This is a genomic window from Pseudomonas sp. 1L-B-1-E-C1 (assembly GCF_057291835.1).
Genome location: NZ_JBXAWN010000001.1, coordinates 285201 through 515886 on the forward strand (window position 1 = coordinate 285201; position 230686 = coordinate 515886).

The window sequence follows — 230686 nt, forward strand, 5'->3', positions numbered from 1 at the left end:
GGAAGAGGCAAAAATCGTCACGGCCTATATTGGCCAGGGCGCACCACGGTTTTTCCTGGCGATGGCCCCGGAGTTGCCGGATCCATCGTTCGCCAAGATCGTGGTGCTGACCGACAGCCAGGAAGCCCGCGAAACCCTCAAATTGCGCTTGCGCGAAGCGGTCGCCGACGGGCTTGCTCCAGAGGCGCGCGTTCGGGCGACGCAAATTGTTTTCGGTCCGTATTCACCATTCCCGGTGGCCTACCGGGTGATGGGGCCTGATCCGGCGAAGCTGCGCGACATCGCCGAGCAGGTGCGCAGCGTCATGCAGGACAGCCCGATGATGAGAACCGTTAACACTGACTGGGGGCCGCTGACGCCGACGCTGCATTTCAACCTGAATCAGGATCGCTTGCAGGCTGTGGGGCTGACGTCCAGCGCGGTGGCCCAGCAGTTGCAGTTTCTGCTCAGCGGCGTGCCGATCACGGCGGTTCGCGAAGACATCCGCTCAGTCCAGGTCGTCGGCCGTGCGGCGGGAAATATTCGCCTCGACCCGGCACAGATCGAAGGCTTCACCCTGGTCGGCGCGGCGGGGCAGCGCATCCCGTTGTCGCAGATCGGCCAGGTCGAAGTGCGCATGGAAGACCCGATCCTGCGCCGCCGTGATCGCACGCCGACCATCACCGTGCGTGGCGACATCGCCGAAGGTTTGCAACCGCCGGACGTCTCCGGCGCGATCATTCAGCAGTTGCAGCCGATCATTGAGCAATTGCCATCCGGTTACCGGATTGAACAGGCGGGCGCCATCGAAGAATCCGGCAAGGCCGGCAAGGCGATCCTGCCGTTGCTGCCGATCATGATCGCCATGACGCTGCTGATCATCATTGTCCAGGTGCGTTCGATCTCGGCGATGATCATGGTCTTCCTCACCTCGCCATTAGGCCTGATCGGTGTGGTGCCGACGCTGCTGATCTTCAATCAGCCGTTCGGCATCAACGCGCTGGTCGGGTTGATCGCGCTGTCGGGAATCCTGATGCGCAACACGCTGATCCTGATCGGGCAGATTCATCACAACCAACAGGAAGGGCTGGCGCCGTTCCATGCCGTGGTCGAAGCGACCGTGCAACGGGCGCGGCCGGTGTTGTTGACTGCGCTCGCAGCGATTCTGGCGTTCATTCTGCTGACCCACTCGGTGTTCTGGGGCACGCTGGCCTACACACTGATTGGCGGCACGTTTGTTGGCACCATCATTACGCTGGTATTCCTGCCGGCGATGTATGCGATCTGGTTCAGGATTCGGCCTGAGCGCTGACATCGAGGACGATTTTTCCGCGAGTGTGCCCGGCCCAGCTTTGTTTTACCGCGGCGACAACTTCTTTCAGCGGTACTACCTGAGCCTCAAGGCTGAGCTGGCCCGATGCGAAGAGCGCGGCGATCTCGGCCAATTGTCTGCCATCGGAGCGGGTGGCGAAGTTTTTGCCACTCACGCCGTGCTCACTCGCCTTCTGTGCAGAGGGTGCGCTGACCGGCGAAACCAGAACGCCGCCGCGCTTGATGACACTCCATGAACGGTTCTGAGTTTCGCCGCCAACCAGATCAATCACCGCATCGACGTCAGTAACGCTGTCTTCGAATTTTGCCGAGGTGTAATCAATCACCTCATCAGCGCCAAGCGAAAGCAAGTAGTCGTGGTTTTTCGCAGAGCTGGTCGCGATCACATAAGCGCCGGCAAGGTGGGCGAGCTGGATTGCGAAGCTGCCCACGCCACCTGCGCCGCCGTGAATAAGGACTTTCTGGCCTGGCTGGATCGCGGCGTGTTCATGCAGCGCTTGCCACGCGGTCAGTGCTGCCGCAGGTACGCCACCGGCCTCTTGCAGCGACAGGGTTGTCGGCGTGTGGGCCAGACGATCTGGTGTCGAAAGCGCCTGGCTCGCATACCCGCCGGTAATCCCGATAAACCCGAACACCTTGTCGCCAACGACAAAGTCTCTGACGTTCCTGCCCACCGCGGCGACTGTGCCCGAAACTTCCACACCAGGCGTGTAGGGCAGTGGCAGCGGAATGAATTGCTGCATGGCACCGGAGAGGATTTTCCAATCGATCGGATTGATCCCACTGCCGGCGACATTGATTAACACCTGGTCGTCATTGGGTTTCAGATCCGGAACTTCTGTGAGCACCAGCGCTTCTGCCTGGCCGTACTGCGCTACTTGGACAGCTTTCATGAATCTCTCCGTTTTGATGGTCAAGGCGCGTCGGAACAATTGGACGTGCCGGCGATTCGATTAGTGGCGACGTGCGTCGAGGCTGAAACGCCCTGCGCCGAAAGAAACGATCTGCAAGAGCCCACCGGCCATGGCGATATTCTTGAAGAAATGGATGAACTGATTCTGGTCCGCCAGAGCGTTATGGAAAATCATCGCGGTCAGGACGCTGAAAATCGCCAGCACCGCTGCGGTGGTTCGTGTGCGATAACCGGCGATCAACGCTACGCCGCCGAGAATCTCGACAGCAATCGCCACGCCCAACGCCAGTGCTGGAAAGGGCAACCCAACAGAGCCGATGTAGCCAATCATCATGGCCGGTGCCGCGATTTTCGACAGGCCGGAAAGAATGAAGATCGCGCTCAGAAAAATGCGCCCGATCAAGGAAACGGTGCTGTTGAGGTTGGAAGATGTTGACGCAGTAATGCTGGAAATTGTGGCTGCCTGGGACATGACGTGGATTCCGCTGATTTCAGCGCTTCACCATGAAGCGCCGTTGTGGAGCAGATGATGTCACCGCGCAGCTTTGCGCAATAGCCGACAAGTTTCGATGATCAGGTTCGAAAAAATAGAAATGCAGCGGAAGTCGAGGTGAACGTTCAACTGTGGTCAGGGCCATGTGTTGCTGAGCAGGATCAGGCAAATGTCGCGGACTAATCGGATAACAGCCGCGGGGCTGATTCGGTACGTTGGTCTCGAACGCGGTTCAGCGTAATCCTGAACCGTCGCTATCAAGAGGAGTACTGCAATGAACGAGACTAAGGTTTGGTTGGTTACAGGCTGTTCCACCGGGTTCGGTCGCCACATCGCCACGGCGCTGCTGAATGAGGGTGAGCGTGTGGTGGTCACGGCGCGCAAGACACAGCAGATTGAGGATCTGGCCGCGCTGGGCGATGCCTTGGTTCTGCCTCTGGACGTGACCGATCCAGCGCAGGCGATGCAGGTCGTGCAGGCCGCCGAGCATCGCTTCGGGCGCGTGGACGTGCTGATCAATAATGCCGGCGTTGGCTATTTCTCATCGGTAGAGGACAGCGACGATGAGGCTGTTCGGCGGATGTTCGAGGTCAACTACTTCGGCACGGCCCATATGATTCGAGCGGTACTGCCAGGCATGCGTAAACGGCGCGCCGGCATGATCGTCAACCTCACATCAATAGGCGGTCTGGTCGGGTTCGAAGCGGTCGGCCATTACTGCGCGACGAAGTTCGCCGTGGAGGGCCTGTCGGAAAGTCTGCGCGCCGAGGTTTCGCCACTGGGTATCGGCGTGATGACCGTTCAGCCCAGCGCCTTCAGAACGCAATGGGCGGGGTCTTCGGGCGCCGCGCAAACGGTGGCCGAGGATTACCAGGCAACCGCCGGCGCCGCGATGCGCGCCTACCAGCAATCTGTTGGCAATCAGGCCGGCGACCCAGCCAGGGCGGCAGCGGCGATCTACGCCGCGGTTACCTGCGCAGCGCCGCCGGCGCGCCTGCTGTTGGGCAATGAAGCCTATGAGGCAGCGCAGGCAAAGCTTGCCGCCATGGGGCGCGAGTTCAGCGCTTGGGAATCTACCGCCCGTGGCGCGGACTTCCCAACGGCCTGACGCGCTAAGCCCGCACTGATGGCATGGCCGCTATAGAATCAGGCAAACACCTGAGAGGAGTGAGTTAACGGGGACGGCGCGGTGCGGGAAAAACCGGGCGAGTTGGTTGACTCGCCCAATTCAAACGGCACGTACCGATGGCTATGTCTGCTGGGCGCCGCTTTGCCCGCGACACTTGTACTGACCTATGCATTGAAGGAACGGCCCTCGTCCCGCGTTGCGGTTCAATGAACATGCACATGGGCGGCGAGGAAATCCCAATCTGAAAACAGGAGCTCTAAAATGTCCGATATCGAAATTCGTGTAACCCCGGATGCGCAAGAAAACGCCACTGCGCAGCCATCTGGCGATCAGAGCAAGTACGTTGGCATGTGGGTGACAGCCGACGGTCATATTCGTCATGAGTTGCTGCAAGGGGGGCGATATGACGAGGCGCGCGGTCGGCAAAAAAGCGCCTATCAAGGGCGTTACTGGCTGGAAGGCGACCACATCGAGTATGTCGACGACACTGGCTTTACCGCAGATGGAGAGTTTAGACACAACGTGCTTTATCACGCTGGCATGGTGTTATATCCCGAGCGCTGACGCATGAGCCGGAATGAAAATTCCGGCTTTTTTTATTGGTGTTTTATTACAGATTCTGCGGGCGGAATTGATCGTGGAAATCCAGGGTTTCGCCCGCCACCATAAATTTCCCCTGCCCGCGGTAATGCAGGGTTTTGGGATTTTTCACCGACGTGGCCACATGCGCCTTGACCACTTCCCACACGAACAGACCGTACTCGCCGATAAGATTCGAGTCGAACAGCTTGCACTCGAAATTGGCGTAGCACTCTTTGATCAGCGGGGCAGTTACCCGTTCTGCGGGGGCGGCTGTGAGAGCAAATTGGGCAAACTTGTCGATGGCGCCACCGCTGCTGTTGCCCACGGCAACAACCTGATCGACCAACTCGACGGTGGGCACGTTGATTACGCACTGCTCGCTGTTGCGGATCAACTCGTAGCTGTGGTTTGCACTCCAGATGTAGCAGCCAAACAGGGCGGGGGAAAACTGCATCATCATGTGCCAGCCCATGGTCATTATGTTGCTTTCACCTTGCCACGCGGAGCTCACCAGCACGATTGGGCCGGTTTCCAGGTGCTGGCGAACCTCGCTCAGAGGGAAGTCGGATTTTCGAAATGCGGTCATGGCGCCTCCGTGATTCAAAACAGGATAAACAGTTGTTGTCAGTCGCTTTCGACGATTCAACTTTCCTGCTTTTCGACGTGCACCTCTCCGGCAGCCTTGCTCAGGCTGTCGGGTTTTTGTTCTTTTCTCTCTGAATTGCCACTTTCAAGTCGCAAAAGGCTGTGCGCCGAACCGCTTGATCAGCCACTGCCCAGCCGGACCGGGGGGCGAATCGGTTCGATAAATCGCGTCGAAGGTGTAGGTGCCGCCTTTACAGTCCGGCATATCAAGTTCGACCAGGCGTCCTTCGTCCAGGTCAGACTGAACCATGGGCACCGGCATATTCCCCCATCCGATGCCCTCTTTGAGAAGCATGTGTTTGGCGCCCAGATCCGCCAGTCGCCAAGTGCGAGTGCTGACGACGGCAAAGTCCTTGTCACCCGTAAGTGTTGAGCGATCCGATAGCACTAATTGAACAAACTCTCTGGCAGCGCCAGGCGATCTGGAACACTCGGTTGCCAGCGGGTGTGCAGGCGCTGCGACCGGTATCAACTGAACACTGCCGACGCCGATGCGCTCGATGCCGTCCAGGCCAATGTCCAGCGGACCGCTGATGCCGACTCCAGCTTTCTTCTCCATCACTAGTTGGGTCACTGCCCCCAAGGCTTCCATGTGCAAGTGCAGAGTCACTGTAGGAAATTCTTCCCTGAAGGTCCTTAACGCATCGACTACTCGCTCGGCAGGGAGCATCACATCGAGCGCAAGGTGAACTTCTGCCTCAAGTCCATGCAGCAAGCCGGAGACTTTTGCGCGCAGTCCATTTACGCCGTTGGTAATAGTGCGTGCTTCGGCAAGGACGGTTCGACCTGCCTCCGTCAATTGTGGTTTTCGCGTTGTCTTGCGGTCAAACAGTGAAACCCCAAGCTGCATCTCCAGGTTGGAAATGGAATAGCTCACAACTGATGTAGCGCGATGCAGTTTCCTGGCCGCAGCGGCAAAACTCCCTACTTCTACAACCGTCAGGAATACTTTGAGTTGATCAAGCGTTGGTGTTCCGGGATCGGAGATCATTTCTACTGTCTCGAACGTTTAGGAGATATCTATCCTGGCTTTGCAGAAAGCAGCTATACGCAAGATTGGGCCGTCTACACTGCGATCCAAGTGCCAAGGAAAAAGGTAACTCATGCCGATTCGAAAGCTCACCGTCAAGGGTTTGCAGGTGAATGTCTCAATCTCCGGCCAAGGCCCACCGTTACTCCTGCTTAACGGTTTGGGTGGTTTGATCAGAACCTTCGATGCCCTGCGCGACGAACTGGCTGACTACACAACGATTGCGCTCGACGTGCCCGGAGTGGGTAAGTCGCAAATGCCGCGCTGGCCGATGCGTTTGCCGAGCCATGCCGATTTGATCGGAGAGATGCTCGAGCAATTGGGCATCGACCGGATTGATGTCTTCGGCGTAAGTTGGGGTGGGGCGTTGGCGCAAGAGTTTGCTCTTCGTCACCCTGGCAAGGTGCGGCGGCTTATCCTGGCGGCGACCTCAGCGGGCCCGGCGTTATTGATGAAACCCGCCGACATTCTGGATTTTTTCAGGGGCAGAGGCGGTGGCAAACGGCCGAAGGGAGGTGCCTCCGGCAATTCTATCCATGCGCTGCTGCGCTTCGGTGTTGCCAGGGGCATGCTTAGCGTTAACCCGCGAACTTATTACCACCAGCTAACCGCTCTGGCAGGCTGGACAAGTCTGCTGCGGCTATCCCGTTTGCGCGCGCGCACGCTCATCCTCATCGGCGACCGTGACACCTTGGTACAGCCGTACAACGGGCAGATCCTGCGACGCTCGATTGCACAAGCCGAACTGCGCGTGCTGAAGGGTGAAGGGCATTTTTTTGTAGTGACCAGCGCACGGCGAACTGCCGAGCTGATGCGCGATTTCCTTCTTGAGAAAAATTGAACGGCATTCCATCAGGCTCGCCTAATACTGAGCCTGGGGGCAATTCCGCAGGCAATGCGCTAATGTCAGCACACTCCGAGAGGTGGTTAACGTGGCTAAAGATGACAAGAAGAACAAAGATGAGACTTCGAAAGCCAGTAAAGAATTGAAAGACAAAAAGTCGTCATCAGCGAAGAAATCGGATGCGGCTTCGACCCTATCGAAGTCCTCCGACAAGAAAGAGAAGTCCTCTGACAAGAAAGAAAAGAAAAAAGACGCCAAACCCAAGGATTCCGCCAAGAAAGCTGACAGCAAACCGGAGAAGGCGAAAAAATCAGAGAAGGCCGACAGGCCAGCGAAAAAGAAGAAGTGACATTTGCCAGGGCTCTACGACCTGCCTTGAGCTTATAGGCAGGGCTACGCTCAGGTTGGTCGCAAGCTCTAACCCTGTGCAAACAGGGGAAGGAAGTAAAACTGATGCTCACCTGCGACCCTGTCGTCTGTGTGTTTGAGTAGCGACCAGCCTGGTCGCTACGATTTTTATCCAGTCACTTCTCCGTCCAGCTCAATCAATTCACCACCGTCCTTTTCCAATCGCGGCAGAAACGCCTGCGCCTCCAGTAGCTGATACGGAAAATACAGCCCCGGGCTCACAGGCGGCTGGCCGTCCAGCCCGATCAGTCGCTCCAGCAGCATGGCCACACTCAGCCCGGTCAATGCCGCCGCACCTGCGCGGTGAACCAAGGCATGCCGTGTGCGCAACGCAGATCCTTGGTGATCCGTGCCTTCGATTTCGATGATAATTTCCGTCGACATCGGCTGGCCCTGGCGCCGGGTGGAGCTGACGCCGCTGGCGAGGTTGAATTCGACGTTCGGGGCGTCGGTGGCGGCGGCCAGGCCGGTGACGTCGATGGAGGAAAAACCGGCGCCTTCCAGAGTGGTACCGTCGACGGCACGGAAGCTGACCTTGGCGTCGTCGCCTTCGCGCCAGATGAATTCGCCGTCGCGCCGGGTCAGCGCGGCCGGCAGCATTTTGTTCAGGTGTTCGAAATCGACGGCCACGGTCGGGCCGCCGCCGTCCTGTTCGTCGACCAGTGCGTGGATGCGGATGTCGTGCACGCGGGCGAACGCCTTGGCGATATGCAGCGTCGCTACCGTGGTGGCACCAACCATCCATTCGTAGCCGAGGACAATGGGTGCCGCGTCGGGCGTGTGCATGAAACTGGCGATTTGCGGAGCGATTTCGAACACGCCGGAAGAGATGCTCAAGTGCGGCACCTTGCGCTTTTGCGCAAAACGCAGCCCGGCGAGGGCGTGGTCCATGTAGAAAAGCGCGATGGCGCTGACCGGGCGATCGCCCAGTCCCAGATCGTCTGCACGAGCATCGATGACCACACCCTGGGCATTGCCGATTTGCTCGGCGGTTTGCTCAGCCCTGGCGAGGTCGCGTCCGCCGATCAGCAAGGGTACGTCGGGATGCGCCGCGCGCAATGCGCGAGCCGTCTGGTGACCGATGGCGCCGGAACCGCCCATGAACAGAATGGGATGAAGTGGCATGAATCCTCCTCATTTTTCCTGGATTGAAACGTGCTTTGGCTAGACACCCTAGCACGCACTTTCCGGATTGCCCGTGCGGTCGTCCGGCGTACCGACGAACGTTCATTTGAGCAAATGCGCAGCGTGCGCCTGATCACAGCGCCACACTGGCTCCGACAGATGCTCGGCAAAGAAGTCGGACAGCGCGCGGATCTTCGCTGGACGACTGCGTGCAGACGGCGTCACGAAATACAGCCCGCCGCGAGTCATGTGCCACTCCGGCAGCAACACTTCCAGCCGCCCATCGGCCAGGTATTCGCTGGCGATGAATTCCGGCAATTCGGCAATCGCCAATCCCTCGAGCAACACCGGCAGCAGCGCATCGGAATTGGTCACGCGCAACGGGCCTTTCGGCACGACATCTTCCTCGACGCCGCTGTGATGGGTGAAGCGCCAGACTTGCGTGCGTGCGCGGTATGCGTAACTCAGGCACGAACGCGTCGCCAGATCACGCGGGTGCATGGGGCGTCCGTGAGCTTCCAGGTAGCCGGGAGACGCCACCAGCAACTGGCTCACGGCGCACAGCCGACGCGCGACCAGCGATGAGTCGGGCAGGGCGGCGATACGCAACGCGGCGTCGAAGCCCTCGGCGATCAGGTCGACCGAGGCGTCATGCAAATGCAGGTCGACGAACAGCTCCGGGTAGCGGTGCAGCAGCTCAGGCAACAACGGCGCGACCCAGCGCAAACCGAATGACATGGGCACGGCGAGGCGCACCTGACCGCGCGGCTGCACCGAGAGGTCTTGGGCTTCACTCTCGACTTCCTCGGCCTGCCGGTAAATGTCCCCGGCTTTGGCTGCCATGCTCGAACCGAATTCAGTCAGCGCCAATTGCCGCGAGGTGCGGTTGAACAGGCGGCCGCCCAAGCGTTCTTCGAGCCGCGCCACCGCACGCGACACCGTGGGTACCGAGACGCCCATGACCCGCGCGGCGGAGGCGAACGAACCTTCCTCCGCAACTTTGGCGAACATCGCCAGACCTTCAAAATCAGGCAGTTTGCTCATTTCAATTCTGCAACGATGAGTTTCAGACAATTCTATTTTGAAAGGTCGGTAGCGTCGATAAGCTTTTCCCAGCTCGAAACCAAACCCCGATTGGCTGTACTCACGTTCTGGAGAAGACTCATGGCTGGCAAACTTCAAGGCAAAATCGCTCTCGTTACCGGCGGCACCTCCGGCATTGGCCTGGCCACGGCCAAGCGCTTCGCTGAGGAAGGCGCTTACGTTTACATCACTGGCCGTCGCCAGGCCGAACTCGACGCCGCCGTTGCGCTGGTCGGCAACGCCAAAGGCGTCCAGGTTGACTCGACGAACCTCGAACAGCTTGATGCGCTGTATCAGCAAATTGCTGCCGAAAAGGGCCATATCGACGTGCTTTTCGCCAACGCCGGCGGCGGCTCGATGCTGCCGCTGGGCGAGATCACTGAGGCGCACTACGACGACACCTTCGATCGCAACGTCAAGGGCGTGCTGTTTACCGTGCAGAAAGCCTTGCCGCTGTTGGCCAAAGGTGCTTCGGTGATTCTCACAGGTTCCACGGCGGGCAGTTCCGGCACGGCGGCGTTCAGCGTGTATTCCGCGTCTAAGGCTGCGGTGAGGGCGTTGGTGCGCAGCTGGATTCTGGATCTGAAAGACCGCAACGTGCGCATCAACACGCTCAGCCCGGGCGCTACCAAAACTCCGGGTCTGGTGGAGCTGGCCGGTCCGGACGCCGAACAGCAGCAAGGTCTGCTCGATTACATGGCATCGCAAATACCGATGGGGCGTGTTGGCGAGCCGGCAGAAATCGCTGCTGCCGCGGTGTTCCTCGCATCGGACGACGCTAGCTTCGTCAACGGTATCGAGCTGTTTGTCGACGGTGGTCAGGCACAAATCTGACTTTCAAGGGGGCGATGGCAATCATCGTCCCAGCCTTGTTACTTGGATCCAATCATTGACTGAGTATATCGCTTGCCGATAAGCGGTAGGCTCAGCCTATTGCTAAAAGTGATGGCGCAATGACATATTGCAGCACCTTTCCTCACTTCAAGATGTACCGAAAATGCGCCCCCTCAAGTCACTTGTTGCAGCGTCGATGCTGCTCAGCGGGTGCAATGGAATGCCAGTCGCTTTTGTTCAGGATCCTGTTTTAGACCAAGCCTTTGTCGTCCACTCCGGCGCGCCTTTGCCTTATCTGCTGATGGGTTCGGCTGTGCAATGGAATGAAGATTACGCCGTGACGGTGAAGCACATTCCTTACTTGTCGGGCACGGTTTTCCAGGGGCAGGCAGACGTGCAGTTCTTCCGCCACAAGGCCAATAGCGTGCCGGGATGGCGCGGCTACAAGCCGGGCGAAGAGCTGACTTCGGTAGGGTTCAATTCGCTGTACATGTCGGTCAAGGGCACCGGGCAGGCGTTGCCGGCCATGGTTCGCCTTGATGTCAAAGAAGGCAACGTGCTTTACGGCACTCACAATGGCGCACTGGCCAAAGGCATGTCCGGCGGGCCGGTGTTTTCCGCCGATGGCAAGGTGGTCGGCATCAACGTGGCGTTTTTGACCCGCGATGACGTCAGCCGCCTCAAGCGCCCGGACCTGCTTGATCAACCGCGCGTAAGCATTTTCCTGCCGTACGCGGAGATCAATCGCGAGTGGGCGCGCTATCAGGCCAGCATCACCCCGACAGCGCCGCCGGCGACCAAGCTGGCCAGTCGCTGATCAACGTTCGCGCAACGCTTCGCGGGCGCGGTTGAGCGGTTTGATCAGGTAGTCCAGCACGGTTTTTTCGCCGGTACGAATGTCGACCGTAGCGATCATTCCGGGCACGATGGCGAAGCGTTTGCCGGCCTTGTTACGCAGTTCATCCGACGACGTGCGGATGAACACGCGGTAGTAAAAAATCTCCGGCTTGGCTTCGTCCTGAATCGTGTCCGGCGAGATCGTCACCACTTCGCCGTCGAGGCTGCCGTAGATCGAGTAGTCGTAGGCGGTGATTTTGACTTTCGCCGCCTGGCCCGGATGGATGAAGGCGATGTCGCGCGGCGAGATACGCGTTTCGATCAGCAGTTGCTCATCCAGCGGCACGATCTGCATGACCTGGCCGTTGGGCGCAATGACGCCGCCAATCGTGCTGACCTCGATGTCCTTGACGATACCGCGTACCGGCGAGCGCAGGGTCAGGCGCGACAGCGAATCGGTACGACCACGGATCACCGCTTCGAGCATCTGCGCCTCGGCGTTGGCTTTGGCCAGGTCTTCGCGGGCGCGGACCATGTAATCGGAGCGGGCTTCGGTGGCCTTCAATTCCAGCTCCGAGCGCTGACGGGTCAGGCGCAGCACTTCGACCCGACTTGAGGCGCCGATCTTCGCCAGGTTTTCGGTAATCGCCAATTCGCTACGCACCAGTTTCAGCGAGCTCTGGATACCGTCGAGGGTTTCCGCCAGACCTTTGCGCCGGGTCTGGTAGAGCTCGGTTTCGGCGCGGATCAGATCGGGAAACTCTTGCAGAGATGTATCAAAGGCCAGCGGTTTTTCGCTGACCTCGGCCTGCAAGCGGTTGACGCTCGCGAGCGCCGCGCGGTACTTGGCCGCGCTTTCGCCGACGTTGGACTGGTTCTTAACCGGGTCCAGTTGGGCGAGAATCTGGCCGCGCTCGACCAAAGCGCCTTCAGTAACGTTGAGCTGCTCGAGGATGCCGCCCTCCATCGACTGAATCACCTGTTCGCGCGAGCTGGGCACCACTTTGCCGGTGCCGGTCGAGACCTCGACGATCTCAAACCAAGCCGCCCAGGCGACGAAGCAGGCGAGCATCAGCGCGCAGCCCCAGATCACCTTTGCGCCACCGGCAAGGGCACGCTCATCGCGGCCGTCGAGATAGGACATCGGGTCGGGTACGTCAGTCATCATTGCTTTCATACTGCGACTCCTTTGCCCGGCGTGCGCAACCGCGCGAGCGCCGCGTCGCGATGGTCGTCGATGACGATGCGGCCGTTGTCGAGAACGATGATCCGCTCGACCAGTTGCAGCACACTGACCCGGTGCGTGGCGACCACCAGCGTTCGGCCCTGAGTCCAGGTCGCGAGTTTTTCCAGCAGCAGTCGCTCGGTGACGTCATCCAGCGCCGCCGTCGGTTCGTCGAGCAACAGCACTTGTGGCTGACGGATCAACAAGCGCGACAGCAGCAAGCTCTGACGCTGGCCGCCAGACAAACCCAGCCCGCCTTCAAGTACCAGGTGATCCATGCCTTTGGGCAACTGGCGAACGAAATCCAGCGCACCCGTGACGGTCAGCGCGGCGATGATTTCCTGATCGCTGGCCTGACCGGCGCCGAGGGTGATGTTGTCGCGCAGGGTGCCGTGAAACAGCCGCGCCTGTTGCGACAACAAGCCCACGTCGCGGCGCAGGTCAGCCGGGTCGAGATGCGCCAGGGCGATGCCGTCCAGGGTGGTTTCGCCGCTGCTCAGATCCATGGCGCCGCCCAGTGCCTGGAGCAACGTCGACTTGCCAGCGCCGTTGCGGCCGAGCAGGGCGATGCGCTCGCCGGGGCGAATGCTCAGGTCGATGCTGTTGAGCGCCGGGGACGATTCTTCGCTGTAGCGAAAACTGGCCTGACGCAGGCGGTAGTCGCCGCGAATCGCCGGCAGGTGCACGCGCTGGCTGCCTTCGGGATGATCCACCGGCATCTGCATGATCCGGTTCAGGCCTTCGAGCGCGACCTTGGCCTGCTGCCATCGCGTGAGTACGTGAGTCAGTTGCGCCATCGGCCCCATCATCCGCGACGACAGAATCGACGCCGCGACCAGACTGCCGGTGGTCAGGTCACCGGCAATCACCATCGGCGCGCCGAACACGATCACCACCGCAAACACGCCGCCCTGCACATTCTGCGTCCAGGCCACCAGGCTGTTGGTCAACGTGCGCAGGCGCAGACTGCTGTCCGCCGAGGCAGCGTTGTATTGGTTCCACTGTTGCTGGAAACGTTGCTCGGCCTGCAGTGCCTTGATGTCGTCGAGGCCCTGAATACTTTCCACCAGCATGGCGTTGCGCAGCGCCGCTTCGCGCATCGACGCATTGGCGAGTCGGGCCAGACGCGGTTGCGCGATGATTCCGGGCAGCAACATGAACACCAGCGCCACCAGTGGAATCAACACCAGCGGCCCGCCGATCAAATAGAACACCAGCAAAAACAGCAGGAAAAACGGCATGTCCGCCAGCGCCGTGGCGGTGCTGGAGGTGATCAGATCGCGAATCTGTTCCAGCTCGCGCAGTTGCGAGATAAACGAGCCAGTGGATTTCGGCCGCGCGGAATTGCGCAGGCGCAGGGCATGGCCAAAGACCAGATCGGAGACGCGCAAGTCGGCGCGCTTGCCCAGCACATCGGTGATGCGCAGACGCAGAATGCGCATGACGAAATCGAACAGCAGCGCCAGCATCACCCCGCCGAACAACACGTACAGGGTCGGCAGCGACTCGGCCGGAATCACCCGGTCGTACACCTGCATGGAAAACAGGACCCCGGCCATCCCCAGCAGATTCGCGACCAGCGAGGCGATCATCACTTGGCTGTAGGGGCGCAGGTCGGTGAGAACGATGCGCCGGAACCAATGTTCGTCGTAGGGCTTGATGTAATCGTTGGTGCGCACATCCGCCACCGGTTGCGTCGGGCGCAAAATCACCGTGCGCAGTGCCTGCTCGGCGAGCGCGGCGGCGTCCATGCGGCTCTGCAAACCCTGGTCGCCGCTGAAGCAGATGCCCAGCTCGCCGGTCTCGCCAATGCTTTCAAGCACGCCGACCTGACCATCGCGCAGTTGCACCACCAGCGGCGTGCGCCAGCGGCTCAGGCTCTTGTTGTCGAACACTGCGAACTTCACGCTCAAACCGGCCTGACGCGCCATGTGCCGAACCACTTCTTCGACGCGGCCTTCGCTGTGCACCGAAGCCAGGCGCACGCTTTCCGGGGAGACGTCGAGGCGATAGTGGCGGGCGACCTTGAGCACCGCTTCCAGCCACGGTGAGTAATCTTCGCGAACCTCGGCAGCGGCGGGTTCAGCAAGGGTGATGCTGGCATCGGTCATGGCAGGATCTCGACATTCTGGATGGCGCTGTGGTCGATGCCGAAGACCCGGCGAATCGCACCGCTGTTGTAGAAGCAGTCGATCTGCAGACGTTGCAGATCAGCCTGGGTGTTGACCAGATCAAAGCGCGACTGGTGGATTTCCTGCTCGGCGTTGAGCAAGTCCAGCAGCGGGCGGGTGCCCAGTTCCAGGTATTGGCGGCCATACAACATGCGCGCTTCGGTGATGCTGGTCTGGCGAGATTCCAGCGAGCGCAGCCGCCGGTTCAGGCCAGAAGTCTGCGCCTGGGCCTCAGCCAGACCCTGACGCGCTTGCAGGCGGGCGAAGTCTTCGGCCGAATCCGCTGCGGTCAGCGCGTGTCCGGCGGCGCGACTGCGGGCGCTAATGGCGCCGCCTTGGTAGATCGGCACTTCGAGGTTGAGAAAAATCCCGACCTGAGTGCGATCGGCGCGCGAGTTCTGATCGTCGTAGTGGTCGTCCAGGTATTGGTTGACCGACGGTTGCAGCGACAAGGTCGGGTAGGCTTCGGCCTTGGCCTGGGCCAGTTCGGCCTGGGCCTGGGTGCGTTGCGCGGCGGCCTGGAGAACGGCGGGCAGGGTGTCGGAGATTTGCGAGATGTCACAGGCCTGACTCAGCGTCGGCGCAGCAGCGTCGCTAACCGCCGGCGGCGTGCGCCGTCCAAGCAAGTTGGTCAGCGTCGCTTGCCAGCGCGCGTATTGCGCCTTGAATTCCTGCAAAGTTGCCGTCGCGCCTTCGGCCCGGGACTGCGCCTGGACCATATCGGAGCGGGTGCTGGCGCCCATGTCGCTGCGCTGTCTGGCCAGGTCAACGATGCCGCCGATCCCCTGAATCTGTTCGCGCGCAACTTCGAGCAGACGCTGATAGCGCTGCACTTCGATGTAGGCCCTGGCGGTGTCGCGGGCAATGTCGTCGATCGCCAGCAGAATCCCGGCCTGACTGCGTGCCACCCGGGCGCGGGCGGCGTCGACCGAACTGGATACCTTGCCGAAGTCATACAGCATCTGCTTGAGGGAAATGTTCACCGACTGGCTGCCGGCATCGCTGCCGTAACCGCTGGTGTAGCCACCCTTGATGCCGCCGGTGACCTGCGGGTAATAGCCGGATTCGGCGACGTTGACCCCTTCGCCTTGCTGGAACAGCGTGCCGATGGCCTCGCCGATCCGTGGGTGCCAGTCCACGGCCAGCCTGACCGCTTGTTCCAGTCCCAAAGCGTCCGCATCGGCGGTGGCCTTGGAAGCAGGGGCAGGGCGCTGCCGACTGTCATTGCCTGCCGGTTGTTGCAGTTGCGACGGGCTGATGCTGCGCAAGCTGCTGTCGAAATTGTCGTCGGCGCGAGCACCGACGGTGAGAGCGGGGTAGAGGCCGATGGTCAACAGGACCACCGGCCATTTCTGGCGAAAAACTGACTCCACAGACTTCCCTTACTGTTGAGAGACGGACGTTGCTGATGCGTTGTTTCAAACCACTTGAATGCCGTTCTGCACCCACAAGTGGTGGCTCGGATCCTCCTGCGCCGTGTATTGAACATAGTCGATGCCGTCGGCCTGCTGCGTGCCATCGGCGACCCAGCCATCAGTCATGTGCACGCTGTCCTTGTCGTCACCCTTGATCAGCAGGGTGTTGTTATCCGAGGACGTGATCGCCAGCAGGTCGCTGAGGTTCAGCGTCAGCGCGACCGCACTGGAATGGTTGAGGTCGAGGATTTCGACGTTGTGGATCTTGCTCTGCAGATCGCCGAGGTTGATCGACACGTCGCCACCGGCCCAGAGGAGGGTGTCGGTGCCGCTGCCGCCATCCACCGATGTGAACTGCTGGTCGGCGATGATCAGCGTGTCGTCGCCACCTCCACCTTGCAGGGTGACGGCGCCACCGTGCGAGCCGTCGAGAGTATCGTTGCCCTCGGTGCCCTGGATCAGCTCACTGCCAGCGGCGTGGGCCAGACCCAGGTCATCGCTGGCCAGCGCCGAGAACGCGGTGCTGGCGAAAGCGCCGGCCTTGTTCAGGTCGATGGTCAGCGTCGCGGTGTCGACCGTGCCGTTGGGGTGGGTGAGTTGATAGGTGAAGGTGTCTTCCTGGCCGATCACCGCATCGGTCAGCCCGGCCTTGAGCGTGTAGGTGTAGTTGCCGTTGGCCTGCACCAGCAGGGTGCCGTAATTGCCGACCAGCGAGACGCCGTTGTAACCCGGCGCCACGTAGCTGCCAGCGACCAGCACGCTGAGCAAGGTGTACACCGAGCCCAACACATCGGCGCCGCCGCCTGCAGTGTCGGTGAGCAGATTGCCCGACACCGGCGTGTAGCTGCCGACCACGAACTGGTTGTTGTAGGTCGCCACGTTGATCAGGCTGGTGTTGACGCTGGTCAGCAGGCCGAGGCCGCCCACCGCTACGCGTACCTGATAGCTGCCGGCGGTCTGGTCGTCGAACTTGATCCCGTAGTTGCCGCCGCCGAGATTGAGCAGGGCATTGCCGCCGTAACTTTTGACCAGCACGTACTGGTTGGTCGCCGTGTTGAGTTTGTACAGGCCCACTGTCATCGAACCGAGCAGTGCCAGCAGATTGCTCGAGTTGACCACCACGGTCAGGTCACTGACGGTATCGGCCGCGACCACGGTGTTGTAGTTACCGCTGCCGCCGCCCAGCAGCACATTGAACGTGCCGAGCGCGGAGTTGGTGGTGACTTCGCGGTTGACCAGCGTGACGTCGGTCGAGGCGAGGTCCGGCGTCGCATCCACCACCAGTGCCGGGCTGCCGAGGTTGGCGTCATTCCACACTTCGGTGGCTTGCGGGCTGTCGATGCGCACGTACAGATTGGCGGTGTCGCTCAAGCCGTTCGGGTGCACCAGTTGATAGTTGAACACGTCGACTTTGCCGACGCTGCCAACACTGCCGTTCGGTTTGTAGCTGTAGTTGCCGTTGGCATCGATGGTCAGCGTGCCGTACAGCCCTTGCACGGTGGTGCCGGCACCGGCGCTGACCCAGGCGCCATTCTTGAAGATCTGCAATTGCGCGCCGTTGTCCGGACCGGTCTGATCGACCGTGCCATCGACGCCGACGTTGGTGATGACGTTGCCGGTCACCGCCGGTCCGGCGATACCGTTGAACTGGGTCAGGCTGCTGACGTCCAGTTGCAGTTGGGTATTTACCGTGGTCAACACGCCGATGCCGGTGCTTGACACCGTCAGTCGATAATCGCCTGACAGCAGGTTACCGATGTCGACCCGCACACCCTGACCGGCCAGGGCAATCAGGTCGAGCAAACCACTGCTGCCGTTGACATCCAGGGTGACCCAGTTGCCGCTGGCATCCTTCACTTGCAGGGTGTAGACCACGCCATCGATCAGCGAAATCAGACTGCTGGTGGTCAGCGTCAGGGTTGGATCAAGACGCGTCCCGCCAGCAACGGTGAAGGTGAAGGTTTTCGAGAACCCGGCCAGCAGCGTGGTGAACGAGTCATTGAACGTCTGCGTCGCAGTGGCCGGGGCGAGGGTGACGGTGCCGACGGCGAGATTGTCGCTGGCGACCACTGGCGCATTGACGTCGACATCCGGCGCGGTGACGTTGGCGGCCACCGAGACGTTGCCACGTGCGTCGCTGAGGGTGATGGTGAGTTTTTCACCGTTGATCTGTGCATTGTTCAGGGCAACGGTGAACACACCGAGGTTGTTGACCGTGCCGGTACCCAGAACGGTGCCGGTGGCCGACTTGATGGTCACCGTTGCGCCGGCTTCACCAGTACCCGTAACGGTCAGACCATCAGCGCCGACCAGCAGCGCCCCGGCCGCAGCGGGCGGCGTCAGGTCTGGCGCCGTAGCGGTCGCTGCGACCGATACGTTGCCGCTCGGATCGGCCTGGGTGACGCTGAGCACCTGGCTGTTGATCTGCGCCGAGGCCAGCACCACGGAGAAGCTGCCATTGGCGGCGACGGTCGCGGTGCCGAGTACCACACCGCCGACGCCACGCACGCTGATGGTCGAACCGGGCACTCCAACGCCGGTAAGCAAGGTGCCGCTGCCGTTGACGCTGACGCCGGTTGGCGCGCCGGGGGCGGTGACGTCCGGTGCTGTCACGCTGGCGTTGGGGGACAGATTGCCGGCCGGGTCGACCAGGCGCACGGTCAACAATTGCCCGTCCAGTTGCGCGGTGTTCAGGTTGAAGCTGAACGTGCCGCCGCTGCCCACGGTGGTGGTACCGAGCAGCGCGCCACCCGGGCCATACACGTTGACCGTTGCACCGGCCTCACCCGTACCGCTCAAGGTCAGGCCATTCGCAGCAAGCGTCAGACCGCTGGCCGCGACCGGGGCCTGCACATCCGCTGCCGTGAGGTTGAACACCGGCGACAGGTTGCCCGCCGGGTCTGCCTGTTGGACGTTGAGCTGTTGGCCGTTCAGTTGCGCGCTGGACAATTGCACGGTGAAGGTGCCGCCGGCATTGACCACAGCTGTGCCGAGCACGGTGCCGGCCGCGTTGGTCACGCTGACCGTGGCGCCGGCTTCACCGGTGCCGCTGACGGCCAGACCGGTACCGTTCAGGGTGACATTGCTCAGCGGGGCCGGCGCTGTGGTATCGGCGACGCTGAGATTGGTAATCGGCGAAATGTTGCCCGCCGCATCGCTCTGCGTGACGCTCAGTTGCTGGCCGTTGAGTTGTGCCGACGACAAGGTCACCGAGAAGGTGCCGTTGCCGGCTACCGTCGCGGTCCCCAACACCGCGCCGCCCGCACCGCGCACGGTGACGGTGGCGCCGGCTTCACCGAGCCCGCCGAGCACCAGACCGGCGCCGCTGAGCACCAGCGCTGTCGGAGCCGCCGGAGGGGTGATGTCTGGCGCGGTTACGTTAAGGCCGGGCGAAGTGTTGCTGGACGCATCGGTCTGAGTCGCATTGAGCACCTGACCGTTGACCTGCGGCGCATTGAGCTGTGCGCTGAAGGTGCCATTGGCGCCCACCGTCGCATTGCCCAGCACCACGCCGCCCGCGCCGGTGATGGTCACAGTCGCGCCGACTTCGCCGCGACCGGTGACCAGTGTGCCGCTGGCGTTGACCGCCAGATCGCTGAGTGGCGCTGGCGCTGAGGTGTCACCTGCGGTGATTTCAGTCGGCAGCGACGCGCCGCCCAGTGCGGTGTTGGCGGTGACTTCCAGGCTCTGGCCGTTGGTTTGTGCAGGCGTCAGCACTACGCTGAACGTGCCATCCGCGCCGGTGACGCCAGTGCCGATCAGGCTGTTGTCAGGCCCGTAAACATTGATGGTGGTGCCGATCGCCGCCGTACCGGTCAGGGTCACGCCGTCGGCAGTCAGCACAAGATTGTCCGGCGCATCCGGTGCGGGAACCGCCGGAACAGTCAGGCTGGCGTCTGCGGAGACGTTGGTGGCGACGTCGGTCTGATTCACCGTCAGTACCTGGCCGGCGGTGATGCCCGGATCCAGATCGATCAGGAAAGTACCGTTGGCCGCCACCGTGCCACTGCCGACCACATTACCGAGCGCGTCGGTCACTTCGACTGTCGCGCCAGCTTCGCCGCGACCGGCGAGCTGGCTCAGATCGCCGCTGATGGTCAGACCGGTGACGGCGTCCGGAGCGGTGGTATCAGCCGCCGGGTAGAGCAGCACCGGCGATGCGTTTTGCGCCTCATCCGTTGCGATCACCGACAACAACTGACCGTTGGCCTGGGCCGGATTCAGGGTGATTGTGTAGGTGCCGTTGCCCAGCGCCACCGCTGTGCCGAGCACGGTGCCGGTGGCAGACAACACCGTCACGGTGCTGCCGGCTTCGGCGGTCCCGGCGAGCAAGGTGCCGGCGCCGGTCAGCGAGGTGACTGTTGGCGCGATCGGTGCGGTGCTGTCAGGCGAGTCGACCAATACCGGCCCGGACAGGTTGTTTTGCGCGTCGGCCTGCACCACGGAAAGTGCGCGGCCGTCGATCTGCGCGGCGGACAGGGTCACGCTGAAACTGCCGTCTGCGGCCACCGTCGCGGTGCCGAGCACCACGGTGCCGTCGCGCACGGTGACGGTTGCCCCGGGCTCGCCGGTACCGGTTACGGTCAAGCCATCCGGACTGACGTTGAGGTCGGCGACTTCCAGTGGATCGGTAGTATCGCCTGCTTGCAAAGGCGCTGTTGGCGAAATGTTCGACGCCAGATCGGTCTGATTGACGCTCAGCAGTTCACCGTTCACCTGCGGCGGGTTGAGGGTCACGCTGAACGAGCCATTGGCGGCCACGGTTGCCGAGCCCAGCAGGGTGCCAGTTGCGCTGAGCACGCGTACGGTGGCGCCGGCCTCACCAGTGCCGGTCAGTGTCAGGCCATCGGCAGTGAGCGCGAGGCCGGCGGGCGCGCCCGGCACGGTGACATCCGGTGCGGTGACGGGTGCGATAGGCGAGGGATTGCCCGCCGCATCGCGCTGGATCACCGACAAGGCTTCGCCATTGAGCAGCGGTTGGTCCAGGGTCACGCTGAAGCTGCCATCGACGGCGACCGTGCCGGTGCCGACGATGGTACCAACGGCATTGGTGACGATCACTTGCGAACCGGCTACACCGGAGCCGGTGATCAGGCTGCCGCTGGCGTCGATTTCGACATCGGTCAGCGCCGCAGGAGGGGTGCTGTCAGGTGCGGTCAGCGTGCCGGCAGGCGAGGCATTGCCGACTCCGTCCGCCAATACCACGAATAGCGCCTGGCCATTGGTTTGCGCCGGGGTCACGTTGATCTGGAAGCGTCCATCGCTGCCCACGGTGCCGGTGCCCAGTTCGGTGCCGTCTGCCGACGTCACCCGCACAGTGGCGCCGACTTCGCCGGTACCGGTGAGCGAGTCGCCACCGGCATTCAGTTGCAGATCGGCCGGCGTCGCTGGCGGGGTCAGATCCGGTGCGGTTACCGACACCGGGGCGCTGACGTTGCCGGGTGGGTCGGCCTGCTGCACGCTGAGAATCTGTTGGTTGATCTGTGGCGGATTCAGGGTGACGCTGAACGTGCCGTCGCCGAGCACGACGCTGGTGCCGAGCAAGGTGCCGTTGGCATCGCGCACGGTCACGGTCGCGCCTGGTTCGCCAGTGCCGATGACCAGCGCGCCCGAGGCGTTGATGTCGACGTTGGCCAGCGGATCGGGTGGAGTGAAGTCCGGTGTGGTCAGGTTCACTGCAGGCGAGTCGTTGCCGGCCGCGTCGGCCTGGACCACGGTGATCACTTCGGCGTTGGTCAGTGCCGGGGTCAAGGTCAGCGTGAACGTACCGGTCGGGCTGACGACGGCGCTGCCGAGCACGTTGCCGTCACTGTCGATGACCCGGACCTGCGCGCCGGGTTCGCCGCGCCCGGTCAGGCTTGCGCCGTCGCCACCAATGCTCAGCTGCGAAACGGCCGCTGGCGGTGTGCTGTCGACCGAGGTGAACGGCGTGGCGGCCGAGGTGTTGCCTGCCGCGTCTGTCAGCGACACGGTCAGCGCCTGGCCGTTGGCTTGTGGCGCGGTCAGGGTGATGGCAAAGGTGCCATCGATGCTCACGGTGCCGGTGCCGATCAGCGTACCGGCGGCGTTGTACACGTTGACGGTGGTGCCGGCTTCACCGGTACCGGACAGCACAGTGCCGTCGTTGCTGACCGCCAGCGCCGCCGGCGCATTGGGGGCAATCAGATCCGGAGCGATCAGGTTGACGCTGTTGGATTCGTTGCCCGCGGCGTCGGCCTGATTCAGGCTCAGGGTCTGGCCCGAGGTCTGTGCCGGACTGAGGGTGACGCTGAAAGTACCGTTGGCCGCCACTACCGCGCTACCGAGAACAACCCCGCCGGTGCCGAGCACGGTCACCGTGGCGCCGGCTTCACCGCGACCGGTCAGCGTAGCGCCATTGGGTGCCAGGCTCAGTTCGCTGAGTGGCGTTGGCGCCGCGATGTCAGCGGCGGTGTAGTCGGTAGGGGAGGAGTTGATACCGGTACTCGATGTCGCCACGGCAGACAGTTGCTCGCCGTTGAGTTGCGCAGCATTGAGGGTGACGTTGAAGGTGCCATTGGCCGCCACCACCGCGCTGCCGAGCAACACGCCCGACGCATTGCGAACACTCACGGTACTGCCAGCGGTAGCCGACCCGCTCAGGGTCAAACCGTCGGCGCTGAGGGCCAGATTGGTCGGTGCGCTCTCCGCCAGATTGCCCGGCGCGGTCACTGGTGCCGCTGGCCCGGTATTGCCGGCCGCATCGACCTGCACAACGGAAAGGCTTGATCCGGCCACCGCTGCCGGCGACAAGGTGACGCTGAAGTTGCCGTTGCTGCCAACGGTGGCGGTACCCAACAAAGTGCCACCGGCGCTACGAACTTCCACACTGGCACCGACTTCACCGGTACCGGTCAGGGTCGCACCGTTGGCGCTGACCGCCAGATTGGCGGCCGCTGACGGGGCGGTGGTATCGGCGGCATTGACGGTTGCCGGGGCAGACGGATTGCCTGCCGCGTCGGTCGCCGTCACGTTCAATGCCTGGCCGTTGACCTGCGGACTGTTGAGGGTGATCTGGAAGGTGCCATTCGCGGCCGCCGTGGCGGTGCCGAGGACATTGCCCTGGCTGTCGCGCACGGTCACGGTGCTGCCGGCTTCGGCATTGCCGGCCAGTTGCACGCCTGCCGCGTTCAGGGTCAAAGCGCTTGGAGTGGCCGGTGCCGTCAAATCGACCGAGATGACTTCGACCGCCGTCGAGACGTTGCCCGGCGGATCTTCTTGAGTAACGGTCAGCACCTGGGCATTGAGCTGTGGCGTGTTGAGCGTGACGGTGAAGGCGCCGCTGCTGCCGACTTGCGCGGTGCCGAGCAAGGTACCGTCAGCGCTGCGTACAGACACGGTGGCGCCGGGTTCGCCATGGCCGGTGACGGTGACGCCATCGGCATTCACTGCGACTTGGGTCAGCGCCGCCGGCGGGCTGATGTCCGGCGCATTGACGCTGGCCGACGGCGAGACATTGCCGGCAGGGTCGGTCTGGCTGATCGCCAGCGCCTCGCCATTGGTCGGCGCTGGCGCCAGGGTCACGCTGAACGAGCCATCCGCGCCAACCACAGCGCTGCCCAGCACGGTGCCGCTGGCGTTAGTGACATTCACCGTTGCGCCAGGCTCACCCGTGCCGCTGAGGGTGCTGCCATCGGCGCTGATCAGTGGGTTCTGCACGGCAGCCGGCGGTGTGGCGTCAACGGTGATCACGCCGGTCGAAGTCGAGCTATTGCCGTTCGCGTCGGTGAGCGTGACCTGCAACGTTTGCCCGGTGTTCTGCGCATTGGGCAAGGTGACCTGGAAGTTGCCGCTCTGATCGACCACACCGATGGCCAATACATTGCCGGCGGCATCGCGTACGGTCACGGTGCTGCCGGCTTCGCCCTGGCCTTTGATCACGGTGCCGACGTCATTGATGCTGACACCGGTCGCGGCGGCGGGCGGTTGCAGATCCGTGGCGATGATGCTGGCGGGCTGCGACGGGTTGCCGGCAGCGTCGCTCTGGATCACGGTGAGGGCCTGGCCATTGAGCTGCGCCGGGGTCAGCGTCAGGCTGAAGGTGCCGTTGCTGGCGACCAGTGCAGTACCGAGGACGGTGCCTGCGGGGTCGGTGACGGTGACCGTTGCACCGGCCTCGCCGCGACCGGTCAGCGCCGTGCCGCTGGCATTCAGCACCAGATTGGTCACCGCGTCCGGCGGTGTGCCATCGGCAGCGGTGACGGTGCCAGGCACCGACACATCACCGTCGGGACTGGTGGCGGTGACTTGCAGCACTTGTGCGTTGATCTGCTTGGCAGTGAGCAACAGGGTGAAGCGGCCGAAGCTGTTGATCAGCCCGGTGCCCAGGACATCGCCATTGCTGTTGGTCACGGTCACGGTGCTGCCCGGTGTACCCGCACCGGTCAGGGTGAAACCATCGGCGCTCAACGCCAGATCGCTCGGTGTGGCTACTTGAGTACCATCGGGACCTGCCAGCGGCACCGCCGGCGAGTCGTTGCCACCGCCGTCAGTGCTGATCACTTCCAGAGCGCTGCCAGTGCCTGCCGCTGGATTCAGTGTGACGACGAAGCGGCCATCGGCACCTGCCGTCGCGGTGCCCAAAACGCTACCGCCGGCGATGCTCACGGTGACGGTGGTGCCGGGCTCTGCGAGACCGGACACCTGTGTGCCGGCAGGGTTGATCGCCAGATCACTCACCGCCGCCGGCGGCGTGCTGTCCGGTGCGCTGACGCTACCTGGCAGCGAACTGTTCGTGCCGTCCGACACCACCACCTGCAAGGCTTCGCCATTGGTCTGGGCGGTATCCAGATTGACCGTGAATGCGCCCGTGCCGTCAGCGGTCGCGGTACCGATGACGTTGCCGTCGGCATCCCGCACCTGCACGGTGTTATTCGGCTGCGTAGTGCCAGTGACTGTGGTGCCAGCCGGATCGATGATCAAACCGGTTGGCGCTGGCGGCGCGGTGATGTCGGGTGCGGTGACCGGAGTGACCGGAGAGGGCAGGTTGCTTGCATCGGTCTGGGTCACGCTCAGTACCTGGCCGTCGAGCTGAGCCGGGCTGAGATTGACAGTGAAACTGCCGTCACCGGCAACGACGGCGGTGCCGAGCACCGTGCCGTCCGGGGCGCTGACCGTGACCGTACTGCCGGCTTGGCCGGTACCGGTCAATGTCACGCCGTTGCTGGCGAGCGCGAGATTGTCAGGCGCCAGCGGCGCGGTGGTATCCGCCGCCGTCAGCGGCGTGGTGGGGGAGACGTTCACGCCATCCGATTGGCTGACTTGCAGTTGTTGGCCTTCGATCTGCGGGCTGTTCAGCGTCACCGTAAATACGCCGGTGCCGTCGACGATCGCTGTGCCCAGGATATTGCCGGCCGAATCCTTGACCGACACTGTGGCACCGGGCTCGCCTGTGCCGCTCAGTTCAGTGCCGGCTGGGTTCAGCGCCAGATTGGAAGGGGCAGCGGGGGCCTGGATATCCGGCGCTTCAACCGGCACCGCCGGGGAGCCTGAAGGCGAGCCATCGCTCTGCACGACGCTGAGGTTCTGGCCATTGGTTTGTGGCGAGGACAGCGTGACTTCGAAGCGACCGTTGCTGCCGACCACCGCCGTTCCCAGCACCGCGCCAGCTGCGTCAGTGACGGTAACGGTGGCGCCGGCCTGACCCGCACCGCTGACGACGGCACCGTTGGCCGAGATCGACACATCCGACACCGCGACCGGGACCGTCAAATCGGGTGCGGTGACGTTGACCGGCGCCGAAGGGTTGCCGTCAGCGTCGGTCTGAATCACTTGCAGTTGTTGCGCATCGGTCTGCGCGGTCGAGAGGTTGACGGTGAAATTGCCATCGGCACCGACCGTGCCGGTGCCGATAATATTGCCCGCCGCATCGCGCACGGTGACCGAGGCGCCGACTTCGCCCTTGCCGGTCAGCGTCTGCCCCTGGCCGTCGAGTGTCAGGTTGGACACCGCCGCCGGGCCTTGGGTGTCAGGCGTTACATAGGTCAATGGGGCGGAGGTGTTGCCAGCCGCGTCGCTGGCACTGATCTGCAACGTTTCGCCATTGTTCTGCGGGCTGCTCAGTTGCACAGTGAACGTGCCATCCGCCGCCACCACTGCCGAGCCGAGCAGGTTGCCGTTGGCATCGCGCACCGTGATCGTTGAACCGACCTGGCCGCGTCCTTTCATCTGCCGGCCATCCACGCTCAAAACGATGTCGCTGGGCTGAGTCAGACCGTCCAGATCGACAGCGATGATGGTCACCGCCGGCGAAGGGTTGGCGGCCGCATCGGTGAGCTGCACGCTCAAGGCTTGTCCATCGATTTGCGCGGCGCTGAGTTGCACGGTGAACGTGCCATTGGCCGCGACCAGAGCCGTGCCGAGCACCGTACCTTGAGCATCGGTGACGCGGACGGTGCTGCCGGGCTCGCCCCGACCGGTGACCGAAAGACCATCGCTGCTGATGGCCAGATCCGTCGCAGCGCCGGGGCCGGTGATGTCCGGTGCATTGAAGGTCACGGTCGGCGATTGCGCACCGGCGTTGTTGACCGCCACGATACTGATGACTTCACCGTTCAACTGCGCACGGATCAGCGTGAGCAGGAAAGTGCCGTCAGCACCCACCGTCGCACGTCCGAGCAATTCGCCGTCAGCCGCGCGCACTTCGATCGTAGTCCCGGCCCGGGCGGTGCCGGTCAGTTGGCTGCCGTCGCTGCTCAGCCCGAGATTGGCTGGCGTCTGCGGTTCGATGATTTCTGGTGCGCTGACCGTCGCGCCGGTGGACGTATTGCCTGCCGCATCGGTGGCATTCACTGTCAGCGGCTGACCGCCGGTTTGCGCGGGGCTGAGCACGACGCTGAAAGTGCCATCCGCCGCGACCACAGCGCTGCCGAGCAGGGTGCCATCGGCGGCGCGCACCTGAATCGTCGCCCCGGCTTCACCGGTGCCGCCGAGTTGCGTGCCGTCTGCGCTCACGCTGAGGTTGCCCGGGGCCGTCGGCGCGGTGGTATCCGGCGCGGTGACCGTGCCGGGTGTGGACACGTTGCCCGTAGGGTCGGTGAGTGTGACATCGAGCGGCTGGCCATTGTTCTGCGGCGTGCCCAGGTCGACCTGGAAGCTGCCGTCAGCGCCTACGGTTGCGGAGCCCAAAAGATTACCGGCCGCGTCGCGCACCTGGACGAGACTGCCAGCTTCGCCAAAACCACTGAGAAACCTGCCGTCGGCCGACAACGTCAGCCCGGTCGCCGGCGCGGGTGGAGTCGCATCGGCGCCGCTGCCACCTCCGCCGCCGCCCCCACCGCCACCACCGGTAGCGGCCGCCGCACCACCCGCGCCCAACAGGCCAAGCCCGGCAATCGCCCAGGCGGGGGTCGTACCGTCGACGACACCAACGCCGGCGATCAGCTCATCCAGCGAATCGATTTCTTCAAAGGTAAAGCCATTGAACGGCTCGGCGCTGTAACGGGCCTGCCACAGGGTCGCGTCGTCACCTTGAAACACAATGTCATTAGGCACGCCGTCAGGGCTGGTGACAAAGAAATTGGAGATTTTGATTTGCTCGCCAGACTTCAGATTGACGATCAAATCCTGACCGCTGCGACTGGTCGACGCCAGTTGGTCGGGACGGACCGGCATTTGTACAACTGACGGCTGGTTAAGCTGAACATTGCCCCAGTTCTGGGCAGTGAGCTGAGAATTGGCTTTGTCGGCAATGACGATGTTGTCCATTACTACTCCCTGTAATTGGCTGGGCGGACGTCCACGGTTGGTTTTAAAACCATAGATAGGGAGTTTGGAAGAAGGCTGCCTGATTTTTGGCGAGTCGCGTCATGGGCAATTTGCCAACGTCCATCTCCCTGAAATATAACGATAAAAAGCAAGTTACCGTTTGTCGGGACGTTGGATCCAACCGATCTCTAGTTGAAACGAAATGTGTCATTTCCAAAATGCGCAGAACGTGCCGAAGAAAAAGCGCGAATCGAACCGTAACCGAGGATGGCATATGAATATTGGAATCCGAGAAGCCGGCGATGCATTGCGTATCAGGCTTTCGGCGAAGGTATTAATCAATAAGCGTAAGAATGGCGACAAGCTTTGTATAAGAAATTGCGCTTTTTCGTTTCAGCGGTTTTTTCGCCGTTTGTGCATTTCATGCGCCAGCTATCGATCGCCGAACTGATCGAACGATATCCAGCGCCGCCTGATCGGTAACATCACCGGGGTACTGATCAAACATGTGTGGCGCCCCGGGGTATACGTGCAGTTCGACGGCAACCCCGGCGCGCGACAGCCGCATGGCAAACGCAACGTCCTCTTCAAGAAACAGATCCAGCGCGCCGACTGCCAGAAACGTGCTCGGCAAATCCCTCAGATCGTCTTGCAGGGCCGGGGAAAACCAGCCGATTCGCGGGTCTTCCAGCGCATGGTTGCCGCGCAGGCACTGCCAGCAGAACTGGTTGGCTTGCGCCGGCCATCCGATCACTCCGGCCGTACCGTTTTGCTGAGGCGCGGCGGCGCTGCCCGAGCGGTAGTCAAGCATCGGATAAATCAGCACCTGGCTGGTAATGGGATATACGCCGCGATCCCGCGCCAGAATCGCCAACGCTGCCGCCAGACCGGCGCCCGCACTGTGACCCATGACGATCACTTTGTCGGCGTCGATATTCAGCCTTCGCTGTTGGGCGAAAACCCAGCCCAGCGCGGTGTAGCAGTCCTCGAGAGGAACAGGGAAGGGGTATTCCGGGGCAAGGCGATAATCGACGGCGACGATGATTGCCTGAAGTTCTTCGGCGAGATCGGCCAGATAGTCATCGGCCATTTCGGGGCAACCCAGGACGAAACCTCCACCGTGGAGGTACAGGATCACCGGAAAGTGAACACCCTGTGTCGCGCCTGCGGGCCGGTAAAGACACAGGCGCAAATCCTCGCCGTCGTGGGCCTTTGTCCATAGGCTTTCACCGCGCGCTTGTTCTCGGGATTTGAATGTCGCGTGGACACGTTCCCTGATCGCGGGCAGCGTCTCCAACGTCCAGGCTTCTGCGCCGGGGGTTAAAAAGCTGTTGAAGTCGGGATCCAGCAGTTCATGCGCTTTCATGTTCTGCCTCTTGTTTTCGGATGATCGGGCGCCTCGAAACGAAGCGCCTCTTGCGGTGGGCTTACAGCCAGGCCTTGATCTGCGCGCAGACGGCCGGGGTCGAAATGCCGTAGCGATCATGCAGCGTCGGCAGGGCGCCGGCGTCGAGGAAGGCATCGGGCAACGCGATCTGTCTGAAGGTGGGCGTGACGCCGTTGCGCAACAACAGCCCGGCAACCGCCTCGCCCAAGCCGCCGATGATCGAGCTGTTTTCCGCGGTGACCACCAGACGCCCGGATTTGCGCGCTTCGGCGAGAATGGTCTGCTCATCCAGCGGCTTGATGGTCGGCACGTGCAGCACGGCGACATCAATGCCGTCGGCCTGCAATTGCTTGGCCGCTTCCAGTGAACGCATGGTCATCAGCCCGGTAGAGATAATCAGCACATCGTTACCCGTGCGCAGGGTCTTGGCCTTGCCGATCTCGAATTGGTAGCCGTACTCGTCCAGCACCAACGGCACGTTGCCGCGCAGCAAACGCATATAGACCGGGCCCTGGTGAGCGGCGATGGCCGGCACGGCCTGTTCGATTTCCAGCGCATCGCAAGGGTCGACAATCATCAGATTGGGCATGGCGCGGAAGATTGCCAGATCATCGGTAGCCTGGTGGCTGGGCCCGTAACCGGTGGTGAGGCCAGGCAGGCCACAGACGATTTTGACGTTGAGATTTTCTTCGGCAATGGCCATGCAGATGAAGTCATAAGCGCGGCGCGAAGCGAACACCGCGTAGGTGGTGGCGAACGGCACGAAACCTTCGCGCGCCATCCCGGCCGCAGCGCTCATCAGCAACTGCTCGGCCATGCCCATTTGATAGAAACGCTCCGGGTGCGCCTTGGCGAAGATGTGCAGATCGGTGTATTTGGACAGGTCAGCGGAGAGCCCGACGATGTCCGCGCGCTGCTCTGCCAAAGCCGCGAGCGCGTGGCCGAACGGTGCCGAGCGGGTCGCCTGACCCTCGGAGGCAATCGAGGCAATCATCGCCGAGGTGGTCAGGCGCTTTTTCACCGGCTCGCCAGTCGAAGTCGAAGTGTTGGCGGCGTTGCTCATTGGTCTTTTCCTTCTGCAAGGTTGCTCAGTGCCTGGTCCCATTCGTGTTCTTCGACGCGAATGAAGTGATTCTTTTCCCGGTTCTCCAGAAACGGCACGCCTTTGCCCATTTTCGTGTCGCAGATGATCACCCGCGGTTGCGTGCCCGGATGCTGGCGCGCGGCATCGAAAGCAGCGACCAGTGCGTCGAGGTCATTGCCGTCGACGCGCTGGGTAAACCAGCCGAAGGCTTGCCAGCGATCAACGATCGGTTCGAACGAGAGAATCTCGCTGGAGTAACCGTCGGCTTGCTGGTTGTTCACGTCGACGATGGCGATCAGGTTGTCGAGCTTCCAGTGCGAAGCTGACATGACAGCTTCCCAGGTCGAGCCTTCATTCAGTTCGCCATCGGACAGCAGGTTGTAGACGAACGAGGTCGAACCTTTGCGCTTGAGGCCCAGGCAGGCGCCGACCGCGATGCCCAGACCCTGACCCAGCGAGCCACCGGTGATTTCCATGCCCGGCGTGTAGGCGGCCATGCCCGACATCGGCAGGCGGCTGTCATCCGAGCCGTAGGTTTCCAGCTCGTCGAGGGGGATGATCTCGGCTTCGATCAGCGCCGCGTACAGCGCAATGGCGTAATGACCGATGGAGAGATAGAAGCGATCGCGCTGCTCCCATTCAGGGTCTGCCGGGCGATGGTTCATCGCATGGAAGTAGGAAACCGCGAGCAAGTCAGCCGCGCCGAGGGCCTGGCCCACGTAGCCCTGACCCTGAACCTGGCCCATACGCAGCGCGTGGCGGCGAATGTTGTGCGCGCGTTCCGTCAGGCTCGGCGATACAGCGGGTGAAAGATTAGTCGTCATGATGAAACTCCGTTAACTCAACGATTGACCAAAGCGGCGGGAATGCGCAGGACCAGACTGGCGCCGAGGAACAGCACACCGGTAATCAGGTACATGCCGATGGCACTGGAGCCGGTCAGGGTGGTGATCCAGCCAATCAGATAAGGCGAGCAGAAGCCGGCGAGGTTGGCGAAGCTGTTGACCGCGGCGATGCCGGCAGCGGCAGACACCCCGCCGAGCAGCGTGGTCGGCAGCATCCAGAACAACGAGGTGGCGGACAAAATGCCCGAGGCGGCCAGGCACAGGCTGAGGATCGACAAAGTCGAATTGCCACCCATCATTGCTGCCAGGCTCAGACCGATCGCGCCGGCGATCATCGGCACGATCAGGTGCCAGCGGCGCTCGCGATGCTTGTCACCACTGCGCCCGACCAGCAGCATGGCGACGATGGCGCACAGATAGGGCAGGCTGGTCAGAAAGCCAATGTGCAGCGGATCGGAAACACCCGCGTTGCGCACCAGAGTCGGCAGCCAGAAGGTGATCGCGTACTGGCCCATCACGACGCAGAAGTAGATGGCCGCCAGCAACCACAAACGGCGGTCGCGAATGAACTCGCCGACCGAGACATGGGTGACTTTTTGCTGGTCGTCTTCGGCCAGCTCGCGAGTGATCAGGGCTTTTTCTTCGTCATTGAGCCAGGTCGCCTGATGCACGCCGTCCTTCAGATAGCTCAGCACCAGCAGGCCGACGATGACGGTCGGCACCGCCTCGAGGACGAACATCCATTGCCAACCGGCCCAGCCGTGCACGCCGGCAAAGTGGTTCATGATCCAGCCCGAGAGCGGGCCACCGACCATGCCTGACAGCGGAATGGCGATGAACCACAACACCGTCATGCGCGCCCGCCGATAGGACGGAAACCAGTACGTCAGGTAGAGCAACAGGCCCGGCGCCAGACCGGCTTCGGCAATCCCCAGCAGAAAGCGCAGGGCATAGAACTGCCAGGCGGTTTCGACGAAGGCGAACAGGGCCGAGACGATGCCCCAGGTGATCATGATCCGCGCAATCCACACTCGCGCGCCGACCTTGTGCAGAATGATGTTGCTGGGCACTTCGCAGAGAAAATAGCCGATGAAGAACACGCCAGCGCCGAGTCCGTAGACCGTTTCGCTGAGGGCCAGATCGTTCATCATTTGCAGTTTGGCGAAACCGACGTTGACCCGGTCCAGATAGGCGCACAGGTAGCACAGCATCAGGAACGGCATCAGCCGCCAGGCCGTTTTGCGATAGGCAGAAGAGCGCACGGTCGAAACCGCTTCGAGCGACAGGGTAGTCATGATGGTCTGATCTCTTGTTTTTATTGACCGCCAGGCCCTCGGGCCCGGCTGCGTCATCGATCCAGAACCGCACGGGCCGCGCAGGCCCGCCCAGAGGTACTCAGTGAATCAGCATGCCGCCGTTCACATCAAGGGTGATGCCGGTCAGATAAGCGGACAGGTCGCTGGCCAGAAACAGCGCGGCGTTGGCGACGTCCTGCGCTTGACCCAGGCGCCCGAGCGGGATGCCGTCGATGATGGCGTGACGGCGCTCGTCCTGCATCAGGCCGCCGGTGATGTCGGTGTGAATCAGCCCCGGAGCGATGGAGTTGACCCGGATGTTGTCCGGCCCCAGTTCCCGTGCCATGGCCTTGCCCAGACCCAGCACCCCGGCCTTGGCGGCGCTGTAATGCGGGCCGCCGAAGATGCCGCCGCCGCGCTGGGCAGACACCGACGACATGCAGACGATACTGCCGCAAGACTGTTGCCGCATCAGCGGAATCACCGCCTGCGACATCAGCAGGGTGCCGCGCAGGCTGACGTCCAGCACCTTGTCATAGTCCGAGGGGCGGATATCAAGGGTCTTCAGCGGTTGGGTGATGCCGGCGTTGTTGACGAGAATATCGATGCGCCCGAAGTGCTCGATGATGGCGGCGACGGCTTGCTGAACCTGCGCTTCGTCGGCCACGTTGGCCGCGAGGCCCAGATGACCTTCGCCCAGTGATGCGGCGGCGTCACGTGCTGCGGCTGCATCCAGATCGAGAACCACCACGCGAGCGCCGTGTTGCGCAAACGTGGTCGCGGTGGCGCGGCCAATGCCACGGGCGGAGGCAGCACCGGTAATGATTGCGACTTTGTCTTGAAGAAGCATGGAGGATTCCCTCGAATTGTTTTTATTGGGTCGGTCTGCGAAAAACCGATGACTCAGCTTGTCCTTCGAGGGGAGGGTGAGCAATAACGCGAAAGTCACTCAATGCTGAAAAAAATTCAGCACTCGTCAGGCCTGCTCGCAGATGTTTGAATGAAACCGGTCCGTACATCACAAGAAATCGCAACGGAGTCCCCATGCGCCCTGACACTGAGGCACCCATCATCCTGCCACCGCTGAAAGCAATTCAGGCCTTCGAGCAAACCGCGCGCTTCGGTAATGTCGCCAGGGCGGCGGAAGTGCTGGACCTGACGCCATCGGCCGTCAGCCATCAACTGGCGAAACTGGAGGGGATGATTGGTCGGCAGTTATTTGTCCGCGCCGCTCGGGGTGTCTCGCTGACGCCGGTCGGTGAGCAATACCTCAAGGAAGTCTCCGGCATTCTGCACAGCCTCGCCGTTGCCACTGAGCGCGCGGCCAGCGACGTCAGCCTTGATTGCCTGCGTTTGCATTCCTCGCCAAGCTTCGGCCTGCTCTGGCTGATGCCGCGCCTGGAAGCGTTTCGCGCCAGTCATCCGGACATTCAGATCAATCTGTCGTGTTCCTATGAATCGCTGCACTTCAGTCGCGACAAGATCGACGTCGATATCCGCCATGGTCTGCCGAACTGGCCAAGCTATGAGGTGCGTACGGTCAGGAACGAAAAATTTGCCGTGCTGACCTCACCGAAATTGCTAGCGCAACGACCGGTGCGCGGCGCGGCGGATCTGCTTGAGTGTGATCTGATTCTCTCGGAAGCCACTCTGCTCAAATGGCCGCAATGGTTTGCCCAGCATGGCCTGGCGCGTCCGGAACGGCCTTACGCGCTGAGCTTCGATCGTTCATACATGTCGCTGGAAGCGGCGAGTCATGGCTTGGGTTTCGCACTGGAAAGCACATTGCTGGCGCAGAAGTATCTGGCCGCGGGCACGTTGGTTGAAGTGGCGCCTGAATCACTGAGTGCTGCGGTGGCGGCGCACCACTTGGTGTTTCCCAAGGCGCATTCCAGCTTCCCACGTGTCAGGCGTTTTCTGGCGTGGATGGAAAGCGAATTGGGTCACGAGTTCGCTTATTGAGGCCGGGCGCAATTCTTTCAAACTCTCTGCAGCGGCCAGGGTCAATCCATTACCGGTCTTGATCATTCAATCAGAGGTGAAGGAATGGATAACTACCACATCAACAAAAACCAGCAGCGCTGGGAACTGGTCAAAGAGGGCGCGCAGCGTGCGTCCAAAACAGCTTCGACCAAAGCCGAGATCACTCAGATCGCCAGCGAATTCCTGCAAGACAAAACCGCCTCGCTGAAAATCCATAAAGAGGACGGCACGATCCAGGAAGAACGCACCTTTCCGCGGGCTGCCGATCCGCGCAAAACCAAAGGCTGAGCCGCCTGTTCTTTTCTGTATTCATGATTTTTTCAGAAGGGGCTGATTTATGGTCATCGCATGTCTGGGATGGAGTTGGCTGATCTGGCAGCCGGGGAAGCGATGAGCGCCCGGAGCCAGGCGCAGATTGCTGCGATTCTTGATCAGCTGTTGGCACTGCGAGAAAGCGTGGACATTCTCCAGCACGTGGAGAGCGGTAGCGTCGAGTCGCTTCGTGGCCATCAGACCGTGGACGCCCCGGAGTCGCTGGATCTTGTGTTTCAAAAGCTGCATGAAGATATCGCCAGCATGGAGGAAACCTTGGCGACGATTGCCGAGGCTACCGGCGATGTGCCGAAGTTGTGAGTGTGTCGCGGGGTTGCCGTTAGAGATGATTTGCCTGATCTGACGCCTTCGCGAGCAAGCTCGCTCCCACAGGGTTTTACAGCAGATCCGCGAACTTGATCCATTCACAAATCCCTTGTGGGAGCGAGCCTGCTCGCGAAGGCGGAGTGTCAGTCAACGTTGCATCAACTGACAGACTGCTATCGCGAGCAGGCTCGCTCCCACAGGGTTTTCCATACGCCGCCTGATTGCTGACCTACCACGAACCCAATGTAGGAGTGAGCCTGCTCGCGATGGCGGAGTGTCAGGCAACTTTGCATCAACTGACAGACTGCTATCGCGAGCAGGCTCACTCCTACAGGGTTTTCCATACACCGCCTGATTGCTGACCTACCACGAACCCAATGTAGGAGTGAGCCTGCTCGCGAAGGCGGAGTGTCAGTCAACGTTGCATCAACTGACAGACTGCTATCGCGAGCAGGCTCGCTCCCACAGGGTTTTCCATACACCGCCTGATTGCTGACCCACCACGAACCCAATGTAGGAGTGAGCCTGCTCGCGATGGCGGAGTGTCAGTCAACGTTGCATCAACTGACAGATTGCTATCGCGAGCAGGCTCGCTCCTACAAGGGGGCTGGGTTTCTCACCACGCGCAACGCATCCACCACCAGTGAGAACGCCGGCGACGGTTGGCGGCGGCTGGGGTAGTAGAGGTGGAAGCCACCGAACGGTTCGCACCAGTCCTCCAGCACCCTGACCAAACGGCCTTCAGCCAGATGTGCACCGAACTCGTCTTCAGGCAGGTAGGCAATCCCTAACCCGTTCACAGCCGCGTCGGCAATGTGCACGGTGGAGTTGAACACCAGTTGACCGTCAACGCGCACTTTCAGCTTTTTGCCCTGACGCTCGAATTCCCACGCGTCAACACCGTCGTAGGTGGGGAAGCGGATGTCGATGCAACGGTGCGCCGCCAGATCCCGCGGGTGTTGTGGGGCAGGGTGCCGGGCGAAATAGCTGGGCGAAGCGACCACGGCCATGCGCAATGGCGGGCCGATCGGCACGGCGATCATGTCCTGGGCAACGGTGTCGCTGAAGCGCACGCCGGCGTCGAAGCGGTCAGCGACGATGTCGCGGAAACCATAGTTGATATCGAATTCGACTTTGATATCCGGGTATTGCAGCAGTAGCGGTGTCAGCTTGGGCAGCAGCGTGGTCTTGATGATGTTGTCGCCGCAAGTGATACGTACCGTGCCAGCGGGCTTGTCGCGCAACTCGGTCAGAGCGTCGAGCTCGGCTTCGATTTCATCGAAGCGATGGCCGACGGTGTGCAGCAAGCGTTCGCCGGCCGCCGTCAGCGACACGCTGCGCGTCGTGCGGGTCAGCAGGCGAATTTTCAGACGCGCCTCCAGGGCTGAGACTACCTGGCTCACCGCCGACTGCGTCACGCCCAGTTGCACCGCCGCGCGGGTGAAACTGCCGGAGCGGGCTACGGTGACGAAGGCGAGCAGATCGTTGAAGTTGGGTTTGGCCATGGTGCGCGCTCGGCTTGATTGATTAGCAGCGTTTATAACCGCATTAAGCACTCATTAGCTAATCAAAGCCTCGAGCCTGCGCAACAATATCTCCATCCCGGCCTCGCCTGGTTTCTCGATCAAGGACGCCCCCATGAAACGACTGTTCGTACTGCTCGGGTTTCTCCTGAGTTCATTCACTGCATTCGGAGCTGACATGTCCCACGGTGCCGATAATTTCTTCAAAAGCGATAAGGTGACCGTGCAGAAGGTCAGCTTCAAAAACCAATATCAACTCACCGTCGTCGGCAACCTGTTCATGCCCAAAGGGCTGGATCCTGCAGCGCGCAGCGCAGCGATTATCGTCGGCCATCCGATGGGCGCGGTAAAGGAGCAGAGCTCCAATCTATACGCACAGAAACTGGCCGAGCAGGGCTTCGTCACCCTGTCGCTGGACCTGTCCTTCTGGGGCGAAAGCGAGGGCGCGCCGCGCAATGCCGTCCTGCCGGACATGTATGCCGAAGACTTCAGCGCCGCCGTCGATTACCTCGGCACGCGGCCATTCATCGACCGCGAGCGCATCGGCGTGCTGGGCATCTGCGGCAGCGGCAGTTTCGTCATCAGTGCAGCGAAAATCGACCCGCGGATGAAAGCCATTGCCACGGTCAGCATGTACGACATGGGCGCAGCCAACCGTGACGGCCTCAAGCAGTCGCAAACCCTGGAACAGCGCAAGCAGATCATTGCGCAAGCGGCCGAACAGCGTTACGCCGAGTTCACCGGCGGCAAGGTCGAATACACCAGCGGCACGGTGCTGGAACTGAAGGCCGATACGCACCCGATCCAGCGCGAATTCTTCGACTTCTACCGGACCCCGCGCGGCGAATTCACCCCGGCCAGCTCGACGCCGCAACAGACCACCCGGCCAACGCTGAGCAGCAACACCAAGTTCATGAACTTCTATCCGTTTGTCGATATCGAGAGCATTTCGCCGCGCCCGATGTTGTTTATCGCCGGTGCCGAAGCGCACTCCCGAGAATTCAGCGAAGAGGCATTCCGTCTCGCCGGGCAGCCGAAAGAACTGGTGATCGTGCCGAACGCCGGCCATGTCGATCTGTATGACCGGGTCGAGCTGATTCCCTTCGCCAAGTTGACGCAGTTCTTCAAAAACAACCTGAAGTAACTCCCAGGCGACGGAGCAGAGTCATGAAAATCTTCGCTCAAACCTGGAAGGGAGTTGTGCTGATGACATGGGTGCCCTTTGCTCTGTCTGCCACTACCGCTGCGCAGGACACCACGATGTGGATGACTGTCGGAGAACACCGCTTTGCCATTGCTCTGGATGACAACCCGAGCACACGGGAACTGCTCACGCGATTGCCCCTGAGCCTGGACATGAGCGACCTGCACAGCAACGAAAAATACGCCACCGTGCAGCCGCCACTGCCCACCCAGCCCTATCGGCCGGGCACGATCCACAGCGGCGATTTCCTTTTGTATGGCGACGATACGTTGGTGGTCTTCTACCAAACCTTCGATTCGTCTTACCGCTATTCGCGCCTTGGTCGCATCGACCGGCCGCAAGACCTGGCCCACGCCTTGGGGCGTGGCGACGTGCGGGTGACGTTCACCCTGGATGAGTGAGGAGAGTCATTGATGAACCAGAAATCGCTGCATCATCAGCGCCTTCTTCGCATCGTCGCCCTCGGTTGCGCGGTCCTCGCCAGTGCAGCCTGCGTGAACCCTCTCTGCGCCAATCCTTCCCGACCATCGGAGAAACCGATCATGAAAGAACAGCCTTTGACCCCTAAGCAATTGGCCATCGCCCCGATTGCCGCGAATACCGCCAGCGGCGACATGCCGCGTTTGCACGACGCGCTCAATCGCGGCCTCGACGCCGGGCTGAGCATCAGCGAAACCAAGGAAGTGCTGGTGCAGCTGTACGCCTACGCCGGGTTTCCGCGCAGCCTCAACGCGCTGTCATTGCTGATGAAAGTCGTGGAAGAACGCGCCGCGCGGGGCATCGAAGACGTGCCAGGACGCGAGCCCGGCCCGGTGCCTTCGGGGTATGCGCTGACCGAACTCGGCACCGACAATCAGACCCGTCTGGTCGGCGCGCCAGTGTCCGGCCCGCTATTCGAATTCGCCCCGGCGATCGATCAGTTTTTGAAGGTGCACTTGTTCGGCGACATCTTCGCCCGCGACAACCTGGCATGGACGGATCGGGAGTTGGCGACAGTTGGTGCACTGGCGGCAATGGCTGGAGTGGAATCGCAGCTGGAGTCGCATTTGAAGATCAGCCTGAATGTGGGACTGACGGTTGAGCAGTTGCGCCAGGTGGCGCAGGAGTTGCAGGCGCGTGGGGATTTGCAGGCTGCGGAGCGGGTGAGCGCGGGGCTGGACAAAATCCGCCGATGAGGGCAGCTCGGGTTCATCGCTGCCCTTTTAGTGCGATTCTTGTATTGCGCGCTGGCGCCGACTCGCTCCCGGCGAGTTTCCCGTGATGCGCTTGAACGCGCGACTGAACGCCGCCTGGGAGGTGTAGCCCAGGCGTTGCGCCACTTCTTCGATCGGCAGTCGTTCCAGCGTCAGCCACTGACTGGCCAGACGCATCCGCAGTTCGGTGGCGTAGCGCAACGGCGGGGTGCCGAGGGTGCTCTGGAAGCGTTCGGCGAAGACTGAGCGTGAGGTGTTGCAGAGCATTGCCAGTTCGGCGACGCTCCAGTCGCGGCCCGGTTGCTGGTGCAAGGCCAGCAAGGCCTTCGCCAGACGTGGATCGCGCAGGGCGGCGACGAGGCCAGAGGCGTTGCCGCAGGCGCATTCGACCCAGCCACGAACGATCATCGCCGCCACGACGTCGGCCAGGCGAGCGAGAATGCCGGCGTAGCCGATGCGCGCGGCGCTGACTTCGCGTTCCATGGTCGCGAGGATCGGCATCAGTCCCGGGTAGCGCTGGCCGCCTGCGTCAATCAGCATCAGTCCCGGCATCAGCCGGCCGAGGCCTTGCAGGCTGCCGAGTTCGAACTCCATGCAGCCACTGAAAAGCAGGGCGCTATCGCCGGGATCGGCGCTATGCCCGACTTGCACCGCGCACACTGTGTCGCCGATTGGAGCCGCGACGGCGCTGTCAATGTCTTGCACCTCGGCGCCTGTATGGGACAGCAATTGGTGCGCGGCGCCATGGGCAATAAATACCGCATTGCCCGCCGATAATTCGTACACGCTGCCGTCCTCCAGCCGCAACACCGCAGATCCAGCGGCGACGAAGTGGAAATACGCATGGCCGGATTTGTCGCTGAAACCGAGGCCATAGGGCCCAGCGGCGTGGATTCGCCGATATTGCACGCCACGCAGACGCATGCTACGCAGCAACTCAGTGATGAGATCGGAGGACAGCGAGAAGGAGTCGGTGGTGCTCATGTTCGGGGTTTCGGTCAAAAGTTCAAGACTGTGCATCATAGATCATCCGGTTTGCCATCCATAGACTGGCGTCTCGACAATGTCCGAGGAAGTCTTGCGATGAATGATTGTGTATGTGACGGGCAGGCCGGTGGGGGCGCGCGCACTGATGAGGTGCCGACGACGCCGGCGTGGATGGCGGTGTTTTCGCTGGCGATGGGGGTGTTCGGATTACTCACGGCAGAATATCTGCCGGCCAGCCTGCTGACGCCGATGGCGCTGGATCTCGGCGTCAGCGAAGCGTTGGCCGGGCAAGCCGTGACGGTGACGGCCGTGGTGGCGCTGTTTGCCGGATTGCTGGTGCCGGGGCTGACGCGTAGCCTTGATCGGCGGCTGGTGTTGCTCGGTTTTTCGGCACTGATGATTGCCTCGAACCTGCTGGTCGCGTTCTCGTCCAGCCTTACGGTGTTGCTGGTGATGCGAATCCTCTTGGGCATCGCCTTGGGCGGTTTCTGGAGCATGGCGGCGGCCGTGGCGATGCGCCTGGTGCCGGCGGCGCTGCTGCCGCGCGCGCTGTCGATCATCTTCAGCGGGATCGCCGTAGGCACCGTGGTGGCGGTGCCGCTGGGCAGTTTTCTCGGCGGGCAATTTGGCTGGCGCAGTGCGTTTTTCGCAGCGGCGGCGGTTGGCGTGGTGACCCTGGTTTTTCAAATGTTCACGTTACCGAGTCTGGCGCCGCATCGCCCGTCACGCCTGCGTACGGTGCTTGAGGTTTTGCTGCGACCGGGCATTGCCATTGGCATGTTCGGCTGCGTATTGGTGCACACCGGCCACTTTGCGTTGTTCACGTACATCCGGCCATTTCTGGAAAGCACCACCGGCGTCGGAACGCAAACTCTGGCACTGATGCTCCTCGGTTTCGGCGTGGCGAACTTTGCCGGCACGCTGTTCGCCGGCTGGCTGTTGCAGCGCAGTCCACGCGGGACCCTGGTGCTGATGCCGGTGCTGGTAGGCGTTGCCGCTCTGGCACTGGTCGGGTTGCCGGCTTCTCTCACCGGGCAGGCGTTGCTCCTGGCGCTCTGGGGCATGGCTTTCGGTGGTGTGCCCGTCGCATGGTCGAATTGGGTGGCGCGCTCGGTACCCGATCAGGCCGAAAGCGCAGGCGGCATGGTCGTCGCATCGGTGCAATCGGCGATTGCCGCAGGCGCTGCTGCCGGCGGCGCGGTGTTCAGTTTCAGTGGCATCAATGGGGTGTTTGTCGCGGCCGGCATTCTCATGTTACTGGCCGCGTTGCTGATTGCACTGAAGGTCAATGTCGATGTGCCGGAGCCGGGCTCGGCGGCGGTGCCGATGCATCTGTGATTTGATCAGAGAGGGGTGCGAGTGGCGGCAATGTCCCAGGTTTGCATGATCTGAGTAATGGCAGCATCGATGCTTTCCAGCGCGGTGTTGTCTCTGGCGAGTATGGATATGCCTTGCAGGAAACTGTCGAATACCGTCGCCATCGCCGCCAAATTTGTGTCGCTGGCCAACTCACCGGCACTCACAGCGCGCTCGACGCAGGCTTGAATTCCCGCGCGGGTGCGCTGGCGTGAGCGGGTCAGGGCTCGCACCACGTGGGCATTTTCCGGGCTCGGTGCGCTCATGACGCCCAGAGTGACCATGCAGCCCTTGGGATGCGCGTCGTCGCACTGCATGCGTGCCGACTGGCGCAGCGCGGTCTCGATGGCGTCGCGCGGTGCCAGACTTTCGTCCCACAGGCATTCGGTGACTTGCGCGTAGGTTGTCAGATAACGCTGCACACATTCATCGAACAAGGCCTCCTTGGAACCGAACGCGGCGTAGAAGCTCGGCGCTGAAATCCCTCCGCCAAGTCCGGCCTTCAATTGGGCGAGCGATGTCGCGTCGTAGCCGTGTTGCCAGAACAGCTGCATGGCCTGATCGACAGCGTCGTCGCGATCAAACTGACGGGGGCGACCGGTTCTCGCCATGGCAAAGCTCCTCGTTGAAGTCATATAAAGACTAGTCGATACAGAAATTGTTGACAACGCTCCTTGTGCGCCTTCAGGATCTAGATCGATCGGTATTTATATCAGCGAAGGCTTTTCAAGGAGCATCCCGTGACACCATCAATAACGTTGACAGCCACCCCAAAACGCCTTCCCATCGGCGCTTTGCTGGCGCTGGCGATGACAGGCTTCATCTGTATCGTCACCGAAACCCTGCCCGCCGGCTTGCTGCCGCTGATCAGCGAGGGTTTAACGATTTCGCCGTCCATGGCAGGGCAAATGGTGACCGCATACGCATTGGGGTCGGTACTGGCGGTGATCCCGATGACTATCGCCACCCGCGGCTGGCGGCGCCGCAATGTGCTGCTGCTGACGATTGTCGGCTTCCTGGTGTTCAATTCGATCACTGCGCTGTCGTCACACTACGGCGTGACGCTGGTCGCGCGCTTCTTCGCCGGGGTCGCAGCAGGGTTAGCGTGGAGTTTGTTGGCCGGCTACGCGCGACGCATGGTCGAACCCGAGCAGCAGGGCAAGGCACTGGCACTGGCAATGGTCGGTACGCCGATTGCGCTGTCGCTGGGCGTGCCGCTGGGGACGTGGCTCGGCGGGCTGGTCGGCTGGCGCAGCACATTCGGCCTCATGTCGGCGCTGACCCTGCTATTGATCGTCTGGGTGCTGGTGAAAGTGCCGGATTACCCGCCGCAACCGGCCCATCAACGCCTGCCGCTGCGCAACGTCCTGACCACCCCGGGCGTTCGCCCTGTGCTTGCGGTGGTGATCAGCTGGATGCTCGCGCATAACATTCTCTACACCTACATTGCGCCGTTCATTGCGCCGGCAGGAATGGCCGATCGTGTTGATCTGGTCTTGTTGGTCTTTGGCATTGCTGCGCTGGCGGGCATATGGCTGACGGCGAAGCTGGTCGAGCCGCTGCTGCGTACGACGGTCCTGTTGAGCCTTGCGACGTTTGCCGTCGTCTGCGTGGCGCTGGGTTTTGGCGGGGGTATGCCGGAGGTGATCTACGTTGGCGTGGCGGTATGGGGTTTGACCTTTGGCGGCGCGGCAACTTTGCTGCAAACCGCGCTGGCGGATGCGGCGGGCGACGGAGCGGATGTCGCCTTGTCGTTGAACGTGGTGGCGTGGAACAGCGCGATCGCTGGCAGCGGTGTCGTCGGCGGCGTGTTGCTCGATCGCTGGGGCGTTGCCGCATTCCCGTGGGCCATGCTGGCACTGGTGGCTATCGGCTTCGCCATCGCGTGGGGTGCCCGGGCCCACGGTTTCAAGTCGGGCCCGCGCTCTGTCGGAGCTTCGGTAGTGGCGGCGCATTGAACCCCGCCATCCCCCTTTCTTAAGCGCGCTTCGGCAGTTTCCAGTTCGGTCGGATGAAGTGGCAGGTGTAGCCATTCGGAATCCGCTCCAGGTAATCCTGATGCTCGGGCTCTGCTTCCCAGAAGGGGCCGGCCGGTTCGATTTCGGTCACTACCTTGCCGGGCCATAGCTTCGAAGCGTCGACGTCAGCAGCGGTGTCTTCAGCAACGGCGCGCTGCTCCTCGCTGAGGTAGTAGATCGCCGACCGGTAGCTCGGGCCAAGGTCGTTGCCCTGGCGGTTGGGCGTGCTCGGGTCGTGGATCTGGAAGAAGAACTCGAGGATCTGCCGGTAGCTGATCACCGCCGGATCAAACTCGATCTCGATGGCTTCGGCATGGTTGCCGTGGTTGCGATAGGTCGCATTCGGCACATCGCCGCCGGTGTAACCGACACGGGTCTTGAGCACGCCCGGGTAGCGGCGCAACAGATCCTGCATGCCCCAGAAGCAACCGCCGGCGAGAATGGCAGTTTCGGTTTGAGTGGTCATGGTGTGTCCTTCCTCTCGGAGACGATGGGGATATGCATTGTTATGAGGGCGGGTTGGCCGATTCCAAGGTCACGGACGACTGCGATCTGATCAAAGGGGCTTGATTGCTGCTCGCAGTCTTCGCCAGAAAATCGCTGATCAGCGATGTCACCTGTTGTTGAATCACCGCGCGTGGCCGCGCAGCCTCGCCATCCCGGCAAATGATGCCATCCCCGGGACTGTCTTCTTCGAGCAAGGCCTCCGCGCCCGGTTTGCACTGTGACATGAAGCTGAAATGGCTGGCGTCGGCGATCTCGATATAACGGCTCGATGCCGGAGGCAGGCGCTTGGCCAGATCAGCTGACTCCAGGGCTGCCGGCAGATCCTGCGACGGCGCACCGGCGGCGATAACCAGCGTTGGCACTGGCAATGTCGCAAGGCTCTGACTGGTCATTCCCCGCGAAAGGCCCAGATCCAGCGAAACCACGGCCGTCACGCGCTCATCGCGCAGGGTACCGGCCAGTGCCGTTTTCAATGCCGGGGTGCTCACCGGATTCATTTGTTGATAGACCTTGCAACTGGATAGCTGCGGATGAGCTGTGCAATCGCCCGCGAACAGGTCCGGGTCGAATCGCGCACCGGCGATTTCCAGCGCAGTCCAGCCGCCGAGGGAGTGGCCGACCACTGCAATCCGATCCTTGGCGACGATGCCGAATTTGTCCGCTTGGCGGGTGACTGCGTCGATGGCGCGGCTCAGGTCGGCGGGGCGCTGCCACAACTGTGCGGCCGCCTGCGGGCTGCGGTCATGGGTAGTGGTGCCGGGGTGGTTGACTGCCGCGACGATATAACCCTGACGGGCCAGCGCACTCGCCAGCCAGGCCTGATTGCTCCAGTTGCCTCGGTAACCGTGGGACAGCACCACCAAGGGATGGGCGCCGGCCACGGGTGCCGCGTCACGAACGGCAGAAGAACCAACGAAGACTGCGTCATCCGCGATCGATTGGGCGGTGGCTGTCGTCGCGCTCGGGTACCAGACGACCATCTCGAGCGGACGTTCGTGGTGCGGGTCGGGCAGGGTGGCGGACTGGAAGCCGATGACGTCGACGTCAGCCAGCGCGGCGGTCGAAAGGCCTATGACGAGCCAGGTCGCGAGTGCTGTTTTCAATGGATTGATCATCACGATTTACCAAAGCCAAAGAAAGAGCGCAGCTTGCTCGGCGGCCTCCGTTCGTAGAAAGTCCTGGTCTCCTTGAGGAAGTAATCACTCAGCCCGGCTTCTCCGACCAGCACGCGGCAAAAATCTACCGGCCCGCCGTCTGGGGCTGTGTCCCCAGCGACATTGCCGGCTTCGCGCATGACCTGCTCGATATCGCCATCGGCTTCGATGCCGACGATCAAATGCGGTTTTTCATCGAGCGAGGCGTCGTGCATCAGTGCCAGAAATGCGCGCTTCACGTTTGGATGTTTGGCCAGCAGTTGCGAGAGCGAGTGAACCATCGACGATGGATAGTCCGAAGGCTGTCCGAGCAATACGTTGGTTTCTTTTTCAACGGTGCGCTGCGTGGCGGGGCGGCCGATTCCGCCCGAGAGCAAATGTTGCACTTCATCCGGGACGAACTCTTTGCCGTAGGGCGACTTGGGATTGAGGAAGAGCAAAGCACCCAAGGTGATTTCGAACAGTGATCGGGCGGGTATCTCTACATAGCTCTGCTCGCTGTCGATGGATTGTTGCAGCGTTGGCAGCGAGGAGAAGAACGGAATGACCGGCGTGCCATCGGGCTTCTGCCAGTGGGCGATGCTGATGTTGCTGCCGGCCTCGAGATTGACATGACCTTGAGCTGCACCGGCGGTGCCGAGGATGTAGACGGTCGAATCCAGCAGGGTGCGATAGAACTCAGGGCGATGCGCGGGTTCGTCCGCGGCCAGTCGGAGTGATGTTTCCAGAGAGTTTTCTTGCGAAGTATCCATGAGGTCAGTCCGTTATTTTCGATGGAGAGCGATGATTACCTGCTCGGCGCGAAGATGCCTGCATTCACCAGCATTTCATCCAGCCCCTCGGGCCAGACCTGATCGCCGGTGCCCCGTAACGATTTAGCGGACCACCAACGATGATCGGCCATGACCTCGGTTTCTTCCTGAGTCCAGCCGGATCTGGAAAGCCGTTCGCCTGGCGCGTGCACGACGAAATATTGTTCGACCGCGAGTACTGTTTCGCCGCTTGGTAATAGCATGGAAAAATCCCGGTGTGCTACAGGTCCCTCAACCGTGACGACCTCTATGCCGGTTTCCTCACGCAACTCACGTATTGCAGCGTCATGGAATGTCTCACCGGCCTCAACGCCGCCGCCTGGGGTTGCCCAGTAAGTTCTGCCGGCCAAGGCGCCGTTTTCATGAATGAATCTGAAAAGCAGAACTTCTTGGGAGGGACTGATGACCAGTAATCGTGCTGCTTTGCGTTCGCGCATCTACATCTTCCTTGAAGGGCTTGCTACTGCTTGTTGCGTTTCGGATTCGTATTGCAAGAGGACGTCGGGCTGGCAAGAGCTCCTTATTGCACAGCCATTAAAGACCACCCAACCTGCTGAACCATGGAAAAACAGCGCCAGCTTCATGGCCTTTATACGCTGACCTCGCCCGCAATTGTCTGCGACAACGAAGCCAGCTGATTACTGCCGGTATTACCAATAGCGTCAGAAACCACTGGAAAACATTGCTGGATTGAAGCGCAAGAGCCAGAAGCACGTTGATCAGGAGCGCCCCAAGAATCGCAACGTTGTACTTGATGTGCCGACGTTTGATTGCAGCAAAGTCTTCCCAGTCGTAAATCAACCAATCGTGAGAAAACCCTCCGCACTCTGGGCATTTATGCGTGGGCGGAAGATGATCGGTGATGAATCCACAATCAGGGCAGCAGACTGTCATTGAGCAAACCTTCCGCAAGCTGTTACATATCGCTAGCCAGCGTAGTGCAGATTGCGCGGAGTTGTCCGCCTCCAGCCAACAGACCTCACAACAAGCTCCACGAAACCCCGACGTACACCCCCATTCCTTCGCCCGGCGTCGACCGCGCGGCATCCAGACCTTTGTCGTCATAGCCCGGCGTGACCGTGGCCGCATAACGTTTGCCGGTGAGGTTGCGCATGTCCACCCAGCCTTGCCAGTCGCCCTTCGGCGCGTTGTAGCCCAGCGTGGCGCCGAACAGGGCATACGGATCGGCGTAATAGCTATTGGCGTAATCCACGGCAACTTTGGACACCAGTTGTGTGTTCACGGCGGCGAAGAAGCCTTGCGGCCAGTCGTAACGCAGTTCGCCCTGATAGTAGTGCATCGGCAAACCGGGCAGGCGGTTGTCGCCGAAGCGTTCATCGTCACGGTAGTGGAAATCGCTGAAGGTGTAGGCCTGGCGCAAGCTCAACTGGCGCCCGTCCGCGGCGGTCCAGAGTTTGCTGTTGAGGCTGGCCTCGATGCCTTGGTGCACCGTCGGGCTGGCATTGAGTTCGTAGGGCGTGACGGCGTTGGCATCCGGTAGCACCGAGAGCAGTTCGTGACGAACTTGCGCGTAGTACCAGGCCAGACTCCATTCACCGAAGGCGCTGTCGCCACGGCCGCCAAGTTCCAGGGTGGTCGCGGTCTGGTTTTGCAGTTTTATCGGGTCGCGCTGGGTGCCGGTGGCGGCACCGTTGCCCGCAGGGAAGCGTACGTTGGAGCTGTAGATCAATGACCACGGGTGCGGTGCTTCGACGGAGCGGCTGAGGTTGCCAAACACTTGCACATCCGGGGTGATCTGGTAGCGCAGGCCGATACGCGGTGCGTAGTCCCAGTCGTTGAGGCTGGTTTTGCCGCCGCCTTGCGGGTAGGTCACGGCGCTTTCGCGGCGGGTGTAGATGGCGGCGAGGCCGGTGGTAAGCCAGAGGTCGTCGGCAATTTCCAGGTCGTTACCGACATGCAGCACGGTGTCGGAGCCCTGATAGGTGAAGTTGCGCATGCGCGTACCCGGAGCGTAGCTGGCGGTGTTGCCCCCAGTCGGAACGCGCACGAATTCACTGGCGCCGTCGTTGGGCAGATGCTTGGTCACGCGCAGGCCCACAGTGCTGCGGCTTTCCATGCCGAACAGGGTGTCGCGGCGTTTGTAGTCGAAGGTGCCGCTGACGTCGGTATAGGCCACTTTCAGGCGGTTCGGGCCTTCGCGCAAGTCCATGGGGTAGTCGTGGTAGACGAGACCGGTCTGAATGCTCGAATCGTCGTCGAGATAGAACGTGGTCTTGTTGCCAATGAAGGTGCTGCCCGGTTGCTTGCGGCTGTCGTCGCGCGCCACATACGCCGGGTTGGCTGCCCGTGGGCTGTGTTCGATGGAGTGTTTGGTTACCCGGCCGGCGAGGTCATTGTCGGTCTCGCGGTAGCGAAAATAGAAGCGTGTTTCCAGGTTCGGGTTGAAGCGATAACCGAAGTTGGCGATCAGGCCTTTGCTGTCGCTGGTGGTGTGATCCTGATAGCCGTCAGCCTCGGCACCGGTCAGCGACACGTAGTAATCGAAATCGCCAAGCACTTGCCCGGAGCTGATCTGGCGCTGCTGATAGCCATGACTTCCGGTGGCATAGCGCACTTGCAGTTTCGGCGCGGTGTAACCGGTGTGGCTGACGTAATCGATAGCGCCGCCCAGCGCCAGCGAGCCGCGATCAAAGCCGTTGGCGCCGCGCAACACTTCGACATGGTCGACCCACAGTGGCTCAAGCAATTCATACGGTGTGCCGCCGGGGCCGGTCAACGGCAGGCCGTCAAGCATCGTATACAGCCCTGAAGCGTGGGCGCCGGGTGCGCGGTTGATCCCCGATCCGCGAATGGAAATCTTCACGCCTTCGTTGCCCGCCGACTGCGCATACACCCCTGGCTGGTAGGCCAGCACATCCTGATTGCTGGCAACGCGGCCCTGCAACGGCTGGCGCATGTCGACCACGTTGGTAGCGCCGGGCACCTGTTCGAGGCGTTCGCGGGCCTCTTCGACCGCTGCATCCGTGCCACTGCGCTCATCCGCCGAAATCAGCACTTGCCCCAGTTCCAGACCCTGGGTCGCAGCCATCGCCGGGCAGGCGATGGCCAGACCGAGCAGGGCAGTGGGCAATGATTTGGGCGACGGCATCGAGAAAACTCCAGCAAACAGGGAATCGGGCAATGAACAGTGCGACGTCAAAAGAAACGGAGGAAACACATGGCGATTTGGCTTTTTGTCCGGCGATGCCAAACGACCGGGCGCGGACTAACTTCGCGGATCCGGCCTTTCGGTTCAATAAACAATTTCAGCGGGCTGTTGAAGCGCGACAAAGTCGAGTTGCCGAAAGCCGGATGCCCTACAAGCGCGTCGCGGAAAATTCTGACGATACATGCGCAGACATCCCGCTCTTTCTGGCGCAGTGATCGCTCACTTGCCCCGCAAGGTCAGCTCGATCACCTCGACAAACGCCTTCACCAGCGGGCTTCGTTCGCGTTTGCGCGTCAGCACCAGTAACGGCGCCGTGGCGCTGGGTTCAGCCAGCGGTCGATAGGTCACGCCACGCTTGACCAGGGCCTGGGTGCATTGCGGTACAACTGCGATGCCTCGGCCGGCGGCGACCAGAGCAATGATCGAGGTGATCTGTTTGCCACTCGGCCCCGGGCGCGGAGTCAGGTCGTTGCGACGGTACAGCGCAGCAATGATGTCGTTCAGGGCCGAGCCGTAGTCGCTCGGGAAAGCAATCAGGGGATATGCGCTCAGCTCGGTCAGGGTCACATGGCTCTGATTGGCGAGGGCGCTGTCACTGGGAACGGCGGCCATCAACGGCTCGTTGTCCAGGCAGATGACCTTAATGTCCGGGTTCGCATCGGCCGGGTACATGCGGCTCATGCCGATGTCCAGGCGTCCTTCGACGATTTGTGCACATTGCGTACTGGAGGCGCCTTCTTCCACGGTCAATCGCACATCGGGATACGACGAGCAGAACGTCTGGATGGTCTGGCTGAAAATATCCGAGAGCGCGATCGAGCTGGCATAACCCACCGCCAGTTGCCCGGCCGAGCCAGCCGCCAGTTTGCTGGTAATGGCTGCCGTGAGGTCGACTTGTTCCAGCACGGCCCGCGCATAGGGCAGAAAGTGTCGCCCCTCGGACGTCAGCGTGACATTGCGCGTGCTGCGGTCGAACAGACGAAAGCCCAGTTCCGTTTCCAGCGCCGAAATCTGCCGGGTCAGCGGCGGCTGGGCGATATGCAGACGCACCGCGGCGCGGCCGAAATGCAATTCGTCACTGACGACGAGAAAATAACGCAGACGGCGCAGATCGATCATGTTCATCCCTGGGTATCAATCGGTCGGAAATCGGTATTGGATCCTTCAGACTGCCCATCTTATAAAAGTGTTTGAAAATATTACGAACATTTCTTATGAGCCTTCGCCTGTTTTGTCCTCGGGTCGCCCTGTTTCTGGCGGGATGCGCGGCTTTTATCAACCTTTATGCAACGCAAGGGCTGCTTAACCAGCTGGCCGCAGCGTTCGACGTGTCCGCCCGACAAGCCAGCTGGAGCATTACCGTCACCACGCTGGCCGTGGCCATCGCTGCATTATTTGTCGGCCGGCTTACGGCGCGGGCCGAGCAGCATCGGGTCATCGCGCTGGCGGCGATCCTGTTGGCGCTGCCAGCGCTGCTGGCGGCCTGGGCAGGCAGCTTCGGTGAGTTCCTGCTTTGGCGGGCGGTCCAGGGCCTGCTGATACCCGTGGTGTTCGCCACCAGCATCGCCTACATCGGCGTGCGCTGGAGAGATGGCGCGGTGACCGAAGTGACCAGCGTCTACGTTGCCGGCACCGTGCTTGGCGGATTCTGCGGGCGGTTCCTCACCGGATGGGTCACCGAGTTTGCCGACTGGCGTCTTGCCCTGGCCGTGCTTGCCGGGCTGAGCCTTCTCCTGGGGTTGGTAATCGCCTGGTTCCTGCCGCGCAACCCCAGTCCCGGTGTGCAAACCCCGGCCGGGCGCCAAGGGCTGCGCGCCGAACGTTTCAGCAAACCGTTGTTGGCCACCTACGTCGTGGGTTTTTGCGTGCTGTTTGCGCAGATTGCGACGTTCACCTATGTCGGTCTGCACCTGAGCCGTGCGCCATTTTCGTTGAGCACAGGTGCGCTCGGAGCGATCTATTCGGTGTTCCTGCTGGCGTTGGTGGTGGTGCCGATCGCCGGACGCCTGGGCAAGGCCCGACCGCGTAGTGAACTGATCACGGCCGCAGCCTGCCTGGGGATTACCGGCTCGCTGCTGACGCTGACCTCCTCACTGTCGCTGATCATTGCCGGCCTCGCGCTCAGCTCCACCGGCGTGTTTCTCGCCCAGGCCGCCGCCAACGCATTCGTCACCGCCCATGCCCGCTTGGACAAGGCCGGGGCCGTGGGGCTGTATCTGACCAGTTACTACCTGGGCGGCAGTTTCGGTGCGTTCGTGCCGGGCACGCTGTGGGAACTGGGCGGCTGGCCGGCTTGCATCGCCCTGATCATGGTGTTCCAGATACTGCCGCTGCTGGTGATTCGTCGCGGCTGGAAAATTCCCGTACTGCCGGTGATGGCCGGCGCTCCCGCGCTCAAAACTCTTGAATCAACATCCAACAAGGAAAATGTCAGATGACCGTGAGTAACCTGCTGACGCTGCAAAGCCCGTTATTGTCCGTGATAGAACCCGTGCTCGACGACATGCCCGCCGGTGTTCTCAAGCAAGCGTTGGTAGAGGCGTTTCGCAGTCAGGAAGCCGCGCTGCATGACATCGAGCGCTCGTTTCAATCCCTGACTTCGCGTCATCATCGTGCTGCGCCGTTGCGAACGTTCTTCGGCAGTTGGTCGAAAACCAACAATTCGGCCGCCAGTGTGTCCGGCCTTGCCAGTCGCATCACATTGCTGGCGCGCTCGGAACAACACAGCGATGCAGCGGATCGTCTCTACCGGGTCTGCGGCAGTCTGCAACGCATCACCGACGAAGACCTCGGCGCGTTGGGCAACACGCTGCACTCCGAGCTGTTCTACAACATGGCCACGCCGATTTGCGGTGATGACCAATGGCTGTTGAAAGAGAACTGCCTGCCCTCGGCACAATCCTTCAAGGACTGGACCGACGCCCGGCGCCTGCGTGACCGCGACCTGCTGCAAGGCTTGCTGACGACGCTGGTGCATGAGGTTTATACCCATGGCGAAGTGGAATTCATCCACCCCCTGTTCACGCAGTGGTTTGAGCGTGACATGGGCGTGCCGGCCGCGAAAGTAAGGTCGACGGTCGCTTGGGTCACCGTGCATACGGGCGGCACCGAGAGTAATCACTTTGCCCACGCGGTCGCCGCTGTCGAGGCGTTCGTCGAGGCAATGGGCGTCGCCGTTGTGCAGTCAGCTGCGCAGGAGATCTTCGTCGAGTACCTTCAACGCAAGGCTGAAGTGATGCGCGAATGCGAGAAAATCCTTGATAAGGCAGCAAACAGCGTTGAACAGGTATCAATAACAACATAATTGGTATTGGCCCGAATTGCCGCTTGTATTCAAGATAAGCACGTTTCGCACTTGGCCCGCTCTAGCGGGGCAGGTGCTGCACGAACCCTGGAAAGATCGCAAGGAAGCCCGTATGCAGCTCATCGTGTTTTGCCCGCCGAAAATTATTCTCCAGCACCGTGCCGCAGACTGGTCGGCTGCGCTTGGTCGTGAAGGCGTCCTGTTGAGCTGTGCCTCTCGCGCGCAAGAGATTGCGGCGCATCTGGGTGACGCAGTGCGCTATCAGCTGTTCGACAACTTCAATGACAACGCGCTGGTCGAGGTCGACGTCTATGAAATCGCCCGCGAACTCCATGCACCGCTGTGTGTGGCGCTGGCGGAAATCGACGTGCTGCGCGTGGCGCGCATCAACGACCGCCTCGGGATCAGCGTCGGTGCCGAAGAGCGCGCCATGTTCTATCGGGACAAGTTTCTGATGAAACAGCGCACTCGCGAATGCGGCTTTGCCATCGCCGAAATGGCGACCATCAGCAACGCCACCGAGGCGGTACGCTTCAGCGATCTGCACGGGTTTCCGGTAGTGATCAAACCGCGCGACGGACGTGGCTCGAACGGTGTTGAAGTGCTGCGTGACATGACGCAAATGCGCGACTGGCTGCTCGGCCAGACATCGACCACGTTCCACAACCTGATGATCGAAAAATATGTGCGCGGCAGCCATTACATCGTCAATGGCCTGTACATCGAGGGGCGGCCGATTCTGGTGTCGCCGGTGCGCGTGATGACCTCGGCGCTGGATTTCCTCGGCGGCAAATCCCATGACTTGCACATGCTCGACGCACACAACCCGATGCGCGATCGTCTGGTCGAATACGCACGGGCACTGGTTGAACGGGTACTGCCTTCCGATCCGACAATGCTGTTTCACCTTGAGCTGTTCGTTGACGAGAACGACGAGATCGTTCTCTGCGAAATCGCCTCGCGCCTGGGCGGGGTGTTTTTCAATCAGGAAATCACCCACGCCTGGGGCATCGATCCGCGCATGGGCTTCCTGCGCGCGCTCCACGATCCGGCTTACCGGCCTGAACCGATGACCGAGCCGCTGCGCATGGTCGGGCATATCAGCATTCCACCGCGTGTCGGTCTGCTGCGCGACGTTGCCCGGGAATGCCCGCTCGAAGGCGTTCTGGAATACCGCATCTCGGCGGAAAAAATGACCTCCTACAGCAATATGAAATTCACCAACTCGGAAATTCTCAACGCCATCGTTGCGGGGCAGAACGAGGCCGAGTTGCGCGACTTGTTGCACACGGTCGAGCGCTGGTTCCACGACAGTTGCGACTGGGCGGCCATCGAGACCGCTGCCTAGCGCCTTACTCATGTCCTGACGACATCAATCGAGCTGACTTCCGTCACTGAACGGGATGCTCACGCCTTCAGAAAAGTGGATAGCCCATGAACAAGCTGGTTGAAAGCCTCATTCCGATTCCGGTGGCAGCCCTCGGGGCCTGGCTCGGTTACCTGACCGGGTTTCCGCTCGGCGACCTGATCGGCGCGATCTGCGCGGTGACTGCGCTGAGCAAGCTGGGAGTGCCCATGCGCATGCCGTATCCCTTCGTGGCCACCGTGCAATTGCTGCTGGGCATCAGTGTCGGCTCCATCGTCACCGCCTCGATGATGCGCGAGCTCACCGACTTCAGCATTCTGGTTGGTCTGCTCATCTGCATGACCACGCAGATATTCGTCGGCTACAACTGGCTGCGGCGCATGGAAAAATGGGGCCACATCGAAAGTCTGCTGGGCTCAATTCCCGGCGCGATGGCGGCCGTGATGACGGTGTCGGGCGAGCAGGGGCCCGCATCAGGGCGCATCGCCTTCGTACACATCGTGCGGCTGCTCGCGCTGCTGGCCGTGGTCACGATCATCGCCGGTGGGCACTCCGACAGCGTGGCACCGACGCTGGGTACGCTGGACAACTATCTCGGCGTAATCGCGCCGGCCATTGCCGCGGTGCTCGCCGGGTATCTGCTGGAACGTTTCGACGTACCGGCGCCGTACATGCTGACCGGGTTGCTGTGCACCGCCGCCGTCAATGTCGGTTTCCCCGAAGCCAATCTGCATGTGCCCGATCCGTTCGCGATAGTCGCGTTGATCCTGCTGGGCGGGCTGATCGGTATTCGCCTCAAGGACATCACTTTCAGAGACGTCGTGCGTTATATCCGCGCCGGCCTGGTGGTCACTGCGCTGACGTTCTGCACCACGCTGCTGGTGGCGTTCGTGATGAGCAAACTGACCGGCAAACCGTTTCTGACGCTGTTCATGTCATGGGTGCCGGGCGGCGTCGAAGTGATGACCGCGGCCGCGTTGCTGCTCAAGCTCGACCCGGCGTTCGTGATGCTCAACCACGTGGTGCGGATGTCGATCATCCACATTTCACCGGTGTTTCTGCCCAAGCGCCTGTTCCAGGAACAGCCCGCGCCTTTGCCTCAGCCGCAACCCCAGACCGAACCGTAATCGCTGCCACCCTTCGAATACCCAAGGATTTGACCTCGATGAGTATTGCCATTCACGACCCAACGCTGCGCGACGGAAATCACGCGGTCTCCCATTCGTTGAGCCTGGACGACATCGCCGCCTACTGCCGCGCAGTCGACGGCTGTGGCCTGAACGTGGTCGAAGTCGGCCACGGCAATGGTCTCGGCGCATCCTCGCTGCAATTGGGGCTGGCACGCTACAGCGACGTGCAGATGCTGGAAACCGCGCGAGCCAACCTCACCCACACCCGACTGGGCGTACACATGATTCCGGGGTTCTCGCGCTTGAGCGACATCGACACGGCGCTGAGCATCGGTGTCGAGGTGTTGCGCATCGCCTCGCACTGCACCGAAGCCAGTGTCACCGAGAGTTATATCGAGCATGCGCGCAGCAAAGGCGCGTTCGTTCACGGCGTGTTGATGATGAGCCACATGGCCAGTGCGTCGACTCTGCTCGAAGAGGCCTCGAAGCAGCAACGCTACGGCGCCAATGCGCTGGTGCTGATGGACTCGGCCGGTCATTTCGACCCGGACAGCACCCGCGAGAAAATCGCTCTGCTGGTGCGCGAACTCGACATTCCCGTGGGCTTTCATGGCCACAACAATCTGGGACTGGCCGTTGCCAACTCGCTGGCGGCAGCGCAGGCCGGCGCGACCATCATTGACGGCTGCATGCGCGGCTTCGGCGCCGGTGCCGGCAACACTCAGCTGGAAGTGCTCTGCGCAGTGCTTGAACGCTATCAGTTCGACACGGGCGTGAATGTCTTCGACCTGTGCCGGGCGGTGGACAGTCTGGCGGAGTTCACTCCGGTGAAAACGCCGACCGTGGTCAAGACTGCCAACCTCATCAGTGGCCTCTACGGTGTATGCAGTGGCTTCGAAAAGCACGTGGCACGGGCCGCCGCCGAGTTTCACGTCGAACCCCGGAAAATTTATCAAGAGCTGGCCCGCTGCAACGCCGTGGCAGGTCAGGAAGACCTGATCATCTCGGTGGCCAGTCGCTTGTCTCAACCTGTTGTCGCTTGATTCTGGAGCTCGAAATGACGTTGAAAACCGCCATCATTGGCAGCGGCAATATCGGCTGCGACATTCTGTGCAAGGTGCTCGCCCATCCTGAACTCGATTGCGCGGTAGTCGCCGGTCGCTCGTTGAGTTCATCAGGCCTGGCCTTCGCCCGCGAACGCGGCGTGGCGACCACGGCTGACGGCATCGACGGACTGTTTGCCCGCATCAACGAGTTCGATGTGGTGTTCGATGCCACCTCTGCGGCCGATCATGAAGCCCATGCACCGCGCCTGATCGAAGCCGGCAAAGCGATCATCAATCTGACCCCGGCGTCGTTGGGCGTACTCTGCGTGCCGTCACTCAATGGCGTAGCGCTATCCGATGCCAACAATATCAACATGATCACCTGCGGCGGTCAGGCTTCGATTCCGCTCGCCGCCGCGATTGCCCGGGCCAATCCCGGGGTGCGCTATATCGAGGTGGTCTCCTCGATCAGCGCCCAAAGTGCCGGGCCTGCCACGCGGCGGAATCTGAGCAACTACATCACCACCACGGAAAACGCTCTGAGTCATTTCACCGGGTGTGCTGACGTCAAAGCGATCCTCAACATCAACCCGGCCAAACCCAACGTCTACATGCAGACCGCCGTGTCGGCATTGATCGAGCACGTCGATCTGCCCGCCACCCGCCGTGAAATCGAACGCGCCGTGGCCCACGTGCAATCGGCAGTGCCGGGTTACGAAGTGATCGTTGACCTGCATTACAGCGAAGGGCGCCTGTTCACTATGGTGCGGGTCGAAGGGGCAGGGGACTTCCTCGACCCAAGTGCCGGCAACCTCGACATCATTACCGCGACCGCCACGCACATGGCCGTGCTCATGGCCCGTGGCCGTGTCGCCGAATGCGCCGCCTGACCCAAGGAGATCTGTCCATGCCTGGTCTTTCGCCAGATCTGGAATTCGCACGGTTTTGCCCGATCCTCGGCGTGGTGCAAAAAGTCCGCGAGATGTCCCGGCCGGTCATCGATCTGGGCGTCGGCGTGCCGGGCTTTCTGCCGGCGGCGCATATCGTCGAAGCAGCGGTCAAAGCCGCCGGCGAACACAGCGGCGGTTACGGCTCCAGCCAGGGCGATGCGGCATTGCTCGCCGCGTACAAGGGCTATCTGCATCGGCAGGGTTTCGACTTCTACCGAGAGCAGAATCTGGTGGCCGGCCTCGGTGCCAAGCATCTGTTGTTCAGCGTGCTGCGCGCGATCATTTGTCCCGGCGACCAGATCCTCGTCGCCAGCCCTTGCTGGCCGACCTATTTCGACATTGCCGAACTGGTCGGCGCCGGTGTGGTCGATGTGCCCTGCACCGCGCTGACCGGCTTCAAGATGACCGCGCAAGCTCTTGAAAACTCGTTGTCGGACTCAGTGCGCGTGGTATTGCTCAACTCGCCGGGCAACCCGACCGGCGCTGTGTATACGGCAGAGGAGTTGGGGGCGCTGGCACAGGTGCTGCGTCAGAAAGATGTCTGGATCATCTCCGACGATGTGTATCAGCGCTTCGTCTATGACATGCCGACGTGCCCTAGCCTGCTGTCGGTCGCTCCGGACTTGAGGGACCGGATCATCAAGATCGACAGCGTTTCGAAGATGTATGGCATGCCCGGCTGGCGCGTCGGGTTGATGGCGGCTGATGAACGTGTTGCGGCGGCCGTGACCACCCTCAACTCGAATTCGATTTCCAACCTGCCACCGATTCCGGCGGCCGCCGCTGCTGCGGCATTCAACGGCGATCAGGCTTTTTCCCATGCGGCAAAAGAGCGGCTGGCGCAGCAACGCAAGACCCTGCTTGCGGTATTGCAGGGCACGCCACACCTGAGCTTTTGCGTACCGGCGGGAGCGTTCTATCTGTTCATGGACATTCGCCATGCGCTGGGCAAGTCGCTGCGCGGCACGCTGATCAGCGATGACGAAACGTTCTGTGCGCTGTTGCTTGAGGAGTACGACGTGGCGCTGATTCCCGGCAGTTTCTTTGGTGCACCGGGGCATGTGCGCCTGTCGTACTCCGGCGAGGCCGAGCAGGTAAGAACCGGGGCGTTGCGCCTTAAAGAATGCCTGACAGCCATTGCGTGAAGCGCCTGGCTGCAAGGTAAGGACGCGGTTCCAGATAAAGGAAATATCTTGATGAAGCATGCTTTTGCAATCGTCGGCTGCGGCGCGACGGCTATCGCCTTCCTGCAGCGTCATCTCGATCGCGTGGCCGAGGGCAGCGCGCCAGCAGGCACGGTGTATCTGTTCGAAAAACGCGAAGCGTTCGGCCATGGCGCCGCTTACGAGGCGGATCTGGCGAGCAATATTCTCAATACCAAAACCGCGTACATCTCGCCGTATCCGCATCTGCCGGGGCATTTCCAGCAATGGCTGCAGGAACATCCCGCCGCCTGGCGCCCGGCATTTGCCCGATTCGAGCCACTGGCCGACAGCTTTGCGCCACGCGCGTTGTTTGGCCTGTACCTGAAAGACCAGATACGCAAAATCGTTTTGCGTGGTGCCTCGCTGGGCTGCCAGATCGTGCTGATCAATGCCGAGGTGTGCACCATCGACCTGGTTGACGATAGCGAAACCGTGCGCACCCGTTGTGGTGTGAGTATCCCCGCACAAAAGGTATTTCTGTTCTGCGGCCCGCTGGGCAGTAAAATCGATCCGGCGCACCAGGACGAGCGCGTACTGACCAGCCCTTATCCTGTATCGCGGTTGCTCGAAACCATTGCCGCCGACGAGCGCGTCGCGGTGATTGGCGCACGCCTGAGCGCCATCGACACGGTGATCGCGCTGATTGAAGGCGGCCACCTCGGCCCCATTCGCATGCATTCGCGCAGTGGCTATTTTCCCGTTGTGCGAGGCACTCAGGAGCGCGTCGAGCTCAAGCACCTGACCCGCGAAGGCGTGCGCGCCCTGGTTGCGCAACACGGGCCGTTGCAGATCAGTGATCTGGTCGCGCTGTTTCGCAAGGAGCTGGCGGCCCATGACCCGGCGTCGAGCAACGCTGTGATTCCCTTGCCCGCACCGCCGACGGATATCGTCAGTTTCATCGAGCACGAGCTTCAGGTTTCGCAGGCGCCACGGCTGTGGCAGGCAGTTCTCTACGCTACCAACGGTTTTGTCGAGCATCTGTGGCAGGCGCTGGATAACGCTGCGCAGGCCCGCTTCATGAGCGAGTATTTCAGCTTTTTCATGGCGTATCGGGTCTCCATCCCGACGGAAAATGCGCGCAAGATCCTGACGTACCTGCGCAGCGGCCAGCTCGAATTCGTCAGCGGCGCGTTCACGCTGTCCGAACCGCTTGAGTCGCAGGAGCTGATCCTGCGTGGCGCGGACCGGGCGTATGCCTATGACCGGATCATCCACGCCACGGGCTTTGCCCGGGATGCGCACAGGCTCGATTCACCCCTGTTGACGTCACTGATCGGTAGCGGTGCGGCGATGCCCCATCCGATGGGCGGGATTTGCGTCGATCCGGACAACTACCGACTGATCGGCCGTATCAGTGGCGCCCGGCAGATTTACGCCGTGGGCGAGCTCACGGTCGGGCAGTTTTTCTTCACCTCGGCGCTGGAAATCAATGGTCGTCATGCCTTTTGCTGCGCGGATGCAGTGCAATGGGCGGAATTTGCCGGGCGCACCGAGCGTGTTGAAGAGCACGTCTAGGCCTTGAAGCCAGAGAGCCGGGCACAGTGCCGGTGAATCCGCTCACGACGCGTCCATCCGTCGACTGTCCTGAACCTCTGTCGCACTGATTTTTCTATCGGGTATGTCCCTCAGGAGATACCCGTATGTTCGATCAACAAAAAAAGGCATCACTGGCGGCCTGGCGCAAACTGGCGGAGCAAAACGAGGCCGATCTGGACCTGGATCAGCAATATGACGAACTGCTCAAGGCCGCCGATGAAATGGAAGAGCAAGGCCTGATCACCAGCGCCGAATGGCGTGAGCTGGTGCGCAAAGCCGGTAACGTATTCACCGCCAGCGAGGAGCAGCCGCAAGGCTGACCACGACCATTGGAGGACGTCACATGCTCAGTTATCTGTTTATCGGTGCCAATGACGTGGAGCGTTCGGCAGCCTTTTACAAGGCGATCCTGTCGCCCCTCGGCTACCGGCATGATCGCGAAGAGCATTACTGCTTTTACCTGCCTGATTGCATGGATAAATCCAACGGTCCCGGCAGCGTCCACATTTCCAAACCCTTCAATGGCGAGTCAGCAACGCCCGGCAACGGCATGATGCCGGCGTTTCGCGCCGATTCGCGGCACAAGGTCGATGAGGTGCACAGGGCCGGGCTGGGCAATGGCGGTACCGACGAAGGCCCGCCAGGCACCCGCGAGGCCTACACGCCAGACTTTTACGTGGCCTATTTGCGCGACCCCGAGGGCAACAAGCTTGCGGTATTTTACAGCGGCTGAATGCCTGCATGGAGTCCATTGATTCGGCCCTGATGGCGGCCCGCGCCCAGTTCGCAATCACGATCAGCTTCCACATCGTGCTGGCGGCGTTCAGCATCGGTCTGGCGAATTTCCTCATGGTGCTGGAAGCGTTATGGTTGAAAACCGGGCGCCAGGTTTATCTGGATGTCTACCGTTACTGGCTCAAAGTGTTTGCCCTCAACGTCGCGGTAGGCACAGCCTCGGGACTGATTCTGGAGTATCAGTTCGGCCTCAATTGGTCACGGCTGTCAGTCCAGGCCGGCGATATCCTCGGCCCGCTGATGTTCTATGAGGTGATGGCGGCGTTTTTCATCGAAGCCGGATTTCTCGGCATCATGCTGTTCGGCCTGAAGAAGGTCGGCCCGCGTCTGCACTTTTTTGCCACCTGCGCGGTCGCGGTGGGCTCGCTGATCAGCGCGTTCTGGATTCTTTCCGCCAACTCCTGGATGCAGACACCCGCCGGCTATGCGATTGGCGCCGACGGCCGTTTCCTCGCCGAGGATTGGTGGGCGATCATCTTCAATCCCTCGTTTCCCTATCGCCTGGCCCACATGCTGCTCGCCGTATTCATCGGCAGTGCAACGCTGGTTGCCGGCATCAGCGCCTCGCAGTTGCGCAAAGCGTCAGAAAATCCGCGCGCTCGGCTGCAATTCTCCATGGCGCTGTGGGTGGTTACCGTGCTGATGCCGGTGCAGCTTGTCGTCGGTGATCTGCACGGTCGGCACAGTCTCCACGCTCAGCCACAGAAAGTGGCGGCCATCGAAGGCTCTTGGACACGCCCGGAGCAGGGCGCAGGCGAGCCACTTCGGCTGCTCGCCTGGCCGGATATGGACGAGCGGCGCAATCATTGGGAAGTGGCAATTCCACGCATCGGTTCCTTGTATCTGCATCACGACTTGACCAGCACCATCGCCGCGCTTGATGAATTCCCGGTCGAGGACATTCCCCCCGTGGCGCCGGTATTTTTCGCGTTTCGGCTGATGGTCGGGCTGGGCCTGTTGATGCTCGGGCAGGGCGTGGTCAGCCTGATCCTGCGCCGGCGCCATCGCCTGTACACGGCGCGCCGGTGGCTGGACGCCTGCGTGCTGCTGGCGCCGGCCGGGTTTCTGGCCATGCTCAGTGGCTGGGTGGTTACTGAAGTGGGGCGACAGCCGTTTACGGTCTATGGACTGATGCGTACGGCCGACAGTCTGTCGTCAGTGTCCAGGGCGCAAGTCGTCGGGTCGACGTGGCTGATTCTGCTGTTTTACCTGTTGATCTTCGGTATCGGCCTGTGGGTGTTGCTGCGCCTGTTGCGCGAGCCGCCGCAGCAGGATCAACCGGGTCCGCAGCCAACCCTTGCCGACGAAACTGGGCACTGAGGAGTCGCAGACATGGACACGGACTGGCTGACGCTGTTGTGCGCCGCCGCGCTGGCATTCTCGGTGATGAACTATGTCTTGCTCGACGGCACCGATCTGGGCGTCGGCATGCTGATGGGCCTGACGCGTTGCAGCCAGCAGCGCCGGGCCATGGCGGTGACGATTCTGCCGGTGTGGGATGCCAACGAAACCTGGCTGGTGCTTGGCGGCGGCGGGCTGCTGGCGTTGTTTCCGCTGGCGTACGCGGTTCTGCTGCCGGCGCTGTATGTGCCTTTTATCGTGATGTTTCTCGCCTTGATTGCACGCGCGATGGCGTTGGAGTTCCGCGACTACGCAGCGAACGAACGGCGCAAAAGAATCGTCGACGGCGTACTGGCGCTGGCTTCGTTGCTGACCGGATTTGTCCAGGGCATGGTGCTTGGCACCCTCGTGCAGGGCGTTGCGCATCAGGGCGGTCAGTACATTGGCGATGGCCGCGACTGGCTGAACCCGTTTCCGGTGTTTTGCGGTCTGGTGCTGGTGCTGGGTTATCTCTGCCTGGGGACGTGCTGGTTGTACTGGCGCACCGTGGATGAACTGCAACGACGCTCGGCGCGTCAGGCCCGCGTGCTGGGGCTGGTCGTCGTGGCGTTACTGATGGTGCTGATCGGTTGGACGGCAACGTTGCAGCCGCAATACGCCCTGCGGCTTGCCAGTATCTGGCTGTGGCTGCCAGCGGGGATGGTCATCAGCGCTTTAGCGATGGTGTTCATCAATGGTTTGCGCAGCCGCTTCGATTGCGTGCCGCTGTTCGCCGCACTGGGCGTCTTCGTCCTGGCCTTCGCAGTGATGCTGGTCGCTCTGTATCCCTTCATCATTCCGCCGGATCTGACCCTGAGCGACGCCGCCTCCAGTCCGAACAGCCAGATCTTCATGCTGTCCGGTTTCGCCGTGCTCATACCGATCACCCTGGCCTACAACACCTTCGGTTTCCGCGTGTTCAGCGGCAAGGTGCGCGTTGCCAACGACGGCTGAGCTTCAGGTAACCCGGCCCTTTTTGCTGACCGGCGACAGCCTCGAAGCCCGCAGCAGGTCGGCAAAAGCCGCCTTGTCGATCGGCCGACTCATGAAATAGCCCTGCACTTCGTTGCATTGATCCTTGCCGAGAATCGCCAGTTGCTCCTCGGTCTCGACGCCTTCGGCCGTCACCGTCAAACCCATGGCCTTGCCCAGGCCAATGATCGCCTGCACCACGGCGCGATCATTGGTGCCGCTGCTGATCGAGGCGATAAAACGTTTGTCGATCTTGATCCCGTCGAATGGGTAGGCGCGCAGATAACCGAGCGACGAATAGCCGGTACCGAAGTCGTCCATGTTCAGGCGCACGCCGAGTTCCTTGAGCTGGTTCATGGTGGTCAGCGCTCCATCGGTATCGTTGAGCATCACGTTCTCGGTGATTTCCAGTTCCAGGCGGCTCGCCGGGAAACGCGTTTCCACCAGCACTTCGCGAACATCCTCGACCACATCGCTGAGGGCAAACTGTGCAGGCGAGAGGTTGACCGACAACAGAATGTCAGACGGCCAGTCCAGAGCGGTTTCGCAGGCTTCGCGCAGTACCCAGCGCCCCAGCGGCACGATCAGGTCGGTCTGCTCGGCCAGCGGAATGAACACGTCTGGACCGAGCAAGCCCTGGGTCGGATGCTGCCAGCGCACCAGCGCTTCCACCGAGACGATGTGCTTGCCATCGACCTTGTAGCGTGGCTGATAGTGCAGGACGAACTCGTTGTGCTTGAGCGCACGGCGCAGGTCATCTTCCATTTGCCGACGCGTCTGGATCTGGTCGCTCATGTGCGCTTCGAAATAGCACCAGGTGTTCTTGCCGTCGGACTTGGCCTGATACAGCGCGATGTCGGCATAGCGAATCAGGTCGCTGGCGACGAAGCCGTGACGACGGCTCAGAGCGATGCCGATGCTGGCGCCGATGTGCAGAGGATGCTGCTCGTAATTGATCGGTTGATGCAGGCTGCCGATCAGGCGAGTGCAGAACTTGTCGATCTCGTGATGGCTGTCCATGCCGTTGAGCACCACGACGAATTCATCACCGCCCAGCCGGGCGACGATGTCGTTTTCGCGAGTGCATTCGCGCAGACGTGTGGCGACTTCTTGCAGCACCGCGTCACCGGCCGGGTGACCGAGGGAATCGTTGATCGGTTTGAAGTTGTCCAGATCGATCATCAGCAGCGACAGTGGCGGCGCATGTTCTTTCAACAGCAGCACTTCATCCAGATAGCGCGCCAGCTTGTTGCGGTTGGGCAGACCGGTCAGGGCGTCGTGCATCGACAGGTGCTGGATTTGCGCATGAGCGGCGACCTCGTCGGTGATGTCGCTGGCGGTACCGCGATAGCCGACGACGTTTTCCTTGTCGAAAATCGGTCGTGCGGACAGGCGACAATGACGCGGCTGCCCGGATTCATCGCGGTAGGTGCAGCGCAGGTCGCCGGCGCTGTTTTCGTCGCTCAGTTTGCGCAGCCACAGTTCCAGCGGCGTGGTATCGCAGGTTAGGAGCTCACCAATTTCCTGCCCCAGCCAGAAGGCCTGTGGGTAGCCGGTGACTTCGCTGAACCGCGCCGACAGATAGGTCAGCGCCAACTGCCCATCGACCTCCCAGATCCAGTCCGATGCCGCCTCGGCCACGGCGCGAAAGCGTTCTTCACTGGCTTCGAGTGCATGGTTGGCCGTTTCGAGTGCCTGATTCGACGCCTGCATCGCATGGATGCTGTTGTCGACGTATTGCGACGAGCGCAAGGCGTGGCGAAAGAAATAGGCGGTCAGCAGCATCAGGACCAGGAACGTTGCGCCGAGCGGTGGCACCAGCGACCACAACAGTTGCTGGCCGGGTCGCTGCAGGTCGGCGACCAGGCTGTAGCCGGTGCTGTCGAGTGGCACACGCGGCTGACCGGATTCAATCGTTTCGTCCGGGGCGAGGGTCAAATTGGTCAGGCCATAACCGCTGCCGATCTTGCGCAGTTTGGTCGGCGTCAGCTTGTCGACGAACACCAGCACCGAGGTGTTTCGCAGTTCATCCAGCGGGCGCTCGTCGTTGGGAATGATCGCCGCAGCGGTGATCAGCGCCGGCCAGCCTTCGAACAATGAATAGCTGCTGATCGGCTTGGTCAGATCAGGCTGGCTCAGCACCTGCTCGACCAGCGCCGAGGCGGGCGCTTGCAGCACCGTGGACACATCGGTCTCGACCATCTGCCCGCGAATCACCGCGTACTTGGTGCGCTGGCGATCGAGGACGAACACGCCGTCGTAGCCATCGCTGGTGAACAGGGTCTTGCCCATGTTCTGCTCGGCGTACGCCCAATCGGTGTCGATCGGCCCGCTCAAGGCCTCATAGGCGCGGGTCCAGTAGGCGTAACTGGTGATGTAGTTTTTCGAAGCGGTGATGCGGTTTTCCACGGCGCGCACGGAGTAGAACTGGTTCTGTTCCAGATCTTTGGCATCCAGGGTATTGGCGATGCCTAGCAATGTGCTGATCGCGGCTATGACGCCAGCAACGAACAACGCCCCAACCGCGATCGCCAGGCGCCGGGTTACGGCGCGTTGCGGGGTAGGGATCGGCTGCGCAGCAAGAGTAACGGCCATGTGCTCGTCCTTGATCCGGTGTCTTGTGAATCTAGAACAATGGCGCGGGCACAATGTTCAGATTGTTGTTCTATGACATCGCCTGATTTGTCCAAAGTGTAGCGAATCCCACGGGATTTCCAGCATGGCCGGCCAGCGGCGGATCCCGAAAGGGCGAGACTTCCCGCACAAAAACCGGATAATGGCCGCCATTCGTTTAGCCGTATTCTGGTAATCCCGCATGGAAATCAAGGTCAACTTTCTCGACAACCTTCGACTTGAAGCCAAGTTCGACGACTTCACGGTGATCGCCGATCAGCCCATCCGCTACAAAGGCGATGGCTCGGCACCGGGGCCGTTCGACTACTTCCTGGCGTCGTCGGCCTTGTGCGCGGCTTACTTCGTCAAGCTGTACTGCGACACGCGCAATATCCCGACAGAGAACATTCGCCTGTCGCAGAACAACATCGTCGACCCGGAAAACCGCTACAACCAGATCTTCAAGATTCAGGTGGAATTGCCCGCTGACATCTCTGACAAGGATCGCCAGGGCATCCTGCGTTCCATCGACCGCTGCACGGTAAAGAAAGTGGTGCAGACCGGCCCCGAATTCATCATCGAAGAAGTCGACAACCTCGACGCCGATGCCCAGGCCTTGTTGATGCCGCAGTCCGATTCCCAGGCGGGCACCTACATTGCCGGCAAGGACTTGCCGCTGGAACAGACCATCGCCAACATGTCGAAGATCCTTGCCGACCTCGGCATGAAGATCGAAATCGCCTCCTGGCGCAACATCGTGCCCAACGTCTGGTCGCTGCATATCCGCGATGCGCATTCGCCGATGTGCTTCACCAACGGCAAGGGCGCGACCAAGGAAGGCGCACTGGCTTCGGCGCTGGGCGAGTTCATCGAGCGCCTGAACTGCAACTTTTTCTACAACGACCAGTTCTGGGGCGAAGACATCGCCAATGCCGAATTCGTCCATTACCCGGACGAGAAATGGTTCAAACCGGGTCCGAAAGACGAGTTGCCAAGCGAAATCCTCGATGACTACACCCTCGGCATTTACAACCGCGACGGTGAGTTGCGCGGCTCGCACCTGTACGACACCAATTCCGGCAACACCCAGCGCGGCATCTGCTCGCTGCCGTTCGTGCGCCAGTCGGACGGTGAAGTGGTGTACTTCCCGTCCAACCTGATTGAAAACCTCTACCTGAGCAACGGCATGAGCGCCGGCAACACCTTGGCCGAAGCGCAGGTACAGTGCCTGTCGGAAATTTTCGAGCGGGCGGTCAAACGCGAAATCCTCGAAGGCGAAATGGCCCTGCCGGATGTGCCGCAGGAGGTGCTGGAGAAATACCCGAGCATCCTCGCCGGCATCAAAGGCCTGGAAGAGCAGGGCTTCCCGGTGCTGGTCAAGGATGCCTCGCTGGGCGGGGAATTCCCGGTGATGTGCGTGACCCTGATGAACCCGCGCACCGGCGGCGTCTTCGCCTCGTTCGGCGCGCACCCGAGCCTGGAAGTCGCGCTGGAACGCAGCCTGACCGAACTGCTGCAGGGCCGCAGTTTTGAAGGTCTCAATGACTTGCCGCAGCCCACATTCTCCGGCCAGGCGGTCACCGAGCCGAACAACTTCGTCGAGCACTTCATCGACTCCAGTGGTGTGGTGTCGTGGCGCTTCTTCAGTGCCAAACCAGACTTCGAATTTGTCGAGTGGGACTTCTCCGGCCAGGGCGAAAACTCCAACGCCGAAGAAGCCGCGACGCTGTTCGGCATCCTCGAAGACATGGGCAAGGAAGTCTACATGGCGGTCTACGAGCATATCGGCGCCAAGGCCTGCCGCATCCTCGTGCCGGATTATTCGGAGATCTACCCGATCGAAGACCTGATCTGGGACAACACCAACAAAGCCCTGCAATTTCGCGCAGACATCCTCAATTTGCACAACCTCAGCAAGGTCGGCCTGCGCAATCTGGTCCAGGGCCTGGAACGCAGCGAGCAGGACGACTACACCGATATCACCACGCTGATCGGCATCGAGTTCGACGACAACACGCCTTGGGGCAAGCTGACGATTCTGGAACTGCGCTTGCTGATCTACCTCGCGCTGCAAAAGTTTGACGAGGCCAAGGACCTGGTGGAGGCGTTCCTGCAATACAACGACAACACCGTTGAGCGCGGCTTGTTTTATCAGGCTGTGAATGTGGTGCTGGAGATGGAACTGGACGAGGATCTCGAGCTGGAAGACTACGAGGCCAACTTCCGTCGGATGTTTGGCGACGAGCGCATGGATGCGGCGATTGGTTCGGTCAATGGCAGTGTGCGCTTTTACGGCTTGACGCCGACGAGCATGAAGCTGGAAGGGCTGGATCGGCATTTGCGCTTGATCGAGAGCTATAAAAAGCTGCATACGGCGCGGGCGGGTGTGGCGGCTTTGGGGCTTTGAAGGGCTGGCTTTGATGTTTCACTTTCGGCTTGGATGAGGCTGCGTGGCATAAACCGCAGCCCCTCACCCCAGCCCTCTCCCGAGGGAGAGGGGGCCGATTTGTGTGGTGTTCAAAACCTGCATTCGACTCGGTATCTCAGGTCGGCGTACTTCGCATGTACAACTTGGTCAGTCCCCTCTCCCTCCGGGAGAGGGCTAGGGTGAGGGGCTTTTGCGGCCATGCGCCGCATCCGCCAACTGCCCTGTATCCACCCGCACAAACACCGAATCGCCCACCGCCGTCAGCACTTCCCCCGCATACACCTCGCAAATCACCCGGGTCTTGCGCCCGACCTCACCTTCAACCCGCGCGCGCAAGAGCAGCGGTACGCCCATCGGTGTGGGCTTGATGAACTTGATCCCGAGGTTGCCCGTGACGCAGTCGATGCGCGGCAGGCTGCCGGCTTCACGGTTTTCCGCACGGTAGTGCCAGGCCATGGCGGTCCAGTTCGAGTGACAGTCGACCAGCATGGCGATCAGTCCGCCGTAAACCAGATCCGGCCAACCGCAGTATTGATCTTCGGGCAAGTGTTCGGCGATCACATGGCGGCCGTCTTCGTCCCAGCGACTTTTGACGTGCAGTCCGTGCGGGTTGCGGCCGCCGCAGCCGTAACAAACGCCTTCGGGGGCGGCGAGGTCTTGCAGCGGGGTGTCGTGGCTGGACATGGCGGGTTTCATCCTGGAGTGGCGAGGCCGGACAGGCGCAAGCGGTTGCGGCCGCCGCGTTTGGACTCGTAGAGCGCGGCATCGCCAAGTTCGATCAGCGCTGCCAGACTGGTCGGCGGTTGGTCGAACAGGGTAGCGCCGATGCTCAGGGTCACCGCAGCGGACGTGGGATAGGTGTGCGACGCCATGGCCAGAAACTGTTCACGCAAGGCGTTGCCCAGTTCAAGAATAGCTTCGGCTGAGGCGTTGTTGAGCAGCATCAGAAATTCATCGCCGCCCAAGCGCGCAGTCAGCGCATTCGCCGGTAGCTGGGCGCGGATCATCTCGCTCAAGGCAATCAGCAGGCGGTCGCCGGCGATGTGCCCGTACTGATCGTTGACCAGTTTGAAGTTGTCGATATCGATCAACAGCAGCGCACCCGGGCGTTGCGGGCAAACCCCGGCCAGCAGGCGTGGCGTGCGTTTTTCCAGGGCGCGGCGGTTGTAGAGGGCGGTGAGCGGATCGCGCTCGGCGAGGCGGGCGATCTGCTTTTCCCGGCGATAGCGCTCAGTGCCAGTCATCGACAGAGCGATCAACATGATCGCCATCGCCCCCTCGATCAGCGATATCTGGATGATCTCGCCGCGAAACGCCGCCAGATCGATCAGCGTGCCGGGGATCACTACGGTCAGGGCCTTGGCCACATAAAAGATGCCGTGGCCGAGCAGCACATAACGCAATTGCACCGCGCCGACGCTCAATGATTTGCCGTGCGGACGCAGCAGCGAACTGGCCTTGAGTGTGGGAATCGCCACCAGCAGCGAGTTGGCCACCAGCATGGCTTTGGACCACAGCGGCCCGTCCGGCAAGAACAGCATGATCAGCCACGTCGCGAAAATCAGGTACCACGCAGGCGACAGTCGAGTCTGGGTGAAACGCGCGACGCCGAGCAGGAAAAAGAAGTGTGCGGTCACCAGCAGGCCGTTGGCGAACCAGATGCCCAGCAGCAGAAAACCGCTGCTGCGCAGCAGGGCGAGGGTGGAACCGATGGTGATGGTGGCGAAACCGGCGCTCCAGAACAGTAGCGAAGGCTCACGGATGCTGCGCCACTCGACCGCCAGGTACAGCGCGGCAGCGGCTGCGAGGGCGATCGTGATGGTCAGCATCGTTGGCGGGTCGAGCGGCATTTCCGGGCAGGCCTGTCTGTATGGCAATAGGCCTGCGATTGTAAGCGTTTGGTCAGGTTTTTCGCAGGGGGCGCGTTGCCGGGCAGACCACTGGCGCTCCAGCATTCACGCTTGCGGGCTTAGCCAGGTGTCTATCACGCGGCGATCGAGTTCTTCCCAATAGGCCATGCCCAGCACCCGCGTGGTGTTGAGCCCGCGCAGGTAACCGCGCAGTTGCTGGGCGGTGTCGCGGATCAATCGCGCATCGTCGGTGTTTTTGTCCAGCAGCACGGTTTCGTACTGGACCAGGTATTCCGCCACGCGCTCGCGATATTCAGGCAGCACGGCGTCACGGATCAGATCAAACGTTCTCAAGGCGAGACCCTCATCATTTTTCTTGGATGTATCCAGTGTGCATCAGTCTGCGCGACACGCAACTATTGCTGGAAGTAATAGTGACCATCAAGAAACGCAAGTTCTGCTTTGCCGGCGATCGGCGGAAAATCGCCTCCATCGAAGACGCAGCTCAAGGAAATTGCGCGATGAACATTCTGACTCGACTGGCAATGATCGCCCTGCTGATGGGCGGGTTGGCTACCGCACCGGCTTACGCAGACGACGCCCGGTCGTGTCACCTGCAACCCATCGCCGCCAGCGCCTCGGCGTTGCAGCACACGCAGACCGTAGGTGTGTTGTTGAGTGAGAACACCTTGCAGAACCTGCAATACCTGGAGCGTTACCACGACATGGCGCTGAACGGCGCGAAAGACGCACTCGACTCGCGAATCCGTGATGCCTTTGTCGGCAGCTCCGACCCGGAACTGGCCCTCGACTGGCTGGTGAGTTCGCTGCAGCAGCAGTTCGTCTCGGTGACTGTTTACGACAATCTCGATGAGCTGGTTCAGGCCCATCCGGACGTGGTGGTCAAGCTCGACACCTTCAATCGTTTGCTGACCCAGCGCAACAGTCTGGTCGAGGCGCGCTTCTCTGCGCGGTTCTACGACGCCGATCTGCAGTACATCGGCAAGGCGGAAGGGGCGATCGAGCGAGAGCTGCCTTCGGTCTGGGTGCACAACCAGGCGGCGCCGCAAATCGCCGCACAGATCAATCAGCAGCGTGACCTGCAACTCAACGCGCTGAAGCAATTCGATGTGTCGCTCAAGGCGCTGGTGGCGTCGAGCTGATTCTCAAAAATTTAATGGCAGCGGCGATGCCGTGAAGTCGAGCCGCTGCCGGTTGAACCGAACCTTTATTTTCAGGATTACCCCGATGCGTCCTTTATTCGTGCCTGTCATGGCTTTGGCTTCCTTGTTGCTCGCTGGTTGTGCTTCGGCGCCGAACGATCCGACCCTGACGTTGCAGACCAGCAAGACGCCTGCGCAGTACGCTGAGTGTGTGGTGCCGAAGTTGCAGGGCAGTGCGTTGAATCCGACGGTTTCGCAAAGTCAGCGCAGTTATCGGATTGTGGTGCCCAGCAAGGTGTCGGCGGATAACGTGCTGGAGGCGTACAAGGCGGGGAAGGGTGGCAAGGTGTTCATTTATGAGCGGCATTTGCTGGCGTCGAATTTGTTGCCTTCGAGTTTTGAGCGGGCGGCTCAGGATTGCATTTGATCTGAGCGCTTGGGTGGTTTTTTACAGAGCTCCTTTGGTTGGCCGCAACCAACCAATTTTTTCGCCCCACACTGGTTTTCCGGTTGTGGGGTTTTTTTTTGGCTTGGCGGCCTTTGGGCCGACCATGCTTTGGGGGGTTGGGTGTATATCCGTTTTTTGGGTGTTGCGGGTGGCGGTTCCGCTCTTACAGCGGGTCACTTTGGCAAACGCCCCAAAGTAACCAAAGGTCTGTGCCCTGACGTTCGGCCCGCTCGCTTAGGCTCGGGGTTCCTTCGCTGCGGGATCGATCCTGGCGCAGCGGCTCCGGTTTGCTTCGCTGCACCTCCTTCCGCTGTGTACGACTGCGTCGTACGGTCGCTGCGCTCCCACGCCCGGATCAATCCCTTCGCTCAGCCTGCCGACGGGCTCCAGGATCAAAATCGGAACTCGAGCTAACGCTCATCGTATTGGGTGGCGGGGCGGCCTGCCTGGTTTGATTTTGCTTTTCTGTGGGAGCGAGCCTGCTCGCGAAGGCGGCCTGACAGCCGACCTGTTTTTGAGTGGAGCGCGATCCAACTGTAGGAGCTGCCGAAGGCTGCGATCTTTTGATCTGGCCTTTGCTTTTGCTTTTCTGTGAGAGCAAGCGTGCTCCGAAGGCGGCCTGACAGCCGACCTGGTTTTTACCGAATTCACTCGATCAAAACTGTAGGAGCGAGCCTGCTCGCGATGGCGGTGTATCAGACAACTCATCGCTGCCTGACCCGCCGCCATCGCGAGCAGGCTCACTCCTACATTGGATTTTGGGTGTTGGCGGATTCCTGATCACGCCGCGAACCTGTGGGAGCGAGCTTGCTCGCGAAGGCGGCCTGGCAGCCGGCCTGGTTTTCACCGAATTCACTCGATCAAAACTGTAGGAGTGAGCCTGCTCGCGATAGCGGCATATCAGCCAACTTATTGCCGACTGACCTGACGCTTTCGCGAGCAGGCTCACTCCTACATTGGACTTTGGGTGTTGGCGGATTCCTGATCACGCCGCGAAACCTGTGGGAGTGAGCCTGCTCGCGAAGGCGGTAGCGCTCCGTTTGCGGCTTTACCCAGTCACACACCCAGCCGGCACTTTCCCTGCGAAGCTATCAAGCAAGCTCGCCACCACCATTTCCCCCATCCGCGTACGCGTCTGCAATGTTGCACTCGCCCGATGCGGTTGCAGCACCACCTGCTCGCTGCCAAACAACGCTTCCGGCACATTCGGTTCATCAACAAAAACATCCAGCGCGGCGCCAGCAATATCCCCCGCAGACAACGCGGCCACCAGATCCACTTCGTTCACCAGTTTGCCCCGCGCCACATTGACCAGATAGCCATCCTTGCCCAATGCCTGCAACACTTGCGCATCGATAATCGCTTCGCCCTTGTCCGCCGCAGCGGCGAGGATCAGGGCGTCGCTGTCGCGGGCCAGTTGTTTGAGGTCGGCGATGAAGGTGTGGGGGACGTCGCCCATCGGTTGCAGGTCGGTGTAGCTGATCGGGCAGCCGAAGGCGGCGGCGCGGGTGGCGATGGCGCGGCCGACGCGGCCCATGCCGACGATGCCGATGCGCATGCCGGATACTTGTCGGGCCAGGGGCAGGGGTGCGAGGGGGGTTGGGCTTTGCGGCCATTGGCCGGAGCGTACGTAGCGGTCGCTGGTGCACAGGCCGCGGCAGACCGAGATGAGCAGGCCGATGGCGAGGTCGGCGACGTCTTCGGTGAGGGCGCCGATGGTGGCGGTGACGCGGATGCCGCGGTCGCGGGCGTAGGCGAGGTCGACGGCGTCGGTGCCAACGCCGTTCACCGCGACCACTTCCAGGTTCGGCAATTGCGCCATCAGCGCCTGGCTGATGCCGGTGTGGCCGCCGGTGATGACGCCGCGGATGTTGGCGCCGTGTTCCTTCAGGTAGGCGGGTTTGTCCGCTTGCTGGAAGTAGCGGCGTACGGTGAACACTTCGTCCAGACGCGCGTTGATTTGCGGGATCAGGATCGGGCTCAGTTGCAGGATTTCTGGCTTCATGGCTACCTCGTTACGCAATAAAAAGGCCGGCTCAACCGCGGCCGGCAAACGGCATGGCGCTGGCCATGACGGTCATGTTCAGGACGTTGGCCGACAGCGGCAGGCCGGCGATGTAGCGCACCGCGTCGGCGACGTGTTTGACGTCGACCATTGGCTCAACGGCGATGCTGCCGTTGGCCTGGCGTACACCTTTGGTCATGCGCACCGACATTTCCGTGAGCGCATTGCCGATGTCGATCTGGCTGCAGGCGATGTTGAATTCGCGGCCGTCCAGTGCCAGGGATTTGGTCAGGCCGAGCACGGCGTGTTTGCTCGCGGTGTAGGCGCTGCTGAACGGGCGCGGTGTGTGTGCGGAAATCGAACCGTTGTTGATGATCCGACCGCCCTGCGGCTGTTGTTTGCGCATCAGTCCGAACGCGCCACGGGCGCAGAGGAAGACGCCGTTGAGGTTGGTGTCGATCACGTTGCGCCATTGCTCGAACGTCAGTTCATCCAGCGGCACGGCGGGGGCATTGACCCCGGCGTTGTTGAAGACCACATCGAGGCGGCCGTAAACCTCGGCAATGGTCGCGAACAGCACGTCGACACTGGCCGGATCACGCACGTCGGTGGGTACCGCCAGGGCTTGATGACCTTGGCTCTGCGCCAGTTCGACCAGCGCTTGCAACGGCTCGGGCCGGCGGCCGGCGAGCACGAGAGTGAATCCATCGGCCATCAGGCCCAGCGCCACGGCGCGGCCGATACCACTGCCGGCGCCGGTGACCAGTGCGACTTTCAAAGGGGTGGTCATATTGTTGTTCTCCTTTATTCAGAATCCGACGGATCAGGGCCGTGGGCCGACGCGCATTTCCAATTGACCGATGCCGTCGATGCCAGCGCTGATCACGTCGCCGGGTTGCAGGCTGTCGACGCCGGCGGGGCTGCCGGTCATGATCAGGTCGCCGGCGCGCAGGGCCACGGATTGCGAGATGCGGGCGATCACTTCGCTGACCGACCAGATCTGGCTGTCGAGGTTGTCACGCTGGCGTTCTTCGCCGTTGACGTTCAGCCACAACTCGCCCTCGGGATGGCCGGAGCGGCTCACCGGGACGACGGCAGTCATCGGCGCGGCGCCGTCGAACACCTTGGCGCCTTCCCACGGCAAGCCGTTGCTCTTGGCCGCGCGCTGCACATCGCGGCGGGTCAGGTCGAGGCCGGCGGCGTAGCCCCAGACGTAGGCCAGAGCCTGATCTTCAGGGATATTGGCGCCGCCTTCGCCGATGGCCACAACCAGTTCGATTTCATGAACGAAGTCCTCGCACACCGAAGGAAAGGCGACGTCGCCGACGGCATCGACCACGCAGCTCGCCGGTTTCATGAAGAACACTGGTGGCTGGCGCGACTGGCCTTGAGTGTCCGGCCATGGGTAGTTGCGGCCGACACAGAACACCCGGCCGACGGGGAAGCGCTGCTCGCTGCCGAGCACCGGCAGGGTTACGGGCAGATCCGGGGTAAAGACGTATTCAGTCATGTTCATCCTGCGGGTCATCCTTTTTGAAAGGGCAGCGTACGGCGGCTCGCGTCGGTGAAGTTGGACGAAAGCCGCCTGCGTTTGGACAAATCCGGTTTTTTCCGCTCAGCGCACCTTCAGTTCGATGCGATAAAGGCGCCCGAGCAGCAACGAATAGGAGAGGGTGCCGATCAGCGCCACGCCGCCGATGAACCAGAAGGCATAGGCGAAGGTGCCAGTGGCGTGGACGATGGCGCCGATTACGATCGGCGTGACGATGCCACCGATGTTCGCCGCCAGGCTGGTGATGCCGCCAGTGAGGCCGATCAGCTCTTTCGGCGCTACTTCCGAGACCGCCGCCCATGACGAGGACGCGATGCCTTGGGCGAAGAAGGCGATGGTCAGCACGGCGATGCAAATCAGGTTGGAGTCGGTGAAATTCACCAGCACGATCGACATGCCCAGCATCGAGCCGACCACCAACGGCAACTTGCGCGCAAACGACATCGAGTAGCCGCGACGGATCAGCAGGTCGGAAACGATGCCGGCCAGCAGAATCCCCACCGTCGCACCGACGAAGGGCAGCACGGCGAAGATCCCGGCCTTGATCATGGTCAGTTTGCGTTCTTCGATCAGGTAAGTCGGGAACCAGGTGAGGAAGAAGTACAGCGCCGAGGTGCTGGCGAATTTGCCGATGCAGATCGCCCAGATCTGCCGATAGCTGAACAGCTCGGCAATCTGCCGCCAGTTGAAACGGGTGCGTTCCTGGCTGCTCTTGACCAGCCCGCCGCCGGTTTCGATGTACTTCAATTCTTCCTGGCTGACTTTTTTGCAGTTCAGCGGATCGCGATACAGGTACAGCCACAGCACACCGAAGACAATGCCAAGTGCGCCGGTGCTGTAGAACACGTGGCGCCAGTCGAAGGTGGTCGCCAGCCACAGCAGCGCGCCGGTGAACAACGCCGTGCCGAGGTACTGGCCGCACACGTAAATGCTGCTGGCCAAGCCGCGTTCCCGCGCCGGGAACCACACCGTCACCGCGCGGCTATTGGCCGGAAAGGCCGGAGCTTCCATGGCGCCGACCGCCAGGCGCAGGCCGAACAACGAAGCGAAACCGGTGGCGAAGCCTTGGCAAACGGTGACGGTCGACCAACTGATCAGCGATACGCCGTAGGTGAAGCGCGAGCCAAACCGGTCGGCGATGAACCCGGCCGGCACCAGTGCCAGCGCATAGGTCCAGGCGAAGGCGGAAAAGATCAGGCCCATCTCGATCTTGTCCAGGCCCAGATCCTTGGCCATGAACGGCGCGGCGATCGAGATGTTCACCCGGTCGATGTAGTTGATGATCGTCGCAATCAGCAGCAACGACAGCATGAACCAGCGCCGCCGCGTAGGCAGGCGCTGCGCCGAAACGGCATCGCGTGCGTCGGCAATCACCGGCGGCACCGTGGCACTGGAAGAATGGGAGTTGGACATGCGGTGACCTCGTTATTGTTAGAAGAGTCGAGATTTTTCGAGCAGCCGATGCCGTTGCCCGCAGGTGTGGGGCAAGGCAATCGAGCGGGTTGCAGCGCGGGTTTCAGACGTTCAGCAACGTCTTTGTGCGATTGACTTCAAGGGGAGGTCGGGCGGGGCGGCGAGGGGGAATAGCAGGATCATGACGTGCGCACCTTTGATTGTTTTTGATAGAGGTTGGGCTGCGTTGTCATCACAGTGGTCGTACAACGGTTCTAAATCAACCGGCGGGTTAGAACGTTTTTTCTTCAAAAAAGTGAATTGGGCGAACCTGTCCAAAAAGATAAATACGATTTGTCGTGATAATAACCATCATGTAGTTATCTTAAGTGCCCGATAAATAACGGTTATCTGTATTTCGATGGCAATGCGGTTTTTGGACATGCGCACCACGAGGCTTCTTTCAAAAAATCCCATGTCATCGTATGACTCATTGCCGCCCACCGCCCAACCCTGCAAGATGACAGGCGCCAGCTCACCGCCCGGAGGACCACCCGCCCATGTCTTCACCCAGCCGTATTCCGACCTACGTTATGCAGCAACGCAGCGAATTGACCGATTTCTACATTCGCGACAAAAAGGGTCGGCGCGCCGAAACCGCGCCTCACCGGCATGAGTACTTCCAGATTCAGATCAACCTCGGTGGCGACACCGTGCAGCACATCGGCAGCGTGCAGCGACCGTTCCCGCGCAACACCCTGGCGTTCATCCTGCCCCATCGCGTGCATGTGATTCCGCATCCCGAGGACAGCAATTTCATCGTCATCAATTTTTCCCAGACATTCCTCTTGCCACATCTGCAATGCGACCCGATGGATCTGGAAGAAGTGTCGATCCTGCTGGCGCCGGAGCTGTCGCCGTTCCGCTTTCAGGAGCATCTGGATTTCATTCTGGGCGATGAGGAGTTTGCTCAGGTCTGTGGCTTGATCGAGCAGATGCGCGCACTGGATGAGAACCGTCAGTTCGGCACACGGGAAATGCTCAAGGGGCTGTTGCTGCAGATGATTGGCAGCGTGTGTTTTCTCTATGCCGAACCGCTCAAGCGTCTGGCGGAAGAGAATGCCGCCGAGAACAGTCGTCGCGACGCCTTGAGCCGCATGTTCGAGTACTTGCGCAAGAACATCGCCGATCCTGATCTCAATCTGATCAAGGTTGCCGCCGCGACCTATCTGTCACCGACCTACCTGACGCACTGGCTGCGCAAGGAGATCGGCAAGACGTTCACCGAGCTGGTGCTGGAGCGGCGCATGCACGCCGCACGCAACTTTCTGCTCAACAGCACGCGCTCGGTGGGCGAGGTGGCGCGCTTGTGCGGGTTTGCCGACGAGGCCTATTTTTCCCGACGCTTTCGCCAGATTCATGGCCAGCCGCCGGGGCAGTTTCGTCGGCGTCAGCTCAACCCGGACACGCCGCAGACACCATTGAACACTTAGAGCCGCGCTCAGACCCACTTGAAGCGGGCAGGGAAGCGCGCCACGAAACAGGTGCCTGCTTCGCTGTCGGAGGTCACGCTCAGCGTGCCGTTGTGCGCATTGGCAATTTGCCCGGCAATGTACAGGCCCAATCCCAGACCTTCATTGCGCTGACCCGCTTCGGAACGCGAGAACGGTTCGAACAGCAGCGGCATCAGCGCGGGCGGAATCGGCGCGCCCTGGTTAGTCAGCGAAATGACCATCTCGTCGCCCTCGGCAAACGCCTTGAGCACGATCGGCTCTTCCGTCGAGCCATGGGTCACGGCGTTACCCAGCAGATTCGACAACAGCTGGCTGATGCGCAGCGGGTCGCAATACACGCCGGTCGGCACCTCCAGCACATCAATGAACTGCGCCTGCGGGTACGCCACCTTGATTTCGTCCAGGGTCTGGCGCAGCGTTTGCTGCAAGTCGTCCACCAGTTTGCGCTGCACCGGAATTCCGCTGCCGAGTCGGCCGCGGGCGAAGTCAAGGATGTTTTCGATCAACACGCCCATGCGTACCGAGCTGGTGCGGATCGCCGACAGTAGCGTGCGCGAGCGCTTGTCCTCGGCTTTGCTTTCGAGCAGGTCGGCGCTCATGCGGATGGCGCTCAGCGGCGTGCGCAAATCGTGCCCCAGCACCGCAATGAATTGCTCGCGCAGACGGCCCATTTCGTTGGCATCGGCCAGCGCTGTTCTGGTTGCCTGCAGATGACCTTGGGTATCCAGGCTCATGGCGATCAACTGGGCGAAAAGGGTGAGGGTCTTTTCAATGGCCGAGTCATCGAGATTCGCCGGCACCGAATCGATGGCGCACAGCGTGCCGAAGAATTCACCATCGGCCTTGATGATCGGAATCGAGATGTAGCTTTCCAGCCCGTAGGTTTTCGGCGTGTGATGCGTGGAGAACAGCGGGTGCTGGCTGGCGTGGCCGAAGATCACCGGCTGATGATGCTGGCGGATTTCATGACAAATCGTCGATTCGAGCACCAGTTCGCCGCCGGGCAAAAGGCCGAAATCGATTGAGTCATCTACGGCGCAAGCGATCCACTTGCTCTCGGTGACCCGCGCTACGGCGGCGAAGCGCATGCCGGTCATGTGCTTGACCATGCTCAGGATCACCGGCACGGCGTCAATGCTGCCGATGGCTTCGAGGTCGGAGGAAAAATCTGTCTGGGGCATGGCCGGCGCCTCGCGAAAGTGTCGCCAGAGACTATCGGTTATTGCCGGCCATGCCTAATGAACGTGCAAAAAAAGGGGCCGGGAAAACTCCCGGCGCCCATTGTGCGGCGCGCTGAGCCTGGCGACTCAGAACTTGTACTTGGCCGTCATCATGTAGCTGCGCGGCGTGCCGTAGTTGTCGGTCGAGCCCCAGGTCACGTCAGTACCGATGGACGAGTAGTACTTGCGATCGAAGATGTTGTTGGCGTTGACCTGCAGGTCGAGGTGTTTGTTGACCTCGTAGCCGGCCATCAGATCGGTGACCGCGTAGCCGCCCTGTTGCAGGCGATAGCTGCTGCCACTGGCCAGGGCGATGTCGTTGTACATGCGGCTCTGCCAGTAGACGTTGCCGCCCACCCGCAGTTTTTCCAGCGGGCCTTTGAAGCGGTACACGGTGGAGACCTTGAACAGGTGCTCGGGCATGTCGGTGTCGAACTTCTGATTATTGTTCGCCGGGTTTTCGTCCTTGATGTAGTGGGCGCGGGTGTAGGTGTAGCCGGCGCCTACTTGCCATTGCTCGGTCAGCGCACCTTGCAGCTCCATGTCTACGCCCTGAGCGCGGACCTTGCCGGAGGTTTCGTAGCAGGTCAGTTCCGGGCAGCCGAGCTGGGTCGCCGCCTGAGTGGCGCGGTTGGTCTGGTCCATCTGGAACACCGCCACGCTGCCGTTCAGGGCGCCGTCGAAATATTCGCCCTTGATGCCGACTTCGTAGTTTTCACCGACGATCGGCTCGAGCACTTTGCCGCCGAGATCTTTCTGGGTTTGCGGGGTGAAGATATCGGTGTAGCTGGCGTAGACCGAGTGATGGTCGTCGAGCTTGTAGATCAGGCCCGCATAACGGGTCAGGTTGCGGGTGACCTTGAAGTCGCCATCGGCAGTGCGATCGTCGTAGTCATACCAGTCCAGACGACTGCCGAGGATCAGCGTCAGCGGATCGGCCAGGCTCAAGCGCGTGGTCAGGTAAACCGCGTCCTGGGTGGTGACGTTGCGCGACTTGCCGCTGCGCACGAAGTCAGGCTTTGGCGCGCCAATCGGCAAGCCTGTGTCGTAGGGCGAATATTCCTTGGTGGTGGCGTCGTACACACGATTGCTGGCGCCGACTACCAGTTCATGGGTGCGGCCGAATGCTTCGAACGGGCCGCTGGCAAAACCGTCGAACGCGCGTTGCTTGTCGGTGTGGTGCGATTGGTAGGCGGTGGTTTCCAGCGGGCCGTCGTAGCGCGACAGGTATGTGCCGGAGAATTCGCCCTCGAGCGTTGAAGTCGAACCGCCGAGGTGCAGTTTCCAGTCGTTGTCGAACCGGTGTTCGACTTCACCGAACACGGTGTCGACCTGCAGCTTGCGGTTTTCCCAATCGGTGCCCGGATAGGTGGAGCGGGGCAAGTCGAGGTGGTGGCCGTCTTCGCCGATCGGCAGGCCGCCCCAGAAATAGTTGGTCTGGTCGTTCTGCCGGGAGAAGCCGAGCGTCGCGGTGGTGCTGTCGCTCAGGTCGGCTTCACCGATGGCGTAGAACAGACCGTGATCGTTTTCTTCCTTGTCGCGGAAGCTGTCGGCGCCCTGATACGACGTCACCACACGGCCACGCAGCGTGCCGCTTTCGTTCAGCGGGCTGGAGGCATCGACTTCGCCACGGTAGTCATCCCAGCTGCCCGCGGCGCCAGTGAGGGTCACGCGCTGGTCGGCGGTCGGACGTTTGCGCACCATGTTGATCGCCGCCGACGGGTTGCCGGCACCGGTGACGAGGCCGGTCGCACCACGGACGATTTCCACCCGGTCGAACATCGCCAGGTTCGGCTGGACCGCGAGGGTGAACGGCGAATACGAGCTGGGCAGGCCGTCGTACATGATGTTGTCGATGTCGAAACCGCGCGCCTTGTAAGTCTGCCGACCCGGGCCGCTGGCCTCGCTGAGGAACAGCCCCGGCGTGCCACGCACCACGTCGTTGACGCTGGTCATGTTCTGGTCATCCATGCGCTGGCGAGTGATCACGGTCACCGCCTGCGGTGTTTCGCGCATGGTCAGTGACAGCTTGGTCGCGGTCTGCATCGGGCCGGTGGTGTAGGACTGCGTGTCTTCGGTGGTGCTGCTCATCTGCGTAGCGCCGATTTCGGTCGCTTGCAGTTCCAGCGGGCCATTGGCTGGCGCGGTGGAAGCGGCTTCTTCGGCCAGCGCAGGTGCGATGCCGGCCATGCCGATGGCGATCGCGAGGAGGTTAGGTGAAAGGTTCGAACGGCGGTGAATGGTGTGAAACGACATCTATCTGCTTCCCCAGGATTGCCCAAACGACACTGATGCGAGTGCATGTAAGAATTATTCGCATTAGTATGTCGGAAGTTTCTGGGGGAATAAACCCGTACGAGTCAGTTAGTTAATGATTTTTTCACAATTGGATTTGATCGCTTCCGCAAACGAATGTGGGAGCGAGCTTGCTCGCGAAAGCGGTGTGTCATTCAACAGATGCGTTGTCTGACACTCCGCTTTCGCGAGCAGGCTCGCTCCCACAGGGTTATGCCGTGTCTGGAATCAGTCCAGATCCTTCGCCCCATGCCGCTCCGGCACCTGACTGTCTTCATCACCCCAAGTGCGGTTCACCCGTTGTCCACGCACGACCGCTGGCCGCTTGGCGATGTCTTCCGCCCAGCGCTGCACATGGGTGTATTCATGCGCCGCGAGAAATTCCGCCGCCGAGTAGACATTGTTGCGTACCAGTTGCCCGTACCAGGGCCACACGGCGATGTCGGCGATGGTGTAGTCGTCGCCGGCCAGATAGTCGTTGTCGGCGAGACGGCGGTTGAGCACATCCAGCTGCCGTTTGGCTTCCATGGTGAAGCGGTTGATCGGGTATTCGAGCTTCTCCGGCGCATACGCGTAGAAATGCCCGAAGCCACCGCCCAGGTACGGCGCCGAGCCCATTTGCCAGAACAGCCAGTTGAGGGTTTCGGTGCGACCAGCCGGGTCTTTCGGCAGGAAGGCGCCGAACTTTTCCGCCAGATACAGCAGGATCGAGCCAGACTCGAACACCCGGATCGGCGGCTCGACGCTGCGGTCCAGCAGCGCCGGGATTTTCGAATTCGGATTGACCTCGACAAAGCCGCTGGAGAACTGATCGCCCTCGCCAATGCGGATCAGCCACGCATCGTATTCCGCCTCGGCGTGCCCGAGTGCGAGCAACTCTTCGAGCATGATGGTGACCTTGACGCCGTTGGGCGTGGCCAGCGAATACAATTGCAACGGATGCTTGCCGACCGGCAGTTCTTTGTCATGGGTCGGACCGGCGATCGGGCGGTTGATGCTGGCGAAGTGGCCGCCGGAAGGGGCTTCGTGTTTCCAGACCTTGGGCGGAACGTAAGACGCGTTGCTCATGAAACGGACCTCGTCGATGCTGGGAGAGAACAGGTAGACACCGTAGGGAAAATTTCCGGCGGGTGCCAGCGATGAGTGCGGTTATTCATATCGAATGATGCAAACCGATCCGCCGTCTTCGCGAGCAGGCTCGCTCCCACAGGGGTATGTATTGGACAGAGAAACAGGGTTCACCCGAATTCATTGTGGGAGCGAGCCTGCTCGCGAAAGCGTCGGCAGTGTCGCCGCGCCTAACGGCTCCAATACTGTCCAACAGCACCACCGGTTCCCTGCACCGGATCACTCTCGGGAAACGCCAGCCCCTCGATCCGCGCCAACTGCTCATCACTCGGCGCCTCCCGGCAGATATCCGCCCGCTGCCCCGGCGGATACGCGCCCACCACCAGAAAATCCTCACTCGATCCCAGATTGCAGTGGCCGGTCCCGGCCGGCAGCAGCAACACATCCCCGGCACTGACTTCGACCTCCTGCCCATCAGGCCCGCCCAACATCAGCCGCGCCTGACCCGCCGCCACGCCAAGCACTTCATGGCCTTCGGTGTGGTAGTGGTGATAGTCGTAAATGCCGTAGCGCCACTGCGCTGGCCAGCCGTTGGTGCCGAAGGTGTGCTCGAAGCGTGCCGCCGGATCATTGCCCTCGATGGCCACCGCGCTGCGATAGATCAGCACCGGCAGACGCGGATTGTTCGGCACCCAGTCATTGCGCTCCAGCAGCAGGGTCTTTACTTCAGTCATGGCCAATCCTCCTTCGATCATTTCTCAATCGACCACAGGGCAGGGCGCACGCCTCAAAAAATCATTGCTGCGTAAACACGGGGCCAAAGTCATTGCCCGCACAATCCAGCGAAACTTCACCGCGAAGCGGGCTGTCCAGACCCTTACATGTCCATGCAGCAGCAAATGGCGAGGGTCAAGATGACGATGACAGTAGGTGATTTTCTGGTGGAACGGCTCAGCGAATGGGGTGTGACGCGAATTTTTGGCTATCCGGGCGATGGCATCAACGGCGTGTTCGGCGCCATGAGCCGGGCCAAAGGCAAGATCGAATTCGTTCAGGCGCGGCACGAAGAAATGGCTGCGTTCATGGCCTCGGCCCATGCCAAGTTCACCGGCGAGCTGGGCGTGTGTATCGCCACCTCCGGTCCCGGCGCTTCGCACCTGATCACCGGGCTCTACGATGCACGCATGGACCACATGCCGGTGCTGGCCATCGTCGGTCAGCAAGCACGTACAGCGCTGGGCAGTCACTACCAGCAGGAACTGGATCTGGTGTCGATGTTCAAGGATGTCGCCGGGGCTTTCGTGCAGCAGGCTTCGGCGCCTTCGCAAGTGCGCCATCTGCTTGATCGCGCAGTGCGTACCGCGGTCGGCGAGCGCCGCGTCACCGCGCTGATTCTGCCCAATGATTTGCAGGATGTGCCTTACGAACAACCGGCGCGCGCCCATGACACCGCGCATTCCGGCGTCGGTTACAGCAAGCCCAAAGTCGTGCCTTATGAAAGCGATCTGCAACGCGCCGCCGAAGTGCTCAACAGTGGCGAGAAAGTTGCGATTCTGGTCGGAGCCGGTGCACTGGAAGCGACCGACCAAGTGATCGCCGTGGCGGAGAAACTCGGCGCGGGTGTCGCTAAGGCGCTGTTGGGCAAAGCGGTGTTGCCCGACGATCTGCAATGGGTCACCGGCAGCATCGGCCTGCTCGGTACGGAGCCCAGCTACAAGCTGATGAGCGAGTGCGACACCTTGTTGATGATTGGCTCAGGATTCCCCTATTCCGAATTTCTGCCCAAGGAAGGTCAGGCGCGCGGCGTGCAGATCGATCTGCAACCGGACATGCTCAGCCTGCGTTATCCGATGGAGGTCAATCTGGTCGGTGACTCAGCGGAAACCCTCGCCGCGCTGCTGCCGTTGCTCGAACAGAAAACCTCGAACAAATGGCGCAAGAAAATCGAAGGCTGGCGCAGCAGCTGGGAGAAAACCCTGGAAAAACGCGCCATGGCCAAAGCCGATCCGGTCAACCCGCAACGGGTCGTCTACGAGCTGTCACCGCGCTTGCCTGAGCAGGCAATCATCACCAGTGATTCCGGCTCCTGCGCCAACTGGTTCGCCCGCGATCTGAAAATCCGTCGTGGCATGAAATGCTCATTGTCCGGTGGCCTGGCTTCGATGGGCGCTGCGGTGCCGTATGCGATTGCGGCTAAATTTGCCTTCCCGGAACGCCCGGTCATCGCCCTGGTCGGTGACGGCGCAATGCAGATGAACAACATGGCCGAACTGATCACCGTCGCCAAATACTGGCGGCAATGGCAGAGCCCGAAATGGATCTGCGCGGTATTCAACAACGAGGATCTCAACCAGGTCACCTGGGAGCAGCGGGTGATGGAGGGCGATCCGAAGTTCGAAGCATCGCAGAGCATCCCGGATGTGCCGTATCACCTGTTCGCGATTTCCATAGGCCTCAAGGGCATTTTCGTTGATCGCGAAGAAGACGTAGCGGCGGCATGGGAGCAGGCGCTCGCCTCGGAAGTGCCGGTGCTGATCGAGTTCAAGACCGACCCCAACGTGCCGCCACTGCCGCCGCACATCAAGCTTGAGCAAGCGAAGAAGTTCGCCACGACGTTGCTCAAGGGCGATCCGGACGAAGCCGGGGTGATCGTGCAGACCGCCAAGCAAGTGCTCGGCGCTGTGCTGCCGGGCAAAAAATGACGGTGTGCGCTTGAACGAGCCCTCGATATTCATCGGTTGCGCCGGCTGGAGTCTCGGGCGCGAGCACTGGCCGGCATTCCCCGCCGAGGGCACGCACCTGCAACGCTACGCGGCGCGCTTCAACTGTGTGGAAATCAACAGCTCGTTCTATCGCCCGCATCGGCGACAGACCTACGAGCGCTGGGCCGATTCGGTTGCGCCAGACTTTCGCTTTGCCGTGAAGGTGCCCAAGCTCATCACCCATGAGCAGCGGCTCGCGGACAGCGCGGCCGCGCTCGATGAGTTTCTCGGGCAATGCGAAGGTCTGGGCGACCGCTTGGGATGCCTGCTGGTACAACTGCCGCCCAAGCTTGCGTTCGATGAGCCGGTTGCCGAGGTGTTTTTTCGAGCCCTGCGCGAGCGTTTCCGGGGTGGCGTGGTACTGGAGCCGCGACACGAATCGTGGACTGACGCCGAGGCAATGTTAGTGGACTTGCAGATTGCCCAGGCGGTGGTCGATCCGTCGCGGATCAGCACCGACACTGCGCCGGGCGGCTGGCAAGGCCTGCAATACTGGCGCCTGCACGGCTCGCCGCGGATTTACCACAGCGCCTATGACGAGGCTTATCTGCAACGTCTTGCGCAGAACCTGCAGAGCGCGAGCGGCGAGGGCAAAGACATCTGGTGCATCTTCGACAATACCGCCAGCGGCGCTGCGACTGCGAATGCGCTGGTTTTGAGGGCGTTGATCGAAGGCAGTAGACGCTGAAACAACGACGCTTTCGCAACCCACACAAACCATCCGGCTACAGGTAAACTCCGCGCACTTTTTCAAGGAGTTCACATGAGTTACTACCAGCCGGGCATTCTCGCCACCCCTGTTCCTGCGCAAGCACGTCATCTGTTTTTCGCCCTGGCGTCGGTTGAAGCCTTGCCGCAAGCGATCGACAACCTGCTGATGCTGGTGGATGGCAAGTCGGCGGTGGTTGGCTTTGGTGAGTCTCTGACCAAGGCGCTGAATGTAGAAATCGACGGCCTGCGCAGCTTCCCGGCTCTGACCGGCGTCGGCGTCGAGAACCCGTCGACCCAGCACGCGTTGTGGGTCTGGTTGCACGGTGACGACCGTGGTGAACTGCTCAACCGTTGCAATGCCTTGGAAGCCGCGCTGGCCCCGGCCTTGCGTCTGGTGCAGATGCAGGAAACCTTTCGTCACAAGAATGGCCACGACCTCACCGGTTACGAAGACGGCACGGAAAACCCGCACGATGACGCTGCTGTGGCCGCGGCGCTGCTGGGCTCGGGCGCTGGCGCTGACGGAATGGTCGGTAGCAGTTTCGCCGCGATCCAGCAGTGGCAGCACGACCTCAAAGGTTTTCACCGGTTGTCCGCCAGCGAGAAGGACGACATCATGGGTCGTCGCTTGAGCGATAACGAAGAAATCGACGACGCACCGGTTTCTGCTCACGTCAAACGCACTGCCCAGGAAAGCTTTGCGCCCGAGGCGTTTGTCGTGCGCCGTTCGATGCCGTGGATTGAAGGTGATCGCGCCGGGTTGATGTTCCTTGCCTTCGGTTTTTCCCTGGATGCGTTCGAAGCACAACTGCGACGCATGAGCGGACTGGAAGACGGTATTGCCGATGGCTTGTATCGCATCAGCCGGCCGATCACCGGAGGCTATTACTGGTGCCCGCCACTCAAGGAGGGTCACCTTGATCTGCGCGCCTTGCGCATCGGCTGAGGACAGGCAATGAACGTAGTACGTTGGGGCATGATCGGTTGCGGCGATGTAACAGAACGCAAGAGTGGGCCGGCCTTCTACAAGGCTCCCGGTTCGGCGCTGGTGGCGGTAATGGGCCGGCGCCTCGAAGCCGTAACCGATTACGCTGCACGTCACGGTATCGATCGCGTCTACACCGATGTCGATGCGCTGATCAACGATCCGGAAGTGGACGCGGTGTACATCGCCACACCGCCCGACAGCCACTACGCCTACAGCCTGAAAGTCGCCGCCGCCGGCAAGCATTGCTGCGTGGAAAAACCCATGGCACTTAATTCCGGGCAAAGCCGCGAGATGCAGCAAGCGTTTGCCGCTGCCGGCCTGCACCTGTTCGTCTCTTACTACCGCCGCTCGCTGCCACGCTTTGCGCAAGTTCGCCAATGGCTGGAGGAGGGGCGCATCGGTCAAGTTCGGCATTTGAGCTGGACACTGACCAAAGCGCCGACGGCGATGGACCTTGAGGGCGGCGCTAACTGGCGTACCGATCCGGTGCTGGCCGGCGGCGGTTACTTCGCCGACCTGGCGAGTCATGGCTTCGATCTGTTTCAGTATCTGCTCGGTGACATCGTCGAAGTCGCCGGTTTCACCGCGCATCAGGCGGGTTTGTACGCGGCGGAAGATGCGGTAAGTGCCAGTTGGCGATTCGCCTCCGGGGCGCTGGGCATGGGCTGCTGGAACTTTGTCGCGGACCGGCGTGAGGATCGTGTCGAGATTATCGGCAGCGCCGGGCGGATCGGTTTTTCCGTGTTTGATGACCATCCCGTGCAGTTGCGGGCCGATGAACACATCAGCCTGGAAATTGCCCATCCCGAGCATATTCAGTGGCACCACGTACTGGGGATGAACGCGCATATCCGCGGCGACTCGACATACCCCGCAGTCGCCGAGCAAGCCGTCAAGACCGACTGGGTCATGGATCAGATCCTTAAACGCTAAAGTCAAAAGATCGCAGCCTTCGGCAGCTCCTACAGGGGAATCGCATTTCCAACTGTAGGAGCTGCCGAAGGCTGCGATCTTTTGCTTTTCAAGGGCGAATCTAAGGTTATACCCAAACAATATTTCTCAGCCTTGTCATAACATCTCTAAGATCACGTCATAACTCGTTATAACAAGTGATCCTGTGATGACCGATAACGTTCTCTCCCTCAGTAGCGTTCCGCTGCACACCCAACTGCGCGACGTACTCCGTGCGCGGATTCTCGATGGCGAATATCCGCAAGACAGTCAGATGCCTTCCGAAAGCGAGCTTGGCGCGCTGTTCAAAGTCAGTCGCATCACCGTGCGCCAGGCGCTGGGTGATCTGCAAAAGGAAGGGCTGATCTTCAAGATCCATGGCAAGGGCACCTTCGTCGCCAAGCCGAAAACCTTTCAAAACGTCAGCAGCCTGCAAGGTCTCGCCGAGTCGATGACCGGGCGCGGCTATGAAGTGATCAACCGCCTGCGCAGCTTCAAATTCATCGCGGCCGACAAGCGCGTCGCCGAGCGTCTGCAGGTGGTTGAAGGCGAGATCGTCGCGCAGATCAAACGCGTACGGCTGATCAACCGCGAGCCGATCTCGCTGGAAATCACCTACCTGCCCAAAGCCGTTGGCGAGCGCCTGGAGAAGGCCGATCTGGTCACTCGCGACATCTTTCTGATCCTCGAAAACGATTGCGGCATCGCCCTCGGCCACGCCGATCTGGCCATCGACGCGGTGCTGGCCGACAGCGACCTGACCCAGGCACTCAACGTCGAAGCCGGCTCGCCGATCATGCGCATCGAGCGCCTGACCCATGACGCCCAAGGCCAGCCGCTGGACTTCGAACACCTTTATTACCGTGGCGATGCGTTTCAGTACCGCCTGCGGATCGACCGGCAGAAAGGGGAGCAGGCATGACCCGCAACGTTCTAGAACAGGAATACGACATCGTCGTGATTGGCGGTGGTACAGCCGGGCCGATGGCGGCGATCAAGGCCAAAGAGAAGAACCGCGATCTGCGCGTGTTGCTGGTCGACAAGGCCAACGTCAAACGCAGCGGCGCGATCAGCATGGGCATGGATGGGCTGAACAACGCGATCATCCCGGGGCATTCGACGCCGGAGCAGTACACCAAGGAAATCACCATCGCCAATGACGGCATCGTCAATCAGGCGGCGGTATATGCCTACGCCACGCACAGTTTCGAAACCATCGAGCAGCTCGACCGTTGGGGGGTGAAGTTCGAGAAGGACGAAACCGGCGACTACGCGGTGAAGAAGGTCCACCACATGGGTGCCTATGTGTTGCCGATGCCGGAAGGGCACGACATCAAGAAAGTTCTGTATCGGCAGTTGAAGCGTGCGCGGGTGAGCATCACCAATCGCTTGGTCTGCACGCGTTTGCTGACTGACGAGGAGGGCGCGGTCAACGGTGTGATGGGTTTCGACTGCCGCACCGCCGACTTCCATGTGGTCAAGGCCAAAGCGGTGATTCTTGCCTGCGGAGCGGCCGGACGCCTCGGTCTGCCGTCGTCGGGCTACCTGATGGGCACTTACGAAAACCCGACCAATGCGGGGGACGGCTACGCGATGGCCTATCACGCCGGCGCCGAACTGGCCAATCTCGAGTGCTTCCAGATCAACCCGCTGATCAAGGATTACAACGGCCCGGCCTGCGCCTACGTCACCGGCCCGCTGGGTGGCTATACCGCCAACAACAAGGGCGAACGCTTCATCGAGTGCGACTACTGGAGCGGGCAGATGATGTGGGAGTTCCACCAGGAACTGGAGAGCGGCAACGGCCCGGTGTTCCTCAAACTCGATCACCTGGCCGAGGAAACCATCCAGAACATCGAGGAAATCCTGCACAGCAACGAGCGCCCGAGTCGTGGCCAGTTCCACGCCAATCGCGGCACTGACTACCGCACGCAGATGGTCGAAATGCATATTTCGGAAATCGGTTTTTGCAGCGGCCACTCGGCGTCCGGCGTGTGGGTCAACGAGCGTGCCGAGACCTCGGTCAAGGGCCTGTACTCGGCCGGCGACATGGCTGCGGTGCCGCACAACTACATGCTCGGCGCTTTCACTTATGGCTGGTTCGCCGGCCACAACGCCGCAGACTTTGTCGCCGGCCGCGAGTTTTCCGCACTGGACGCCGAGCAGATCGAGAAGGAAAAAGCCCGGGTCTACGCACCGCTCGATCGCGCAGAAGGCCTGCCGCCGGCGCAGGTCGAGTACAAGCTGCGGCGCTTCGTCAACGACTACCTGCAACCGCCGAAAGTGACCAAAAAAATGCAGATCGGCCTGCAACGCTTCAGCGACATCGAGCGCGATCTCGAGCAGATGAAAGCCAACAACGCTCATGAATTGATGCGCGCGATGGAAACCAGCGTGATCCGCGACTGCGCCGAAATGGCCGCCCGCGCCTCGTTGTTCCGCGCCGAAAGTCGCTGGGGCCTGTACCACTATCGCGTCGACCATCCGCAACGCAACGATGCCGAGTGGTTCTGCCATTGCCATCTGAAGAAGGGCGAGGACGGGCGCATGACCAGTTTCAAGAAAGCTGTCGAGCCTTACATCATCCCGCTCGATGCCGAGGAAATGCAGGCTTACGACCGCCTGCGGGTGGGCGCTTTCGCCGCTTGAGACATCATTATTCAGAGAGTCCGAACCATGGCTTATCAAGCTCAGGAAATCTTCTTCCGCTCCAACGCCCCGGTCACCGTGGACGAGGACAAATGCATCGCCGAAAAAGGCTGCACCGTGTGTGTCGACGTCTGCCCGATGGACCTGCTGGCGATCAACCCGGCCACGCAAAAGGCCTACATGGCCTTCGATGAATGCTGGTACTGCATGCCGTGCGAGAAGGATTGCCCGACGGGAGCCGTCAAAGTCGAAATCCCTTATCTCCTGCGTTGAACCACGATCCCTGTAGGAGCTGCCGAAGGCTGCGATCTTTTGATCTTGAAAAGCAAAATCGACAGATCGCAGCCTTCGGCAGCTCCTACAGGGGATCTGTGGCAAGCCATTAGCTACCCGGAAAACCCGGACGCTCGATTGACCGAAAACCCCTCGTTTCCCACCGCGCCCTGATCGCGGCGGAGACGAACTCCAAACCAATGATTCGAGGGGAAACACTCATGTTGCGTGCAGCACTCGCCGGTCTGGTACTGGCTTCGTTGACCTTGTCGGCCTCGGCCGAAACCATCCGCATCGCCATCGGCACCCAGGACACCACCATCAACTGCGCCGCCGGCGGGCTGTTGATCCGTGAACTCGGTCTGCTGGAAAAATACCTGCCCCACGACGGCGCCTACAAAGACGCGAAGTACGAGGTGCAGTGGAAGAACTTCACCAGTGGCGCGCCGCTGACCAACGAGATGGTCGCCGGCAAACTCGACTTCGGCGCCATGGCCGATTTCCCTGGTGCGTTCAATGGTGTGGCGTTCGAAACGGCGGGCAAGCACAGCCTGTTGATCAGCGTGCTGTCGGGCAGCATCAAGGGCAGCGGCAACGGCATCGTCGTGCCGAGCGCCTCGGCCGTGCAGAGCCTGAGTGAACTCAAGGGCAAGACCATTTCGGTGCCATTCGCCTCGACGGCCCACGGCATGTTGCTGCGCGCCGTGGCAGAGCAGGGTTGGGATCCGCTCAAGGATGTCAACATCATCGCCCAGCCACCGGAAGTCGCCGGCTCCGCGCTGCAAGCCGGGAAGATCGATGCCCACGCCGATTTCGTGCCGTTCGCCGAACTGTTCCCGAGCCGTGGTTTCGCCCGCAAGATCTACGACGGCGCCCAGGCCAACGCGCCGACCTTCCATGGCGCGCTGGTGGACCAGGCCTATGCGAAGAAGTATCCGGAGATCGTCGTCGCCTACCTGCGCGCCAGCATCGAAGCCAACCAACTGCTCGCCGCAGAGCCGGAGAAGTACAGCGAGCTGATCGCCAAAGTCACCGGAGTCGATGCCGAGGTCAACTACCTGTTCCACGGCCCGCTCGGCGTGCAGACCCGCGACCTGAGCTGGAAGCCGGAATACCGTCAGGCCGTCGGCACCGCCATCGACACGCTGAAGCTGCTGAAGAAAGCCGATCGCGGGCTCGATCTGCATACCTTCATCGACGACCAGTACATCCGCGCCGCCTTCAAGGCGTCGAACCTCGATTACACCGCGCAACTGGCCAACTACGCGCAGACGCCGTTGCCGGGTGTGGATGCAGCGACGGGCAAGGCCATCACCGACGTTAGCCATGTCGCGGAGATCTGGGTGCGCGGTGAGGAAAAAGTCCGTCGTTACGGCTCGGCTGAATCGGCGTTCACCGCCCTGGCGGCGTTGAAGCAGGAGGGCAAGAACATTCGTGCGGTGTATGCGCAGGCCAGTGACAGCGGGATCAAGTTGCTCGCTGAACAGGCCTGGTTTGCCAGCGATGCCAAGGGCCGCCTCAGCGCATTTCTGCTCAAGGGCCAGGCCCAGCAATACGCCACGGCGCAGGGTGGCAAGGTGTTCGATTTCAGCGATGCGACTGCGCAGGTTGTCGCCGTGCGCTAACTCCAAAAAACACTGCATTCCCCCTGTAGGAGCTGCCGAAGGCTGCGATCTTTTGACTTTGTTTTTTAAGATCAAGATCGAAAGATCGCAGCCTTCGGCAGCTCCTACAGGGATCTGGTTGAGAGGAATATTTGTGTATCGATCCTGTTTGCGCTGGATTCCGAGGACCAGCTCCCTGCTGCTCTGCCTGCTCTTCTGGCAACTCGCCGCCAGTCATCACTGGAACCTCGGCCTGGTCACGTTCGCCAACGTGCCGACGCCACTGGCGGTGATCGAAGCCGCGCTGGGCCTGGGCGACTCCGGCAAACTCTGGCAGCACTTGAGCAGCAGTCTCGGTCGCGTCTTTGCCGGCTACCTCGCCGCAATGCTGATCGGCATCGCTCTGGGTCTGGCCATCGGCCGTTCGAAATGGGCCGAAGACATCCTGCTGCCGCCACTGGAAGTCCTCCGCCCGATCCCCGCCGTCGCGTGGATTCCGCTGGCGATCCTGATGTTTCCGTCCTCGGAGTTGTCGATGGTCTTCATCACTTTCACCGGCGCGCTGTTCCCGATCCTGCTCAACACCGTGCACGGCGTCGAAGGCGTCGATCCGCGTCTGATCGCCTCGGCGAAAAGCCTCGGAGCAGGGCACCGGGCGATTCTGCTGGAGGTGATTCTGCCGGGCGCTGCGCCGAGCATCATCACTGGCCTGGCGATCGGCATGGGCACTTCGTGGTTCTGTCTGGTCACTGCGGAAATGATCTCCGGGCAGTTTGGCATCGGTTACTACACCTGGGAGTCCTACACCATTCAGAACTACGCCGACATTGTTGTCGGCATGCTCCTGATCGGGGTGCTGGGCATGGGCAGCAGTTGGCTGATCAAACGCCTGGGCGGCTTGTTCACGCCCTGGCATCGACCGCGAGGCAAAGCTTGATGAGCGTCATGCAAACCCCGGAAGGGCGGATCGACATCCGCCAGTTGTCCATCGTCCTCGGCCAGGGCCGCGAAGCCTTCGAGGCGGTGCAGGGCCTCGACTGCCAGATCGAACCCGGCCAGTTCGTGTGCATTCTCGGCCCGTCCGGTTGCGGCAAGTCGACCTTGCTCGGCGCCCTGGCCGGACACCTGAATGCCTACACCGGCAGCCTGAAAGTCGACGGCAGTGAAGTGGCCGGCCCGTCACCGCAGCGCGGCATGGTGTTCCAGCATCACACGCTGTTCCCGTGGCGCACGGTGCGCGACAACGTCGCCTTCGGCCTGAAGATGCGCGGCATCGGCAAGGCTGAGCGGCATCGCGCCGCTGACGACATTCTCAAGCTGGTTGGGCTCGAAGGCTTTGCCGAGCGCTGGCCCGATCAGCTCTCCGGAGGCATGCAACAACGGGTCGAGATCGCCCGGGTACTGGTCAATCGCCCGCGTCTGTTGCTCATGGACGAGCCGTTCGGTGCGCTGGATGCGCTGACCCGTCTGAACATGCAGGAATTGCTGCTGGACATCTGGACGCGCATCCGCACCACCGTGGTCTTCGTTACCCACGACATCGACGAGGCGCTGTTTCTTGCCGATCGCTTGCTGGTGATGAGCGCGCGACCGGGGCGGATTATCGAAGACTTGCGTCTGGAATTTCCACGCCCGCGCACCAGTGAACTGGTGACCAGCCCCGAGTTCGCCCGCCTCAAACGCCACTGCCTCGACCTGCTGCGCCACGACAACGACCGACCGCTGCCGCGCCTCAATCCGCTCGGTCTGCCTCCTGAAAACCCTTTGCCGCGATTTGCCCTATGACCTCTATTTTTGCTGTGACCGATAACGAAGACATCCTCGCCCTGCAACCGCGCCTGACGGCCGAAGACGCCGGCGTGCGGCGTATTGCGCTGATTGATCTGGCCGATCTGGAGGAGCCGGATGGCTTGCTCTGGCTGGTCGATCGACTACGACAGGATCCCGCTGAGGATGTTCGGGCAGAAGCTGCGCGATTGCTTGAAGCGTGGGAAGACGAAGCGGTCGTGCAAGCCTTGTGCGAAGCGCTGACGGATCCGTCGTCCGTCGTGCAATCGGCGGCGGCGCAAAGCCTGAGTCTGCTCAAGACTGCAGCGGCGGGGCGAGTAATTCTACCGTGGACCGCCCATGCCGACGTCAGTGTGCGCATCGCTGCATTTCGGGCGTTACGAGAATTGCGCTTCGCTGAGGCCGCACCGGCTGCCGTCGCAGCGTTGGAGGATGCCGACGCCAATGTACGTCGCGAAGCGGTGGGCGTGCTCGGCTGGCTCAAACAGCTCGACGCGCTGCCAGCCCTTGCGCGCCTGGCCAGCGACGACCCGGACACCGAAGTGCGTCGCGCCGCCACCGGTGCGCTCGGTCTGGCCAGCGACGCCGAAGTGCTGCCGGCGCTGCGCCAGGCCTTGCACGATCAGGCCTGGCAAGTGCGCGAAGAAGCTGCGACCACGCTGGGCAAGGTCGGCCACAATGACGCCGGCCCGGCTTTGGTCGAAGCGTTGAGCGATGATTATTGGCAAGTGCGCCTGCGCGCCACCCGCAGCCTCGGCCGTTTGCGCTTCACCCCGGCGCTGGACGCGCTGATCGACACCCTCGGCCACCGCATCAGCAACCTGCGCAAGGAAGCCGCACTGGCCCTTGGTGAGTTGAACGATCGCGGCGCCGTGGCCGCGTTGCAGGCGGCGCAGGACGACGGCGACCCGGAAGTGCGCAAAGCCGTGCGCATTGCCTTGAGTCAGTTGCAATGAACCCGCTGTCGGTGGGCAACTCGCAGAGTGCGCGCACGCTACGCCTGAGTTGGCCGGATGGGCGTGAATCGCTGCTCAAGCATGCCGATCTGCGTCGGCAATGCCCGTGCTCGCAATGCCGCGCGTTTCGCCTGCGCGGCGTCACGCCGCTGGTTGATGATCGCCTACGCCTGCTCGAACTCCACCCGCAGGGGTATGGCGTGCAACTGGTGTTCAGCGATGGGCATCAACGCGGGATTTATCCGTGGGAGTATCTGGCACAACTTGGTTCTTCGCCTCTCCCCATTTTTACAGAGACATGAGGATTCTGTAGGAGCTGACGAGTGAAACGAGGCTGCGATCTTTTGACTTTGACTTTGACTTTTAAAAGCAAGATCAAAAGATCGCAGCCTTCGGCAGCTCCTACGCCGACTGGCGGTTCTTGTCAGGAAATTCCTACAGGAGTACAAATGTACTCCATGACAAACCTGACTCCCCGCCGTACCGCCATCCTGACGTTTATCCGCGATCGCATCGCCGAGCACGGTCAGCCCCCAAGCCTCGCTGAAATCAGCGAGGCTTTTGGTTTTGCCTCGCGCAGCGTGGCGCGCAAGCATGTGCTGGCGCTCACCGAAGCCGGTTTCATCGAGGTCAATCCGCATCAGGCCCGGGGCATTCGCCTGGTGGGGCAACCGCCGCGCCCGGAACTGCTGGAAATCCCTGTGCTCGGTCGCGTGGCCGCCGGTGCGCCGATCGGTGCCGATGCCGACATCCACAACCGCCTGCTGCTCGACCCGGCGCTGTTTTCCCGCACCCCGGATTACATGCTGCGGGTGCAGGGTGACTCGATGATCGAAGATGGCATTCTCGATGGCGATCTGGTCGGGGTGCGGCGCAATCCCGAAGCTCTGAACGGCCAGATTGTCGTTGCGCGTCTGGACGGTGATGTGACCATCAAGCGCTTCGAGCGGGTCGGTGAAGAAGTGCGCCTGTTGCCACGCAATCCGGCGTATCAGCCGATTGTCGTGCGTGATGATCAGGATCTGGCCATCGAAGGCGTGTTCTGTGGTCTGGTGAGGCAAGGCTGATGGGCGCCGTCGTTGCGTTGGATACGCTGTTCAATGGTGGCCAGGTCTGGCGCGGCCGGCCTGCGCCACCGGCGGCGAGCCCGCAGCCGACCGGGCACGCGGCACTGGACGCGGCCCTGCCCAGCGGCGGCTGGCCGGAAGCGGCGCTGAGCGAAATCCTCCTAGCCGGTCCCGGTGTCGGTGAACTGCAACTGGTCTGGCCGGCCTTGGCACGGTTGTCGGCGGCGGGCGAACGCATCGTGCTGGTGGCACCGCCATTTGTGCCGTATCCGCAGGCCTGGGCCAATGCCGGGGTCGATCTGCGCCAGTTGTCAGTGATTCAGGCCAGCGAACGCGATGCGTTGTGGGCGGCGGAGCAGTGCTTGCGCTCGGGCAGTTGCGGCGCAGTGCTGTGCTGGCCGAACAAGGCCGATGACCGTGCGCTGCGGCGTTTGCAGGTGGCGGCGGAAACCGGCCAGACCCTGGCCTTTGCCTGGCGCCCGTTGAGCGAAGCGGTCAACCCGTCACCAGCAGCGTTACGGATTGCCATCGATGCCAGACCGGCGCAGCTACGCGTGCTCAAGTGCCGTGGCGGGCTGGCGCGTGCGGCGCCGATTGCCTTTGCTGTGGGGCACTGATCGTCATGCGCTGGGTATGTATTCTGTTTCCACAATTGGCCCTCGACGCCGTGCTGCGTCAGCGGCCCGACCCTGAAGAACCGCTGGTGCTGCTCAGCGGCCCGGCCCAGCGCCGGGTGCTGCAAGCGGTGAATCCGGCGGCGCGCAAACTCGGTCTGCGTCCGGGCATGTCGATGACCGCTGCGCAAGCCATGAGCAAAGGCTTTGCCACCGCCGATTATGAAGTGGCAGAGGTCGAGCACTGGCAGCAGTTTCTTGCTGCGTGGGCCTATCGCTTCAGTGCTCAGGTCAGCGTGCATTACCCGCGCACCGTGGTGTTCGAGATCGAATCGAGCCTCGGTCTGTTCGGTACTTGGCCGCAATTTGAAGCTCGCCTGCGCCAGGAATTGCAAGACCTGGGTTTTCGCCACCGCATCGTTGCCGCGCCGAACCCGGTGGCGGCGCGAGTGCTGGCCAACGCCTACGATGGCCTGGTGGTGCCGGACGGCGAAGCCTTGCAGCATCACCTCGGGCAATTGCCGGTCGACCGTGTCGGCCTGGAACCCAATGTCGCTACGGCGTTGTCGCGCATGGGCCTGCGCAATCTCAGTCAGGTGCAAAGCCTGCCACGCCAGGCACTGGCCCGGCGCTTCGAGGCGCAGATGCTCAAACACCTCGACACGCTGTTCGGCGCACGCCCTCTGGCGCTGGCGTTCTATCTGCCGCCAGACCGCTTCGATATCCGCATCGAACTGAATTTCGACGTGCAATCGCATCAGGCCTTGCTGTTCCCGTTACGACGCCTGACCGGCGATTTGTCGGCGTTCCTCTGCGGGCGCGACAGCGGTGTGCAGCGCTTCGATCTGCATTTGGAACACGCCGGGCTGGCGGACACGGTGATCAAGGTCGGCCTGCTCAGTGCCGAGCGTGATGCGGCGATGCTTTTTGAGTTGGCCCGTGGGCGCCTTGAGCAAGTACAGGTCGAGGCGCCGGTGCGTGGTTTTCGCTTGCGCGCCGAAGACCTGCCGAGTTTCGTTCCGCAGTATCAGGAACTGTTCGACGACCGCCCGCAGCAGACCTTGCCCTGGGAACAATTGCGCGAACGCCTGCGCGCACGGCTGGGCGATGACGCGGTGCAGGGGTTGCGTTTCCAGGCCGATCACCGCCCAGAATGTGCATGGCAGAGCGGGGTCGACAAACAGCCTTGTACAGGGTTGCCCAGTGTCCAGCGACCGGGCTGGCTGCTCAACGAACCACAAAGCGTGGCGGAAGGTTCGGCGCGGATTCTCATGGGACCGGAGCGTATCGAATCCGGTTGGTGGGACGGTGGCGATGTACGGCGTGATTACTACCTGATCCAGAACCGCGCCGGTCAGCAGGGCTGGGCCTGGCGCGCAGTAGGTGAGGGCGGTCCGTTGTGGCTGCAGGGCTGGTTCGCATGAACGCGAGATATGCCGAACTGCATTGCCTGTCGAACTTCAGCTTCCAGCGTGGGGCTTCCAGCGCCCTTGAGCTGTTTCAGCGAGCGAAAAAGCACGGTTATCAAGCGCTGGCGATCACCGATGAATGCACCCTGGCGGGGATCGTTCGTGCCTGGCAAGCGGCGAAGTCTGTGGAGTTGCCGCTGATCATCGGCAGCGAAATTCGCATCGACAACGGCCCGAAACTGGTGCTGCTGGTGGAAAACCTTGCCGGTTATCAGGCCCTGTGCGGCTTGATCACTCAGGCTCGGCGGCGTACGCAAAAAGGCCAGTATCAGGTGCTTCGTGAAGACTTCGCCGAAGCGCTGCCGGGTTTGCTGGTGCTGTGGGTGCCGGATTCAGTGGATGATCGCGAAGAGGGGCGCTGGCTGAAACAGACCTTCGGCGAACGCCTTTGGCTGGCGGTTCAGCTGCATCGCGGGCAGAACGATCAGCAGCGGTTGGCGGCATTGTTGGCTCTGGCGGCTGAGCTGCAGATTCCAGCGCTGGCCAGCGGCGATGTGCACATGCACGCCCGAGGTCGCCGTGCCTTGCAGGACACCATGACCGCGATCCGTCATCACGTCCCCGTGGCTGAAGCGGGTCTGCGCCTGCACCCCAATGGCGAGCGGCATTTGCGCTGCCTCGATGAGTTGCGCGAACTGTACCCGCCGGCCTTGCTCGATGAATCGGTCAAACTGGCCCGTCGTTGTACCTTTGATTTGAGCGAGTTGCGCTATCAGTACCCGAAAGAGCTGGTGCCCGAGGGCCACAGCGCCAGTTCCTGGTTGCGGCACCTGACCAAGCAAGGCATCGCCTGGCGCTGGGAAAAAGGCGCGCCCTTCAAAGTGCTCAGACAGATCAATAAAGAACTGAAGCTGATCGCCGAACTCGGTTACGAAAGCTACTTCCTCACCGTGCACGACGTGGTGCGCTTCGCCCGCACGCAGAACATCCTCTGTCAGGGCCGCGGTTCGGCAGCCAACTCGGCGGTGTGTTTTGCCTTGGGTATCACCGAGATCGACCCGGATCGCACCACGTTGCTGTTCGAGCGCTTCATGTCCAAGGAACGCAACGAGCCGCCGGACATCGACGTCGATTTCGAGCACGAGCGTCGCGAGGAAGTCCTGCAATATGTTTTCAACCGTTACGGCCGGCGGCGTGCGGCGCTGACGGCGGTGGTCAGCACCTACCACGCCACCGGTGCCGTGCGCGATGTTGCCAAGGCCCTCGGCCTGCCGCCGGATCAGATCAATGCCTTGGCCGATTGCTGCGGCCGCTGGAGTGATGAAACGCCGCCGCTGGATCGCTTGCGCGAAGGCGGCTTCGACCCGGACAGCCCGGTACTGCGTCGGGTGCTGAGCCTGACCGGGCAACTGATCGGCTTTCCCCGGCACCTGTCGCAGCATCCCGGCGGTTTCGTGATTTCCGAGCAGCCGCTGGACACCCTGGTGCCGGTCGAAAACGCGGCGATGGTCGACCGTACGATCATTCAATGGGACAAGGACGACCTCGATGCGGTCGGCCTGCTCAAGGTGGATATCCTCGCCTTGGGCATGCTCAGTGCGATCCGTCGTTGTTTCGACCTGCTGCGCCGGCATCGCGAACTGGATCTGACGCTCGCGACGATCCCGCCCGAAGACAAACCGACCTACGCAATGATCAGCCGCGCCGATACCGTCGGCGTGTTCCAGATCGAGTCGCGCGCGCAGATGTCGATGCTGCCGCGCCTGAAACCTGCAACGTTCTACGATCTGGTCATTGAAGTAGCGATCGTCCGGCCCGGGCCGATTCAGGGCGGCATGGTTCATCCGTATCTGCGCCGGCGTAATAAGGAAGAGGCAGAAACCTATCCATCGCCAGCGCTCGAAGTCGTGCTGAAAAGAACCCTGGGCGTGCCATTGTTCCAGGAGCAAGTCATGCAGATCGCCATCGTCGCGGCCGATTACAGCCCCGGCGAGGCCGATCAGCTGCGCCGCTCCATGGCCGCGTGGAAACGCCATGGCGGGCTGGAGCCGCACAAGGAGCGCCTCGCCGCCGGCATGAAAAAAAACGGCTACACCCCGGAATTCGCCGCGCAGATCTTCGAGCAGATCAAGGGTTTCGGCAGTTACGGCTTTCCCGAATCCCACGCCGCCAGTTTCGCTTTGCTGACCTACGCCAGTTGCTGGCTCAAGTGTCATGAGCCGGCGGCGTTCGCCTGTGCGCTGATCAACAGTTGGCCGATGGGCTTCTACAGTCCGGACCAGATTCTGCAGGACGCACGCCGGCACCAACTGCAGATCCGCCCGGTGGACGTGCGGGCCAGCGATTGGGATTGCAGCCTCGAACCGCTGAATGCCGGACAACCGGCGATTCGCATGGGCCTGCGCATGATCAAAGGCTTTCGCGAAGAAGACGCCCGACGCATCGAAGTTGCGCGCCGACACGGAACGTTTGCCGATGTCGCTGATCTGGGCGAGCGGGCGTCCCTGGACAGCCGTGCGCAGGCGTTATTAGCGGACTCCGGCGCCTTGCGCGGTCTGGCCGGGCACCGCCATCGTGCGCGCTGGGAAGTGGCGGGGGTGCAGAAACAACTTGGCCTGTTCGCCGGCCTGCCCAATGAAGAAGAAGTCAAAATCGTCCTGCCAAAACCCAGCGTCGGCGAAGATCTGCACGCCGATTACGCGACGGTGGGCACCACATTGGGGCCGCACCCGCTGGCGTTGTTGCGTGGCGAATTGCAGGCGCGGCGTTGCCGCAGTTCGCGGGAGTTGCTGGATATTGAACATGGTCGGCCGGTGAGCGTGGCCGGGCTGGTCACCGGACGGCAACGCCCCGGCACGGCCAGCGGCGTGACGTTCGTGACGCTGGAAGACGAGTTCGGTAACGTCAACGTGGTGGTCTGGCGTGATCTGGCCGAGCGCCAGCGACAAGTGCTGGTCGGCTCGCAATTGCTCAAGGTCGACGGCCGCTGGGAGCGCGAAGGCGAGGTACGCCATCTGATCGCCGGACGCATGAGCGACCTCAGCCCACTGCTCAACGGCATTCACGTGCAGAGCCGGGATTTTCAGTGATTCCTTCCTCAAGCCAAACCCCTGTAGGAGTGAGCCTGCTCGCGATAGCGATCTGTCTGTCACGACAGGTGTCGATTGACTCACTACCACCGTGCGCAGGCTCACGCCTCCATCGGCTTGGGCCGGTAACTACCTTCGGCACCTCCTACAGGATCATCAGCGGTCACAGGGTGAAATTATCCCGCCCTACGATAGAAAAGCTGCCCGACTTGATAATTGCACTGGCGGAACCCGGTCCATTGGATTCGAAGGAGAAGCTGCCTTCATAGAGTTCTCGTTCGTGATCAAAGGACAGGCTGATCGAGCCGCTGTCCGCGTTGTAAGTCTGAAACAAGGTGTCAGCGCCATCGGCCCGCATTTTCCACCATGTGGCAGAGAACTTCCCCTCCTTGATGGCATGGGTGCCACTGCCCATGTCGGAATTGAATACCATCTCAATGCCTCTGATGACGGTGTTTTCTTGTTCATCTTCAATTGTCTGAACGGCGCTGAGGGTCAGGCGCAGTTTTTTATCGGTGGTGTAGTAGTCGAAGGCGAAGTTGAGGCCATCGGCATTGAAGGCCGGTTCACCTGTTACATCAGCGCAGACTGTACCGGATGAAGGATTGGTTCGGGTTTGTGGGAGAAAATGTTCCGTCAGCATGTGCAGCTCCTTGGCAACGGGGTGCCATTTATACGAATCGGGTCCAGCAACGCCTCCCCAACCTATGCCGGCAATTGCCGGTCGTAAACTGTCAAACCTGACAGTTGACAACCCCGTCCGATCGTTTCCGCGCTCTGCATGGAGTCGCCTCCCGTGACGCTCCGCGTCACAGCTGACGCGCAACGTCCGTGTCTGCATTCCCACGCAGAGCGAGGGAACGATCAAGTCCGGAGCAGCCAGTTAATTGGCGTCAAAAAAGCCTGTCGCGAATGATGGCACTTTGTCATAATGCCGCCCCTTTTCAGCTCCCGAGCGCCTTGCCGTGCCGGGACACCCCCGTTTTTCAAAAGGAATACTCAGTGAGAATGATCTCCCGAATGCTGGTCTCAGGCGTTGCGATTGCCGTGCTTGGTACCCTTGCCACGACACTGGCCGGTTGCGCCACCGAAAGCTCCCGCCCGCTGCCGGTGGCCAAGGTTGAAAGCGCCACTCAGGTCTGGACCGGCGTTCGTGTGCCAATGGCCGTGGGCAAGTTCGACAACCGCTCCAGCTACATGCGCGGGATATTCTCCGATGGCGTCGATCGTCTCGGCGGCCAGGCCAAGACCATCCTCATCACCCACTTGCAGCAGACCAACCGTTTCAGCGTGCTGGATCGCGACAACATGGGCGAGATCCAGCAGGAAGCCGCGATCAAGGGCCAGGCCCAGCGTCTGAAAGGTGCTGATTACGTGGTCACCGGTGACGTCACCGAATTCGGCCGCAAAGAGACCGGCGATCACCAGTTGTTTGGCATTCTCGGCCGTGGCAAGACCCAGGTCGCCTACGCCAAGGTCAACCTGAACATCGTCAACATCAGCACTTCGGAAGTGGTGTATTCGACTCAGGGCGCCGGCGAATACGCCTTGTCCAACCGCGAAATCATCGGCTTTGGCGGCACTGCTGCCTACGATTCGACCCTCAACGGCAAAGTACTGGATCTGGCCATGCGCGAGGCGATCAATCGTCTGGTCGATGGCATGAACGCCGGTGCCTGGAAACCGGGCAACTGATCGACGCCCATTGCAAGGAGCTACAACCCATGAATCTGACTTTGTCGCGCTCGTTGATGGCGCTGACCCTGGCCGCCAGCGCTTTGCTGGCCGGTTGTGCCGGCCCGCAAACCCTTTACCAGTGGGAAGGCTACGAGCCCCAGGTGTACGAATACTTCAAAGGCGAAGAGCCGAAAGAAGCCCAGGCCGAAGCGCTGGAGCGTGACCTGCAGAAAATCCGTTCCACCGGCAAGTCCGTACCGCCGGGTTACCACGCGCACCTTGGCTTGCTCTATCTGAGCATGGGCAAGGACGATCAGATGGTGCAGCAGTTCAATACCGAGAAAACCTTGTTCCCCGAGTCCGGCACATACATGGACTTTTTGCTCAAGAACGCCAAGACCGGAGTCGCGAAATGATCGCGCGTACCTTCAAGCTGCTCACCGCCGGTCTGGCCCTGACCGTGCTGGCTGGCTGTGTCGCCCCCAAGACTGTGGATTACTCGGCCTATAAGCAGGCGCGACCGAAGACCATTCTGGTGCTGCCACCGCTGAACACCTCGCCGGATGTGAAGGCGTCCTACAGTCTGCTGTCGCAAGTGACGTTCCCGCTGGCCGAAGCCGGTTACTACGTGCTGCCAATCACCCTGGTGGACGAAACCTTCCGCCAGAACGGCCTGACAACCCCGGACGACATCCATCAGGCCCCGCCAGGCAAACTGAAGGAAATCTTCGGTGCGGACGCAGCGCTGTACATCACCGTGACCGAATACGGCACGCGTTACATGGTGATCAGCAGCGAAACTGCGGTGACCGCGACGGCGAAACTGGTCGACCTTAAAACCGGTACCGCGTTGTGGACCGGTACCGCGCGGGCGTCGAGCGAAGAGGGCGGCAACAACGGCGGTGGCGGTCTGATCGGCATGCTGATCACGGCGGCGGTGAAGCAGGTTATCAACAGCGCCACCGATGCCGGCTACCCGATTGCTGGCGTGGCGAGCAATCGTCTGCTCTCGGCCGGGCATCCGGCGGGCCTGCTGTACGGCCCGCGTTCGCCGAAGTACGGCACCGACTGAGATAACACCATAAATCCCTGTGGGAGCGAGCCTGCTCGCGAAAGCTTTCTCTCAGTCAACATCACCGTTGAATGACACACCGCTTTCGCGAGCAGGCTCGCTCCCACAGGGGGACGCGTCGCTCTGTCGGTTTATCTGGCGCAAAGCCAGATCCGTTCGCTACTGCCCACGCTCGCAACGAGTGGGTCGGCAGATAATCCAACATCTCGCCAAAACGACCTCCCGCAACTGGTCGATGTTCAGCGCCATCACCCGCCGGTATGCAATATATAAATGCAATTTGGACATGCCCGGATTAATCTGCGTCTGCCACTCTTTTTCCATGGCCAGCCATTGCCAAGAGCTGGCTGCCCGATGCTGAAGGAGTGTTCGAATGCCCGAAAAGAAACTGGAAACCACGGTCGACCGCGTCTACCAAGGGGTGTACGCGGCGATCAGCAAGCGTTCGTTGCGTCCCGGCATGAAGCTGGGTGAAGCTTCGTTGGCCGAGCTGTTCAATGTCAGTCGCACGTCAGTGCGCGCTGCGCTCAAGCAATTGGAGGCCGATGGCCTGGTGACCACCGAGCCCAACAAAGGTGCATCGGTGTCGCTGCCCAGTGACGAAGAGATCCGTTCGCTGTTCGAAACCCGGCGACTGATCGAGATCGGTATCGTTACCGAACTGTGCCGGCGCAAGGACACCGTTGCGCTGCAAAGTCTGCGCGAACACCTGTTGCTGGAAGATGCCGCCCATGCCGCGGGCGATCACGAACGCTTGATCCATCTGCTCGGCGAGTTCCACATCAAACTGGCGCGCAGCCTGAACAATCCGGTGCTGCTCGACTGGTTCCAGAAGCTGATCTCCCGCGCTTCGTTGTACGCCGCCGCGCTGGACGACGACAGTCACCAGGCCTGCCGTGATGATGAACACCTGCGTTTGCTCGAGTTCATCGAGGCGGGTAATCAGAGCGCCGCCATCGAGCTGACCTGCACGCACCTCAACGGCATCGAGAAGGCGATTCTCGACGTCGCTGCGAAAATGAAAACCGGTTACCACCCGCTCAAACACTTGATTGGCATCTGAATCGGTGCGCGTTGGAAATCGGCTATACCTCTAATGAAACCAATGCGCTCTCAGGCGCTCGAAACACACGGGCGTCGCGTCGCTCAAGCGTGCGATTGATCGGAAAACCGCAAAAGGACACTGAGTCAGGCGATGCAGTTTTTATCCGAAAGCCACGGCTGTGATGGCTGGAAAGGCGAAATGGCCGAACGCATTCGTGCGTTCGACTGGAGCCATACCGAACTGGGTCCGCTTGCCGACTGGCCGGCCAGCCTGTGCAGCACCGTGCAACTGATGCTGGCTTCGCCGTTGCCGATGGTCATGCTTTGGGGCAACGCCGGTTACATGATCTACAACGACGCCTATTCCGAATTCGCCGGCGGGCGCCATCCTTACCTGCTCGGCGCCCCGGTAGAGCTGGGCTGGCCGGAAGTCGCCGACTTCAACCGCCACGTCGTTGACACCTGCCTGGCCGGCGGCACTTTGTCCTACCGCAACAAGGAGTTGGTGTTGTTGCGCGACGGCGTGCCGGAAGACGTCTGGATGGATTTGTATTACAGCCCGGTCGCCAACGATGAAGGGGTGCCCGGCGGCGTCATGGCGATGGTCGTCGAGACCACCGAGCTGGTGCATTCCGAGCGCTTGCGCCAAGCGGCGGAGAATGCCTACCGCGCCGACAACGAACGCGTGCGTCTGGCACTCAATGCCGGAGCGCTGCTTGGCTCATTTGTCTGGGATATAAAAAACAATCGGTTCTCCGCCGATGAGCGTTTCGCTCGTACCTTTTCCTACCCGGCGGATCAGGACCTGAGCGATCTGCAACAAGACATCGCCGAGTCGCGCATTCATCCCGATGATCTGCCATGGGTTCAGGAGCGGGTCACCCACGCCATGCGCACCGGCGAACCGTACAACGCCGAATACCGCGTACAGCGTGCCGACGGCCAGTATTTGTGGGTGCTGGCCAGTGGTGCTTGCGAGTTTGATGAACAGGGCAAGCCGTTTCGTTTTCCCGGTGTACTGATCGACATTCATGAACGCAAGAATGCCGAAGAATCACTGCTCAAATTCACCCGCAACCTTGAACATCGCGTGGCCGCCGAAGTGGATGCGCGGCTGGCAGCTGAAGAGCAGTTGCGGCAATCGCAGAAGCTCGAAGCCATCGGTGGCCTGACCGGTGGTGTCGCCCATGACTTCAACAACTTGCTGCAAGTGATTGCCGGCAATCTGCATCTGCTCGCCCGGCATGAGCCGAACAATGCCAACGTGCAACGTCGGGTCGGCGCCTCGCTGGCGGCCGTGGAACGCGGTGCCAAATTGTCTTCGCAACTGCTGGCGTTTGCCCGTCGGCAACCGCTGTCACCGGCAGTGTGCAATCCGCAGCAGATTTTCGAAGGTGTCGGCGAATTGCTGCAACGGGCCTTGGGCGAAACCATTCAGATCGACGTGCAACTGCCGCCGCAGCCCTGGCACATCAACGTCGACCGCAATCAATTGGAAAACGCCATTCTCAATCTGGCGATCAACGCTCGCGATGCGATGAGAGGCGAGGGCGTTATTGGTCTCAACGCTGACAATGTGCGCCTGGACAGTGAATTCTGTGCTGGCAAAGGCATCGTTGCCGGTGAGTATGTCCGCGTTGCGGTCAGCGATACCGGGGTGGGCATCGCTCCGCAGATGCTCGAGCAGGTCTTCGAGCCGTTCTTCACCACCAAGGCCGACGGACAGGGTACCGGCCTCGGTTTGAGTATGGTCTTCGGCTTTGTCAAACAGAGCGGCGGCCACGTCGAGATCGACAGCAAGCTAGGCGAAGGCACGCGGGTGCAGCTGTATTTCCCGCGCAGTCTGCGCCCGGTCCGCGAAGAGTCGGTCAGTGTCGGCGAGCGCAAGGGCGGCGGCCACGAAACCATTCTTGTCGTGGAAGACAACGACGCAGTGCGAGCTTCGACGGTGGAGTTGTTGCGTGAAGAAGGTTATCGGGTAATGACGGCCGGCAACGGCGATGTCGCCATGCAAATGTTGCTGGAAGGCATCGAGATCGACATGATCTTCACCGACGTGGTCATGCCCGGCCTGATCAAGAGTTCGGATCTTGCCGCGTGGGCCAAAGTGCAGACGCCACCGGTGCCGGTGCTGTTCACCTCCGGCCACACCCGCGACATCATTTCCCGCGACCACCAGCTCAGTCCCGACACGCATTTGCTTGGCAAACCCTACAGTCCGCAAGCGTTGCTGCAGATGATTTGCGAGGTGCTCGGCACCTGAGGCCGAGCGCCGCAACGGTTTTTCAATAAAGGCAGGCCGATGACTTCCAAGCGCAATTCCAAAGCACCCGCCGGCATGGTTCGCGTGCGCGGCGCCCGCGAACACAACCTGAAGAAGGTTGATGTCGACATTCCGCGCGATGCGCTGGTGGTGTTCACTGGCGTCTCGGGTTCGGGCAAATCCTCACTGGCATTTTCCACGCTGTATGCCGAGGCCCAGCGGCGCTATTTCGAATCGGTGGCGCCGTATGCACGGCGGCTGATCGATCAGGTTGGCGTGCCGGATGTCGATTCCATCGAAGGTTTGCCGCCCGCCGTCGCCCTGCAACAACAGCGGGGCACGCCGAGCGCGCGTTCCTCGGTGGGCAGCGTGACGACGCTGTCGAGCCTGATCCGCATGCTCTACTCGCGCGCCGGCAGTTATCCGCCGGGGCAGCCGATGCTGTATGCCGAAGATTTTTCACCGAACACGCCGCAGGGCGCCTGCCCGGAGTGTCACGGACTAGGCCGCGTCTACGAAGTGACCGAAGCGCTGATGGTGCCTGACCCGAACCTGACCATCCGCCAGCGTGCCGTGGCGTCCTGGCCGCTGGCGTGGCAAGGGCAGAACCTGCGCGACATCCTTGTGACGATGGGCATCGACGTCGATATTCCCTGGAAGAAACTGCCGAAAAAACAGCGCGACTGGATTCTCTTTACCGAAGAAACGCCAACGGTGCCGGTGTACGCCGGATTGACCCCGGAAGAAACCCGTGTCGCCCTCAAACGCAAAATGGAACCGAGTTATCAGGGCACCTTCACTGGCGCCCGGCGCTACATCCTGCACACCTTCACTCATTCGCAAAGTGCGCTGATGAAGAAGCGCGTTTCGCAGTTCATGCGCGGCAGTCCCTGCCCGCTGTGCGAGGGCAAGCGGCTCAAGCGCGAGGCGTTGTCGGTCACCTTTGCTGGCTACGATATTGGCGAGCTTTCGCAAATGCCATTGCTGCAAGTGGCCGAAGTGCTGCGGCCGGTGGCCGCCACCAGTTATCTTGAACAGGCCGAGGAGAGCGGCGACACCCTCAGTCATGCGCAAACCCGCGAAGCCCGTCAGCAGCGGGTTGCCCATGGCGCCAGTGGTCATGCCAGCGCGCCGGACGTGCGCCACACGCCGAACCTGTCGCTGGAAAAACGTCTGGCGGCGCAACGCATCGCTGAAGATCTGCTGGAGCGCGTCAGTACGCTTACCGATCTCGGCCTGGGTTATCTGGCGCTGGAACGCAGTACGCCGACCTTGTCGTCTGGCGAGCTGCAGCGTTTGCGCCTGGCCACGCAACTGGGTTCGCAGCTGTTCGGGGTCATCTACGTACTGGATGAGCCGTCTGCCGGTCTGCATCCGGCGGATGGCGAGGCGCTGTTCGAGGCGTTGCAGCGGTTGAAGGCCGACGGCAATACGCTGTTCGTGGTCGAGCATGATGTCGAAACCATGCGCCGCGCCGACTGGCTGATCGATGTCGGTCCGGCAGCGGGCGAGAAGGGTGGGCGGGTGTTGTACAGCGGTCCGCCTGCGGGACTTGCTGATATTACAGATTCGCAGACCCGCGCTTATCTCTTCGCCGAAAACCAGCGCCCTGAGCGCGCCGCGCGCAAGCCGAGCGGGTGGCTGAAGCTGAACAGCGTCACGCGCAACAACCTGAATAATCTCAGCGCCGAATTCCCCTTGGGCTGTTTCACCTCGGTGACCGGAATATCGGGCTCCGGCAAGTCGAGTCTGGTCAGTCAGGCGCTGCTGGAACTGGTGGGCGCGCAGTTAGGCCGTCCGGTCGCCGAGGCCGAGTCAGAAGAACCGAGCCTGGAAGATGACACGCCAACCCCCAGCACTGGTCAGATCACCGCCGGGCTGGAGTCGATCAAGCGGCTGGTGCAGGTTGATCAGAAACCCATCGGCCGCACACCGCGTTCCAATCTGGCGACCTATACCGGGCTGTTCGACAACGTGCGCAAACTGTTCGCCGCGACGCCCGAGGCGCAAGCAGCGGGCTACGACGCCGGGCAGTTTTCCTTCAACGTCGCCAAGGGCCGTTGCGCCACCTGTGAAGGTGAGGGTTTTGTCAGCGTTGAGTTGCTGTTCATGCCCAGCGTGTATGCGCCGTGCCCGACCTGTCATGGCGCGCGGTACAACCCGCAGACACTGGCGGTTCTCTGGCAAGGCTTGAGCATCGCCCAGGTGCTGCAATTGACCGTCGATGAAGCGGTGGCAGTGTTTGCCGAACAGGCGGGGATTCGTCGATCGCTGGAGGTCTTGCGGGATATTGGCCTGGGTTATCTGCGCCTGGGGCAACCGGCTACGGAGTTGTCCGGCGGCGAGGCGCAGCGGATCAAACTGGCGACCGAGTTGCAGCGCAGTCAGCGTGGCGCGACCTTGTATGTGCTGGATGAACCGACTACGGGATTGCATCCAAGGGATGTCGATCGGTTGCTCGAGCAGCTCGATACGCTGGTGACGGCGGGGCATACGGTGATTGTGGTCGAACACGAAATGCGTGTAGTCGCGCAGAGCGACTGGGTGATCGACATCGGCCCCGGCGCCGGTGATCAGGGCGGCAGGATTGTGGCCGCCGGCACACCGCAGAAAGTCGCAGCGAACAAGAAGAGCAAGACTGCGCCGTTTCTGGCCCGTGCTTTGACCCGGTGATTGTGGCGCCCTGCCGGACGCCTTCGCGAGCAGGCTCGCTCCCACAGGTTTGATTGGGTTAACAGATAAGTGGTAACACAGGAGATCCTTGTGGGAGCGAGCCTGCTCGCGAAAGCGGAGTGTCAGTCGTAGATGAACTGACTGGCCGGACGCCTTCGCGAGCAGGCTCGCTCCCACAGGTTTGATTGGGTTAACCAGATAAGTGGTAACACAGCAGATCCTTGTGGGAGCGAGCCTGCTCGCGAAAGCGGAGTGTCAGTCGTAGATGAACTGACTGGCCGGACGCCTTCGCGAGCAAGCTCGCTCCCACAGGTTTGCAAAGTCTACCCAGAAAGGTGGTCACACCCCGGATCCCTTGTAGGAGTGAGCCTGCTCGCGATAGCGGAATGTCAGTAACAGATGCGTTCTGATCGGGCGCTATCGCGAGCAGGCTCACTCCCACAGTTTTGCAAGGTGTACCCAGAAAGGTGGTGACACTCCGGATCCCTTGTGGGAGTGAGCTTGCTCGCGAAAGCGGGGTGTCAGTCGTAGATGAACTGACTGGACGGGCGCCTTCGCGAGCAGGCTCGCTCCCACAGTTTTGCAAGGTGTACCCAGAAAGGTGGTCACACCCCGGATCCCTTGTAGGAGTGAGCTTGCTCGCGAAAGCGGGGTGTCAGTCGTAGATGAACTGACTGGACGGGCGCCTTCGCGAGCAAGCTCGCTCCCACAGTTTTGCAAAGTCAGCCCAGAAAGCTGGTCACACCCCGGATCCCTTGTAGGAGTGAGCCTGCTCGCGAACGCGGAGTATCAGTAACAGATGCGTTCACTGACCGGGCGCGATCGCGAGCAGGCTCACTCCTACAGTTTTGCAAGGTGTACCCAGAAAGGTGGTCACACCCGGATCCCTTGTGGGAGCGAGCTTGCTCGCGAAAGCGGAGTGCCAGTCGCAGATGGGTTCACTGACCGGACGCTATCGCGAGCAGGCTCGCTCCTACAGGGGGATGTGCGTTAATTCAGGCGCCATCGATTGTGCGGCGGACCTTGTCGAGCAGTTCGCTGATCTGAAACGGTTTGACCAGCATCTCCATGCCGCTGCCGAGGAAGACCTGGCGATTGATCGCGGTTTCGGCGTAGCCGGTCATGAACAGGATCGGCAGCCCTTCGTGCCAGCCGCGAGCGACATCGGCCAGTTCGCGACCGCTCATGCGCGGCAGACCGACGTCGGTCAGTAGCAGGTTGATAGATGAATCGTTCTGCAAACGCTCCAGTGCCGTTTCGATATCCGCTGCCTGTGTGCAGCGATAGCCGGCATCTTCAAGCACTTCAGTGACGAACAAGCGCACCGTGGCCATGTCTTCGACGATCAGCACATGCTCGCCACTGCCTTTGGCGTCAGGCACGGGCACAGGTGCGTCGGCGCCGGTCGGGTCGTTGGTGCCGGGCAGCATGATGGTCACTTCAGTGCCGCGCCGGGCAACGCTGCGGATGTGTGCGTCACCGCCCGACTGACGGGCGAAGCCGTAGATTGTCGACAAACCGAGCCCGGTGCCCTGGCCCAACGGTTTGGTGGTGAAGAACGGTTCAAACACCTTGTCGATCACGTTGTGTTCAATGCCGGTGCCGTCGTCGCGTACCGACAGCGCCACGTAAGCGCCATCGGCCAGATTCGGGTCGCCATGGGAATAGGCAGCGTAGGTGTTGACCCAGATATTGCCGCCGGAGGGCAGGGCATCGCGGGCGTTGATCACCAGGTTGAGCACCGCGCTTTCCAGCTGCACCGGATCCACCAGCGCAATCGCCGGTTTGTTGGTCAGTTCCAGCTTGAGGGTGATGCGCTCACCGATGGTGCGCACCAGCAATTCTTCCAGCGAGCGGACGTGCTCGTTGATGTCCACGGGCCGCGTATCAAGCGGCTGCTGACGAGCAAATGCGAGCAGACGATGGGTCAGCGAGGCCGCGCTCATCGCTGAGTTCAGCGCCGCTTCGGTGTAGAACTGCACCTTGTCCAGACGCTCATCCGCCACGCGTTTCTGGATCAGTTCCAGACTGGTGATGATCCCGGTCAGGAGATTGTTGAAGTCGTGGGCAATACCGCCGGTGAGCTTGCCCAGTGCATCCATTTTCTGTACTTGCAGCAATTGCGCTTCGGCGTGCACGCGCTCGGCAACTTCCTTGGCCAGTTGCGTGGTGGTGTCATCCAGCCGGGCCAGATGCGAGCGCTCGCGGTGGCGGTGTTCGGTGACATCTTCGACGAACACCAGGCTCAGCTCTGGCGTGCGATACGGCGAAATCTGCCATTGCGTCTCACGAACTTCACCCTGAACGCTCATGTTCAGTGTGCCTTTCCAGCGCTCGCCGTCCACCAGACGCAGACGCAGTTCGTCGAGGACCGAGCATTGATCTTCGGCGAAGCATTCACGCAGGGCCTGCGGGTCGCGGTTATCGACAATCAACTGGGCAAAGGCGTGGTTGCATTCATGCACTTTGAGACTGGCATCGAGCACCGCGATCGGCGCCGAAACGTTGGCGAAAATCTCGCGAAACCGCGCCTCGCTTTCGCGCAGGGCATTTTCCGTGTCGCGCACTCGCAGCAAGGTGCGCAACGTTGCCAGCAATACGTCGGGGTCGACCGGATGAATCAGATAGGCATCGGCGCCAGCGTTGAGGCCGGTGATGATGTCGCCGGTCTGAATCGACGCTGCCGAGACATGAATCACCGGCAGCAGTGCGGTGCGCGGATCGGCGCGCAGCAGGCGGACGATATCGAAACCGCTCATGTCCGGCAGGTTGACGTCGAGGATCAACGCATCGAGTGCTTCGCTCTCGATCAGGGCCAGGCCCTCGCTGCCAGTGCCGGCTTCGAGCACCGTGTACCCATGGCGCTCCAGGCGCCGGCGCAAGGCGTAACGGGTGGCGACGTTGTCATCGACAATCAACAGGCGGATGTCACGATTCATCGACGTTCTCCAGAGCGATTGCCAGCGGGATGATGACAAAGAACGTCGAGCCGACGCCTGGCGTACTCTCAACCCCGACTTCACCGCCCAGCAACGCGGCGAAACGCTTGCACAGCGACAGACCCAGACCAGTGCCGCGCAGGCGTTTCTGCAGTGGCGAATCAACCTGGGAGAAATCTTCGAACAGTGTGTCATGCAGTTCTGGCGCAATGCCGATGCCGGTGTCGCTGACGGCAAAGCGGACCTTGTTTTCGCCGGCCATGTGCGCCGACACCCGCACTTCACCCCGGGTGGTGAACTTCAGCGAGTTGGAAATGAAGTTGCGCAGGATCTGCCCGAGTTTCTTGTCGTCGGTGTACAGGCGGGGCAGACCACGCGGTTCTTCGAAGATCAGGTCGACTGCCGAAGCATCGACGATCGGGCGGAACATCCCGCGCAGGGCCGAGAACAGGTCGAACATGTCGAACCAGGCCGGCGAAATGCTGATGCGCCCGGCTTCGATCTTCGCCAGATCGAGCAGGTCATCGACCATGTCGCTGAGCTCGCGAGCCGCAGTGCTGACGAACGCCACCTGCTTGTGTTGTTCCAGACTGAGCGGGCCGTCGAGTTCGTCGGCGAGCAAACTGTTGATGCTCAGAATCGAACCCAGCGGCGTACGGAATTCATGGCTCATGTACGACAGGAAGCGGCTTTTCAGATCCGACGCCTGTCGCAGTTCTTCGGCCTGGTTGTCGAGCTCGGCGTACAGCGCCAGCACGCCCTGGTTGGTTTCATCGAGTTCTTCGCGCAGGGCAATGGTTTCGCGCTGCAACTGGGCGATGAGTGCGGCCTGTTCGGCATGGCTCAAGGTGGTCGGTTCAGCCATGGATGGCCTCCAGGGCAACAACCAGTACCGTCACGTCATCGCGCCCGCGACAGAAGTCACGGTGCAGGACGCTGGCTATCACGGCGGGGTGGCGATGCACCAGACCGGGGTAGTCTTTAAGGTTCCAACGGGACTGTAAGCCGTCGCTGTACATGATCAATAAATGTCCGTTCACGTGAGCATAGTCAAAGGGTTTGGCTTTACGGTACTGACCGCCGACGATACCGGGATGCGAAGCCAGGCCGCGCGATTTGCCGGGCTCGAGCAGACTGGCACCGATATTACCGACACCGGCGAACGTCAGGCAGTCGCGCTGGCTGTCGAACTGGGCAAAAGCCACGGCGCCGCCGCGAGTGCCGAGCATTTGCTGATGCAGGTCTTCCATCAATACCACAGGATCGGCAAACGGTGCCCGGGCAAATGCCTGTGCTCCGGCCAGGCCGGCGCGCTCGGCATCTTCGCCATGACCGAGGCCATCAACGATCAGCGCGCTGATCCGCGACCCTTCATACGACAAATGCCAGACATCGCCACAGGCCGGATCGGCGTGCAACGAATGCTGGCTGACCCCAAAATGGATATCGGCCTGCCGATCGCCGCGTGGAAAAATCCGCGCCAGCAGCACGGCGCCTCGGTGGTCGGCGTAAACATCAAACGCATCAGTCTGACGCGACACCGCGCCGAGCCCGATGCCTTGCGTACCGCCGGTGGAAAAGCCATCCGCCAGACACGCATCCAGATCGAAGCCCTGCGCGCGATCCACGGTCTGCATTTCGATGCCGAACGTGTTACCCGGTCTTGGCAGCACACGCAGGTGAAATTCACCGCGCTGGGCATGCTTGATCACGTTGCTGGCCAATTCCGTCGCGACCAGCGCCACGCGCCCGGCATCGTTTTCGTCGAAGCCATGCTGCTCGGCGAGTTTTTGCGCAGTGCGCCGGGCGTGACCGATCTGACTGCTGTCTTCGATCGGCAAGACTTGGGTCAACGACCCGGTGATATTCATGTCCATCGTGTGATCGTAATGCGCGTGCCTTTACCGGGCTCAGTGTCGAGTTCGAATTCATTGACCAGACGTTTCGCGCCGGTGAGGCCCAGGCCAAGACCGCTGCCGGAGGTCCAGCCGTCGGTCATCGCCAGTTTGATGTCGGGGATGCCCGGGCCTTCGTCGCGGAAAGTGATACGCAACCCGACACGGCCGTTCTCCTCGAGGATCTGCCAGTCCATGTCGCCACCGCCGCCATAGACCATGGTGTTGCGCGCCAGCTCGCTGACGGCGGTCACCAGTTTGGTCAGGTCGATCAGGCGCATGCCGCATTCGGTGGCGAGCTTGCGCGTGGTCTGGCGGGCCAGTACCACGTCCTGTTCAATGAGAATGGGTTGAGTACCGCTGCTGCGCACGGTCATTGTGCAAGTACTCGTTCCCGCAGCAGTTTCATTCCGCGTTCGACGTTGAGCGCGGTGCTGACACCCGGCAACGTCATGCCCAGCTCAACCAGGGTAATCGCCACTGCCGGCTGCATGCCGACCAGTACGGTTTCGGCGTCCATGATTTTCGATAGACCGGAAATCGTGCCGATCATGCGCCCGATGAACGAATCGACCATGTCCAGCGCCGAAATGTCGATCAACACCCCACGGGCCGAGGTCTTGCTGATGCGCTCGGACAGATCGTCCTGCAGGGTCATCGCGAGTTGATCATGCATGTCGACCTGAATGGTCACCAGCAGGAATTCGCCCATTTGGAGAATCGGAATACGTTCCATGGTCAAACCGTCTTGACGAGGCTGACACCCAAGCGGGTCAGGGCCAGTTTCAAGGCGTCGGCCAGGTTGGCCTTGGTCACCACGCCTTGCAGATCCAGACCGAGGTGGACGATGGTCTGCGCAATTTGCGGACGCACGCCGCTGATGATGCAATCAGCGCCCATCAGGCGAATCGCGGTCACGGTTTTCAGCAGGTGCTGGGCAACCAGCGTGTCGACGGTCGGCACGCCAGTGATATCGATAATGGCGATTTCCGAACCGGTGTCGACGATACGCTGCAGCAGCGATTCCATGACCACTTGGGTGCGCTGCGAATCGAGGGTGCCGATCATGGGCAAGGCGAGGACGCCGTCCCACAGCTTGACCACCGGGGTCGACAGCTCCAGCAGTTCTTCCTGCTGACGCTTGATCACTGCTTCGCGGGATTTCTGGAAGGTGCCGATGGTGTGCATGCCGACAGTGTCGAGCAGTTCGGACATTTCCAGCAGTTGTTCCGCGAGCAACGCCGGTTGGTCTTGATAATGATTCTGCAGCACCGCGAAGATCGGGCCTTTGAGCGCGAAAATGAAATTGGCGGTTTGCTGCGAATCCTGGCCGAGCAGGGCACGGCTCTGGGAGAGTTTTTCAAGGAATTGGCGAATTTCTTCCCAGCCTGTGGCGGTGATCTTGCTGCCGTTGCCGTTTTCCAGGCCAGCCAGCAGCAGGGTCAGCAGATCGCGGGTCTGCTGAGCAAGGTCGTGTTCTTTGAGATTGCGCGTGGCGCCGCTGGCTTCGAGGCGTTTGGTCCATTCGCTCAACAGCTGCGTCTGGTTGTTCTTGATTGCTTCGACTGTGCTGTTCTGCAGTGCTGCCATGTGCGTATCGCTCCGTTACATAAGGGGGCCGGCTCGGCGAAATGACCGGCGCGAATTGACTGACATTTGCCGCTTGAAATAGTTGTTCATCCAGCGGTGTATTTTCTGCCTGCCGCGTCGAACGCCCGGTAACTCTAGTCGGCGTGGCGGCAGGCAACGATCTTTTGAACGAATCAACGGCGTCAGGCTTCGAATCTGCATGCCCGACATTTTCCAGTCGTGCTGGAAAAAAGAGGCAGGACTATGAATGAGGTGGATATGAACGAGCAAGCGCCGCAACAGCAAAATCAGTCCTCAGAGTCAATTAACCGCAACGACCCGGCCATCGACCCGCAAACACCGGGGCAAACTACTCCCGCGCCGGCTGAAGAAGGGCAGGCGGACAGCGCGGCTGCCGAGGTCGATCAGAAGCAGCATCACAATGACAACAGCAATGACTTCAGCCCCGGCTTCAAGCCTGACCCGGACCGTCCCGCACCGGGCGAAAGCACCGACGCCGATATCGACACCGATGGCGGTTGACCGCTCTAACGCAAAAAGGCCGCATCGATGGATGCGGCCTTTTTTATTGCCTGGGCGTTTATTTGCTCGGGTGTTTGGCTTGCAGCTCTTTGGCGTGGGCCAGATGTTTTTCCAGCGCTGGCAACATTTTCTGCGCGAAGGCTTTCAGTTCTGTAGCGCCTTTGGTTTTGTCGTCGGTCACAGTGTTCGCCTGTTTCTTGAACAGCTCGATGGTTTCTTCGTGCGCCTTTACCTGGTTGTTGGCGTAGGCGGCATCGAAGGATTCATCGCGTACTTCGAGAATCTTTTCCTTGGCCTGCTTGACCAGGGTGGTGGTGTCCGGGACTTCGATGTCGTTGGCTTTGGCAATCGCCGCCAGCTCATCGTTGGCCTTGCTGTGATCAGTGATCATCTGGTTGGCAAAGGCTTTGATGTCGGCGGACTGGCTTTTTTCCAGAGCCAGGCGACTGGTTTCGATTTCGGCGATGCCACCAGCAGCGGCGTTATCGACAAAATCATTGTCAGTCGCGGCAAAGGCGCTGCCCATGCCGGCAGACAGTGCAACAGCCAGAGCGAGATGACGCAGGTTGAATCCGTCCATTGGGTATCTCCACGCAGGTTTTTGTGAGCGTTATGCAATGGAGCGAGCGCAGGCGCCAAAGGTTTTATCGCATTTACGACAGGGCGACGAACGGCAACCGCTGGTCTGACAGGGAGTCGACAGATGCCATTGCGCAAGGCCATGCTGATAATGAGTCAGCGCATCGGTCGCGCTGGTTGTCGATCAAACTGATGGAGGTGTTTCATGCCGGTTTCACACGATCTGTATCAGGACCTGGGCTGCAAGAAGGAAGAGATCGAGCAAAAACGCTCCGAGGATCCGAAGCTGGATTCGCTGCTCAACAAGTATTTCGATGTCGATAAAGCGGTAGTCGAGGCCGAGAACGCCCAGTCAGACGCCCCCACTGACAACGAGCTGAAAAAGCTCAAAGAGAAGCGTGTGATCGTCAAGGAACAGATCGTCGCCCAACTGGCCGGGCAGCCGCTGACGGGACAGTAATCCTCCGACCCGTGGTCGCCCTCTGAAGGGAACGGCGACGGCCAACGGCACCTCCAATGTGCAGAGTCTGCAAACCATCGACTCGTTGCGAGGTGCCACATGAACGACCCCAGATTCCCCAGTGAAGAGCAGGGCGGCTTCGACCCGATTCCCACCGGTCCTGAACCGAACAGCCCGGCGCATACCACTGCGCATCCCGAAGAACCGGTCGAGGAGCTTCCGGAAGACGAAGATCCGGACAAGTTCGATAGATCCAGCAACTGACAGACCGCTATCGCGAGCAGGCTCACTCCTACAATTTGAAATCCGTCCCCCTGTAGGAGCGAGCCTGCTCGCGAAGGCGTCAGTCCATTCCCCGCAAATCCGGCAGGCTTATTTCAGAGCCGAATCCAACCCCATCCTGCCCATATGCCCCGCCTTCAACGAGCCGAAATACAACCACTGCCCGTACTCGCGCACGGTAGTGATCGGCGAGTAATTGCCATCGCTCGCATCCTGCAGATTGGCGATCACCTTGCCGTCCAGATCCAGTCCGAGGACAAACCCACGCTTCTCCACAGGCTTGGGCAAGACCGTCAACGCCCGGACGATCATCTTGCGCAAAAACGGATGTTCAGCCGTGCCGTCGAGCAAGGCATTGCGCGGCGCATACAGCGCTACCCAGAAACGGTTGCTGCCATTGAACGAGAGGTTGTCCGGCAGCCCCGGCAAGTTGTCGATGAACACATCATTGGTGCCGGCCTTCGGCCCGCTAAGCCAGTAGCGGCTGATGCGATAAGCGCCGGTCTCGTTGACCAGCACATAGGCCTCGTCCGGGCCAAGAGTGACGCCGTTGGCAAATTGCAGTTTGTCGAGCAGCACGCTGGTCTTGCCGGTCTGGAAGTCGTAGCGCAGCAAACGCCCGTCGGCGCCGTGTTCGATGATTGCCTCGCCGTCCTGGCCGTAGCCCCAGCGACTGGAGGCATCGCTGAAGTAGGCGTAGTGGCCTGACTTGTCGACCGCCACATCATCAGTGAATCCAAATGGCACACCGTTGGCCTCGGTGGTCAAGGGGATCATTTGTCCATGTGCATCCAGCGACAGCAAACCCTTGACCGCATCGGCAATCACCAGCATGCCGTTCGGATGACGGGCCAGGCCCAAGGGGCGGCCACCGGTGTCGGCCAGCACTTTGCGCTGCGTGCCGTCGAGGCTGCTGCGAATCAGCCTGCCGTCATGTAATCCGGTGATGAGGAAGTCGTCCTCCAGCAACAAGGCTTCGGGGCCTTCGATGTCGCTCGGCCCGACCTTCACCACACCTTTGAGGCGCTTGTTGTCCGCGTAGATACCTTCTTTAAGCGAGGGTGCCGGTGGCGGTGTCCAGGCCAGCGGTTCGACTTTGGTTGGCAGCAAAAGCAAGAAGGCGATGACGAGAACGAGCAGCAGGCCCGGCAGATGACGTAATTTCACGCGCTGGCCCTCGCCGCGCCGATGAACTGCGCGGCCGTGGCGCGCAGGGCGAGCATGGACGCCGCAGACTCGCGTTCGATGCGCCGCTTGAGCAACAGGCGATTGGCGAGGCGCATGAGCAAGCCGTCAAAGCGATATTCCAGCGTACGCACGAAGCGCGTACCGCCAGCCTCCGCCGAGCATTCGTAAGTCAGTCGCAGCGACAAGCCCTGATCACTTTGCGCGCCTGCGCACCAGCGCCGTCCCGGCAGATATTCCATCACTTCCCAGCGCAAATGCCCGGCACGTCCGCCGGCATGAATGTCCTCTTCGAAGTGCGCACCGGCATGCAGTGGACCTTGCGGACCGTCAATCTTCAATGAGGAGGGATGCCAGTCCGGCCAGTGAGTCACGCTGGCGGCATAGGCCAGCACGGCGACAGGTTCGCCGGCGATATCGGTCTCGTGCTGCATGCGCGTCATGGGCATTCTCGAATAACTCAAAGGGGCGGATTCCGGCTCGCAATACAGCGTACCGAACAGGTAGTCCATCAAGGGCAGTACGATGTTGAAGTTGCGTTCCTGCATGCGCTCGCGGCGATGATGCAATTCATGCAGACGGCGCATCTGGCGAATCCACGGCAAACGGGTCAACGGGTTTTGCGGCGGTAGATGTTCGCAGGCATGGAACACTTCGTAGAGCAGATAACCAAGCACCATGCACCCGGCAAACAGTCCGGCGACATTGCCGTTGACCTGCGCGAGCAGCCACCACAGGGGCAGGGTGATCAGCAGCGTATGAATCACGATCAGCCAGGCCGGAAACAGGATCACTCGCCAGTCCCGGGCGCTGTCGTAGGTCATGTGGCCGGGGGTGAAAAAGCTGTGATGGTCGCCCGCATGCCGGGCGTAGAACATCTTCGCGAACGATTTTTTGTGATGCCCCAGATGGCGATGAACCATGTACACGGCGAAGTTGAACAGCAGCAGCGTGAGCGGCACTGTCAACCATTCCAGCCTATTTACCGCATGCACCGTGCTCCAGAATCCGGCGACCGCAAGAATGCCGAACAGCAACACAAACGCGCCATGCAGCCACGGGTTGTACAAAGGATGAATGGCCGCGCGGTAGCGGCTGCGAAATGCTTCGGTGGTCTGCCTCAACGCTTTTACCTGCGGGTATTGTTGTTATACCCGGCAGATTAGCCGATCCGCTGACTTGTGCAGGGCGAACCTTGAGGCCACAAGCGCCATGCTCTGGACTGAAGCAGTGGTGTCAGCTCAACGGGTTCCAGCGTTGCGACCAGTCGTCATCGGTGCGGATCACTTCGCGCAACAGATCGAAGGCCTGTTGCAGCACTGTCGAGTCGCGATCGCGCGAATACACCAGATAGGTCGGATAGCCGAATTCCGGGGCTTTAGTGACGGCTTCCAGCGCGCCGGTTTCCAGATACGTACGCACGACGCGTGTGCGGAAATAGCCGCTGCCGCCGTTTTCGAGAATGTATTGCAGGGCCAGCGGGCCCAGGTTGAAGCTCAGCGCGGCTTTGGCTTTTTCCGGCAGGGCGGCGTCGTGCTGGCGACGGAAGTCCGGGCCCCAATCGATGTAGACGTAAGGGTCGGGACGTTCAGGAGCGCGCACCAGAATCAGTTTTTCCTCCAGCACCTGCTCGACCTGCAATCCCGGCCAGTATTCAGGTTGATAAACCAGCGCCGCATCGAGCACTCCGAGTTCGAGCTGGCGCAGCAGATTTTCGCCATCGCGAATCTCCATGCGCAGTGCGTGTCCGGGAATTTTCTCACGCAGTTGCGCCGCCCAACTGAGCATCAAGGGATTGCACAGACTGACTTCGCCACCGATGTGCAGAACGTTGTGATAACCCTCGGGCAGCGGCAAGTCGCGGCGCGCGGCTTCCCAGGTCTGCACCAGTTGATTGGCGTAGATCACGAACGCTTCGCCATTGGCCGTCAGTTTCGCCCCGGCGCGATTGCGCACGAACAGCGTGCTGCCCAACTGGCTCTCGAGTTTCTGCACCCGCGCGGTGATCGCGGTTTGCGTGACGAACAGCTTCTGCGCAGCGGCCGCAAGACTGCCGTGACGGACGATTTCGAGGAAGGTGCGGGCGAGGTCGATGTCCATGGGGGCAGGGCCGGTATTTGGAGGTGGGGCGCATTGTAAGTCAAAAGCCCATCACCCCGGCCCACTCCAGCATCGACTGGATTTCCTGATTCGATGCATGGCGTCGGACACTACGGTCAGTTCCCTCTCCCTGGGGAGAGGGCCAGGGTGAGGGGAAAGCCGACGCCATAAGATCAACTGGCCAACTCGGTCCGCTCAAGCAAGCCCACCCGCGCCCAATCCTCTACCAATCGCGCCGGCGTGCCACACCCCCCGCGCTTGTAAACAAAGTGGCTGCATTTTTCGGCAAACCGATTGCGGTCATGCAGCATGTCCTCCTGCATTTGCTCCAGCTCAGCCTTCCGGCATCGACGGATCAGTGCCTGATCGATCCGCGACTTGCGTTCACGCACTGCCGCATAGGTCGGATCGCTCAAGACGCTATTGGCTCGCTGCAAGAGCCACAGGGAAAACTCATCCGGGCAACGCGGCCCAATCTCCTGAATCATGCCCAGCTGCCAGGCCTCAATCGCGCTCACCGGCAAGCAGGCTTGAGTCAGTTGCTCGGCCATCGCCGGGCCGACGGCGCGCGGCAGGCTGTAGGTCCAGTATTCGGAACCGTATAAGCCCATGCTCTTGTAGTGCGGATTGAGCACGATATCGGCACGGGCAAAAACAAGATCCGCCGCCAGCGCCAGCATTACACCGCCCGCGCCGGCGTTGCCGGTTACGCCACTGACTACCAATTGCCGGGCGCTGAGCAGTTCGGCGCAAACATCGTCAATCGCCTGAATATTGGCCCAGGCTTCAGCCCCCGGATCTTGCGCAGCCTGAATCACATTCAGGTGCACGCCGTTGGAAAAACTGCCCCGGCCGCCCCTGATCAACAGCACTTGCGTATCCCTGGCCTTGGCCCAGCGCAGTGCCTCGACCAGGCGCTGGCATTGCTCGGTGCTCATCGCGCCGTTATAGAACTCGAACGTCAGTTCTCCGACATGCCCCGATTCGCGGTAACGAATCGGTTGGTAGGCTTCGTCGCTGAACGGCTGTGTAGCAAGCGACCAGTCCAGTACCGGCACGTCGGCCAAGTGCCGGGCCAACACGTGCCGTGCCGGTTGCTTGAAGGTTTCTTCGCAGGCGTGAGGTTTGCGCCGCAACGAACCGATCCACAGGCTTTGATCACCCGTTGCAACAAGCACGGCGTCGTCGTGCACCGCGAGAATCTCGCCGGGCCTGCCGCTGCGCGAATCGAGGTGCGCGTCATACAGGTAATACTGACCGCCAGCCAGGCTCGCCAGCACGCCCGGCTGGCCGTCCGCCGCGTCGATGCAGCGCTTGATGAAGCGCGCGCAATCTTGCCAGCTGAAACTGCGATCAGCCTGCTTCATGTTTGGTTGCAGACTGCCGCGCACGCTGGGAGCGGCATAGTCCAGCTCGACCGGTTGAAACCCTTCGACGAATTTTTCCACGACTTCGCGGATACACACCATCGCCGCATCGCTGACCCGGCCGTTATACAGCTCGGATTTGCGCAAGCCCGCGGGCAGATTGAATTCGCAGGTGGCCCACACTGGGCCGGCGTCCATTTCTTCGACCGCTTGCAGTGCGGTGACTCCCCAGACCGAGAGTTCGTTAGTGATCGCCCAGTCCAGCGCACTCGCGCCGCGGTCGCCAACGATGCCGGGATGAATGATCACCACCGGACGCCGGGAATCGCTCCACAGCGCCTGTGGCACTCGGTCCTTGAGAAACGGGCAGATCACCAGATCGGCGCCGCTGTGCTCGATCTGTTCACATACCGCAGCTGCGTCGGTAAACAGCACCACGCTGGGCGAGTGCCCGGCCTGACGCAGTTCCAGCCAGGCCCGTTGCGTCAGGCCGTTGAACGCTGACGCCAGCAGAATGATCTTGAGCGATTGCATGAGGATTCTTCCTTGAGTGAGATCGGCCGCAGGCTCCCGGTGAGCCTTCCTTGGCTGTCGATGGAGCGGGGAGAGTACGCAGTGCTTGCATGTACACAGCTGACCGAGGTCAAGGTTGTGTCAGGCAAGGCGTCAATTCAGGCGCTGAAATTCCGTTTAAGTCCTACGGAAACAGGCGTAGTTCGATCAGTTGCGTGGATATTTCTGACGACTTTTTCAGGTTGGTCGTCGGACGCTGGGTCTATAGCATCAGTCGTGACATTGAAGTCATCGAGCGCACAGATCGCTCTGGACCCGGACAAAGGATGGACTATGCGAATCCCACTGATTGAAAGCCCTACACCTGCTTACTCCCCTCGCCACTACTGGCGCGACGACCGCGCCAGATGCCCCTCGGAGGACGTCGCCATGCCGACTGCCAAAGCGCCCCGGCTCACGGGTTTGAAGAAGCTCGAGGGCAAGCCTCTGGAGTTGCTGTTGCGCGGGCAGGATAGCGGCGACGACCCGATGCTCATCCTGCGTTGCACGAGCGAAGGGTTTGAGCTGCCCGATGTGGTCAACATGATTGCATCCTCCGAGCTGTATCAGCAGGGAGAGATGGTCAAACGTATCACCGGCAAATCTGTGAGAACCGTGCGACGTCTGCTCAAGGAAAACATGCCGGTGCGCCTGGACACGCCGCAGAGCATCATCGCTTATCAATATGCCGCGGCGCTGGAGCTGGCCATTGAAGTGTTCGGGCGCCAGGCCAAGGCCGAATCATGGCTGGAGCAACGCGCTACTTACTTCTACGGTTATGTGCCGCTCGATCTGGTTGGACATGCGTTGGGGTTCAGGATGGTGGAGGAATACCTGAACCAGATCAAATACGGGGTTTATCAATGAACCCCTTGCCCTGGGATGATCGCTGGTACGCCTGGCGGCTGGATCGCGAGGTGTACAGCGAAACCTGGAATAGCGGTCTGGGGTCGAAACGGGACGGCGGGCGCTGGAATACTCCCGGGCGGCGAGTCGTTTATGCGTCGGTCGACCCATCTACAGCGATTCTGGAGGTGGCGGCCCATGGCAGTTTCGATGCGCTTGATCAGGAACCCTACGTGTTGACCTGTTTTGAAATCACCCACGACGCCAGCGTCAGGATCGTGCAGCCGGAAGATGTTCCCAATCCGCATTGGCTCACCCCGATCAAAACCTCACCCAACCAGCGAAAGTTTGCCGACGCACTGTTGGCTGAACACCCGTTTATTCTGGTGCCTTCGGTGGCAACCCGACACTCGTGGAATTTACTGGTGAGCTGCGATCTGGCGGAAGGTCAGTTCCGAATGGTCTCGCAAGAGCGGTTTGGGCTGGATACGCGGTTGTTGCAGGAGGTTTGACGTATCGGCCAGGCCCTGCGGATCCAAGAGCACACTTGTCAGGTTCCGGAAGGGCTTCGGAGCAGATGAGCCGCTGCCAGCTACATTCGCGGCGGCTCGCACTGTAGGTTTGGAATGAGGCTTTAAACCAATGTTTAGATCCGGTACATTTCGCGCCCACGCTTATACAAGGAAGTACACGATGGCAAAGCCTGCCGCTCGACTCAGTGATCTTAATGCATGCCCGGTTACCGGCCATGGCACTAACCCCACCAACAGTGGTTCCGGTGACGTAAACATCAACGGAATGCCCGTTTTGCGTGTGGGAGACACCACAGCTTGCGGTGATATTGTCACCGAAGGCATCAGTAATATTTTGATCAATGGCAAGCCAATTGCCTTCTTGGGCAGTGCTACGGCCCACGGTGGCATGATAATCACAGGCTCAGGCGACGTTTTTGTTGGCACCCAGGTCGGCTCCGCACCTTTCTCCCCAATTATCACTGTTCCTAAACACAGCGAGCGCTTCCAACTGGTTGATGAGACCACCGGCGACGCTATCCCCGACATGCTCTATTGCATCGAAACCGGTGACGGCCAGCGTCTCGTAGGCCATACCGATAGTCACGGTAACGCCGCGCGAGTATTTACGGCCGACCCGACTTCGATAGTTGTGCAGTGGGGTAAGGAAGCTGCCGCCCATCTCGACGCGCTCGGCATAGATTACTAAGGGAGGTGCGAGGTGGCAGCACCGAGAAAGAAACAAGCTCGAACAAGCGATCAGCATAAAACGACACAAGTTAAAGGTACGCTGGCACAGGATTACGTAACGGTTGTGGGTGCGTCTTACATGTCCCTTTATGAAAAGGTTCGTGGCCAGAAAGGCAACAAGATGCGCTTTATCAATCAGGGTATTCGCCAACTCACAAAATATCCAACCGGTACCCCGAACTTCACGGTCCAGCGTGTGTTTCTGATTTTCAAAAATGACTATCCGGGGAACCTGCTGGCAGCTTTGAAGGATGTTGTCGAGAATCAGCACGGAGCTCAGTATCGAGAGATGGACTCCATATCCGGTCTCGTGGATTTCATCGCAGCCCGGCAGCGCCGCGGACGCGAGATCAAACAGCTCGACTTCTTTTCACATGGAGTGGTGGGCAGTATTGAGCTGGGCTACGAACTGGATAAAAACGATAGCTACCGCCTGCGTGATGCGCAGGCGAATATGTTCAAGCCCGAAGCGTTTGCCTATGGTGCAAAAATTCATTCCTACGCTTGTCGCACAGGTTTGGGTATCGATGCCGACTTCAAGGTCAATGAAACAGAAGATCCTCATTACAAGCGCAGCCTGGCGCAGATTCTTGCTAATGCGACCCGGACCACCGTGTGGGCATTTCCAAGGCGCAGCAACTACGACACAACTTATGGTACTGCCGCAGAACGGGGATCTGTGCCGGGAATTCGTGAAAGAGACGCCGCTGATGGGCGAGCGATGCGGAATTATTTGAGTCGAAAAATCGCTTATGAACGAAAGCTGATCGAACATCGCAAGACACTCAAAGACCCAACAGCGCAACTACCTGATGAACAGGCGCCGCAGGCGCCAACGCCAACAGTCTCTGAAGAAGAGCGCAATTTGCTGGCGCACGATGACAGCCGAGCACTGTATGAACGGAAGATTGGATTTCCGCTGGATGCCTTAGGCGCACATCGTGACGTTCGATCAGGTGATACGCCGGACGGCGTACCCAAACACCTGCTTGCCTATAAGCCGCTATGACGGTCCTGAAGTTTATGGGTAAACGTCACGTCTTATGTGTCTTGTTGATTGCCATCAGCTTTGCAGGACTATTTATTTACGCCAAGGAAGCCCAGATGCCAGCCAAAGTAATGATGTATTACGGCCCGTGGAGTCCGGAAGAAAACCGTTTCGACGCCAGCCGGTGGTTCAGTTCAGGTATGTACCGCCCGCGTCTCATGGGCACTCCTCCTGAGGAGAGCCCAGTGACCATGCTGCGCAATAAGCCTGAAGGTTTGCAACATATTGATGATGATGTTCTCTTGACCGAAGCGTTATTCGCGATAGGGCGACAGTTTCCAAAGTTGGACATTGAGGACCTTGTTCTGAATACGCCGGACCTGCATCGCCAGATACGGTATGGCTACAGTTCATTTGCCGAGCCTGACAGGCCGGTCGATTCGTATTGGCTTTTCATCACCTTTGGAAACAAGACTGTTGTCGTCACGATCGATTGGGACGTGACAGAAAAGAAACTCTTGCCCCGCTCGATGGCTTCGAATCTGATCGAAAAAAGTGAGGAAGAGGCGGCATACCTGCAGGTCAGAAAAGAGCTTGATGGAACGGCTGCAGCCAAGCGCTAATCCACATTGCAATGACCCCCAGTGCTTGAAACGACAAATCCCGCCACAAAGGCGGGATTTGTATGAACCCAGCAGCTTCTTACGAAGGGAACAGCTCGGACAGTTTCATCGACAGCATCATGTCGCCTTCTACGCGCAGCTTGCCGCCCATGAACGCCTGCATGCCGTCGGTTTCGCCGCTGACGATACCTTTCAGGGTTTCGCTGTCCAGCACCAGCGTGCAGTTGGCGTCCGGGTTTTCACCTTCCTGAATGTCGCAGGTGCCGTCTTTGACGATCAGTGCGTATTGCTTGTCTTCGTCGGTGATGTTGAAACCGAAGACCAGGTCCAGACCGGCAGCGGCGGCTGGGTTGAACTTGGCTTGCATTGCTTTTACGGCATCAGCTACGGAGGTCATGGTTCGATCCTTTCTTGGTCATGGGAGCTGGGTGGTTACAGCCAGGGTCACAGTAAGCCGGACTCAGCGAAAAGTGATGAGTTCCGGGGCCTTCAGCAGTTGCAGGTGTGCGTGACTGTTGAAGGAAGCCAGGGCCACCTCGCGACCGCGAAACTTCAGTTGGTTGAGCGAGGTGTTGACGATTTGCCAATTCAGTTCAAAGGCCTGTCTGGCAGGCATTTGCGTAATCAGGTGGAGCAGGGCGGTGATAGTTCCGCCGGAGGTGAAAACGGCGATTTTCTGGTTCTTTTCCGCCAGATCGAGGATGCGGTGCAGACCGGCCTGAACCCGCTCGACGAAACCCAGCCAGCTTTCCAACCCGGGCGTGTCATACGTACCGGCGAGCCAGCGCTCGACGATCAGGGCAAAGATGCGCTGGAATTCACCGCGGTTCTGCGCGGCATTGCGCAGGATGTCGAGAGCTTCAGGCTCTTCCGGCAGCATCGCCGGGAGCAGGGCGCGGATGACTGCATCGGCGTCGAATTCGTTAAAGGCGGAATCGGTTTCAAGAACGGGAACCGGCAGGCCTCTGGCACTGAATTGTTCCAGTGCACTGGTGGCGGTGTGCTGTTGACGACGCAGCTCACCGGCAAGGCAACGATCGAAGTTGATGCCCAGATCGGCAAGATGCTGGCCGAGGATTTCTGCCTGACGAACGCCGGTTGGTGACAGAACGTCATAATCGTCTGCACCAAAGGAGGCCTGGCCATGTCGTATCAAGTAGATGCTGCCCACGTCCGCGTCATCCCGGTACGTTGAAGGTCAGGCGAGGTTATGAGGATGACGTAGAGCTGTCAATGAAAAAACATACGCTTGTTTGAAATGCCCGTTACAGGCGTGTTGCCAGAGGTTTCACGGCTGGCCGACAAGCCGGCGCATGGGTATGCTGGAGCCATTCCGCGTGTGTTACATGTTCACGCATTGCTTTGAGGAGTCTCTGTGGATTTTTTCACCGAATACGCCAGCTTTCTGGCCAAGACTGTCACTCTCGTGATTGCCATTCTGGTGGTGCTCGCCAGTTTTGCCGCGTTACGAAGCAAAGGCCGACGCAAATCGGCGGGGCAGTTGCAGGTCAGCAAGCTCAACGATTTCTACAAGGGGCTACGTGAACGCCTTGAGCAGACCCTGCTCGACAAGGATCAGCTCAAGGCATTGCGCAAGGGCGAAGCGAAAACCGAAAAAAGCGCGAAGAAGCAGATGAACAAGCCTGAGACCAAATCCCGGGTGTTCGTGCTCGACTTCGACGGCGATATCAAGGCTTCCGCCACTGAAAGCCTGCGCCATGAGATCACCGCACTGCTGACCCTGGCCACGCCGAAGGACGAAGTGGTTCTGCGTCTGGAAAGTGGCGGCGGCATGGTGCACAGCTACGGCCTGGCGTCATCACAGCTGGCGCGCATCCGCGATGCCGGCGTGCCATTGACCGTATGCATCGACAAGGTCGCGGCCAGCGGTGGTTACATGATGGCGTGCATCGGCGACAAGATCATCAGCGCGCCGTTTGCCATCCTCGGCTCGATCGGCGTGGTTGCGCAGTTGCCTAACGTCAATCGCCTGCTGAAGAAGCACGACATCGATTTCGAAGTGCTGACCGCCGGTGAATACAAACGCACTCTGACCGTGTTTGGCGAAAACACCGAAAAGGGCCGCGAGAAGTTCCAGGAAGACCTCGACATCACCCATCGATTGTTCAAGAACTTCGTCGCCCGTTATCGCCCGCAACTGGCGATCGACGAGGTCGCTACCGGTGAGGTGTGGCTTGGTATCGCTGCGCTGGAAAACCAACTGGTGGATGAGCTCAAGACCAGCGATGAATACCTGGCGCAGAAGGCCAAACAGGCAGAGGTCTATCATCTGCATTACGCCGAGCGCAAAAGCCTCCAGGAACGCATCGGCATGGCCGCCAGCGGTTCGGTGGATCGCGTGCTGTTGAGTTGGTGGAGCCGTCTGACCCAACAACGCTTCTGGTAAACACCAGGCATAAAAAAACGCCGGTCAATGACCGGCGTTTTTGTGTCCGCAATAAACCCGCAGGCTTAGCGCCGACGAAACAGCGGCAGCGGTTCGTCACTGGCGGCCTGGTAGGTCACCGAGAAGTCCTTGAGGCCTTCCAGTGCTTCGTACGGGTCTTTATCCGCGCGAATGGCGAAGGCGTCGAAACCGCAGCGATGCATGTAGAACAATTGGTCCCGCAGTACATCGCCAATCGCGCGCAGCTCGCCTTTGAAACCATAACGGTCACGCAGCAGACGGGCATTGGAGTAACTGCGGCCATCGGTGAACGCCGGGAAATTCAGCGCGATCACCTGAAAGTCACCTACGTCGTCACCGATTTCTTCGGCTTCTTCGTCGGCATCCAGCCACACACCCAAGCCGCCGTCGCGGGCCTTGAGCATGCGGCTGTGTTCGCGCCACAGCTGCAGCGGCACGATCAAGTCGTCGCAGTTGCTGATTTCGTCGATGTTGAAATCCTTCGGCAGCAGGTGCCAGGTTTCGTCGACGACTTCGTTGTTCTTAATGATTCGCTGCATAGACGCGTTCCTTGAAGAGGTCGATGCCAATACGCTGATAGGTGTCGATGAAGCGCTCGTCTTCGGTACGTTGTTCGACGTACACGTCAATCAGCTTCGAAATGACATCCGGCATGGCTTCCTGAGCGAAGGACGGGCCGAGGATCTTGCCCAGGCTCGCGTCACGGCTGGCACTGCCGCCGAGGGAGACCTGATAGAACTCTTCGCCTTTCTTGTCCACACCGAGGATGCCGATATGCCCGACGTGGTGGTGACCGCAGGCGTTCATGCAGCCGGAGATGTTCAGGTCCAGCTCGCCAATGTCGAACAGGTAGTCCAGATCGTCGAAACGGCGCTGGATCGACTCGGCAATCGGGATCGACTTGGCGTTGGCCAGCGAGCAGAAGTCACCACCGGGGCAGCAGATGATGTCGGTCAGCAGGCCGATGTTCGGTGTGGCGAAACCGCCTTCACGCAACTCACCCCACAGGGTGAACAACTGGCTCTGCTCGACATCGGCGAGAATGATGTTCTGTTCGTGAGAGGTGCGCAGTTGACCGAAGCTGTAGCGGTCGGCCAGATCGGCGACGGCATCGAGCTGCTTGTCGGTGATGTCGCCCGGCGCAACACCGGTCGGCTTCAACGACAGCGTTACAGCGACATAGCCCGGCTTCTTGTGCGCCAGGGTATTGCGGCTGCGCCAGCGGGCGAAACCCGGGTGCTCTTTGTCCAGATCAGCCAGTTGCGCGGTCTGGTTGTCGAGGGTCTTGTAGTCCGGATCGACGAAGTGCTTGGCGACGCGATGCAATTCGGCTTCGGTCAATGTGGTCTGGCCACCGCGCAGGTGCTCCATTTCAGCATCGACTTTCTGCGCGAACACTTCAGGAGTGAGTGCCTTGACGAGGATCTTGATCCGCGCCTTGTATTTGTTGTCGCGACGGCCGTAGCGGTTGTACACACGCAGAATGGCGTCGAGGTAGCTCAACAGGTCCTGCCACGGCAGGAATTCGTTGATGAACGCGCCGACCACCGGGGTACGACCCAGGCCACCGCCAACCAGTACGCGGAAGCCCAACTCGCCCTCGGCGTTGTAGACAGGTTCCAGACCGATGTCATGCACTTCGATAGCAGCGCGGTCAGAAGTCGAGCCATTGACGGCAATCTTGAACTTGCGCGGCAGGTAGGCGAATTCCGGGTGGAACGTGGTCCACTGACGGACGATCTCGCACCATGGCCGCGGATCGATCACTTCATCGGCGGCGACGCCGGCAAACTGGTCGGTGGTGACGTTGCGCAGGCAGTTGCCGCTGGTCTGGATCGCGTGCATCTGTACGGTTGCCAGTTCAGCGAGGATGTCCGGAATGTCTTCCACCGCCGGCCAGTTGAACTGCACGTTCTGTCGCGTACTGATGTGGGCGTAGCCCTTGTCGTAGTCGCGGGCGATTTTGGCCATCATGCGCACCTGGCGCGAAGTCAGTTGGCCGTAAGGTACCGCCACGCGCAGCATCGGCGCAAAGCGCTGGATGTACAGGCCATTTTGCAGGCGCAGGGGGCGGAATTCTTCTTCGCTCAGCTCACCTGCCAGATAGCGTCGGGTCTGATCACGGAACTGCTTGACGCGGTCCTCGATGATCCGCTGATCGTACTCGTCGTATACGTACATATAAGTCCTGTTCTCAGGCTTGGGCTACTCGGAAAACGCTGCGTTTTCGCTTGCTGGAGTCCGATGTTGCCTCTGCAATTCTGCGCGCACGGCCGCGCACTCCGTCACGGAGCCGGGGCAATATACCCGTTTGCAGTTATGCGCAAAAGTGATGTTTGAGTATATGTAAAGAACCAAATCGCCTAACGCTATTGGCTATCACCTAATCCACATTTGTCGTACGGACAATCATCGTCTTAACTGTGATCGAGTCTTTGTGCAATCACCGATAAAACCGACAAGAGGCGATGCAATGAGCAATCCGACCAAAGCCAGAAAAAGCGACAGCAGTGTCGATGCGTGGGCCATCCTGTTCCTGATCATTCTCGTGGTAGGAACTGCGGTATTTTGGGTCAGTCATCAGTGAACCAGGTTCCGGGCCTGTTCTCGGTACCCCGCCGATAGCGTGGACACGCGCTGATCGCCAGCGGTTTGCCGGCTGAAAGCGCGGCCTTTCTCCCAAGGCCCGGATAACTCATATCGCCAGTATCAGCGCTGCACCAGTGGCCAGGTATCAGACCCCGGCCAGATGCAGCACCAGTTTGACGATGGCAAACAGCGTCAACCCGAATACCGCAGTGAACAAAACGCCCAGAATAACGAAATGGCTGGGCTTGCCATGGGTGAAATCCCGGGCCCGATTCTTACCGCTCTGCACCCCGAACGCCGCCGCCATGACACTGTGCAGCATCTGCCAGAAGGTCGGCGGTTTGTTGTCGATTGGATCGTCCATAAATCCCTCGTCGCGCAAGTAGACCTGTACAGCATAGACAACGTGCGCGGCACACACTCGGTTACCCATCCTGCGCCGCCCATACATATGTACCGCAGGTAACGATCGCTGAGATGGTCTGCTTTTCGCTCCATTACAAGGAGTGAACATGACTATCAATCCCGCGACTTCATTAACGGCAGTGGCCGTCCCGGTAAAACCGCCGGCCACTCACAGCCTGCACGGCGACTTTCTCGAAAAAGCCGTTCCGCACTGGCTGACCGATGCGACGGCGCAACGACGCCAGGCACTCAAGGACAGCCACACCGTCCTGCCAGCCTGGTACCGGAACGCATCAGCCAGCCAGCGCCAGGCACTGGATGACAGCTTCAAGTCCAGCGTCATCGCGCAAAATCGTCTGGACAAGACCATGGCCTCGTTTCAGGACATCGAAGCCTTTGCCCGGCCATTGTTGGTCAAGGCACTGAACGATCAGTATCAAGTGCAGGTGGATGTCGACAAGACCCTGCTGTGCCTCAGGCGGCCTCTGAAAATGGGGATTTTCGGCGTTGAGTTGGCTTCGTTCGAATTGCTCAAACTTTCGATGCTCGATGCGGCTCTGCACAACTTTGAAGCGTACGAATGCCAACCCGGGGCCTACCATGAAACTTCCGGTTTCATGCTGGCGGGCAGTACGCCGGGCACCTACGAGGCGGTGACGGTCAATCTGACGGTCAGCGAGTTTCTGACGCTGTGCCGCAATCTTGATATCGGCGAGCAATATCAGACTTACCTGCAAGGTTTTTTCCACCCTGCCGATGCTGTCACAGAGGCGGCCCTGCGCGAACAATTCATCGCCAGTCAAAAAACCGCGATGCGAGCCGCCGCCGAGCAGGCGCTGCTGAAAAAGGACATCGAGCCTGCGGACTACAGGATGATCCTGCAGGTCATCAACGGCGAAATGCATCCGTGGATCGGCGACAAGCAGGTCTGGTTCCTCGACATGGGCCTGATGAAAAAAAGAATGACCGGTTGCGTGGCGTTCTCGATCTGCGAGAAGTACCACTATAGCGATGAGGTGATTCTCTATATCCCTCATGATCCCGAACATCCCCTCAAACGCTACAGCGGCTCGCAAATGGAGAGCGAGTTCAAGCGTCTGTTCACCACACGCACCGCCGCGCAGGCCACGAGCGCCGAGCCGACCGAATACCAGCGCTTCTTCAGCCAGTTCGTCCCATACAAGGAGCGCGCCTACTATTTCAGCCAATTCACCCAAAAGGCAGCGGATTCCCCCAGTGATTTCTGGCGCTCGCCATGGCGCACTATTGCTGAGACGCTGAGCTCCGGTTCTGCGTTCACCCACATCAGCGAACTGCCCCCGCCTCCGACAGCGAAGCTGGAGCCGGCACTTGATCCATATATCGCGCCGTCGACAGTCACCCGCAAGGGGCACGGCATCTGGGCTCCCAACGAAGATCTTTGGGAATACCTTTATAAACAGAACACCGCCAAGGTGCTGGCGGATGCCCGCAGCCATGCGGTACCGACCGCCGAGGTCGATGCCAGCGCTCGTGAGGCCAAGCTCGCGCATCTGATGCAGATCGGCCTGCTCGGCCTGAACATGGTGTCGATGTTTGTGCCAGTGCTGGGTGAAGTCATGATGGTGGTGATGGCTGGCCAGTTGCTCTACGAAACGCTTGAGGGCGCAGTCGAGTGGGCAGAGGGCGACCGCCGCGCAGCCAAGGATCATTTGGTCGATGTGGCCGAAAATCTGGCGCAAATCGCTGTGATGGCCGGGGTCGGCGCCGGTGTGCGCAAATTATCGGCAGCCAGGCCGGAACCGGTGATTCAAAAGTTGCAACCGGTGCTGTTGCCCAACGGTGAAACCCGTCTCTGGAAACCCGAACTCGACGCCTACGAATCCACAATTGCACTGGACACCCGCGCCGTCCCCAACGAATCGGGGCAGCACGTGATCGATGGAAAGACCTTTATCCGCCAGAACGGCCGCGTTTATGAGCAGTTCTTCGATGAGGCGCTGGGCAAATGGCGGATCAGGCACCCGAGTGATGCAACGGCCTATCAACCGATTCTCGAAAGCAATGGCCGCGGTGCCTGGCGGCATACACTGGAACGCCCGCTGGAGTGGGATCGTCTGACCCTGTTGCGGCGCATGGGCCATGTCACCGAAGGCTTTACCGACGAGGAGCTGATCAGGATTGCCGATGTCAGCGGCGTCAGTGACAACGCGTTGCGCAAAATGCACGTCGATCTTGCAGTGCCGCCCCCGGAGCTGACGGATGCCATGCGTCTGTTCAAGGCCGACAGGGAAGTGGGGCAGGTCATCGAGCAACTGCGCGGAACGCGGCCGATCGACGAGGCGTATCTGTATGCGTTGCCGTTGATGACCGAGATGCCGTACTGGCCCAGGGATCGAATGGTGGAAGCGTTCGAGGGGCCGCAGTTGTCCGGCGCATCGGTTATGTACGGTGCTGGACGACTGCCCCGCGGTACCGTTGCCAAGGCACCGATCCGGTTGACCCGCTCGCAGATTCTGAACGGTGAACTGACCACTCGCATTGTGGCCGGGCTCGATGAGTCCGAGTTTCCACAATTATTTCGCGGAAGAGGTGCGCCAGCTCCTGCTGACAGAGCGCAGCAGCTCGGCGAGCAGATCGCGGAGTACGCCCGTAGTCGTCAGTCAGCGCTGTTCGACAGTCTGTATCAAGGGACGTCGCCCGCCGATGCCCGGGTCAGTCTGTTGCAGCGAGCCTGTCCGGGACTCAGCGAAGCGGCAGCGCAAGAGGTTCTCGATCATGCCCGGGCGGATGACCTGGATCGGCTTGCTTCGACCCGTCGCGTGCCCTTGCGCATGCTGGAGGAGGCGCGCTGGTACGCACGCGAAGGACGACAGACCCGAGCCTTTGCGGGGTTGCGCAGTGACAACATCGCGTCGGCTGACAGTCGCCGCCTGGCATTGCAGGTGTTGAAAGGTTTGCCAGGATGGTCGGACACGCTGCGTCTGGAGGTGCGCGAGGGCAGTACCACGGGCGCTTTACTCGACAGCATCGGTGACGAGTCTGCGGTGGATAAGCGGTATCTGGTCAAAAAGGGTCCGCAATTTCAGGCATTCAATGACCGGGGCGAGGAGCTCAACAGCCTGTCCAGAGAGGGGGACAATTTCTACGCCTCGATCATGCACGCTTTACCCGATGGTTCCCGCCGCAGCCTGGGCCTGCCGAATGTCGGTCAAAGCGTCGATCTGCAGAACACTATCATCGAACAGGCCAACCGATATCGCGGCGACGTACTCGCGCTGCTGGAACCGCAGGCCGGGTTGTTCAAGCCACCGGCGCGGATCAATGCCACGCAGGTCGGCTACCACGCCAGCGGACGCGGCCAGGCGTTCAACCCGCAACTCACGGCGAAGGTGCGCGATGTCTACCCGGATCTGAACGATACCCTCGCCAACGGCTTCATCCTCCAACATTTGCGGGCCGGCAAATCGGAGCGGGATATCTTCAGCCAGTTACTGCGCAGCCAACAGGAATGGGAACGCTTGAAGGCGACGCTCAAAGCCTGGGTAGGGCCTGAAGAGGCGTCAGCCAGGGATGTGTTTGGTCGACCGGGTCCGGAAACGGCGCAGCAACTGAGGAAAAACACCATGCGCGCGTTGAAAAGGAGTTGGCGTTCCGCACCGCTGGCCACGGAAGTGCCGGAGCGGGCCCGCCTCGAGATTGACTGCAATGATCCATTGCCGACGCTTGCTGCGGATTTCAGCCACGTACGTGAATTGTCCATATACGGACACGGCCTGTCGGATGCCAATGCCGATAATTTTCTGGCCCGGTTTCCGAGACTGGAGAAACTCGCGATTGGCTCGCGCAGCCAGCTCTACAGTGCCTTGAGGAACCGTGGACAGGAGCTGACAAACCTGCCCCGCTCGGTGAGCTCGATGGCATCGCTCAGAAGCCTGAGTTATTCCTCCAATACCCTGTCTTTTCCTCTCGGTTTTGCCCAGCGCTTGCGAACGCTTACTGGGCTCGAGGCGCTTGAAATAGAAAGCTTCGGTTTCGACACGATGATTCCTGAGCACGTCCTGGCGCCGCTGGTGAACCTGAAAAAACTGACCATCAGGGCGCCTTCCCTGACGCAATGGCCAATGGAAACGCTTGAAATGCCGCAACTGGAACGTCTGGACCTGCGGAGCACCTCGATTGCGTCCATTCCCGAGGCGTTTTATACAGGACATGCCAAACAGTGGGCGGGGCTGTCGCTGAACTGGCGAAATATCGCTTATGAAGATTTCAAGCGTGCCTGCGACTACGTCAAAGCCCAGGAGGCGACGCTGGGTCACCTGGTGGATCTGAATCAGATCGTGCGCAGTTACGTTCAGGACGAAATGGACTTTCTGTTGGGTGTGCGGAGCTATTTCCACGATCTTCCCGAGAAGCTGCTCAGCCTCGATTTAGAGACTGTTCAGGCACTGAGTGTCGAGTATGCCGGCATTTTCGGTCAGTTCCATGAACCCACGCAGGCGTCCGGATTGCGAACGGTCAGGCTGCTGGATCGCTGGACCGAAGTGCCTGATTCCACTGTGCTGAACGCCCTGCGCAAGGCGTGGGGCGACGGTGTGTACCAACGTTACGACTTGCCGATCGAAACAACGCTATTTGAACTGCCACCGCGTGATGCGTTCCTGGTTCTGCACGGTGACCCGCAGTACACCACGCTTCCGGAACTGCCTGCCGGCTCGTTTCCTCACGTGAAGGCCGTGCGATTGAACCGGTTGGCAGCGCCTGCCGCGCAGATCCGCGGCTTCGTCCGCGCCTTCAGCGAAGCCGCAAGTCTGGAAATCACCGATGCCGGTTTGACTGAGTTGCCGGTATCGTCAGCCGACCTGCCTGGATTGACCCGGCTGGATCTGTCCGGCAACGACATCGTCGTAACGCCAGCAGTACAGAGTCAGTTCAATGGTTTGACGAACCTCGAATATCTCAATGTCAGCAATAACCGATTGGACACGCTGGACCTCAGTGTGCTGACAAACCTCAAGGCCGTGAACCTGAGAGCTTCCCGGCTCAAGGCATGGCCAGCGGGGGCCGAAAGCACGGCCGGACTGAACTGGATCGACCTGCGCGACAATGCGATGCCGGACCTTCCGGTGGCAGTGCTCTCTCACGAAGATGCATTGATGAGAGCCAACCTGATCGGCAACGACTTCAGTCCCGCCGGCAAGGCAGACCTGGACGCCGCATTGCTACGGATTGAAACTGCCAAAGGCTTGCCTGCCGGGGTTTTGCGGCGCTTCGCGCAGGAGCCTGTACCGGATATTTTTCCCCCAGCCGAGACGGGCTGGGACGTCGCCGCGAATTTGCTGCCGCTGCCCCGACAATCAGCAACAACTGAAGGCGCAGCCGGCTTCGAAAGCCGGTTACGCGACCTCGATTCGCTCATAAGTCCGTATCAGGCCAGGCAGTATTTTTCGCGCTTGCGCAGCGAAGGCCTGACCGACGTGCAGATAGAAGGGCGGCTCAATGACCTGCACCAGACCGGCGCAATGCTGGTTCGCCAGCTGAACGGCTGGCTCTACATCCGCGAGATCCAGGCACCCAGAATGCTGATCTCGGCACAAAGTCGCGGCAGCGCGGCAGCGCTGATCTATCGATGCTGGCAGGACAACTTGCTGGGTTCGGGATCGGATTCCGGGCGATTACTGGATTTCATGCGGCTGGAGACGGGCGACTTGCCGGATCTGCCTACCACACTCCCCGGGGTAGAGCGGCTGACATTGACCGGTGCACGGATCACCGCGCAAGGCTCCAATGGTTTTCTGAGTGCGTTTCCTGACCTCGACACGCTGCTGCTCGACGGCAATGAGCTGGTCGCGCTGCCGGACGCTGTGACGCGCATGGCCCGGCTTGAGCGGCTGCAGCTCAATGGCAATCGCTTTTCTGACCCGCAAACCCTGTACGCGTTGCGGGGGGATCGATTGCGCTGGCTGGACATGAGCAATAACCAGCTGGAGGAATTTGATGTCAGCGGGTTCAACCGCCTTGAGAGTCTGAGTCTGGCTTACAACGGTCTCTACCACTTTCCTTCCGGGGCTGTGGAACTGGAGCATCTGCACACGCTGGATCTCAGAGGCAATAGTCTTCAGTCCTTCCCTGACAGGCTGCTGGAGCCCAGCCGTGAAACCCTGGTTCGCGGCACGCTGCTGGACGAGAACAGGTCACTGTCTCTCTACAGTCTTGAGCAAATGCGCGATTACAGCATTGCCCACGGCGATGCCGATGTCATGGGCATCTCGCACAGTGAACTGACTCTGCGCATTTCGGCGCTCAGCCGTCGAGCGGAGAGTGAATCCGGCTCCGGCTCTGGCTCTGGCTCCGATTCGGATTGGGACTCCGACGGTGATGATGGAGCAGAACATATTGACGTTCATGCCGATGTGGAGGATCTGGAGAACATTGAAAACCCCACCCAGTACGTGGCGCAGAACGCGCTTGATCCGTGGCTTGCCGATACCCGAGTCGATTTGCGCGCAGAGCGCGCCGTGCTCTGGCGGCAACTGGCCGGGGAGGAAGGTCATGAGGCGTACTTCCACTTGATCTGGACGTTGCGAAACACCACCGATTTCAAGCTTTCCCGTGCACACCTCAGTTTCCGCCTGTGGGGCATCATGGAGGCCGCCGCGCAGAACACTGAATTGCGCCAGATGCTATTTGTCGACGCACAAACACATACGACCTGTGGCGACGGCCGCATCCTGGCTTTCAGTGAGATGGAAACCCGGGTTTACGAATTCAATGCGTTGCGTGAAATTCCGCGCCAGTCTGTGGATCAGCGCGGCAGGGCGTTGCTGGACCTGTCGCGGCAAATGTTCCGCCTCGAACAAATCGATCACTTGGCGGAGGCTGCCGGCAGCCACCAGGATCGAGCGGAGATTCGCCTGCAATACCGGATCGGCATGACCACTGGCTGGCCAGACGGACTGGAGTTGCCCGGGCAACCGGAGCACATGCTGTACGGAGCACCGATTCGCGGGCAGGCGTTGATCGACGCGCGCAACACCGTGCTCGCGGCGGAGGCGTCCGATGACTTCCTTCGGGATCTGATCGCGCGCGACTACTGGGCTCGCTATCTGGCCGAACGCTACCCCGAGGTGTTCGAGGAACTCGAGCGAGAGGCGACGAATCGGCATGGCAAGGTCGAGGACGCGCATCCAGACTGGCAAAGCGATGCACAGCTCACCGAGCAATACAAAACCGCCATGAATCTGTTGGAGATAGAACGGGCTACCGCGCGTAACGAGAAAATGATCGAGTTGACTCGCTCAGAGATGGACCGGCTGTCGACCCTCGGCGGACAAGCGCCGCGACCTGCTTCGCCGCAGCCGGGGCCGTCGCGTCGACCGTGATCGAGTAATCAGTGGGGCATGGGCGCACGACCCGTCCATGCCCCAGCGGATCTCAGTTGTCGTAACCCAGATTCGGCGCCAGCCAGCGCTCGGTCACGCTCAGCTCCTGGCCTTTGCGCGACGTGTAGCTCTGCACCTGGTCCTTGTCGATCTTGCCCACGGCAAAGTACTGCGCCTGCGGATGGGCGAAGTACCAGCCACTGACTGCAGCAGCGGGGAACATCGCGTAGTGCTCGGTGAGGAACACGCCGCTGCGGCCGGCACGCATTTCGGCCGCTTCCGGGTCCAGCAGGGTGAACAGCGCGGCTTTCTCGGTGTGATCCGGGCAGGCCGGGTAGCCGGGAGCGGGACGGATGCCGCGGTATTGCTCTTTGATCAGCGCATCGTTATCGAGGGTTTCGTCCTTGGCATAACCCCAGTGCTCTTTGCGCACTTGCTGGTGCAGCCATTCGGCGCAGGCCTCGGCCAAGCGGTCGGCGAGAGCCTTGACCATGATCGAGTTGTAGTCGTCGCCAGCGTCCTGATAGGCCTTGGCCACTTCTTCGGCGCCGATGCCGGCAGTGGTAATGAAACCGCCGACGTAGTCAGTGACTTCGCTGTCCTTCGGCGCAACGAAGTCGGCGAGGCAGAAGTTCGGTTTGCCGTCGGTTTTGATGATCTGCTGACGCAGGTGATGCAGCTTGGCCAACGGCTTGCCGTTATCGTCGTACAGCTCGATGTCGTCTTCGTTGACCTGATTCGCTGGCCAGAAACCGAACACGGCACGGGCGCTGATCAGTTTTTCGTCGATCAGCTTGGCGAGCATTTCCTGCGCATCTTTGTACAACGCGGTGGCGGCTTCACCGACCACTTCGTCTTCAAGGATGCGCGGGAACTTGCCAGCCAGGTCCCAAGAGATGAAAAACGGCGTCCAGTCGATGTATTCGGCCAGCACCTTCAAATCGATGTTGTCGAGCACCTTGCTGCCGGTGAACGTCGGTTTCACTGGCTCGTAGTTACTCCAGTCGAATTGCGGCTTCTTGGCGATGGCGGCGGCGTAGCTCAGGCGTTCGGTGCGGGCGCTGCGATTGGAAGTGCGCTCGCGCACGTCGATGTATTCCAGACGGGTCTTCTCGACGAAACCGGCTTTCAATTCCTTGGACAGCAACTGCGTCGCCACACCCACGGCGCGCGAGGCGTCGGTCACGTAGACCACCGCATCGTTGCTGTACTTGGGCTCGATCTTCACCGCCGTGTGCGCTTTGGAGGTGGTCGCGCCACCGATCATCAGCGGCAGGTGAAAATCCTGACGCTGCATTTCACGGGCAACGTGAACCATTTCGTCCAGCGACGGGGTGATCAGGCCGGAGAGGCCGATGATGTCGCATTTCTGTTCTTTGGCCACCTGCAGGATCTTCTCGGCCGGGACCATCACGCCGAGGTCGACGATGTCATAGCCGTTGCAGCCGAGCACCACGCCAACAATGTTCTTGCCGATGTCGTGCACATCGCCTTTCACCGTGGCCATGAGGATCTTGCCCTTGGCTTCCGGCTTGTCGCCTTTTTCCAGTTCGATGAACGGGATCAAGTGCGCCACGGCCTGCTTCATCACCCGCGCGGATTTCACCACTTGCGGGAGGAACATTTTGCCGGCGCCGAACAGGTCGCCGACGATGTTCATGCCGGACATCAACGGGCCTTCGATCACTTCGATCGGCCGCGCAAACGACTGCCGGGATTCTTCGGTGTCTTCGACGATATGCGTAGTGATGCCCTTGACCAGCGCGTGTTCCAGACGCTTGTTGACGTCCCAGTTGCGCCACTCTTCGGTCTCGGCTTCCTTGACGCTGCCATCGCCCTTGTACTTGTCGGCGATGGCGAGGAGGGCGTCGGTGCCGTCCGGGGTGCGGTTGAGAATGACGTCTTCAACAGCGTCGCGCAGCTCCACCGGGATCTGATCGTAGATCTCCAGCTGGCCGGCGTTGACGATGCCCATGGTCAGCCCGGCGCGGATTGCGTAGAGCAGGAACACCGAGTGAATCGCCTCACGCACCGGGTTGTTGCCACGGAACGAGAACGACACGTTCGACACACCGCCGGAGCTCAGCGCATATGGCAGCTCGTCGCGGATGTAGGCGCAGGCGTTGATGAAGTCGACGGCGTAGTTGTTGTGTTCTTCGATGCCGGTGGCGACGGCGAAGATGTTCGGGTCGAAGATGATGTCTTCCGGCGGGAAGCCGACTTCATTGACCAGAATGTCGTAGGAGCGTTTGCAGATTTCTTTCTTGCGCGCTTCGGTGTCGGCCTGGCCCGCTTCGTCGAAGGCCATCACCACCACCGCGGCGCCGTAGCGCTTGCACAGCTTGGCGTGATGGATGAACTGCTCGACGCCTTCTTTCATGCTGATCGAGTTGACGATGCCTTTGCCCTGAATGCACTTGAGGCCGGCTTCGATGACTTCCCATTTCGACGAGTCGATCATGATCGGCACGCGCGAGATATCCGGTTCGCCGGCGATCAGATTGAGGAAGGTGACCATGGCCTTCTTCGAATCGAGCATGCCCTCGTCCATGTTGATGTCGATGATCTGCGCGCCGGCCTCGACCTGCTGCAGAGCGACTTCGAGGGCTTCGGTGTAGTTGTCTTCGCGGATCAGGCGGGCGAATTTTGCCGAACCGGTGATGTTGGTGCGCTCGCCGACGTTGACGAACAGCGAGCTGCGATCGATGGTGAACGGCTCCAGACCAGAAAGGCGGCAGGCCTTGGGAATGTCCGGAATCTGTCGCGGCGCATAACCGGCCACGGCTTTGGCGATGGCTTCGATGTGCCCCGGGGTGGTGCCGCAGCAGCCGCCGACGATGTTGAGGAAGCCGCTCTGGGCAAACTCTTCGATGACTTTCGCGGTTTGCGATGGCAGTTCGTCGTACTCGCCGAATTCGTTCGGCAGGCCGGCGTTCGGGTGCGCGGACACGTGGGTGCTGGCCTTGTTCGACAGCTCTTCCAGGTACGGGCGCAGCTCGCTGGCACCGAGGGCGCAGTTCAGACCTACGGAAATCGGCTTGGCGTGGGCCACCGAGTTCCAGAATGCTTCGGTGGTCTGGCCGGACAAGGTACGGCCGGAGGCGTCGGTGATCGTGCCGGAAATCATGATCGGCAGTTCTATGTGCAGTTCTTCGAACACACCTTGTACGGCGAAGATCGCCGCTTTGGCGTTGAGGGTGTCGAAGATCGTCTCGATCAGGATCAGGTCGGCGCCGCCCTCGATCAGGCCCTTGGTGGCTTCGGTGTAGTTTTCCACCAGCTCATCGAAGGTGACGTTGCGGTAGCCGGGGTTGTTGACGTCGGGCGACAGCGAGCAGGTGCGGCTGGTCGGGCCGAGCACGCCGGCCACGAAGCGCGGCTTGGCCGGGTTCTCGGCGGTCTTGGCGTCGGCAATCTTGCGCGCCAGACGTGCGCCTTCTACGTTTAACTCGTACGCCAGCTCTTCCATGCCGTAATCGGCCATGGAAATGCGCGTGGCGTTGAAGGTGTTGGTTTCGAGAATGTCGGCGCCGGCGTCCAGATAGGCTTTTTCGATGCCGCCGATCACGTCCGGACGGGTGATAACCAGCAGGTCGTTGTTGCCCTTGACGTCACTCGGCCAGTCCGCGAAGCGCTTGCCGCGATAATCCTGTTCTTCGAGCTTGTAGCTCTGGATCATCGTGCCCATCCCGCCGTCGAGAATCAGGATGCGCTCTTTGAGGGCTTGCTTGAGAGCTTGAAGGCGGACGCTGCGATCGGACATGTGGACTACTCGAAAAGACCATTACGAAGGAGCGGGATCATAGCAAACCTGTGCGCTTTTAGAGCATGTGCCGCTTTTGCATGAATATCGCTCATGTTGGTACGAGCGTCATAACGGTAGAATCGCAGCCTTTTTTTACCATCGGGATCAGCAGCATGCCGTACCGCGTCATCAGTTTATTGTTGCTGGTCCTGAGCGGGAGCGTCGCGGCGCAAGATCCCGCTGTTTCTTCTTCTATCTCCTACAGCCGGGATATCCAGCCGATCTTCACCGAGAAATGCGTGGCCTGCCATGCCTGTTACGACTCGGCGTGCCAGCTCAACCTGGGCAGTGGCGAAGGCGCCGCCCGTGGCGCGAGCAAAATGCCGGTGTATGACGGCGAACGCACCCGGGCCGCGCCGACCACGCGTTTGTTTTACGACGCGTTCGGCAAACGTGCGTGGCAGCAGAAGGATTTCTACTCGGTGCTCGACGCCCAAGGCAGTCAGGCCGCGCTGATGGCGCGCATGCTCGAACTGGGCCACAAGACCCCGCTGACGCCGAACGCCAAGCTTCCCGAAGACATTGTCCTGGGGCTCAACCGCAGCAACCTGTGTCCGATGCCTGGCGAATTTGACGCTTACGCCGGAGCGCACCCGAAGGAGGGCATGCCGCTGGCCGTCACCGGCCTGACCGATCAGCAGTACCAGACCTTGCAGCGCTGGCTGGCGTCTGGCGCGCCGATTGACGAGCAGAGCTTGGCGCCGAGTGCGCAAGAGGCGCTGCAGATCGCGCAGTGGGAAAACCTGCTCAACGCCCCCGGCGCGCGGCAAAGTCTGGTCGGGCGCTGGCTGTTCGAACACTGGTATCTGGCGCACATCTACTTCAAGGGCGGCGAGCCGGGGCATTATTTCCAGTGGGTGCGTTCGCGTACGCCGAGTGGGCAGCCGATCGATCTGATCGCCACCCGCCGCCCCAACGACGACCCGGGCACGCAGGTGTATTACCGCTTGTGGCCGGTGCAGGGAGTGATCGTGCACAAGACGCACATCACTTATCCGCTGAGCGCGGCGAAAATGGCCCGGATCAAAAGCCTGTTCTACAACGGTAACTGGCAGGTCAACGCGCTGCCGGGCTACGGGCCACAGAGCCGCGCCAATCCATTTGCCACTTTCGAGGCCATTCCGGCGCAAGCGCGCTATCAGTTCATGCTCGATAACGCCGAATACTTCGTCCGTACTTTCATTCGCGGACCGGTTTGTCGTGGGCAAATTGCGACCGACGTGATCCGCGACAACTTCTGGGCGCTGTTCCAGGCGCCGGAACATGACCTCTATATCACCGATCCGAACTACCGCGGCCAGGCCACGCCGCTGCTGGCGATGCCGGGGCAGAACGACGACGTCGGCAGCGTGCTGAGCCTGTGGCGCGACTACCGCGACAAGCGCAACGAATACGAAGCCCTGCGCCGCGACAGCTACGCCGATCTGCCGGCACCGAGCTGGTCGACCCTGTGGGCCGGCAACGACAACGCCTTGCTGAGCATTTTCCGCCACTTCGACAGCGCTTCCGTGACCAAAGGTCTGATAGGTGAGGTGCCACAGACGATGTGGCTGTTCGACTATCCGCTGCTGGAACGCACCTATTACCAGCTCGCGGTCAACTTCGACGTGTTCGGCAACGTCTCCCATCAGGCGCAGACCCGTTTGTATTTCGACCTCATCCGCAACGGCGCCGAGCAGAACTTCCTGCGCCTGATGCCCGCCGATTCTCGCGAGGACTACCTCAATGATTGGTACCAGGATGGCGGCCAGTTCAAGATGTGGCTCGATTACGAGGCGATCGACGACGACAAACCGACCGCACTGAAACTCGACGAAAAAGACCCGAAACGCGATTTTGCCCAGCAGTTGCTTGCGCGCTACGGCGATCTGAATGCGCGGCCGGATCCGATCAATCGCTGTGACGGTGCTTATTGCTCGCGGCCGAACATCGATCCGGCGTTACAGAACGCCGAGCAGGCCTTGAGCCGTCTGGCCTCGCGCCCGGCAGCCGGGCTGAAAGTCATCGAGCAAATGCCCGAAGCGACCTTGCTGCGCGTCGAAACCGCCAGCGGCAAGCGCGAGGTCTACAGCGTGCTGCGCAACCGCGCCCATAGCAACGTGGCATTTTTGCTCGGTGAATCGCATCGTTATCAGCCGGGGCTCGACACCCTCACCATCTATCCGGGCGTACTCACCAGCTATCCGAACTTCATGTTCAATGTGCCGGCCGAACAGGTTCCGGCGTTTGTCGATGCCATGGAAAACGCCAAGGATGCCAATCGGTTCGAAAAGATCGTCGAGCGCTGGGGCATTCGGCGCAGTCATCCGCAGTTCTGGCTGTATTTCCACGATCTGAGCCAGTACATCCATGAAACCGACTCGGTGGAAGAGGGCGTGCTGGATATGAACCGGTACGAGAATCTTTGAGTATTCGCAGGCGTGTGCCCGAGATTCTTTCCCGACAAAAATACTAGGACTTTGTCAGCCGCGCCGATTGGCGTAAACTGCGCCCAAGCCTGCGAGGAGTTTCCATGACCGCCATTACTATTACCGACGCCGCCCATGATTACCTGGCCGATCTGCTTTCCAAGCAGAACACCCCGGGCATCGGCATCCGCGTCTTTATCACCCAGCCTGGCACCCAGTACGCCGAAACCTGCATTGCCTACTGCAAGCCGGGGGAAGAAAAACCCGAAGATACGGCGCTGGGGCTGAAAAGCTTCACCGCGTACATCGATTCGTTCAGCGAAGCGTTTCTCGATGACGCCGTTGTCGACTACGCTACCGATCGCATGGGTGGTCAGTTGACCATCAAGGCGCCCAACGCCAAAGTGCCGATGGTCAATGCCGACAGCCCGGTCAACGAGCGTATCAATTACTACCTGCAAACCGAGATCAACCCGGGGCTGGCCAGCCACGGCGGCCAGGTCAGCCTGATCGATGTGGTTGAAGACGGCATCGCCGTTCTGCAATTCGGCGGCGGTTGCCAGGGCTGCGGCCAGGCGGACGTCACGCTGAAGGAAGGCATCGAGCGCACCTTGCTCGAGCGTATCCCGGAGCTCAAAGGCGTCCGCGACGTCACCGACCACACGCAGAAAGAAAACGCCTACTACTAAGGTGTTCACTGCGAACATGAAAAACGGCGCCCCGTGAGCGCCGTTTTTTTATGGGCAACATTTGCCGACCCTATTCGCGAGCAGGCTCGCTCCCACAATTGAATGTAATTCCATGTGGGAGCGAGCCTGCTCGCGAAAGCGTTTTCAAGGGCGGTAAAGATGCGCATGCCCGGCGCGATACAGCGATGATTCGCTGAACACCTCGCTACCCAATACCCGCCCGACCAGAATCAGCGCCGTGCGCCGAAAGCCCTTGGCCTCGACCTTCCCGGCAATGTCCGCCAGCGTCCCCACCACCCAATCCTGGTCCGGCCACGTCGCCCGGTGAATCACCGCGATCGGGCAATCCGCGCCGTAATGCGGCAGCAGTTCAACCAGTATCTTTTCCAGATGATTGACCCCCAGATGAATGGCCATGGTCGCGCCATGTTGCGCCAGGCTGGTCAGTTCTTCGCCGGCGGGCATCGGGGTCTTGTCGGCGTAACGGGTCAGAATCACACTTTGCGAGATGTCTGGCAGGGTGAGTTCAGCACCGAGCAGCGCTGCGCATGCCGCTGTAGCAGTGACGCCAGGGATTATCTCGAAAGGAATGCTCAGCTCACGCAAATAGCGGATCTGCTCGCCAATCGCTCCGTACAGACCCGGATCGCCGGAATGCACGCGCGCGACATTCTGGCCTTTGGCATGGGCTGTCTTGATCACATCGATGATCTGTTCCAGATGCAGTTCAGCGCTATTGACCACGGTTTCAGCCTGGTGACCTTCCAGCACTGCTGCCGGCACCAGCGAACCGGCGTAGATAATCACCGGGCAGGTGCGGATCAGGCGCTGGCCTTTGACAGTGATCAGTTCCGGGTCGCCGGGGCCGGCGCCGATGAAGTAGACGGTCATCGTTGAATCCTTGGTAAGAAGCGCAGCCGCACTGCAGATGAAGCGTGCTCATGATCGCAGGCGGGGATTATCGGGATTTTATGCCGCGCCGGCCAACGCCAGAGTGGCCTGGGCATATTTTTGCCGGGAGATCAGCAATTTTGCCGGCGCCTGAATCAGTTGCTCGGCCACGGCCAATGCGGCGCTTTCGGCGACGCCATAACAACCGGTGCGTTCGAAAGCGATCTGCGAATGATGGCTGAGGCGCGACTGGTAGACGGCCAGTTCGGCACTGCTGAAATACCGCAAGGGCAGGTTCAGCTGTGTGGCCAGTTCCAGCAGGCCCGGTTCGTCGCGCTTCAGATCGATAGTGGCCAATGCCTTGACCGCTCGAAGTTCGAGGCGATGCGCCTGCAAGGCTTGATCAAGTAACGCGCGCAGCGTGCTGGCCGGGCAGCCGCGCTGGCAGCCGAAGCCGACCACGAAGGTCGGCGCTGCGCGGTCATCGGTCATGCCTGATCGTGCCCTGCGCTCTTGCGGCGGAACAACCACGCACTGATCAGGCCCAAGGCCAGCCAGAACGCGACATTGGTCAACTGCGAAGCGATTTTGAATTGAGTTTCCAATGCTTCGGGCGCGAGCATGGCATGCACCTGTGGTTGTGGCGCGCCGATCACATGGGGCACGGCGAGAATCGCCGCACCGAGGATCTTCATCAGCCAGTGACGGCTGAAGGCGATCAATGCCAGACCGACAGCGGTTGAAGCAGCGGTGCCAATCCACCAGATCTGCCGCGATGTCAGATCGGCGGCCGCAGTGCCCGGCAATTCAGGCGGCAGGCCCAGTGTCGGGGCGAGGACGAACGTGGCGTAACCGGCCAGCCCCCAGAGCAGCCCTTGCGAGGTTTTCGTCGGTGCGCGCAGGGTGTAAAGGCCTGCGAGCATCAAGGCGAAGCCGACCGCCACCACCAGATTGCCACCGGTGGTCGAGACTACGCGCTGCCAGCCATCTTCCGGCTCCCACGCTTCAGCGTCATGGCTGTGGGCGGCGGTACCGGCGGCGTGTTCGTGAACTTCGGCGACTGGTGCGGAATTCTCAAAGGTTTCGGCCTGAAGAATCAGCGGTGAAACCCAGAAACTCTGCAAGAGTGTGAGTAGCAGGGCAGCCAGCAGGCCGGCGAAGCCTGCGGTTTGCGCAATACGCTTGATCATGTCGGCAGGCCTCAGTGGCACGGGAAGGCGGCGCTGTGGCGGGTATCGTGGGCGGCGTTGTGCACCGCCTCGATGTGCGAGAAACCGGCGAACCAGACCAGGCTGGCACCAAGGATCGAGGCGAAGAGGGCGGCAGTCACGCGTTGGCCCAAGGTCGTGGTGCTGGAGATGTGGTCAGTGTGACTGACGGTATTGCTGATGATCGACATAGCGCTTCCCTCTGAAATGTCAGCGGGTGAATAGAGCGCATGAAAATCCCTGCGAGCCGCGCACGCAGGGATTTCGAACAGCGCCCGCCCACCGCGGGTTTGTTTGTGGTCAGCTACGCTTATGCGCGCTGGGTGTTGCGGGCCGGTCTCCGGGCTCGCGAGGGGTTGGCTTGTCGCCGACCTGCAAGCGTCACCTTCCCATGCCTGGGCACAGTGGCTTTGACGCTTCGCTCGCTTACCGTTGCGGGGGCAGCACCGGACTGACATGGCTTTTGAGTAAAGCACATGATTCACCGGTTTCCCGTTTCACCCTGTGAAGGGCACCCGTAACAAGGGGGGCAGGAGAACATGGGTTTGGGTTTTTAGTCAATTTCCGGGAGTTTTTGGTGCTGCGAGGGGGGGCATTTCTTCTGGTGTTTTTGTGTGTATATCCATTGCTGCGGTAACGGCTGCTTAGGGTTCCGCCCTTACGGCGGGTCACCTTTTCCAAACGCCGAAAAGGTAACCGAAAAGGCTTGCTCCTGCGTTCGGCCCTCGCAGGCTCGGGTTCCTTCGCTGCGGGATCGATCCGGGCGCAGCGGCTCCGGTTTGCTTCGCTGCACCTCCTTCCGCTGTGTCTGGCTGCGCCAGACGGTCGCTGCGCTCCCACCCCCGGATCAATCCCTCCACTCAGCCTTCCGACGTCGCCCGCAGATCAAAAGCACTCGAGCTAACGCTCATTGTTGAGTGGGGCGGCTTCGCCGCGGGCAGCTGCGCTGCTTTGCTTTTCTGTGGGAGCGAGCCTGCTCGCGAAGGCGGCCTGGCAGCCGATCTGGTCTTGAGGTAGCACGCGATCCAACTGTAGGAGCTGCCGAAGGCTGCGATCTTTTGATCTGGCTTTTGCTTTTGCTTTGCTTTGGCTCTTGATCTTTCGCCCCTTCGGCAGGCTTCGTTACGGGATTGATCCGGGGGTGGGAGCGTAGCGACCGTACGACGCAGTCGTACACAGCGGAAGGAGGTGCAGCGAAGCAAACCGGAGACGCTGCGCCCGGATCGATCCCGTAACGAAGGAACCCCGAGCCCCGGCGAGTGGGCCGAACGCCGGGGCAAAGCCTTTTGGTTCCTTTTTGGCGTTTGAAAAAGGGACTCGCTGTAAGAGCGAAACCGCCAGCGGCAGCACCCGCAGCAACGGATATGCCCCCAACCGCAAGGCTCAACACCTGCGCCCATTGACCCATCCCCACACCATGCGTAGCCTTGCGCTTTCGAGGTTCTTCGGCACGCGCCGAAGCTAAGAAGGGAACGCGGTCAAAGCCGCGGCTGCCCCCGCAACTGTGAACGGTGAGGTTCGTTGCCACGCCACTGCCAGCTCAGCCAATGAGCCAGCGGGAAGGCGCAACGAATGCCAGGCCCCGCGCCTGAACACCGTCAGCCAGGAGACCTGCCTCGTCACAGATTCTCACTACAACCGGGCGGGGTGATCCGGTGGCGAATGCTTCCGGCGCGTACCTGCGCTGCCGGTTCTCGTCCCGTATGCCCGCCGCTTGCCAAAGGGCATACCGATGAAAACACTGGCCAAACTCCCCGTCACCATCGTCACCGGTTTCCTCGGTTCGGGCAAAACCACGCTGCTGCGACACATGCTCGACAACGCTCAGGGCCGGCGCATCGCGGTGATCGTCAACGAGTTTGGCGAGCTGGGTATCGACGGTGAAATTCTCAAGCAATGCACCATCGGTTGCACCGAAGAAGAAGCCAGCGGCCGCGTCTACGAGTTGGCCAATGGCTGCCTGTGCTGCACGGTGCAGGAAGAATTCTTTCCGGTAATGCGCGAACTGGTCGCCCGTCGCGGCGACCTCGATCACATCCTCATCGAAACCTCGGGCCTGGCCCTGCCCAAGCCGTTGGTGCAAGCCTTCCAGTGGCCGGAAATTCGCAGTGCCTGCACCGTCGATGCGGTGATTACCGTGGTCGACAGCCCGGCCGTCGCCGCGGGCACGTTCGCCGCGTTCCCGGATCAGGTCGATGCCCAGCGCAAACTCGATCCGAACCTTGATCACGAATCGCCACTGCACGAGCTGTTCGCCGATCAACTGGCCAGCGCCGATCTGGTTATCCTCAACAAGGCCGACCAGACCAGCCCGGAAGATCTGGCTCGCGTGCGCGCTGAAGTCGCCGAAGAACTGCCGCCAGCGGTAAAAATCATCGAAGCCAGCAACGGTCGTTTGCCGCTGGATGTGTTGATCGGTCTGGGCGCTGGCTCCGAGGAACACATCGATGGTCGCCACAGCCATCACGATCACCACCATGACGGCGATGACGACGACCACGATCACGATGCCTTCGATTCGATCTCCATCGAACTGCCGCAAGCCGACGATAGCCTGCTCCTCGACGCACTGACGCAATTGGTGGTGCAGCACGGCATCCTCCGCGTCAAAGGTTTTGCGGCGATTCCGAACAAGCCGATGCGCCTGTTGATCCAGGGCGTGGGCACGCGTTTCGACAAGCATTTCGACCGCCAGTGGGGTGCCGAAGAAGCGCGTGTCACGCGTCTGGTGTTGATCGGTCAGGAGCTCGATGCCGTGCAGCTCGAAGCGCAATTGCGCGCTGCGCTCAGCGTTTAAGCCATGCACCTGCTCAGGACCCAGCCCGGCGGTTTCGTCTCGGATGACAACATTGCCGACCTTGGCCAAACCCCCGCCGAGCTGGTGATCCTGTGCAGCGGCGATTCCAGCCTGGCGCTGCTCGCCGAGGCCGCGCAGCAGTTGCCCGAGGATTATCCGAGCCTGCGGCTGGCAAATCCGATGCAGGTGCAGAATCACGCTTCGGTCGATCTGTATGTCGACGAAGTGCTGCGCCACGCCAAGGTCATTCTGATCTCGCTGCACGGCGGCATCGCCTATTGGCGCTACGGCGTCGAGCGGCTGGTCGAGTTGTCCGAACGCGGCGTGCAACTGATTCTGGTGCCCGGCGATGACCGTCCGGATCCCGAGCTCAGCGACTTGAGTACGGTCAGCGCCGAAGCACGGGATCTTCTCTGGCAATTCCTGCGTCAGGGCGGCATGGGCAATGCGCTGGATTTCTTCCGTTGCCTGGGCAACCAATGGTTCGCTCGTGATTACCCATGGAGCGAGCCGCAGACCCTGCCGCGCACGGCTATTTATCACCCACAGAAAACCAGTGCTGCGCTGCGCGACTGGCAAGCCGAATGGCTGCCCGATCAACCGGTGGCGGCGCTGTTGTTTTATCGCTCGCACTTGCAAGCGGCGAACACCGCGTTCATCGATGTGTTCTGCCAGCGTTTGCAGGCGGCCGGGCTCAATCCGCTGCCGATGGCGGTGGCCAGCCTGAAAGAGCCCGGCTGCCTGTCGGTAGTCGAGGATTGGCTGGATGAAGTCGAAGCCGGGATGATTCTCAACACCACCGGTTTTGCCCAGTCCAGCCCCGAAGCGCCGCATCTGCGCCCGTTTCGCCGCAACATTCCGGTGATCCAGGCAATCTGCGCCCAGGACAACGAGCCCGGCTGGCGCGATAGCGAGCAGGGCCTCGGGCCGCGAGATCTGGCGATGCACATTGCCTTGCCGGAGCTCGACGGGCGCATCATCAGTCGGCCGATCAGCTTCAAGGATCTGGCCTGGCGCAGCGAGCGCAGTCAGTCCGATGTGGTCTGCTATCGCGCCCAGCCCGAACGCATGGATTTCGTCGCCGAACTGGCGCGGCGCTGGATCGATCTGGCGCGCGTGCCCAATGGCGAAAAACGCATCGCGCTGATCCTCGCCAACTACCCGACTCGCGATGGCCGCATTGGCAACGGTGTCGGCCTCGATACGCCGGCGGCGGCGCTGAACATCCTCCGTGCATTGCGCGACCACGGTTATCCGATCACTGCCGAGTTACCCGACAGCGGCACCGAGCTGATCCAGCAATTGCTCGGCGGGGTCAGCAACGACCCCGACAGTCTCGACCTGCGCCCGTGCCAGCAGAGCCTGGCGATGGACGATTACCTGGCGATGTTCAACGCGCTGCCGGAAGCGAATCGCGCTGCGGTGCTTGAACGTTGGGGATCGCCAGACAAAGATCCGATGTGCCGCGACGGTCGCCTGATGATCGCCGGGCTGCGCTTCGGTCTGACCTTCGTTGGCATCCAGCCGGCACGCGGTTATCAGGTCGATCCGAGCGCGGTGTATCACGACCCGGATCTGGTGCCGCCGCACGGCTATCTGGCGTTCTATTTCTGGTTGCGCACTACCTACGGCGCCCACGGCGTGATCCATGTCGGCAAGCACGGCAACCTCGAATGGCTGCCGGGCAAAGGAGTCGGTCTATCAGAGAATTGCTGGCCGGACGCGCTGCTCGGGCCGCTGCCGAATATCTATCCGTTTATCGTCAACGATCCGGGCGAGGGCGCCCAGGCCAAACGGCGCACGCAAGCGGTGATCATCGACCACTTGATGCCGCCACTGACTCGCGCGGAAACCTACGGGCCGCTGCGCAATCTCGAGTTGCTCGCCGATGAATATTACGAGGCGCAACTGCTCGATCCGCGCCGTGCTCGCGAGTTGCAGCGCGACATTCTGCAACTGGTGCGTGACACGCAAATCGACCGTGAATTGCAGTTGGATGCGGCGCTGGACAGCGACGCTGATGCGGCGATCTGGTTGCCGCGTCTGGATACTTATCTGTGCGATCTGAAGGAATCGCAGATTCGCGATGGGTTGCACATCTTTGGCGAATCACCCAGCGGGCGCTTGCGGATTGACACGTTGCTGGCGCTGCTGCGGATTCCGCGCGGCGACGGCAAGGGCGCGCAGTCGAGCCTGTTGCGGGCGCTGGCCAAGGCGTTTGAATTGGGCTTCGATCCGCTGGATTGCACATTGGCCGATCCGTGGAACGGCCCGCGACCGAGCGAGTTGCAGGCCGTCAGCGATGAGATCTGGCGAACCGCCGGCGACACCCGCGAACGCCTCGAACTATTCGCCACGCAACTGATTTCTCAAGCCCTGCACGATCCATGTGGGAGCGAGCTTGCTCGCGAAGGCGTCGTGTCAGCCAATACTTCATTGACTGACACACCGCTTTCGCGAGCAGGCTCGCTCCCACAGGGGCCAGAGTGGGCTGAAGTTGATTCGATACTCGACCATCTGCGCGAAGTCGTCGCCCCACGCCTCGACGCTTGCGGGCCGGCGGAAATGCGCGGTCTGCTCGACGCCCTGAGCGGTCGATTCGTCCCGGCCGGCCCCAGCGGTGCGCCCAGCCGTGGCCGCCTCGACGTGCTGCCCACCGGGCGCAATTTCTACTCGGTCGACGTGCGCAATCTGCCGACCACCACCGCGTGGCGCATCGGATTCCAGTCCGCCACGCTGATTCTTGAACGGCACTTGCAGGATCATGGCGACCACCTGCGCCAGCTCGGCCTGTCCGTCTGGGGCACCGCGACCATGCGCACCGGCGGCGATGACATTGCTCAGGCCATGGCGCTGATGGGCGTGCGTCCGGTCTGGGCCACGGGCAGTCAGCGCGTGGATGATTTCGAGATCCTGCCGCTGAGTCTGCTCGATCGCCCGCGGGTCGACGTGACGCTGCGGGTTTCGGGCTTTTTCCGTGATGCATTCGCCAACCTCATCCGCCTGTTCGACGCCGCCGTGCAAGCGGTGGCCGCGCTGGACGAACCGGATGACTTGAATCCAATGGCCGCCAAAGTGCGTGCCGAGCGCGAAGCGCTGTTGCAGGCGGGCGTCAATGAGGACACCGCGCGGCGTCAGGCCGGATGGCGCATCTTCGGTGCCAAGCCGGGTGCTTACGGCGCCGGTGTGCAAGGCGCGATCGACGGACGTCTGTGGCAGACCCGCGAAGACCTCGCCGAGGTTTACCTGAACTGGGGCGCCTACGCTTACGGTGGCGCTGATGAAGGCACGGCTGCCCGCGAGCAATTCAGCCAGCGCCTGAGCCAGGTGCAGGCAGTGTTGCAAAATCAGGACAACCGCGAGCATGACCTGCTCGACTCCAACGATTACTACCAGTTTCAGGGCGGCATGCTCGCGGCGGTGGAAAGCCTGCGCGGCGAGGCGGCAGCCAGCTATCACGGCGATCACAGCCAGCCCGATCTGCCGAAGATCCGTACCTTGAAGGAAGAGCTGAACCGCGTAGTACGCTCGCGGGCGGCGAATCCGAAGTGGATCGACGGGGTCAAGCGTCACGGCTATAAGGGCGCGTTCGAACTGGCGGCGACCGTTGATAATCTGTTCGCCTTCGATGCGACGACGCAGTTGATCGATGATCATCAATACGCGTTGCTGGCGGATGCGTATTTGCTCGATCCGGCGACGCGGGATTTTGTTCGTGAGCATAATCCCCATGCGCTGCGCGACATGACCGAACGCATGCTCGAGGCGCAGCAGCGCGGGATGTGGCAGGAGCCGGGGGCTTATAAAGAAGCGCTGGAGAATTTGCTGTTGGATATCGAGGAAGATATGTAGGCGCTAAAAAGCTACCCTCACCCCAGCCCTCTCCCGGAGGGAGAGGGAGCCGATCTTTAGCGCTGTCGAAATTTGCATGGACCCGATACATCAGGTCGACAGAACTCGAGAGAACACCACGGTCGGTTCCCTCTCCCTCTGGGAGAGGGCTAGGGTGAGGGCAACAATTGACACACCGCAATCTAAAAAGCACCCACGACCACGAAAGAGAAAACCCAAATGACCGACACCCCGCATTTCCCGCTCTCCGCCGTGGTCGGCGCCGATGACCTGAAACTCGCCCTGTGCCTGACCGCCATCGACCCGAAAATCGGTGGCGTGCTCATCGAAGGGCCACGCGGCATGGCCAAGTCGACACTGGCCCGGGGCCTGGCGGATCTGCTCGCCAGCGGCCAATTCGTCACCTTGCCGCTGGGCGCCACTGAAGAGCGGCTGGTCGGCACCCTCGACCTCGATGCCGCCCTCAGCGGCGGTCGCGCGCAGTTTTCCCCCGGAGTATTGGCCAAGGCTGACGGTGGCGTGCTCTACGTCGATGAGGTCAATCTGCTGCCTGATCATTTGGTCGACCTGCTGCTCGATGTTGCCGCAAGCGGCACCAATGTGATCGAGCGCGACGGCATTTCCCACGGGCACTCGGCGAAGTTCGTCTTGATCGGCACCATGAACCCGGAGGAGGGCGAGCTGCGCCCGCAACTGCTTGATCGATTCGGCTTGAATGTCGCCCTCAGCGGCCATACCGCGCCGACCGAGCGCGGGCAGATCATTCGCCGACGGCTGGATTTCGACAGCGATCCGCAGGCGTTCTGCGCGCAGTGGGAAACCGAGCAACACGCCTTGCGGTCGCGCTGTGAAACCGCCCGGAACCTGTTGGTGAAAATCCCCTTGGACGATGTGGCGCTGGCGCTTATTACCGAACGTTGTTTCGCCGCTGGCGTCGATGGCTTGCGCGCCGATCTGGTGTGGTTGCGCGCGGCCCGCGCCCATGCCGCGTGGCGTGGCGCGGATGCGATTGCTGAAGCAGATATCGATGCGGTGGCCGAATTTGCCCTGCGCCATCGCCGTCGCGAGCTACCTTCGCCCCGCGCTGAGTCATCTGCGCAATCGCCCTCAGGTGCACAGAACAAGCCCAGCGAAGGACAGGGCCAATGGGGTGAGATGCCGGCCACCGCGCAAGTTACCGGTGCCCGCCGCGAAGTACCAAGCTGGCCGCCACTGGCAAAAAAGCCCTAGGCATTCGCCCCCGATCCGATGCGGGGGCGAATGCCAGACCCCGCGCCGGACAGCTCGATGATGGCCGTCAAGGGCAACGGCAGGCGGCGAGCGGCGGTGCGGTGAACTGGCCCGGCACGCTGCTCAATGGCCGCCCTCGGAGCCGCGCTGATCTGCTGTTTCAGCAGCGCACCCGTTCCCCCCACGAAGTCTGGTTGGTTATCGTCGATGCGTCGGCCTCGACCCGGCGCCATCAGGCCTTGAGCGATGCCAAGGGCCTGCTCGCGCAGATGTTCGACGACGCCTATCGCCAGCGCGCGCGGCTAGCCTTGCTGACAGCCAGTGGCATCGCGCCGGAGTGGCAGGTGCAAGGCTTGAAGGCCTCAACCGGCCTGCGCGTCTGGCTCGACGGCCTGGGCGCCGGTGGCGGCACGCCGTTGCTCGCTGCGTTGGAGCAGGCGCAACAATGGCTGACGATGCGGCGCAAGCGCTTTCCGGCTGAGTTGCAGCGCTGCCTGATCGTGACCGATGGTCGCTTGAAAGAACTGTCGGGATTGCCGGTGCTCGCGTGTCCTGGATTGCTCATCGACATCGAGCGCGGGCCGATTCGACTGGGCCGGGCGAAGGATCTGGCGAGCGCGCTGCAAGCGCAATATCGGCATATCGATGAGTTGATTTCCCTCTGATATTTTCTGTGTTTGGTCGGGCCTCATCGCGAGCAGGCCCGCACAATCAACACATCTGTCCAGACTGTACAGATTTTGAAATGATTTGCCTCTGTAGGAAATGTTCCCGAAGCCTGTACGCTCCAAGGCCATTTTCAATTCAGGATTTACATGAACCCCCTCTCGGAGCCTCCCAGTCAGCACTCTCCAGCGCGCCTTCGTGCGGTCTTGATCCATTCGCAGCATCCCGTCTTCCGACTCCCGACCATGGTTGATAACGCAGCTCTCGAGCTTCCGCGTTGCACTTTCCCGTGTCCGGCAGCCTGAATTCACCGAATAGAGATCGAGACGTTTTATGGAATGGTTAGCGGATCCCACGGCCTGGTTAGGCCTGTTGACTCTGATCGTGCTGGAACTGGTGCTGGGTATCGACAACCTGGTGTTCATCGCAATCCTGGCCGACAAACTGCCGCCGCATCAGCGTGATCGCGCGCGCATCATCGGCCTGTCGCTGGCGTTGATCATGCGTCTGGGCCTGTTGGCGAGTATTTCCTGGCTGGTCACGCTGACGCAGCCGTTGTTCGAGGTGTTCGACAAGAGCTTCTCCGGCCGCGACCTGATCATGCTGTTCGGTGGCGTGTTCCTGTTGTTCAAGGCCACCATGGAATTGCACGAACGCCTCGAAGGCCACGTCGGCGAGCGTTCGACCAACAACGCCTATGCGCTGTTCTGGCCAATCGTTGCGCAGATCGTGGTGCTCGACGCGGTGTTCTCGCTCGATGCGGTGATTACCGCCGTGGGCATGGTCGATGAACTGGCGGTGATGATGATCGCCGTGATCATTTCCATCGGCCTGATGATCGTCGCCAGCAAACCGTTGACCCGTTTCGTCAACGCGCACCCGACCGTGATCATGTTGTGTCTGGGCTTCCTGATGATGATCGGTTTTGCCCTGACTGCAGAAGGTCTGGGTTTCCACATCCCGAAAGGTTATCTGTACGCCGCGATCGGGTTCTCGATCCTCATCGAAGTGTTCAACCAGATCGCCCGGGCACGCCGCAAACGCTCGATGCAGGGCTTGCGTCCGCTGCGTGAGCGCACCGCCCATGCGGTAATGCGCTTGCTCGGCGGGCGCAAACTCGCAGTGGAGGAGGTCGGTGAGGATATTTCCGATTTGCTCGACAACGGTGAAGCGCCGATCGCCGAGCTGTTCGACCGCCGTGAGCGGGTGATGATCAGCGGCGTGCTGCAACTGGCCGAGCGGCCGATTCGCCACCTCATGACGGTGCGCGCCGATGTCGATCTGATCGACCTGGCCGATGATGCCGAAACCATTCGCACGAAGTTGATGCATTCGTCCTACTCGCGCTTGCCGTTGATTCGTGATGGCGCAGTGGACGAGCCGCTGGGCTTTGTACACAAGAAGGAATTGCTCAAGGAGTATCTGGCCGGCAACGAGCCGAACCTTGAGCATCTGGCGCGCAAGACCCTCAATCTGCTCGACAGTTATTCGATCCTCAATGCGCTGGAGCAAATGCGCGCGGCCTCGACGCACATTGCTTTCGTGGTCAACGAGTTTGGTGACTTCGTTGGTGTGCTGACCATGACCGACATCCTCGAATCCATCGCTGGCGAATTACCCGATGCCAGCGAAATCGAAGGCCCGGACGTGGTCGAAGAGCGTGGTGGATTCCTCGTCAGCGGCGCGTTGCCGTTGGCCCGCGTACGCCAGCATACCGGCTTCGGCGCCGAGCCGACCGAGGACTATCAGACCATGGCGGGGTTGGTCATGAGTCTTCTGGATCGCTTGCCGATGATGGGCGATCGACTGGAATACGAAGGCTGGCAACTGACCGTCAAAGCGGTTGAGGAACGGCGGGTGACGCGGGTGCTGCTGGAGCGTGCTGCCGCGTAATACTTGAGCTCTCTACAGGCGGTGCCGGCCTCTTCGCGAGCAAGCTCGCTCCCACATTGGAACGCGTTTCAAATGTGGGAGCGAGCTTGCTCGCGAATGCGATTTGGCAGGCACTTCACATCCCTGGTGAAGCTCGTTCAGAACATCCTCCCTGGGCGTGCACGTGGGACGGTGCGCAAAGTACGGAGCGTCTGACGCAACCAAGCCAGATCATGCGTTCGTTTGCGCGCGGCAACGGGCGCCTTGGTCTTGCCGATATGCGTGGCGAAATCCCGTGCCAGAGTTTCTTCAGTCCCAATACCTTTGAGTTTTTTTATCAGCCTGCCGCCCTTGTAGAAGAGCACCGTCGGCGTGGCGGTCACGTTTGGGTGTCTGGGCGACTGGCTGGTGTCGAGCACGTAGATGTTGGCACGCAATCTATATGGCTCGGCAATCCGCCGAAAAATCGGCCCCGCCCATTCGCACGCGGGGCAGTGATCATTTGCGAAATACAGGATGACCGGGCGCCAGGTTTTCAGGGCCTTGCGGTAAATGGCAGGCAATGTGAAGGGAGGGATGTATGCGCTCATCAGGATCTCCTTTTCGACTGTGGCGATGCCTGCCACGCTAAATCAACCTCTATATGACCACCACTGTCAGAGTTGACAGGTGACATTTGGCTTTTTTGGTGCGTCGCGCCCTTGCATGTGGCGCGAATACCCGTCGGGTGTAGCCAAAGGTAGCGCACGCTCAAGGCGCGCGCGGTAACCGCAGAATTCCTTTCATCGCATCCACCTGATTTCCAAAACATTTCAAGGCGCTGCAGATTCCTTCGACATCCTGTGGCACACTTTCTGCTGTCTATTCCGTAGTAACAAACCGTGTTCCGGTATAGCGGAATAAACACAATTCTGGAGTGCTTGCCATGCATCGCCGTCCTTCGTTGTTAAAAGCGTGTGTTTTTGTTCTTGCAGCTTCTTCTTCGGTCATGGGTCTGGCCCAGGCTGCCGACAGCAAGCTCGACAGTGTTCTGGCCCGTGGCAAGTTGATCGTGGGTACCGGCAGCACCAACGCGCCGTGGCACTTTCAGGGTGCGGACGGCAAGTTGCAGGGGTTTGATATCGACATTGCCAGGATGGTGGCGAAAGGGCTGTTCAATGACCCGAACAAAGTTGAGTTCGTGGTGCAGTCCTCCGATGCGCGGATCCCCAACCTGCTGACCGACAAGGTCGACATGAGCTGCCAGTTCATCACCGTCACCGCCAGCCGAGCCCAGCAAGTGGCATTCACTCTGCCGTACTACCGCGAAGGAGTCGGCTTGCTGTTGCCGAACAACAGCAAGTACAAGGAAATCGAAGACCTGCAAGCGGCAGGCGATGACGTCACCGTGGCGGTGCTGCAGAACGTTTACGCCGAAGAATTGGTGCATCAGGCGTTGCCCAAGGCCAAGGTCGATCAGTACGACAGCGTCGACCTGATGTATCAGGCGGTCAACTCCGGCCGCGCCGATGCCGCCGCCACCGATCAGTCTTCGGTCAAATACCTGATGGTGCAGAACCCGGGCCGCTACCGCAGCCCGAGCTATGCCTGGAGTCCGCAGACTTACGCCTGCGCAGTCAAACGTGGCGATCAGGATTGGCTGAACTTCGTCAACACCGCGCTGCATGAAGCCATGACCGGCGTTGAATTCCCGACCTATGCCGCTTCCTTCAAGCAATGGTTCGGTGCCGATCTGCCGTCGCCCGCGATCGGTTTCCCAGTCGAATTCAAATGATCCCGTGAGAGTGGGGCGATTTCAGTCGCCCCGCTCAAGGTACTGCTGACCATGAATTATCAGTTGAACTTTGCCGCCGTGTGGCGCGATTTCGACACCTTGCTGGCGGGGCTCGGGCTGGGCTTGCAGCTGGCGCTGGTGTCGATCGCCATCGGCTGCGTGATCGGCCTGCTGATGGCGTTTGCCTTGCTGTCGAAGCATCGCGCCTTGCGGGTGCTGGCCTCGGTGTACGTCACGGTAGTACGCAACACGCCGATCCTGGTGTTGATTCTGTTGATCTACTTTGCCTTGCCAAGTCTGGGCATTCGTCTGGACAAGATTCCATCGTTCATCATCACGCTGTCGCTGTATGCCGGCGCGTACCTGACCGAAGTCTTCCGTGGCGGCTTGCTGAGCATCCCCAAAGGGCAGCGCGAAGCTGGCCTGGCGATCGGTCTCGGCGAGTGGCAAGTGAAGGCCTACGTCACCGTGCCGGTGATGCTGCGCAACGTGTTGCCGGCGCTGTCGAACAACTTCATTTCGCTGTTCAAGGACACTTCACTGGCCGCTGCGATTGCAGTGCCGGAGCTGACTTATTACGCGCGCAAGATCAACGTCGAGAGCTACCGGGTGATCGAAATCTGGCTGGTGACCACGGCGTTGTATGTCGCGGCCTGTTACCTCATTGCCATGTTGCTGCGTTATCTCGAGCAGCGTCTGGCGATCCGCCGATAGGAGGCTGCGATGTACCAATCTCCCAGTTGGTTACATGAATTGTGGCTCGCCCGCGAGCCGTTGTGGCAGGGCTTTCTGACCAGCGTGCAAGTCTCGGCGCTGGCCATCGTCCTCGGCACTATGCTCGGTGTGGTCGCCGGTCTGGTGCTGACCTACGGCAAGTTCTGGATGCGCGCGCCGTTTCGGCTTTACGTCGATCTGATTCGTGGTACGCCGGTGTTCGTGCTGGTACTGGCCTGCTTTTACATGGCGCCGGCGCTCGGTTGGCAGATCAGCGCGTTTCAGGCTGGTGCCCTGGGCCTGACGCTGTTCTGCGGCTCGCACGTCGCCGAAATCGTCCGCGGCGCGCTGCAAGCCTTGCCGCGCGGGCAGATGGAGGCGGGCAAAGCCATCGGCCTGACGTTCTACCAATCCCTCGGCTACGTGTTGTTGCCCCAGGCATTGCGGCAGATCCTGCCGACCTGGGTCAACTCGTCCACGGAAATCGTCAAGGCCTCGACTCTGCTCTCGGTGATCGGCGTCGCCGAATTACTGCTCAGCACGCAACAGATCATCGCCCGGAACTTCATGACCCTGGAGTTCTACCTGTTCGCCGGTTTTCTGTTCTTCGTCATCAACTACGGCATCGAATTACTCGGCCGGCACATTGAAAAGCGGGTGGCCCTGCCATGACTCAAGTTCAAGTTGCTTCACAGGATCAGGCGCTGCTGGACATTCGCGGCCTGCACAAACAGTACGGCGCGGTGGAGGTGCTCAAGGGTGTCGACCTGAGCATGCAGCGCGGCAACGTCGTCACCCTGATCGGCTCCAGCGGTTCCGGCAAGACGACGCTGCTGCGTTGCGTGAACATGCTCGAAGAATTCCAGGGCGGGCAGATCCTGCTCGACGGCGAATCCATCGGCTACGACGAGGTCAACGGCAAACGCGTGCGTCACCCTGAGAAAGTCATTGCCCGCCATCGCGCGATGACCGGCATGGCCTTCCAGCAGTTCAACCTGTTTCCGCACCTGACCGCGTTGCAGAACGTCACCTTGGGCCTGCTCAAGGTGAAGAAAATGCACAAGGATGAAGCCGTGGTGCTCGCTGAAAAATGGCTGGAGCGTGTCGGCCTGCTGGAGCGGCGCAATCACTTTCCCGGTCAGTTGTCCGGCGGCCAACAACAGCGCGTGGCCATCGCCCGGGCCATTGCAATGAACCCGAGCCTGATGCTGTTCGACGAAGTTACCTCGGCCCTCGACCCGGAGCTGGTCGGCGAGGTGCTCAACGTCATCAAGGGCCTGGCCGAGGACGGCATGACCATGTTGCTGGTCACCCATGAAATGCGTTTTGCCTTCGAGGTCTCGGACAAGATCGTTTTCATGAATCAAGGGCGGATCGAAGAGCAGGGGCCTCCCAAGGAACTGTTCGAACGCCCGCAATCGCCGCGTCTGGCGGAATTTCTCAAGAGCACGCGGTTTTGAATCTGTACTTTTGCAATCAGGAGAAACACCCATGAGCATTACGCGTTACGGCACCGGCAGCACCGCCGCCGGCGGCCAGCCTCGTCCATTCGCCCGCGCAGTCGAAGCGGATGGCTGGCTACATGTGTCCGGTCAGGTACCGGCGGTGGATGGCGAGATCATCGTCGGCGGCATCGTCGAGCAGACTCACCAGACCATGAAGAACCTGATCGCGATTCTCGAAGAGGCCGGTTATGGCCTGGAAGACGTGGTCCGCGCCGGTGTGTGGCTGGACGATCCACGGGATTTCAGCAGCTTCAACAAGGTTTTCGGTGAGTACTTCAAGCCTGAACACGCACCGGCGCGGGCGTGTGTGCAGGCGAGCATGATGGTCGATTGCAAGGTTGAGATCGACTGCATCGCGTACAAGAAGAAGGCTTGAAAATCGCTGCGTTGCTTAGGCCGCAGCCCCTCACCCTAACCCTCTCCCAAGGGAGAGGGGACTGATCTGTATCGATGCGGATTTTGCGTATGACGCTTACATTTACATCGATACGGTCAGGCTCCCTCTCCCTCTGGGAGAGGGCGGGGGGTGAGGGCGGCAATGTCACTGACACGGAACCAAGGGCCAGTTACCATCCGGCGACTTTGAATGGAAACCACTGAAATGACCGAAGACACCATCAAACGCCGGGCACGCGGTCTGGATCGGGCGTTCGATATCCTCGATTTTCTCAAGGAAATCGGCCAGCCCCTGCGCCCCAACGACATCGCCAACGGCATCGGCAGTCCGAAATCCACGGTCTACGAACTGGTCGCCTCCTTGCTGGAACGGCGGATTCTGGAGCCGGTGGGCAAGGACGGCCACGTCTATCTGGGCCGCCAGTTGTACTTTCTGGGCCAGGCCCATCTGCGTCATTTCGATCTCAGCCGCGAGGCCGATCACGCCCTGCAGGAAATCGTCAGCCAGACCCGCGAAACCGCACAGATGTGCCTGCTCAACGGGCGCAAATACACGGTGGCGTTGATGAAAGAGGGTGAGCGGCATTTCCGCATCTCGTCCGACATCGGTGAGAACGCACCGATCCCGTGGACGGCTTCCGGACGCCTGCTGCTCGCGCACTTGAGCGATCAGCAGATCATCGACCTGATCGACGAAGACGACTACATCCTGCCCGACGGCGAGCGCCTGCCGCTGGAACGCTTTCTGGCAGAAATTCGTCAGGCCGGCATCGATGGCTTCTTCTCCTTCGACAGCGTCGCCGACACCTTCACCCATTGCTTTGCCGCGCCGGTCAAAGACCTGCACGGCGTGGCCATTTGTACCCTGTGCATCGTCGCCCCGCGCGCCGACGCAAAGAACAATTACAACGACTATCGCCGGGTGCTGATCGAGAGCGCCAACAGCCTCGCCCGGCGTATCAACGAATAACCGCGGCTGCCTGCGGCCGCGACTGTGAGGAATTCGACCATGACGACTGCCATCAATCCTGCTGTGGAAAAGGGCGATGCCGCCATCGGCGCGCAACTGACCCGCGACGTCAGCCTGCCGGCGCTGGTGCTGCACCGCGAGGCGCTGGAGCACAACATTCGCTGGATGCAGAAGTTTGTCAGCGACAGCGGCGCCGAACTCGCGCCCCACGGCAAAACCAGCATGACTCCGGCACTGTTCCAACGACAGCTCGACGCCGGCGCCTGGGGCATCACCCTCGCCAGCGCCACCCAGACCCGCGCCGCTTATGCCCACGGCGTGCGCCGGGTGCTGATGGCCAATCAACTGATCGGTACGCCGAACATGGCACTGATTGCCGATCTGCTCGCCGATCCGACGTTCGATTTCTATTGCATGGTCGATCACCCGGACAACGTCGCCGACCTCGGGGCTTACTTCGCGTCCCGTGGGGTCAGGCTCAACGTGATGATCGAGTACGGCGTGGTCGGCGGGCGCTGTGGGTGCCGCAGCGAGCAGGAAGTCATCGAGCTGGCCAAGGCCATCGACGCACAACCGGCGCTGGCGCTGACCGGCATCGAAGGTTATGAAGGGGTGATTCACGGCGATCACGCAGTCAGCGGCATTCGCGAATTTGCCGCGTCGCTTGTGCGTCTGGCGGTGCAATTGCAAGACAGCGGCGCGTTCGCCATTGCTAAGCCGATCATCACTGCGTCGGGTTCGGCGTGGTACGACCTGATTGCCGAATCCTTCGAAACGCAGAACGCCGCTGGCCGTTTCCTCAGCGTGTTGCGCCCGGGCAGTTACGTGGCTCATGACCATGGCATTTACAAAGAAGCGCAATGCTGCGTGCTCGACCGTCGCAGTGATCTGCACGAGGGCCTGCGCCCGGCGCTGGAAGTCTGGGCGCATGTGCAATCGCTGCCGGAGCCGGGTTTTGCGGTGATTGCGCTGGGCAAGCGCGACGTTGCCTTCGATGCCGGTTTGCCAGTGCCGTTGTTGCGCTACAAGGCCGGTCTGGTGCCGGCGGTGGGTGATGATGTCGGTGCATGCAAGGTCACCGCGGTGATGGATCAGCATGCATTCATGACCGTGGCGCCGGGCGTTGAATTACGCGTGGGCGACATCATTTCCTTCGGTACTTCGCATCCGTGCCTGACCTTTGACAAGTGGCGGGTGGGGTTGCTGGTGGATGAGCAGTTGGCCGTCATCGAGACCATGGAGACTTGTTTCTAAGCCTTGAGATTGCGTCGCGACGGCTATTCGCGAGCAGGCTCGCTCCCACAAGGGCAATGAGTTCCATTGTGGGAGCGAGCCTGCTCGCGAAGACGCCAGAACAGCCACCACCGCCCCCCCAGAGATCCCGCCCGATGAAAATCCTCCGCAACACCCCGCGCATCGCCCTCATCGGCGAATGCATGATCGAACTGCAGCAACGCGCCGATGGCAGTCTGCAGCAAAGCTTCGGTGGCGATACCCTCAATACCGCGGTGTACCTGTCCCGTGCGATGGCCGACAAGGCGCAGGTCGATTACGTCACGGCGCTGGGCGATGACAGTTTCAGCGACGCCATGTGCAAGATCTGGCGCAGCGAAGGCATCGGCCTTGATCTCGTGCAGCGCTTGCCCGGGCGACTGCCCGGTTTGTACTGCATCCAGACCGACGCAAACGGCGAACGTCGCTTTCTGTACTGGCGTAACGAAGCGGCCGTGCGCGATTGCTTTACGACCCCTGCGGCCGAGCCAATCCTCGCGGCACTGCCTGATTACGACGTGCTGTATTTCAGCGGCATCACCCTCGCCGTACTTGGAATGCAAGGCCGCGCCCGCCTGATCAAGACGTTGAGCGAAGCCCGGCAGCGTGATGCGCGCATCGTCTTCGACAACAACTACCGCCCACGCCTGTGGGCTTCGGTCGAAGAGGCGCGCGCGGCGTATCGCAGTGTGTTGCCGTATGTCGATCTGGCGTTGTTGACGGTGGATGACGAACAGGCGCTGTACGGCTTTGCCGATGCGCAAGAAGTATTTGCCGCTTACGCGCAGTTCGGCACGCCGGAAGTGGTGCTCAAACGCGGCGCCGAGGCGTGTCTGATTCGGTGTCAGGGGGAGGCGTTTGAAGTGCCGGCGCAGAAGGTCGTCAAGGTTGTCGACACCACAGCGGCGGGGGATTCGTTCAGCGCGGCGTATCTGGCCAGACGATTGCTCGGCGGCAGTCCGGCAGAGGCGGCGCAGGCGGGGCATGAGTTGGCGAGCCGGGTGATACAGGTGCCGGGAGCGCTGATTCCCAGTGCATGAAATGCGATACCTGTAGGAGCTGCCGAAGGCTGCGATCTTTTGACCTTGCCCCTGAAAAAAGCAAGATCAAAAGATCGCAGCCTCGTTGCACTCGTCAGCTCCTACAGCGAGCAGCGATCAATCCCGGTAAAACACCTGCACCAGGTGATAACCAAACTTGCTCTTGATCGGCCCATGCACGGTCCGCAGCGGTTTCTTGAAAATTACCGCATCAATTGCACCGACCATTTGCCCCGGCCGCACCTCACCCAGGTCTCCGCCGCGCTTGCCGGACGGGCAGGTCGAGAACTTCTTCGCCAGCACATCGAACGCTTCGCCCTTGGCGATGCGCTGTTTGAGTTGTTCGGCCTCTTCGGCAGTTTTCACCAGAATGTGGCGGGCTTGGGCTTTCATCGTGCAATACCTGATAACGGGGTGACAGCGGGGCGCGCGATTATGCCTCAAGTCACGAGATCGGGTTAATCAGCTTGCGGATCTTGCTTGCCAGCACTTCAAGCACGAAAGGCTTGGCAACCATGTCCATGCCTTCTTCGAGAAAACCCTGACGTTCGGCAGCAATTTGCGCGTAGCCGGTCATGAACAGCACTTTCAAACCAGGCCTGTGCTGACGGGCGATCTCTGCCAGCTGACGACCGTTCATGCCGGGCAGCCCGACGTCTGTGACCAGCAGATCGACGCGTTGCACGGACTCGAGCACGGGCAGGGCGGTCTTGGCGTTTTCCGCTTCGAAGGTTTTGTAGCCCAGTTCCTTGAGCAGATCGAGGACCAGCATGCGCACCGCCGGGTCATCCTCGACCACGATGGCGGTTTCGCCCGAAGATGAAGCAGCAATCGGTTCGGCTTTCTCCACCGATGAAGTTTCCGGCGTCGGTTCAAGCAAGCGCGGCAAGTACAGGCGCACGCAAGTACCTTGCCCCGGCACGCTGTCGAGGCTGACGTGACCACCGGACTGCTGGGCGAAACCGTAGATCATCGACAGCCCGAGCCCGGTGCCCTGGCCGATCGGCTTGGTGGTGAAGAACGGATCGAAAGCCTTGGAGCGGATTGACGGCGTCATGCCGGTGCCGTTGTCGCTGACAGCGAGCATCACATACTCCCCGGCCTTCACCGGCTCGAGAATGGTGACCTCGCTGCTGTCGAGGTAAACGTTGGCAGTCTGGATCAGCAATACGCCGCCCTCCGGCATCGCATCGCGGGCGTTGATCACCAGATTGAGCAAGGCATTTTCCAGCTGACTGACGTCGGTACTCACCGGCCACAGGTCGTCCGGCAGGCGCAGTTGCAGGTCGATCGGATCGCCCTTGGTGCGACGGATCAGATCTTCCAGCGAATGCACCAGCTCGTTGACGTTCAGTTGTTTGCGATCCAGCGACTGGCGCCGCGAGAACGCCAGCAAGCGATGGGTCAGCGCCGCCGCGCGATTGGCCGATGACACCGCCGCTTCGGCAAAACGACCGATTTCCTCGGCGCGACCGTTGGCGATGTAGCGCTGCATAAGGTCGAGACTGCCGATGATGCCGGTGAGCATGTTGTTGAAGTCATGGGCGATGCCACCGGTGAGCTGGCCGACCGCTTCCATTTTCTGCGCATGGCGCAGGGCGTCTTCGGCGCGCTCGCGTTCGAACATCTCGTTCTGCAAGCGCTGGTTGGCCTGGGCCAGTTGCTCGGTGCGCGCGCTGACGCGTTCTTCCAGGGTTTCGTTGAGATTGCGCAGGGCTTCTTCGGTTTTCTTGCGCTCGGTTTCGTCGATTACAAAGATGTAGAAGCCGTTCACTGCGCCATCCGCGCCATGACGCGGCAGATAATTCATCAAAGCGTGACGGGTGCTGCCGTCGCGGTGCGGCGTGTACAGGCTGAACGAACAGGAACGCCCGGCCAGTGCTTCGGCGATATACGGTGCGCGCAGGAAGTACGCTTCTTCGCCAATGACTTCACGAATCGTGCGCCCGTACAACTCCTGCGGTGTCAGGCCGTACCAGTCGAGATAGGCCGCATTGTTCAAGCGGAACCGTTCTTCGGCGTCGACATAGCTGATCAGAATCGGCATGGCGTTGATGATCAACTGCAATTCGGTCTGGCTCTGCCGTAACGCCTGTTCCGTGTGTTTACGCTCGGTCAGATCCAGCGCGGCGCCGAGAAAACGCATGGGACGTCCGTGGTGATCCTTGTAGCAACGACCCCGGGCAAAAACCCAGCGAACCTGGCCATCGGCTTGCAACAAACGGTATTCCTCGGCGTATTCGGTGCCGTGGGTGATGCAGTGCTTGATCCCGCGCGCCACCATGGCGCGGTCTTCGGGGTGCACACCGTGCAGGTAGTCGCTGATCGGTAACTGGCCGGCCCTGGCGGGATCGACACCGTGCAATTCGGCGAAATGCGCATCGGCGATAAAACGGTCTTCGCCGATGTCCCAGTCCCAGGTGCCGACTGCGTCGGTCGCGGCGAGGGCCAGTTGCAGACGCTCTTCGGACTGGCGCTGGGCCTTGAGACTTTCCTCGGAGCGGCGTTGCAATTCCAGGGCAATGCGTCGGCGTTCGTTGGTTTCGATGGCGGTAATCAGAATTCCCGCCACCTGTGCGGTTTCATCGCGAATCGGGCTATAGGTCAGATCCAGCCAGAAATCGGTTTTCTTGCCGTCACGTTGTACGCTGAAACGCTGCTCGCTGAAGCTGCGGACCTGCCCCTGCAGCACCGCCTGGTAAATCGGTTCGGAAAAATCCCGCACTTCCGGCCAGACCTCATGCGTCGGCTGTCCGAATGCCTCCGGATGCTTGCTACCAGCGAGCAGGGCGAAACCATTGTTGTAGATCTGCGTCAGCTCCGGGCCCCATAACAGCAGCATCGGCATCGGCGAATGAATCACGATGTCCACTGCGGTGCGCAGGCTCTGCGGCCAGGTGCCGGCAGCGCCCAGCGGGCTGCGGCTCCAGTCGGTGCGGGCAATCAGAGCCTGGGTGTCATCGGGGGTGGGTACAGCGTTCATACGTCAATCCTGAGCGTGGTTCGGTGAGACGGGGTCTATCATTGTTGCAGGAGCCGCGCCAAGCGTAGGCCAAATCTGCTCATCCAATGCTTCGCGGGTGCCTTCAGCCATGGAAATCGATGCACTATTATCAACATTGTCGCAAAAAAACGGTTCGGATCTGTTCCTCTCCACCGGCGCACCGCCCAGCGCGCGCATTGACGGTGTGCTGACGGCATTGAACGATCAGCCATTCAAACCCGGCGAAACCGCGGCCATCGCCACCTCCCTGATGGACGCCGAGCAGCGCCGGGAGTTCGACCGGGATCTGGAAATGAACCTGGCAATCTCCCGAACGGGCGTCGGCCGGTTCCGGGTCAACATTTTCAAGCAGCGTAACGATGTGTCGATCGTCATTCGTAACGTCAAACTCGACATTCCTCGATTCGAAGACCTGAAGCTGCCGCCGGTGCTGCTGGAAACCGTGATGCTCAAACGTGGCCTGATTCTCTTTGTCGGCGCGACCAGTTCCGGCAAATCGACCTCGCTGGCAGCACTGATCGACCACCGCAATCGTCACAGTGCCGGGCACATCGTAACCATCGAAGACCCGATCGAATATATCCATCGGCACAAACGTTCAATCGTTAATCAGCGTGAAGTCGGCGTCGACACCCGCAGCTTTCATGCCGCTCTGAAGAATACTTTGCGCCAGGCACCGGATGTCGTGCTGATCGGGGAAATCCGTGATCGGGAAACCATGGAACATGCCCTGGCGTTCGCCGAGACCGGGCATCTGGTGCTTTCAACATTGCATGCCAATAACGCCAACCAGGCGCTTGATCGAATGATCAATATGTTTGCCGAAGAGCGACGGCCGCAGTTGTTGCAGGCATTGGGTAACAACTTGAAAGCCTTTATCTCGCAGCGGTTAGTGCGTACCCGTGATGGACAACGACGCGCGGCAGTCGAGGTATTACTGGGTACGCCAACCATTGCCGACCTGGTTCGGCGAGGTGAATTCGAAGCGCTCAAACCCATGATGGAAAAGTCTACGGAGCTGGGCATGCAAACATTTGATGCGGCATTGTTCACCTTGGTGTCGGAGGGCGCGATCAGTGAAGAAGAAGCTTTAAGGCATGCAGACTCGGTGAATAATTTAAAGTTGCGTTTAAAGTTTGCTGCAAGTACGCCAGATGACACGGGGTCAGCCGCCGGAGAATGGGGTTTGATGGATTGAAAAGTGAATGTTTCGTTAGTGTTGGTGAGGAGTTGGAAATAGTAGTTAATATGTTTTGAGTAGAGCTTTCTTTTTTTGACTGTAAAACTTCATCCGGCTGAGATACGCAGTTATTAACGTGATGAGGTTTTACATGATTACTGGAAATAGAAAAAAAGTCTTCCGTTCGTCAAGCATTAATCTTGCCGAGTGGAAATGCACTGCCGATGCCGATGCAATAGAGCGTCAACGAGTTTTGGTTCAGTTGAACGGCGCACTGAAAACATACGCTGATGGCCGCGTGATAAATTGGTATGCACATGAAGTTGAACTACAAGAGGACTCCTCGCTTTACCAGATTTATTACCCGGGTCAGATTCTGCTCACCCAACTGCTCCAGACCAGCCCTGTAAGAAGTGCACTGAGTCAGGAGCGGGCGGACGATCATAATGGTCTCGTGCGTGTCACACACGACGGAAAGATGGAAGTTCGATCCGACCGTGGCTGGGTGGATTTGGTTGCGGCGGGCCATTTTAAATACAGTAGCTCGTCAACTGATTCAATAAAGTTGATTGCCGATGTGGCCCGTGCAGCGGGTGGTTACATTTGGCCCGATTTCGATATCACACTCGATCAATGGTTCAAGTTTCATGACGTGAAACCGCCTGAAAATTTAGCGGGCGTCAAAAATCTGATTGAATTTTTCAAGTTTGATCCTCCCGTCCTGGAGCCGTCGAACTACTGGGAGTACATACATTCAGATGATCAGACCTACGCGACGCTCTCCAAAGAACAGTTGTCGGCTATTCGCGCAGTTCAACCCAAGCTCATGGGAGAAAGAAAGTTGCTGGAGGTTCTGAACAGGGTTGTTGGCCACGCCGCTGGAACCCATCAGAACGCGGCCCGGCGAATCAATGAATTATTCAGCCACCCGGAGTCGATGAGGCTCGCCAGGGATTATTTGAAAGAACTGGGTTGGTTTGGCGTAAATGAGGGGCAGATTGTTTCGCAAAACACGCTCCGACAATTGCTGATCACGGCCTTGTTAGTGGAACTGGATCCGTCACTCCTGAACGTCCAGAACAGGAGAAGCGTTGGTGGGTACGATCTATATGCCCCGACTAACGCTGAGCGCCAGGCTTCAATCGTCCGCGAGGAGCTGACTGCCTTTTTGTGGGCCAAAGGTTGGGTTGATCTTGATGCGCCCTTGATAGTGCACTTACTGTTGGCTCGTAGCGCACCGGAGTTTCTGGTGATGGACGTCCCGCCGTCGGTTACGCTCGGGTCAATTGCCTGGATCCATTTCTGTCGTGCTGTCGTGATTGTAGAGACGGCGAAAGAAGGTGCATCGCGAGTCCTTACCTATGAACAGATCATGGCTTATGCCGATCTGGAGCCCATCAGTAATGCGCAACAACACATGCGCGATCTTGCCTTGATTGACCCGATCGTCAGTTGGGCGCTGATTAACCAGGTGATAACGCAAACTGAATTGGACCAGGCGGAGGAAGCCTGCGCCCGCCGCGCAATTGAAGCATTTGATCAGCACGCGGAAAAATTTGTCCAGATAGCCCGAGCGTTTTCAACCCCCCTGCCGAGCAGAGCAAACATCGCCCGTGAGGCATTGAGGATCGCGGCGCCGGGCTGTGACACGCTGGATGAGAAAGCGCTTTCCGAGAAAGGCGGACAGCAGGTCATGTCCATGGTCGATCTGCACCAGTCGGGTGATCTTGTCACCGGCAAGTGGGACAGGCGTACCGTACGTCTTGTCACTAACGGCATCCCTCGCCCATCCATCAATTACAACCCTTCGGGTATCAGCCTCTTCACACGCTACCCGAAATTACTGCAACTCAAATCGTGTGACGAAGAACTGGATCGTCGGTTGGCTGTGCATCTTGTCGATCTGAACGCAGCGATGCAGTCCAGCGTAAAACTGGCCCTTGCTCAGATGCCAGAATCGGATCTGAATGCCTTCTTGAATGCAGAGATCAACTTTTTCACGGTGCGCGAATCGGCGGTTTATATCAAAAAACGTCGTATCGGCGGCCCTTTCGAGGGGGAGTTCCCGAGGGAAACGCAGCAAAGCAGGGATGCCGCGACAGGGCGTTTCGGCCTTGTAATGTGTGCGTCGTACAACAATGCTTTCATCTGTTATGAGCTGTTCACATCGCGCGCAGAGTTTCGGAAAAACGATGCCTTGGGGGCGCTCATCACTCGCGAGGGGAAGCTGAACCAAGCTTCCAGGATGGACTTCAGCGCCAGTGAAAAAGATCACCTCAATATCATTGCTACGCAGAGCCTGCCGCTCGACGTCAAGCGCTATACCCATGCGACTGCGCAAAACACCTCGGTCAGTAGCAGCATGGCGATCATCGACAAATTTGGCACGCTGCCAAAACCGCGGACATCTTCTGCTTCCAAGCCGGGTTTCTATCAAAAATTCAACGACCCGAAAGTGGCGCGTATCGCTGAGTTCATTGTCCAGCATCGGCCTTTCATGCATCCAAAGGAGCTTAGAGAGCTGGTTCGTATACCGACGCCCCTTGAACTCTCACGCGATGACGGCGAGCGACTGCTCACCTATTTCATTGATCTGGTAGTGCCGTTCAAGAAGTGCATTGAAGACATTGCAACCGGTGAGCATGACGCAGTGGTAGATGGGATCTACGGCTGCTTGATGGACGGCATCGGTCTGATTGGCACTGTAGCGGGGGCCAGTTCGAAAGCGTTGAGCATTTCCGCAAAGGCTATTTCCACGACGTCAAAAGCTGCGAAGCTCACCAAGTTGGCCTTCACCTCGGCCGTTTCCCTTTTCAATCCCTTGGATGGTGTGCCCTCTGGATTGCAGGCGGGCGGTAGACTGGTGCACAAGGGGTGGCTGAGGTTCAACAAAAACACCCATGAAATCGTTGCCAAGGCCAACACTCAATTGCATAGGCTGAGTGGTCGCCGTCAATCCTATGATTTGATCGACGCCTCCAACTGTCCGCCATTAGGACTGGGCACCTGGCGACCTCAAGGTGTTGCCGGCGAAGCGGTCGCCGTTTTGGCTGCACGCAGCAACAACAACAAATGGTATGCCTTGAACCGTCGAGGAAATCTATGGGGTCAATCACTGGAAGGCTTTGCATATCAGGCTCCAGTACAGCTGCCGTATTCGCCCAAGACATTGCCAACCAGTTATACGCGCACGTTCATTGAAAAAAGTCTGCCCCGCGCTCGAGCGAAGATTGATGAGGCCATTGCCACATTCACTCGTCACGACTTCAAGCGAGATCGCGATCAGGTGATGAAGATACTGTTCGGTGATACTTCGGCGGTTGCAACTGAGCGGCTGGTGAACTATCTGCGTTTGATTCGCTTCGATTTTGCCGGTTTTTCGCTAAGTAACATTGCGCTTGATGCGCTCAAGAATCCTGACGCTCTTGCATCGTTTGATGTGGACAGTTACAAGCGCTGGAAAAACGCGGGCTCCATAACCGGGTCTGATATTGCGTTTGTTGAGATCTACACTCAAAACCTCAACAAACATTTCGTTAAACTTGGCTTCAACCATGATGTGGTGGCGGATGACCTGATTCACGAGCTGTTTCATGCCAGCGCGCAAACGCAGGATGTCGGCTACGCCATCGACGCGGATTATGAAAATCACAGCGGCCAGCGCCTGGATGTGGCTGCTTTGCTGAATCTTGCATCCGGTTGTCTGCCCGTAGCGGACGCGGACACAGTTTGTCATGAAGCGTCCAAAGCCTTTGAAAATGCCGATTCACTGGGGCTGGCCACCTCGTTGCTGAGTCAGCTGACTACCGACAAAGCCTCCTATGAGCGCAACATGATGACAATCAGCGCGGCACTTGCCGCCAGTGGCGGAAAAGCGATTGTGGAACCGGTAATCATCACGTTGAACAAACCGCGCTGACGACAAGCGCCGTCACCGGCGCCGACCGTGGTTTGATCATTATCGTCAGGATCAGATGTTCAACTCCGGCCGATCCCGAAACTGCTCCAGCGCCTCGGGATTGGCCAGCGCATCGGTGTTTTTAACCGGCTCCCCGTGCACCACGTTTCTCACGGCAAGTTCCACGACTTTGCCGCTGAGGGTGCGCGGGATGTCCGTGACCGCAACAATCTTCGCGGGTACATGACGTGGCGTTGTGTTGGCGCGGATCACCTGACGAATGCATTGCGCCAGCGCTTCGTCCAGTTCAACACCTTCGCGCAGCCGCACAAACAGCACCACCCGCACATCCTCCTGCCAATGCTGCCCGATGGCCACGCTGTCGAGCACTTCAGGGATTTTCTCGACCTGCCGATAGATCTCCGCCGTACCGATACGCACGCCGCCCGGGTTGAGCACGGCATCGGATCGACCGTGAATCATCATCGCACCGTGGGGCAGTTGTTCGGCGTAGTCGCCCTGCGCCCAGACACCGGGGAACAGGCTGAAATAGGATTGGCGCAGTTTTTCTCCATCGGCATCGTTCCACAAACCAATCGGCATCGCCGGGAAGTGCCGGGTGCAAACCAGTTCGCCTTTCTCGCCGATCACCGCTTGGCCGGCGTCATTCCACACTTCAACCGCCATGCCCAGACTCTTGCCCATGATCTCGCCGCGACGTACAGCCGACAGCGGATTGCCATTGACGAAGCACGAGACGATGTCGGTGCCGCCGGACATTGAGGCCAGGCAGACGTCGGTTTTGAAGTCGCGGTAGACGAAGTCATAACTCTGCGGCGACAGCGCCGAGCCCGTGCATAACAGGGTTTTGAGGCTGCTCAGGTCATGGCTTTCGCGGGGTTTGATGCCGCTGCTCTCCAGCGTTGCGAGGTATTTGGGGCTGGTCCCGAATACGCTGATGCGTTCGTCTTCGAGCAGTTCCAGCAAACGCGTTGGGCCCGGATGAAACGGCGAGCCGTCGTACAGCACCACCGCGCTGCCGACGGCCAGTGCCGAGACCAACCAGTTCCACATCATCCAGCCGCAGGTCGTGTAGTAGAACAAGCGATCACCGGGACCGAGATCGCAGTGCAAACCGTGTTCCTTGACGTGTTGCAGCAGCACGCCGCCGGTGCTGTGGACGATACACTTCGGCACGCCGGTGGTGCCGCTGGAGTAGAGCACGTAGAGCGGATGGTTGAACGGCACCGGGGTGAAGTCCGGCTCGCCACCGGGTTGATAGAAGTCGTCCCACAACGTGACTTCAGCGTGGGTTTGATAATCCTCAATGCGGGCTTGCCAACGGGCATACGGCACGATGATCAACTGCTGTAGCGACGGCAGTTGCGCAAGGATTTCGTTGAGCTTGGCGGTCTGATCGAGCGTTTTCCCGGCGTATTGATAACCCGCGCAGGTGAGCAGCAGTTTCGGTTCGATCTGGCCGAAGCGATCGATCACGCCGTGGGTACCAAAGTCTGGTGAAGAGCACGACCAGATCGCACCAAGGCTGGTGGTGGCCAGCATCGCCACCAGTGTCTGCCATGTGTTGGGCATGCAGGCTGCCACGCGATCGCCTTGACCAACACCCGCTGCGCGCAGGCTGGCCTGGAATCCGGCCACGTGCTCGGCCAGGTCGGCCCAGGTCAATTGCTCGCGCTGGCCATTTTCCGCCACGGCGACCACCGCCACGGCATCGTCGCGACGGCGCAGCAGGTGTTCGGCGAAGTTCAGCGTGGCACCGGGGAACCATTCGGCACTGGGCATTTCCCTACCTTCGCGCAAGACGGCGTCGGGTTGGGTGTGAAAACGGATATGGAAAAAATCGACGATGGCCTGCCAGAAGGCCGGGCGCTGCTCGATGCTCCATTGGTGCAGGGCAGGGTAGTCATCGAGCTGCAGCGAATGCCGCTGATTGACCTCGCGCCGGAAAGCGTCCATGCGCGAACGGGCTATACGCCGGGCGTCGGGTTGCCAGAGGATGTCGGACATGGGGTTGCCTCTTCTTATCTGATTACACATACCCCTGTAGGAGTGAGCCTGCTCGCGATAGCGTACTTACATTCAACCTATAGGCGGCTGATATGGCGCTATCGCGAGCACACTCACTCCTACAGGAGCGGGCAGGATTATTGGGCCAACCAGCCGCCATCAATATTCCACGCCGCGCCCCGCACCTGGCTACCGGCCTCGCTGCACAAAAACAACACCAGCTCACCCAGATGTTCTGGCGTGACAAACTCCAGCGACGGCTGTTTCTCGGCCAGCAGATCATGCTGCGCCTGCTGCGGATCGACACCCTTGGCCGCGCGATCATCGATCTGCTTCTGCACCAGCGGCGTCAATACCCAGCCCGGGCAGATCGCATTGCAGGTAACGTTGCTGGTCGCGGTTTCCAGGCCGACCACTTTGGTCAGGCCGATCACGCCATGCTTGGCGGCGACATACGCGGCCTTGCCGGTGGAACCAACCTGGCCATGCACTGAGGCGATATTGATGATCCGCCCCCAGTTTTTCCGGCGCATGCCCGGCAGGCTCAAACGGGTGCTGTGAAACACCGATGACAGGTTGATCGCGATGATCGAATCCCAGCGCTCCACCGGGAACTCTTCCACTGCGGCCACGTGCTGAATGCCGGCGTTGTTAACCAGAATATCGACGCCGCCAAACTCATGCTCGGCGTAGGCAACCATGTCGGCAATCTGCGCCGGGTCGCTGACATCAGCGGGATGATGGCCGACCTTGCCGCCGAACCGGGCGACTTCGGCGATCACCTTCGAAGCATCGCCAAAGCCGTTGAGAATCAGATTGGCGCCAGCCTTTGCCAGGCTCAGCGCGATGCCCAGGCCGATGCCGCTGGTGGAGCCGGTTACCAGAGCTGTCTTGCCGGAAAGGGTGGTCATGAATACCTCACACAATGCCAGTGGCGTAGAAAGTGCCGATCACCACGAAAACCGCCAGGGTCTTGATCAGCGTAATACAGAAAATGTCTTTGTAGGCTTCGCGGTGGGTCAGGCCGGTTACCGCCAACAGTGTGATCACCGCGCCGTTGTGCGGCAGGGTGTCCATGCCGCCACTGGCCATTGCTGCCACGCGGTGCAGCACTTCCAGCGGAATGTTCGCCGCGTGCGCCGCACTGATGAACTGCTCGGACATCGCCGCCAGCGCAATGCTCATGCCGCCCGAAGCCGAACCGGTTATGCCAGCGAGCAGCGTCACGGTGATCGCTTCGTTAACCAGCGGATTGGGGATCTGCTTGAGCCAGTCGGCCAGCACCAGAAAACCGGGCAGCGAGGCGATCACTGCACCAAAGCCGTATTCGGAAGCGGTGTTCATCGCTGCCAGCAACGCACCGCTGACCGCGCTTTTGCTGCCTTCGGCGAGTTTGCTGCGAATCGCCTGGAAGCCAAACGCCAACACCATGAGAATGCCGACCAGCAACGCCGCCTGCACCGCCCAGATCGCCGTGAGCTTGGCGATCTCGGTAGTGACTGGCGCGGCCATGCCCGGCAGCGCGAGGCTGTGGGTCTTGCCATACCACTGCGGAATCCACTGGGTGAAAAGCAGGTTCATTATCCCGACCGCCAGCAGTGGCGACAGCGCGATCCATGGGTTCGGCAGCTGGAGATCTTCGGCGGTTTCCGGTTCATTGCGCAGTTCGGTGCCATAGCCTTCACCGGCACGCTGCGCCTTGTTGCGCTGGCGCTGCAAAAACAGCATGCCGGCGCAGAACACGAAAATCGTACCAATCACCCCCAGCCACGGCGCCGCCCACGCGGTGGTGTTGAAGAAGGTGCTGGGGATGATGTTCTGGATCTGCGGCGTGCCGGGCAGGGCGTCCATGGTGAACGAGAACGCGCCGAGGGCGATGGTCGCCGGGATCAAGCGCTTGGGGATGTTGCTCTGGCGAAACATCTCCGCCGCGAACGGATAGACCGCAAACACCACAACGAACAGCGAGACGCCGCCGTAAGTGAGGAGGGCGCAGACCAGCACGATCACCAGCATCGCCTGGCGAGTGCCGAGCAAACGAATCGCGGCGGCGACAATCGAGCGCGAGAAACCCGACAGTTCGATCAGCTTGCCGAATACCGCGCCGAGCAGGAACACCGGAAAGTACAGTTTGATGAAACCGACCATCTTGTCCATGAACACCCCGGTGAACGCGGGCGCGACGGCGGACGGATCGGTAAGCAGGACCGCGCCGAGCGCGGCGATCGGGGCGAAGAGGATGACGCTATAGCCGCGGTAGGCGGCGAGCATCAGCAGCGTCAGGGCTGCCAAGGCAATGATCACACTCATGGTGTGTCTCTCCAGGATTGTTGTTTTTATGGGTGGAACGGGTGTGGAGAGGTGTTAGCGATTACTGTGCCAAATACCTAACATGTTGATATCTATAGATATTTCATGAAAGAGGGAGATTGTGCCGGAAAAGTTGTCTCGTTTGTGAGACCGAAAAGATCGCAGCCTTCGGCAGCTCCTACAAGGAAATACGTATCTACCCTGTAGGAGCTACCGACGGCTGCGATCTTTTGATCTTGAAGAATCTATCTAAAAAAAGAGATCGCTGTCTCTTTAGCGAGACTCAAGCGATCTCCAATGCCACCATTTTTTTGTACAACGTCGACCGCCCCAGCCCCAGGCGAGCAGCAGCCTCCGGCACATTCCCCGAGCATTGCGCCAGGGTCGACTCGATCAGCTGCCGATCAAACCGCGCCCGCGCCTGCGCAAAGGTCTCGCCGACAGGCGCTTGCATGCTCGGGCCGGCCGTCCGCTCAACCGGCGTAAATGCCCCAATCGCCCCGCGAATATCCTGCTCGGTCAGCAGTAAGTCATCACTGAGCAACGCCGCCCGTTCCAGCACATTGCGCAACTCACGGATGTTGCCGGGCCAGGCATGCTGGCCGAGCAGCGCCAGCGCATCGCGGTGTAATTCATGCTGGCTGCGCAGTTCTTCCAGAATCGCCTCGCTCAGCGCGGGGAGGTCATCAAGACGTTCACGCAGCGGCGGCACCTGGATCGGCAGTACGTTGAGGCGATAGTACAAATCTGCACGGAACTCGCCGCGCTTGATCGCCGCCTGCAGATCCGTCGAAGTCGCTGCGATGACCCGTACATCGCTCTGGATCACCTCGTTGGAGCCAACCGGTTCGAACTCTTTTTCCTGCAATACGCGCAGCAACTTGCTTTGCAACGGCAGAGGCATGTCGCCGATTTCGTCGAGAAACAGCGTGCCGCCTTGCGCAATCTGCAGCTTGCCAGTGCGCCCCTTGCGATCGGCACCCGTAAAGGCACCCGGCGCGGTGCCGAAGAACTCGGCTTCCAGCAGGGCCTCGGGAATTGCCGCGCTGTTGATGCTGACGAAGGCTTTGTGCGCACGTGGCGAGGCGCTGTGAATAGCTTGGGCGAGTAATTCTTTGCCGGTGCCGGTTTCCCCCAGCAGCAGCACGGGCGAATCAGCGCTGGCACTGCGCCGCGCGCGGCGTTTGACTTCAAGGCTGGCGGCGCTGGTGCCGATGAAATGGGCAAAGTTGTATTTGGTCTGCCGCGCCCGCAGCAGCGAACGGGTCGAGGCCAGTTCTTCCTGCATGCTCAGGTAACGCTTGAGCATCGGCGACAGCGTGCGCAATTCGTCGAACAGGGCGAAGCCAATGGCGCCGATTACGCTGCCGGCATCATCGTGGATCGGCAGGCGCATGACCACCAGCGGCTCCTTGGGCGTGTCCTGCATGTCCAGCAGAATCGGCCGGCCGGTGCGTACCACTTCGCGCAGGAGACTGCCTGGAATCACGCTTTCACAGGGTTTGCCGATAGCGCCGGCGGCTGATTCGAGACCGAAGCGCCGGGCGTAGCGTTCGTTCATCCAGACGATGTTTGCATCGCGATCAACAATCACCGTGCCTTCGCTGGATTGCTCGATGATCTCGAACAGCGAACGGATCGCCAGAGTGCGGACTCGTTGGTAGTCCTTGAGGCTTTCGGTGGTGTTCATCGAGTCTGGTCCTGATTGTTTGTTGCCAGTGACGGCCATTTCGCGAGCAAGCTCGCTCCCACAGGGAAGGCGTTGCAAATGTGGGAGCGAGCTTGCTCGCGAATGCCGCGCCGCGGATAAACAGAAAAAATACTTACCCCGGATGCGCCGCCGCCAACAGCTCTTTGGTGTACGGATGCTGGGGGTTGTCGAACACCTCATGACTGGCGCCACGCTCGACCACTTTGCCGTCCTTGATCACGATCATGTCATGCGCCAACGCGCGCACCACCGCCAGATCGTGGCTGATGAACAGGTAGGTCAAACCGTGTTTTTCCTGCAGATCACGGAGCAGGGCGACCACCTGTTTCTGCACTGTGCGGTCGAGCGCGGAGGTCGGTTCATCGAGCAGAATCAGCGCGGGCTTGAGCACCAACGCCCGGGCAATGGCGATGCGCTGACGCTGGCCGCCGGAAAATTCATGCGGGTAGCGATGGCGGCTTTCCGGGTCGAGGCCGACTTCCTTGAGCACGCGGATCACTTGCTCATCGCACTCATTGGCTGTCGATTCGCAATGTACTTCCAGACCTTCGCTGATGATCTGTGCCACCGACATGCGCGGGCTGAGGCTGCCGAACGGGTCCTGAAACACCACCTGCATTTGCCGCCGCCACGGTCGCAGTTGCTTTTGATTGAGGCCGTCGAGCGCTGCGCCCTGAAAGCGAATGCTGCCCTCGGAGTCGAGCAAACGCAGGATCGCCTGACCCAGCGTCGACTTGCCCGAACCAGATTCGCCAACGATGCCCAGGGTCTTGCCGCGCTGAATGTTCAAACTGATGCCGTCAACTGCGCGCAAATATTGCTTGCGTCGCAACAGTCCGCCGCCGACCTGAAAGTCGACGCACAGATCAGCCACTTCCAGCACATTCTCACGCTCGTCTCGAGGCAAGGCTTCGCCTTCAGGTTCGGCGTTTAGCAATACGCAGCTGTAGGGATGTCTGGGTGCGGTGAACAGGGTTTCGCAGGGCGCCTGCTCGACGATCTCTCCAGCCTTCATCACACACACCCGTTGCGCGATGCTGCGCACCAGATTGAGGTCGTGACTGATCAGCAGCAGCGACATGCCCAGGCGTTGTTGCAGGGATTTGAGCAACACGAGGATCTTGCGCTGCACGGTGACGTCCAGTGCTGTCGTTGGCTCGTCGGCGATCAACAACTCCGGTTCGCAGGCCAGCGCCATGGCGATCATCACCCGTTGCCGTTGCCCCCCAGAGAGCTGATGCGGATAAGCCTTCAGCCGCTCCTTCGGCTGCTGAATGCCGACCATTCCGAGCAATTCCAGAATGCGCTGCTGCGCTTGTTTACCGCCAAGGCCGCGGTGCAGCAACAGAGTCTCGCCGATCTGTTTTTCGATGGTGTGTAGCGGATTGAGCGAAGTCATCGGCTCCTGAAAGATCATCGCGATGCGATTGCCGCGCAGCTCACGCAAGACTTTCGGGTCAGCGCCGACCAGTTCTTGCCCACGGTAGCGGATGCTGCCACGGGTTTGCGCCTCACTCTCAGGCAGCAGTTGCAGGATCGAATGCGCGGTCACCGATTTACCCGAGCCGGATTCGCCGACCAGTGCCAGGCATTCACCGGGGCGGATATCCAGGCACAGGTCACGCACTACCGCCTGGCCATGGAAGGCGACATTAAGGTTGCGGATTTCAATCAGGTTTTCAGTCATGGTCACGCGTCAGGATCGAGGGTCGAAGGCGTCACGCAACGCTTCGCCGATGAATACCAATAATGAAAGGATCAGCGCCAGGGTGAAGAACGCGGTCAACCCGAGCCATGGTGCTTGCAGGTTCTGCTTGCCCTGACCGATCAATTCGCCCAGCGAAGCGCTGCCGGCGGGCATGCCGAAGCCGAGGAAATCCAGCGCGGTCAGCGTCGAAATGGCCCCGGTCAGAATGAACGGCAGGTAGCTCAGCGTCGCGTTCATTGCGTTGGGCAGGATGTGTCGGAAGATTACTTTGCGGTCAGTCAGGCCGAGGGCGCGCGCTGCCTTGACGTATTCCAGATTGCGCCCGCGCAGGAACTCGGCGCGCACCACGTCCACCAGCGCCAACCAGGAAAACAGGGCCATGATCCCCAGCAGCCACCAGAAATTCGGCTCGACGAAACCTGAAAGGATGATCAACAGATACAGCACCGGCAGCCCCGACCAGACTTCCAGTACACGCTGCCCGAGCAGATCGACCCAACCACCGTAATAACCCTGCAACGCGCCGGCAGCGATGCCGATCAGCGCACTGACGAAGGTCAGCATCAGGGCAAACAGAATCGACACCCGAGCGCCAAAGATGACCCGCGCCAGCACGTCGCGCGCCTGATCGTCGGTCCCCAGCCAGTTGACCGAAGTCGGCGGACTCGGCGCGGGTTTGTTCAATTCATAGTTGGGTGTGTCGTCGCTGAACGGAATCGGTGGGAACAGCAACCAGCCGCCGTCCTTGCGAATCAGGTTCTGCACGTATTCGCTGCGGTAATCGGCCTGAAACGGCAGTTGCCCGCCGAACTCCTGTTCGGTGTGTCGCTTGAGCACCGGGAAGTACCACTGGCCCTGATAACTGACCACCAGCGGCTTGTCGTTGGCGATCAACTCGCCACCCAACGTCAGCATGAACAGGCCAATGAACAGCCACAGCGACCACCAGCCCCGACGATTTTTCTTGAAGCGTTCGAAACGGCGGCGCCCCAAAGGCGAGAGCTTGAACATCAGGCGTTCCTCGCGGCGAAGTCGATACGCGGGTCGACCAGGGTGTAGCAGAGGTCGCCGATCAGTTTTATCAGCAGGCCGAACAGGGTGAAGATGAACAGCGAGCCGAACACCACTGGATAATCCCGCGATACCGCCGCTTCGTAACTCATGCGGCCGAGACCATCGAGAGAGAAAATCACTTCGATCAGCAGGGAGCCAGCGAAGAACACGCTGATGAACGCCTGAGGTATCCCCGAAACCACCAACAGCATGGCGTTGCGAAATACGTGGCCATAGAGCACGCGGCGTTCGCTCAAGCCCTTGGCCCGAGCCGTAACCACATACTGTCGGGTGATTTCATTGAGGAACGAGTTTTTCGTCAGGATGGTCAGGGTAGCGAATCCGCCGATCACCAGTGCGGTGACCGGCAACACCAGATGCCAGAAATAATCGGCGATCTTGCCGAGTGTCGACAACGATTCGAAGTTGTCCGAAACCAGCCCACGCACCGGAAACCAGTTCAGCGAAGTGCCGCCGGCAAATACCACGATCAGAAACATCGCAAACAGAAAGGCTGGCATGGCGTAACCGATGATGATCGCCGTGCTGCTCCAGATGTCGAAGTGGCTGCCGTGGTGCACAGCCTTGCGGATGCCCAGCGGGATCGACACCAGATAGGTGATCAGCGTCGCCCACAAGCCCAGTGAGATGGTGACCGGCATCTTTTCCAGAATCAGGTCGGTCACCGTCGCGCCGCGAAAGAAACTCTTGCCGAAATCCAGCTGCGCATAGTTTTTCAGCATCAGCCACAGGCGTTCGTGGGCAGGCTTGTCGAAGCCGTACTGTTTTTCGATGTCCTTGATCAGCTGCGGATCGAGGCCGCGGCTGGCGCGCGAGGTAGTGCTCGATGTCTCGCTGGCACCGCCGCCTACACTGGCCCCGCCAATGCCTTGCAGGTGGGCGATGGCTTGTTCCACCGGTCCACCGGGCGCGGCCTGAATGATGACGAAGTTGACCAGCAGGATGATCACCAGCGTCGGAATGATCAGCAGCAGGCGCCGCAGTATGTAACCCCACATCAGTGCGGCCCTCCGGGTCTGCTGCGACTGATTTTCTCAGCGGTCATTTGTTGATTGGTCAGCGGCGTTCGGCTGATTTCCCACCAGCTCTCGATGGCTTCATCGTTACTCGCTTGTACCGTGGGAATGCCGAAGCGGTTCCACCAGACGGTCGAGGTGCCCGGCGGGTAGTAGTTGGGAATCCAGTAGTAATTCCATTGCAGCACCCGGTCCAGCGCATGGGCGTAATGCAGCATGTCCGATTGGGTCGAGGCGCGGATCAGGCCGTTGATCAAAGTATCGACCGCCGGATTTTTCAGCACCATGTAATTGTTCGCCCCCGGATCGTTTGCCGCAACCGAGCCAAAGTAGTTGAGCAATTCCCCGCCGGGCGAAGTGGTGACGGGATAGCCGGTGACGATCATGTCGTAATCGCGGCTCATCAGGCGATTTACATACTGCGAAGAGTCGATGCGGCGGATGTTGAGCTCGATGCCGATCTGTTTGAGAGTGCGCTTGTACGGCAACAAGAGCCGGTCCATGCCGTTCTGGCTGACCAGAAAAGTGAAGCTCAGCGGCTCGCCCGCACCGTTCACCAGTTGATCGCCCTCCGGTTTCCAGCCAGCCTGCTCGAGCAGTTCAATGGCCTGCAACTGTTTATCGCGGATGAGTCCGCTGCCATCGGTTTTCGGGGCTTCGAAGACCTTGGTGAATACTTCTTCAGGAATTTGATCGCGCAGCGGCTCAAGGATCTTCAGCTCTTGAGCGTCGGGCAACTGTCTTGCGGCGAGGTCGGTATTGGAGAAGTAACTCTGCTGGCGGATATAGACATTACGCATCATCTGCCTGTTGCTCCATTCGAAATCCCAGAGCATCGCCAGCGCCTGGCGTACGCGACGGTCCTGGAACATCGGCTTTTGCAGATTGAACACGAAACCCTGGGCCGACTGCGGCGCTTCAGTGGCCAGATGGGCTTTCTGCAAACGACCATCGCTCAGCGCAGGGCTGTCATAGCCGATCGAGTAGCCGGTCGCGGAAAACTCGCGATTGTAGTCATAAGCGCCGCCGCGCAGAACCTGGCGGGCCACGTCGGTGTCGCCGAAGTACTCGATGCTGAAATGATCGAAGTTATACAGGCCACGACTGACCGGCAGGTCTTTGCCCCACCAGTCACCATTGCGTTCGAAGGTGATGCTGCGTCCGGAGTCGACCTTGCCAACCCGGTAGGGCCCGCTGCCCAGTGGCGGTTCATAACCACCGCCGCCGGCGAAATCGCGGCTCTTCCACCAGTGTTCGGGAAACACCGGGAGGGTCGCGATATCCAGCGGCAAGGTGCGGTTTTCGTCATTTTTGAAGTCGAAGCGCACGGTCAGCGGCGCCTCGATCTCGACGCCTTTGACGTCGACGAACTGTGTGCGATAACGCAAGCTGCCCTGGGTCATCAGCAAGTTATAGGTGTAGCGAACGTCCTCGGCGGTGATCGGCTTGCCATCGGCAAATCGCGCCTTGGGATTGATGAAGAAACGTAGCGAAAGACCGTCGGCCGAGCGTTCCATTTTTTCCGCAACAAGGCCGTACACCGTATAGGGCTCGTCCAGCGAGCGCTGGGCCAGTGGAGAATAAAGGAGCCCGTCGATCTGCGTTACGCCGATGCCTTTGTCTATATATGGCAGCAAATGGTCGAAGTGACCGATCTCGATCGCCGATCGACGCATCGTGCCACCCTTCGGCGCTTGCGGATTGGTGTAGTCGAAATGGCTGAAACCGGCGGGGTACTTGGCTGGTTCGCCATAAACGGTCAGTGCGTGTTGCGGGGCAGCGGTCACACCGGCGGCACCCGTGAGCAGGGCGAGGGCGGTGAGCATCAGTGTCGGAAAAACCAGTCGCATCGTCAGCCTTGGAACGCAAAATCGATAAGCGCAAGTTGTACGCGAGCGGCGCGTCACTCGCCAGCCGTATATGTAACTGAAACACAACGGCCCACCAGAAGGCGGGCCGTTGTCAGCAATCGGACGACGAATCAGTCCTGACGGCTGGTGACTTCCAGCAGGTGATAGCCGAACTGGGTTTTTACCGGGCCTTGCACGACATTGATCGGCGCGCTGAACACCACGGTGTCGAATTCCTTGACCATCTGGCCTGGACCGAACGACCCCAGATCACCACCCTGACGGCTGGACGGGCAAGTGGAGTTGGCTTTGGCGACTTCAGCAAAATCGGCGCCGCCTTCGATTTGAGCCTTGAGTTCGTTGCACTTGTCTTCGCTGGAAACCAGGATGTGGCGGGCAGTGGCTTTAGCCATGGTGATTCTCCAATCTGTCTCAATAAAAGATGAAGCCTACCGGAATCAGTGGGCGAATTCTCGGCAAAGTTCCATTCTGCGTCCCGACCCTATTCATAGCTCTGCTGCACGCAAGCGCCGGGCATGCTCGACGTACAGCTCGATCGGATCCGGTGAAGAGGGGTTGGCGCCCGCGCTTCGCCGCAAGCTGGCCAGATGATCCATTGGATAATCAGAGCGGATCACTTGGCCGAGATGGGTGCTGAAGCGTCCGACGAAACCGTCATTCTGCTGGGGTTCGGTGGTGAAATATTGCGACAGGCCCCGGCATATGTCCTGGACCGGATCCAGCGCTGGCAGCGTCGATTGCGGGACAACGCCGCTCCACGAGTAATAACGCACGCCATTGACTTGCTCGGGGCCATGGCCACCCCAGGTTTGCGGCAGTCCCTGCGGAAACCTGTCATTGAATTGACCGACGCCGACCGTGGTCAGTGCGTTGAGCGCGGCCAATGCATTCTGCGGCAGTGCCACATTACCGCTGAGTAGCGACAACAAGTCAGCAAATTGCGTGGCCACGTTTTGTGCAACGGCTTCAGGCAGCTTGCCCGGGATGAGTGCCTTGCGCAGGAAGTCGGCGAGCTCCGAGCCATGGTTCGGCCCACTGACAGAAGTGACTGAAGCGACGACGTTTGGTGCAAGCGCCGCTGCATAGCGTGCTGCGAGTGCACCCTGACTGTGTCCTATGAGGTTGACTTTCTTCGCGCCCGTGCCTCGCAGCACGCAGGCAATCTGCGACAGCAATTGCTCACCCCTCATTTCATTGTCATGGGTGGCCGAAAGGTGTGGAACAAACAATCGACAGCCAGCCGTCTTCAGCGCGGACTTGACGTCATGGAACAGCTCGAAATGACCGATACGCTCGAACCCGAACAGACCGTGGACCAACAGGATGGGATAACGAGTTGTAGCATTCCGTTGCATGTTCTTACCTTTTTCGTAGAAGTTCATCGGGAAATCACCGGGCCACTCTAAAACACTCATCTCGTTGAAGAAGTACGAAGAGGCTTCACGTTGCGTTTGAAAATGGACTAAGAGGCGTACGAAAATTCGGAGAGCTGTGAAATCCGAATCGGAAGTTCATAGGGTCGTTTGTCGTCGTAACAGCGCGAACGCCCCAGTTGCCTACTTTGCGAGTAGCGGTTACGCCGTCGTCGCGGTGTATTCGGCTGACATTCAGAACTTTCAAAGAAGTCCTCAATGTAGGTGTCAGTGTCGTCATTCGGGACGGCACGTTTTCCAGGGAGTGGAGACGAAATGAATAGCCATGAAGTCGAGTTTTGCTGGCGGATGCGTCCGTCTGCGGTTGCCGATGTGTCTATCGAACCTCTGATCGCGCCGACCATTGACGGGCTTGAGGGCAGCGTGCTCGAGCCTTCGCTGGTCAGGGCGATCGTTCGCATTTCTGCTTATGCCAACATGAGCTGTGGTGACCAACTGGTGCTGTACTGGGAGGGGCTGGATATCGAAGGCTTTGCCTATCAATACGAGAGTGTGCGATTCATCAGCCAGGCGCAGGTTGGCAAAGACGTAATATTTGTCATCAAGGGCATGCATGTGGCTGCTCTGGATGGAGGTTCGCTGGAGGTTTACTGGACACTTCGAACTGCGTCCGCACCCGAGGCAGTGGAATCTGCTCGCCTGCAACTGTCCGTGGGCGATGTTCGTACGCAACTGTTGGCGCCGCAGATAGAGGGCTCGGTAAACGGAGCGCTGGAGCCGTCGCGAGTGGCCGAGGGCACCCTGGTGACTCTGCAGCCTTACGCAAGAATGTCGGCGGGCGACCGAGTGATGTTGTCCTGGCACGGAGATACTTCGCCCGAGATCTTTACCGACTCGTTGAGGGTGGAGGCCTACGCCGTCGCGCAAAGCCTGTCGTTCTGGGTGCCGGGCAGCTACATCGAGGCGCACCGTGGCGGCGAGGTGGTTGTCGCCTACCGTGTCGAACAGCCTTGTGGAACGACTCGAACGTCGGAGCCTGCGTCGGTCTTCCTCGGCCCTGCGGTGCGTGCGCAACTGATTGCGCCGGACGTCGTCGAGGCGGTTGAAAACGTGTTGTCACTGAAGGATTCGGTTGACGGTGTTTCCATTCTCATCGAAGAAGCGCAGGTGCAGGAGAATGAGCTGGTCTATCTCAAGTGTGACGGCGAGTTTTTCAGTCACCGGGATGATCTTGAAATCACCCGGGAGACGGCAGGGCAACCGGTGAGTTTCAAGGTTCCTCACCGATTCTGGCGTGAGCATCACGGCACGACAGTCGAAATTGCCTACACGATCGAACGTCTGGACGACGTCAGTCAGCAATCTGCCGTCAGGCGGATCAGCGTAGTGGCATAGCCTGGGGCGGTCAGCCCTCCGCGCTCTGTAATGGCGCGCGGAGGGCGATCTGATATCAGGCTCTGGCTTGTGCGAGGCGCTGCGCAGCGTCGGTCAGCAATTGCTCGGTGGCGCCGAACCCGAGGCAACCATCGGTGATCGATACGCCATAGCGCAGAGACGTACTCAGCGGCTGGCAGCCTTCGAACAGGTGAGACTCCAACATCATGCCGATCAGCGAATGGTTACCGTGCAAGCGCTGCTCGAGCACATCGTTGAACACGGCTGGCTGGCGCAATGGATCCTTGCCGCTGTTGGCATGGCTGCAATCGACCATGATCCGGCTTGGGATCTTCAGTCTGCTGAGCTCGGCGCTGATTTTGGCTACGCTGGCTTCGTCGCAATTTGGCCCTTGATGGCCACCGCGCAGCACGATGTGGGTGTCTGCGTTGCCAGCTGTCTGCACGATTGCCGGATGACCTTGGCTGTCCACGCCGAAGTGTCGATGTGGATGGGCGGCCGAGCGCATGGCGTCGACAGCAACAGCGGCGCCGCCGTCGGTGCCGTTCTTGAAGCCCACCGGCATGCTCAAGCCACTGGCCATTTCGCGGTGGATCTGCGATTCGGTGGTGCGGGCTCCAATGGCCACCCAGCTGAGCAGGTCATCGAAGTAATTGGCAGCCATGGGTTGCAGCAGTTCGGTGGCCACTGGCAGTCCGAGCTGGATCATTTCCAGCATGAGTTCGCGGGAAAGCGTCAGGCCGGTCGCCATGTCATCGGTGCCGTCCAGGTGCGGATCGTAGGCCAGGCCTTTCCAGCCGACCGTCGTGCGGGGTTTCTCAACATAGGCGCGCATCACCAGGAGCATTTCACCGCTGACGTCCCGGGCGAGTCGGGCGAGCTTGCTGGCGTATTCGATTGCCGATTGCGGATCATGGATAGAGCAGGGGCCAACGATGACCAGCAGGCGCGGGTCTTCACCATTGAGGATGGCGCGCACTGCCTGGCGATGGGCGCTAACCTGCTGATGCAGGGAATGGCTGAGGGGTAATTGCTGTTTGAGTTGCAACGAGCTGGGCAGACGCAGGGTCAGCGCTTCATTGGCAGAATCGAGAACGGACAGCGGCAAGGCGGAAACGGAGGAATTCATATTTGGTCTTCCTGGGCGTATGGCGGGTATTTCCCGCGCACTCGGCCCTACTGGGGTGTTCGACAAATGGCCGTACTGGCCAGGCGTGTGTGGTTGCCACCTGTAGGTGACCGATCGGAGGCGGCAGGCTGTCCCGAGCGGAGGCTGGTAAATCGCCAGGCGCTAAAGCTGTCGTAACGGTAATAAGTGGCGTAGTTCATGGTGTATTCCTCAAAGTGTCTGGTGTGGTGTTGGAAAGTGTCGGGCCCGGAAAAAACAAAACCCCCGGTCGGGATGCCGACCGGGGGTTGAGAAATCTCTGGTTGGCGACCCGTTATCATGGGCGCCGTTTGGGTATCAGGCGCGCCAGTGGCTAAACCAATACCCAAAATAAAAATTGGCAGGAGCGCACACGTCATTCACCCGGACAGCCGCAATCGAGCGCAGGGCGCTGGCGATGCATGACTGTTGAAGGGCGTTGAACATGGTTTTCTCCGTTGAATGCGCCGAGCTTACTCGACGCTGATACGCATCAGCAATCAGAAAATGCTATTGCTTGCCGAGCAAAACGGCTATCAGTCGCAAACGATCCGGTTAAAGTACATTTTTGCGGTTAGAGATAGAGCTGAATGAATTATCGAATTCGGCATGCCACCGATGATGATCTGGCTTTTGCACGGCACCTGACCTGTCGCAACATGCTGCGCTATTACATTGACCACGACCTGTTGTGGCAGGACGAGGCGTTTGACGCAGGCTGGCGGTATCGTGAGCACTGGATGATCCTTGAGGATGAAACGCTGATCGGCTTTTTCAGTCTGAGCGAGGATGCGCGGGCGCTGTACATACGGGAACTGCAGATTGAACAGGCCCGGCAAGGGCAGGGCGCCGGTTCCTGGGTCATTGATCAGGTTATCGAAATGGCTCGTGAGGCAAGACGACCGGCACTGCGGCTGACAGTGTTTGATAACAATCCGGCGCAAAAACTGTATGCCCGCAAGGGACTGCGCATCGTGGGCACGGATGAGTGTTTCCTGAGGATGCAGCTCGATGTGAATACGGCTGTGCTCTGAAACCCGCAGCCGGCAAGCCCTGAATGATGAATTGAAACTTTTTAAATGCGGCTTTCCGCTAGGTCTGTCTGGCACTTTTTGCTAAGGTGTCCGGCATCCCAATAAGACCATATCGCGAGGTGTCTGCTTGATTAGGGTGCTAGTGGTCGATGATCATGATCTCGTTCGTACAGGCATTACACGGATGCTGGCCGATATCGATGGCCTGCAAGTGGTGGGTCAGGCCGAGTCAGGTGAAGAATCACTGATCAAGGCCCGTGAGTTGAAGCCTGACGTAGTGCTCATGGACGTCAAGATGCCCGGCATCGGCGGCCTCGAAGCGACACGAAAATTGCTGCGCAGCCACCCGGACATCAAGGTGGTTGCTGTCACCGTGTGCGAGGAAGATCCTTTCCCGACGCGTCTGCTGCAGGCTGGTGCCGCCGGTTACCTGACCAAAGGTGCGGGCTTGCCGGAAATGGTCCAGGCCATTCGCCTGGTATTTGCCGGGCAGCGCTATATCAGTCCGCAGATCGCCCAGCAGTTGGCAATCAAGTCCTTCCAGCCGACCAATGACTCGCCTTTCGATGCGCTGTCCGAGCGTGAGATCCAGATCGCCTTGATGATTGTCGGTTGCCAGAAGGTTCAGATCATTTCCGACAAATTGTGCCTGTCGCCGAAAACCGTGAACACCTATCGCTACCGTATTTTCGAGAAGCTTTCCATCAGCAGCGACGTTGAGTTGACACTGCTCGCGGTGAGGCATGGCATGGTGGATGCCAGCGCCTGATCATGACCGAGACATTCGATTCCAGTGCTTTCCTGTCCACCGTCAGTGGTCGGCCGGGCGTTTATCGCATGTTCGACAGCGAAGCGCGCTTGCTGTACGTAGGCAAAGCAAAAAACCTGAAGAAACGCCTGGCGAGCTATTTTCGCAAGACCGGTCTGGCGCCAAAGACCGCCGCACTGGTTGGGCGTATCGCTCAGGTCGAAACCACTATTACCGCCAATGAAACCGAAGCGCTGCTGCTGGAGCAGACGCTGATCAAGGAGTGGCGCCCGCCCTACAACATCCTGCTGCGTGACGATAAGTCCTACCCCTATGTGTTTTTGTCGGATGGGCAGTTCCCGCGTCTGAGCATTCATCGCGGGGCGAAAAAGGCCAAAGGCAAATATTTCGGGCCTTACCCGAGTGCCGGCGCGATCCGCGAAAGCCTGAGTATTCTGCAAAAGACTTTCTTCGTTCGTCAGTGCGAAGACAGTTATTACAAGAACCGGACTCGTCCATGTCTGCAATATCAGATCAAGCGCTGCAAGGCGCCTTGCGTGGGCCTTGTCGAGCCGGACATCTACGCCGAAGACGTGCGCCACTCAGTTATGTTCCTTGAGGGACGCAGCCACGCGCTGACCAACGAACTTTCCACCGCGATGGAAGAAGCGGCGATCAACCTCGAGTTCGAGCGCGCGGCCGAATTGCGCGACCAGATCGCCTTGCTGCGCCGCGTGCAGGATCAGCAAAGCATGGAGGGCGGCACCGGTGATATCGATGTCATTGCGGCCTTCGTCAACCCCGGCGGCGCCTGCGTTCACTTGATCAGCGTGCGCGGCGGTCGAGTGCTGGGCAGCAAGAACTTTTTCCCGCAGGTCGGGATCGAGGAAGAAGTTTCCGAGGTCATGGCAGCGTTCCTCGGTCAGTATTACATCAGCAGTCCCGAACGCGATTTGCCGAGCGAACTGATCGTAAACGTGGTGCACGAGGACTTCCCGGCGTTGATCGAGGGTATTCACACGTTGCGCGGCCGCGAGTTGGCCATCAGCCACAGGGTGCGCGGGACGCGGGCGCGCTGGCAGCAACTGGCCGTGACCAACGCCGAACAAGCGTTGGGCGCACGCCTGGCCAACCGGCAGCACACCGCAGCGCGATTCGACGCGCTGGCTGAGGTGTTGAACCTGGATGAGCCGCCGCAACGCCTGGAATGCTATGACATCAGTCACTCCAGCGGGGAAGCAACAGTTGCCTCCTGCGTGGTGTTCGGGCCTGAAGGCGCGATCAAGTCGGATTACCGTCGCTATAACATCGAAGGCGTCACCGCCGGCGACGATTACGCGGCCATGCACCAGGCGTTGACCCGACGGTTCAGCAAGCTCAAGGACGGCGAAGGCAAGTTGCCCGACATCCTGTTGGTCGACGGTGGCAAGGGCCAACTGTCGATGGCCCGTGATGTACTCAACGAACTTGCCGTACCGGATCTGATTCTGTTAGGCGTGGCCAAGGGCGCCACTCGCAAGGCCGGTTTCGAAACGTTGTATCTGAATGATGCGGCGCATGAGTTCACTTTGCGCGGCGATTCGCCCGCCTTGCACTTGATTCAGCAGATCCGCGATGAGGCACACCGCTTCGCAATTACGGGGCATCGCGCCCGTCGCGGCAAGACGCGCCGTACCTCAACGCTGGAGGGTGTGGCAGGGGTAGGGCCGACCCGACGCCGTGACCTGTTGAAACATTTTGGTGGATTGCAGGAGCTGTCTCGTGCAAGCATCGAAGAGATCGCCAAAGCCCCGGGGATCAGTAAAAAGCTTGCTGAGTCGATTTATGCGAATCTGCATAGTGAGTAGAATGCCCCTTCACCTCGTAGCCAGTTGTGCCGATGAATATCCCTAATCTGATTACCGTTCTACGCGTCCTGCTCATCCCGATCTTCATTTTGCTGTTCTATTTGCCTTACCAATGGAGCTATATGGCCTCCGCTTCGGTCTTTGCCTTTGCGGCCGCAACTGACTGGCTCGATGGTTACCTGGCGCGCCGACTGGAGCAAAGCACACCGTTCGGTGCGTTCCTCGATCCGGTTGCCGATAAACTGATGGTCGCTGTTGCCCTGGTGTTGCTGGTGCAGGAACACGGCAATCTTTGGCTCACGCTGCCGGCGGCGGTCATCATCGGTCGTGAGATCGTGATTTCGGCGCTGCGCGAATGGATGGCCGAACTCGGCGCCCGGGCACAGGTGGCAGTTTCAAATCTGGGCAAATGGAAAACCGCTGCGCAAATGCTCGCGCTGGTAATTCTGCTGGCCCATCCAAAAGCGTTCAGCTTCTGGGTCGTGCTCGGTTATGCACTGTTGATGGTGTCGGCAGGGCTTACGCTGTGGTCGATGGTTCAATACCTTCGCGCCGCCTGGCCACATCTGAAGACCGATGTGGAAAAGAAATAAAACTTTTTTGAATCAAGGGGTTGACCGGGCTTCTTAATTCTATAGAATGCGCCACACCAAGCGGGAATAGCTCAGTTGGTAGAGCACGACCTTGCCAAGGTCGGGGTCGCGAGTTCGAGTCTCGTTTCCCGCTCCAATTTGTACAGTGTTTGTTGTTGTGCTACTGACAGCGAATACTTTGAGGCCGAGTAGCAAAATGGTTATGCAGTGGATTGCAAATCCACCTACGCCGGTTCGATTCCGACCTCGGCCTCCACTATAAATAACCCCGCAGATCAATGATCTACGGGGTTTTTTATTGTCTGTCGAAAAGTAGGGTGTTCCGCAATTTTTGCCAGGTGTTCCGCAACCATGCTTTAAACATTGCGTGAGGTATTGCTTTCTCCAAGGGTGGAGTAGTGGCGCAATGCTATTCGGCTGTGACATATTGCTGTCGGATCTAGGTCAAAAGGGGTCATAAAGTGAAAATTTTTGTAAGCTGGTCGGGAGCACGGAGTAGGGTCGTAGCCGAGATGCTGAGTGAGTGGATCAGATGCGTGCTTCAGGCATCGCAACCTTGGATATCAACGCAGCACATTGATAAGGGCGCAATCTGGTTTTCTGAAATCTCTGACCAGCTTCGGGATACGGCTGCAGGTATTGTTTGTTTAACGCAGGAAAATAAAAACAAGCCTTGGATTCTCTTCGAAACAGGCGCTCTTGCGAAAGGGCTGAGTGCCAACCGAGTCTGCACATTCCTGGTGGATTTGACATCAACTGATATTGAAGATCCATTAGCACAGTTTAACCATACAACGCCAGATCGACCGTCGGTTTGGGGGCTGGTAAGTACTTTGAATAATTGCCTTGAGAATGGTCGACTTGATGAGCGAATTCTCAGACAGGTGTTTGATACATATTGGCCTAAGTTCGAGGCGGATTTTTCTGCTGCGTTAGAAGCGACGCCCCAAGAAGCTCCTGCTGCTCCGCGATCGGACGATAGTATTCTTGCCGAAATTCTGGCAAATACTAGAGTACTTGCTGGACGGGTCAGGGAGTTGGAAGCTAAAGCTGTACCTATAACCACGCCTGATAGTAATTTTAGCAATTTTGCTTACTCCAATAAGTTGTACCGCCTTGCAGATGCGGCGAAAGATCCCAATCTTCAAAAGGCCGATTATTATAAACTCGCCGAAGTCTTAGGCATCAATCGTGCTAATGCTGATGGTCTTTTATATACAGTAATGAGAGATCGAGATCAGGAAGTTGTGGACGCATTAAAGGTTTTACGGGATCAGGATAATAATCAATAATCATCACATCAAACTGATGTAGTATGTGAGTTTCAGGTTTACTTGGTAGGTTTCACTTTTTCGCCCACCCGTCGGTAGACTTTCTTTGTCATTTCCTCCGTTGAATGGCCAAGCAAGCGACTGGCGTCGGCGATATCCTCAATTTCGCTTGCAGCTTTTGGTCGTATATCTCTGAACTGGAATTTACGGATTGCAATGTCCAGTGCTGCATCACCTGCTGCTGCAGCTTTGTTAGCGGCCTTTGTCCGCGCTTCATCCCAGCGGTTGCGCAACATGTTGTAGCTCATGCGCAGACCGTCCTGGTTCGTGATCAAGATCGATGTCCTGGTACCAGACTGGGCGCGACGATCAAGCAGACCATTGATAAAAATACAAAGGTCGGTCTCCTTGTCGCCATCGTAGAGACGGATTCTGAGTCGCTTCTCGGTCTTGCCCTGGCCAACCATGAGAAAACCATTGTTGAGATCGGTGGCTGATGCCTTGAGCACGTCGGCCGGGCGTTGGCCGGTTAGATAGGCCAGGTCCATCGCGTCTCGGAGTTCCTGGGGAGCTTGCCCGTAAACTGCATTCCAGACTATATCGCCGGCGTAATAGTCCCGAGGGATTTCCTTATTCCGGCGCAACCCAAAGCAAGGGTTGGCCTTGTCGGTCAGGCCCCATTCGCGAGCGAATGTGAACATGGTTGAGAGTAGGGCGATCTCCCGGTTCGCCCGTACCTTCGCCGTGCGGGCGTCACGATACTGAGCAATCACTTGCGGCGAGATTGCCTCGATTGGGGCTGATTCGAATGCATTCCTGAGCTGCTTTAGGCCCTTTTGGTAATCGTTCTGTGTGCCCGGCTTAAGTGTCGGTATTACCTTTGACTCATAGTCGTCGAACAACCGGGCCATTAAGTGGGCCGGTTTAGGTATCGCTTTTCGGTCGAGCCGTGCCCATTCGATCTTTGCTTCGTCGAGATCCCCTCCCAAGGGAATCTCGACACGATTGCCTTCGGTATCTCTGCCGTTGTAGTAGTAGCCCACCCAGATCTGGCCGTTTTTCCTTTTTCGAGTACGGCGGATCATCCGTGGTGGTAGATCTCGGTTTGCTGGTTTCTTCTGGCGCATTGTTAGCTCACACGGGATAGGTCGAGGGACCAGGTTTCAGCGACAGCATTGGTTGCTGATGGCTTTACCCCGGCAAGCTTCAACCGGGCGTAAACACGGCCGACAACTGGGCGTTGGGCACCGGTGAGCACGTACTCCCAGGCGTTCCGGGTCAGCCACTGACGCTGGAAGGATGGAGTCTTGTATCCAGTGATGGTTGCAAGCTCGTCTTCCGACAGTGTCTCGCTCGTCATTTGAAGTTGGGTTCCCCTGTTCATGCTTCCTCCTGAGGGAAATAGCCACAAGGCTGGGGATGCTGTTGGGCTGCGTCATTTAGTAGTTGTCGCAGGTCTGCGTTTGCTTGCTTCAAATGCTGCGCCTGCCCGATATGCTTCCAGGCTCTGCGCTTCCATGCGGCGAAGCCGGCGCGGTACGCGTAATGCTCACGGGCGAACGAGTCGGATGTCTTCGCACCAGGTGCGGTGATGTACGTGCCTCGGTGGGCGCAGTACTGCAGGCCTTCGGGGACTGGGAACTCTTTCTCGAACTCTGCGCGCTCATCGATCTGCATCTCGCCGACGGCTTCTGGTGATGGGTTTTCAAAGTTGCTGTTGGGGGGCGTATACCCCACAGCAGGCTGCGCGGACGGGCGATTCTGAGCGATTAGCGTTGCATTGGGTGTGGCTGCCTCGCGCAGCTTTTCGTGGGGTATAAGCGCCTCGATGGTGCTGCTGGAAGGTGCAATAATGCCTGCTGCTTCGCAGCAGAGACTGTTTGTTTCTAGTGTGTCGACGCTGGTTTCCTTGCGGAGCAAAGCGGTCGTGGATTGGGTGTCGTGCTTGTCCATTTGCATGCCGCTTTCCTCCGATGTGTGAGTGCGCGTTGGTGCTTCAGCCGCTGATAGGGGGTTAGCCGGGCTGCGGTCGTTGCTGGTTTGAGGGCGGATCTCGCTCATGCGACGTTCTCCTGTTCGGCCGATTCCAGCAGGGCAGCCATGGCGAGCGCCTGGTCGCGAAGGGTGCGGGTGTCGCGTTCCAGCTTTTTGCCGGTGCGAAAGGCGCTGAACGTTTCAGATGCGATCCGGAGTTTCTCGGCGATTTCCAGTAGGGTCAGTCGTTCTTTTTCACCCAGTTTTGACACAGCGAGGGCGCGCTCGTAATGGGCGTAAAGTTTTTCGCGTTGGTCATTGGTCTGGCAGAGGGTGAGTTCCAAGTTACGGTTCTCTTCCCAGGTTTCTGATCGCTGGATGGCTTTCCCTTCATCAATTCCATCTCGATACCCAACACAGCCGCCGACGTCGTAGCCCTCGCTGTAGCCCTCTGAATGTCCCTTGGCGCGGCCGCTGTTGAAGCCGTGCCGGTAGGCGAGCCAGTAAACGCCGGCGATCATGAGGACGATCGCTATCAGCGCGTAGATTTGAACTGCAGTCATGTGGTGTGCTCCTGGTGATGTCATTGGCTGGTGGTGGCAGCCGCTCGGTTTGTGGTTGTTACTCGTTGGTGTCGTCCTGCTGTCGCTGCATGTCTTCGTCGGCCTTGTACGCACGGATGTCGATCAGAGAGGCGACGTGTCGGATGTGGGCGTACTTCGGTGCCTTGCGGCTGGTGTCCAGCGTGGTGATGGGGAGCTGGATGCGACCGCTGCTGATCTCGGTCACGAACGATTGCTCGTTGAGGTTGCGGAAGTACTGCTCGCGCACTTTGTCGAGCGGGATCAGGACGTCGCCGAAGATTCGGTAAAGCAATTCGACGGTGGCTGATTCCGGCGCCGGGTGCAGGCGCAGCGGGTTTTGTGCTGTGTTACTCATGGCTTTGTCGGGCCTCCTTGCGTTGTTTTCTGACCGGATGGTTCCAGGCGTTCAGGCAGTGGTGTTTAGTCAGCTCGCGCAGATGTTCGGGCACTTCGAGGAGCGCGGCGCTGCGCTCCTCTCGTGTCCGCATGGCGATGATCTGGCGGGCGTATTCCCTAGGCCACGTCACGGTTGTCTGCCGGGATGGCAGGCAGGTCGATGCCCAGTTGATCTGCTAGCCAGCGGATGCCGGGTTGTTTGACCCGGGTCGACTGGCTGTACTGCATGCCGAGCTGGTCGTGGGACCACTGGCCGTCCTTGATCCGCAGGTAGTCGCGATCACGGGAGGGATAGGTCGGTAGGTTCCGCTCGTTGAGCAGACCTTTTTCACGCATGCGTGCGATGAGCTTTGGACGAGTTATGCCGAGTTGGGTTGCGGCTTGGGCGAGGGTGCGTTCCATGGTGTGCCCCTCATGCCGCGTGCGCAGCTGGAGTTGCCGCTGCAGCAAGGTGGTTGATGGACTCGCTGACCTTGACGTAGATCTCTGCATCGCTGCCGTACACGGTGAAGCACCGGGTGTGCGGGCTTTTGTTACCGATGCTCAGGATGGTGGTGACACCTGATCGAGATTGAGTGCGGTGCAGCGCGACTATTAGCGGGTAGTCGAAACCCATGTCGAGGTTCAGCACGCCGCCGATGCGCACCAGCTCAAACACTCGCTGCTTGTCCGAGACTTCAAAGCGGCCATATTCGCGGCTGGCGTGTGGTCGGTGTACCGGGTCGCTGGTGTTGCTCGCATCGAACGGGCCGTTGGCGATCTCTTCGATGAAGTCAGCCAGCTTGAGATGCATCTTCTTTTCGTTCGGCAGGGTCAGCGTGTGGCGTTCGCTGCCCAGCTCCACGACGAAGGTGCTTTCCGAGATGCCACGTTCAACCTTGAGGCGAAACGCCAGACACTCACGTTTGGGCGCGGTCCGGAGTACGTGGTTGAAGGTCTCGGTCAGGTTGACCTGGGCATTGAGCAACTGCAGGGTGCGATTATCGATTTTGTACTTGATCATGCTGCGTGCCCTCCGCCGTTCGGATTGACTGGGGCAGGAGAGGTGCGTGCTGTCAGCTTCGGTTTGCTGATGGCGAACGCGCAGCCGTACTCGCGGGCTAGGCGTCGGATCTCAAAGATTTGGAAGGCGCTGGCAGCGGCCGGATGTACGTGAAGGGTTGCTGTGGTGGGCATGGTGGGCCTCGCTCTGTGGTGGAAGAGTTCGGCAAATATTAACCCTAAAGGTTATTTGGTCAAGAATAAATTAACCTTTTTGGTGGTTGTTGGTTTTTATTGCTGGGGATTGTGCTCGTGATGGCTATCGGCTATAAATACCTGGCTGGGTGTACCACCCAGGTGCTCTTTAAATATCGATAAATCTCTAGGCTTGCAGTTGGTGATTGGGCAACCAATCAGTTTTGGGTGTTTACCAAGACTCTCTCCGCCACCCGCATGCTCGACCCATGAAATCAGTTCACGATTTGTGCCTTAGGGTGCAGCAGTCCGAACCGGTTTTTCGACAGGCGCTGCCTTATCGCGTGCTGCCGACTTACTTTGACAAAGGCTCCTCGGTAACGAGTGAGGCATTTTGCGCTAGCGAAGTGACACTTTACGGTGACGTAGAGCTGCTCAGCGTTAACGTGAAGCTGCTTAGCGTTAGCCACACAGCGCTTAGCCGCCGTTGGCCGAATACGCGAACGGTTAGTCAGATGAGCAATGGGCGAATGGCGGCGGACGGGCTTATCAAAAGTTTTTGATAAGCCAGAACTGCGATTTGTATGGACACCTTCAAGTTCCTTTCGGCCTAGAAGCTTCGCGGCGGGGCAATTCCGCCTTGAGGAGCTGTATCGATGAAATATTTAAAGAAAACTTGTCGCTCTAAAGCGGCAAAACACGTGCACAACAATGAAGGTGTCCGCGTCAATGATAAGACCGGAAAGGACCCGAAAACTGCTACACCAGACGTTGCAGAAACCCGAAGCAAAATTTTGACCACTGTGGTCAAAACCGCGACAAAGGAAGCTGTACGTTGGGGGATTCAGAATTGGCCTTTCGTCCAGGAGCATGCCTCGAAAATGATTGAGGCCCTTGTGGAGTTGTTGAACCTATGACGCAGCAAATCGCATCATCGAATTTCCGATAAGGCCAGCAAATTTGCTGGCCTTATTTTTTTCCGAGGTGGAAATGGACTCTCCGCGCTACCCTTACAAATCGATTTATAATATTAAGTCTCTTGCTCTATTACTTGGAGAAACTGTTCCCTTGTTGAATAAACTTGCGGAGGATTCTCACAAGATGTATCGGCGGGTACCTCAAATTAAGAAAGATGGATCTGAAAGGGAGACCTTTGACGCTCACGAACCTTTGAAAACTGTTCAACGAAAAATTGTGGATAGGCTACTAGCTAAAGTTTCTTTCCCCGACTACCTTCATGGTGGGATTAAAGACTCTAATTCCCCGCGTAGCATTTACTCGAATGTAAAATCTCATTCGGGAGCTCGCAATATTGTTTTGCAGGATATAAAGAATTTTTTTCCATCAATTACCGTCGATAAGGTACTTTCGATATTTAAAGGTATGATGGGTTTTGGCGATGATGTTGCTGTCATGCTGGCTCGGCTCGTCACAAAGGGTGGGGTTGTACCGCAAGGGGCAAGTACAAGTAGTTATATTGCAAATTTGGTTTTCTGGGATGTAGAGCCAAGGTTGGTGTTGTGGGTAAAAGAGCAGGGAATGTCTTACAGTCGCTTTGCGGATGACATAACCATATCTTCGAAGAGCATAATTCTGCCCGATCAAAAAACTGAGATTGTGCGAAGAGTTACAGGAATGCTAGCCGCGAAAGGCTTTCTTCAGAAGCGGCAAAAAATGCACATTTTGAAAAAAGGTCAGGCGATCACAAAGTCTCACGACCCTGAGGCTGTAGTGATTACAGGCCTAAGTGTTGCGGGCCCCCGTCCTGGCGTTACAAAAAAGGAAAGAAAGCAAATACGCTCTGCGGTGCGACAGTTTGAAATATTTGCAGAGGCGGGAGGCGATTTGATTGAACTGCGCGAGCTCTATAGTCGAGCAATGGGGCGAGTAGGTAGACTTTTGGCATGCGGTCAACCCGACGGACTATCTTTGAAGAATCGGCTAAATGTCGCCATGCGCCAGCTTAATAAACCTTTGTTGGAGAAATACACGCAGAATGAAGTAGGGGGATTTCAATTTGATGAGAGTAAGGTGGACGCGCCAAGCTAACCGGTGCTTACTAAGTGGACTATAAGTTTGATATTTTCCATCGGGCTCGGCCGCAAATACTCCACTCCTCATTCATTTTAATGATTCTCTCCGGCCAGTCTGGATTGATAGCGAACAAATATTGCTCATCCCCTTCCTGTCTGAGCTGCTTTAATGTTGCTGCTTGATCTCTGGTTCTTTTTGCTGCCACGAAATGACCAGGAAGCGCTTCAAGTGCTGGATCGATAACAATCAAGTCTCCTTCCTGGAACTTAGGTTCCATGCTCATCCCCTCAACGCGAAGGATGAACGCCCGTGGGCCAACTGGTCCTGGCGCATCAATCCACTCCTCAGCGTCTCTTGGGTCGAAGACCCCATTTGGTTCGCACCATGCCCCTGCCGCAATCGATCCTATCACCGGCAATTTTCGATCTGTATGGCTCATCACTGTAGCGTTATTGAATTCACCAAGCCCGTAGGGCATGTCGAGATAGCCACTATGGAGATCTAAGGCTTTCTCAATTTCCCGGGCAATCTGATCGCCAATACCTTTGGACGGGTTCTTGCCTCCGAAAGCACTCACCTGAGCGGGCGCTTTGCCTAGAAGGTCCGCGATGTCAGTCAGGCGAAGCTTTTTCTCGGCCAAGACTCTTCGGAAATTTTGCAATCGGGTATCAGAAATTTTCATGTGGCGATATTGACTTGATTAACCTTCAGGGTGAATGTCCAAAATGGTATTGAAAAAAATAACCTATATGGTTAAATTGGCTTCAAGGAGGTACACCATATGAAACTGCGCGACTACATCAACCGTTTGGATTCAGAGGCACTCACGGCCTACGCCGTACGCTGTCGGATCGCTGTTAGTTACCTGCGTCTTCACGTCAAATACGCGAGCAAAGATCCTAGTGTTTCCTTGATCAAGTCCCTGACCCGTGAAAGCGAGGGCTGTGTCTCGCTAGCAGATGTTCTGGAGCATTTCGGTATCACTGAAACAAACCCAGCAAAAGAAGCAGCCTAGTCAGAAAAAAGGCGACCCAAAGGTCGCCCAGTTCCTCCCGGCACGCACCACCACAGCGCTGTCGGGTCGCGATAAAGATAGGCGGGCACACCACATGCAACCACCTCTCTTTATCGCGTTTTTCCAAGGCTCGGAAGCCTTGGTGTTGCTGCCTCTTCCACCACAGATTTGGCAGCTGTTGCGCCAGAGGTGAGCAACGGATTGCTCGCCCCGGCACGGTGCCGGTGTCGATCCCGAAGATCTAGCCGGCGTTTGGGCCCTTTCAAGCCACGCGGCAAATGTATCACCACTGCATGTCGCGCGGCACTGGCAACTTACAAGGATTAATGCCATGAGCCGTATCGCTCTGAGTTCTGTTGAGCGGGCGCAGCGGGAAGTTTTGCCGCTCGATCTCGCGCTTTACCATGCCGCAAGGGACTACCCCGGCGGCGCCGCAGCCATCGCCGCCACCACCGGCCGGAATGCGACCACGCTGCAGCATAAGCTGTCCCCAACACACCCAAGTCACACGGTGAACATTCAAGAGTTCGGGGAGATTCTGGAACTGACCAAGGATCGCCGCATTCTTGATGCGGTGCATGCGCTGGTCGGTGACACGACTTGGCAGGAGCTGGCCGAGGCGTACACCAATGACATGCCCGAGACGTTGACCACCGGGATTGCCGAGTACTTCCGGCAGGTGGCGGATCTGGCGGATACCTGGGCCAAGAGCATTGGCGACGGGGTTGTTTCCGATGAGGAACTGGCCGCGATTCGCCTGCAGGTGTTTCGTGGGATTCAGGGGCTGTTGGGGTTGTTCAACCGCGCCACGTATGTCAACCAGACGACGCGGGGTGTTGATCGTGGCTGACATTGCTGACTTCGCAAATGACCTGGTGCAAGAGCGTATCGATCAGGCGCTCGCTGCACGCAACGCAGCTAAACCTGCATTGGCGGCGCATTCGTTTCTATTCTGTGAAAACTGCGACAGCCCAATCCCCGAGGGACGGCGTTTAGCTGTTCCTGGCTGCACGCAATGCGTGAGCTGTCAGGAGGTCGAGGAGATCATGGAGGCCATCCATGATCGATGAAGTGTTGGGGCAATTCGCGGATTACGGTCTTGAGCCTGCGCAGCCATTGGTGTTCGGCAAGCTGACCCGCTGCAAGACGACGCAAGACAAGGGCAAGGAAAAGAACGGTTGGTATGTCGTTCACGAGCAACGCACCGAGAAAGGCGAAACGCTGATCTTCGGTGCGTTCGGTGACTGGCGTTCGGGCGAGTCTCAGAAGATCAAGGTCAAGGCTGGTCGGATGTCGCCTGAAGAGCGTGAGGTTATGCGCGCTCGACAGGAAGAGGCCAAGCGCCGGGCGGCTGAGATATCGGCCAACGCGGCACGTCGCGCGGCCAAGCGAGCGGCCGGTATGTTCAAGCGCATGCCGGAGAAGGGCCGTAGCGACTATTTGGACCGAAAGCAGATTGTCGGCTTCGGCGTTCGGTATGCGCCGCGCACCGGTGCCTTTCTTGTGCCCATGAGCAATGTGCGGGACGAAATTGTCGGCCTGCAGGTGGTGTTCCCGACCAAGCAAGAGGACACCGGGCGGGACAAATCCTATTGGCCTTACGGCATGTCCAAAGAGGGTGCTTTCCATCTGATCGGGCCGCACCCGGATCCGGGCGAGCCGGTGCTGGTGTGTGAGGGTTACGCTACCGGCGCAAGCCTGCATATGGCCACGTCATTGACCGTGGCCGTTGCGTTTGATGCGGGCAATTTGCTGGTGGTTTGCAAGGCCATGCGCGAGCGCTTCGCCGGTTGCCCGCTGATCATCTGCCGAGACGATGACTGGAAGACAACCAAGCCGAATGGCGATGCGTGGAACCCTGGTGAAGAGAAAGCAAACAACGCGGCGCTAATTGTCGGTGGCCAGGTGGTTGCGCCGATCTTTTCCAGTGAGCGAGAAGCCAAGTGGACCGACTTCAACGACTTGCATGTGGCGGAAGGTTTGGAAGCGGTACGCCGTCAGGTATTGGCGGTGGTGAAGCCGCCTGCTGCTGGTGGTTGGAAAGATCTTCTGGCCCGTAGCGAAAGCGGTTCGCTGATTGCGCACATGCAGAATGTCGAGTTGATCCTGGCCAACGATGAGCGTTGGGCCGGGGTCATCAGTTACAGCGCGTTCAGTTCGAAAATCGTCAAGCTGCGTGCAGCGCCTTATGGCGGCGGCACGGGCGATTGGGCGGACATTGATGATGTGCGGGTGATGAAGTGGCTCGCGCAGCAGTACAACTTGCGGGTCAAGGCTTCGCATGTGATCGAGGCGGTGAGTGTTGTTGCGCATGACCATGCGTTTCATCCGGTGCGGCAATACCTGCGCAAGCTGGAGTGGGATCGGGTGCCGCGCCTCGAAAGTTGGCTAACGGATGTCATGGGCGTTAAGGCCACCGATTACTCGTCGAAGGTCGGCAAGCGCTGGATGTTGTCGGCCGTTGCTCGGGTGATGAAGCCGGGTTGCAAGGCAGACTCGGTGATGATTCTCGAAGGTGCGCAGGGCGCTGGTAAGTCCACCGCGATGAGCATCCTCGGCGGCGAGTGGTTCATGGACACGCCTTTTGCGCTGGGCGACAAGGACGGCTTTCAGGCGATCCGGGGCAAGTGGATCGTTGAGCTGGGCGAGCTCGACAGCTTCAACAAGGCTGAGAGCACGAAGGCCAAGCAGTTCTTTTCGGCGTCCACTGACACATACCGCGAGAGCTACGGCCGCAGAACGATGGACGTGCCACGCCAGTGTGTTTTCGTGGGCACGACCAACCAAGACGAGTACCTGAAGGACGCCACCGGTAACCGGCGTTACTGGCCGGTGGCTTGTACCAAGGTGGATCTGGAATTGTTGCGCTCGATGCGCGATCAGCTGTGGGCTGAGGCGGTGTTCTGCTACGACGCGGGCGACCTTTGGTGGGTGACGCTGGATGAGGCGGCGATGTTCGGCGAGGAGCAGGACGAGCGCTTCGTAGTGGATGAGTGGGAAGGGCCGATTCTGACCTGGCTGGAAGAGTCGCAGATCGGCGAGACCGCCACCGGCAGTGATGTGCTGCTGAGTGCGCTGAAGTTGGACCTCGGGCATTGGGGTAAGCCGGAGCAGATGCGCGTCGGGGCGATTATGCATCGGTTGGGCTGGCGACGTGTGCGGTTGCCAGCGCTGGCGAAGAGCGGGCAACGGCCTTGGGCATACAAGAAACCGGCAGGGTGGGGCGGTGCTTCGGCGTTGCAGCGGGTTCAGTTCGAGGAGCCTTGCTTTGATTAAGGAGATCGATTCGCTGCTTCGGTTGTGGGCGCAGGAGCTGCATTCAGAACATTCGAAAGGGGGGCTTGCTGGGGGGAACATGGTTGCGATGATGATGGAGAGCAACGGGCAACTGATCAGGGGGCGGCGTGCTTTCCGGGCGCCGCTGGAGAGTTCGTTGGACATTGAGCTGATCGTGACAAAGCACCTCGCGCCAGAGCTGGTGACGGTGGTGCGGGAGCATTACTGCACGCTCGATGTGGATATGCGCTTGCGGTATGCCCACTGCGGTTGTGGCCGCGACACGTACTACCAGCGTTTGCATGAGGCGCATCTGCAGATTTTCGGCGTGATGATGGGGCTGGCTGCGTGACCCCAGGCATCGTTCCGGTTGTGGTTGTCCCACTGGCCCGTCTTGTCTCGCTGCGTTTTGATGCAGTGGGACAGGTGAGGGCCTTGTCGTTGTTGGGTTGTCCCACCGTCCCGCCTAGTCGTGCCTCCTGCCCGTGTGAGCGTAGCGGGCAAGCAGTACGCGCTTACGCGCGAACGCGTGTTCTTTAAATTTCTTCCTTTACACGAGAAAGGAGAAGGATAAGTAGGACAGTGGGGCGAAGCCCCGAATTTAGGCGCTCTCAGGTGTCCTACTTCGATTCCGAAAAGTGGGACGTATGGGACACCACCGAAGCAACAGAATGCCGGGGTGGTGTATTCGCCGACATTCGCTAGGCGTTCACCCTGCGTTACCCACTTATTCACCGGGTGGCATTAAAACAGGGTTGCTGCCACCGGAATCGACCTGTAAAAAGTAGTCATCTTCGATAGGTGCGACCGCAGAGAGCGGCAGGCACCACACCACCAAACCCGGCCATTGCGCCGGGTTTTTGCGTTTAGGGGTTGGCGATGACAAACGAGCAACAAGCGCTGGCAGAGATGCCGATCTGGTTAGTGATCGTCCTGGCCCTGGTCGGCGGCGTTTCGGGGGAGATGTGGCGGGCCGACAAAGATGGCGCGCGGGGCTGGGCGTTGTTGCGCCGCCTCGCGCTTCGATCCGGTGCCTGCATTGTCTGCGGGGTATCGGCGATGATGCTGATGATCGCAGCCGGCATGACGATCTGGACGGCGGGCGCCTTGGGGTGCCTCACGGCGATGGCCGGTGCGGACGTAGCCATCGGGTTGTACGAACGATGGGCTGCCAAGCGGCTGGGCGTTTGCGAAGTCCCGCCAACCGGGGGTGAACAGGGGTGATGCACCGATCTGGTGCGCTGAAAACCGCCGGGGACCCTAGGGGTATCTGAAGGACACGGGGTCGGAAACCCGCGGGAAACTGTTAGCCGCAGGTTCCCCAGCTTACTGAAATTTCAATCATTGAAATCTTGAAAGGATTCATTGAAATACGTTGAAAAAGGAGGGCTCATGACAGAACCAACCTACCTGTCGAAGAGCGCCTTCGCGGCCCGGCTCGGCAGGTCGCCGAGTTACATCACCTGGCTTAAAGACAACAACCGGTTGGTACTTTCGCCGAATGGTAAACAGGTTGATGTGCAAGCCACCGAAGCGCTGATTCGCGACACCGCTGACCCGAGCAAGGCCGCTGTTGCCGAGCGACACCAACAGGATCGGATTCAGCGTGACGTTTACAGCCAACTGTCGACTCAGACCGAGCCGACTCCCGCGGCTGCGCCGCCGCAGGTGCTTACCGGCGACGGCAAGCTCCCCGATTTCCAGAAGGCCCGTGCCCTGCGTGAGCACAACATGGCCAAGCTGGCGGAGATCGAACTGGGCAAAGCCCAAGGCTCACTGGTCTCCAAAGAAGCGGTCGAAACCGGCGCCTACAACGCCGGCCGATTGCTGCGCGACCAACTGTTCGGTCCGCTGCCGCAACTCTCCCACGACCTTGCGGCCATGACCGATCCGTGGCTGATTGAAAAACACCTGACCGCCACCTTCCGTCAAACGCTGGAGGAAGCCGAGCGGCTCTCTTCAGCAGATCTTGAGTACGCCATGACATCGGACTAAACCTATGCACACGGAATTTCCTGACGGTGCAGAGGTGTACCGTGAGGCCTATTTCCGTGGACTGCGCCCAGACCCCGATCTCTGGATCGACGAATGGGCCGATGAGTACATGCGAATTCCGCGTGACACCGGTGCCCCTGAGCCCGGCCAGTACCGCACCTCACGGACACCTTATGCCCGCGAGCCAATGCGCTGCCTGTCGCCGGCTCACCCTTGCAGACGCGTGGTCACCATGGTGGCCTCGCAGTTGATGAAAACCCAGATCGCCCTGAACTGGATGGGTGGCCTGATCCACATGGCGCCGTCAAACATCCTGGCGCTGCTCCCCAGCCTTGGCCTGTCCAAGCGTGTATCCGGGCGGATCAGCAAGACCATCAAGGCCACTCCCGTTCTGCGCGAGCGGGTCGCGGCCACCCGCTCGCGGGACGCACGCAACACGATGGACACCAAGGAATTCGAGGGTGGCTCGCTGTACGTCACCACCGCCGGTTCTGCGGCCAACCTTTCGGAGCTGTCGGCGCGTTATATCTACGGCGACGAAGTCGACCGCTGGGAGAATGACGTCGGCCAGGAGGGTGACCCCATCAAGCTGGCAGAGACGCGGGCGACCAACTTCGGTCGCAACGCCAAGATCTACTTCTCCAGCTCGCCGACGATCAAAGGCGCCTCGCGGATCGCCGACCTGTTCGAGTCCAGCGACCAGCGTTATTACTACGTGCCATGTCCTACCTGCGGTCATATGCAGGTGTTGGAATGGGAGCGGCTGCACTACAGCAAGGACCTCAGCACGGTGCATTACGAGTGCGCAGCACCTGAATGCGACGTTCTGATTGAGGAACACCACAAGAGCGACATGCTCGCTCGAGGCGAGTGGCGCGCCCACGCGGGTGGCGACGGCAAAACCGTTGGCTTTCATCTCAACGCCCTGTATTCGCCGACCGGCTGGATGGATTGGGCCGGCCTTGCCGAGGAGTTTGAAGACGCCAAGAAAGCTCAGGCTCAAGGTGACACGAGCTTGATGCAGGTTTTCTACAACACTCGTCTGGCCAAGGTCTGGGACAGCGCACTCGAACAGACCAAGGCGGAAGTGCTGATCGCTCGGGCGCGACTGGAAAATTACACTCTCGGTGCGATGCCGTCCGGTGTGCTGATGCTGACCGGCGCCGTCGACGTCCAAGCCAACCGTTTGGAGTTGATGGTGATGGGCTTCGGCGTCGGCATGGAGCGGTGGGTTGTTGACCATCAGATCATCTGGGGTGACCCAGCAGACGAACGCACCTGGGCGGTGCTGGACGAGAAACTCAAAGCTCGTTACCGGCATCCTTGTGGTGTGGGTCTGGCGATTCTCGCCGTGGGCGTCGACTCCGGTGGTCACCACACCGATGAGGTCTACCAGTTCTGCCGCGTTCGTCGCTGGCGCAACATCTTCGCGATCAAGGGTGCGAGCAAACCGGGCCGACCGGTGATTGCACAGCGCCCGTCCATGGTCGACGTGACATGGAAGGGCCAGACCGAACGCAACGGTGCCGAGTTGTGGTTCGTCGGTACCGACACCGCCAAAGACTGGATCTACAACCGCTATCCATTCCCGGACGGTCCGGGATCGCTGCACTTTGCCAACGACCTGCCGGACGAGTTTTTCGCCCAGTGCGTCGCCGAACGCAAAGTCGTCCGCTACGTACGCGGACACAAGCGCATCGAATGGGTGAAGGGCAAGGCTGAGCGCAACGAAGCGCTCGACCTGATGGTGTACTGCCTCGCGATGGCGCATTACCTCGGCATCAACCGCTATCAGGAGCACGATTGGGATCGGGTGCGTCAGGCACTGGCCCAGTCCGGTCTGTTCGACGATGCCCTGAGCATCAAGCCGGTTCAGGGGGAGCGCCTCGATGAAGGCGAAAAAACTGCGCCTGCGGCTGTGCGACAGGCTCAAGCCGCACCACCTCCTGCTGTACCAGTCGCTCCATCGCGCCCCCCTGCTGCACCACCTCAACGCCGCAGTTCCACCAGCGGTTACCTGAAGAGACGCTGATATGTCCTTTACCTCGAAACACCTCGACGCCATCGAGCGCGCCATTGCGCGTGGCGAAAAGACCGTGCGCTACAGCGACCGAACGGTGGAATACCGTGACGTTGATGAGCTGCTCCGCGCGCGTGAAGAAATCCGCAGTTCGCTCTCCAGCGCTGCCGGCCCACGCTCGCGGGTTGTGCGGCTCAGTCATGGAGGCAAGGGTATCTGATGGCTCGACAATTCCCGGCGCTTTCACGTAGCGGATTCTTGCTGCCATCGAACATCAAGGCCAGCTACGAAGGCGCCGGGGAGGGTCGCCGATCTGCTAGCTGGGACGCCACCGACGATGGTATCAACAGCATCAACACCCCGGCGTTACGCAACCTGCGTGCCCGCTCACGGGCGGCGGTGCGCAATGACCCGTATGCGGCCAACGCCATCAACAAACGCGTCAGCAACCTGATCGGCACCGGCATCACGCCACGCCCAAAGTTAAAAGACGAAGAGCTGCGCAACCTGCTGCAGGAATTGTGGGACGACTGGGCCGACGAGTCGGATGCCGACGGTCTCTGCGACTTTTACGGCCAGCAGGCGCTAGTGGCTCGCACCGTGGAAACGGCAGGTGAATGTTTTGTGCGCTTGCGTCCGCGCAGTCTGGACGATGGTCTGGTGGTGCCTCTGCAGCTGCAGACCCTGGCACCAGAGTTCGTGCCGCACGACAAGTTCGAAATGACCAAGACCGGCAACATCATCCGTGCCGGAATCGAGTTCAACCCGGCCGGCAAGCGCGTGGCCTACTGGATGTACCGCTCGCACCCGCGTGATGCGTCGTCGATCAACAGCGGCTACAACCAACTGGTGCGCGTGCCGGCCAGCCAGGTACTGCACATCTTCGAACCGCTGGAACCGGGGCAGTTGCGCGGCGTGCCGCGTATGTCGCCGGTTCTCAAACGCCTGCGCAGCCTCGATAACTACGACGATGCGGTGCTGTTCCGGCAGGAGGTTTCCAACCTGTTCGCCGGCTTCATCAAGCGCCCGTCGCCGGACATGGGGCAGGTGCCACGCGACCCCGTCACCGGTCAATTGATCACCGCTGACCGCGACGGCTTCACACCTATGGTTGCACTCGAACCCGGCACCATGCAGGAGCTGGGCGCCGGTGAGGAGGTCGAGTTCTCCAAACCACCAGACGCTGGCAACAACTACCCGGACTTCATGCGTCAGCAATTGATGGCCGCAGCGGCCGGTACCGATACGCCTTACGAGATCCTCACCGGCGACATGAAAGGCATCAACGACCGTGCGCTGCGCGTCGTACTCAACGAGTTCCGGCGCCGCCTCGAACAGCTGCAATTCAACGTGTACATCCACCAGCTCTGCCGACCGGTACGCGCGGCCTGGCTAGACATGGCTGTATTGGCCGGTGTGATCGAACTGCCGGACTACGCCAAGCGTCGTCGCGAATTTCTGCGCACGCGTTGGGTGCCGCAAGGCTGGGCTTACATCCAACCGGTGCAGGACGTGCAGGCGCGGATGCTTGAGGTCAATGCCGGGTTCGGTTCGCGCAGTGAGATGTGTCTGCGAACCGGTTACGACTCCGAAACGGTCGACGCGGAAAACGCCGCCGACGCTCAACGTGCCCGCGACTTGGGCCTCAATTACCGAACGCTCGTCGAGATTGATAGTGAACACGACGATCAGGAGAAACCATGAAACCGCCGTTCCCTCTACGAATCTTCAACAAACTGGACGGGCAACTGCCCGTGCAAGACAAACACTGGTACAGCCTCCGGGCCAGCGGTGAAGCCGAGCAGCGCACTATCGAGGTGTACGTCTACGGTGAGATCGGCACCTGGGGTATTACGGCCAATCAGTTCGTGCGTGACCTAGCCGCGCTGGATGACGGTACTTCACCGATTGTAGTGGCGTTCAACAGCATCGGCGGCGACCTGTTCGACGGTCTGGCCATTCATAACGCCCTGTCGCGTCTGGGGGAGCGCTGCACCGGCCGCGTCGATGCCTTGGCTGCAAGTGCCGCGAGCGTTGCAGTCTGTGGCGCTCATCGGGTGGTAGTTGCGGAAAACGCCGCACTGATGATCCACAACCCGTGGACCTACGCCTCAGGTGATGCCGAGGATATGCGCAAGGTAGCGACCGCCCTGGATCAGGCGCTGGAGCTCATCATCACAGCCTACAAGGCCAAGGCGCCGGATATCGACGAGGTTGAGTTACGGCGCCTGGTCAATGCAGAAACCTGGCTGACGGCTCGCGAAGCGGTGGCCCTCGGATTGGCCGATGAAGTCGGCGACGGTGTGCAAATCAAGGCGTGTCTGGGGCAGGGCACGGTCATGCAGAAATACCAGCGCACGCCCCAGGCGCTGCTGGATCTGCTCAACGAGCCCACGAAACCGACCGAGCCGGTGGTCGACCAACCTGAGCCATCGGCGCCTGGTGCGGATGCGGCGGCGCTGGCTCTGCTGATCACCCAGTCATGCACCCAGGCCGGTATCAGTAACTTGATCGAACCGCTGATTGCAGCGACCAAGCTGGTTGACGAAGCGACTGTGCAGGCTGCGATCACCCAGGCCAAGTCGATCCGCGATCTGTGCGTTGCCGCCCGGCTGCCAGAGTTTGCGGTGGAGTTTGTACAGGCCGGACTGGACACCGGTGCCGTGCGTGCGCGGCTTTTCGACAAGGTCGTCGGAAAAGGCGGGGGCTTCGAGATCGACAACAGTCTGCCGCAGAACGAAGACCCGGCTCCCAAAATTCAAGCCAAACAACCCGATCCGCCGTCGATTTGGGCGGCACGTCAGGCCGCTCAATCTCAAGCATTTAAAGGAGTAAGACCATGACTATCAAACGCGAACCGATGCATGCAGGTGAGTTCCTGCTTTCCGAGGGCGCCGGGACCATCTCGCGAGAAGCAATCAACGTCGCTGCCGGTCACGCACTGGCGCCTGGTCAGATCCTCGGCCGGGTGACCGCGACTAGTGAGTTCGCCCCGTACAACCCTACCGCCGAAGACGGCACGGAAAACGCCATCGCCATTCTCTACGGCCCGCTTGGTGAGTCGGATGTCGTTCGTCGCGGTCGCGCCGTGGTGCGGTTGGCCGAAGTAAGCGAAGCACACCTCACCGGCCTGGATCTGGCCGCCGAGAAAGCACTCGCCACTCATTTCGTGATCGTCCGCTAAGTCGATCCTTTTTTATATGCCTCCCGCCGCGTGCGGGATTTTTCGTTTCTGGAGAGTACCCATGGCCGATATCGCCATTTTTGACGACGAAGCTTTCAGCGTCGACTCGCTGACCGCTGCACTCAATGATCAACCTTACCTGCCGGGACGCATCAGCGCCCTGGGCCTGTTTCGCGAAGAAGGCATCACCACCCTGACCGTGCAGATCGAGAAGGACGGCGACACCCTGGCCCTGGTGCCGGCCGGTGAGCGTGGTACGTCCGGCCTGGTGGTCGCTGCCAGCAAGCGCAACCTCATCCCGTTCAACACCGTGCACCTGCCGGAACGTTTCACGATCAAGGCGGATGAGATCCAAGGCATCCGCGCCTTCGGCACTCGCACTGAGCTACAAGCGGTGCAGGACGTGGTCAATGCCCGGCTGGCTAAGGCGCGGCGCCAGTTGGACGCCACCCACGAATTCCAGCGCATGGGCGCACTGAATGGCCAGATCCTCGACGCCGACGGCAAAACCGTACTGCTGGATCTCTATGATCGCTTCGGTGTGGATCGCCAAAAGATGTCCATGGGACTGGCGGATGCGGGCACTGAGCTGCGGGTCAAGTGCGGTGAGGCGCTGGACATGCAGGAAGACGCGCTCGGCAGCGTGACCAGCACCGGTTCTCGCGCCTTCTGCGGCAAGAACTTCTGGAACAAGCTGATCGTTCACAAATCGGTCAAAGAGACCTACCTCAACAGTCAGCAGGCAGCGGCTCTGCGCGGTGATGCTCGTGAAAGTTTCGAGTTCGGCGGCATCATCTGGGAGCGCTACCGTGGCAAGGTGGCCGGCGTGTCGTTCGTGCATGACGACAAGGCACTTCTGATCCCTGAAGGCGTGCCGGATCTGTACATCTCGGTGTTTGCGCCGGCTGACTACATGGAAACGGTCAACACCCAGGGCATCCCGTACTACAGCATGATCGAGCCGCTGCCCTTCAACAAAGGTATGGCCGGTGAAGCTCAGTCCAACCCGCTGCACCTGTGCACTCGACCGCGCGCCCAGATCCTGCTGGAACTCTGACCATGGGCTTTCGCGATCTGATCGCCGAAGTCGACGCGGTGGTGTTCGAAACGCTGGGCGACACCGCACGGATCGAGGGTCGCGAAGAGCCAGTGCTCGGCATGTTTGCCGCGCCCTGGCTGCAACCCAAGTTCGGCAAGCTCAACACCGGTTTGCGCGAGCCGCGCTTCGAGATCCGCGTCAGCGATTCGCAAGGTCTGGAGCAGGGCATGCTGGTCAGCGTCGAGTTACCTGCCTTGGATGGTGGCGGTGACTACGACCTGCTGCAACTGGAGCCAAGCGGCGACGGCCTGGTCGCCCTGATTCTGAGGTTACGGCCATGAGCGTAGGCAGCTATTTCAAACCCTCGGCCGGGGGCGGGATGATCTCTATCCAGTCCTCGGCCGCAGATTTTCAGGCGTTCCAGGACTTTGCAAAGGTGGTACCGAAAGCGGCTGCGGCGGCGCATCGGCGCGCGATCAACAAGACGTTGGGCTGGTTGCGCACGCACATCGCCCGAGCGGTCAGCAGGTCAGAGCGCATCGCTGTTGCAGCGGTGCGTCAGCGGTTGCGCAGCTATCCGGTTTCCGGCGGTGCCGCGAGCGGCAAGCTGTGGTTCGGGTTGAACGCCATCGAATCCAGCCGGATCGGCCGGGCGCGGCAAACCGGCAGCGGTGTGTCGGTGGCGGGGCGGCGTTACCAAGGGGCTTTCCTCAAGAAAGTCTATGGCAACAAACCCGACATCTGGATCCGCACAGCCAGCAAGCATTTCAACGGGGACGATTACCCGAACAGCACGGTGTCACCTGGTCGCGGGCCGAGTTCGGGTTGGGTCGCCGAAAACGGCAGTCGTTTCCCGCTGGCCAAGGCCAAGGTGTCGCTGGAGCAAGCCCGACCGCACTTTGAAAGCTGGGTAAAAAAAGCGGATGAGCGCCTGCTGGAGATCCTCAAGCAGGAACTCAACTTTGAGCTGCAGAAATACCTTAAGAGGATCGGCAATGTCTGACGAACCGTTCAGCCTGGACCAGCTTTATCGGGCGGTAGAACAGCATCTGCGTACCCACTTGCCTGGCGTGCAGGACGTCACAGCCTGGCCAGACATTAAGGATCGCGTGTTGCTGCCAGCGGTGTTTCTGGAGGTGGCCGAGATCGAGCCGGGTACCGATATCGGCACCGGCGAAACCTCGCTGGTCTGCAAGTTCGAGGCTCGGATCATTGTTGACCCGATCAAGCCGCACCATCATCAACAGGCCGTGCAATTGGCGACCCAGTTGGCGGTGCTGCTGCGTGCGCAGACGTGGGGGTTGGCAGTTGAACCCGCCGAGTTTGTGCAATCGCTGCAGGACTGGACGCAGCCGCACCTGGATGGATACACCGTGTGGCTGGTGGAGTGGACTCAGCAAGTCTATCTCGGCCCGGAGGAATGGCTTTGGCCTGACGAACCGCCGGGTATGTTGCTCATTGGATTCAACAACGACGTCAAAGAGGATTTTGTCCCTGCGGAGGATGTGTGAGTAGCTACGCGAGTGCCCAGCACGACCGCATGATTGCGGGGGCGGTAAAGGCTTGCTACGTGGTCGCGGTAGATCTGTCCGCATCCCCGCCAGTGTGCAGGGTATCTGATGGTGAGTGGACCAGCGCCTGGGTGCGCTGGCACAGCATCGCGGCGGGAAAGGCCAGGCACTGGCGGGCGCCGTCCATGGGCGAGCAGGGCAGTTTGATCAGTCCCAGCGGTGACGTGTCACAAGGCACGTTTGTCCCGGGCCTTTACGGGAATGCCGGACCGCCACCGGACAACCGTGACCACGTCGAGGTCTGGCGTTTCGATGATGGCGGCTCGCTGGTCTACGACTGGCAGGCCAAGAGCTACAGCATCACTCTGCCGAGCGGGGCGGTGACCATCAAAGTGGCCAGCACGGAAGCGGTGGTAACCGATAGCGCGGTGAACGTGACCACCGGCAACATCAATCTGAAAGCAGCGGTGATGATCGAAGGCGCGCTGCACGTTACCAAGGGCATCACCAGCGCCGGCGCAATCATTGATGCCACCGGCAACAGCAATCACCACACGCATTAATTCATTCAAAACAGCCCGCCCAGTGCGGGCTTTTTCATGCCTGGAGAAATACATGGCCAAGATCGATACGACCGTCACTGAGGCGCAAGCGTCCTCTGAACCAGTAATTGCATCCTCAATGTTCTCATCGCCGGAGTTCTTGACATTCCGCGACAAGGTTTACACGTCGCGACTGTTGATCGTGCCCGGAACTGACCGTTCCTATCCGGTCGAGAAGGCGACGGTCGTTGTGCCGGCCTCCGACATCGAAGCGGTCAAGTTCCTGAAAGCCAGCGAAGAATACGAGCCGTTCAAGGAGTGACATAGATGATCGGAATGGATCGCCATACCGGCCAACCCATTTCCGGCATCGAGCATTTGCGCCAATCCATCGCAGATATTTTGGGCACGCCGCTGGGCAGTCGCCGGCACCGTATGGAGTACGGCAGCAAGCTGCGCCGGTTTGTCGATTTGCCCGTTAACGAGGGCTGGAAAAGCGCCGTCCAGGCTGAAGTCGCCCGCGCTCTAGGGCGCTGGGAGCCGCGTTTGAAGCTGGATCAGGTGCGCGTCATTTCCGTCATTGGCGGGCAAATCAATATGCAAATCGTCGGGAAGTACCTGGGCGACAGCGTCACGTTGGAGGTGGCCGTATGAGTACCGTTGATCTGTCGTCGTTGCCGGCACCGACCGTGTTGGAGCCTCTGGACTTCGAAGAGGTTTATCAGGATGGGTTGGGCGTGTTTCGCGGGTACATGGGTGGCAACTGGACGGCTGCGCTGGAAAGCGATCCAGTGGTCAAGACGCTTGAGGTTGGGGCTTATATCAAGGTCGGCAACCGCGCCCGGGTCAATGACGCGGGCAAGGCGCTACTGCTCGCGCATGCCATTCGCGGTGACCTCGATCAGTTGGGGGCTAACGTCAATCTGAAGCGCCTGGTTATCCAGGCCGAGGATCTGCTGGCGGTGCCGCCGGTGCCTAAAGTCATGGAAGAAGACGACCCGTTTCGCGAACGCATCCAGTTGGCCTATGAGGGCTTGACCACAGCCGGCCCGCGTAACAGCTACATCTTGCACGCGCGTAACGCCTCGGGGCTGGTGGCGGATGCCACGGCTGAAAGCCCGAAACCTTGTCACGTTACGGTAACGGTGCTGGGGCTGGACGGGGAAGGGGAAGCACCGCCGGAGCTGCTGGCGACGGTGGCCGCTGCGTTGAATGACGAAGACGTGCGGCCGGTCGGTGATCGGGTGACCGTGCAGAGTGCGCAGGTGATCCGCTACGAGATTGACGCCATCTTGCATATGGCCGGCGCCGGCCCGGAAGCGGATGCCAGTTTGGCCGAAGCGAAAAGCCGATTGGCCGGCTGGATCAATCCACGCAAGCGGCTGGGCGTCGAGGTCGCACGCTCCGCTGTTGACGCTCAGTTGCACGTTGCCGGCGTTGCCCGAGTTGAGTTGGTTGGATGGCAGGACTTGGCCCCGACCAAGGGTCAGGCGGCGTTCTGTACGCGCTACAGCGTGAGGCTGGCGGGCTGATATGAAAAGTCTACTGCCGCTCAATAGCACGCATCTGGAACGGGCCATGGAGGCCGCGTTTTTCGAAAAGACGATTGTCCCGCTGCGCGACCTCTACAACCCCGACACCTGTCCGGTGCATCTGCTGCCGCATCTGGCGTGGGCGTGGTCAGTGGATCGCTGGGATTACCGGTGGACTGAGGCGACCAAGCGCGCGGCCATTAAGGCGTCGTTCTACATCCACAAGCACAAGGGCACCATCGGCGCATTGCGCCGCGTGGTCGAGCCGCTGGGCTACCTGATCGAAATCGTCGAGTGGTTCCAGACGGTGCCCGAGGGTGTGCCGGGCACTTTCGCGCTGAAGGTTGGCGTTCTCGACACCGGTATCACCGAGGAAATGTATCAGGAGCTTGATCGCCTGATCGACGACGCCAAGCCCGTCACCCGGCACCTGACCGGGCTGGCCATCAGCCTCGAAACTCAAGGCAATTTAGATATCGCCGTGTCCGTCTACGAAGGCGACGAAATCGACGTTTACCCACCCGTCATGCGTGACATCGAGGTCACCGGCAGCTTTGGCGTGATCGGTCGCGAACACACCATAGACACCCTGGACGTTTATTATGATTGATGCGAATTCGCAGTTTTTCGCGATCCTCACGAACGTGGGGATGGCTAAGCAGGCGAACGCCGACGCGCTCGGCATTGCCTGGAAACTCACGGAAATGGGCGTTGGAGATGCCAACCCGGGCGGGCTGGCTGATCCGCCAAATCCGATTCCGTCGGCCGCTCAGACCAAGTTGCTCAACGAGTGGCGGCGCAAGCCGTTGAATCAGCTACGGGTTGACCCGGTCAACTCGGCGGTGATCATCGCCGAGCAGATCATTCCCGCCGATGAGGGCGGTAAGTGGATTCGCGAAATCGGCCTCTACGATGCCGACGGCGACCTGGTCGCGGTGGCCAACTGCGCGCCGAGTTTCAAGCCGTCGCTGTCGCAAGGCTCGGGGCGCACGCAAGTTGTGCGGATGAACTTCGTGGTCACCAGTGCCGGCAACATCACGCTAAAGATCGATCCGGCAGTGGTGCTGGCGACCCGCGAGTATGTCGATTCGCGCATTCTGGAAGAGCTGAGCAAGCTCGACATTAAGCAGTCGGTGCGCGTGGCTACCACGGCCAACATCAATCTGGTTGGCTTGCAGACGATTGATGGTGTCGCGCTGGCCGCCGGTGATCGAGTGCTGGTGAAAAACCAGAATGCCGCCAAGGACAATGGCCCCTATGTGGCAGCGGTTGGCGCCTGGGCGCGGGCCAAGGATGCCGACAACAACACGAAGATGACGCCGAATCTGACGGTGGCCGTCGAGGTTGGTGCGACGCAAGCCGACACGATCTGGCAACTGGTGACCGATGGCGTGATTGTCGTGGGCACCACGGCGCTGACATTCAAGGACATCACCGACGGATTTGCCCGGCTGATGTCGCCAAGTTTTGCCGGGAATCCCACTGCGCCGACACCTGCGCGATCCGACGTCAGCAAGTCGATAGCGACTACCGAGCATGTCAAGCTGCGAGGCGTCGAGTACGCGAATTTTACTTCGAACGGGGCCAGCCTGGCGCTCACGGCGGCCCATGTCGGCGGCTTCCATAGTTTTTCTGGCTCTGCGCAGCTCACGGCAACGTTGCCGACTGCAAGTGGCTTGACGCAGGGCGCGACCATCACGCTTGCCTGTACGGTATCAGGCGGGCTTAAAGTTCTGCCAGCCGAAGGCGATCAGCTTTATACGCCGGATTTTGTGTTCGGGCCGGTGGTGTTGGCGCAGGGCGACACGGCTGAATTTATCCGCCTAGATGGCCAGTGGCGCATGAGCGGCGGTAGTGCGGCGATACCCTATGCAGGTGTTATGGCGGCGCCGAACTTCTCGACTCGGCCGCAATTTGACGACACCAAGGCGCTGGCCACGACGGGGTTTGTGAGAAGGGCGGGCGGAAGTTTCAGCGGGCAAACGAACATCAATACGGCTAACGCCGGTTTAACTTCTGCAATGGCGGGGAATCGGATTGTGGCCAGCGTGTCCGGTGCACTGACGCTTCCAGTGTTGTCCACCATTCCTGTCGGGACAAAGTTTTATATCCAAAACTCGTCACCGGGGGAGGTGGTGATCAACCGACAAGGTACGGATGTCATTGTGGCGTTAGCCAATACCTTGACCAGCATCACTATTTCGCAGCAGTCAGTGGGTGTTTTGGCGCGCGGGGAATCTAACTGGGTTTTTGAGGAGGGGCCGGCGGCTCTCAAGTACTCCACGGAATTTGCGTCTAGTATCGGCGCGTCAGGTTGGGCGCGGCGGCCGGACGGGCTGATCGAGCAGTGGGGCGTCGGTGTCACAGATGCCAACGGTTATGTTTATGTGTCTTATCCGCGTGCATTTACCAAGGGTGTGCGGAATGTGACGCCGGTGCATCTTGGCTCCGCCCCCCTGCTGCATGCGGTTATGGACGTCGGGTTTACCTTGCAGGGTTGCAGAATTCTCGTAAAAAACTCGGCGGGTGGTGCTTCGGCAAATTGGCAAGTTTTTTGGCGTGCTTTGGGGGATTGAACATGGAAAAGATTATTTACTTCAGTCCGTCGACCTGTGGCGCATATGAGCCGGCGTTTCACGGTGGTGATATGCCCGAGGACGTGGTCGAGGTGGCCGAAAGTGTTTGGCTGGGCTTGCTTGCTGAACTGGAGAGCCAGCCAAAAAAAATGTCGTCGCGACCTGATGGCCAGCCGGTGCTGATTGATCCGCCGCCGCTCGATTCTGACGAGCAGGCGGGTGTCGAGCGGGCTTGGCGTGATGCGCAATTGGCGCTGTCCGATCCGCTGGTTTCTCGACACCGCGACGAGATCGAGGAAGGCGGTTTGACCTCGATCACGGCCGAGCAATATACCGAGCTGCAAGCCTACCGCCGGCAGTTGCGCGACTGGCCGCAAGGCTCGCAATTCCCGTTTGTCGAACACCGGCCGCCGGCGCCGACCTGGCTGTCAGCACAACCCGACTAAACGCCCCGCACCGACGTGGCGTTTTTCATTTCGTTACGCGTAACACCAACACCCTCACAGCCTCGCTTATGCGGGGCTTTTTCGTATCTGGAGATTGGACTTTATGAGTTTCTTTCACGGCGTCACCACCACTGATGTCAAGACGGGGGCGCGCACCATCTCGCTGCCGTCTTCGTCGATTATCGGCCTGTGCGCCACCTTCACCCCGGGCATTCTCGGCGGCGGTACGGCGAAGGCCGGCGAACTGAAGTTGATCACCACCGAGCGCGAATCCATTGCCGCCTTCGGCGCCGATTCGGCTATCACCAAGGCCTGTCAGGCGATCTTCGTCAAAGCCAAGGCCGTGATCGTCGCTATCGGTGTGGCCAAGCTGGAAGACGCCGCGCTGCAGACCTCGGCGATCATCGGCGGTGTTCTGGAGTCGGGTCAGCGTACTGGCTTGCAGGCGCTGCTCGATGGTAAGAGCCTGTTCAACGCGCAGCCGCGGCTGTTGATCGCGCCGGGCCATACGGCGATTCAGGCGGTGGCCACTGCGCTCGACAGCGTGGCGCAGAAGCTGCGCGCTATCGGCATCATCGACGGCCCGGGTACGACCGACGAGGCCGCGATTGCCTACGCCGAGAACTTCGGCAGTCGGAACCTGTTCATGGTCGACCCGGGCGTCAAGTATTGGGACACCGTCACCAGTTCGACGGTCGACGCGCCCGGCTCGGCTTGGGCAGCAGGCCTGTTTGCGTGGACGGATGCTGAGTACGGTTTCTGGGCCTCGCCATCGAACAAGGAACTGACCGGCATCACCGGCACCGGCCGCGCGGTCGAGTACCTGGACGGCGACGAGACTTGCCGGGCCAACCTGCTCAACAACGCCAATATCACCACGATCATTCGCGATGACGGTTACCGCCTGTGGGGCAACCGCACGCTGTCGAGCGATCCGAAGTGGGCCTTCGTTACTCGCGTTCGCACGCTGTTCATCCTCATGGATGCGGTGCAGGCCGGGCACAAATGGGCGGTCGACCGCTCGATCACCAAGACCTACGTGGCCGATGTCACCAACGGTCTGGATGCGTTCATGCGCGACCTGAAAGCCCAGGGCGCGATCATCAACTTTGAAGTATTCCCCGACACCGAACTGAATACGGCCAGCCAGATCGCCCAGGGCAAGGTGTATTGGCGCATCCGTTTCACCGACGTGCCGCCGGCAGAAAACCCGAATTTCCTTTTCGAAGTCACCGATCAGTGGATGACCGAAGTGCTTGAAGCAGCCTAAGGGGGCGTAGCAAATGATTCCTCAGACTTTGTACAACACCAACCTGTTCGTCGACGGCGTGAACTTCTCCGGCGACGTGCCGAGCATGACGCTGCCCAAGCTGACCACCAAGACCGACGAATATCGTGGCGGCGGCATGGCCGGCCCCATCGATATGGATCAGGGGCTGGAAAAAATGGAAGCCTCGTTTGTCACCAAGGGCGTGCGCCGCGAGTCGCTGAAGTACTTCGGTCTGGCCGATGGCACGGCGTTCAACGCCACGTTCCGAGGTGCCTTCAGAGGTCACAAGGGCGCGGTGACAGCGGTCGTTGCCACCCTGCGCGGTCGCCTCAAAGAGGTCGATCTCGGTGACTGGAAAGCCGGTGATGCGGCCGAGATCAAACACGCCGTTTCGGTCACGTACTACAAGCTCGAAATCGATGGGCGCCTGATGTACGAAATCGACATGGTCGCCGGCATTCAGGTGATCGACGGCACAGACCAACTGCTCGAAGTGCGCAACGCGCTCGGCCTGTAAGGAATAGATCCAGATGACTCAAGCAATCGCTAAAAACCTGCCGGCCTGGCTGTCGCTAAGTGCAATCGGTGCCGTCGTAACGCTGACCCGTCCCAGTCAAGCAAACAGCGTCGACGTTGAGGCGTTGACCCTGCGTGCCCCGACCGTGCGTGCGGTACGCGCGGCCGACCGCGCCGCCAATGGCGACGACGAACAGCGCGAGCTGATGCTGTTCGCCGGTCTGGCTGAAGTCGGGCTGAAGGATCTTGAAGGCCTCAAGATGGCCGACTATCGCCGCGTGCAGGCGGCGTATACGCACCTGGTGCCTAAAACCGATTATTCGGACTCGATGCCGGCATGGTTGTCGCTGACGACCGATCAGGTGGTGGTGACGTTTTCGTGTCCGAGCGAAATCAACGGCGTGACCGTCGACAAGCTGGCCTTGCGCTCCCCTACTGTGGGCGACGTGCGTGCCGCCAACCGTGAGGTCAGTGGCGACGATGAGCAGCGCGAGCTGGTGTTGTTTGCGGCGCTGTCCGGGGCGTCGGTGGCGGATCTGGAGGGGCTGAAGCTGGTGGATTTTAACCGCTTGCAGGCCGGCTATTTTCGCATGGACAACGACGACGGGCTTTAACCCCAGCGTTATCAAGTCGGCGGCGAAACGTCTGGCGGCGGAAACCGGATTTTCCGCCGCTGAGATCCAGTCGATGCCGTTCGCGGATATGGTGTGGTGGCTCACGGATTGAGCCGCTTTGGGTAGTGCTGGGCACATGGGGGCCATCACATGGCAAACAAAATCGCCCTCGGGCTGGTGATCGGCGGCGCCGTCAGTTCGACCGTCGGCGCCGCGTTCAAGGATGTGACCGGGCGCATCAAGCGCCTCGAGGCAGAAGGCAACAAAGCGCGTGTGCTGCAGCGCACGATTGGCGACACCATCCGCCTGCGCGAAGAATGGAAGAAGGCTCACGACACCGGCGCGGCCGGTGCGTCCAAATTACTCAACCGTTTGAACTCAAACCTCGACAGCCTGAAAAAGCAGGGGATCGAGGTCGGTCGGCTGGAAAAAGCCTATCGCTCCATGGGGCAGACGGCCAACAAAGCCGAGCTGAAAGCCAAGGGGCATCAGCAGATTGATTCGGGCGTAAAGGGCATGAAGGGCGCCGTCGGTGCGGCGGTGGTCGGTGTCGGTGCTCTGGCAGTGCCGACCAAGGTCAGCGCTGATTTTGGCGCGATTGTGCGAGATATCGCGATCAAGGCCGGCATTGCCAACAAGCCGCAAGAGCAGGAGATGTCGCGCAAGATCATCGACACCTCACGCGACACCGGCATGGCGCGTAACGATGTGGCCGACGTGGTCAATCAGTTGGTCGGCGCCGGTATGGACCTGAGCAAGGCGCTCGAGTACGCACCGGTCGCGGCCAAGTTTGTCGTGGGGCAGGGATCCAGTGGTGTCGACACGGCGAAGATGATCAACGCCCTGGGACAGAACGCCAAAATCACCGACCCCAAGCAGATGCAGCAGGCGCTGGAGGCGATCGCCTACCAAGGTCAGGCGGGCAGCTTTGAAGCGGCTGATATGGCCAAGTGGTTCCCGGAGTTGCTGGCTAACATGGCCAGCAACGGCATCACCGGCTTGGATGCGGTGACGCAATTGGGCGCCATGTTGCAGGTCCAGATGAAGCAGGCCGGCAGTTCGGACGAAGCGGCCAACAACCTGAAAAACTGGATGGGTAAAATCGGCTCGACCGACACGGTCAAGGCCTACGAAAAAGCCGGTATTGATTACAAGGGATCGATGCAGACCGGTTTGCAAAACGGTATGTCGACGCTCGAAACCAGTATGGCGCTGGCTCAGAAGTACATTCAGGCGACCGATCCGAAGCGTGCGGCGGCCATGGCCGAAGCGACGTCGAAAATCAGCAAGGAAGCGGATCCTGAAAAGGCCAAGGCCATGATGGCCTCGCTGGAAGAATCCCTGCGCACCGGCGACCTGTTCGCTGACATGCAGGTCAAGGCCGCGCTGTCGGCCTACATGCAGAACAAGGCGCTGTACAGCCAGCTTAAAAACGATTCGCGTGACGCAACCGGGATCCTCGATAAAAACCTCGCCGAGCGGCGTGAGTCGTCGTCGCAGAAGTGGGCCGAAATGGCTCAGTCGATGGATGACGCCATGCGCAGCATCGGCGATGCCCTGCGGCCGGTGACGGACACCGTGGCCGAGTCGTTGACCAAGGTTACCAAAGGCATTACGTCGCTGACGGATAGCGCGCCCGGGGTAGTTGCCGGTGTCGCCACGGTCGGGGCGGGACTGATCGCCTTAAAAGGTATCTTCAGTACGATCAAAATCAGTAAGGGGCTGCTAAACCTTGCACGCGGTTCGCGCGGTGGCAGGAGAGAAAGAGACGCTGGCAATCAAAAGCCCGGAGAACTTGATCTAGTCGCGACTGGCCTGGATGTTGTTTCGCGGGTGAAGGACGCGGCAACGGGCGGCGGCCTTGGCACTGAAACTGGCGCAGGTAACGACGGCGTCAAAAAGGTTTTCGTCGTCAACGCCGGTGCTATGGGGGGTGGTGTGGATGCGTCGGGTGAATCGCGTCGACGTGGACGCGGATCAAAGCGAAGCGCTCGGCGTCGGCCGTTGCCGAGTCCGAGAGGTCCACGTCAGTCTGTGCCACGTCCGTCTGTTTCGGTTTCACGCTCACCTGTTCCGGCTCCGCTTCCCCCTGTACTGGTTTCACAGGCTGTTGCTCCGGCTCCGCGTCCCCCTGTGCCGGTTTCACAGGCTGTTGTTCCGGCTCCGCGTCCCTCTGTGCCGGTTTCACGCCCTGCTGTTCCGGTTCCGCGCATGCCTATTCCGCCGGTGCCACCTGTCCCAGCCGGGACGATGGCCAAGCTGGGCGGGGTCGCGCAAGCCGTTGGCAAGGTCGGCAAGGTAGCCAAGGTCATTCCTGGTGGCACGCTGCTGGAGTCCGGCGCGATGGCGCTTGAAACCTTTCAAAACGCCAAGACCAAGGATGAAAAGGCTGAGGGTTATGGCGCGGCCGCTGGCAATCTCGCCGGCACCATGGCCGGTGCAGCAGCAGGCGCGGCCATTGGTTCGGTTGTGCCGATTATCGGCACGGCCATCGGCGGCTTGATCGGCGCCTATCTGGGCAGTCAGGGCGGTGCTGCGTTGGGCGGATCTTTGGGTAAGTCGCTGTTCGGTGGCGAGGATGAAAAGCCCGAGGAAAAGCCAAAGGCGCCCGTGCCGACCACGCCGCTCATGATGGCGTCAGCGGCGCAGCAAGGCCCGGTGCTGGGAGATGTCGCACGCTCGATGGCGGTGACGGCGCCACTCAAGTCGGCAGCGCTGGCGATCCAACCCAAGGAGCCAGAAAAGCCGGTACCGGCTAAGGTCGATCAGCAGTTTCAATACTCGCTAAGCATGCCGGTGACTGTGCAGGGTGATGTCAAAGACCCGCAAGCATTGGCGCAAGATCTGATGCCGCACATGCAGCGAATGATGGCGGACGCGGCGAAGAGTAACGCTGCCAAGCTGTACGACGAACCCCATCTGTAAGGAGGTTTCATGGCTTACATGGAGCAGATGCAATCAAGTCTGAAGTATCTGGTGGAGGCGGCGGAAACCGGGCGGCGCAGCGCGGATGGCATGCTGAGCCCGGTCAACGGTGCTATCCGCGAACTGACCGGTGCCGCGTCCGAGCTGGAGAGCATCCCGTTTGTCGGGCCGGCCATCGGCGCCAAACTTCAGCGGGTAATGCGCGGCGTCGGTGCGGCTCAAGCCAAGGTCGGTCAAGTGGTGGCGGTGTACGGTCGCGCCACTCGGGCGGCCGCCGAGGTGCAGGAGCGGCTAGGGACGTTGAAGGAACAGGCGGGCAAGGCGGCCACGGCGATCAACAACGTCGCCGGCAAAGTCAGCCCGGCGCTGGCCAACATCGTGCCCACCAGTTCCTTTGCCGTGGATGCCACGCCGGCGCCGGAGGCGGTGAAGCCGTTCCCGCACCTGATGATCATTCAGCCGCGCGATCCGAAGATTGAGCCGTATTACTTCAACTTGGACACGGCGGCCTTTGATGAGCTGAGCCGTTCGACCGAATTCCGCTGGGCTTCGCAGGAGCGCTTGACGCGTAGGCCGGCGAAGCAGGCCATCGGTATGGGCGATGAAAAGTTGACGCTCAAGGGCACGATCTACCCGGGCTTCAAAGGCGGTTTAAAGCAGCTCGACACGCTGCGTTCCATCGGGGCCAGGCTTCAACCGCTGACCTTGACCACGGGGTATGGCGAGGTGATCGGAACGTGGTGCCTAAAGACGATCAACGATGAACAGGGCGCGTTTTTGCACGGCGGGATTCCCCGCAAAATGGGGTTCACTCTGGAGTTTGAGCGCTATGGCGACGACATGCAGGACGTCTGACGGCGACATGCTCGATGTCATTTGCAACAACGTTTACGGCCATCTGAATGGCAGCGTCGAGGCTGTGCTTGATGCCAATCAGGGGCTGGCTGATGAGCCTCAGCCGTTCCGGTCGGGCGTGATCATCGTCCTGCCGGATCTGCCCAGCCCGACTAGTGAGGGCGTCAGCCTGTGGGATTGACCCGGGGCGATGCCTTCGCCGGCGCCGTGTAGCGTTACGCCTAACGACGCCTTGTTTTTTTTGGCCCGCCTTGTGCGGGTTTTTTATTGGGAAAAATCCATGACCCCGATGTTTCGTATTGTCGCCGATGGCGCCGATGTCACGGCCAAGATCAATGATCGGCTGTTGTTGCTGCGCACTTCTGACAAGCCGGGCATGGAGTCGGACGAGTTTGAGTTGCGTATCGACGACCGTGACGGGCAAGTGCAATTGCCACGGCGTGGCAGCTCAATTGAGATCTACCTGGGATATGCCGAAACGAGCTTAGCGCGCATGGGCAGTTACACCGTCGACACGGTCGAGGTGTCAGGCCCGCCGGACACCATCGTGATCAAGGGCAAGGCCAGCGACGTGCGTGGCAGTGGCAAAACCATCCGTAGCGGAAGCTGGGAAAACGTGCCGCTGTCGAAGATCGTGGCTGACGTCGCCGCGCGCAATGGCTGGACGCCGGTGTGTCCGGTGTCGACCAAGGTCGCCCGCGTCGACCAGCTCAACGAGTCCGATTTTAATTTTATCACCCGGCTGGCCAAACAGTACGACTGCACGGCCAAGGTCGCCGACGGCAAGCTATTGGTGATGCCGCGCCAAGGTGGCCAGACGGCCAGCGGTGAGGCGTTTGGCGCTGTAACCCTGACCCGTCGCGACCTCAGTCGCTGGCAATTCAGCCTAGGCGATCGCAACTCACACAAGGCGGTTGCGACTAAGCATCAGGACAAGAAGAACGGCAAGCTCCAGGTCGTAACCATCGACAACGACGACACCCCGGACGGTCTGCCGGCGGTGCATACCGATCGCCATATCTACCCGAACAAGACCGCTGCTGAAGCGGCGGCCAAGGCCCGTCTGTCAGCGTTCAATCGCTCGACCGCCGATGTGCGGCTTGAGATGCCCGGCCGGACGGACATCTTTGCCGAGCGGCCGATTCTCGCCCAGGGCTTCAAGGTCGGGCTTGATGGCGAGTATCTGGCGGACTCGGTGGAGCAGGTGTTCACCCAATCCGGCTGGTCGACCACGGTCGAATGTAATGCCGGCAAAGCTGGTAAATCCAAGGACAAGAAAAAGAAAGAGGCTAAAGCACCGCTTAAGGTGGTGAACATCGAGAAGCAGTAACCGCATCCTATCGCCGCCTGAGTGCGGTTTTTTTATGTCTGGAGTTTGTATGTCCATCACTGAACAACAGCTGCAAAGAATTATGCCCAACGCCCGCCGCCAAGCGGGCGTTTTTGTATCCGCCCTCAACGCAGCCATGGCTCATCGGCAGATCAACACACCGAAACGCCAAGCCGCGTTTCTGGCGCAAGTTGGTCACGAGTCGGGTCAGCTGCAGTACGTCCGGGAACTGGGCGGCGAGCAGTACCTGAGCAAATACGACACCGGCAACCTGGCTGCAAAACTGGGCAACACGCTGGCAGTAGATGGTGATGGTCAGCGCTATCGCGGTCGTGGCCTGATCCAGGTCACCGGCCACGACAATTACCTACGCTGCAGCTTGGCGCTGTTCAGTGATGAGCGATTGCTGCGCACGCCTGAACTGCTGGAGCTGCCGCAATGGGCCGCCGAGTCGGCCGCATGGTTCTGGTCGGTGAATGGGCTGAACGCATTGGCCGATCAAAACGAATTCAACACGATCACCCGCAGGATTAACGGCGGTCTCAATGGCCTGCAGGATCGACTGGAGTTGTGGGGGCGGGCGAGGGCCGTGTTATGCGTCTCGACGAACTGATCCCGACACCGTATCGGTTGGTGGCCAAGGGCGTGCTACTAGCCGTCTTAGTCGGTGGTTCTGCCGCCACCACCTGGCGAGTGCAGGACTGGCGTTATGGCAGCCAGCTCGCCGAACAGAGTCGCTTGCACACTGAAACCCTCAATCGGTTGGCCCAAGCCACGTCCGAGCAACAGCGTGCCGAGCAGAACAAGCGCCTTGCGCTCGAGCAGCGTCTGGCAACCAGTGAACAAACCCATTATCGAGCCTTGAGTGATGTCCAACGTGATCAAGGTCGCCTGCGCGACCGTCTTGCCACTGCTGATCTGCGCCTGTCAGTCCTACTCGATGCCACCACCGGCGCCGGCAACGGATCGCTGTCAGCCTCCACCGCCACCGGCACCGGCAGCGTGGTTCATGGCCCCACAAGAGCCGAACTTGACCCAACGCATGCTCAACGAATTATCGGCGTCACCGATGACGGCGACCGGGGGCTAATTGCCCTCGCTGCCTGTCAGGCATACGCCAAAGAAGTCTCAACACCGAAGTGAAAAAGAGCGGCCGGTCCGGATGCGTCAACATCCGGATCGACCGCCGTCCCTGCAGAATGTCCCTGCAAGTCCAGCCAAGGCTCTTGCTCCGTGCACAAAGCGCGGCGAGCCTAGCACCTGTTTATCCATACAGTAAAGGTCTTGCTCTCAATGTCTACACCCATCATCCCTTGGATGGGCGGCAAACGCCGCCTGGCCGACCGCCTCATTCCCCTTTTTCCTCCACACGAATGCTACGTTGAAGTCTTTGCCGGCGGTGCCGCGCTCTACTTCATGAAACCCCAGCCATCGCCGGTCGAAGTCCTGAACGACATCAACGGCGACCTGGTCACGCTTTACCGCGTCGTGCAGAACCACCTTGAAGAATTTGTGCGCCAATTCAAATGGGCGCTCAGCTCGCGGCAAGTGTTCGAATGGCAGAAAATGACCCGCCCCGAAACTCTCACCGACATCCAGCGCGCCGCCCGATTCTTCTACCTGCAGCACCATGCCTTTGCCGGCAAGGTCACGGGTCAGACTTTCGGGACGGCGACGACTGCCCCGGCCATCAACCTGCTGCGAATCGAGGAAAACCTCTCGGCTGCGTGGCAGCGCCTGTCCGGCACCTACGTCGAAAACCTCCCCTGGCTTGAATGCGCAGAACGCTACGACCGTCCTCACACCTTCCACTACATGGATCCGCCTTACTGGCAGACCGCCGGGTACGGCGTGGACTT

203 protein-coding genes, 2 tRNA genes, 1 pseudogene and 2 riboswitches (2 of these 208 only partly in view) are annotated in these 230686 nt (G+C 60.2%); of the genes and pseudogenes, 125 read left to right on the forward strand and 81 right to left on the reverse strand.

What is annotated here, in order from left to right:
- Positions 1–1291, forward strand: partial view of an efflux RND transporter permease subunit gene (locus tag AC0Z4S_RS01180; RefSeq protein WP_485621725.1) — the 3' portion only. Its footprint begins 1769 nt before the window's first position; only the last 1291 of its 3060 coding nucleotides appear in the window; its start codon lies beyond the left edge, outside the window; the stop codon is at positions 1289–1291.
- On the opposite strand, the gene AC0Z4S_RS01185 is transcribed toward AC0Z4S_RS01180, so the two are convergent.
- Together AC0Z4S_RS01185 and AC0Z4S_RS01190 are read right to left on the reverse strand one after the other, a co-directional pair.
- Entirely contained in the window at positions 1269–2204 is a 936-nt protein-coding gene (locus tag AC0Z4S_RS01185; protein WP_485621726.1) for an NADP-dependent oxidoreductase, read from the reverse strand. The genes AC0Z4S_RS01180 and AC0Z4S_RS01185 overlap by 23 nt on opposite strands.
- Positions 2205–2264: 60 nt before the next feature.
- A complete protein-coding gene (locus tag AC0Z4S_RS01190) occupies positions 2265–2696 on the reverse strand; it encodes a DoxX family protein (protein WP_485621727.1) in 432 nt (143 codons plus the stop codon).
- A 295-nt stretch (positions 2697–2991) separates the two neighbouring features.
- Between AC0Z4S_RS01190 and AC0Z4S_RS01195 the strand changes: the two genes are divergently transcribed.
- The gene (locus tag AC0Z4S_RS01195) at positions 2992–3825 is read left to right on the forward strand and encodes an oxidoreductase (protein ID WP_485621728.1); all 834 of its coding nucleotides are present in this window, start codon (positions 2992–2994) and stop codon (positions 3823–3825) included.
- A 282-nt stretch (positions 3826–4107) separates the two neighbouring features.
- Complete coding sequence (locus tag AC0Z4S_RS01200; RefSeq protein ID WP_301291665.1) at positions 4108–4410, forward strand: Atu4866 domain-containing protein; 303 nt, start codon at positions 4108–4110, stop codon at positions 4408–4410.
- Between the two features lie 46 nt (positions 4411–4456).
- Here AC0Z4S_RS01200 and AC0Z4S_RS01205 read toward each other — a convergent pair whose 3' ends face one another.
- On the reverse strand, positions 4457–5074 hold the full coding sequence (locus AC0Z4S_RS01205; protein ID WP_485621729.1) for a flavin reductase family protein: 618 nt from the start codon (positions 5072–5074) through the stop codon (positions 4457–4459).
- Between the two features lie 84 nt (positions 5075–5158).
- Positions 5159–6064, reverse strand: a complete 906-nt coding sequence (locus tag AC0Z4S_RS01210) for a LysR family transcriptional regulator (RefSeq protein ID WP_485621730.1) — start codon at positions 6062–6064, stop codon at positions 5159–5161.
- Positions 6065–6176: 112 nt separating this feature from the next.
- On the opposite strand from AC0Z4S_RS01210, the gene AC0Z4S_RS01215 reads away from it, so the two are divergent.
- Together AC0Z4S_RS01215 and AC0Z4S_RS01220 are read left to right on the forward strand one after the other, a co-directional pair.
- Entirely contained in the window at positions 6177–6944 is a 768-nt protein-coding gene (locus AC0Z4S_RS01215; RefSeq protein ID WP_485621731.1) for an alpha/beta fold hydrolase, read from the forward strand.
- An 82-nt stretch (positions 6945–7026) separates the two neighbouring features.
- A complete protein-coding gene (locus AC0Z4S_RS01220; protein ID WP_485621732.1) occupies positions 7027–7296 on the forward strand; it encodes a hypothetical protein in 270 nt (89 codons plus the stop codon).
- Between the two features lie 167 nt (positions 7297–7463).
- On the opposite strand, the gene AC0Z4S_RS01225 is transcribed toward AC0Z4S_RS01220, so the two are convergent.
- Both AC0Z4S_RS01225 and AC0Z4S_RS01230 read right to left on the reverse strand, forming a co-directional pair.
- Entirely contained in the window at positions 7464–8480 is a 1017-nt protein-coding gene (locus AC0Z4S_RS01225; RefSeq protein WP_485621733.1) for an NAD(P)-dependent oxidoreductase, read from the reverse strand.
- 102 nt (positions 8481–8582) lie between these two features.
- On the reverse strand, positions 8583–9524 hold the full coding sequence (locus AC0Z4S_RS01230; RefSeq protein WP_485621734.1) for a LysR family transcriptional regulator: 942 nt from the start codon (positions 9522–9524) through the stop codon (positions 8583–8585).
- A gap of 120 nt (positions 9525–9644) precedes the next feature.
- Here AC0Z4S_RS01230 and AC0Z4S_RS01235 point away from each other — a divergent pair, with 120 nt between their 5' ends.
- Both AC0Z4S_RS01235 and AC0Z4S_RS01240 read left to right on the forward strand, forming a co-directional pair.
- A complete protein-coding gene (locus AC0Z4S_RS01235; protein WP_485621735.1) occupies positions 9645–10397 on the forward strand; it encodes an SDR family NAD(P)-dependent oxidoreductase in 753 nt (250 codons plus the stop codon).
- A 220-nt stretch (positions 10398–10617) separates the two neighbouring features.
- A complete protein-coding gene (locus AC0Z4S_RS01240) occupies positions 10618–11214 on the forward strand; it encodes a trypsin-like peptidase domain-containing protein (RefSeq protein WP_253501018.1) in 597 nt (198 codons plus the stop codon).
- Here the strand turns inward: AC0Z4S_RS01240 and AC0Z4S_RS01245 are convergent, their stop codons facing one another.
- From AC0Z4S_RS01245 to AC0Z4S_RS01285, 9 genes are all read right to left on the reverse strand, one after another.
- Positions 11215–12402 carry an HlyD family type I secretion periplasmic adaptor subunit gene (locus tag AC0Z4S_RS01245; RefSeq protein ID WP_485622092.1) on the reverse strand — a complete coding sequence of 396 codons (1188 nt, stop codon included), beginning with the start codon at positions 12400–12402 and terminating at the stop codon, positions 11215–11217. It abuts the gene before it with no gap.
- 5 nt (positions 12403–12407) lie between these two features.
- On the reverse strand, positions 12408–14570 hold the full coding sequence (locus AC0Z4S_RS01250; RefSeq protein WP_253501019.1) for a type I secretion system permease/ATPase: 2163 nt from the start codon (positions 14568–14570) through the stop codon (positions 12408–12410).
- Positions 14567–16003 carry a TolC family outer membrane protein gene (locus tag AC0Z4S_RS01255; RefSeq protein WP_485621736.1) on the reverse strand — a complete coding sequence of 479 codons (1437 nt, stop codon included), beginning with the start codon at positions 16001–16003 and terminating at the stop codon, positions 14567–14569. The genes AC0Z4S_RS01250 and AC0Z4S_RS01255 overlap by 4 nt, the downstream gene beginning before the upstream one ends.
- 45 nt (positions 16004–16048) lie before the next feature.
- Entirely contained in the window at positions 16049–27769 is an 11721-nt protein-coding gene (locus tag AC0Z4S_RS01260; protein ID WP_485621737.1) for a BapA/Bap/LapF family large adhesin, read from the reverse strand.
- Positions 27770–28190: 421 nt separating this feature from the next.
- Complete coding sequence (locus AC0Z4S_RS01265; RefSeq protein WP_485621738.1) at positions 28191–29135, reverse strand: alpha/beta hydrolase; 945 nt, start codon at positions 29133–29135, stop codon at positions 28191–28193.
- 61 nt (positions 29136–29196) lie between these two features.
- On the reverse strand, positions 29197–30219 hold the full coding sequence (locus AC0Z4S_RS01270) for a transketolase family protein (protein WP_253501023.1): 1023 nt from the start codon (positions 30217–30219) through the stop codon (positions 29197–29199).
- Positions 30216–31064 (reverse strand): transketolase, encoded by an 849-nt coding sequence (locus AC0Z4S_RS01275; RefSeq protein WP_485621739.1) that lies wholly within the window; start codon positions 31062–31064, stop codon positions 30216–30218. Before AC0Z4S_RS01275 ends, AC0Z4S_RS01270 begins: the two co-directional genes overlap by 4 nt.
- A gap of 17 nt (positions 31065–31081) precedes the next feature.
- A complete protein-coding gene (locus AC0Z4S_RS01280) occupies positions 31082–32380 on the reverse strand; it encodes an MFS transporter (protein ID WP_485621740.1) in 1299 nt (432 codons plus the stop codon).
- A 100-nt stretch (positions 32381–32480) separates the two neighbouring features.
- A complete protein-coding gene (locus AC0Z4S_RS01285) occupies positions 32481–33230 on the reverse strand; it encodes an SDR family NAD(P)-dependent oxidoreductase (RefSeq protein WP_485621741.1) in 750 nt (249 codons plus the stop codon).
- A 194-nt stretch (positions 33231–33424) separates the two neighbouring features.
- Between AC0Z4S_RS01285 and AC0Z4S_RS01290 the strand changes: the two genes are divergently transcribed.
- The 3 genes from AC0Z4S_RS01290 to AC0Z4S_RS01300 all read left to right on the forward strand — a co-directional run bounded on the left by AC0Z4S_RS01290 (position 33425) and on the right by AC0Z4S_RS01300 (position 34996).
- A complete protein-coding gene (locus AC0Z4S_RS01290; RefSeq protein WP_329517074.1) occupies positions 33425–34342 on the forward strand; it encodes a LysR substrate-binding domain-containing protein in 918 nt (305 codons plus the stop codon).
- Between the two features lie 84 nt (positions 34343–34426).
- The gene (locus AC0Z4S_RS01295) at positions 34427–34651 is read left to right on the forward strand and encodes a DUF2188 domain-containing protein (RefSeq protein ID WP_253501027.1); all 225 of its coding nucleotides are present in this window, start codon (positions 34427–34429) and stop codon (positions 34649–34651) included.
- Positions 34652–34753: 102 nt separating this feature from the next.
- The gene (locus AC0Z4S_RS01300; RefSeq protein WP_485621742.1) at positions 34754–34996 is read left to right on the forward strand and encodes a hypothetical protein; all 243 of its coding nucleotides are present in this window, start codon (positions 34754–34756) and stop codon (positions 34994–34996) included.
- A 602-nt stretch (positions 34997–35598) separates the two neighbouring features.
- Here AC0Z4S_RS01300 and AC0Z4S_RS01305 read toward each other — a convergent pair.
- Positions 35599–36507 (reverse strand): LysR family transcriptional regulator, encoded by a 909-nt coding sequence (locus AC0Z4S_RS01305; RefSeq protein WP_485621743.1) that lies wholly within the window; start codon positions 36505–36507, stop codon positions 35599–35601.
- A 133-nt stretch (positions 36508–36640) separates the two neighbouring features.
- Between AC0Z4S_RS01305 and AC0Z4S_RS01310 the strand changes: the two genes are divergently transcribed.
- The 3 genes from AC0Z4S_RS01310 to AC0Z4S_RS01320 all read left to right on the forward strand — a co-directional run bounded on the left by AC0Z4S_RS01310 (position 36641) and on the right by AC0Z4S_RS01320 (position 38904).
- Complete coding sequence (locus AC0Z4S_RS01310; protein ID WP_485621744.1) at positions 36641–37669, forward strand: alpha/beta hydrolase; 1029 nt, start codon at positions 36641–36643, stop codon at positions 37667–37669.
- A gap of 62 nt (positions 37670–37731) precedes the next feature.
- Complete coding sequence (locus AC0Z4S_RS01315) at positions 37732–38130, forward strand: cyclophilin-like fold protein (protein WP_485621745.1); 399 nt, start codon at positions 37732–37734, stop codon at positions 38128–38130.
- Positions 38131–38142: 12 nt separating this feature from the next.
- Positions 38143–38904 (forward strand): carboxymuconolactone decarboxylase family protein, encoded by a 762-nt coding sequence (locus AC0Z4S_RS01320; protein ID WP_485621746.1) that lies wholly within the window; start codon positions 38143–38145, stop codon positions 38902–38904.
- Between the two features lie 27 nt (positions 38905–38931).
- Here AC0Z4S_RS01320 and AC0Z4S_RS01325 read toward each other — a convergent pair whose 3' ends face one another.
- Positions 38932–39942 carry a cupin domain-containing protein gene (locus AC0Z4S_RS01325; protein ID WP_485621747.1) on the reverse strand — a complete coding sequence of 337 codons (1011 nt, stop codon included), beginning with the start codon at positions 39940–39942 and terminating at the stop codon, positions 38932–38934.
- 63 nt (positions 39943–40005) lie between these two features.
- Here AC0Z4S_RS01325 and AC0Z4S_RS01330 point away from each other — a divergent pair, with 63 nt between their 5' ends.
- Complete coding sequence (locus AC0Z4S_RS01330; protein ID WP_485621748.1) at positions 40006–41247, forward strand: MFS transporter; 1242 nt, start codon at positions 40006–40008, stop codon at positions 41245–41247.
- Positions 41248–41252: 5 nt separating this feature from the next.
- Here AC0Z4S_RS01330 and AC0Z4S_RS01335 read toward each other — a convergent pair whose 3' ends face one another.
- A complete protein-coding gene (locus AC0Z4S_RS01335) occupies positions 41253–41876 on the reverse strand; it encodes a TetR/AcrR family transcriptional regulator (RefSeq protein ID WP_485621749.1) in 624 nt (207 codons plus the stop codon).
- 129 nt (positions 41877–42005) lie between these two features.
- Between AC0Z4S_RS01335 and AC0Z4S_RS01340 the strand changes: the two genes are divergently transcribed.
- A complete protein-coding gene (locus AC0Z4S_RS01340; protein ID WP_429508242.1) occupies positions 42006–43223 on the forward strand; it encodes an MFS transporter in 1218 nt (405 codons plus the stop codon).
- 19 nt (positions 43224–43242) lie between these two features.
- Here the strand turns inward: AC0Z4S_RS01340 and msrA are convergent, their stop codons facing one another.
- The 5 genes from msrA to AC0Z4S_RS01365 form a co-directional block, all read right to left on the reverse strand.
- On the reverse strand, positions 43243–43749 hold the full coding sequence (gene msrA / locus AC0Z4S_RS01345) for a peptide-methionine (S)-S-oxide reductase MsrA (protein WP_485621750.1): 507 nt from the start codon (positions 43747–43749) through the stop codon (positions 43243–43245).
- A gap of 40 nt (positions 43750–43789) precedes the next feature.
- Complete coding sequence (locus tag AC0Z4S_RS01350) at positions 43790–44893, reverse strand: alpha/beta hydrolase family protein (RefSeq protein WP_471879820.1); 1104 nt, start codon at positions 44891–44893, stop codon at positions 43790–43792.
- Positions 44894–44904: 11 nt separating this feature from the next.
- On the reverse strand, positions 44905–45696 hold the full coding sequence (gene sseB, locus AC0Z4S_RS01355; RefSeq protein WP_485621751.1) for an enhanced serine sensitivity protein SseB: 792 nt from the start codon (positions 45694–45696) through the stop codon (positions 44905–44907).
- A 35-nt stretch (positions 45697–45731) separates the two neighbouring features.
- Positions 45732–46193 (reverse strand): NUDIX hydrolase, encoded by a 462-nt coding sequence (locus AC0Z4S_RS01360; protein WP_485621752.1) that lies wholly within the window; start codon positions 46191–46193, stop codon positions 45732–45734.
- Between the two features lie 542 nt (positions 46194–46735).
- Entirely contained in the window at positions 46736–48865 is a 2130-nt protein-coding gene (locus AC0Z4S_RS01365; protein ID WP_485621753.1) for a TonB-dependent receptor family protein, read from the reverse strand.
- 32 nt (positions 48866–48897) lie between these two features.
- Between AC0Z4S_RS01365 and AC0Z4S_RS01370 the strand changes: the two genes are divergently transcribed.
- Positions 48898–49140 (forward strand): hypothetical protein, encoded by a 243-nt coding sequence (locus AC0Z4S_RS01370; protein WP_485621754.1) that lies wholly within the window; start codon positions 48898–48900, stop codon positions 49138–49140.
- Between the two features lie 4 nt (positions 49141–49144).
- Here the strand turns inward: AC0Z4S_RS01370 and AC0Z4S_RS01375 are convergent, their stop codons facing one another.
- A complete protein-coding gene (locus AC0Z4S_RS01375; RefSeq protein ID WP_485621755.1) occupies positions 49145–50044 on the reverse strand; it encodes a LysR family transcriptional regulator in 900 nt (299 codons plus the stop codon).
- A gap of 95 nt (positions 50045–50139) precedes the next feature.
- Here AC0Z4S_RS01375 and AC0Z4S_RS01380 point away from each other — a divergent pair, with 95 nt between their 5' ends.
- The 12 genes from AC0Z4S_RS01380 (at position 50140) to cydB (ending at position 62591) form a co-directional block, all read left to right on the forward strand.
- A complete protein-coding gene (locus AC0Z4S_RS01380) occupies positions 50140–51363 on the forward strand; it encodes an MFS transporter (RefSeq protein WP_485621756.1) in 1224 nt (407 codons plus the stop codon).
- Between the two features lie 2 nt (positions 51364–51365).
- A complete protein-coding gene (locus tag AC0Z4S_RS01385) occupies positions 51366–52229 on the forward strand; it encodes a hypothetical protein (protein ID WP_485622093.1) in 864 nt (287 codons plus the stop codon).
- A 112-nt stretch (positions 52230–52341) separates the two neighbouring features.
- A complete protein-coding gene (locus AC0Z4S_RS01390; protein WP_485621757.1) occupies positions 52342–53577 on the forward strand; it encodes an ATP-grasp domain-containing protein in 1236 nt (411 codons plus the stop codon).
- A gap of 86 nt (positions 53578–53663) precedes the next feature.
- Entirely contained in the window at positions 53664–54722 is a 1059-nt protein-coding gene (locus tag AC0Z4S_RS01395) for an AbrB family transcriptional regulator (RefSeq protein WP_253501056.1), read from the forward strand.
- A gap of 38 nt (positions 54723–54760) precedes the next feature.
- The gene (gene dmpG, locus AC0Z4S_RS01400; protein WP_485621758.1) at positions 54761–55768 is read left to right on the forward strand and encodes a 4-hydroxy-2-oxovalerate aldolase; all 1008 of its coding nucleotides are present in this window, start codon (positions 54761–54763) and stop codon (positions 55766–55768) included.
- A 14-nt stretch (positions 55769–55782) separates the two neighbouring features.
- Positions 55783–56661, forward strand: a complete 879-nt coding sequence (locus AC0Z4S_RS01405; protein ID WP_485621759.1) for an acetaldehyde dehydrogenase (acetylating) — start codon at positions 55783–55785, stop codon at positions 56659–56661.
- A gap of 17 nt (positions 56662–56678) precedes the next feature.
- Positions 56679–57866 carry an aminotransferase class I/II-fold pyridoxal phosphate-dependent enzyme gene (locus tag AC0Z4S_RS01410; RefSeq protein WP_485621760.1) on the forward strand — a complete coding sequence of 396 codons (1188 nt, stop codon included), beginning with the start codon at positions 56679–56681 and terminating at the stop codon, positions 57864–57866.
- Between the two features lie 51 nt (positions 57867–57917).
- Positions 57918–59441 carry an FAD/NAD(P)-binding protein gene (locus AC0Z4S_RS01415; RefSeq protein ID WP_485621761.1) on the forward strand — a complete coding sequence of 508 codons (1524 nt, stop codon included), beginning with the start codon at positions 57918–57920 and terminating at the stop codon, positions 59439–59441.
- A 125-nt stretch (positions 59442–59566) separates the two neighbouring features.
- Positions 59567–59782: a hypothetical protein gene (locus AC0Z4S_RS01420; RefSeq protein ID WP_253501072.1), complete on the forward strand. Its 216-nt coding sequence runs from the start codon at positions 59567–59569 to the stop codon at positions 59780–59782.
- 23 nt (positions 59783–59805) lie between these two features.
- Entirely contained in the window at positions 59806–60195 is a 390-nt protein-coding gene (locus tag AC0Z4S_RS01425; RefSeq protein WP_485621762.1) for a VOC family protein, read from the forward strand.
- Positions 60196–60203: 8 nt separating this feature from the next.
- A complete protein-coding gene (locus tag AC0Z4S_RS01430) occupies positions 60204–61577 on the forward strand; it encodes a cytochrome ubiquinol oxidase subunit I (RefSeq protein WP_485621763.1) in 1374 nt (457 codons plus the stop codon).
- Between the two features lie 12 nt (positions 61578–61589).
- Positions 61590–62591: a cytochrome d ubiquinol oxidase subunit II gene (gene cydB / locus AC0Z4S_RS01435; RefSeq protein ID WP_485621764.1), complete on the forward strand. Its 1002-nt coding sequence runs from the start codon at positions 61590–61592 to the stop codon at positions 62589–62591.
- Positions 62592–62594: 3 nt separating this feature from the next.
- Here the strand turns inward: cydB and AC0Z4S_RS01440 are convergent, their stop codons facing one another.
- Positions 62595–65204 (reverse strand): bifunctional diguanylate cyclase/phosphodiesterase, encoded by a 2610-nt coding sequence (locus AC0Z4S_RS01440; protein WP_485621765.1) that lies wholly within the window; start codon positions 65202–65204, stop codon positions 62595–62597.
- Positions 65205–65424: 220 nt separating this feature from the next.
- Here AC0Z4S_RS01440 and AC0Z4S_RS01445 point away from each other — a divergent pair, with 220 nt between their 5' ends.
- Positions 65425–67629: an OsmC domain/YcaO domain-containing protein gene (locus AC0Z4S_RS01445; protein WP_485621766.1), complete on the forward strand. Its 2205-nt coding sequence runs from the start codon at positions 65425–65427 to the stop codon at positions 67627–67629.
- A gap of 195 nt (positions 67630–67824) precedes the next feature.
- On the opposite strand, the gene AC0Z4S_RS01450 is transcribed toward AC0Z4S_RS01445, so the two are convergent.
- From AC0Z4S_RS01450 to AC0Z4S_RS01460, 3 genes are all read right to left on the reverse strand, one after another.
- The gene (locus AC0Z4S_RS01450) at positions 67825–68334 is read right to left on the reverse strand and encodes a PaaI family thioesterase (RefSeq protein WP_485621767.1); all 510 of its coding nucleotides are present in this window, start codon (positions 68332–68334) and stop codon (positions 67825–67827) included.
- Positions 68335–68342: 8 nt separating this feature from the next.
- On the reverse strand, positions 68343–69500 hold the full coding sequence (locus tag AC0Z4S_RS01455; RefSeq protein ID WP_485621768.1) for a GGDEF domain-containing protein: 1158 nt from the start codon (positions 69498–69500) through the stop codon (positions 68343–68345).
- 105 nt (positions 69501–69605) lie between these two features.
- Positions 69606–69854, reverse strand: a complete 249-nt coding sequence (locus AC0Z4S_RS01460; protein WP_485621769.1) for a hypothetical protein — start codon at positions 69852–69854, stop codon at positions 69606–69608.
- A 167-nt stretch (positions 69855–70021) separates the two neighbouring features.
- Here AC0Z4S_RS01460 and AC0Z4S_RS01465 point away from each other — a divergent pair, with 167 nt between their 5' ends.
- Together AC0Z4S_RS01465 and AC0Z4S_RS01470 are read left to right on the forward strand one after the other, a co-directional pair.
- Complete coding sequence (locus AC0Z4S_RS01465) at positions 70022–70663, forward strand: ATPase (protein WP_485621770.1); 642 nt, start codon at positions 70022–70024, stop codon at positions 70661–70663.
- Between the two features lie 85 nt (positions 70664–70748).
- The gene (locus tag AC0Z4S_RS01470; RefSeq protein ID WP_253501102.1) at positions 70749–71090 is read left to right on the forward strand and encodes a YajG family lipoprotein; all 342 of its coding nucleotides are present in this window, start codon (positions 70749–70751) and stop codon (positions 71088–71090) included.
- Between the two features lie 1069 nt (positions 71091–72159).
- Here the strand turns inward: AC0Z4S_RS01470 and AC0Z4S_RS01475 are convergent.
- The 4 genes from AC0Z4S_RS01475 to AC0Z4S_RS01490 form a co-directional block, all read right to left on the reverse strand.
- Positions 72160–73116 (reverse strand): 2-hydroxyacid dehydrogenase, encoded by a 957-nt coding sequence (locus tag AC0Z4S_RS01475; protein ID WP_485621771.1) that lies wholly within the window; start codon positions 73114–73116, stop codon positions 72160–72162.
- A 31-nt stretch (positions 73117–73147) separates the two neighbouring features.
- Positions 73148–73906, reverse strand: coding sequence for an SDR family oxidoreductase (locus AC0Z4S_RS01480; RefSeq protein WP_056785129.1), 759 nt, complete (start codon positions 73904–73906; stop codon positions 73148–73150).
- 33 nt (positions 73907–73939) lie between these two features.
- Entirely contained in the window at positions 73940–74632 is a 693-nt protein-coding gene (locus AC0Z4S_RS01485) for a fumarylacetoacetate hydrolase family protein (protein ID WP_485621772.1), read from the reverse strand.
- A 99-nt stretch (positions 74633–74731) separates the two neighbouring features.
- The gene (locus AC0Z4S_RS01490; RefSeq protein ID WP_485621773.1) at positions 74732–76081 is read right to left on the reverse strand and encodes an MFS transporter; all 1350 of its coding nucleotides are present in this window, start codon (positions 76079–76081) and stop codon (positions 74732–74734) included.
- Positions 76082–76620: 539 nt separating this feature from the next.
- Here AC0Z4S_RS01490 and AC0Z4S_RS01495 point away from each other — a divergent pair.
- A complete protein-coding gene (locus tag AC0Z4S_RS01495) occupies positions 76621–77553 on the forward strand; it encodes a helix-turn-helix transcriptional regulator (RefSeq protein ID WP_253501114.1) in 933 nt (310 codons plus the stop codon).
- Positions 77554–77561: 8 nt separating this feature from the next.
- Here AC0Z4S_RS01495 and AC0Z4S_RS01500 read toward each other — a convergent pair whose 3' ends face one another.
- From AC0Z4S_RS01500 to AC0Z4S_RS01515, 4 genes are all read right to left on the reverse strand, one after another.
- Positions 77562–78755: a GAF domain-containing sensor histidine kinase gene (locus AC0Z4S_RS01500; protein WP_485621774.1), complete on the reverse strand. Its 1194-nt coding sequence runs from the start codon at positions 78753–78755 to the stop codon at positions 77562–77564.
- A 126-nt stretch (positions 78756–78881) separates the two neighbouring features.
- On the reverse strand, positions 78882–81050 hold the full coding sequence (locus tag AC0Z4S_RS01505; protein WP_485621775.1) for a TonB-dependent siderophore receptor: 2169 nt from the start codon (positions 81048–81050) through the stop codon (positions 78882–78884).
- A gap of 267 nt (positions 81051–81317) precedes the next feature.
- Complete coding sequence (gene yghU, locus AC0Z4S_RS01510) at positions 81318–82157, reverse strand: glutathione-dependent disulfide-bond oxidoreductase (protein ID WP_485621776.1); 840 nt, start codon at positions 82155–82157, stop codon at positions 81318–81320.
- A 230-nt stretch (positions 82158–82387) separates the two neighbouring features.
- The gene (locus AC0Z4S_RS01515; RefSeq protein WP_485621777.1) at positions 82388–82891 is read right to left on the reverse strand and encodes a cupin domain-containing protein; all 504 of its coding nucleotides are present in this window, start codon (positions 82889–82891) and stop codon (positions 82388–82390) included.
- A 180-nt stretch (positions 82892–83071) separates the two neighbouring features.
- On the opposite strand from AC0Z4S_RS01515, the gene AC0Z4S_RS01520 reads away from it, so the two are divergent.
- The 16 genes from AC0Z4S_RS01520 (at position 83072) to AC0Z4S_RS01595 (ending at position 101018) form a co-directional block, all read left to right on the forward strand.
- Positions 83072–84859: a thiamine pyrophosphate-requiring protein gene (locus AC0Z4S_RS01520; protein ID WP_485621778.1), complete on the forward strand. Its 1788-nt coding sequence runs from the start codon at positions 83072–83074 to the stop codon at positions 84857–84859.
- 10 nt (positions 84860–84869) lie between these two features.
- Positions 84870–85607, forward strand: a complete 738-nt coding sequence (locus AC0Z4S_RS01525; RefSeq protein WP_485621779.1) for a DUF72 domain-containing protein — start codon at positions 84870–84872, stop codon at positions 85605–85607.
- A gap of 75 nt (positions 85608–85682) precedes the next feature.
- Positions 85683–86576 carry a Dyp-type peroxidase gene (locus AC0Z4S_RS01530; protein ID WP_485621780.1) on the forward strand — a complete coding sequence of 298 codons (894 nt, stop codon included), beginning with the start codon at positions 85683–85685 and terminating at the stop codon, positions 86574–86576.
- Positions 86577–86585: 9 nt separating this feature from the next.
- Entirely contained in the window at positions 86586–87551 is a 966-nt protein-coding gene (locus tag AC0Z4S_RS01535; protein WP_485621781.1) for a Gfo/Idh/MocA family protein, read from the forward strand.
- 187 nt (positions 87552–87738) lie between these two features.
- Entirely contained in the window at positions 87739–88491 is a 753-nt protein-coding gene (locus AC0Z4S_RS01540) for a GntR family transcriptional regulator (RefSeq protein ID WP_485621782.1), read from the forward strand.
- The gene (locus AC0Z4S_RS01545) at positions 88488–90218 is read left to right on the forward strand and encodes a fumarate reductase/succinate dehydrogenase flavoprotein subunit (protein WP_485621783.1); all 1731 of its coding nucleotides are present in this window, start codon (positions 88488–88490) and stop codon (positions 90216–90218) included. Before AC0Z4S_RS01540 ends, AC0Z4S_RS01545 begins: the two co-directional genes overlap by 4 nt.
- A 27-nt stretch (positions 90219–90245) precedes the next feature.
- Positions 90246–90491, forward strand: coding sequence for a 4Fe-4S dicluster domain-containing protein (locus tag AC0Z4S_RS01550; RefSeq protein ID WP_007959413.1), 246 nt, complete (start codon positions 90246–90248; stop codon positions 90489–90491).
- A 200-nt stretch (positions 90492–90691) separates the two neighbouring features.
- Entirely contained in the window at positions 90692–92116 is a 1425-nt protein-coding gene (locus AC0Z4S_RS01555) for an ABC transporter substrate-binding protein (RefSeq protein WP_485621784.1), read from the forward strand.
- A 133-nt stretch (positions 92117–92249) separates the two neighbouring features.
- Positions 92250–93032 (forward strand): ABC transporter permease, encoded by a 783-nt coding sequence (locus AC0Z4S_RS01560; protein WP_485621785.1) that lies wholly within the window; start codon positions 92250–92252, stop codon positions 93030–93032.
- The gene (locus AC0Z4S_RS01565) at positions 93032–93880 is read left to right on the forward strand and encodes an ABC transporter ATP-binding protein (protein WP_485621786.1); all 849 of its coding nucleotides are present in this window, start codon (positions 93032–93034) and stop codon (positions 93878–93880) included. Before AC0Z4S_RS01560 ends, AC0Z4S_RS01565 begins: the two co-directional genes overlap by 1 nt.
- Complete coding sequence (locus AC0Z4S_RS01570) at positions 93877–94839, forward strand: HEAT repeat domain-containing protein (protein WP_485621787.1); 963 nt, start codon at positions 93877–93879, stop codon at positions 94837–94839. Before AC0Z4S_RS01565 ends, AC0Z4S_RS01570 begins: the two co-directional genes overlap by 4 nt.
- Positions 94836–95141 carry a DUF971 domain-containing protein gene (locus AC0Z4S_RS01575; RefSeq protein WP_485621788.1) on the forward strand — a complete coding sequence of 102 codons (306 nt, stop codon included), beginning with the start codon at positions 94836–94838 and terminating at the stop codon, positions 95139–95141. The genes AC0Z4S_RS01570 and AC0Z4S_RS01575 overlap by 4 nt, the downstream gene beginning before the upstream one ends.
- A gap of 147 nt (positions 95142–95288) precedes the next feature.
- Positions 95289–95906, forward strand: coding sequence for a transcriptional repressor LexA (lexA, locus tag AC0Z4S_RS01580; RefSeq protein WP_485621789.1), 618 nt, complete (start codon positions 95289–95291; stop codon positions 95904–95906).
- Entirely contained in the window at positions 95906–96523 is a 618-nt protein-coding gene (gene imuA / locus AC0Z4S_RS01585; protein ID WP_485621790.1) for a translesion DNA synthesis-associated protein ImuA, read from the forward strand. The genes lexA and imuA overlap by 1 nt, the downstream gene beginning before the upstream one ends.
- A gap of 5 nt (positions 96524–96528) precedes the next feature.
- Complete coding sequence (locus tag AC0Z4S_RS01590; RefSeq protein ID WP_471879782.1) at positions 96529–97944, forward strand: Y-family DNA polymerase; 1416 nt, start codon at positions 96529–96531, stop codon at positions 97942–97944.
- Positions 97941–101018 (forward strand): error-prone DNA polymerase, encoded by a 3078-nt coding sequence (locus tag AC0Z4S_RS01595; RefSeq protein WP_485621791.1) that lies wholly within the window; start codon positions 97941–97943, stop codon positions 101016–101018. The genes AC0Z4S_RS01590 and AC0Z4S_RS01595 overlap by 4 nt, the downstream gene beginning before the upstream one ends.
- A gap of 163 nt (positions 101019–101181) precedes the next feature.
- Here the strand turns inward: AC0Z4S_RS01595 and AC0Z4S_RS01600 are convergent, their stop codons facing one another.
- Positions 101182–101661 (reverse strand): hypothetical protein, encoded by a 480-nt coding sequence (locus AC0Z4S_RS01600; protein ID WP_485621792.1) that lies wholly within the window; start codon positions 101659–101661, stop codon positions 101182–101184.
- Between the two features lie 365 nt (positions 101662–102026).
- On the opposite strand from AC0Z4S_RS01600, the gene AC0Z4S_RS01605 reads away from it, so the two are divergent.
- From AC0Z4S_RS01605 to AC0Z4S_RS01630, 6 genes are all read left to right on the forward strand, one after another.
- Positions 102027–102713, forward strand: a complete 687-nt coding sequence (locus tag AC0Z4S_RS01605) for a CsgG/HfaB family protein (RefSeq protein WP_485621793.1) — start codon at positions 102027–102029, stop codon at positions 102711–102713.
- A gap of 29 nt (positions 102714–102742) precedes the next feature.
- A complete protein-coding gene (locus AC0Z4S_RS01610; RefSeq protein ID WP_485621794.1) occupies positions 102743–103111 on the forward strand; it encodes a DUF4810 domain-containing protein in 369 nt (122 codons plus the stop codon).
- A complete protein-coding gene (locus tag AC0Z4S_RS01615) occupies positions 103108–103767 on the forward strand; it encodes a DUF799 domain-containing protein (RefSeq protein ID WP_485621795.1) in 660 nt (219 codons plus the stop codon). Before AC0Z4S_RS01610 ends, AC0Z4S_RS01615 begins: the two co-directional genes overlap by 4 nt.
- Before the next feature lie 373 nt (positions 103768–104140).
- A complete protein-coding gene (locus AC0Z4S_RS01620) occupies positions 104141–104830 on the forward strand; it encodes a GntR family transcriptional regulator (RefSeq protein ID WP_253501189.1) in 690 nt (229 codons plus the stop codon).
- Positions 104831–104962: 132 nt separating this feature from the next.
- Positions 104963–107074, forward strand: coding sequence for an ATP-binding protein (locus tag AC0Z4S_RS01625; RefSeq protein WP_485621796.1), 2112 nt, complete (start codon positions 104963–104965; stop codon positions 107072–107074).
- Positions 107075–107113: 39 nt separating this feature from the next.
- The gene (locus AC0Z4S_RS01630; protein WP_485621797.1) at positions 107114–109747 is read left to right on the forward strand and encodes an excinuclease ABC subunit UvrA; all 2634 of its coding nucleotides are present in this window, start codon (positions 107114–107116) and stop codon (positions 109745–109747) included.
- A 995-nt stretch (positions 109748–110742) separates the two neighbouring features.
- Here AC0Z4S_RS01630 and AC0Z4S_RS01635 read toward each other — a convergent pair.
- The 6 genes from AC0Z4S_RS01635 to AC0Z4S_RS01660 are packed head-to-tail and all read right to left on the reverse strand — an operon-like array spanning position 110743 to position 116171.
- Positions 110743–112686, reverse strand: a complete 1944-nt coding sequence (locus tag AC0Z4S_RS01635) for a response regulator (protein ID WP_253501196.1) — start codon at positions 112684–112686, stop codon at positions 110743–110745.
- Entirely contained in the window at positions 112676–113551 is an 876-nt protein-coding gene (locus AC0Z4S_RS01640; protein ID WP_253501198.1) for a sensor histidine kinase, read from the reverse strand. Before AC0Z4S_RS01640 ends, AC0Z4S_RS01635 begins: the two co-directional genes overlap by 11 nt.
- A complete protein-coding gene (locus AC0Z4S_RS01645) occupies positions 113544–114557 on the reverse strand; it encodes an ATP-binding protein (protein WP_253505218.1) in 1014 nt (337 codons plus the stop codon). Before AC0Z4S_RS01645 ends, AC0Z4S_RS01640 begins: the two co-directional genes overlap by 8 nt.
- Entirely contained in the window at positions 114554–114958 is a 405-nt protein-coding gene (locus AC0Z4S_RS01650; protein WP_016774465.1) for an anti-sigma regulatory factor, read from the reverse strand. Before AC0Z4S_RS01650 ends, AC0Z4S_RS01645 begins: the two co-directional genes overlap by 4 nt.
- Entirely contained in the window at positions 114955–115317 is a 363-nt protein-coding gene (locus tag AC0Z4S_RS01655; RefSeq protein ID WP_329514067.1) for an STAS domain-containing protein, read from the reverse strand. The genes AC0Z4S_RS01650 and AC0Z4S_RS01655 overlap by 4 nt, the downstream gene beginning before the upstream one ends.
- 2 nt (positions 115318–115319) lie before the next feature.
- A complete protein-coding gene (locus AC0Z4S_RS01660; protein WP_471879775.1) occupies positions 115320–116171 on the reverse strand; it encodes an STAS domain-containing protein in 852 nt (283 codons plus the stop codon).
- Between the two features lie 258 nt (positions 116172–116429).
- Here AC0Z4S_RS01660 and AC0Z4S_RS01665 point away from each other — a divergent pair, with 258 nt between their 5' ends.
- The gene (locus AC0Z4S_RS01665; protein WP_485622094.1) at positions 116430–116693 is read left to right on the forward strand and encodes a hypothetical protein; all 264 of its coding nucleotides are present in this window, start codon (positions 116430–116432) and stop codon (positions 116691–116693) included.
- Positions 116694–116751: 58 nt separating this feature from the next.
- On the opposite strand, the gene AC0Z4S_RS01670 is transcribed toward AC0Z4S_RS01665, so the two are convergent.
- Positions 116752–117273, reverse strand: coding sequence for a DUF4142 domain-containing protein (locus AC0Z4S_RS01670; protein WP_471879774.1), 522 nt, complete (start codon positions 117271–117273; stop codon positions 116752–116754).
- 204 nt (positions 117274–117477) lie between these two features.
- On the opposite strand from AC0Z4S_RS01670, the gene AC0Z4S_RS01675 reads away from it, so the two are divergent.
- Positions 117478–117732, forward strand: a complete 255-nt coding sequence (locus tag AC0Z4S_RS01675) for a hypothetical protein (protein WP_485621798.1) — start codon at positions 117478–117480, stop codon at positions 117730–117732.
- A gap of 99 nt (positions 117733–117831) precedes the next feature.
- Positions 117832–117996, forward strand: a complete 165-nt coding sequence (locus AC0Z4S_RS01680) for a hypothetical protein (RefSeq protein WP_253501204.1) — start codon at positions 117832–117834, stop codon at positions 117994–117996.
- Positions 117997–118104: 108 nt separating this feature from the next.
- Here AC0Z4S_RS01680 and AC0Z4S_RS01685 read toward each other — a convergent pair whose 3' ends face one another.
- From AC0Z4S_RS01685 to AC0Z4S_RS01700, 4 genes are all read right to left on the reverse strand, one after another.
- Positions 118105–119181, reverse strand: a complete 1077-nt coding sequence (locus tag AC0Z4S_RS01685; protein WP_485621799.1) for an SMP-30/gluconolactonase/LRE family protein — start codon at positions 119179–119181, stop codon at positions 118105–118107.
- The gene (locus AC0Z4S_RS01690; RefSeq protein WP_485621800.1) at positions 119178–120323 is read right to left on the reverse strand and encodes a sterol desaturase/SRPBCC family protein; all 1146 of its coding nucleotides are present in this window, start codon (positions 120321–120323) and stop codon (positions 119178–119180) included. The genes AC0Z4S_RS01685 and AC0Z4S_RS01690 overlap by 4 nt, the downstream gene beginning before the upstream one ends.
- A 112-nt stretch (positions 120324–120435) precedes the next feature.
- Positions 120436–121299: a LysR family transcriptional regulator gene (locus AC0Z4S_RS01695; RefSeq protein WP_253501210.1), complete on the reverse strand. Its 864-nt coding sequence runs from the start codon at positions 121297–121299 to the stop codon at positions 120436–120438.
- A 173-nt stretch (positions 121300–121472) separates the two neighbouring features.
- Positions 121473–123200 carry a hydrogenase maturation protein gene (locus tag AC0Z4S_RS01700; RefSeq protein WP_485621801.1) on the reverse strand — a complete coding sequence of 576 codons (1728 nt, stop codon included), beginning with the start codon at positions 123198–123200 and terminating at the stop codon, positions 121473–121475.
- A 12-nt stretch (positions 123201–123212) separates the two neighbouring features.
- Between AC0Z4S_RS01700 and AC0Z4S_RS01705 the strand changes: the two genes are divergently transcribed.
- From AC0Z4S_RS01705 to AC0Z4S_RS01725, 5 genes are all read left to right on the forward strand, one after another.
- Complete coding sequence (locus AC0Z4S_RS01705; RefSeq protein ID WP_485621802.1) at positions 123213–124085, forward strand: antitoxin Xre/MbcA/ParS toxin-binding domain-containing protein; 873 nt, start codon at positions 123213–123215, stop codon at positions 124083–124085.
- Positions 124082–124576 carry an RES family NAD+ phosphorylase gene (locus AC0Z4S_RS01710; protein WP_253501216.1) on the forward strand — a complete coding sequence of 165 codons (495 nt, stop codon included), beginning with the start codon at positions 124082–124084 and terminating at the stop codon, positions 124574–124576. The genes AC0Z4S_RS01705 and AC0Z4S_RS01710 overlap by 4 nt, the downstream gene beginning before the upstream one ends.
- Positions 124577–124757: 181 nt before the next feature.
- Positions 124758–125285, forward strand: coding sequence for a PAAR domain-containing protein (locus tag AC0Z4S_RS01715; RefSeq protein WP_485621803.1), 528 nt, complete (start codon positions 124758–124760; stop codon positions 125283–125285).
- A gap of 12 nt (positions 125286–125297) precedes the next feature.
- Positions 125298–126335, forward strand: a complete 1038-nt coding sequence (locus AC0Z4S_RS01720; RefSeq protein ID WP_485621804.1) for a hypothetical protein — start codon at positions 125298–125300, stop codon at positions 126333–126335.
- A 14-nt stretch (positions 126336–126349) separates the two neighbouring features.
- On the forward strand, positions 126350–126937 hold the full coding sequence (locus AC0Z4S_RS01725; protein ID WP_485621805.1) for a hypothetical protein: 588 nt from the start codon (positions 126350–126352) through the stop codon (positions 126935–126937).
- Between the two features lie 79 nt (positions 126938–127016).
- On the opposite strand, the gene AC0Z4S_RS01730 is transcribed toward AC0Z4S_RS01725, so the two are convergent.
- A complete protein-coding gene (locus AC0Z4S_RS01730; protein ID WP_042610331.1) occupies positions 127017–127334 on the reverse strand; it encodes an SCP2 sterol-binding domain-containing protein in 318 nt (105 codons plus the stop codon).
- A 63-nt stretch (positions 127335–127397) separates the two neighbouring features.
- Positions 127398–128108 carry a histidine phosphatase family protein gene (locus AC0Z4S_RS01735; protein WP_253501227.1) on the reverse strand — a complete coding sequence of 237 codons (711 nt, stop codon included), beginning with the start codon at positions 128106–128108 and terminating at the stop codon, positions 127398–127400.
- Positions 128109–128312: 204 nt separating this feature from the next.
- Between AC0Z4S_RS01735 and sohB the strand changes: the two genes are divergently transcribed.
- A complete protein-coding gene (sohB, locus tag AC0Z4S_RS01740) occupies positions 128313–129344 on the forward strand; it encodes a protease SohB (RefSeq protein WP_485621806.1) in 1032 nt (343 codons plus the stop codon).
- A 65-nt stretch (positions 129345–129409) separates the two neighbouring features.
- Here sohB and AC0Z4S_RS01745 read toward each other — a convergent pair whose 3' ends face one another.
- The 3 genes from AC0Z4S_RS01745 to AC0Z4S_RS01755 all read right to left on the reverse strand — a co-directional run bounded on the left by AC0Z4S_RS01745 (position 129410) and on the right by AC0Z4S_RS01755 (position 132318).
- Positions 129410–129904, reverse strand: a complete 495-nt coding sequence (locus AC0Z4S_RS01745; protein ID WP_253501233.1) for a DUF934 domain-containing protein — start codon at positions 129902–129904, stop codon at positions 129410–129412.
- Positions 129888–131546, reverse strand: coding sequence for a nitrite/sulfite reductase (locus tag AC0Z4S_RS01750; protein ID WP_485621807.1), 1659 nt, complete (start codon positions 131544–131546; stop codon positions 129888–129890). Before AC0Z4S_RS01750 ends, AC0Z4S_RS01745 begins: the two co-directional genes overlap by 17 nt.
- 553 nt (positions 131547–132099) lie before the next feature.
- Positions 132100–132318 carry a DUF2970 domain-containing protein gene (locus AC0Z4S_RS01755; protein WP_253501241.1) on the reverse strand — a complete coding sequence of 73 codons (219 nt, stop codon included), beginning with the start codon at positions 132316–132318 and terminating at the stop codon, positions 132100–132102.
- A gap of 148 nt (positions 132319–132466) precedes the next feature.
- On the opposite strand from AC0Z4S_RS01755, the gene AC0Z4S_RS01760 reads away from it, so the two are divergent.
- Positions 132467–139720, forward strand: a complete 7254-nt coding sequence (locus tag AC0Z4S_RS01760) for an NEL-type E3 ubiquitin ligase domain-containing protein (protein ID WP_485621808.1) — start codon at positions 132467–132469, stop codon at positions 139718–139720.
- Between the two features lie 52 nt (positions 139721–139772).
- Here AC0Z4S_RS01760 and metH read toward each other — a convergent pair whose 3' ends face one another.
- Entirely contained in the window at positions 139773–143483 is a 3711-nt protein-coding gene (gene metH / locus AC0Z4S_RS01765) for a methionine synthase (protein ID WP_485621809.1), read from the reverse strand.
- Positions 143484–143638: 155 nt separating this feature from the next.
- On the opposite strand from metH, the gene AC0Z4S_RS01770 reads away from it, so the two are divergent.
- On the forward strand, positions 143639–145933 hold the full coding sequence (locus AC0Z4S_RS01770) for a fatty acid cis/trans isomerase (RefSeq protein WP_485621810.1): 2295 nt from the start codon (positions 143639–143641) through the stop codon (positions 145931–145933).
- Between the two features lie 104 nt (positions 145934–146037).
- Complete coding sequence (gene nfuA / locus AC0Z4S_RS01775; RefSeq protein ID WP_003225494.1) at positions 146038–146622, forward strand: Fe-S biogenesis protein NfuA; 585 nt, start codon at positions 146038–146040, stop codon at positions 146620–146622.
- A gap of 144 nt (positions 146623–146766) precedes the next feature.
- Here the strand turns inward: nfuA and cobM are convergent, their stop codons facing one another.
- The 4 genes from cobM to AC0Z4S_RS01795 all read right to left on the reverse strand — a co-directional run bounded on the left by cobM (position 146767) and on the right by AC0Z4S_RS01795 (position 148912).
- Positions 146767–147513, reverse strand: coding sequence for a precorrin-4 C(11)-methyltransferase (cobM, locus tag AC0Z4S_RS01780; RefSeq protein ID WP_485621811.1), 747 nt, complete (start codon positions 147511–147513; stop codon positions 146767–146769).
- A gap of 78 nt (positions 147514–147591) precedes the next feature.
- Complete coding sequence (locus AC0Z4S_RS01785) at positions 147592–148005, reverse strand: cobalamin biosynthesis protein (RefSeq protein ID WP_253501256.1); 414 nt, start codon at positions 148003–148005, stop codon at positions 147592–147594.
- Positions 148002–148703: a CbtA family protein gene (locus AC0Z4S_RS01790; protein ID WP_471879760.1), complete on the reverse strand. Its 702-nt coding sequence runs from the start codon at positions 148701–148703 to the stop codon at positions 148002–148004. The genes AC0Z4S_RS01785 and AC0Z4S_RS01790 overlap by 4 nt, the downstream gene beginning before the upstream one ends.
- 11 nt (positions 148704–148714) lie before the next feature.
- On the reverse strand, positions 148715–148912 hold the full coding sequence (locus AC0Z4S_RS01795; RefSeq protein WP_253501262.1) for a CbtB domain-containing protein: 198 nt from the start codon (positions 148910–148912) through the stop codon (positions 148715–148717).
- A 123-nt stretch (positions 148913–149035) separates the two neighbouring features.
- Positions 149036–149255, reverse strand: a riboswitch (cobalamin riboswitch).
- Positions 149256–150142: 887 nt separating this feature from the next.
- A riboswitch (cobalamin riboswitch) is annotated at positions 150143–150354 on the forward strand.
- Between the two features lie 99 nt (positions 150355–150453).
- Between AC0Z4S_RS01795 and cobW the strand changes: the two genes are divergently transcribed.
- The 5 genes from cobW (at position 150454) to AC0Z4S_RS01820 (ending at position 159159) form a co-directional block, all read left to right on the forward strand.
- Positions 150454–151518, forward strand: a complete 1065-nt coding sequence (gene cobW / locus AC0Z4S_RS01800; RefSeq protein WP_485621812.1) for a cobalamin biosynthesis protein CobW — start codon at positions 150454–150456, stop codon at positions 151516–151518.
- Positions 151519–151521: 3 nt separating this feature from the next.
- Positions 151522–155370 (forward strand): cobaltochelatase subunit CobN, encoded by a 3849-nt coding sequence (gene cobN / locus AC0Z4S_RS01805; RefSeq protein WP_485621813.1) that lies wholly within the window; start codon positions 151522–151524, stop codon positions 155368–155370.
- Positions 155371–155589: 219 nt separating this feature from the next.
- Positions 155590–156600 carry a magnesium chelatase ATPase subunit I gene (locus tag AC0Z4S_RS01810; RefSeq protein ID WP_485621814.1) on the forward strand — a complete coding sequence of 337 codons (1011 nt, stop codon included), beginning with the start codon at positions 155590–155592 and terminating at the stop codon, positions 156598–156600.
- A gap of 2 nt (positions 156601–156602) precedes the next feature.
- Positions 156603–157265 carry a vWA domain-containing protein gene (locus tag AC0Z4S_RS01815; RefSeq protein ID WP_485622095.1) on the forward strand — a complete coding sequence of 221 codons (663 nt, stop codon included), beginning with the start codon at positions 156603–156605 and terminating at the stop codon, positions 157263–157265.
- 334 nt (positions 157266–157599) lie between these two features.
- Positions 157600–159159, forward strand: a complete 1560-nt coding sequence (locus AC0Z4S_RS01820; protein WP_485621815.1) for a TerC family protein — start codon at positions 157600–157602, stop codon at positions 159157–159159.
- 137 nt (positions 159160–159296) lie between these two features.
- On the opposite strand, the gene AC0Z4S_RS01825 is transcribed toward AC0Z4S_RS01820, so the two are convergent.
- Positions 159297–159728 carry a thioredoxin family protein gene (locus tag AC0Z4S_RS01825; protein ID WP_485621816.1) on the reverse strand — a complete coding sequence of 144 codons (432 nt, stop codon included), beginning with the start codon at positions 159726–159728 and terminating at the stop codon, positions 159297–159299.
- A gap of 335 nt (positions 159729–160063) precedes the next feature.
- Here AC0Z4S_RS01825 and AC0Z4S_RS01830 point away from each other — a divergent pair, with 335 nt between their 5' ends.
- From AC0Z4S_RS01830 to kdgK, 8 genes are all read left to right on the forward strand, one after another.
- On the forward strand, positions 160064–160912 hold the full coding sequence (locus AC0Z4S_RS01830) for a transporter substrate-binding protein (RefSeq protein WP_485621817.1): 849 nt from the start codon (positions 160064–160066) through the stop codon (positions 160910–160912).
- A gap of 51 nt (positions 160913–160963) precedes the next feature.
- Positions 160964–161626, forward strand: coding sequence for an amino acid ABC transporter permease (locus AC0Z4S_RS01835; protein WP_485621818.1), 663 nt, complete (start codon positions 160964–160966; stop codon positions 161624–161626).
- Positions 161627–161635: 9 nt separating this feature from the next.
- Positions 161636–162298 (forward strand): amino acid ABC transporter permease, encoded by a 663-nt coding sequence (locus AC0Z4S_RS01840; RefSeq protein ID WP_485621819.1) that lies wholly within the window; start codon positions 161636–161638, stop codon positions 162296–162298.
- Positions 162295–163086: an amino acid ABC transporter ATP-binding protein gene (locus AC0Z4S_RS01845; protein WP_485621820.1), complete on the forward strand. Its 792-nt coding sequence runs from the start codon at positions 162295–162297 to the stop codon at positions 163084–163086. Before AC0Z4S_RS01840 ends, AC0Z4S_RS01845 begins: the two co-directional genes overlap by 4 nt.
- 31 nt (positions 163087–163117) lie before the next feature.
- Positions 163118–163507: a RidA family protein gene (locus AC0Z4S_RS01850; protein WP_007912330.1), complete on the forward strand. Its 390-nt coding sequence runs from the start codon at positions 163118–163120 to the stop codon at positions 163505–163507.
- Positions 163508–163732: 225 nt separating this feature from the next.
- Positions 163733–164497 (forward strand): IclR family transcriptional regulator, encoded by a 765-nt coding sequence (locus AC0Z4S_RS01855; protein ID WP_471880350.1) that lies wholly within the window; start codon positions 163733–163735, stop codon positions 164495–164497.
- Positions 164498–164536: 39 nt separating this feature from the next.
- A complete protein-coding gene (locus tag AC0Z4S_RS01860) occupies positions 164537–165751 on the forward strand; it encodes an amino acid deaminase (protein ID WP_485621821.1) in 1215 nt (404 codons plus the stop codon).
- 134 nt (positions 165752–165885) lie between these two features.
- Positions 165886–166809, forward strand: a complete 924-nt coding sequence (kdgK, locus tag AC0Z4S_RS01865; RefSeq protein ID WP_485621822.1) for a 2-dehydro-3-deoxygluconokinase — start codon at positions 165886–165888, stop codon at positions 166807–166809.
- Positions 166810–166926: 117 nt separating this feature from the next.
- Here the strand turns inward: kdgK and AC0Z4S_RS01870 are convergent, their stop codons facing one another.
- Together AC0Z4S_RS01870 and AC0Z4S_RS01875 are read right to left on the reverse strand one after the other, a co-directional pair.
- Entirely contained in the window at positions 166927–167202 is a 276-nt protein-coding gene (locus AC0Z4S_RS01870) for a peptidylprolyl isomerase (RefSeq protein ID WP_007912322.1), read from the reverse strand.
- Between the two features lie 52 nt (positions 167203–167254).
- The gene (locus tag AC0Z4S_RS01875) at positions 167255–169792 is read right to left on the reverse strand and encodes a PAS domain-containing hybrid sensor histidine kinase/response regulator (RefSeq protein WP_485621823.1); all 2538 of its coding nucleotides are present in this window, start codon (positions 169790–169792) and stop codon (positions 167255–167257) included.
- Between the two features lie 109 nt (positions 169793–169901).
- On the opposite strand from AC0Z4S_RS01875, the gene AC0Z4S_RS01880 reads away from it, so the two are divergent.
- Positions 169902–171011 (forward strand): PilT/PilU family type 4a pilus ATPase, encoded by a 1110-nt coding sequence (locus AC0Z4S_RS01880; protein ID WP_485621824.1) that lies wholly within the window; start codon positions 169902–169904, stop codon positions 171009–171011.
- A 133-nt stretch (positions 171012–171144) separates the two neighbouring features.
- Entirely contained in the window at positions 171145–174912 is a 3768-nt protein-coding gene (locus AC0Z4S_RS01885) for a hypothetical protein (RefSeq protein WP_485621825.1), read from the forward strand.
- A 51-nt stretch (positions 174913–174963) separates the two neighbouring features.
- Here the strand turns inward: AC0Z4S_RS01885 and AC0Z4S_RS01890 are convergent, their stop codons facing one another.
- The 10 genes from AC0Z4S_RS01890 to AC0Z4S_RS01935 all read right to left on the reverse strand — a co-directional run bounded on the left by AC0Z4S_RS01890 (position 174964) and on the right by AC0Z4S_RS01935 (position 187964).
- Positions 174964–176919, reverse strand: a complete 1956-nt coding sequence (locus AC0Z4S_RS01890; protein ID WP_485621826.1) for an acetoacetate--CoA ligase — start codon at positions 176917–176919, stop codon at positions 174964–174966.
- A gap of 137 nt (positions 176920–177056) precedes the next feature.
- Positions 177057–177830, reverse strand: coding sequence for a 3-hydroxybutyrate dehydrogenase (hbdH, locus tag AC0Z4S_RS01895; protein ID WP_485621827.1), 774 nt, complete (start codon positions 177828–177830; stop codon positions 177057–177059).
- Positions 177831–177837: 7 nt separating this feature from the next.
- Complete coding sequence (locus AC0Z4S_RS01900; protein ID WP_065617212.1) at positions 177838–179229, reverse strand: GntP family permease; 1392 nt, start codon at positions 179227–179229, stop codon at positions 177838–177840.
- Between the two features lie 283 nt (positions 179230–179512).
- Positions 179513–180919: a sigma-54 interaction domain-containing protein gene (locus AC0Z4S_RS01905; RefSeq protein WP_485621828.1), complete on the reverse strand. Its 1407-nt coding sequence runs from the start codon at positions 180917–180919 to the stop codon at positions 179513–179515.
- 133 nt (positions 180920–181052) lie between these two features.
- Positions 181053–182627 carry an ABC transporter ATP-binding protein gene (locus tag AC0Z4S_RS01910; protein WP_485621829.1) on the reverse strand — a complete coding sequence of 525 codons (1575 nt, stop codon included), beginning with the start codon at positions 182625–182627 and terminating at the stop codon, positions 181053–181055.
- Positions 182628–182636: 9 nt separating this feature from the next.
- Positions 182637–183659, reverse strand: coding sequence for an ABC transporter permease (locus tag AC0Z4S_RS01915; RefSeq protein ID WP_253501320.1), 1023 nt, complete (start codon positions 183657–183659; stop codon positions 182637–182639).
- Positions 183659–184720, reverse strand: coding sequence for a microcin C ABC transporter permease YejB (locus AC0Z4S_RS01920; RefSeq protein WP_485621830.1), 1062 nt, complete (start codon positions 184718–184720; stop codon positions 183659–183661). Before AC0Z4S_RS01920 ends, AC0Z4S_RS01915 begins: the two co-directional genes overlap by 1 nt.
- The gene (locus AC0Z4S_RS01925; RefSeq protein WP_485621831.1) at positions 184720–186588 is read right to left on the reverse strand and encodes an extracellular solute-binding protein; all 1869 of its coding nucleotides are present in this window, start codon (positions 186586–186588) and stop codon (positions 184720–184722) included. Before AC0Z4S_RS01925 ends, AC0Z4S_RS01920 begins: the two co-directional genes overlap by 1 nt.
- Positions 186589–186719: 131 nt before the next feature.
- Positions 186720–187001, reverse strand: a complete 282-nt coding sequence (locus AC0Z4S_RS01930; protein ID WP_007912303.1) for a peptidylprolyl isomerase — start codon at positions 186999–187001, stop codon at positions 186720–186722.
- Positions 187002–187094: 93 nt separating this feature from the next.
- The gene (locus tag AC0Z4S_RS01935; protein WP_485622097.1) at positions 187095–187964 is read right to left on the reverse strand and encodes an esterase/lipase family protein; all 870 of its coding nucleotides are present in this window, start codon (positions 187962–187964) and stop codon (positions 187095–187097) included.
- A gap of 333 nt (positions 187965–188297) precedes the next feature.
- Between AC0Z4S_RS01935 and AC0Z4S_RS01940 the strand changes: the two genes are divergently transcribed.
- A complete protein-coding gene (locus tag AC0Z4S_RS01940; protein ID WP_485621832.1) occupies positions 188298–189377 on the forward strand; it encodes a hypothetical protein in 1080 nt (359 codons plus the stop codon).
- Positions 189378–189432: 55 nt separating this feature from the next.
- Here the strand turns inward: AC0Z4S_RS01940 and AC0Z4S_RS01945 are convergent, their stop codons facing one another.
- Both AC0Z4S_RS01945 and AC0Z4S_RS01950 read right to left on the reverse strand, forming a co-directional pair.
- The gene (locus tag AC0Z4S_RS01945) at positions 189433–190506 is read right to left on the reverse strand and encodes a 3-deoxy-7-phosphoheptulonate synthase (RefSeq protein ID WP_485621833.1); all 1074 of its coding nucleotides are present in this window, start codon (positions 190504–190506) and stop codon (positions 189433–189435) included.
- A gap of 336 nt (positions 190507–190842) precedes the next feature.
- On the reverse strand, positions 190843–190971 hold the full coding sequence (locus AC0Z4S_RS01950) for a hypothetical protein (RefSeq protein ID WP_485621834.1): 129 nt from the start codon (positions 190969–190971) through the stop codon (positions 190843–190845).
- Positions 190972–191114: 143 nt separating this feature from the next.
- Between AC0Z4S_RS01950 and AC0Z4S_RS01955 the strand changes: the two genes are divergently transcribed.
- The 7 genes from AC0Z4S_RS01955 (at position 191115) to AC0Z4S_RS01985 (ending at position 196038) form a co-directional block, all read left to right on the forward strand.
- The gene (locus tag AC0Z4S_RS01955) at positions 191115–191558 is read left to right on the forward strand and encodes a GNAT family N-acetyltransferase (protein WP_485621835.1); all 444 of its coding nucleotides are present in this window, start codon (positions 191115–191117) and stop codon (positions 191556–191558) included.
- 127 nt (positions 191559–191685) lie between these two features.
- Entirely contained in the window at positions 191686–192327 is a 642-nt protein-coding gene (gene gacA / locus AC0Z4S_RS01960; RefSeq protein WP_024012761.1) for a response regulator transcription factor GacA, read from the forward strand.
- 2 nt (positions 192328–192329) lie between these two features.
- The gene (gene uvrC, locus AC0Z4S_RS01965; protein WP_253501335.1) at positions 192330–194153 is read left to right on the forward strand and encodes an excinuclease ABC subunit UvrC; all 1824 of its coding nucleotides are present in this window, start codon (positions 192330–192332) and stop codon (positions 194151–194153) included.
- Positions 194154–194185: 32 nt separating this feature from the next.
- Entirely contained in the window at positions 194186–194746 is a 561-nt protein-coding gene (gene pgsA / locus AC0Z4S_RS01970; protein WP_253505230.1) for a CDP-diacylglycerol--glycerol-3-phosphate 3-phosphatidyltransferase, read from the forward strand.
- Between the two features lie 60 nt (positions 194747–194806).
- Positions 194807–194882 (forward strand) — tRNA-Gly (locus AC0Z4S_RS01975).
- A 46-nt stretch (positions 194883–194928) separates the two neighbouring features.
- Positions 194929–195002 (forward strand) — tRNA-Cys (locus AC0Z4S_RS01980).
- 280 nt (positions 195003–195282) lie between these two features.
- Positions 195283–196038 carry a hypothetical protein gene (locus AC0Z4S_RS01985; protein WP_485621836.1) on the forward strand — a complete coding sequence of 252 codons (756 nt, stop codon included), beginning with the start codon at positions 195283–195285 and terminating at the stop codon, positions 196036–196038.
- 38 nt (positions 196039–196076) lie between these two features.
- Here the strand turns inward: AC0Z4S_RS01985 and AC0Z4S_RS01990 are convergent, their stop codons facing one another.
- From AC0Z4S_RS01990 to AC0Z4S_RS02020, 7 genes are all read right to left on the reverse strand, one after another.
- Positions 196077–197144: a tyrosine-type recombinase/integrase gene (locus AC0Z4S_RS01990; protein WP_485621837.1), complete on the reverse strand. Its 1068-nt coding sequence runs from the start codon at positions 197142–197144 to the stop codon at positions 196077–196079.
- A gap of 2 nt (positions 197145–197146) precedes the next feature.
- Positions 197147–197401, reverse strand: a complete 255-nt coding sequence (locus AC0Z4S_RS01995; protein ID WP_485621838.1) for a DUF4224 domain-containing protein — start codon at positions 197399–197401, stop codon at positions 197147–197149.
- The gene (locus AC0Z4S_RS02000; protein ID WP_485621839.1) at positions 197398–198078 is read right to left on the reverse strand and encodes a hypothetical protein; all 681 of its coding nucleotides are present in this window, start codon (positions 198076–198078) and stop codon (positions 197398–197400) included. The genes AC0Z4S_RS01995 and AC0Z4S_RS02000 overlap by 4 nt, the downstream gene beginning before the upstream one ends.
- Positions 198075–198554, reverse strand: a complete 480-nt coding sequence (locus AC0Z4S_RS02005) for a hypothetical protein (protein WP_485621840.1) — start codon at positions 198552–198554, stop codon at positions 198075–198077. Before AC0Z4S_RS02005 ends, AC0Z4S_RS02000 begins: the two co-directional genes overlap by 4 nt.
- Before the next feature lie 58 nt (positions 198555–198612).
- Complete coding sequence (locus AC0Z4S_RS02010; protein WP_485621841.1) at positions 198613–198930, reverse strand: pyocin activator PrtN family protein; 318 nt, start codon at positions 198928–198930, stop codon at positions 198613–198615.
- Positions 198931–199088: 158 nt separating this feature from the next.
- Complete coding sequence (locus tag AC0Z4S_RS02015; protein WP_485621842.1) at positions 199089–199373, reverse strand: phage antirepressor KilAC domain-containing protein; 285 nt, start codon at positions 199371–199373, stop codon at positions 199089–199091.
- Positions 199374–199383: 10 nt separating this feature from the next.
- On the reverse strand, positions 199384–199974 hold the full coding sequence (locus tag AC0Z4S_RS02020) for a hypothetical protein (protein ID WP_485621843.1): 591 nt from the start codon (positions 199972–199974) through the stop codon (positions 199384–199386).
- An 829-nt stretch (positions 199975–200803) separates the two neighbouring features.
- On the opposite strand from AC0Z4S_RS02020, the gene AC0Z4S_RS02025 reads away from it, so the two are divergent.
- Together AC0Z4S_RS02025 and AC0Z4S_RS02030 are read left to right on the forward strand one after the other, a co-directional pair.
- Complete coding sequence (locus AC0Z4S_RS02025; protein WP_471877555.1) at positions 200804–201064, forward strand: hypothetical protein; 261 nt, start codon at positions 200804–200806, stop codon at positions 201062–201064.
- 43 nt (positions 201065–201107) lie between these two features.
- Positions 201108–202196: a reverse transcriptase family protein gene (locus tag AC0Z4S_RS02030; protein WP_485621844.1), complete on the forward strand. Its 1089-nt coding sequence runs from the start codon at positions 201108–201110 to the stop codon at positions 202194–202196.
- A 19-nt stretch (positions 202197–202215) separates the two neighbouring features.
- Here AC0Z4S_RS02030 and AC0Z4S_RS02035 read toward each other — a convergent pair whose 3' ends face one another.
- A complete protein-coding gene (locus AC0Z4S_RS02035) occupies positions 202216–202863 on the reverse strand; it encodes a LexA family protein (RefSeq protein WP_471877557.1) in 648 nt (215 codons plus the stop codon).
- A 99-nt stretch (positions 202864–202962) separates the two neighbouring features.
- On the opposite strand from AC0Z4S_RS02035, the gene AC0Z4S_RS02040 reads away from it, so the two are divergent.
- From AC0Z4S_RS02040 to AC0Z4S_RS02205, 34 genes and pseudogenes are all read left to right on the forward strand, one after another.
- Entirely contained in the window at positions 202963–203196 is a 234-nt protein-coding gene (locus AC0Z4S_RS02040) for a hypothetical protein (RefSeq protein ID WP_471877558.1), read from the forward strand.
- A gap of 331 nt (positions 203197–203527) precedes the next feature.
- The gene (locus AC0Z4S_RS02045) at positions 203528–204046 is read left to right on the forward strand and encodes a phage regulatory CII family protein (RefSeq protein WP_083366735.1); all 519 of its coding nucleotides are present in this window, start codon (positions 203528–203530) and stop codon (positions 204044–204046) included.
- Complete coding sequence (locus tag AC0Z4S_RS02050) at positions 204039–204266, forward strand: TraR/DksA family transcriptional regulator (RefSeq protein ID WP_485621845.1); 228 nt, start codon at positions 204039–204041, stop codon at positions 204264–204266. The genes AC0Z4S_RS02045 and AC0Z4S_RS02050 overlap by 8 nt, the downstream gene beginning before the upstream one ends.
- Complete coding sequence (locus AC0Z4S_RS02055; protein WP_485621846.1) at positions 204256–206472, forward strand: VapE domain-containing protein; 2217 nt, start codon at positions 204256–204258, stop codon at positions 206470–206472. The genes AC0Z4S_RS02050 and AC0Z4S_RS02055 overlap by 11 nt, the downstream gene beginning before the upstream one ends.
- Entirely contained in the window at positions 206465–206824 is a 360-nt protein-coding gene (locus AC0Z4S_RS02060) for a PA0613 family protein (protein ID WP_119739013.1), read from the forward strand. The genes AC0Z4S_RS02055 and AC0Z4S_RS02060 overlap by 8 nt, the downstream gene beginning before the upstream one ends.
- A gap of 527 nt (positions 206825–207351) precedes the next feature.
- Entirely contained in the window at positions 207352–207696 is a 345-nt protein-coding gene (locus tag AC0Z4S_RS02065) for a phage holin family protein (RefSeq protein ID WP_103520669.1), read from the forward strand.
- A 168-nt stretch (positions 207697–207864) separates the two neighbouring features.
- Positions 207865–208467 carry a terminase small subunit gene (locus AC0Z4S_RS02070; protein WP_485621847.1) on the forward strand — a complete coding sequence of 201 codons (603 nt, stop codon included), beginning with the start codon at positions 207865–207867 and terminating at the stop codon, positions 208465–208467.
- A 4-nt stretch (positions 208468–208471) separates the two neighbouring features.
- A complete protein-coding gene (locus AC0Z4S_RS02075; RefSeq protein ID WP_485621848.1) occupies positions 208472–210499 on the forward strand; it encodes a phage terminase large subunit family protein in 2028 nt (675 codons plus the stop codon).
- Position 210500: 1 nt separating this feature from the next.
- Positions 210501–210707, forward strand: a complete 207-nt coding sequence (locus tag AC0Z4S_RS02080; protein ID WP_401167538.1) for a phage head-tail joining protein — start codon at positions 210501–210503, stop codon at positions 210705–210707.
- Entirely contained in the window at positions 210707–212191 is a 1485-nt protein-coding gene (locus AC0Z4S_RS02085; RefSeq protein ID WP_485621849.1) for a phage portal protein, read from the forward strand. Before AC0Z4S_RS02080 ends, AC0Z4S_RS02085 begins: the two co-directional genes overlap by 1 nt.
- A complete protein-coding gene (locus AC0Z4S_RS02090; RefSeq protein ID WP_485621850.1) occupies positions 212188–213330 on the forward strand; it encodes a head maturation protease, ClpP-related in 1143 nt (380 codons plus the stop codon). The genes AC0Z4S_RS02085 and AC0Z4S_RS02090 overlap by 4 nt, the downstream gene beginning before the upstream one ends.
- Positions 213327–213671 carry a head decoration protein gene (locus AC0Z4S_RS02095; RefSeq protein WP_485621851.1) on the forward strand — a complete coding sequence of 115 codons (345 nt, stop codon included), beginning with the start codon at positions 213327–213329 and terminating at the stop codon, positions 213669–213671. The genes AC0Z4S_RS02090 and AC0Z4S_RS02095 overlap by 4 nt, the downstream gene beginning before the upstream one ends.
- A 61-nt stretch (positions 213672–213732) precedes the next feature.
- The gene (locus tag AC0Z4S_RS02100) at positions 213733–214728 is read left to right on the forward strand and encodes a major capsid protein (protein WP_485621852.1); all 996 of its coding nucleotides are present in this window, start codon (positions 213733–213735) and stop codon (positions 214726–214728) included.
- Positions 214729–214730: 2 nt separating this feature from the next.
- Complete coding sequence (locus AC0Z4S_RS02105) at positions 214731–215051, forward strand: head-tail joining protein (protein WP_485621853.1); 321 nt, start codon at positions 214731–214733, stop codon at positions 215049–215051.
- A complete protein-coding gene (locus tag AC0Z4S_RS02110) occupies positions 215048–215713 on the forward strand; it encodes a hypothetical protein (protein ID WP_485621854.1) in 666 nt (221 codons plus the stop codon). Before AC0Z4S_RS02105 ends, AC0Z4S_RS02110 begins: the two co-directional genes overlap by 4 nt.
- Positions 215706–216221 carry a hypothetical protein gene (locus AC0Z4S_RS02115; protein WP_485621855.1) on the forward strand — a complete coding sequence of 172 codons (516 nt, stop codon included), beginning with the start codon at positions 215706–215708 and terminating at the stop codon, positions 216219–216221. The genes AC0Z4S_RS02110 and AC0Z4S_RS02115 overlap by 8 nt, the downstream gene beginning before the upstream one ends.
- A 29-nt stretch (positions 216222–216250) precedes the next feature.
- Positions 216251–216784: a phage baseplate assembly protein V gene (locus AC0Z4S_RS02120; RefSeq protein WP_485622098.1), complete on the forward strand. Its 534-nt coding sequence runs from the start codon at positions 216251–216253 to the stop codon at positions 216782–216784.
- 52 nt (positions 216785–216836) lie between these two features.
- Positions 216837–217085 carry a hypothetical protein gene (locus AC0Z4S_RS02125; RefSeq protein WP_485621856.1) on the forward strand — a complete coding sequence of 83 codons (249 nt, stop codon included), beginning with the start codon at positions 216837–216839 and terminating at the stop codon, positions 217083–217085.
- A gap of 5 nt (positions 217086–217090) precedes the next feature.
- Complete coding sequence (locus tag AC0Z4S_RS02130) at positions 217091–217417, forward strand: GPW/gp25 family protein (RefSeq protein ID WP_485621857.1); 327 nt, start codon at positions 217091–217093, stop codon at positions 217415–217417.
- The gene (locus tag AC0Z4S_RS02135; protein ID WP_485621858.1) at positions 217414–218295 is read left to right on the forward strand and encodes a baseplate assembly protein; all 882 of its coding nucleotides are present in this window, start codon (positions 217414–217416) and stop codon (positions 218293–218295) included. Before AC0Z4S_RS02130 ends, AC0Z4S_RS02135 begins: the two co-directional genes overlap by 4 nt.
- A gap of 1 nt (position 218296) precedes the next feature.
- The gene (locus AC0Z4S_RS02140; RefSeq protein WP_485621859.1) at positions 218297–218905 is read left to right on the forward strand and encodes a phage tail protein I; all 609 of its coding nucleotides are present in this window, start codon (positions 218297–218299) and stop codon (positions 218903–218905) included.
- Positions 218898–220871, forward strand: coding sequence for a phage tail protein (locus tag AC0Z4S_RS02145; RefSeq protein ID WP_485621860.1), 1974 nt, complete (start codon positions 218898–218900; stop codon positions 220869–220871). Before AC0Z4S_RS02140 ends, AC0Z4S_RS02145 begins: the two co-directional genes overlap by 8 nt.
- A 71-nt stretch (positions 220872–220942) precedes the next feature.
- A complete protein-coding gene (locus tag AC0Z4S_RS02150; protein ID WP_485621861.1) occupies positions 220943–221317 on the forward strand; it encodes a tail fiber assembly protein in 375 nt (124 codons plus the stop codon).
- A gap of 103 nt (positions 221318–221420) precedes the next feature.
- Positions 221421–222587 (forward strand): phage tail sheath subtilisin-like domain-containing protein, encoded by a 1167-nt coding sequence (locus tag AC0Z4S_RS02155; protein ID WP_485621862.1) that lies wholly within the window; start codon positions 221421–221423, stop codon positions 222585–222587.
- Positions 222588–222600: 13 nt separating this feature from the next.
- Positions 222601–223104: a phage major tail tube protein gene (locus AC0Z4S_RS02160; protein WP_210699652.1), complete on the forward strand. Its 504-nt coding sequence runs from the start codon at positions 222601–222603 to the stop codon at positions 223102–223104.
- Between the two features lie 13 nt (positions 223105–223117).
- A pseudogene (locus tag AC0Z4S_RS02165) lies at positions 223118–223408 on the forward strand (phage tail assembly protein); the annotation flags it as partial.
- A 24-nt stretch (positions 223409–223432) separates the two neighbouring features.
- On the forward strand, positions 223433–223717 hold the full coding sequence (locus AC0Z4S_RS02170; RefSeq protein WP_485622099.1) for a phage tail assembly protein: 285 nt from the start codon (positions 223433–223435) through the stop codon (positions 223715–223717).
- A 150-nt stretch (positions 223718–223867) separates the two neighbouring features.
- On the forward strand, positions 223868–226642 hold the full coding sequence (locus AC0Z4S_RS02175; RefSeq protein WP_485621863.1) for a phage tail tape measure protein: 2775 nt from the start codon (positions 223868–223870) through the stop codon (positions 226640–226642).
- 9 nt (positions 226643–226651) lie between these two features.
- The gene (locus AC0Z4S_RS02180) at positions 226652–227497 is read left to right on the forward strand and encodes a phage tail protein (RefSeq protein ID WP_485621864.1); all 846 of its coding nucleotides are present in this window, start codon (positions 226652–226654) and stop codon (positions 227495–227497) included.
- Positions 227472–227678 (forward strand): tail protein X, encoded by a 207-nt coding sequence (locus tag AC0Z4S_RS02185; protein ID WP_064596196.1) that lies wholly within the window; start codon positions 227472–227474, stop codon positions 227676–227678. The genes AC0Z4S_RS02180 and AC0Z4S_RS02185 overlap by 26 nt, the downstream gene beginning before the upstream one ends.
- A gap of 99 nt (positions 227679–227777) precedes the next feature.
- On the forward strand, positions 227778–228827 hold the full coding sequence (locus tag AC0Z4S_RS02190; RefSeq protein ID WP_485621865.1) for a phage late control D family protein: 1050 nt from the start codon (positions 227778–227780) through the stop codon (positions 228825–228827).
- 49 nt (positions 228828–228876) lie between these two features.
- Positions 228877–229440, forward strand: a complete 564-nt coding sequence (locus AC0Z4S_RS02195) for a glycoside hydrolase family 19 protein (protein WP_485621866.1) — start codon at positions 228877–228879, stop codon at positions 229438–229440.
- Entirely contained in the window at positions 229422–229970 is a 549-nt protein-coding gene (locus tag AC0Z4S_RS02200) for a lysis system spanin subunit (protein WP_485621867.1), read from the forward strand. Before AC0Z4S_RS02195 ends, AC0Z4S_RS02200 begins: the two co-directional genes overlap by 19 nt.
- A 150-nt stretch (positions 229971–230120) precedes the next feature.
- Positions 230121–230686: the 5' portion of a DNA adenine methylase gene (locus tag AC0Z4S_RS02205; RefSeq protein ID WP_485621868.1), read on the forward strand. Its footprint extends 229 nt past the window's final position; the window shows 566 of its 795 coding nt (coding positions 1–566); the start codon lies at positions 230121–230123; its stop codon lies off the right edge, out of view.

Bases quoted from the DNA above. Each gene is read 5' to 3' on its own strand.
- AC0Z4S_RS01185 (WP_485621726.1), bottom strand. From the start codon at position 2,204: ATGAAAGCTGTCCAAGTAGCGCAGTACGGCCAGGCAGAAGCGCTGGTG.
- AC0Z4S_RS01190 (WP_485621727.1), bottom strand. From the start codon at position 2,696: ATGTCCCAGGCAGCCACAATTTCCAGCATTACTGCGTCAACATCTTCC.
- AC0Z4S_RS01195 (WP_485621728.1), top strand. From the start codon at position 2,992: ATGAACGAGACTAAGGTTTGGTTGGTTACAGGCTGTTCCACCGGGTTC.
- AC0Z4S_RS01200 (WP_301291665.1), top strand. From the start codon at position 4,108: ATGTCCGATATCGAAATTCGTGTAACCCCGGATGCGCAAGAAAACGCC.
- AC0Z4S_RS01210 (WP_485621730.1), bottom strand. From the start codon at position 6,064: ATGATCTCCGATCCCGGAACACCAACGCTTGATCAACTCAAAGTATTC.
- AC0Z4S_RS01215 (WP_485621731.1), top strand. From the start codon at position 6,177: ATGCCGATTCGAAAGCTCACCGTCAAGGGTTTGCAGGTGAATGTCTCA.
- AC0Z4S_RS01225 (WP_485621733.1), bottom strand. From the start codon at position 8,480: ATGCCACTTCATCCCATTCTGTTCATGGGCGGTTCCGGCGCCATCGGT.
- AC0Z4S_RS01230 (WP_485621734.1), bottom strand. From the start codon at position 9,524: ATGAGCAAACTGCCTGATTTTGAAGGTCTGGCGATGTTCGCCAAAGTT.
- AC0Z4S_RS01235 (WP_485621735.1), top strand. From the start codon at position 9,645: ATGGCTGGCAAACTTCAAGGCAAAATCGCTCTCGTTACCGGCGGCACC.
- AC0Z4S_RS01240 (WP_253501018.1), top strand. From the start codon at position 10,618: ATGCCAGTCGCTTTTGTTCAGGATCCTGTTTTAGACCAAGCCTTTGTC.
- AC0Z4S_RS01245 (WP_485622092.1), bottom strand. From the start codon at position 12,402: ATGATGACTGACGTACCCGACCCGATGTCCTATCTCGACGGCCGCGAT.
- AC0Z4S_RS01250 (WP_253501019.1), bottom strand. From the start codon at position 14,570: ATGACCGATGCCAGCATCACCCTTGCTGAACCCGCCGCTGCCGAGGTT.
- AC0Z4S_RS01260 (WP_485621737.1), bottom strand. From the start codon at position 27,769: ATGGACAACATCGTCATTGCCGACAAAGCCAATTCTCAGCTCACTGCC.
- AC0Z4S_RS01265 (WP_485621738.1), bottom strand. From the start codon at position 29,135: ATGAAAGCGCATGAACTGCTGGATCCCGACTTCAACAGCTTTTTAACC.
- AC0Z4S_RS01270 (WP_253501023.1), bottom strand. From the start codon at position 30,219: ATGAGCAACGCCGCCAACACTTCGACTTCGACTGGCGAGCCGGTGAAA.
- AC0Z4S_RS01275 (WP_485621739.1), bottom strand. From the start codon at position 31,064: ATGACGACTAATCTTTCACCCGCTGTATCGCCGAGCCTGACGGAACGC.
- AC0Z4S_RS01280 (WP_485621740.1), bottom strand. From the start codon at position 32,380: ATGACTACCCTGTCGCTCGAAGCGGTTTCGACCGTGCGCTCTTCTGCC.
- AC0Z4S_RS01285 (WP_485621741.1), bottom strand. From the start codon at position 33,230: ATGCTTCTTCAAGACAAAGTCGCAATCATTACCGGTGCTGCCTCCGCC.
- AC0Z4S_RS01290 (WP_329517074.1), top strand. From the start codon at position 33,425: ATGCGCCCTGACACTGAGGCACCCATCATCCTGCCACCGCTGAAAGCA.
- AC0Z4S_RS01295 (WP_253501027.1), top strand. From the start codon at position 34,427: ATGGATAACTACCACATCAACAAAAACCAGCAGCGCTGGGAACTGGTC.
- AC0Z4S_RS01300 (WP_485621742.1), top strand. From the start codon at position 34,754: ATGAGCGCCCGGAGCCAGGCGCAGATTGCTGCGATTCTTGATCAGCTG.
- AC0Z4S_RS01305 (WP_485621743.1), bottom strand. From the start codon at position 36,507: ATGGCCAAACCCAACTTCAACGATCTGCTCGCCTTCGTCACCGTAGCC.
- AC0Z4S_RS01310 (WP_485621744.1), top strand. From the start codon at position 36,641: ATGAAACGACTGTTCGTACTGCTCGGGTTTCTCCTGAGTTCATTCACT.
- AC0Z4S_RS01315 (WP_485621745.1), top strand. From the start codon at position 37,732: ATGACATGGGTGCCCTTTGCTCTGTCTGCCACTACCGCTGCGCAGGAC.
- AC0Z4S_RS01320 (WP_485621746.1), top strand. From the start codon at position 38,143: ATGAACCAGAAATCGCTGCATCATCAGCGCCTTCTTCGCATCGTCGCC.
- AC0Z4S_RS01325 (WP_485621747.1), bottom strand. From the start codon at position 39,942: ATGCACAGTCTTGAACTTTTGACCGAAACCCCGAACATGAGCACCACC.
- AC0Z4S_RS01330 (WP_485621748.1), top strand. From the start codon at position 40,006: ATGAATGATTGTGTATGTGACGGGCAGGCCGGTGGGGGCGCGCGCACT.
- AC0Z4S_RS01335 (WP_485621749.1), bottom strand. From the start codon at position 41,876: ATGGCGAGAACCGGTCGCCCCCGTCAGTTTGATCGCGACGACGCTGTC.
- msrA (WP_485621750.1), bottom strand. From the start codon at position 43,749: ATGACCACTCAAACCGAAACTGCCATTCTCGCCGGCGGTTGCTTCTGG.
- sseB (WP_485621751.1), bottom strand. From the start codon at position 45,696: ATGGATACTTCGCAAGAAAACTCTCTGGAAACATCACTCCGACTGGCC.
- AC0Z4S_RS01360 (WP_485621752.1), bottom strand. From the start codon at position 46,193: ATGCGCGAACGCAAAGCAGCACGATTACTGGTCATCAGTCCCTCCCAA.
- AC0Z4S_RS01365 (WP_485621753.1), bottom strand. From the start codon at position 48,865: ATGCCGTCGCCCAAATCATTGCCCACTGCCCTGCTCGGTCTGGCCATC.
- AC0Z4S_RS01370 (WP_485621754.1), top strand. From the start codon at position 48,898: ATGAACAGTGCGACGTCAAAAGAAACGGAGGAAACACATGGCGATTTG.
- AC0Z4S_RS01375 (WP_485621755.1), bottom strand. From the start codon at position 50,044: ATGATCGATCTGCGCCGTCTGCGTTATTTTCTCGTCGTCAGTGACGAA.
- AC0Z4S_RS01380 (WP_485621756.1), top strand. From the start codon at position 50,140: ATGAGCCTTCGCCTGTTTTGTCCTCGGGTCGCCCTGTTTCTGGCGGGA.
- AC0Z4S_RS01390 (WP_485621757.1), top strand. From the start codon at position 52,342: ATGCAGCTCATCGTGTTTTGCCCGCCGAAAATTATTCTCCAGCACCGT.
- AC0Z4S_RS01395 (WP_253501056.1), top strand. From the start codon at position 53,664: ATGAACAAGCTGGTTGAAAGCCTCATTCCGATTCCGGTGGCAGCCCTC.
- dmpG (WP_485621758.1), top strand. From the start codon at position 54,761: ATGAGTATTGCCATTCACGACCCAACGCTGCGCGACGGAAATCACGCG.
- AC0Z4S_RS01405 (WP_485621759.1), top strand. From the start codon at position 55,783: ATGACGTTGAAAACCGCCATCATTGGCAGCGGCAATATCGGCTGCGAC.
- AC0Z4S_RS01410 (WP_485621760.1), top strand. From the start codon at position 56,679: ATGCCTGGTCTTTCGCCAGATCTGGAATTCGCACGGTTTTGCCCGATC.
- AC0Z4S_RS01415 (WP_485621761.1), top strand. From the start codon at position 57,918: ATGAAGCATGCTTTTGCAATCGTCGGCTGCGGCGCGACGGCTATCGCC.
- AC0Z4S_RS01420 (WP_253501072.1), top strand. From the start codon at position 59,567: ATGTTCGATCAACAAAAAAAGGCATCACTGGCGGCCTGGCGCAAACTG.
- AC0Z4S_RS01425 (WP_485621762.1), top strand. From the start codon at position 59,806: ATGCTCAGTTATCTGTTTATCGGTGCCAATGACGTGGAGCGTTCGGCA.
- AC0Z4S_RS01430 (WP_485621763.1), top strand. From the start codon at position 60,204: ATGGAGTCCATTGATTCGGCCCTGATGGCGGCCCGCGCCCAGTTCGCA.
- cydB (WP_485621764.1), top strand. From the start codon at position 61,590: ATGGACACGGACTGGCTGACGCTGTTGTGCGCCGCCGCGCTGGCATTC.
- AC0Z4S_RS01440 (WP_485621765.1), bottom strand. From the start codon at position 65,204: ATGGCCGTTACTCTTGCTGCGCAGCCGATCCCTACCCCGCAACGCGCC.
- AC0Z4S_RS01445 (WP_485621766.1), top strand. From the start codon at position 65,425: ATGGAAATCAAGGTCAACTTTCTCGACAACCTTCGACTTGAAGCCAAG.
- AC0Z4S_RS01450 (WP_485621767.1), bottom strand. From the start codon at position 68,334: ATGTCCAGCCACGACACCCCGCTGCAAGACCTCGCCGCCCCCGAAGGC.
- AC0Z4S_RS01455 (WP_485621768.1), bottom strand. From the start codon at position 69,500: ATGCCGCTCGACCCGCCAACGATGCTGACCATCACGATCGCCCTCGCA.
- AC0Z4S_RS01465 (WP_485621770.1), top strand. From the start codon at position 70,022: ATGAACATTCTGACTCGACTGGCAATGATCGCCCTGCTGATGGGCGGG.
- AC0Z4S_RS01470 (WP_253501102.1), top strand. From the start codon at position 70,749: ATGCGTCCTTTATTCGTGCCTGTCATGGCTTTGGCTTCCTTGTTGCTC.
- AC0Z4S_RS01475 (WP_485621771.1), bottom strand. From the start codon at position 73,116: ATGAAGCCAGAAATCCTGCAACTGAGCCCGATCCTGATCCCGCAAATC.
- AC0Z4S_RS01480 (WP_056785129.1), bottom strand. From the start codon at position 73,906: ATGACCACCCCTTTGAAAGTCGCACTGGTCACCGGCGCCGGCAGTGGT.
- AC0Z4S_RS01485 (WP_485621772.1), bottom strand. From the start codon at position 74,632: ATGAACATGACTGAATACGTCTTTACCCCGGATCTGCCCGTAACCCTG.
- AC0Z4S_RS01490 (WP_485621773.1), bottom strand. From the start codon at position 76,081: ATGTCCAACTCCCATTCTTCCAGTGCCACGGTGCCGCCGGTGATTGCC.
- AC0Z4S_RS01495 (WP_253501114.1), top strand. From the start codon at position 76,621: ATGTCTTCACCCAGCCGTATTCCGACCTACGTTATGCAGCAACGCAGC.
- AC0Z4S_RS01500 (WP_485621774.1), bottom strand. From the start codon at position 78,755: ATGCCCCAGACAGATTTTTCCTCCGACCTCGAAGCCATCGGCAGCATT.
- AC0Z4S_RS01505 (WP_485621775.1), bottom strand. From the start codon at position 81,050: ATGTCGTTTCACACCATTCACCGCCGTTCGAACCTTTCACCTAACCTC.
- yghU (WP_485621776.1), bottom strand. From the start codon at position 82,157: ATGAGCAACGCGTCTTACGTTCCGCCCAAGGTCTGGAAACACGAAGCC.
- AC0Z4S_RS01515 (WP_485621777.1), bottom strand. From the start codon at position 82,891: ATGACTGAAGTAAAGACCCTGCTGCTGGAGCGCAATGACTGGGTGCCG.
- AC0Z4S_RS01520 (WP_485621778.1), top strand. From the start codon at position 83,072: ATGACGATGACAGTAGGTGATTTTCTGGTGGAACGGCTCAGCGAATGG.
- AC0Z4S_RS01530 (WP_485621780.1), top strand. From the start codon at position 85,683: ATGAGTTACTACCAGCCGGGCATTCTCGCCACCCCTGTTCCTGCGCAA.
- AC0Z4S_RS01535 (WP_485621781.1), top strand. From the start codon at position 86,586: ATGAACGTAGTACGTTGGGGCATGATCGGTTGCGGCGATGTAACAGAA.
- AC0Z4S_RS01540 (WP_485621782.1), top strand. From the start codon at position 87,739: ATGACCGATAACGTTCTCTCCCTCAGTAGCGTTCCGCTGCACACCCAA.
- AC0Z4S_RS01545 (WP_485621783.1), top strand. From the start codon at position 88,488: ATGACCCGCAACGTTCTAGAACAGGAATACGACATCGTCGTGATTGGC.
- AC0Z4S_RS01550 (WP_007959413.1), top strand. From the start codon at position 90,246: ATGGCTTATCAAGCTCAGGAAATCTTCTTCCGCTCCAACGCCCCGGTC.
- AC0Z4S_RS01555 (WP_485621784.1), top strand. From the start codon at position 90,692: ATGATTCGAGGGGAAACACTCATGTTGCGTGCAGCACTCGCCGGTCTG.
- AC0Z4S_RS01565 (WP_485621786.1), top strand. From the start codon at position 93,032: ATGAGCGTCATGCAAACCCCGGAAGGGCGGATCGACATCCGCCAGTTG.
- AC0Z4S_RS01570 (WP_485621787.1), top strand. From the start codon at position 93,877: ATGACCTCTATTTTTGCTGTGACCGATAACGAAGACATCCTCGCCCTG.
- AC0Z4S_RS01575 (WP_485621788.1), top strand. From the start codon at position 94,836: ATGAACCCGCTGTCGGTGGGCAACTCGCAGAGTGCGCGCACGCTACGC.
- lexA (WP_485621789.1), top strand. From the start codon at position 95,289: ATGTACTCCATGACAAACCTGACTCCCCGCCGTACCGCCATCCTGACG.
- imuA (WP_485621790.1), top strand. From the start codon at position 95,906: ATGGGCGCCGTCGTTGCGTTGGATACGCTGTTCAATGGTGGCCAGGTC.
- AC0Z4S_RS01590 (WP_471879782.1), top strand. From the start codon at position 96,529: ATGCGCTGGGTATGTATTCTGTTTCCACAATTGGCCCTCGACGCCGTG.
- AC0Z4S_RS01595 (WP_485621791.1), top strand. From the start codon at position 97,941: ATGAACGCGAGATATGCCGAACTGCATTGCCTGTCGAACTTCAGCTTC.
- AC0Z4S_RS01600 (WP_485621792.1), bottom strand. From the start codon at position 101,661: ATGCTGACGGAACATTTTCTCCCACAAACCCGAACCAATCCTTCATCC.
- AC0Z4S_RS01605 (WP_485621793.1), top strand. From the start codon at position 102,027: ATGATCTCCCGAATGCTGGTCTCAGGCGTTGCGATTGCCGTGCTTGGT.
- AC0Z4S_RS01610 (WP_485621794.1), top strand. From the start codon at position 102,743: ATGAATCTGACTTTGTCGCGCTCGTTGATGGCGCTGACCCTGGCCGCC.
- AC0Z4S_RS01615 (WP_485621795.1), top strand. From the start codon at position 103,108: ATGATCGCGCGTACCTTCAAGCTGCTCACCGCCGGTCTGGCCCTGACC.
- AC0Z4S_RS01620 (WP_253501189.1), top strand. From the start codon at position 104,141: ATGCCCGAAAAGAAACTGGAAACCACGGTCGACCGCGTCTACCAAGGG.
- AC0Z4S_RS01625 (WP_485621796.1), top strand. From the start codon at position 104,963: ATGCAGTTTTTATCCGAAAGCCACGGCTGTGATGGCTGGAAAGGCGAA.
- AC0Z4S_RS01630 (WP_485621797.1), top strand. From the start codon at position 107,114: ATGACTTCCAAGCGCAATTCCAAAGCACCCGCCGGCATGGTTCGCGTG.
- AC0Z4S_RS01635 (WP_253501196.1), bottom strand. From the start codon at position 112,686: ATGAATCGTGACATCCGCCTGTTGATTGTCGATGACAACGTCGCCACC.
- AC0Z4S_RS01640 (WP_253501198.1), bottom strand. From the start codon at position 113,551: ATGGCTGAACCGACCACCTTGAGCCATGCCGAACAGGCCGCACTCATC.
- AC0Z4S_RS01645 (WP_253505218.1), bottom strand. From the start codon at position 114,557: ATGAATATCACCGGGTCGTTGACCCAAGTCTTGCCGATCGAAGACAGC.
- AC0Z4S_RS01650 (WP_016774465.1), bottom strand. From the start codon at position 114,958: ATGACCGTGCGCAGCAGCGGTACTCAACCCATTCTCATTGAACAGGAC.
- AC0Z4S_RS01655 (WP_329514067.1), bottom strand. From the start codon at position 115,317: ATGGAACGTATTCCGATTCTCCAAATGGGCGAATTCCTGCTGGTGACC.
- AC0Z4S_RS01660 (WP_471879775.1), bottom strand. From the start codon at position 116,171: ATGGCAGCACTGCAGAACAGCACAGTCGAAGCAATCAAGAACAACCAG.
- AC0Z4S_RS01665 (WP_485622094.1), top strand. From the start codon at position 116,430: ATGAACGAGCAAGCGCCGCAACAGCAAAATCAGTCCTCAGAGTCAATT.
- AC0Z4S_RS01670 (WP_471879774.1), bottom strand. From the start codon at position 117,273: ATGGACGGATTCAACCTGCGTCATCTCGCTCTGGCTGTTGCACTGTCT.
- AC0Z4S_RS01675 (WP_485621798.1), top strand. From the start codon at position 117,478: ATGCCGGTTTCACACGATCTGTATCAGGACCTGGGCTGCAAGAAGGAA.
- AC0Z4S_RS01680 (WP_253501204.1), top strand. From the start codon at position 117,832: ATGAACGACCCCAGATTCCCCAGTGAAGAGCAGGGCGGCTTCGACCCG.
- AC0Z4S_RS01695 (WP_253501210.1), bottom strand. From the start codon at position 121,299: ATGGACATCGACCTCGCCCGCACCTTCCTCGAAATCGTCCGTCACGGC.
- AC0Z4S_RS01700 (WP_485621801.1), bottom strand. From the start codon at position 123,200: ATGCAATCGCTCAAGATCATTCTGCTGGCGTCAGCGTTCAACGGCCTG.
- AC0Z4S_RS01710 (WP_253501216.1), top strand. From the start codon at position 124,082: ATGAACCCCTTGCCCTGGGATGATCGCTGGTACGCCTGGCGGCTGGAT.
- AC0Z4S_RS01715 (WP_485621803.1), top strand. From the start codon at position 124,758: ATGGCAAAGCCTGCCGCTCGACTCAGTGATCTTAATGCATGCCCGGTT.
- AC0Z4S_RS01725 (WP_485621805.1), top strand. From the start codon at position 126,350: ATGGGTAAACGTCACGTCTTATGTGTCTTGTTGATTGCCATCAGCTTT.
- AC0Z4S_RS01730 (WP_042610331.1), bottom strand. From the start codon at position 127,334: ATGACCTCCGTAGCTGATGCCGTAAAAGCAATGCAAGCCAAGTTCAAC.
- AC0Z4S_RS01745 (WP_253501233.1), bottom strand. From the start codon at position 129,904: ATGCAGCGAATCATTAAGAACAACGAAGTCGTCGACGAAACCTGGCAC.
- AC0Z4S_RS01750 (WP_485621807.1), bottom strand. From the start codon at position 131,546: ATGTACGTATACGACGAGTACGATCAGCGGATCATCGAGGACCGCGTC.
- AC0Z4S_RS01755 (WP_253501241.1), bottom strand. From the start codon at position 132,318: ATGGACGATCCAATCGACAACAAACCGCCGACCTTCTGGCAGATGCTG.
- AC0Z4S_RS01760 (WP_485621808.1), top strand. From the start codon at position 132,467: ATGACTATCAATCCCGCGACTTCATTAACGGCAGTGGCCGTCCCGGTA.
- metH (WP_485621809.1), bottom strand. From the start codon at position 143,483: ATGTCCGATCGCAGCGTCCGCCTTCAAGCTCTCAAGCAAGCCCTCAAA.
- AC0Z4S_RS01770 (WP_485621810.1), top strand. From the start codon at position 143,639: ATGCCGTACCGCGTCATCAGTTTATTGTTGCTGGTCCTGAGCGGGAGC.
- nfuA (WP_003225494.1), top strand. From the start codon at position 146,038: ATGACCGCCATTACTATTACCGACGCCGCCCATGATTACCTGGCCGAT.
- cobM (WP_485621811.1), bottom strand. From the start codon at position 147,513: ATGACCGTCTACTTCATCGGCGCCGGCCCCGGCGACCCGGAACTGATC.
- AC0Z4S_RS01785 (WP_253501256.1), bottom strand. From the start codon at position 148,005: ATGACCGATGACCGCGCAGCGCCGACCTTCGTGGTCGGCTTCGGCTGC.
- AC0Z4S_RS01790 (WP_471879760.1), bottom strand. From the start codon at position 148,703: ATGATCAAGCGTATTGCGCAAACCGCAGGCTTCGCCGGCCTGCTGGCT.
- AC0Z4S_RS01795 (WP_253501262.1), bottom strand. From the start codon at position 148,912: ATGTCGATCATCAGCAATACCGTCAGTCACACTGACCACATCTCCAGC.
- cobW (WP_485621812.1), top strand. From the start codon at position 150,454: ATGAAAACACTGGCCAAACTCCCCGTCACCATCGTCACCGGTTTCCTC.
- cobN (WP_485621813.1), top strand. From the start codon at position 151,522: ATGCACCTGCTCAGGACCCAGCCCGGCGGTTTCGTCTCGGATGACAAC.
- AC0Z4S_RS01810 (WP_485621814.1), top strand. From the start codon at position 155,590: ATGACCGACACCCCGCATTTCCCGCTCTCCGCCGTGGTCGGCGCCGAT.
- AC0Z4S_RS01820 (WP_485621815.1), top strand. From the start codon at position 157,600: ATGGAATGGTTAGCGGATCCCACGGCCTGGTTAGGCCTGTTGACTCTG.
- AC0Z4S_RS01825 (WP_485621816.1), bottom strand. From the start codon at position 159,728: ATGAGCGCATACATCCCTCCCTTCACATTGCCTGCCATTTACCGCAAG.
- AC0Z4S_RS01830 (WP_485621817.1), top strand. From the start codon at position 160,064: ATGCATCGCCGTCCTTCGTTGTTAAAAGCGTGTGTTTTTGTTCTTGCA.
- AC0Z4S_RS01835 (WP_485621818.1), top strand. From the start codon at position 160,964: ATGAATTATCAGTTGAACTTTGCCGCCGTGTGGCGCGATTTCGACACC.
- AC0Z4S_RS01840 (WP_485621819.1), top strand. From the start codon at position 161,636: ATGTACCAATCTCCCAGTTGGTTACATGAATTGTGGCTCGCCCGCGAG.
- AC0Z4S_RS01845 (WP_485621820.1), top strand. From the start codon at position 162,295: ATGACTCAAGTTCAAGTTGCTTCACAGGATCAGGCGCTGCTGGACATT.
- AC0Z4S_RS01850 (WP_007912330.1), top strand. From the start codon at position 163,118: ATGAGCATTACGCGTTACGGCACCGGCAGCACCGCCGCCGGCGGCCAG.
- AC0Z4S_RS01855 (WP_471880350.1), top strand. From the start codon at position 163,733: ATGACCGAAGACACCATCAAACGCCGGGCACGCGGTCTGGATCGGGCG.
- AC0Z4S_RS01860 (WP_485621821.1), top strand. From the start codon at position 164,537: ATGACGACTGCCATCAATCCTGCTGTGGAAAAGGGCGATGCCGCCATC.
- kdgK (WP_485621822.1), top strand. From the start codon at position 165,886: ATGAAAATCCTCCGCAACACCCCGCGCATCGCCCTCATCGGCGAATGC.
- AC0Z4S_RS01870 (WP_007912322.1), bottom strand. From the start codon at position 167,202: ATGAAAGCCCAAGCCCGCCACATTCTGGTGAAAACTGCCGAAGAGGCC.
- AC0Z4S_RS01875 (WP_485621823.1), bottom strand. From the start codon at position 169,792: ATGAACGCTGTACCCACCCCCGATGACACCCAGGCTCTGATTGCCCGC.
- AC0Z4S_RS01880 (WP_485621824.1), top strand. From the start codon at position 169,902: ATGGAAATCGATGCACTATTATCAACATTGTCGCAAAAAAACGGTTCG.
- AC0Z4S_RS01885 (WP_485621825.1), top strand. From the start codon at position 171,145: ATGATTACTGGAAATAGAAAAAAAGTCTTCCGTTCGTCAAGCATTAAT.
- AC0Z4S_RS01890 (WP_485621826.1), bottom strand. From the start codon at position 176,919: ATGTCCGACATCCTCTGGCAACCCGACGCCCGGCGTATAGCCCGTTCG.
- hbdH (WP_485621827.1), bottom strand. From the start codon at position 177,830: ATGACCACCCTTTCCGGCAAGACAGCTCTGGTAACCGGCTCCACCAGC.
- AC0Z4S_RS01900 (WP_065617212.1), bottom strand. From the start codon at position 179,229: ATGAGTGTGATCATTGCCTTGGCAGCCCTGACGCTGCTGATGCTCGCC.
- AC0Z4S_RS01905 (WP_485621828.1), bottom strand. From the start codon at position 180,919: ATGAACACCACCGAAAGCCTCAAGGACTACCAACGAGTCCGCACTCTG.
- AC0Z4S_RS01910 (WP_485621829.1), bottom strand. From the start codon at position 182,627: ATGACTGAAAACCTGATTGAAATCCGCAACCTTAATGTCGCCTTCCAT.
- AC0Z4S_RS01915 (WP_253501320.1), bottom strand. From the start codon at position 183,659: ATGTTCAAGCTCTCGCCTTTGGGGCGCCGCCGTTTCGAACGCTTCAAG.
- AC0Z4S_RS01920 (WP_485621830.1), bottom strand. From the start codon at position 184,720: ATGTGGGGTTACATACTGCGGCGCCTGCTGCTGATCATTCCGACGCTG.
- AC0Z4S_RS01925 (WP_485621831.1), bottom strand. From the start codon at position 186,588: ATGCGACTGGTTTTTCCGACACTGATGCTCACCGCCCTCGCCCTGCTC.
- AC0Z4S_RS01930 (WP_007912303.1), bottom strand. From the start codon at position 187,001: ATGGCTAAAGCCACTGCCCGCCACATCCTGGTTTCCAGCGAAGACAAG.
- AC0Z4S_RS01935 (WP_485622097.1), bottom strand. From the start codon at position 187,964: ATGCAACGGAATGCTACAACTCGTTATCCCATCCTGTTGGTCCACGGT.
- AC0Z4S_RS01940 (WP_485621832.1), top strand. From the start codon at position 188,298: ATGAATAGCCATGAAGTCGAGTTTTGCTGGCGGATGCGTCCGTCTGCG.
- AC0Z4S_RS01945 (WP_485621833.1), bottom strand. From the start codon at position 190,506: ATGAATTCCTCCGTTTCCGCCTTGCCGCTGTCCGTTCTCGATTCTGCC.
- AC0Z4S_RS01950 (WP_485621834.1), bottom strand. From the start codon at position 190,971: ATGTTCAACGCCCTTCAACAGTCATGCATCGCCAGCGCCCTGCGCTCG.
- AC0Z4S_RS01955 (WP_485621835.1), top strand. From the start codon at position 191,115: ATGAATTATCGAATTCGGCATGCCACCGATGATGATCTGGCTTTTGCA.
- uvrC (WP_253501335.1), top strand. From the start codon at position 192,330: ATGACCGAGACATTCGATTCCAGTGCTTTCCTGTCCACCGTCAGTGGT.
- pgsA (WP_253505230.1), top strand. From the start codon at position 194,186: ATGAATATCCCTAATCTGATTACCGTTCTACGCGTCCTGCTCATCCCG.
- AC0Z4S_RS01990 (WP_485621837.1), bottom strand. From the start codon at position 197,144: ATGCGCCAGAAGAAACCAGCAAACCGAGATCTACCACCACGGATGATC.
- AC0Z4S_RS01995 (WP_485621838.1), bottom strand. From the start codon at position 197,401: ATGAACAGGGGAACCCAACTTCAAATGACGAGCGAGACACTGTCGGAA.
- AC0Z4S_RS02000 (WP_485621839.1), bottom strand. From the start codon at position 198,078: ATGAGCGAGATCCGCCCTCAAACCAGCAACGACCGCAGCCCGGCTAAC.
- AC0Z4S_RS02005 (WP_485621840.1), bottom strand. From the start codon at position 198,554: ATGACTGCAGTTCAAATCTACGCGCTGATAGCGATCGTCCTCATGATC.
- AC0Z4S_RS02010 (WP_485621841.1), bottom strand. From the start codon at position 198,930: ATGAGTAACACAGCACAAAACCCGCTGCGCCTGCACCCGGCGCCGGAA.
- AC0Z4S_RS02015 (WP_485621842.1), bottom strand. From the start codon at position 199,373: ATGGAACGCACCCTCGCCCAAGCCGCAACCCAACTCGGCATAACTCGT.
- AC0Z4S_RS02020 (WP_485621843.1), bottom strand. From the start codon at position 199,974: ATGATCAAGTACAAAATCGATAATCGCACCCTGCAGTTGCTCAATGCC.
- AC0Z4S_RS02025 (WP_471877555.1), top strand. From the start codon at position 200,804: ATGAAATATTTAAAGAAAACTTGTCGCTCTAAAGCGGCAAAACACGTG.
- AC0Z4S_RS02035 (WP_471877557.1), bottom strand. From the start codon at position 202,863: ATGAAAATTTCTGATACCCGATTGCAAAATTTCCGAAGAGTCTTGGCC.
- AC0Z4S_RS02040 (WP_471877558.1), top strand. From the start codon at position 202,963: ATGAAACTGCGCGACTACATCAACCGTTTGGATTCAGAGGCACTCACG.
- AC0Z4S_RS02045 (WP_083366735.1), top strand. From the start codon at position 203,528: ATGAGCCGTATCGCTCTGAGTTCTGTTGAGCGGGCGCAGCGGGAAGTT.
- AC0Z4S_RS02055 (WP_485621846.1), top strand. From the start codon at position 204,256: ATGATCGATGAAGTGTTGGGGCAATTCGCGGATTACGGTCTTGAGCCT.
- AC0Z4S_RS02065 (WP_103520669.1), top strand. From the start codon at position 207,352: ATGACAAACGAGCAACAAGCGCTGGCAGAGATGCCGATCTGGTTAGTG.
- AC0Z4S_RS02070 (WP_485621847.1), top strand. From the start codon at position 207,865: ATGACAGAACCAACCTACCTGTCGAAGAGCGCCTTCGCGGCCCGGCTC.
- AC0Z4S_RS02075 (WP_485621848.1), top strand. From the start codon at position 208,472: ATGCACACGGAATTTCCTGACGGTGCAGAGGTGTACCGTGAGGCCTAT.
- AC0Z4S_RS02080 (WP_401167538.1), top strand. From the start codon at position 210,501: ATGTCCTTTACCTCGAAACACCTCGACGCCATCGAGCGCGCCATTGCG.
- AC0Z4S_RS02085 (WP_485621849.1), top strand. From the start codon at position 210,707: ATGGCTCGACAATTCCCGGCGCTTTCACGTAGCGGATTCTTGCTGCCA.
- AC0Z4S_RS02090 (WP_485621850.1), top strand. From the start codon at position 212,188: ATGAAACCGCCGTTCCCTCTACGAATCTTCAACAAACTGGACGGGCAA.
- AC0Z4S_RS02095 (WP_485621851.1), top strand. From the start codon at position 213,327: ATGACTATCAAACGCGAACCGATGCATGCAGGTGAGTTCCTGCTTTCC.
- AC0Z4S_RS02100 (WP_485621852.1), top strand. From the start codon at position 213,733: ATGGCCGATATCGCCATTTTTGACGACGAAGCTTTCAGCGTCGACTCG.
- AC0Z4S_RS02105 (WP_485621853.1), top strand. From the start codon at position 214,731: ATGGGCTTTCGCGATCTGATCGCCGAAGTCGACGCGGTGGTGTTCGAA.
- AC0Z4S_RS02110 (WP_485621854.1), top strand. From the start codon at position 215,048: ATGAGCGTAGGCAGCTATTTCAAACCCTCGGCCGGGGGCGGGATGATC.
- AC0Z4S_RS02115 (WP_485621855.1), top strand. From the start codon at position 215,706: ATGTCTGACGAACCGTTCAGCCTGGACCAGCTTTATCGGGCGGTAGAA.
- AC0Z4S_RS02120 (WP_485622098.1), top strand. From the start codon at position 216,251: ATGATTGCGGGGGCGGTAAAGGCTTGCTACGTGGTCGCGGTAGATCTG.
- AC0Z4S_RS02125 (WP_485621856.1), top strand. From the start codon at position 216,837: ATGGCCAAGATCGATACGACCGTCACTGAGGCGCAAGCGTCCTCTGAA.
- AC0Z4S_RS02130 (WP_485621857.1), top strand. From the start codon at position 217,091: ATGATCGGAATGGATCGCCATACCGGCCAACCCATTTCCGGCATCGAG.
- AC0Z4S_RS02135 (WP_485621858.1), top strand. From the start codon at position 217,414: ATGAGTACCGTTGATCTGTCGTCGTTGCCGGCACCGACCGTGTTGGAG.
- AC0Z4S_RS02140 (WP_485621859.1), top strand. From the start codon at position 218,297: ATGAAAAGTCTACTGCCGCTCAATAGCACGCATCTGGAACGGGCCATG.
- AC0Z4S_RS02145 (WP_485621860.1), top strand. From the start codon at position 218,898: ATGATTGATGCGAATTCGCAGTTTTTCGCGATCCTCACGAACGTGGGG.
- AC0Z4S_RS02150 (WP_485621861.1), top strand. From the start codon at position 220,943: ATGCCCGAGGACGTGGTCGAGGTGGCCGAAAGTGTTTGGCTGGGCTTG.
- AC0Z4S_RS02155 (WP_485621862.1), top strand. From the start codon at position 221,421: ATGAGTTTCTTTCACGGCGTCACCACCACTGATGTCAAGACGGGGGCG.
- AC0Z4S_RS02160 (WP_210699652.1), top strand. From the start codon at position 222,601: ATGATTCCTCAGACTTTGTACAACACCAACCTGTTCGTCGACGGCGTG.
- AC0Z4S_RS02170 (WP_485622099.1), top strand. From the start codon at position 223,433: ATGCCGGCATGGTTGTCGCTGACGACCGATCAGGTGGTGGTGACGTTT.
- AC0Z4S_RS02175 (WP_485621863.1), top strand. From the start codon at position 223,868: ATGGCAAACAAAATCGCCCTCGGGCTGGTGATCGGCGGCGCCGTCAGT.
- AC0Z4S_RS02180 (WP_485621864.1), top strand. From the start codon at position 226,652: ATGGCTTACATGGAGCAGATGCAATCAAGTCTGAAGTATCTGGTGGAG.
- AC0Z4S_RS02185 (WP_064596196.1), top strand. From the start codon at position 227,472: ATGGCGACGACATGCAGGACGTCTGACGGCGACATGCTCGATGTCATT.
- AC0Z4S_RS02190 (WP_485621865.1), top strand. From the start codon at position 227,778: ATGACCCCGATGTTTCGTATTGTCGCCGATGGCGCCGATGTCACGGCC.
- AC0Z4S_RS02195 (WP_485621866.1), top strand. From the start codon at position 228,877: ATGTCCATCACTGAACAACAGCTGCAAAGAATTATGCCCAACGCCCGC.
- AC0Z4S_RS02200 (WP_485621867.1), top strand. From the start codon at position 229,422: ATGCGTCTCGACGAACTGATCCCGACACCGTATCGGTTGGTGGCCAAG.